219 protein-coding genes, 1 tRNA gene and 24 pseudogenes (2 of these 244 running past the window's edge) are annotated in these 224,340 nt (G+C 59.2%); 94 read left to right on the top strand and 150 right to left on the bottom strand.

Features of this window, described 5'->3' with window-relative positions:
• The 9 genes and pseudogenes from MUN84_RS04750 to MUN84_RS04710 all read right to left on the bottom strand — a co-directional run.
• Window positions 1–551: the 5' portion of a ribonuclease Z gene (locus MUN84_RS04750; protein ID WP_244696870.1), read on the bottom strand. It extends 367 nt beyond the left edge of the window; only the first 551 of its 918 coding nucleotides appear in the window; it begins with the start codon at window positions 549–551; the stop codon falls past the left edge of the window.
• Window positions 552–718: 167 nt separating this feature from the next.
• A complete protein-coding gene (locus MUN84_RS04745) occupies window positions 719–1,093 on the bottom strand; it encodes an STAS domain-containing protein (RefSeq protein WP_044002696.1) in 375 nt (124 codons plus the stop codon).
• Window positions 1,094–1,194: 101 nt separating this feature from the next.
• Window positions 1,195–1,761, bottom strand: coding sequence for a DUF4198 domain-containing protein (locus MUN84_RS04740; protein ID WP_262920646.1), 567 nt, complete (start codon window positions 1,759–1,761; stop codon window positions 1,195–1,197).
• Between the two features lie 35 nt (window positions 1,762–1,796).
• Window positions 1,797–2,000 carry a hypothetical protein gene (locus MUN84_RS04735; RefSeq protein WP_244696868.1) on the bottom strand — a complete coding sequence of 68 codons (204 nt, stop codon included), beginning with the start codon at window positions 1,998–2,000 and terminating at the stop codon, window positions 1,797–1,799.
• 193 nt (window positions 2,001–2,193) lie between these two features.
• A pseudogene (locus tag MUN84_RS23545) lies at window positions 2,194–4,030 on the bottom strand (glycosyltransferase).
• Window positions 4,031–4,182: 152 nt separating this feature from the next.
• The gene (locus MUN84_RS04725) at window positions 4,183–5,505 is read right to left on the bottom strand and encodes an alpha-amylase family glycosyl hydrolase (RefSeq protein WP_244698666.1); all 1,323 of its coding nucleotides are present in this window, start codon (window positions 5,503–5,505) and stop codon (window positions 4,183–4,185) included.
• A gap of 239 nt (window positions 5,506–5,744) precedes the next feature.
• A complete protein-coding gene (locus MUN84_RS04720; RefSeq protein ID WP_244698665.1) occupies window positions 5,745–5,954 on the bottom strand; it encodes a hypothetical protein in 210 nt (69 codons plus the stop codon).
• A 290-nt stretch (window positions 5,955–6,244) separates the two neighbouring features.
• On the bottom strand, window positions 6,245–6,943 hold the full coding sequence (locus MUN84_RS04715) for a DUF421 domain-containing protein (RefSeq protein ID WP_244696867.1): 699 nt from the start codon (window positions 6,941–6,943) through the stop codon (window positions 6,245–6,247).
• 93 nt (window positions 6,944–7,036) lie between these two features.
• Window positions 7,037–7,726, bottom strand: coding sequence for a DUF421 domain-containing protein (locus MUN84_RS04710; RefSeq protein ID WP_244696866.1), 690 nt, complete (start codon window positions 7,724–7,726; stop codon window positions 7,037–7,039).
• A gap of 278 nt (window positions 7,727–8,004) precedes the next feature.
• Between MUN84_RS04710 and MUN84_RS04705 the strand changes: the two genes are divergently transcribed.
• The gene (locus MUN84_RS04705) at window positions 8,005–8,406 is read left to right on the top strand and encodes a DUF6960 family protein (protein ID WP_244696865.1); all 402 of its coding nucleotides are present in this window, start codon (window positions 8,005–8,007) and stop codon (window positions 8,404–8,406) included.
• A 118-nt stretch (window positions 8,407–8,524) separates the two neighbouring features.
• Here MUN84_RS04705 and MUN84_RS22830 read toward each other — a convergent pair whose 3' ends face one another.
• Genes MUN84_RS22830 through MUN84_RS04695 form a run of 3 tightly spaced genes read right to left on the bottom strand, consistent with a single transcriptional unit; the run spans window position 8,525 to window position 9,869 of the window.
• Entirely contained in the window at window positions 8,525–9,100 is a 576-nt protein-coding gene (locus MUN84_RS22830; RefSeq protein WP_262920645.1) for a hypothetical protein, read from the bottom strand.
• A 44-nt stretch (window positions 9,101–9,144) separates the two neighbouring features.
• The gene (locus MUN84_RS22825) at window positions 9,145–9,678 is read right to left on the bottom strand and encodes a hypothetical protein (protein ID WP_262920644.1); all 534 of its coding nucleotides are present in this window, start codon (window positions 9,676–9,678) and stop codon (window positions 9,145–9,147) included.
• Complete coding sequence (locus MUN84_RS04695) at window positions 9,654–9,869, bottom strand: hypothetical protein (RefSeq protein WP_244696864.1); 216 nt, start codon at window positions 9,867–9,869, stop codon at window positions 9,654–9,656. Before MUN84_RS04695 ends, MUN84_RS22825 begins: the two co-directional genes overlap by 25 nt.
• Window positions 9,870–10,220: 351 nt before the next feature.
• Between MUN84_RS04695 and MUN84_RS04690 the strand changes: the two genes are divergently transcribed.
• From MUN84_RS04690 to MUN84_RS04685, 3 genes are all read left to right on the top strand, one after another.
• Entirely contained in the window at window positions 10,221–10,466 is a 246-nt protein-coding gene (locus tag MUN84_RS04690) for a hypothetical protein (RefSeq protein ID WP_244696863.1), read from the top strand.
• A gap of 75 nt (window positions 10,467–10,541) precedes the next feature.
• On the top strand, window positions 10,542–10,676 hold the full coding sequence (locus MUN84_RS22820; RefSeq protein ID WP_262920643.1) for a hypothetical protein: 135 nt from the start codon (window positions 10,542–10,544) through the stop codon (window positions 10,674–10,676).
• 50 nt (window positions 10,677–10,726) lie between these two features.
• Complete coding sequence (locus MUN84_RS04685; RefSeq protein ID WP_244696862.1) at window positions 10,727–12,094, top strand: glycosyltransferase family 39 protein; 1,368 nt, start codon at window positions 10,727–10,729, stop codon at window positions 12,092–12,094.
• 57 nt (window positions 12,095–12,151) lie between these two features.
• Here the strand turns inward: MUN84_RS04685 and MUN84_RS04680 are convergent, their stop codons facing one another.
• The 6 genes from MUN84_RS04680 to MUN84_RS04655 all read right to left on the bottom strand — a co-directional run bounded on the left by MUN84_RS04680 (window position 12,152) and on the right by MUN84_RS04655 (window position 17,092).
• Window positions 12,152–12,754 carry a hypothetical protein gene (locus MUN84_RS04680; RefSeq protein ID WP_244696861.1) on the bottom strand — a complete coding sequence of 201 codons (603 nt, stop codon included), beginning with the start codon at window positions 12,752–12,754 and terminating at the stop codon, window positions 12,152–12,154.
• A gap of 204 nt (window positions 12,755–12,958) precedes the next feature.
• Window positions 12,959–14,041, bottom strand: coding sequence for a M28 family peptidase (locus tag MUN84_RS04675; protein WP_244696860.1), 1,083 nt, complete (start codon window positions 14,039–14,041; stop codon window positions 12,959–12,961).
• Window positions 14,042–14,070: 29 nt separating this feature from the next.
• Window positions 14,071–14,613 (bottom strand): hypothetical protein, encoded by a 543-nt coding sequence (locus MUN84_RS04670; protein ID WP_244696859.1) that lies wholly within the window; start codon window positions 14,611–14,613, stop codon window positions 14,071–14,073.
• Window positions 14,614–14,701: 88 nt separating this feature from the next.
• Entirely contained in the window at window positions 14,702–15,052 is a 351-nt protein-coding gene (locus MUN84_RS04665) for a hypothetical protein (protein WP_244696858.1), read from the bottom strand.
• 30 nt (window positions 15,053–15,082) lie between these two features.
• On the bottom strand, window positions 15,083–16,387 hold the full coding sequence (locus MUN84_RS04660) for a PAS domain-containing protein (RefSeq protein ID WP_244696857.1): 1,305 nt from the start codon (window positions 16,385–16,387) through the stop codon (window positions 15,083–15,085).
• A 213-nt stretch (window positions 16,388–16,600) separates the two neighbouring features.
• Window positions 16,601–17,092 (bottom strand): GNAT family N-acetyltransferase, encoded by a 492-nt coding sequence (locus tag MUN84_RS04655; RefSeq protein ID WP_317239111.1) that lies wholly within the window; start codon window positions 17,090–17,092, stop codon window positions 16,601–16,603.
• A 203-nt stretch (window positions 17,093–17,295) separates the two neighbouring features.
• Between MUN84_RS04655 and MUN84_RS04650 the strand changes: the two genes are divergently transcribed.
• Together MUN84_RS04650 and MUN84_RS04645 are read left to right on the top strand one after the other, a co-directional pair.
• Window positions 17,296–17,841, top strand: a complete 546-nt coding sequence (locus MUN84_RS04650; protein WP_244696856.1) for a DUF4136 domain-containing protein — start codon at window positions 17,296–17,298, stop codon at window positions 17,839–17,841.
• 118 nt (window positions 17,842–17,959) lie between these two features.
• Complete coding sequence (locus MUN84_RS04645; RefSeq protein WP_244696855.1) at window positions 17,960–18,262, top strand: hypothetical protein; 303 nt, start codon at window positions 17,960–17,962, stop codon at window positions 18,260–18,262.
• 409 nt (window positions 18,263–18,671) lie between these two features.
• Here MUN84_RS04645 and MUN84_RS04640 read toward each other — a convergent pair whose 3' ends face one another.
• The 3 genes from MUN84_RS04640 to MUN84_RS04630 all read right to left on the bottom strand — a co-directional run bounded on the left by MUN84_RS04640 (window position 18,672) and on the right by MUN84_RS04630 (window position 21,730).
• Window positions 18,672–19,874, bottom strand: coding sequence for a Gfo/Idh/MocA family protein (locus MUN84_RS04640; protein WP_244696854.1), 1,203 nt, complete (start codon window positions 19,872–19,874; stop codon window positions 18,672–18,674).
• A 162-nt stretch (window positions 19,875–20,036) separates the two neighbouring features.
• Window positions 20,037–20,996: a PQQ-dependent sugar dehydrogenase gene (locus MUN84_RS04635; protein WP_244698662.1), complete on the bottom strand. Its 960-nt coding sequence runs from the start codon at window positions 20,994–20,996 to the stop codon at window positions 20,037–20,039.
• Complete coding sequence (locus MUN84_RS04630; protein WP_244696853.1) at window positions 20,891–21,730, bottom strand: PQQ-dependent sugar dehydrogenase; 840 nt, start codon at window positions 21,728–21,730, stop codon at window positions 20,891–20,893. Before MUN84_RS04630 ends, MUN84_RS04635 begins: the two co-directional genes overlap by 106 nt.
• 236 nt (window positions 21,731–21,966) lie before the next feature.
• Between MUN84_RS04630 and MUN84_RS24425 the strand changes: the two genes are divergently transcribed.
• A complete protein-coding gene (locus MUN84_RS24425; protein ID WP_410780072.1) occupies window positions 21,967–22,269 on the top strand; it encodes a DUF6794 domain-containing protein in 303 nt (100 codons plus the stop codon).
• Window positions 22,230–22,970 carry a DUF6794 domain-containing protein gene (locus MUN84_RS04625; RefSeq protein ID WP_244696852.1) on the top strand — a complete coding sequence of 247 codons (741 nt, stop codon included), beginning with the start codon at window positions 22,230–22,232 and terminating at the stop codon, window positions 22,968–22,970. Before MUN84_RS24425 ends, MUN84_RS04625 begins: the two co-directional genes overlap by 40 nt.
• A gap of 50 nt (window positions 22,971–23,020) precedes the next feature.
• Here MUN84_RS04625 and MUN84_RS04620 read toward each other — a convergent pair whose 3' ends face one another.
• Both MUN84_RS04620 and MUN84_RS04615 read right to left on the bottom strand, forming a co-directional pair.
• Window positions 23,021–23,902, bottom strand: coding sequence for a pirin family protein (locus MUN84_RS04620; protein ID WP_244696851.1), 882 nt, complete (start codon window positions 23,900–23,902; stop codon window positions 23,021–23,023).
• Window positions 23,903–24,277: 375 nt separating this feature from the next.
• A complete protein-coding gene (locus MUN84_RS04615) occupies window positions 24,278–24,949 on the bottom strand; it encodes an HAD family hydrolase (protein WP_244696850.1) in 672 nt (223 codons plus the stop codon).
• 225 nt (window positions 24,950–25,174) lie between these two features.
• Between MUN84_RS04615 and MUN84_RS04610 the strand changes: the two genes are divergently transcribed.
• The 5 genes from MUN84_RS04610 (at window position 25,175) to MUN84_RS04590 (ending at window position 30,470) form a co-directional block, all read left to right on the top strand.
• Window positions 25,175–26,317 carry a TonB-dependent receptor gene (locus tag MUN84_RS04610; RefSeq protein ID WP_244696849.1) on the top strand — a complete coding sequence of 381 codons (1,143 nt, stop codon included), beginning with the start codon at window positions 25,175–25,177 and terminating at the stop codon, window positions 26,315–26,317.
• Entirely contained in the window at window positions 26,284–27,372 is a 1,089-nt protein-coding gene (locus tag MUN84_RS04605; protein ID WP_244696848.1) for a TonB-dependent receptor plug domain-containing protein, read from the top strand. Before MUN84_RS04610 ends, MUN84_RS04605 begins: the two co-directional genes overlap by 34 nt.
• Before the next feature lie 167 nt (window positions 27,373–27,539).
• Entirely contained in the window at window positions 27,540–28,232 is a 693-nt protein-coding gene (locus MUN84_RS04600) for a hypothetical protein (RefSeq protein WP_244696847.1), read from the top strand.
• 171 nt (window positions 28,233–28,403) lie between these two features.
• Window positions 28,404–29,525, top strand: a complete 1,122-nt coding sequence (locus tag MUN84_RS04595) for a sensor histidine kinase (protein ID WP_244696846.1) — start codon at window positions 28,404–28,406, stop codon at window positions 29,523–29,525.
• Window positions 29,526–29,723: 198 nt separating this feature from the next.
• Window positions 29,724–30,470 carry a LytR/AlgR family response regulator transcription factor gene (locus MUN84_RS04590; protein ID WP_244696845.1) on the top strand — a complete coding sequence of 249 codons (747 nt, stop codon included), beginning with the start codon at window positions 29,724–29,726 and terminating at the stop codon, window positions 30,468–30,470.
• Between the two features lie 355 nt (window positions 30,471–30,825).
• Here the strand turns inward: MUN84_RS04590 and MUN84_RS04585 are convergent, their stop codons facing one another.
• The 9 genes and pseudogenes from MUN84_RS04585 to MUN84_RS04545 form a co-directional block, all read right to left on the bottom strand.
• Window positions 30,826–31,563 carry a LytR/AlgR family response regulator transcription factor gene (locus tag MUN84_RS04585; protein ID WP_244696844.1) on the bottom strand — a complete coding sequence of 246 codons (738 nt, stop codon included), beginning with the start codon at window positions 31,561–31,563 and terminating at the stop codon, window positions 30,826–30,828.
• A 131-nt stretch (window positions 31,564–31,694) separates the two neighbouring features.
• Window positions 31,695–32,108 carry a flavodoxin family protein gene (locus tag MUN84_RS04580; protein ID WP_244696843.1) on the bottom strand — a complete coding sequence of 138 codons (414 nt, stop codon included), beginning with the start codon at window positions 32,106–32,108 and terminating at the stop codon, window positions 31,695–31,697.
• An 85-nt stretch (window positions 32,109–32,193) separates the two neighbouring features.
• Window positions 32,194–32,664 carry a DoxX family protein gene (locus tag MUN84_RS04575; RefSeq protein ID WP_244696842.1) on the bottom strand — a complete coding sequence of 157 codons (471 nt, stop codon included), beginning with the start codon at window positions 32,662–32,664 and terminating at the stop codon, window positions 32,194–32,196.
• A gap of 23 nt (window positions 32,665–32,687) precedes the next feature.
• On the bottom strand, window positions 32,688–33,743 hold the full coding sequence (locus MUN84_RS04570) for a sensor histidine kinase (RefSeq protein WP_244696841.1): 1,056 nt from the start codon (window positions 33,741–33,743) through the stop codon (window positions 32,688–32,690).
• Window positions 33,744–33,749: 6 nt separating this feature from the next.
• Window positions 33,750–34,703: an alpha/beta fold hydrolase gene (locus tag MUN84_RS04565; protein WP_244696840.1), complete on the bottom strand. Its 954-nt coding sequence runs from the start codon at window positions 34,701–34,703 to the stop codon at window positions 33,750–33,752.
• A 233-nt stretch (window positions 34,704–34,936) separates the two neighbouring features.
• Window positions 34,937–36,060 (bottom strand): annotated as a pseudogene (gene leuB / locus MUN84_RS04560) (3-isopropylmalate dehydrogenase).
• Complete coding sequence (gene leuD, locus MUN84_RS04555; RefSeq protein WP_244696839.1) at window positions 36,048–36,647, bottom strand: 3-isopropylmalate dehydratase small subunit; 600 nt, start codon at window positions 36,645–36,647, stop codon at window positions 36,048–36,050. The pseudogene leuB and the gene leuD overlap by 13 nt, the downstream one beginning before the upstream one ends.
• 155 nt (window positions 36,648–36,802) lie before the next feature.
• Window positions 36,803–38,199, bottom strand: a pseudogene (gene leuC, locus MUN84_RS04550) (3-isopropylmalate dehydratase large subunit).
• 281 nt (window positions 38,200–38,480) lie between these two features.
• Complete coding sequence (locus MUN84_RS04545) at window positions 38,481–39,647, bottom strand: 2-isopropylmalate synthase (protein WP_244696838.1); 1,167 nt, start codon at window positions 39,645–39,647, stop codon at window positions 38,481–38,483.
• A gap of 590 nt (window positions 39,648–40,237) precedes the next feature.
• Between MUN84_RS04545 and MUN84_RS04540 the strand changes: the two genes are divergently transcribed.
• Together MUN84_RS04540 and MUN84_RS04535 are read left to right on the top strand one after the other, a co-directional pair.
• Window positions 40,238–41,782: a hypothetical protein gene (locus MUN84_RS04540; RefSeq protein WP_244696837.1), complete on the top strand. Its 1,545-nt coding sequence runs from the start codon at window positions 40,238–40,240 to the stop codon at window positions 41,780–41,782.
• Window positions 41,783–41,884: 102 nt separating this feature from the next.
• A pseudogene (locus MUN84_RS04535) lies at window positions 41,885–44,207 on the top strand (GH92 family glycosyl hydrolase).
• Window positions 44,208–44,500: 293 nt separating this feature from the next.
• Here MUN84_RS04535 and MUN84_RS04530 read toward each other — a convergent pair.
• Genes MUN84_RS04530 through MUN84_RS04520 form a run of 3 tightly spaced genes read right to left on the bottom strand, consistent with a single transcriptional unit; the run spans window position 44,501 to window position 45,845 of the window.
• On the bottom strand, window positions 44,501–45,028 hold the full coding sequence (locus tag MUN84_RS04530; RefSeq protein ID WP_244696836.1) for a hypothetical protein: 528 nt from the start codon (window positions 45,026–45,028) through the stop codon (window positions 44,501–44,503).
• Between the two features lie 8 nt (window positions 45,029–45,036).
• Complete coding sequence (locus tag MUN84_RS04525; RefSeq protein ID WP_244696835.1) at window positions 45,037–45,372, bottom strand: hypothetical protein; 336 nt, start codon at window positions 45,370–45,372, stop codon at window positions 45,037–45,039.
• Window positions 45,373–45,383: 11 nt separating this feature from the next.
• Window positions 45,384–45,845 (bottom strand): ABA4-like family protein, encoded by a 462-nt coding sequence (locus tag MUN84_RS04520; protein ID WP_244696834.1) that lies wholly within the window; start codon window positions 45,843–45,845, stop codon window positions 45,384–45,386.
• 206 nt (window positions 45,846–46,051) lie between these two features.
• Here MUN84_RS04520 and MUN84_RS04515 point away from each other — a divergent pair, with 206 nt between their 5' ends.
• Window positions 46,052–46,708 (top strand): hypothetical protein, encoded by a 657-nt coding sequence (locus MUN84_RS04515; RefSeq protein WP_244696833.1) that lies wholly within the window; start codon window positions 46,052–46,054, stop codon window positions 46,706–46,708.
• Between the two features lie 110 nt (window positions 46,709–46,818).
• Here the strand turns inward: MUN84_RS04515 and MUN84_RS04510 are convergent, their stop codons facing one another.
• From MUN84_RS04510 to MUN84_RS04495, 4 genes are all read right to left on the bottom strand, one after another.
• Window positions 46,819–47,250 carry a hypothetical protein gene (locus MUN84_RS04510; protein ID WP_244696832.1) on the bottom strand — a complete coding sequence of 144 codons (432 nt, stop codon included), beginning with the start codon at window positions 47,248–47,250 and terminating at the stop codon, window positions 46,819–46,821.
• Between the two features lie 212 nt (window positions 47,251–47,462).
• On the bottom strand, window positions 47,463–49,640 hold the full coding sequence (locus MUN84_RS04505; protein WP_244696831.1) for a dipeptidyl peptidase 3: 2,178 nt from the start codon (window positions 49,638–49,640) through the stop codon (window positions 47,463–47,465).
• A 312-nt stretch (window positions 49,641–49,952) separates the two neighbouring features.
• On the bottom strand, window positions 49,953–51,065 hold the full coding sequence (locus MUN84_RS04500; protein WP_244696830.1) for an AMP-binding protein: 1,113 nt from the start codon (window positions 51,063–51,065) through the stop codon (window positions 49,953–49,955).
• Complete coding sequence (locus tag MUN84_RS04495) at window positions 50,960–51,616, bottom strand: hypothetical protein (protein WP_244696829.1); 657 nt, start codon at window positions 51,614–51,616, stop codon at window positions 50,960–50,962. Before MUN84_RS04495 ends, MUN84_RS04500 begins: the two co-directional genes overlap by 106 nt.
• 123 nt (window positions 51,617–51,739) lie before the next feature.
• Here MUN84_RS04495 and MUN84_RS04490 point away from each other — a divergent pair, with 123 nt between their 5' ends.
• Window positions 51,740–51,961 carry a hypothetical protein gene (locus MUN84_RS04490; RefSeq protein WP_244696828.1) on the top strand — a complete coding sequence of 74 codons (222 nt, stop codon included), beginning with the start codon at window positions 51,740–51,742 and terminating at the stop codon, window positions 51,959–51,961.
• Window positions 51,962–52,151: 190 nt separating this feature from the next.
• Here MUN84_RS04490 and MUN84_RS04485 read toward each other — a convergent pair whose 3' ends face one another.
• The 9 genes and pseudogenes from MUN84_RS04485 to MUN84_RS04450 all read right to left on the bottom strand — a co-directional run bounded on the left by MUN84_RS04485 (window position 52,152) and on the right by MUN84_RS04450 (window position 58,188).
• A complete protein-coding gene (locus tag MUN84_RS04485) occupies window positions 52,152–52,673 on the bottom strand; it encodes a hypothetical protein (protein WP_244696827.1) in 522 nt (173 codons plus the stop codon).
• 254 nt (window positions 52,674–52,927) lie between these two features.
• Window positions 52,928–53,302 (bottom strand): DUF6370 family protein, encoded by a 375-nt coding sequence (locus MUN84_RS04480; RefSeq protein WP_244696826.1) that lies wholly within the window; start codon window positions 53,300–53,302, stop codon window positions 52,928–52,930.
• Between the two features lie 114 nt (window positions 53,303–53,416).
• A pseudogene (menB, locus tag MUN84_RS04475) lies at window positions 53,417–54,239 on the bottom strand (1,4-dihydroxy-2-naphthoyl-CoA synthase).
• A gap of 97 nt (window positions 54,240–54,336) precedes the next feature.
• Window positions 54,337–54,633: a hypothetical protein gene (locus MUN84_RS23540; protein ID WP_317239109.1), complete on the bottom strand. Its 297-nt coding sequence runs from the start codon at window positions 54,631–54,633 to the stop codon at window positions 54,337–54,339.
• Window positions 54,630–54,947: a hypothetical protein gene (locus tag MUN84_RS23535; protein ID WP_317239108.1), complete on the bottom strand. Its 318-nt coding sequence runs from the start codon at window positions 54,945–54,947 to the stop codon at window positions 54,630–54,632. The genes MUN84_RS23540 and MUN84_RS23535 overlap by 4 nt, the downstream gene beginning before the upstream one ends.
• 86 nt (window positions 54,948–55,033) lie before the next feature.
• Window positions 55,034–55,456, bottom strand: a complete 423-nt coding sequence (locus MUN84_RS04465) for a hypothetical protein (protein ID WP_244696825.1) — start codon at window positions 55,454–55,456, stop codon at window positions 55,034–55,036.
• Complete coding sequence (gene menD, locus MUN84_RS04460; RefSeq protein WP_244696824.1) at window positions 55,432–56,277, bottom strand: 2-succinyl-5-enolpyruvyl-6-hydroxy-3-cyclohexene-1-carboxylic-acid synthase; 846 nt, start codon at window positions 56,275–56,277, stop codon at window positions 55,432–55,434. The genes MUN84_RS04465 and menD overlap by 25 nt, the downstream gene beginning before the upstream one ends.
• Window positions 56,278–56,536: 259 nt before the next feature.
• Entirely contained in the window at window positions 56,537–57,760 is a 1,224-nt protein-coding gene (locus tag MUN84_RS04455; RefSeq protein WP_244696823.1) for a chorismate-binding protein, read from the bottom strand.
• Window positions 57,757–58,188 carry a hotdog fold thioesterase gene (locus tag MUN84_RS04450; protein WP_244696822.1) on the bottom strand — a complete coding sequence of 144 codons (432 nt, stop codon included), beginning with the start codon at window positions 58,186–58,188 and terminating at the stop codon, window positions 57,757–57,759. Before MUN84_RS04450 ends, MUN84_RS04455 begins: the two co-directional genes overlap by 4 nt.
• 225 nt (window positions 58,189–58,413) lie before the next feature.
• Between MUN84_RS04450 and MUN84_RS04445 the strand changes: the two genes are divergently transcribed.
• The 6 genes from MUN84_RS04445 to MUN84_RS04420 all read left to right on the top strand — a co-directional run bounded on the left by MUN84_RS04445 (window position 58,414) and on the right by MUN84_RS04420 (window position 67,240).
• Window positions 58,414–59,040 carry a histidine phosphatase family protein gene (locus tag MUN84_RS04445; RefSeq protein ID WP_244696821.1) on the top strand — a complete coding sequence of 209 codons (627 nt, stop codon included), beginning with the start codon at window positions 58,414–58,416 and terminating at the stop codon, window positions 59,038–59,040.
• A 634-nt stretch (window positions 59,041–59,674) separates the two neighbouring features.
• Window positions 59,675–61,423 (top strand): pyruvate dehydrogenase complex dihydrolipoamide acetyltransferase, encoded by a 1,749-nt coding sequence (locus MUN84_RS04440; protein ID WP_244696820.1) that lies wholly within the window; start codon window positions 59,675–59,677, stop codon window positions 61,421–61,423.
• Window positions 61,424–61,739: 316 nt separating this feature from the next.
• The gene (locus MUN84_RS04435) at window positions 61,740–62,603 is read left to right on the top strand and encodes a bifunctional transcriptional activator/DNA repair enzyme AdaA (protein ID WP_244696819.1); all 864 of its coding nucleotides are present in this window, start codon (window positions 61,740–61,742) and stop codon (window positions 62,601–62,603) included.
• A gap of 126 nt (window positions 62,604–62,729) precedes the next feature.
• Complete coding sequence (locus tag MUN84_RS04430) at window positions 62,730–65,285, top strand: TonB-dependent receptor (protein WP_244696818.1); 2,556 nt, start codon at window positions 62,730–62,732, stop codon at window positions 65,283–65,285.
• 166 nt (window positions 65,286–65,451) lie between these two features.
• Window positions 65,452–65,988 carry an ATP-dependent protease subunit HslV gene (gene hslV, locus MUN84_RS04425; RefSeq protein WP_244696817.1) on the top strand — a complete coding sequence of 179 codons (537 nt, stop codon included), beginning with the start codon at window positions 65,452–65,454 and terminating at the stop codon, window positions 65,986–65,988.
• 280 nt (window positions 65,989–66,268) lie between these two features.
• Window positions 66,269–67,240 (top strand): deoxyhypusine synthase family protein, encoded by a 972-nt coding sequence (locus MUN84_RS04420; RefSeq protein WP_244696816.1) that lies wholly within the window; start codon window positions 66,269–66,271, stop codon window positions 67,238–67,240.
• A gap of 144 nt (window positions 67,241–67,384) precedes the next feature.
• On the opposite strand, the gene MUN84_RS04415 is transcribed toward MUN84_RS04420, so the two are convergent.
• Complete coding sequence (locus MUN84_RS04415) at window positions 67,385–68,518, bottom strand: TlpA disulfide reductase family protein (protein WP_244696815.1); 1,134 nt, start codon at window positions 68,516–68,518, stop codon at window positions 67,385–67,387.
• A 74-nt stretch (window positions 68,519–68,592) separates the two neighbouring features.
• On the opposite strand from MUN84_RS04415, the pseudogene MUN84_RS04410 reads away from it, so the two are divergent.
• Window positions 68,593–68,723 (top strand): annotated as a pseudogene (locus MUN84_RS04410) (deoxyhypusine synthase); the annotation flags it as partial.
• A gap of 60 nt (window positions 68,724–68,783) precedes the next feature.
• Here the strand turns inward: MUN84_RS04410 and MUN84_RS04405 are convergent.
• Window positions 68,784–69,356: a hypothetical protein gene (locus tag MUN84_RS04405; RefSeq protein WP_244696814.1), complete on the bottom strand. Its 573-nt coding sequence runs from the start codon at window positions 69,354–69,356 to the stop codon at window positions 68,784–68,786.
• 168 nt (window positions 69,357–69,524) lie between these two features.
• On the opposite strand from MUN84_RS04405, the gene MUN84_RS04400 reads away from it, so the two are divergent.
• The gene (locus MUN84_RS04400) at window positions 69,525–69,854 is read left to right on the top strand and encodes a hypothetical protein (protein ID WP_244696813.1); all 330 of its coding nucleotides are present in this window, start codon (window positions 69,525–69,527) and stop codon (window positions 69,852–69,854) included.
• Between the two features lie 191 nt (window positions 69,855–70,045).
• Here MUN84_RS04400 and MUN84_RS04395 read toward each other — a convergent pair whose 3' ends face one another.
• Complete coding sequence (locus tag MUN84_RS04395) at window positions 70,046–70,708, bottom strand: N-acetylmuramoyl-L-alanine amidase (protein WP_244696812.1); 663 nt, start codon at window positions 70,706–70,708, stop codon at window positions 70,046–70,048.
• A 721-nt stretch (window positions 70,709–71,429) separates the two neighbouring features.
• Between MUN84_RS04395 and MUN84_RS04390 the strand changes: the two genes are divergently transcribed.
• From MUN84_RS04390 to MUN84_RS23525, 3 genes are all read left to right on the top strand, one after another.
• Window positions 71,430–71,852 (top strand): helix-turn-helix domain-containing protein, encoded by a 423-nt coding sequence (locus MUN84_RS04390; RefSeq protein ID WP_244696811.1) that lies wholly within the window; start codon window positions 71,430–71,432, stop codon window positions 71,850–71,852.
• A 73-nt stretch (window positions 71,853–71,925) separates the two neighbouring features.
• Window positions 71,926–72,408, top strand: coding sequence for an SDR family NAD(P)-dependent oxidoreductase (locus tag MUN84_RS23530; RefSeq protein ID WP_317239107.1), 483 nt, complete (start codon window positions 71,926–71,928; stop codon window positions 72,406–72,408).
• Window positions 72,405–72,686 carry an SDR family oxidoreductase gene (locus tag MUN84_RS23525; protein ID WP_317239106.1) on the top strand — a complete coding sequence of 94 codons (282 nt, stop codon included), beginning with the start codon at window positions 72,405–72,407 and terminating at the stop codon, window positions 72,684–72,686. The genes MUN84_RS23530 and MUN84_RS23525 overlap by 4 nt, the downstream gene beginning before the upstream one ends.
• A gap of 93 nt (window positions 72,687–72,779) precedes the next feature.
• Here MUN84_RS23525 and MUN84_RS04380 read toward each other — a convergent pair whose 3' ends face one another.
• A complete protein-coding gene (locus tag MUN84_RS04380; protein ID WP_244696810.1) occupies window positions 72,780–73,247 on the bottom strand; it encodes a hypothetical protein in 468 nt (155 codons plus the stop codon).
• A 122-nt stretch (window positions 73,248–73,369) separates the two neighbouring features.
• Window positions 73,370–73,948 carry a 2'-5' RNA ligase family protein gene (locus tag MUN84_RS04375; protein ID WP_244696809.1) on the bottom strand — a complete coding sequence of 193 codons (579 nt, stop codon included), beginning with the start codon at window positions 73,946–73,948 and terminating at the stop codon, window positions 73,370–73,372.
• Window positions 73,949–74,243: 295 nt separating this feature from the next.
• Here MUN84_RS04375 and MUN84_RS04370 point away from each other — a divergent pair, with 295 nt between their 5' ends.
• Window positions 74,244–75,863 (top strand): hypothetical protein, encoded by a 1,620-nt coding sequence (locus tag MUN84_RS04370; protein ID WP_244696808.1) that lies wholly within the window; start codon window positions 74,244–74,246, stop codon window positions 75,861–75,863.
• Between the two features lie 44 nt (window positions 75,864–75,907).
• Window positions 75,908–76,372 carry a hypothetical protein gene (locus MUN84_RS04365; protein WP_244696807.1) on the top strand — a complete coding sequence of 155 codons (465 nt, stop codon included), beginning with the start codon at window positions 75,908–75,910 and terminating at the stop codon, window positions 76,370–76,372.
• A 150-nt stretch (window positions 76,373–76,522) separates the two neighbouring features.
• On the opposite strand, the gene MUN84_RS04360 is transcribed toward MUN84_RS04365, so the two are convergent.
• On the bottom strand, window positions 76,523–76,915 hold the full coding sequence (locus MUN84_RS04360) for a hypothetical protein (protein WP_244696806.1): 393 nt from the start codon (window positions 76,913–76,915) through the stop codon (window positions 76,523–76,525).
• Between the two features lie 398 nt (window positions 76,916–77,313).
• On the opposite strand from MUN84_RS04360, the gene MUN84_RS04355 reads away from it, so the two are divergent.
• Window positions 77,314–78,879 carry an amidase gene (locus MUN84_RS04355; protein WP_244696805.1) on the top strand — a complete coding sequence of 522 codons (1,566 nt, stop codon included), beginning with the start codon at window positions 77,314–77,316 and terminating at the stop codon, window positions 78,877–78,879.
• 97 nt (window positions 78,880–78,976) lie between these two features.
• Here the strand turns inward: MUN84_RS04355 and MUN84_RS04350 are convergent, their stop codons facing one another.
• Together MUN84_RS04350 and MUN84_RS04345 are read right to left on the bottom strand one after the other, a co-directional pair.
• Window positions 78,977–79,216, bottom strand: coding sequence for a hypothetical protein (locus tag MUN84_RS04350; protein ID WP_244696804.1), 240 nt, complete (start codon window positions 79,214–79,216; stop codon window positions 78,977–78,979).
• Between the two features lie 193 nt (window positions 79,217–79,409).
• The gene (locus MUN84_RS04345; protein ID WP_244696803.1) at window positions 79,410–79,820 is read right to left on the bottom strand and encodes a hypothetical protein; all 411 of its coding nucleotides are present in this window, start codon (window positions 79,818–79,820) and stop codon (window positions 79,410–79,412) included.
• Window positions 79,821–80,057: 237 nt separating this feature from the next.
• Between MUN84_RS04345 and MUN84_RS04340 the strand changes: the two genes are divergently transcribed.
• Window positions 80,058–80,573, top strand: a complete 516-nt coding sequence (locus tag MUN84_RS04340) for a Uma2 family endonuclease (protein ID WP_244696802.1) — start codon at window positions 80,058–80,060, stop codon at window positions 80,571–80,573.
• Window positions 80,574–80,696: 123 nt separating this feature from the next.
• Here MUN84_RS04340 and MUN84_RS04335 read toward each other — a convergent pair whose 3' ends face one another.
• Window positions 80,697–80,909, bottom strand: a complete 213-nt coding sequence (locus MUN84_RS04335; protein ID WP_244696801.1) for a hypothetical protein — start codon at window positions 80,907–80,909, stop codon at window positions 80,697–80,699.
• A gap of 160 nt (window positions 80,910–81,069) precedes the next feature.
• On the opposite strand from MUN84_RS04335, the pseudogene abc-f reads away from it, so the two are divergent.
• Window positions 81,070–82,979 (top strand): annotated as a pseudogene (gene abc-f / locus MUN84_RS04330) (ribosomal protection-like ABC-F family protein).
• A 265-nt stretch (window positions 82,980–83,244) separates the two neighbouring features.
• On the opposite strand, the gene MUN84_RS04325 reads toward abc-f, so the two are convergent.
• The 6 genes from MUN84_RS04325 to MUN84_RS04300 are packed head-to-tail and all read right to left on the bottom strand — an operon-like array spanning window position 83,245 to window position 87,667.
• Window positions 83,245–85,065 (bottom strand): cytochrome-c peroxidase, encoded by a 1,821-nt coding sequence (locus MUN84_RS04325; RefSeq protein WP_244696800.1) that lies wholly within the window; start codon window positions 85,063–85,065, stop codon window positions 83,245–83,247.
• Window positions 85,065–85,961, bottom strand: coding sequence for a leucine-rich repeat domain-containing protein (locus MUN84_RS04320; protein WP_244696799.1), 897 nt, complete (start codon window positions 85,959–85,961; stop codon window positions 85,065–85,067). The genes MUN84_RS04325 and MUN84_RS04320 overlap by 1 nt, the downstream gene beginning before the upstream one ends.
• Before the next feature lie 17 nt (window positions 85,962–85,978).
• Window positions 85,979–86,128 (bottom strand): hypothetical protein, encoded by a 150-nt coding sequence (locus MUN84_RS04315; protein ID WP_244696798.1) that lies wholly within the window; start codon window positions 86,126–86,128, stop codon window positions 85,979–85,981.
• 56 nt (window positions 86,129–86,184) lie between these two features.
• Window positions 86,185–86,325 (bottom strand): hypothetical protein, encoded by a 141-nt coding sequence (locus MUN84_RS04310; RefSeq protein ID WP_244696797.1) that lies wholly within the window; start codon window positions 86,323–86,325, stop codon window positions 86,185–86,187.
• Complete coding sequence (locus MUN84_RS04305) at window positions 86,295–87,338, bottom strand: PhoX family protein (RefSeq protein ID WP_244698660.1); 1,044 nt, start codon at window positions 87,336–87,338, stop codon at window positions 86,295–86,297. Before MUN84_RS04305 ends, MUN84_RS04310 begins: the two co-directional genes overlap by 31 nt.
• Window positions 87,339–87,340: 2 nt before the next feature.
• Complete coding sequence (locus MUN84_RS04300) at window positions 87,341–87,667, bottom strand: hypothetical protein (protein ID WP_244696796.1); 327 nt, start codon at window positions 87,665–87,667, stop codon at window positions 87,341–87,343.
• A gap of 245 nt (window positions 87,668–87,912) precedes the next feature.
• Between MUN84_RS04300 and MUN84_RS04295 the strand changes: the two genes are divergently transcribed.
• Both MUN84_RS04295 and MUN84_RS04290 read left to right on the top strand, forming a co-directional pair.
• The gene (locus MUN84_RS04295; RefSeq protein ID WP_262920642.1) at window positions 87,913–88,770 is read left to right on the top strand and encodes a DUF5103 domain-containing protein; all 858 of its coding nucleotides are present in this window, start codon (window positions 87,913–87,915) and stop codon (window positions 88,768–88,770) included.
• 199 nt (window positions 88,771–88,969) lie between these two features.
• Window positions 88,970–89,257 (top strand): hypothetical protein, encoded by a 288-nt coding sequence (locus MUN84_RS04290; protein WP_244699119.1) that lies wholly within the window; start codon window positions 88,970–88,972, stop codon window positions 89,255–89,257.
• 89 nt (window positions 89,258–89,346) lie between these two features.
• Here MUN84_RS04290 and MUN84_RS04285 read toward each other — a convergent pair whose 3' ends face one another.
• Window positions 89,347–90,300 carry a hypothetical protein gene (locus MUN84_RS04285; protein WP_244696795.1) on the bottom strand — a complete coding sequence of 318 codons (954 nt, stop codon included), beginning with the start codon at window positions 90,298–90,300 and terminating at the stop codon, window positions 89,347–89,349.
• A 298-nt stretch (window positions 90,301–90,598) separates the two neighbouring features.
• On the opposite strand from MUN84_RS04285, the gene MUN84_RS04280 reads away from it, so the two are divergent.
• Window positions 90,599–92,059, top strand: coding sequence for a M48 family metalloprotease (locus tag MUN84_RS04280; protein ID WP_244696794.1), 1,461 nt, complete (start codon window positions 90,599–90,601; stop codon window positions 92,057–92,059).
• On the opposite strand, the gene MUN84_RS04275 is transcribed toward MUN84_RS04280, so the two are convergent.
• The 5 genes and pseudogenes from MUN84_RS04275 to MUN84_RS04255 all read right to left on the bottom strand — a co-directional run bounded on the left by MUN84_RS04275 (window position 92,060) and on the right by MUN84_RS04255 (window position 94,887).
• The gene (locus MUN84_RS04275) at window positions 92,060–92,620 is read right to left on the bottom strand and encodes a hypothetical protein (RefSeq protein WP_244696793.1); all 561 of its coding nucleotides are present in this window, start codon (window positions 92,618–92,620) and stop codon (window positions 92,060–92,062) included.
• A 20-nt stretch (window positions 92,621–92,640) separates the two neighbouring features.
• Window positions 92,641–92,796, bottom strand: coding sequence for a hypothetical protein (locus MUN84_RS04270; protein WP_244696792.1), 156 nt, complete (start codon window positions 92,794–92,796; stop codon window positions 92,641–92,643).
• A gap of 85 nt (window positions 92,797–92,881) precedes the next feature.
• Entirely contained in the window at window positions 92,882–93,091 is a 210-nt protein-coding gene (locus tag MUN84_RS04265) for an alkylphosphonate utilization protein (protein WP_244696791.1), read from the bottom strand.
• Between the two features lie 72 nt (window positions 93,092–93,163).
• A pseudogene (ychF, locus tag MUN84_RS04260) lies at window positions 93,164–94,259 on the bottom strand (redox-regulated ATPase YchF).
• Between the two features lie 275 nt (window positions 94,260–94,534).
• Window positions 94,535–94,887, bottom strand: a pseudogene (locus tag MUN84_RS04255) (DUF3276 family protein).
• Between the two features lie 456 nt (window positions 94,888–95,343).
• On the opposite strand from MUN84_RS04255, the gene MUN84_RS04250 reads away from it, so the two are divergent.
• Genes MUN84_RS04250 through MUN84_RS04240 form a run of 3 tightly spaced genes read left to right on the top strand, consistent with a single transcriptional unit; the run spans window position 95,344 to window position 96,768 of the window.
• Window positions 95,344–96,264, top strand: a complete 921-nt coding sequence (locus MUN84_RS04250; RefSeq protein ID WP_244696789.1) for a DUF58 domain-containing protein — start codon at window positions 95,344–95,346, stop codon at window positions 96,262–96,264.
• 15 nt (window positions 96,265–96,279) lie between these two features.
• The gene (locus MUN84_RS04245; RefSeq protein ID WP_244696788.1) at window positions 96,280–96,537 is read left to right on the top strand and encodes a hypothetical protein; all 258 of its coding nucleotides are present in this window, start codon (window positions 96,280–96,282) and stop codon (window positions 96,535–96,537) included.
• 21 nt (window positions 96,538–96,558) lie between these two features.
• A complete protein-coding gene (locus tag MUN84_RS04240; protein WP_244696787.1) occupies window positions 96,559–96,768 on the top strand; it encodes a hypothetical protein in 210 nt (69 codons plus the stop codon).
• A gap of 3 nt (window positions 96,769–96,771) precedes the next feature.
• Here the strand turns inward: MUN84_RS04240 and MUN84_RS04235 are convergent, their stop codons facing one another.
• The 3 genes and pseudogenes from MUN84_RS04235 to MUN84_RS04225 all read right to left on the bottom strand — a co-directional run bounded on the left by MUN84_RS04235 (window position 96,772) and on the right by MUN84_RS04225 (window position 99,295).
• Entirely contained in the window at window positions 96,772–97,410 is a 639-nt protein-coding gene (locus tag MUN84_RS04235; RefSeq protein ID WP_244696786.1) for a DNA-3-methyladenine glycosylase family protein, read from the bottom strand.
• Between the two features lie 24 nt (window positions 97,411–97,434).
• A complete protein-coding gene (locus MUN84_RS04230) occupies window positions 97,435–98,100 on the bottom strand; it encodes a metallophosphoesterase (protein ID WP_244696785.1) in 666 nt (221 codons plus the stop codon).
• A gap of 174 nt (window positions 98,101–98,274) precedes the next feature.
• Window positions 98,275–99,295 (bottom strand): annotated as a pseudogene (locus tag MUN84_RS04225) (threonine aldolase family protein).
• Between the two features lie 101 nt (window positions 99,296–99,396).
• Here MUN84_RS04225 and MUN84_RS04220 point away from each other — a divergent pair.
• Window positions 99,397–99,567 carry a hypothetical protein gene (locus MUN84_RS04220; protein ID WP_244696784.1) on the top strand — a complete coding sequence of 57 codons (171 nt, stop codon included), beginning with the start codon at window positions 99,397–99,399 and terminating at the stop codon, window positions 99,565–99,567.
• 169 nt (window positions 99,568–99,736) lie between these two features.
• On the opposite strand, the gene MUN84_RS24420 is transcribed toward MUN84_RS04220, so the two are convergent.
• Both MUN84_RS24420 and MUN84_RS24415 read right to left on the bottom strand, forming a co-directional pair.
• Window positions 99,737–100,030, bottom strand: a complete 294-nt coding sequence (locus MUN84_RS24420) for a metallophosphoesterase family protein (RefSeq protein ID WP_410780071.1) — start codon at window positions 100,028–100,030, stop codon at window positions 99,737–99,739.
• Window positions 99,991–100,230, bottom strand: coding sequence for a metallophosphoesterase family protein (locus MUN84_RS24415; RefSeq protein WP_410780070.1), 240 nt, complete (start codon window positions 100,228–100,230; stop codon window positions 99,991–99,993). The genes MUN84_RS24420 and MUN84_RS24415 overlap by 40 nt, the downstream gene beginning before the upstream one ends.
• Before the next feature lie 201 nt (window positions 100,231–100,431).
• On the opposite strand from MUN84_RS24415, the gene MUN84_RS04210 reads away from it, so the two are divergent.
• Window positions 100,432–101,133 carry an NUDIX hydrolase gene (locus MUN84_RS04210; RefSeq protein WP_244696783.1) on the top strand — a complete coding sequence of 234 codons (702 nt, stop codon included), beginning with the start codon at window positions 100,432–100,434 and terminating at the stop codon, window positions 101,131–101,133.
• Window positions 101,134–101,162: 29 nt separating this feature from the next.
• Window positions 101,163–101,642 (top strand): hypothetical protein, encoded by a 480-nt coding sequence (locus tag MUN84_RS04205; RefSeq protein WP_244696782.1) that lies wholly within the window; start codon window positions 101,163–101,165, stop codon window positions 101,640–101,642.
• A gap of 79 nt (window positions 101,643–101,721) precedes the next feature.
• Here MUN84_RS04205 and coaD read toward each other — a convergent pair.
• The 5 genes and pseudogenes from coaD to MUN84_RS22810 all read right to left on the bottom strand — a co-directional run bounded on the left by coaD (window position 101,722) and on the right by MUN84_RS22810 (window position 104,665).
• Window positions 101,722–102,185: pseudogene (gene coaD, locus MUN84_RS04200) on the bottom strand (pantetheine-phosphate adenylyltransferase).
• 219 nt (window positions 102,186–102,404) lie between these two features.
• Window positions 102,405–103,280, bottom strand: coding sequence for a DUF3822 family protein (locus MUN84_RS04195; protein WP_244696781.1), 876 nt, complete (start codon window positions 103,278–103,280; stop codon window positions 102,405–102,407).
• Window positions 103,281–103,428: 148 nt separating this feature from the next.
• A complete protein-coding gene (locus MUN84_RS04190) occupies window positions 103,429–103,944 on the bottom strand; it encodes an NUDIX domain-containing protein (RefSeq protein ID WP_244696780.1) in 516 nt (171 codons plus the stop codon).
• A 113-nt stretch (window positions 103,945–104,057) separates the two neighbouring features.
• Window positions 104,058–104,357 (bottom strand): DUF4126 family protein, encoded by a 300-nt coding sequence (locus MUN84_RS22815; protein ID WP_262920640.1) that lies wholly within the window; start codon window positions 104,355–104,357, stop codon window positions 104,058–104,060.
• Window positions 104,327–104,665 carry a DUF4126 domain-containing protein gene (locus MUN84_RS22810; RefSeq protein ID WP_262920639.1) on the bottom strand — a complete coding sequence of 113 codons (339 nt, stop codon included), beginning with the start codon at window positions 104,663–104,665 and terminating at the stop codon, window positions 104,327–104,329. Before MUN84_RS22810 ends, MUN84_RS22815 begins: the two co-directional genes overlap by 31 nt.
• Window positions 104,666–104,925: 260 nt before the next feature.
• On the opposite strand from MUN84_RS22810, the gene MUN84_RS04180 reads away from it, so the two are divergent.
• The 3 genes and pseudogenes from MUN84_RS04180 to MUN84_RS04170 all read left to right on the top strand — a co-directional run bounded on the left by MUN84_RS04180 (window position 104,926) and on the right by MUN84_RS04170 (window position 109,272).
• Window positions 104,926–107,142 (top strand): ATP-binding protein, encoded by a 2,217-nt coding sequence (locus tag MUN84_RS04180; RefSeq protein ID WP_244696779.1) that lies wholly within the window; start codon window positions 104,926–104,928, stop codon window positions 107,140–107,142.
• Window positions 107,143–107,175: 33 nt separating this feature from the next.
• Window positions 107,176–108,599 (top strand): annotated as a pseudogene (locus tag MUN84_RS04175) (ATP-dependent RecD-like DNA helicase).
• Between the two features lie 199 nt (window positions 108,600–108,798).
• Window positions 108,799–109,272, top strand: a complete 474-nt coding sequence (locus tag MUN84_RS04170; RefSeq protein WP_244696778.1) for a DUF1573 domain-containing protein — start codon at window positions 108,799–108,801, stop codon at window positions 109,270–109,272.
• A gap of 140 nt (window positions 109,273–109,412) precedes the next feature.
• Here the strand turns inward: MUN84_RS04170 and MUN84_RS04165 are convergent.
• The 6 genes and pseudogenes from MUN84_RS04165 to MUN84_RS04145 form a co-directional block, all read right to left on the bottom strand.
• Window positions 109,413–109,789, bottom strand: a pseudogene (locus MUN84_RS04165) (DUF423 domain-containing protein).
• 130 nt (window positions 109,790–109,919) lie between these two features.
• Window positions 109,920–110,582 (bottom strand): YggS family pyridoxal phosphate-dependent enzyme, encoded by a 663-nt coding sequence (locus MUN84_RS04160; RefSeq protein ID WP_244696777.1) that lies wholly within the window; start codon window positions 110,580–110,582, stop codon window positions 109,920–109,922.
• Window positions 110,583–110,804: 222 nt separating this feature from the next.
• The gene (locus MUN84_RS04155) at window positions 110,805–111,548 is read right to left on the bottom strand and encodes a VWA domain-containing protein (protein WP_317239105.1); all 744 of its coding nucleotides are present in this window, start codon (window positions 111,546–111,548) and stop codon (window positions 110,805–110,807) included.
• Window positions 111,548–111,853: a hypothetical protein gene (locus MUN84_RS23520; protein ID WP_317239104.1), complete on the bottom strand. Its 306-nt coding sequence runs from the start codon at window positions 111,851–111,853 to the stop codon at window positions 111,548–111,550. Before MUN84_RS23520 ends, MUN84_RS04155 begins: the two co-directional genes overlap by 1 nt.
• A gap of 33 nt (window positions 111,854–111,886) precedes the next feature.
• On the bottom strand, window positions 111,887–112,828 hold the full coding sequence (locus MUN84_RS04150) for a hypothetical protein (RefSeq protein ID WP_244696776.1): 942 nt from the start codon (window positions 112,826–112,828) through the stop codon (window positions 111,887–111,889).
• 64 nt (window positions 112,829–112,892) lie between these two features.
• Window positions 112,893–113,792, bottom strand: coding sequence for a DUF58 domain-containing protein (locus MUN84_RS04145; protein WP_244696775.1), 900 nt, complete (start codon window positions 113,790–113,792; stop codon window positions 112,893–112,895).
• A gap of 37 nt (window positions 113,793–113,829) precedes the next feature.
• Between MUN84_RS04145 and MUN84_RS04140 the strand changes: the two genes are divergently transcribed.
• A complete protein-coding gene (locus MUN84_RS04140) occupies window positions 113,830–114,228 on the top strand; it encodes a DUF4296 domain-containing protein (RefSeq protein ID WP_244696774.1) in 399 nt (132 codons plus the stop codon).
• Here MUN84_RS04140 and MUN84_RS04135 read toward each other — a convergent pair.
• The 5 genes and pseudogenes from MUN84_RS04135 to egtB form a co-directional block, all read right to left on the bottom strand.
• Window positions 114,225–114,557, bottom strand: coding sequence for a tRNA-binding protein (locus tag MUN84_RS04135; RefSeq protein ID WP_244696773.1), 333 nt, complete (start codon window positions 114,555–114,557; stop codon window positions 114,225–114,227). The two genes, MUN84_RS04140 and MUN84_RS04135, sit on opposite strands and share 4 nt — an antisense overlap.
• A 364-nt stretch (window positions 114,558–114,921) precedes the next feature.
• Window positions 114,922–115,491, bottom strand: coding sequence for a DUF922 domain-containing protein (locus tag MUN84_RS04130; RefSeq protein WP_244696772.1), 570 nt, complete (start codon window positions 115,489–115,491; stop codon window positions 114,922–114,924).
• Window positions 115,492–115,612: 121 nt separating this feature from the next.
• On the bottom strand, window positions 115,613–116,989 hold the full coding sequence (locus MUN84_RS04125) for an MATE family efflux transporter (RefSeq protein ID WP_244696771.1): 1,377 nt from the start codon (window positions 116,987–116,989) through the stop codon (window positions 115,613–115,615).
• Window positions 116,990–117,088: 99 nt separating this feature from the next.
• Window positions 117,089–119,297: pseudogene (gene egtD / locus MUN84_RS04120) on the bottom strand (L-histidine N(alpha)-methyltransferase).
• 115 nt (window positions 119,298–119,412) lie between these two features.
• Complete coding sequence (gene egtB / locus MUN84_RS04115; protein ID WP_244696770.1) at window positions 119,413–120,711, bottom strand: ergothioneine biosynthesis protein EgtB; 1,299 nt, start codon at window positions 120,709–120,711, stop codon at window positions 119,413–119,415.
• Between the two features lie 259 nt (window positions 120,712–120,970).
• Here egtB and MUN84_RS04110 point away from each other — a divergent pair, with 259 nt between their 5' ends.
• From MUN84_RS04110 to MUN84_RS04070, 8 genes and pseudogenes are all read left to right on the top strand, one after another.
• Entirely contained in the window at window positions 120,971–121,207 is a 237-nt protein-coding gene (locus tag MUN84_RS04110) for a KGG domain-containing protein (protein ID WP_244696769.1), read from the top strand.
• Between the two features lie 180 nt (window positions 121,208–121,387).
• Window positions 121,388–122,460 (top strand): annotated as a pseudogene (locus MUN84_RS04105) (o-succinylbenzoate synthase).
• A gap of 83 nt (window positions 122,461–122,543) precedes the next feature.
• Window positions 122,544–123,839, top strand: coding sequence for an aspartyl protease family protein (locus MUN84_RS04100; protein WP_244696768.1), 1,296 nt, complete (start codon window positions 122,544–122,546; stop codon window positions 123,837–123,839).
• Window positions 123,840–124,032: 193 nt separating this feature from the next.
• Window positions 124,033–124,824 (top strand): hypothetical protein, encoded by a 792-nt coding sequence (locus MUN84_RS04095; protein WP_244696767.1) that lies wholly within the window; start codon window positions 124,033–124,035, stop codon window positions 124,822–124,824.
• Window positions 124,728–125,201, top strand: a complete 474-nt coding sequence (locus MUN84_RS04090; RefSeq protein WP_244696766.1) for a hypothetical protein — start codon at window positions 124,728–124,730, stop codon at window positions 125,199–125,201. Before MUN84_RS04095 ends, MUN84_RS04090 begins: the two co-directional genes overlap by 97 nt.
• A gap of 116 nt (window positions 125,202–125,317) precedes the next feature.
• Window positions 125,318–126,243, top strand: a pseudogene (locus tag MUN84_RS24410) (alpha/beta hydrolase).
• Between the two features lie 160 nt (window positions 126,244–126,403).
• Window positions 126,404–126,952: a phasin family protein gene (locus MUN84_RS04075; RefSeq protein ID WP_244696764.1), complete on the top strand. Its 549-nt coding sequence runs from the start codon at window positions 126,404–126,406 to the stop codon at window positions 126,950–126,952.
• Window positions 126,953–127,116: 164 nt separating this feature from the next.
• A complete protein-coding gene (locus MUN84_RS04070; RefSeq protein ID WP_244696763.1) occupies window positions 127,117–128,805 on the top strand; it encodes an ABC1 kinase family protein in 1,689 nt (562 codons plus the stop codon).
• Between the two features lie 15 nt (window positions 128,806–128,820).
• Here the strand turns inward: MUN84_RS04070 and MUN84_RS04065 are convergent, their stop codons facing one another.
• The 3 genes from MUN84_RS04065 to hppD all read right to left on the bottom strand — a co-directional run bounded on the left by MUN84_RS04065 (window position 128,821) and on the right by hppD (window position 133,219).
• Complete coding sequence (locus MUN84_RS04065) at window positions 128,821–129,951, bottom strand: hypothetical protein (RefSeq protein ID WP_244696762.1); 1,131 nt, start codon at window positions 129,949–129,951, stop codon at window positions 128,821–128,823.
• Window positions 129,952–130,059: 108 nt separating this feature from the next.
• Window positions 130,060–131,796, bottom strand: coding sequence for a phospho-sugar mutase (locus tag MUN84_RS04060; protein ID WP_244696761.1), 1,737 nt, complete (start codon window positions 131,794–131,796; stop codon window positions 130,060–130,062).
• Between the two features lie 289 nt (window positions 131,797–132,085).
• A complete protein-coding gene (gene hppD, locus MUN84_RS04055; RefSeq protein WP_244696760.1) occupies window positions 132,086–133,219 on the bottom strand; it encodes a 4-hydroxyphenylpyruvate dioxygenase in 1,134 nt (377 codons plus the stop codon).
• Between the two features lie 263 nt (window positions 133,220–133,482).
• On the opposite strand from hppD, the gene MUN84_RS04050 reads away from it, so the two are divergent.
• The 4 genes from MUN84_RS04050 to MUN84_RS04035 all read left to right on the top strand — a co-directional run bounded on the left by MUN84_RS04050 (window position 133,483) and on the right by MUN84_RS04035 (window position 135,895).
• Window positions 133,483–133,869, top strand: a complete 387-nt coding sequence (locus MUN84_RS04050; protein ID WP_244696759.1) for a hypothetical protein — start codon at window positions 133,483–133,485, stop codon at window positions 133,867–133,869.
• A 108-nt stretch (window positions 133,870–133,977) separates the two neighbouring features.
• Entirely contained in the window at window positions 133,978–134,328 is a 351-nt protein-coding gene (locus MUN84_RS04045; protein WP_244696758.1) for a DUF952 domain-containing protein, read from the top strand.
• Between the two features lie 66 nt (window positions 134,329–134,394).
• Window positions 134,395–135,201, top strand: coding sequence for a hypothetical protein (locus MUN84_RS04040; RefSeq protein ID WP_244696757.1), 807 nt, complete (start codon window positions 134,395–134,397; stop codon window positions 135,199–135,201).
• A 337-nt stretch (window positions 135,202–135,538) separates the two neighbouring features.
• Entirely contained in the window at window positions 135,539–135,895 is a 357-nt protein-coding gene (locus MUN84_RS04035) for a DUF952 domain-containing protein (protein ID WP_244696756.1), read from the top strand.
• Between the two features lie 65 nt (window positions 135,896–135,960).
• On the opposite strand, the gene MUN84_RS04030 is transcribed toward MUN84_RS04035, so the two are convergent.
• The 6 genes and pseudogenes from MUN84_RS04030 to MUN84_RS04005 form a co-directional block, all read right to left on the bottom strand.
• Window positions 135,961–136,371 carry an ABC transporter C-terminal domain-containing protein gene (locus MUN84_RS04030; protein WP_244698658.1) on the bottom strand — a complete coding sequence of 137 codons (411 nt, stop codon included), beginning with the start codon at window positions 136,369–136,371 and terminating at the stop codon, window positions 135,961–135,963.
• Window positions 136,372–136,521: 150 nt separating this feature from the next.
• A pseudogene (locus MUN84_RS04025) lies at window positions 136,522–137,858 on the bottom strand (ABC-F family ATP-binding cassette domain-containing protein); the annotation flags it as partial.
• A gap of 268 nt (window positions 137,859–138,126) precedes the next feature.
• Window positions 138,127–138,378 (bottom strand): hypothetical protein, encoded by a 252-nt coding sequence (locus MUN84_RS04020; protein ID WP_244696755.1) that lies wholly within the window; start codon window positions 138,376–138,378, stop codon window positions 138,127–138,129.
• 8 nt (window positions 138,379–138,386) lie between these two features.
• Window positions 138,387–139,085 carry a hypothetical protein gene (locus MUN84_RS04015; protein ID WP_244696754.1) on the bottom strand — a complete coding sequence of 233 codons (699 nt, stop codon included), beginning with the start codon at window positions 139,083–139,085 and terminating at the stop codon, window positions 138,387–138,389.
• Complete coding sequence (locus MUN84_RS04010) at window positions 139,070–139,651, bottom strand: hypothetical protein (protein WP_244696753.1); 582 nt, start codon at window positions 139,649–139,651, stop codon at window positions 139,070–139,072. The genes MUN84_RS04015 and MUN84_RS04010 overlap by 16 nt, the downstream gene beginning before the upstream one ends.
• A 139-nt stretch (window positions 139,652–139,790) precedes the next feature.
• Window positions 139,791–140,024, bottom strand: coding sequence for a hypothetical protein (locus MUN84_RS04005; RefSeq protein WP_188558266.1), 234 nt, complete (start codon window positions 140,022–140,024; stop codon window positions 139,791–139,793).
• Window positions 140,025–140,188: 164 nt separating this feature from the next.
• Between MUN84_RS04005 and murI the strand changes: the two genes are divergently transcribed.
• From murI to MUN84_RS03935, 16 genes and pseudogenes are all read left to right on the top strand, one after another.
• The gene (gene murI / locus MUN84_RS04000) at window positions 140,189–141,019 is read left to right on the top strand and encodes a glutamate racemase (protein ID WP_244696752.1); all 831 of its coding nucleotides are present in this window, start codon (window positions 140,189–140,191) and stop codon (window positions 141,017–141,019) included.
• A 61-nt stretch (window positions 141,020–141,080) separates the two neighbouring features.
• Window positions 141,081–141,788, top strand: a complete 708-nt coding sequence (locus MUN84_RS03995) for a hypothetical protein (RefSeq protein ID WP_244696751.1) — start codon at window positions 141,081–141,083, stop codon at window positions 141,786–141,788.
• Between the two features lie 64 nt (window positions 141,789–141,852).
• Window positions 141,853–142,485 (top strand): annotated as a pseudogene (locus MUN84_RS22805) (glutathionylspermidine synthase family protein); the annotation flags it as partial.
• Between the two features lie 31 nt (window positions 142,486–142,516).
• Entirely contained in the window at window positions 142,517–142,822 is a 306-nt protein-coding gene (locus tag MUN84_RS22800) for a glutathionylspermidine synthase family protein (protein WP_317239192.1), read from the top strand.
• Window positions 142,714–143,034, top strand: a complete 321-nt coding sequence (locus tag MUN84_RS22795; protein WP_262920695.1) for a glutathionylspermidine synthase family protein — start codon at window positions 142,714–142,716, stop codon at window positions 143,032–143,034. The genes MUN84_RS22800 and MUN84_RS22795 overlap by 109 nt, the downstream gene beginning before the upstream one ends.
• Before the next feature lie 275 nt (window positions 143,035–143,309).
• Entirely contained in the window at window positions 143,310–143,918 is a 609-nt protein-coding gene (locus tag MUN84_RS03985) for a curli production assembly/transport protein CsgE (RefSeq protein WP_244696749.1), read from the top strand.
• A gap of 29 nt (window positions 143,919–143,947) precedes the next feature.
• Window positions 143,948–144,136, top strand: a complete 189-nt coding sequence (locus MUN84_RS03980) for a curli assembly protein CsgF (RefSeq protein ID WP_244696748.1) — start codon at window positions 143,948–143,950, stop codon at window positions 144,134–144,136.
• Window positions 144,082–144,387: a curli assembly protein CsgF gene (locus tag MUN84_RS03975; protein ID WP_317239191.1), complete on the top strand. Its 306-nt coding sequence runs from the start codon at window positions 144,082–144,084 to the stop codon at window positions 144,385–144,387. Before MUN84_RS03980 ends, MUN84_RS03975 begins: the two co-directional genes overlap by 55 nt.
• 21 nt (window positions 144,388–144,408) lie before the next feature.
• Complete coding sequence (locus tag MUN84_RS03970; RefSeq protein ID WP_244696747.1) at window positions 144,409–145,818, top strand: CsgG/HfaB family protein; 1,410 nt, start codon at window positions 144,409–144,411, stop codon at window positions 145,816–145,818.
• Between the two features lie 206 nt (window positions 145,819–146,024).
• Entirely contained in the window at window positions 146,025–146,978 is a 954-nt protein-coding gene (locus MUN84_RS03965; RefSeq protein WP_244696746.1) for a hypothetical protein, read from the top strand.
• Between the two features lie 352 nt (window positions 146,979–147,330).
• Complete coding sequence (locus tag MUN84_RS03960; protein WP_244696745.1) at window positions 147,331–147,927, top strand: hypothetical protein; 597 nt, start codon at window positions 147,331–147,333, stop codon at window positions 147,925–147,927.
• Window positions 147,928–148,073: 146 nt separating this feature from the next.
• Window positions 148,074–148,412, top strand: coding sequence for a curli-like amyloid fiber formation chaperone CsgH (gene csgH / locus MUN84_RS03955; protein WP_244696744.1), 339 nt, complete (start codon window positions 148,074–148,076; stop codon window positions 148,410–148,412).
• A gap of 80 nt (window positions 148,413–148,492) precedes the next feature.
• Entirely contained in the window at window positions 148,493–150,022 is a 1,530-nt protein-coding gene (locus MUN84_RS03950; protein ID WP_244696743.1) for a carboxypeptidase regulatory-like domain-containing protein, read from the top strand.
• Window positions 150,023–150,651: 629 nt separating this feature from the next.
• Window positions 150,652–151,323, top strand: a complete 672-nt coding sequence (locus MUN84_RS03945) for a hypothetical protein (RefSeq protein ID WP_244696742.1) — start codon at window positions 150,652–150,654, stop codon at window positions 151,321–151,323.
• Window positions 151,314–153,779 (top strand): T9SS type A sorting domain-containing protein, encoded by a 2,466-nt coding sequence (locus MUN84_RS03940; RefSeq protein WP_244696741.1) that lies wholly within the window; start codon window positions 151,314–151,316, stop codon window positions 153,777–153,779. The genes MUN84_RS03945 and MUN84_RS03940 overlap by 10 nt, the downstream gene beginning before the upstream one ends.
• A 162-nt stretch (window positions 153,780–153,941) precedes the next feature.
• Window positions 153,942–154,211, top strand: a complete 270-nt coding sequence (locus MUN84_RS03935) for a hypothetical protein (protein ID WP_244696740.1) — start codon at window positions 153,942–153,944, stop codon at window positions 154,209–154,211.
• Between the two features lie 114 nt (window positions 154,212–154,325).
• Here MUN84_RS03935 and MUN84_RS03930 read toward each other — a convergent pair whose 3' ends face one another.
• The 4 genes from MUN84_RS03930 to MUN84_RS03915 all read right to left on the bottom strand — a co-directional run bounded on the left by MUN84_RS03930 (window position 154,326) and on the right by MUN84_RS03915 (window position 156,958).
• Complete coding sequence (locus tag MUN84_RS03930; RefSeq protein WP_244696739.1) at window positions 154,326–154,652, bottom strand: HesB/IscA family protein; 327 nt, start codon at window positions 154,650–154,652, stop codon at window positions 154,326–154,328.
• Window positions 154,653–154,744: 92 nt separating this feature from the next.
• Window positions 154,745–155,155, bottom strand: a complete 411-nt coding sequence (locus MUN84_RS03925) for a hypothetical protein (protein WP_244696738.1) — start codon at window positions 155,153–155,155, stop codon at window positions 154,745–154,747.
• A 92-nt stretch (window positions 155,156–155,247) separates the two neighbouring features.
• Window positions 155,248–155,664, bottom strand: a complete 417-nt coding sequence (gene iscU, locus MUN84_RS03920; RefSeq protein WP_188558280.1) for a Fe-S cluster assembly scaffold IscU — start codon at window positions 155,662–155,664, stop codon at window positions 155,248–155,250.
• 79 nt (window positions 155,665–155,743) lie between these two features.
• Window positions 155,744–156,958, bottom strand: coding sequence for an IscS subfamily cysteine desulfurase (locus tag MUN84_RS03915; RefSeq protein WP_244696737.1), 1,215 nt, complete (start codon window positions 156,956–156,958; stop codon window positions 155,744–155,746).
• 153 nt (window positions 156,959–157,111) lie between these two features.
• Here MUN84_RS03915 and mce point away from each other — a divergent pair, with 153 nt between their 5' ends.
• The 3 genes and pseudogenes from mce (at window position 157,112) to MUN84_RS03900 (ending at window position 159,747) form a co-directional block, all read left to right on the top strand.
• Complete coding sequence (gene mce / locus MUN84_RS03910; protein WP_244698654.1) at window positions 157,112–157,516, top strand: methylmalonyl-CoA epimerase; 405 nt, start codon at window positions 157,112–157,114, stop codon at window positions 157,514–157,516.
• A gap of 171 nt (window positions 157,517–157,687) precedes the next feature.
• Window positions 157,688–158,269: an L-threonylcarbamoyladenylate synthase gene (locus MUN84_RS03905; RefSeq protein WP_244696736.1), complete on the top strand. Its 582-nt coding sequence runs from the start codon at window positions 157,688–157,690 to the stop codon at window positions 158,267–158,269.
• 63 nt (window positions 158,270–158,332) lie between these two features.
• Window positions 158,333–159,747 (top strand): annotated as a pseudogene (locus MUN84_RS03900) (CCA tRNA nucleotidyltransferase).
• Between the two features lie 495 nt (window positions 159,748–160,242).
• Here the strand turns inward: MUN84_RS03900 and MUN84_RS03895 are convergent.
• From MUN84_RS03895 to MUN84_RS03870, 6 genes are all read right to left on the bottom strand, one after another.
• Window positions 160,243–161,805, bottom strand: a complete 1,563-nt coding sequence (locus MUN84_RS03895) for a head GIN domain-containing protein (RefSeq protein WP_244696735.1) — start codon at window positions 161,803–161,805, stop codon at window positions 160,243–160,245.
• On the bottom strand, window positions 161,763–162,110 hold the full coding sequence (locus tag MUN84_RS03890; protein ID WP_244696734.1) for a PspC domain-containing protein: 348 nt from the start codon (window positions 162,108–162,110) through the stop codon (window positions 161,763–161,765). The genes MUN84_RS03895 and MUN84_RS03890 overlap by 43 nt, the downstream gene beginning before the upstream one ends.
• Window positions 162,111–162,130: 20 nt before the next feature.
• Window positions 162,131–162,331: a hypothetical protein gene (locus MUN84_RS03885; RefSeq protein WP_244696733.1), complete on the bottom strand. Its 201-nt coding sequence runs from the start codon at window positions 162,329–162,331 to the stop codon at window positions 162,131–162,133.
• A 71-nt stretch (window positions 162,332–162,402) separates the two neighbouring features.
• Window positions 162,403–162,672: a hypothetical protein gene (locus MUN84_RS03880; protein ID WP_244696732.1), complete on the bottom strand. Its 270-nt coding sequence runs from the start codon at window positions 162,670–162,672 to the stop codon at window positions 162,403–162,405.
• A complete protein-coding gene (locus MUN84_RS03875) occupies window positions 162,669–162,866 on the bottom strand; it encodes a hypothetical protein (RefSeq protein ID WP_244696731.1) in 198 nt (65 codons plus the stop codon). The genes MUN84_RS03880 and MUN84_RS03875 overlap by 4 nt, the downstream gene beginning before the upstream one ends.
• A gap of 51 nt (window positions 162,867–162,917) precedes the next feature.
• Complete coding sequence (locus tag MUN84_RS03870; protein ID WP_244696730.1) at window positions 162,918–163,286, bottom strand: PadR family transcriptional regulator; 369 nt, start codon at window positions 163,284–163,286, stop codon at window positions 162,918–162,920.
• 349 nt (window positions 163,287–163,635) lie between these two features.
• Here MUN84_RS03870 and MUN84_RS03865 point away from each other — a divergent pair, with 349 nt between their 5' ends.
• Complete coding sequence (locus MUN84_RS03865) at window positions 163,636–164,733, top strand: PorV/PorQ family protein (RefSeq protein ID WP_244696729.1); 1,098 nt, start codon at window positions 163,636–163,638, stop codon at window positions 164,731–164,733.
• A 78-nt stretch (window positions 164,734–164,811) separates the two neighbouring features.
• On the top strand, window positions 164,812–169,368 hold the full coding sequence (locus MUN84_RS03860; protein ID WP_244696728.1) for a C25 family cysteine peptidase: 4,557 nt from the start codon (window positions 164,812–164,814) through the stop codon (window positions 169,366–169,368).
• Between the two features lie 182 nt (window positions 169,369–169,550).
• Here MUN84_RS03860 and MUN84_RS03855 read toward each other — a convergent pair whose 3' ends face one another.
• The 3 genes from MUN84_RS03855 to MUN84_RS03845 form a co-directional block, all read right to left on the bottom strand.
• Window positions 169,551–170,036, bottom strand: coding sequence for a dihydrofolate reductase (locus tag MUN84_RS03855; protein ID WP_244696727.1), 486 nt, complete (start codon window positions 170,034–170,036; stop codon window positions 169,551–169,553).
• 217 nt (window positions 170,037–170,253) lie between these two features.
• On the bottom strand, window positions 170,254–171,225 hold the full coding sequence (gene fmt / locus MUN84_RS03850) for a methionyl-tRNA formyltransferase (protein WP_244696726.1): 972 nt from the start codon (window positions 171,223–171,225) through the stop codon (window positions 170,254–170,256).
• A 58-nt stretch (window positions 171,226–171,283) separates the two neighbouring features.
• Entirely contained in the window at window positions 171,284–172,549 is a 1,266-nt protein-coding gene (locus MUN84_RS03845) for an exo-beta-N-acetylmuramidase NamZ domain-containing protein (protein WP_244696725.1), read from the bottom strand.
• Between the two features lie 117 nt (window positions 172,550–172,666).
• Here MUN84_RS03845 and MUN84_RS03840 point away from each other — a divergent pair, with 117 nt between their 5' ends.
• Together MUN84_RS03840 and MUN84_RS03835 are read left to right on the top strand one after the other, a co-directional pair.
• Window positions 172,667–172,855 (top strand): hypothetical protein, encoded by a 189-nt coding sequence (locus MUN84_RS03840; RefSeq protein ID WP_244696724.1) that lies wholly within the window; start codon window positions 172,667–172,669, stop codon window positions 172,853–172,855.
• A 23-nt stretch (window positions 172,856–172,878) separates the two neighbouring features.
• Window positions 172,879–173,814 carry an ABC transporter permease gene (locus MUN84_RS03835; RefSeq protein WP_244696723.1) on the top strand — a complete coding sequence of 312 codons (936 nt, stop codon included), beginning with the start codon at window positions 172,879–172,881 and terminating at the stop codon, window positions 173,812–173,814.
• A 302-nt stretch (window positions 173,815–174,116) separates the two neighbouring features.
• On the opposite strand, the gene MUN84_RS03830 is transcribed toward MUN84_RS03835, so the two are convergent.
• Entirely contained in the window at window positions 174,117–174,725 is a 609-nt protein-coding gene (locus tag MUN84_RS03830; protein ID WP_317239100.1) for a peptidoglycan DD-metalloendopeptidase family protein, read from the bottom strand.
• 249 nt (window positions 174,726–174,974) lie between these two features.
• Between MUN84_RS03830 and MUN84_RS03825 the strand changes: the two genes are divergently transcribed.
• Window positions 174,975–176,081, top strand: coding sequence for a ferredoxin--NADP reductase (locus MUN84_RS03825; RefSeq protein ID WP_244696722.1), 1,107 nt, complete (start codon window positions 174,975–174,977; stop codon window positions 176,079–176,081).
• A 273-nt stretch (window positions 176,082–176,354) separates the two neighbouring features.
• Window positions 176,355–178,093, top strand: a pseudogene (locus MUN84_RS03820) (M3 family oligoendopeptidase).
• Between the two features lie 250 nt (window positions 178,094–178,343).
• Here MUN84_RS03820 and MUN84_RS03815 read toward each other — a convergent pair.
• Window positions 178,344–178,931, bottom strand: coding sequence for a hypothetical protein (locus MUN84_RS03815; RefSeq protein ID WP_244696721.1), 588 nt, complete (start codon window positions 178,929–178,931; stop codon window positions 178,344–178,346).
• A 292-nt stretch (window positions 178,932–179,223) separates the two neighbouring features.
• On the opposite strand from MUN84_RS03815, the gene thiL reads away from it, so the two are divergent.
• The gene (gene thiL, locus MUN84_RS03810; protein WP_244696720.1) at window positions 179,224–180,246 is read left to right on the top strand and encodes a thiamine-phosphate kinase; all 1,023 of its coding nucleotides are present in this window, start codon (window positions 179,224–179,226) and stop codon (window positions 180,244–180,246) included.
• 51 nt (window positions 180,247–180,297) lie between these two features.
• Here thiL and MUN84_RS03805 read toward each other — a convergent pair whose 3' ends face one another.
• Window positions 180,298–180,804, bottom strand: coding sequence for a hypothetical protein (locus MUN84_RS03805; protein WP_317239099.1), 507 nt, complete (start codon window positions 180,802–180,804; stop codon window positions 180,298–180,300).
• Between the two features lie 25 nt (window positions 180,805–180,829).
• On the opposite strand from MUN84_RS03805, the gene MUN84_RS03800 reads away from it, so the two are divergent.
• Window positions 180,830–181,141, top strand: coding sequence for a hypothetical protein (locus tag MUN84_RS03800; RefSeq protein WP_244696719.1), 312 nt, complete (start codon window positions 180,830–180,832; stop codon window positions 181,139–181,141).
• A gap of 29 nt (window positions 181,142–181,170) precedes the next feature.
• On the opposite strand, the pseudogene rlmD reads toward MUN84_RS03800, so the two are convergent.
• The 7 genes and pseudogenes from rlmD to MUN84_RS03770 all read right to left on the bottom strand — a co-directional run bounded on the left by rlmD (window position 181,171) and on the right by MUN84_RS03770 (window position 188,719).
• Window positions 181,171–182,578, bottom strand: a pseudogene (rlmD, locus tag MUN84_RS03795) (23S rRNA (uracil(1939)-C(5))-methyltransferase RlmD).
• A 14-nt stretch (window positions 182,579–182,592) separates the two neighbouring features.
• On the bottom strand, window positions 182,593–182,892 hold the full coding sequence (locus MUN84_RS03790) for a hypothetical protein (protein WP_244696718.1): 300 nt from the start codon (window positions 182,890–182,892) through the stop codon (window positions 182,593–182,595).
• 76 nt (window positions 182,893–182,968) lie between these two features.
• A complete protein-coding gene (locus MUN84_RS03785; protein WP_244696717.1) occupies window positions 182,969–185,644 on the bottom strand; it encodes a gliding motility-associated C-terminal domain-containing protein in 2,676 nt (891 codons plus the stop codon).
• Window positions 185,578–186,690: a PKD-like domain-containing protein gene (locus tag MUN84_RS03780; protein WP_244696716.1), complete on the bottom strand. Its 1,113-nt coding sequence runs from the start codon at window positions 186,688–186,690 to the stop codon at window positions 185,578–185,580. Before MUN84_RS03780 ends, MUN84_RS03785 begins: the two co-directional genes overlap by 67 nt.
• Entirely contained in the window at window positions 186,585–188,039 is a 1,455-nt protein-coding gene (locus MUN84_RS03775; protein WP_244696715.1) for a hypothetical protein, read from the bottom strand. Before MUN84_RS03775 ends, MUN84_RS03780 begins: the two co-directional genes overlap by 106 nt.
• Before the next feature lie 131 nt (window positions 188,040–188,170).
• On the bottom strand, window positions 188,171–188,293 hold the full coding sequence (locus MUN84_RS22790; protein ID WP_262920638.1) for a hypothetical protein: 123 nt from the start codon (window positions 188,291–188,293) through the stop codon (window positions 188,171–188,173).
• A gap of 261 nt (window positions 188,294–188,554) precedes the next feature.
• Complete coding sequence (locus MUN84_RS03770; RefSeq protein WP_244696714.1) at window positions 188,555–188,719, bottom strand: hypothetical protein; 165 nt, start codon at window positions 188,717–188,719, stop codon at window positions 188,555–188,557.
• A 120-nt stretch (window positions 188,720–188,839) separates the two neighbouring features.
• Here MUN84_RS03770 and MUN84_RS03765 point away from each other — a divergent pair, with 120 nt between their 5' ends.
• On the top strand, window positions 188,840–189,646 hold the full coding sequence (locus tag MUN84_RS03765; RefSeq protein WP_244696713.1) for an SDR family oxidoreductase: 807 nt from the start codon (window positions 188,840–188,842) through the stop codon (window positions 189,644–189,646).
• 80 nt (window positions 189,647–189,726) lie between these two features.
• Here the strand turns inward: MUN84_RS03765 and MUN84_RS03760 are convergent, their stop codons facing one another.
• Entirely contained in the window at window positions 189,727–190,443 is a 717-nt protein-coding gene (locus MUN84_RS03760) for a hypothetical protein (protein WP_244696712.1), read from the bottom strand.
• An 82-nt stretch (window positions 190,444–190,525) separates the two neighbouring features.
• On the opposite strand from MUN84_RS03760, the gene MUN84_RS03755 reads away from it, so the two are divergent.
• Window positions 190,526–190,601: transfer RNA gene (locus tag MUN84_RS03755), tRNA-Lys, on the top strand.
• Between the two features lie 347 nt (window positions 190,602–190,948).
• Here the strand turns inward: MUN84_RS03755 and MUN84_RS22785 are convergent.
• The 7 genes from MUN84_RS22785 to MUN84_RS03725 form a co-directional block, all read right to left on the bottom strand.
• On the bottom strand, window positions 190,949–191,119 hold the full coding sequence (locus MUN84_RS22785) for an FAD-dependent oxidoreductase (protein WP_262920637.1): 171 nt from the start codon (window positions 191,117–191,119) through the stop codon (window positions 190,949–190,951).
• The gene (locus MUN84_RS03750; protein ID WP_244696711.1) at window positions 191,062–192,351 is read right to left on the bottom strand and encodes a flavin monoamine oxidase family protein; all 1,290 of its coding nucleotides are present in this window, start codon (window positions 192,349–192,351) and stop codon (window positions 191,062–191,064) included. Before MUN84_RS03750 ends, MUN84_RS22785 begins: the two co-directional genes overlap by 58 nt.
• An 11-nt stretch (window positions 192,352–192,362) precedes the next feature.
• Window positions 192,363–192,650, bottom strand: a complete 288-nt coding sequence (locus tag MUN84_RS03745) for a hypothetical protein (protein WP_244696710.1) — start codon at window positions 192,648–192,650, stop codon at window positions 192,363–192,365.
• A 99-nt stretch (window positions 192,651–192,749) separates the two neighbouring features.
• A complete protein-coding gene (locus MUN84_RS03740) occupies window positions 192,750–193,304 on the bottom strand; it encodes a hypothetical protein (protein ID WP_244696709.1) in 555 nt (184 codons plus the stop codon).
• Window positions 193,304–193,702, bottom strand: a complete 399-nt coding sequence (locus MUN84_RS03735; RefSeq protein WP_244696708.1) for an alpha/beta hydrolase family protein — start codon at window positions 193,700–193,702, stop codon at window positions 193,304–193,306. Before MUN84_RS03735 ends, MUN84_RS03740 begins: the two co-directional genes overlap by 1 nt.
• Complete coding sequence (locus tag MUN84_RS03730; protein ID WP_244696707.1) at window positions 193,699–194,142, bottom strand: hypothetical protein; 444 nt, start codon at window positions 194,140–194,142, stop codon at window positions 193,699–193,701. The genes MUN84_RS03735 and MUN84_RS03730 overlap by 4 nt, the downstream gene beginning before the upstream one ends.
• Window positions 194,143–194,246: 104 nt before the next feature.
• Window positions 194,247–197,036 carry a TonB-dependent receptor gene (locus MUN84_RS03725; RefSeq protein WP_262920636.1) on the bottom strand — a complete coding sequence of 930 codons (2,790 nt, stop codon included), beginning with the start codon at window positions 197,034–197,036 and terminating at the stop codon, window positions 194,247–194,249.
• A gap of 553 nt (window positions 197,037–197,589) precedes the next feature.
• Between MUN84_RS03725 and MUN84_RS22780 the strand changes: the two genes are divergently transcribed.
• Window positions 197,590–198,141 (top strand): MarR family winged helix-turn-helix transcriptional regulator, encoded by a 552-nt coding sequence (locus tag MUN84_RS22780; RefSeq protein WP_317239190.1) that lies wholly within the window; start codon window positions 197,590–197,592, stop codon window positions 198,139–198,141.
• Between the two features lie 5 nt (window positions 198,142–198,146).
• On the opposite strand, the gene MUN84_RS03715 is transcribed toward MUN84_RS22780, so the two are convergent.
• The 3 genes from MUN84_RS03715 to MUN84_RS03705 form a co-directional block, all read right to left on the bottom strand.
• On the bottom strand, window positions 198,147–198,920 hold the full coding sequence (locus MUN84_RS03715) for a Brp/Blh family beta-carotene 15,15'-dioxygenase (RefSeq protein WP_244696704.1): 774 nt from the start codon (window positions 198,918–198,920) through the stop codon (window positions 198,147–198,149).
• Entirely contained in the window at window positions 198,893–199,237 is a 345-nt protein-coding gene (locus MUN84_RS03710; protein WP_244696703.1) for a hypothetical protein, read from the bottom strand. Before MUN84_RS03710 ends, MUN84_RS03715 begins: the two co-directional genes overlap by 28 nt.
• Window positions 199,238–199,339: 102 nt before the next feature.
• Complete coding sequence (locus MUN84_RS03705) at window positions 199,340–199,759, bottom strand: response regulator (protein WP_262920635.1); 420 nt, start codon at window positions 199,757–199,759, stop codon at window positions 199,340–199,342.
• A 386-nt stretch (window positions 199,760–200,145) separates the two neighbouring features.
• Here MUN84_RS03705 and MUN84_RS03700 point away from each other — a divergent pair, with 386 nt between their 5' ends.
• Together MUN84_RS03700 and MUN84_RS03695 are read left to right on the top strand one after the other, a co-directional pair.
• Window positions 200,146–201,651, top strand: coding sequence for a sensor histidine kinase (locus MUN84_RS03700; protein WP_244696701.1), 1,506 nt, complete (start codon window positions 200,146–200,148; stop codon window positions 201,649–201,651).
• The gene (locus tag MUN84_RS03695) at window positions 201,638–202,033 is read left to right on the top strand and encodes a response regulator (RefSeq protein ID WP_244696700.1); all 396 of its coding nucleotides are present in this window, start codon (window positions 201,638–201,640) and stop codon (window positions 202,031–202,033) included. Before MUN84_RS03700 ends, MUN84_RS03695 begins: the two co-directional genes overlap by 14 nt.
• 32 nt (window positions 202,034–202,065) lie before the next feature.
• Here MUN84_RS03695 and MUN84_RS03690 read toward each other — a convergent pair whose 3' ends face one another.
• From MUN84_RS03690 to MUN84_RS03675, 4 genes are all read right to left on the bottom strand, one after another.
• The gene (locus MUN84_RS03690) at window positions 202,066–202,302 is read right to left on the bottom strand and encodes a hypothetical protein (RefSeq protein WP_244696699.1); all 237 of its coding nucleotides are present in this window, start codon (window positions 202,300–202,302) and stop codon (window positions 202,066–202,068) included.
• Window positions 202,266–202,592 (bottom strand): CAP domain-containing protein, encoded by a 327-nt coding sequence (locus MUN84_RS03685; protein ID WP_244696698.1) that lies wholly within the window; start codon window positions 202,590–202,592, stop codon window positions 202,266–202,268. The genes MUN84_RS03690 and MUN84_RS03685 overlap by 37 nt, the downstream gene beginning before the upstream one ends.
• Before the next feature lie 216 nt (window positions 202,593–202,808).
• Window positions 202,809–203,789: a lipid A deacylase LpxR family protein gene (locus MUN84_RS03680; RefSeq protein ID WP_244696697.1), complete on the bottom strand. Its 981-nt coding sequence runs from the start codon at window positions 203,787–203,789 to the stop codon at window positions 202,809–202,811.
• Window positions 203,790–204,007: 218 nt separating this feature from the next.
• Window positions 204,008–204,784 carry a helix-turn-helix domain-containing protein gene (locus MUN84_RS03675; RefSeq protein WP_244696696.1) on the bottom strand — a complete coding sequence of 259 codons (777 nt, stop codon included), beginning with the start codon at window positions 204,782–204,784 and terminating at the stop codon, window positions 204,008–204,010.
• A gap of 263 nt (window positions 204,785–205,047) precedes the next feature.
• Here MUN84_RS03675 and MUN84_RS03670 point away from each other — a divergent pair, with 263 nt between their 5' ends.
• Together MUN84_RS03670 and MUN84_RS03665 are read left to right on the top strand one after the other, a co-directional pair.
• Window positions 205,048–205,983, top strand: coding sequence for an SDR family oxidoreductase (locus MUN84_RS03670; protein WP_244696695.1), 936 nt, complete (start codon window positions 205,048–205,050; stop codon window positions 205,981–205,983).
• 245 nt (window positions 205,984–206,228) lie between these two features.
• A complete protein-coding gene (locus tag MUN84_RS03665; protein ID WP_244696694.1) occupies window positions 206,229–207,305 on the top strand; it encodes a hypothetical protein in 1,077 nt (358 codons plus the stop codon).
• 143 nt (window positions 207,306–207,448) lie between these two features.
• On the opposite strand, the gene MUN84_RS03660 is transcribed toward MUN84_RS03665, so the two are convergent.
• On the bottom strand, window positions 207,449–208,567 hold the full coding sequence (locus MUN84_RS03660; protein WP_244696693.1) for a Gfo/Idh/MocA family protein: 1,119 nt from the start codon (window positions 208,565–208,567) through the stop codon (window positions 207,449–207,451).
• 308 nt (window positions 208,568–208,875) lie between these two features.
• On the opposite strand from MUN84_RS03660, the pseudogene MUN84_RS03655 reads away from it, so the two are divergent.
• A pseudogene (locus tag MUN84_RS03655) lies at window positions 208,876–209,868 on the top strand (aldo/keto reductase).
• 66 nt (window positions 209,869–209,934) lie between these two features.
• Complete coding sequence (locus tag MUN84_RS03650) at window positions 209,935–210,867, top strand: helix-turn-helix domain-containing protein (protein WP_244696692.1); 933 nt, start codon at window positions 209,935–209,937, stop codon at window positions 210,865–210,867.
• 127 nt (window positions 210,868–210,994) lie between these two features.
• On the opposite strand, the gene MUN84_RS03645 is transcribed toward MUN84_RS03650, so the two are convergent.
• The 12 genes and pseudogenes from MUN84_RS03645 to MUN84_RS03590 form a co-directional block, all read right to left on the bottom strand.
• On the bottom strand, window positions 210,995–212,449 hold the full coding sequence (locus MUN84_RS03645) for an amidohydrolase family protein (protein WP_244696691.1): 1,455 nt from the start codon (window positions 212,447–212,449) through the stop codon (window positions 210,995–210,997).
• A 71-nt stretch (window positions 212,450–212,520) separates the two neighbouring features.
• Complete coding sequence (locus MUN84_RS03640) at window positions 212,521–213,960, bottom strand: serine hydrolase domain-containing protein (protein WP_244696690.1); 1,440 nt, start codon at window positions 213,958–213,960, stop codon at window positions 212,521–212,523.
• Window positions 213,961–214,419: 459 nt separating this feature from the next.
• Entirely contained in the window at window positions 214,420–215,553 is a 1,134-nt protein-coding gene (locus MUN84_RS03635; protein ID WP_244696689.1) for a helix-turn-helix domain-containing protein, read from the bottom strand.
• Between the two features lie 139 nt (window positions 215,554–215,692).
• Window positions 215,693–216,741, bottom strand: a pseudogene (locus MUN84_RS03630) (Atu2307/SP_0267 family LLM class monooxygenase).
• Window positions 216,732–217,954: pseudogene (locus tag MUN84_RS03625) on the bottom strand (chloride channel protein). Before MUN84_RS03625 ends, MUN84_RS03630 begins: the two co-directional pseudogenes overlap by 10 nt.
• Before the next feature lie 427 nt (window positions 217,955–218,381).
• The gene (locus MUN84_RS03620; RefSeq protein WP_244696688.1) at window positions 218,382–218,885 is read right to left on the bottom strand and encodes a phosphoheptose isomerase; all 504 of its coding nucleotides are present in this window, start codon (window positions 218,883–218,885) and stop codon (window positions 218,382–218,384) included.
• Window positions 218,886–218,941: 56 nt separating this feature from the next.
• Window positions 218,942–219,997, bottom strand: coding sequence for a LacI family DNA-binding transcriptional regulator (locus MUN84_RS03615; protein ID WP_244696687.1), 1,056 nt, complete (start codon window positions 219,995–219,997; stop codon window positions 218,942–218,944).
• Between the two features lie 173 nt (window positions 219,998–220,170).
• Window positions 220,171–220,446: a circadian clock KaiB family protein gene (locus MUN84_RS03610; protein ID WP_244696686.1), complete on the bottom strand. Its 276-nt coding sequence runs from the start codon at window positions 220,444–220,446 to the stop codon at window positions 220,171–220,173.
• Between the two features lie 244 nt (window positions 220,447–220,690).
• Window positions 220,691–221,464, bottom strand: coding sequence for a DUF1080 domain-containing protein (locus tag MUN84_RS03605; RefSeq protein WP_244696685.1), 774 nt, complete (start codon window positions 221,462–221,464; stop codon window positions 220,691–220,693).
• A 123-nt stretch (window positions 221,465–221,587) separates the two neighbouring features.
• Window positions 221,588–222,475, bottom strand: a complete 888-nt coding sequence (locus MUN84_RS03600) for a hydroxypyruvate isomerase family protein (protein WP_244696684.1) — start codon at window positions 222,473–222,475, stop codon at window positions 221,588–221,590.
• 4 nt (window positions 222,476–222,479) lie between these two features.
• A complete protein-coding gene (locus tag MUN84_RS03595; RefSeq protein WP_244696683.1) occupies window positions 222,480–223,736 on the bottom strand; it encodes a nucleoside permease in 1,257 nt (418 codons plus the stop codon).
• Window positions 223,737–223,883: 147 nt separating this feature from the next.
• A protein-coding gene (locus MUN84_RS03590) for a c-type cytochrome (protein ID WP_244696682.1) crosses the window boundary here: on the bottom strand, window positions 223,884–224,340 show its 3' portion. Its footprint extends 17 nt past the window's final position; 457 of the gene's 474 nt are visible here — the last part of the coding sequence; the start codon falls outside the window, past its right edge; the stop codon is at window positions 223,884–223,886.

The following is a 224,340-nucleotide window of genomic DNA, read 5'->3' as shown; positions in this document are numbered from 1 at the left end:
TGCACGTCCTCGCCCAGGGTCAGGGCGTGGAGCTGAGCGTGGGTAAGACCGGGCGGCAGCAGTTCGGGCAGCAGTCGGCGGCGCTTGGGCTTTTCTCGGAACAAGTAGCCACAGCACGGAATGCGGTGGCGCATGGGTAACGTGTGTACCGTCACGTTCTTATCCTCGAAGATGAGTTGGTGCTGGGTGGTATCAACCGGAGTGAATTCCAGCTCGAAGCTCAGGTGGGTGTAGGAATGCCGAAACTGGCTGGTCAGCACCTCATCCAGGCCGGGCGGACCGAACAAGCGCAGCGGCTCTGTGCGCCCGTTCAGGTGCATGGTACCCAGCAGTCCGAAAAGCCCGAAGAAATGGTCGCCGTGGAGGTGGCTGATGAAGATGGTGTGGATGCGCTGGTGCCGGATTTTATGCTCCATCAGGCGACGCTGGGTACCTTCGCCGCAGTCAATGAGATACTGAGCATTTCCCACGGTCAGGACCTGCGCCGTGTGGTGGCGGTCCAGGAACGGCGTAGCCGAGGCACTACCCAGAATTTTCAGCTCGAACTCCAAAACTTAGCGATTAGCTACTAGCTGTTGGCCGCTAGCTATTGCAGTGAAAGAAACAACCGAGGGCCAGATTGCGCGGGGCAAAAGGCCGAAAAAGAAAAAGCTGTTGACCAGTAGCCGTCAGTGTAAAACTAACAGCCAACAGTCAACAGCTAACAGCCTTCAAAAAACTATTCTTTGCTAGTCAGATCCCGCTCAATAGCGTGCAGGAAAATCCGGTCGATACCTTCTTCCACCGTGGGCAAAATATGCAGCACCGACTCCAGCTTGGAAATGGTGATGAGCTTCATCACGTGGTCCTGCAGCCCCGTAAGCACCAGCAAACCACCGGTAGAGTTGCAGAGGCGGTTGGCAATCAGAATGGAGCTAAGCCCGGAAGAATCCGTGTATTTAACGTTGCTTAGGTCCAAAATCAGGTTGTTGATGCCCTCGGCATTCAGCTTCACGAATTCCGATTTCAGATCGGGCGCGACCGTCGTGTCGAGCTTCTTCTCGTCAATCGTGATAATCGTGTAGGTCTCTTTTTTATCTATTGAGTACTTCATACCGCAGGTAGTTCGGTGGTTATGGGAGTTGCGAAGGTAACAAAAAAACTATTCGGGCGTGAGCAGACGACAAAGGACTTAAAAAGTGCGGTAGAGCTGCACTACGGCCTCTTTTGTTTGCTCACGCCAAACGTCAGGGTACTCCAGGTACTCTGCCAGTCAGCGGATTGCGCGGCCGGGGCGGCCACCATGCGCACGGCGCCGGCAAGGTACTCACCCGGCCCGGATATACGAAACAGCACCCGGCCGTTTTGGTTACTGCGGAGCGTATGAAGTAGCACCGGCTGCGAGGTGGGGCTCCGGTACCACAGCCGCACCGGCTGGCCTGCTACCGGCCGGCCTTCCATCAGCACGCGCACAGTAAGTCCGGCGCCGCTGGCTAGGGTAGGCGGGTTTTGCTCGGGTATCAGCTCCAAGGGCTGGCCCACCACGCGCGCCCACGTGCGGGCCGTATCGGCGGCAGCGGCGGGCCCCACCTGAATCAGGGTTTTAGCGCACCGCCGGTAGGCCTCGCGGCCCGGCTGCCCGGTTTGGCCCCGCTGCTGGCGTTGGGCCAGCACGTAGTCAAGGCCCTCGGCTTGCAGGTACGCGGTGAACTGCTCGGCGGGTAGCGTAGTAAATGCATTGTTGGTAACCAAGGCCACCATATGCGTACCGGGCAGCCGCAAGGTAATGGTGGTTGCCAGCGTGTCAGTGGCCGTAGTCAGGGGAGCAAATTGGCCGGATCAGCGCCGGGCGCGTAGTGGAGCAGCTGAATTACCCGGTTGCGGCGGCCGGCCCAGGCTTTCCCGCGAAAATCAGGGCCGGTAAAGCGCCGCACGTGCACCGTGGCGCCGGGTAGCACAAAAAACTGCGCTGGCTCCAGCCAGAACTCGTTGGCCAGGGCCGTGGCGGCGAACAGCCCCATTGCTACCCCGGCCAGGCAACTCCTATATAAGGCAGAGGTAGGCGTTAGGTGGGGCGGAAGCAAAAACGCGCGTTTTATTCTGTAGTAAATAGTTAACGGCTGGCCCGCACTTGCAGCCAAGGTGAGTGAACAAGCCGCCAGCTAACGAGGGCAAGGTGAGCTGGCGGCCTGCAATGGGCGGAATGCGGAGCGGCTACTGCCGTTCCAGGGCCAGCTGGTAGGCCCGGTCATAGTGCACGCGCAGGTTTTTCCAGTCGTAGAGCTCGGCGGAGCTTTCCACGTTGTTGCGCTGCATGATTCGTTCCCGGCGGTTGAGCTGCACAAACTGCCAGAGCATTTCCGTCAGCTCCTCGGCCGATTCCTCGAAGCTCTTTTCCTGGCGCTTGACCACGTAAATACCCTTGGCCTCGTGCTCAGGCACGGTTTCCATCACGTAGTCGCCGAAGCCGGACAGGTCACTGGTAATGGCGGGTACGCCGCGGGCCACGCACTCCAGCGGGGTGTAGCCCCAGGGCTCGTAGTAGCTGGGGAAAATGCCCAGGTGGCAGCCCCGCACAAACTGCCCGTACTCCATGCCAAACAAAGGCGAAGTCGGCGACACAAAATCCGGGTGGTACACGATTTTTACCCGGTCGTGCTGGTTGTTGACCAGGTTAGCGCGCCGCACGAAATTGAGAATGTCATCGGTGGCATCATCGACCAGGTTGTGGGTGATGACGGGGGCAGGCTGGTGGTTTTCCAGCTTTGCAGGGTGCGCCGGTAGCGCAGCTTCCAGTAGTCGTCGACCAGGGCGTCGAGGTCGGGCAGGCGGTGGTCGGTGCCGGCCGCGGCGGCGTAAAACAGCCGCTCGCCCACCTGGCGCTCAATGGCCTCGCAGGTTTCCTGTACTTCATCCAGAATGGCCCGGCTCTGCAGCACCTGGGGTTGATGCTGTGGAAGGGGCGTTTGGTGATAAAAAACATAACTACCTGGCCTTCCAGCCCACTCTGCTGGAGGCGGTAGTTGAGGCGGGCCAGGGCCTCCAGGGTCAGGTCAAAGCCTTTGTTATGATACTCGTAGCGCCCACTCGTGAACAGGTACAGGGTCTTGTCCAGATCAAAGGAGTAGCTCTGGAAAAAGTGCGCCATCACGAACTCGTGAATCTTGGACTTGTACTGCTGGTGCAGGTTCTGGAACTCGTGCAGGGCTACAAACCGCTCAATGTTCAGCCCGTTGGGTAGCACCGCGTCCGGAATTCGGTCGAGCAGGTAGATGCACTCCCGCACCGTCAGCTCGCTTACCGTAGTAAACACGTGGGCGCCGTGGGCCGCGGCTCGCTCCATGGTTACGGCGGGCTCAATGTTGAAGTGGCGCGCCTCCGCCTGCCACTCCACCTGCATGAGGTGGTCGTAGAAGTTGGGGTCGTTCATGGCCAGGTAGCGGCCTAACAGGGTGGCGTGGGTAGTAAACACCAGGTGCAGGGGCACCTGGTCGCGGCGCAGGGCCGGAATGGCCACCCCCGTCATCCACTCGTGAAAGTGCGCCACCAGCCGTTGGGGTGGTACTACCTCGGCGGCCAGAATTTCCAGGAAGGTTTTCGCTAGGTCGCCGAAAGCTACTACTTGGTGCAGCAAATCGTCGGTATCGGGCGTTGGAATCGTGTGGTGGTGCCAGAGGTCCGATTTAATCTGACCCAGCCGGGGGTAGGCCTGGAAAGGATTGATCAGCACCACGCGGGGCCGGCCCGTAACCAGCCAAATGCCCAGGCAGATATCATAGCCACGCTTGCGCATTTCACGCACGGCCCCGGCAAACGGGTCGTTGAGGGCAGCCATCTGCTGGTCGTCATAGGGCTCAAACTCGCCTTGGGCCTGGTTGGCAAAGTAGGGCCCCAGCAGGCAGTACCGGTCGTCCCAGGCCTGCACCGTGGCGGGTACTTTGCTGCGGATAACGGTATAAATGCCCCCCACCTGGTTGCAAACCTCCCAGGCTACTTCCACGAGTAGGGCGTCCGGGGCAATAGGATCGGGGGCGGGAGCGGGGACTTGCATGGGAAAGAGGATTCGGTGGGAGTAGCGGCAAGATATGGTTCTGGCAGGGTTTCGCACGTAAAAAGAGCGGTGATTTACCGGCGCAGCCAGTTTTTTACTGTCGCCGCCGGCAAATCACCGCTCTTTCTACGCAAGAGTGCCGCCAGTAGGTCCTACTCCGGCTCCTGTGAAAGGATTAGCACTGAGTACGGCGCCAGCCCGAACGTACCGTGGAAGGGCTGGTCGTCATATACCCCGTATTCGGCCTCGGTATCCACACTCTCAAAGTTGCCGAACTCCTGGTCGTAGCCTTGCCAGTCGGAGTTGAAGCGCACGCGCCACCGGCCCGCGCGCGGTAAGCCAATGGTGTAAGCGGGGTGAGAACGGTCGGCGAAGTTGCAGAGCACCACGGTGGTGTCGCCGGGGCCGCCCTGGTCGCGGCGGATGTAAGCCAGAATCTTATCCTCATTATTGAGGTGAGATATATCCACGCGCTGGCCCAGCAGGCCCCGGGTGGTGCCAGTCAGGTTGCGCCGCAGCCGAATCAGGTCCTGGTAGAGGCGCACCAAGCCGGCGTGCGTTTCGGCCCGGCTCCAGTCCAGGGGCTGATCATCGGAGAAAGAGCCGTCGGCCAGCATGTTCTGGCCCTGAAAAATCATGGGAATTCCCGGAACCGTGAATACCAGCGCCGCGCCCAGGGTAGAGCGCTTCTTCGGAAACCAGGACGCGGCGTTGCCCGGCATGATTTCCTCCGTCACGCGCGCCTTGCCATTGGCTACCTCATCGTGCGACTCAGTATAAACGACCCGCTGGAAAGCGTCGCCATTATAGACGTTACTCACGGCTTCGGCCACGGCGTGCATGTTGCGGTCGGCATCGTGCGGAGTAGTTAGCGCGTCGCGAATGGGGTAGACGAAGCCCGCGTCCCACTGGGCCGAAAAGCCTTGCCCATCCTCCTCCGGCGCCCGGGTGATGTACTCGTTGCCCAGCAAGTCCTCGGCAATGGTAATCTTCCAGGGCATCACGGCCCGAATTTCCTCATTGATCCAACGCATCAAACTCCACCCTTCGGGCAAGTCGCGGGAGGCGTCGGTGGTGCCATCCACGTTGCGGATGTGGGCAATGGCGTCGCAGCGCAGCCCGTCCACGCGGTACTCTTCCAGCCACATCAGGGCGTTGTCGCGGATGTAGCGGCGCACGGCGTCGCGGCCGTAGTCGGGGCGGTTGTGGCCCCAGGGCGTTTCGGCGCGCCAGTCATTATAGAAGTAGATGCCGCCACCGTCGTTTTCGCTCCAGCCGTCAAACTGCCACAAGTCTAAGTCGCCGGGGCCAAAGTGATTGTACACCACGTCCAAAATAACGGCAATGCCGCGGCGGTGGGCCTGCTTGATAAACTCCTTGAAGGCCACGGCCCCGCCGTAGTCGGTTTCAATGGCGAAGGGGTGGGCCGGGTTGTAGCCCCAGGACAAGCTGCCCGGAAACTCGGTGGCCGGCATTACCTCCACGGCATTTATGCCCAGTTCCTGCAAGTGGTCCAGCTTGTCAATGGCGTCCAGGAAAGTGCCGGGCCGGGTGGGGTCAGGAGCGTGAAAGGTCCCGATGTGCAGCTCATAAACCACCAACTCATTCCAGGCGGGCATCTGAAACTGGTCGTTTTCCCAGTCGAAATCGGGGTCTGGCACCACGGAGTTACCGGCCGAATGGGTGACTTCGCGGGCGTAGGGGTCGTTGCGAACTAGCGCGCCGGTGGGCGTGGTAAGGTGAAATTTGTATTCGGTGCCCGGGGCAAGGTCCGCAAAGTCGGCGGCCCAGTAACCCTCGGCTTCGGGTTGAGCGGGTGGGTAGTGGCATCCCACTGATTGAAGGGGCCCACCAGGGCTACGGCCGTAGCCGCCGGGGCCCACACGCGGAAGGTGGTGCCGTGTTCGTGCGGAAGAGCGCCCATGCCGGCTGGCAGCACGGCGACGGGGAGAAGGTCAGTTTTAGGCATGGGTTGTCGATGGAAAGGAGCGAGGAAGCTCGACAACCGCTCATACTGCTTGCATACCTCTTAGGTTGTAGCACGGCAGCTAAGCCACTGAAACTGAAGGCAACGAAGCTGTTCTTAGCGAGAAATAGGCTCTGGGCCTACCCTACCGCGCACTACCACGCGGAACACGCGAAAACCCGAGCCGATGCAGGGTACCCGACCCGGTGTGCTGCGCTACCGCTCACTGCGGCTTAACTAAGGTAAGGTTAGGCTGAGGTGACGGCGGTAGTCCAGCGGTTTTGCTGGCAGCGCGGGCAGGCGTGGTTTGGCTCCGCGGACTGGTTGCGCTCCAGGTGGCCGCAACGCAGGCAGGCGAAGGTGCCGGGCGCTTTCTTTTGCTGCTGAATGTACTCCTCATCCCAATCCGGAATTAGGGTAAGACCGGGCTGGGGCGGTTCCTGGCGCAGCAAGGTGAAGTCGCCGTTGGCTTCCATGTAGAGCCGTTTCACCTCACCAAGCTGATCGATGCTGGAAGAGCGAAGCTGGGCAAATAGCCGCTCCTGGGGTAGTACTACCTCTCGCATCTTGTCCAGGTTCAGGCAGCCATCTTCCACCATAATGGCAATATCGTCCTGCGACACCTCCTCGAACTTTTTGCTGCGTAGCGTTTGGGCGGCAATGTAGCGCTGGCCCAGCACAATAAGCAGGGTGATGCACAGGGGTGGCACCAGCCCCCGGTCGGGGGCTTGAATGGGCACCCCAATGGCGGCGGCGAGGGAAACCAGGGCGGCCATTTCGTTGCGACTGAGCTGAGCGCCCATGCGCTTGCCCATGAGGCGCATAGCCAGCAGCAGCAAGCCGTAGAGAAAGGCCCCGCGCAAGAGGGTTTCCAGCAGAAAACTCCACGGCACATCGCCTAGAAAGAACCGTAGCGGGTCAAATAAATGAAAATCCTCGGGTTTCATAAGGCAACATAAAGGCGTGAACAGGAGGAGCTCACCGGCAGCTGGCCGGGGCCGGCAACTCGTGAGCGGGAGGGAGGCGGGCTAAGCCGGAGCTTACTGCACGGCCGCTACCCACTGCTGCTGTCCGCAGTTGGGGCAGCGGTTACCGGCGTGGTCGGTGGGGGTAGCCAAGTAGCCGCAGTAGTTGCAGGTTTTTTGGTCAGGCGCCGGGGGCTGGGTGCGGCGAAGCCGGTCGTCTTGCTCGGGTAGCACCGTAAGGCCGGGCACGGGCGGGGTGAGCTTAAAAACGCTGAAAGAGCCGTCGGCCTCCATATATACCCGCTTTACCTGCCCCAGATGGGTGACTTTTTCGGCCCGCAGCTGGGCAAAAAGCTGCTCGTGCGAAACCCGTTCCTGCTGGAGCTTATCAATTTGGAGCACCCCGTTTTTAGCCAGAATGGTTACGTCGCCCTGCAGTACTACCTCTACTTTTCGCCGTTTAACGGCCAACCAGTTGAGGCCGCGCTGCAGAAATAGTACCAGCAGCAGCAAGGCCACAGCCGGGAGCAGGCCCCGGTTCGGAATCTGCATGGGTACGGCCACAATGGCGCCGAGCGTAACCATTACGGCCAGCTCAGTTATGGTTAGTTGGGCATTCATGCGCTTGCCCATCAGGCGCATAATCAGCAGGAAAATGAAGTAGATGAGCACGGTGCGCACCACCACTTCCAGGGTAAAGGCCACGGGTGCATCGCCGAACAGAATGCGGTTCCAGTCGCTGAGGTGGATGTCTTCTTTCTTCATAAGGAGCCGAAACGTTTCGTCGTTGTTCGGGAGCCGAACGGCCAAGCCGCCCCAGCCGCTACCCCTTCTCCTCAGGGCTGAACGAAGAGGCCAGGCTGGTAGTTATACCGAAAAGCTGGAAATTGCCTCCGTATAAATGCGGCCTTCCGGATGGTGCTGGCCCTCCGGCATGTGGCCCAATACAGGTCTTTTGCCCAGCACTTGCCTGAGGGGTGGCAGCTGCTTTTTCGCAGCTGGCGCCTCCCGCTACCTTCATTCCGTACTCTGCTTTTTTATCCGTGCCTCGTCCTAAACCTGTTATTTACGGCCTGTACTCCTGGACTCCCGAGTTCGGCCTGAGCTACCTGCATCCGGCCAACCGCCGCTCGTTTGAGTGGCTGGAGCCCCTGGGCAAAGTCTTCGAAAAGATTGATGAAACCGAAGACTGGATTTTGCTGCGCTACGATGAGCAGCAGTTTAAAGTCAGCCGCGACCTATTCCGGGAACTGTACGGTAAGCCACCCTTCAGCTTCGGCGACGTGGTAGGCGAAGTGCAGCCCGAACCGGGCCGGCCGCCCCACCAGGGCCTTATTTCCGACGTGTTTTACAATGAAGCCACCGATACCTTCCGGTTTCAGCTAGTAGAAAAGAAGCGCAAACTCAAGCGCATCTTCGAAGCCGAAGAATTGCGCTTGGCCTGATGGTGAAATAGTGAGTTTTCTGCGCTGTCATCCTGAGCCATGTAGCTTGACGCGCCACATAGCTCAGGATGACGGACTTTTACTGTGTGACGGCGGCTTTTCTAGAGCCGAAGTGTTGTTACAGACCCACCACAATACCGGCGATAATGGCCACGGCGGCTAGCACTACCAGCGCCAGGTACAGTGGGAAGGCAAAGCGCCACCACTCGTCAAACCGCACGCCGCAGGCCGCCACAATGGCCATGAGGGCACCGTTGGTGGGCGTTATCAGCTCGCAGAGGCCGGCGCCGTACTGGTAGGCCAGCACCGTTACCTGGCGCGAGAGGCCGATGAGGTCGGAGAGGGGCACAAGCAGGGGCATGGTGAGCACGGCCTGGCCACTAACGCTGGGCACGGGCAGGTGCAGGGCCGTGTGCACGCCCATCATGCCCAGGGCCGCCGTCCAGGCCGGTAAGCCCGCTAGCGGCGCCGACAGGCCGTTGACAATGGTATCCACAATCTGGCCCTGCTCTAGCACCACAAAAATGGCCCGGGCAAACCCAATGAGCAGGGCAGAAAACGCAATGTCGCGGAAGCCGGCAATGAAGCCTTCGGCCGTGCCCGTTAGGCCCAGCCCGCCTACCAGGCCTGCCACTACCCCCAGCGTGAAGAACAAGGCGGCCATCTGCTCAAACTCCCAGCCCAGCTGCAGCACGCCGTAGGCAAAGAAGGCAAACCCGCTGAATAGCAGTAGTAATACTAAGCCATGGTTGCGCCCGGCGGCCAGCGTGCCGGGGTGGTGGCATCGGCAGTTTCCGGTTGCACGCGGTGGCGCAGGGCGTAGCGCACGGTGCCGGCTATCCAGATGGTGAGGGCCAGTAGCAGGAATGCCAGGCGGAAGCCGCCGCCGGAAAGCAGGGGCAGTTGGGCCAACTTCTGGGCAATGCCCACCTGAAATGGGTTCAAAGGGCTGAAGGCCGCGCCCACCGCCGCCGAACCTATACTTACGGCGGCGGCCGTAACGGTGGGGTAGCCAATGCGGCGCATCAAAATCAGCAGGACGGGCACTAGGGGCACAATTTCTTCCTGCATGTTTTCCAGGGCCCCCATGGTGGCAAACAGCACCGAAATAATGGGAATTACTACGGCCTCGCGCCCCTGAAACTTCAGCAGCAGCCAATCGACGCCCCGACGCAGGGCGCCCGTCAGGTCCACGACGGTGAAGGCTCCGCCGGCCAGAAACACCAGAAATATCACGGAAGCCGCATCTACCAGGCCCTTCGGAATATCCACCAGCGCCTGCAGGGGGCTGACGGGGTAGGGGCCACCCGGTGGTAGGAGCCGGCTACTACTACCTCCCGGCCCGTCACGGTATCAGTATGGCGCTCAAATACGCCCGCGGGCAACAGGTAGCTCAGCAGGCACGCCAGCAAAATAAACCCCACCAGCAAAACCAGCGGATGCGGAAAGCGAATCGTTTTCATGCCGCGAAGATGGGAAATGGTAAGATAGTGGAGGAGCGAGATGATGAAATGGTGAGCGAGCGAGGTAGGGAATGGTAGCATGGCGGGCATGTGGCACATCAAGCCCGCGCGGTGCTATCCGTCCTCACTCAGGGACGTGTCCTGGCGAGCGAAGCACAGTCATCCTTTCTCTCTTATGCCACACACCTGCTAACTGCCCTGACAAGCCCTTCCTCAATAGTCACACGTCAAGGGTTTGTTCTATTTAGGAGGGGTAGCACACTAGGCTAGACGGATAACCTTGAGCTACCTCACCCCACTACGTCGCCGCCCGGAACTGGCAGGTGGTATCTTTGGGTTCTGGAGCTGCTCATGAAATTTGCCGAGTTCAAACAACTACATATGTTCCGCCAGGCCGAGCACCTGCGCCGCCACGGTCAGCTGCTGGCCGAGCGGCGCCAGGACAGCTTCCGCCTGCGCCTGTTTGCCGCCGCCGACTTCTACGCCGAGGAGTGGTGTGAGTGGGACGAGGAGCGTATTCTCTTTATTCATTTGTTTCAGCACCCGGCCGGCCTGAACGAATATCTCCACGCCATCCGGCTCCCCAAGGAGTTGTAGAACAGGGGCAAAGGAGCGGTGGTGTTTATAGTAGGTTCTCTATATTGAGCCGTGAAATTCCTCCGGCTGCTTCCTGTGCTACTTGCGCTCCTGAAGGCCGCTACTGGCTACGGGCTAGCCAGCCGCGCCTACGAGCTGCACCGCGACGAGTACCTCTACCTCAACTACGGGCGGCACCTGGCCTGGGGCTACTTGGAGGTGCCCCGCTAACGGCCCTGCAAAGTTGGATTACGCTGGCTTTGGGCGGCAGTTGGTTTTGGGTGAAGTTCTGGCCCATTCTGTGGGGTAGCCTTACGGTGTACGTGGTAGCGCGGGCTACTCAGCGGCTCGGTGGCGGCGCGTGGGCTGTGGTGCTGGCGGGGCTGTGTTATATCGTCAGTGGGTTTGCCCGCCTCAACTTTCTGTTTCAGCCTAATTCCTTCGAGGTCTTTGCCTTCACCCTAGCTTGCTACCTGCTGATCTGCTACGTGCAGCGGCCCCGGCCGCAGTACCTCTACGGCATAGGGGTAGGGCTGGGATTGGCGTTGCTTAATAAGTATTCGGCCTTGTTCTTTATTACGGCCGTGCTGGGAGCCTTGTTAGCCACGCCCCTGCGGCGGGTGCTGGCTACCCGGGCGTTCTGGCTGAGCGCCGCCCTGGCCCTGGGGCTGTGGCTGCCAAACCTGCTGTGGCAGCTGCGGCATGGCATCCCCTTTCTGCAGCACATGCGGGAATTGCACGACACCCAACTGGTGTATGTTTCGGGAGCGGCGTTCTGGCTCGATCAGGCCGTGATGTGTCTGCCGGCTTTGTGGGTATGGGTGCCAGGCCTGCTGGGGCTGCTGCTGAGTCGGCCGCTGCAACCCTACCGGGTAGTGGGGCTGATCTACTGCGGGGGCCTGCTGCTGCTCACGTTGCTGCACGGCAAAAGCTACTACGCCCTGGGCTACTACCCCATTCTGTTTGCGGCCGGGGCCGTGTGGTGGCAGCAGCAGCTTAGCCGCTGGCCCCTCCGGGCAGCCAATGTGCTGCGCCCAGCCCTGCTGGTGTTGCCACTGCTGCTGAGCCTTCCCTTCCTACCCATCCTGTTCACGCTCAACTCGCCGGCCCGCATGGTGGCGGTGGGCCAGCATTACCGCCGCACGGGTGCCCTGCGCTGGGAAGACGGGCAAGACCACCCCTTGCCACAGGATTTTGCCGACATGCTTGGCTGGCAGGAACTGGCCGACAAAACCTGGCAGGCTTACCAGGCCTTGCCCGCCGCCACGCGGGCCCGCACGCTCATTCTCACGGCCAACTATGGGCAAGCCGGGGCCATCAATTACGTGAACCGCCACCGGCCGCTACCCGCGGCGCATAGTTTCAATGGCAGCTACCTGTTCTGGTTTCCTGGGCCGGCAGCCCGCCACTGGGAGCACATCTTGGTAATAGACGACGAGCCCGACCCTGCGCTCGGCACGCATTTTCGGCAACTCCGCCGGGCCGGGGCAGTGCGCAACCCCTACGCCCGGGAGCAAGGCACGGCCATCCTAGTCGGTTCCGGCCCTGATAGTGTTATTGTTCGGCAAATCAGCCGGGAGCATCAGCAGGCGCTGGCTACCTGGGGCGGTTCTAGGGCAAGGCTCCCGAAAAACCACGGGCTCCGGTGAGTGCCGGAGCCCGCCTAGGTAGGTAACGGGGCAAGCTAGCCGCGCCGGCCACGGATGTTAGTGGCGCTCAATTTCCACTATTTCGTCCTGGTTGAGCATAATGTTCAGGTCGTAGCGGGTAAGCTCCACGGGCTCCGGGGCGAAATTTTCCGGCTTGTTCAGCTCCTGAGCCCCGGTTTCGGTGTCAATTTCATAAGTGTTTGCCAGCAGCTTTACGCTGTTGCCGGCCACTTCCTGCACTTTCAGCAAAGAGTAGTGCCCGTTCTCAGTGCGGATGTAGTACAGGTCGCCTTTGTGGGGCGCGGTAATGAAGGTCTGGTTGGCTTCCTGGCTGAGGCTGTTGCTTATTACGCCCCACACTACCCCAACGGCAGCCAGCGCTACCCCCACAAAATGCCACAGCGGCACGCTGGCCCGTTGCTTCACTGCCTGAAACTCCTGCCGTAGCTCGGGCGTCATTTCCTTGGGGCGCAGCACCTGCCGGCAGTGCCCGCACTCGGAGCCTCCAGTTTTGCCCAGCGGAAACAGGGGCACCCAATATACGTGGGCATAGCGCCCCATAACGCTAACGCGCAGGCTATCTGGGGTAGCGCAGGTAGGGCAGGAGCCGGCCACGGGTTCGGTACGCAGGTGGGAAGTTCGGTAGCCGTAGATAATCATACGCAGTGGTGGGAGGTAGGCAGAGGGGCGGGGTAGGTCCTGTGAAAGTGCTAAAAGACCGGGCAAATCAGGCTTCGCCGGGCTTCAAACATTAATATTCGGAAATATATAGAATTTCAGCACTAAAAAAGGGTAAACCAGCAGAACCCGAGCTCCAGCTGATTTACCCTTTTTCAGTGCTGTTGCACTGTTTACTGGCGGTGCTTATCGTTGTTGTGCGAACCGTTGCCCGAAAAAGTCGCCGGGGTTCCAGGTGGGGCGCTGCGGATTCTGGGCCACGAGGTAGCCAATCAGGAAGTTCAGCTGCACGTACTTCTTGCCGGCCTCAAAATCAAAGGTACCGTTGATGTCGTCCTGGGGTTTGTGGTAGGTGAGGGCGCGCCACTTCTGCACCTGTTCGCTGAGGTTGTTCTTGCCGTCGGGGGTGCGGTTGCCGTACTTAATGTGCAGGGCCGGAATGCCCTGGGCCACGAAGCTGTACTGGTCGGAGCGGATAAACCGGTTCTGGTCGGGCTCGGGGTCTTCCTCCACCGTCAGGCCCAGGTAGCGAGCTGCTTCCTCTACTGGCTGGGCCAAGGACGAATGCCGGGCGCCCAGCGGCACCACCGACAGCAGCGGGGCAATGATGGTGGGCATGTCGGTATTCACATCGGCTACCAGCGCCGTTTTGGGTACGGTTGGGCGGGCGGCAAAGTAGGCCGAGCCAAGCAGGCCCAACTCCTCACCGGTTTGCAGCACCAGCAGGATGCTGCGCTTGGGCTTCTGCTTGAGGCGAGAATAGAGCCGGGCAATTTCTAGCACCGAGGCCACGCCCGAGGCGTTGTCGTGGGCGCCGTTATAAATGGAGTCGCCTTGCACGGGAGCCGCCACGCCTAGGTGGTCGAGGTGGGCGGAGTGTACTACGTATTCGTTGCGCAGGGTAGCATCGGAACCGGTAATTTTTCCGACCACGTTGTAGCTGTCGAAGTCCTGGTAAGTTGACTGCCAGTTGGCTTCCAGCGTGCCGCGCAGGGCCACCGGCGCCGGCTGGCCCTGGCGCAGGCTGCTCAGCACCCGGGCCGTATCGGTGGCCGCGTTCAGCAGCAACGCCTGCAAGCCCGCCGCCGACAGCGTACCGGTCATGTTTACGCCCGAGCCGCTGATAAAGCCCCTGGCCGCGGCCACTTTACCATCGGCTCCCAGCACGCTGGTGGTCGACAACGGCCGGCTAGCGGCCGCCGAGGCCGGGGCCGGGCGCGGGGAGGCAAACAATACCCCCACGGCGCCGTGCTGGGCCGCAGTTTGCACCAGCAGGGTTTGGTCCTGGCTGGCGGCGGCTACGGTGCTAGGGAAGCGGCGGGGGCTCCGCGCACAATCACGACTACCTTACCCTTTACATCCAGGCCCTGATAGTCATCGTAGCCTTGGTCGGGGGCCGAAATGCCGTAGCCGGCAAAGGCCAACCCGGTAGCGGCTAGCTGGGCGCTGGCCTGCTCCGGATGCGGGTACAGGTGAATTTCAGCGGCGGGCAGGGGCAGGCTGCCCGCTACGGGTTGGTAGCGGATGGTGGGGGTAGGCTGGGCGGTGGCCCGGCGCAGGCGCACGCGCTGCGTGAACCCGCCATCCTCGCCGGCTGGCTGCACTCCGAAGCTTTTCAGCTGGCTGGTCACGTAGTCGACGGCCATTTGGTAGCCGGGCGTGCCGGGCTTTCGGCCCCGGAGTTTGTCGTCGGCCAGGTACTGAATGTGGGCCTTTACGTCATCGGGCCGGACGCGGCTTAGGGCTTTGACTACGGGTTTCGGAACGGGCGGTGCTGGTGGCAAGGGCGCGGCGCTGGTCAGGAAGGCGCCCGCCGAGAAGAGGAGCAGGGAGAGTTTCATCGGGCCAACATACGCAATAGCCCCGCCAGTAGCTACCTGCCGAAGGGCCGGGCACTGGCGAGGCCACTCACGTAGCGCGCCGTTCGGGTTAGGCCAGTTGCTCTAACTCCTTGAGGTAGGCCTCAATACGGGCGGCGTGGGCATCTAGGCGCTCCAGGCCAGAGCGAGATTCTTCCAGCTGGCCGCCTTGGTACTGCTGCACTAGGCCGCGGCCCGTATCAATCATGCGCTGCAACTCCTGCTCCAGGCGCTGCACGGGTAGGGCGGCCCCGTAGCGGGGCTTCACCACCGAGTACAGCCACTCGCCCAGCGGATTCTGCCGCATAGAGAACAGGGTGGCGTCGGGCTCCCGCACTCCGTAGAGGATTGAGCGCAGCCGCGACTTAAACAGCACCTGCTTGATGCGGGCCTGTTGAAAATCGAGGTGGGTTAAATCCATGAGGAGGGGGATAAAAAAGTAACTACAGAATTAGCGAGCATCAGGTCCGCTGTTTTCAAGGGCCTGACGGGCCTCTACTAAATCCGTCACGTCGTAGGCAAATACCGTGATGCCCGCCTTCTGGCCCTGCTCTTCAAATAGCTGGTAAGTGAAGTTCAGGTAGCTGCGCTGCAGCTGGCCCGAGCCGTCCCGGTCGAGGGCAATCTGTACCTCGTTGCCGATGAAGGTCTTGCCCGTGGTGAACACCCCATCCAGCAGCCCGATAAAGCCCTGCTCAACCACCTCCGGCAGGGCCTCAGCCACGGTGCGGCCCACCAGCTCCCGGTGCGGGAATAGTCGCTGATAGGGCGGGTTTACAAACTCGAAGCGGTGCTCTGGCCCCCGCAAAATGCAGATGAGCGCCGGCGTTTGCATGAACAGGTTGTAGAACGTCTCGCGCTGCTGCTGCACCTGCTGAAACGCCTGGTACGACTGATCGGAGAGCAGGGCCTGCTGCTCGTTTTGCTCCAGCAGCTCCTGCACCATCAGCTTCTGGTCGTGAATATCGGTGCCGCAGCCTACCCACATGGTCACCTCGCCGGTAGCGTTGCGACGGGGTAAGGCCCGCACCAGCACCCAGCGGTAGTGCCCGTCGTGACGGCGCAGGCGGTACTCCATCTGCAGTTCGCTGTTGTTGTCGCGGGCTTGGTTCCAGAGCCGCTGCGTGGCCGCAACGTCGTCGGGGTGGATGTCTTCGAGCCAGCCCAAGCCCAGGCTTTCCTCCCGCGAGCGACCCGTAAACTCCAGCCAGCGCGGGTTGAAGTAGTCCGTTTCGCCGGTGGGCAGGTTGGTCCACACCATCACGGGCAACGATTCCAGAATAAACCGGGTGCGCTCCTGCTGCTCGGCCAGCTCGCGCTGTACCTGCTGGCTGCGCAGTTCGGCACGGTAGCGCTCAGTTACGTCTTGGGTGCGCTGCAAAATGAATTCCAGGGTGCCCTGCTCGGTTAAAATGGGGTAGTGGGTGGCCTCCCAGTAGCGTTCCTCCAGGCCCCCGCCTTGCTCCAAAGGCCGCTCCAGGTCGTAGCGAATTAGGGGCATGGTGTGGGGCTGGTGGGTGCGCCGCACCTGCTCGTGCGACTCCCGAATGGTAGCGGCCGAGGCCTCGTCGGAGGCGGGGTAGGCTTCGAAGAACGGTTTGCCCACGGCTTCTTCCCGGCTTTTCATGGACACGCCCACGTGGCTGTTGGTGTTATCAACAATGGTAGCCGCGGCATCCGGCGCAATCAGCAGGAAGTTATCGGGCAGGGCGTGAAACAGTTTTTGATAGTCGACGGGAAAAGAAGAGGTAGGCATGGCAGATAGAGCAGGGAAAGGGAAGCGCAAGCCAGCTAAGCAAACTGAGCCGTAGCAACGGGTCCAGCTGATAGCCGGGCAAAAAACACTGGTTTAGCAAACCCGATCAGTAGAGGAATGTTCTGGCTGGAAAACGTATTTCGCTACCTCCAGCCGTAACGGCTGGGGCCGACGAGGTGATGGGAACAAAGAAGAACGCCGGGAAAGTGCCGCCTAGCTTCGCACCATGTGAATATGCGGAATGCCATCTTCGAGGTAGCCCTCACCTACCTGCTGAAACCCAAAGCTTTCGTAGAAGTCCTTGAGGTAGAGCTGAGCACCGATTTGAATGGGCTGCTCGCCGAACAGCGCCGCTACCGCCGCAATGGACTCGCGCAGCAGCTCCCGGCCCAGGCCGTAGCGCCGAAACTGGGGGCTTACCACCACCCGCCCAATGCTGGCCTCGGGGTAGCTGATACCGGCCCCAAACAAGCGGGAATACGCAGCCAGCTCGCCCGTTTCCGTGTGGCCCAGCAAGTGGGTAGCGGCTTGGTCCTGGCCGTCGAGGTCCTGGAAGGCGCAGGTCTGCTCGACCACGAACACCTCGGAGCGCAGCTGCAGCAGGGCGTACAGCTCCGCGAGGGTCAGGTCAGGGAAGGGTTTGGTGGTCCAGGTCAGGGTCATGCGGCGCGGATGAAAAGATGAAGCTGCAAAGATGCGGGGCAAGCGGGGATAAACCGTTGCTGGCGGCCACCTACCTGCTTATTTCAGCGCTTGGGCGGCCTGGGCCGTATATCCTCGTAAAAGAAGTTGGCCACCCGGGCGGGGGTAGGGCCAGGCGACAGGTGCTGTCTGTTGCGTGTGGGCGCTTCTCCTGTAAGCCTGGGCCTGTGCTTACTTTTCTGTTCCGCACTACTCTCTGCTAGTCTATGAAAAACCTACTTGTGGCCGCGCTACTTCTGACCACGGCCGGGGCCTGCTCGCCCGTCCGGATTGAGTCCACGACCCAGACGCCGGGCGTCGATTTCTCAGCCTATAAAACCTACAACTTTCTCGACGTGACGGCCCGCAACGAAGCCGCCTTTGCCGGCGGGGGCGTCGGGATTGAGGAGTTGAAACAGGCGGTGGCGCGGGAGCTGGAAAGCCGCGGCTACCAGCGTGCCGACACCCCAGACCTGTGGGTAAACATTGGGATAGTGACCGAGGAGAAAGTCCAAACTCGGGAAACCAACATTCAGTTTGATGGTCCGCGCTACATTGGGCAGCGTCGCTACCGCTGGGAAAAGCAGCAAGTACCCGTCGGGACGTACCGGGAGGGCACGGCCACGGTTGATATCGTGGATGCGGCCCGTAACCTGCAGATCTGGCAGGGGGTAGCCGCCAGCACCCTCACCAAGGACCCCGCCCGGCTGGCCGCTCGCATCGACGAGGGCATTGCTACCATGTTCGAAAAATACCCCGTGCAGCCCCGCTAAACCAGCAGAAAACCCACGGCTGAGTCACTAAATGGCTAGGCCGCTCGTATGCCTATTCATCTAACCTGCCGCGGTAGTCGCCTGCAACCGACTGCGTGGCTTTCTTACTTTCCTACCTATGTCGAAAAAGTCCAACCTCACGGCCCTGATCGGGGCTTCGCTGGCCGCCCTGGCCGCCGGTGTTTACATTAGCTACACGCAGGGGAGCTGGCCGTTTGCTAGCCAGTCTACGGGCGAGTCGTCGGATGCCGATGCCTCGGCGGATTCCGCCTCCGCTGACGAGCAAGCCGCCCCAAAAGCAGCAGGTGCCGCCGCCGACGTTGATGTGGCCCTGACCAACGAGGTAGCTAGCTACACCGAGCATAACCCCAACAACGCCGGCGACTTCACCGACGACGGTGCCACTGGCAACGCCGACTAAAACCGCCCTGGCACCTACGCCAGCGTAGTGAATTCTATTGTGCCCTACCGAGCAAAGCGAGGAATCTGAGTTAGTCTCCTAGTGAGTAACCCAGATTCCTCGCTTTGCTCAGCAGGATACGTGTTGGCTTTGACGGATGTGTTATCGAGAACTGTTACCAGTGAAGTCGAAGGCTGTCATGCAGAGCGTAGCGTAGCATCTCGCATGGCGTCGTTGCAGTCGTCAGCACGCGAGATGCTTTGCTGCGCGCTGCATGACGAGCTAACACAATTCACAAAATCTGGCTGTTCACATGCACTAGGTGTACGAGTCTTACGCGAGCCGTAAACCGGACTTCATTCACCTCAGCTTATTAGGATATAACTCAGCCAGCCAGTTTGAGCCCTGTTCCCAGGAAGCGGCCGGCGGCTTACCGGCTGCCTACCTTGTCCAGCACGGCTACAACCTCCTTAGTTGATACTTTGCGGCCCGTTTCGGCGGCGCGGTAAATGGCCTCGAGTAGCTGCACGTCGCGCAGGCCCATTTCGCCGGGTACGCGGGTGGGTTTGTTCTGCAGAATACACGCGGCGAAATCGTCCATTTGGCGGGCCTGCTGGGGCACGTTGGACAGGTTCATGGCGCCTTTGCTGGTTCGGCCCTGAATGCCGCCGTAGCCAAAGGCTGGTTGCAGCTCCATGAAGCCCTGGGCCGTGTTGGCGCGCAGGCGGCTATTGAGGTTTTCGGCGTAGCTGGTGCGGCACTCGGCCACGGCTCCATCGGCAAATTGCATCTGCCAGTTTACGCCCGCTTCCACCTCCTTAAATAGCACGGGGTCGGTTTTTGGGGCAAACGAAGCCGTGACGGATACCGGCAGCTGGCCTTTGGTATATACCACGCCCTGCACGCAGTAAATGCCCATGTCCATGAGCGGCCCGCCGCCGGCCAGCTCCTTGTCCACGCGCCAGGGCGTGTCGTTGTTAAACCGGAAGCCATTGTCGGCTACCAGGCTCTTGATGGGGCCCAGCACCTGCTGCTGGCCCAGGCGCATCATTTCCTGGTGGTGGGGCTCAAAGTGCAGGCGATAACCGATGCTGAATTTCTTGCCTGCTTTCTGCATGGCAGCAATCATGCGCCGGCATTCCTCGGCGGTGGGGGCCATGGGCTTTTCGCAGATAACGTGCTTGCCCGCCCGGGCGGCCCGCTCTACGTACTCGGCGTGCAGGCCCACCGGCAACACGATGTACACGATGTCGATGTCGGGGTTGTCGACAATCCGGTCGAAGGTCTGGTAGGAATAAATGTTCTTTTCCGGCAACTGGTACTGTTGCCGCCATTGAGTTGCCTTGGCCGGCGTCCCCGTCACGATGCCGGCCAGCTTACACAGCTTGGTTTGCTGCAGAGCCGGGGCCAGCTGGCCGGTGCTGTACTTGCCCAAGCCCACCAGGGCCACGCCCAGCGGCTTGGCACTTTGCCCAAATAGGGTAGTCGGCTCAGCGCTAGCTTCTTCCAACCACGACAAAGGTCCTCCCATAGCCGAGGCACCCACCAAAGAAGCTCCCGCCCCCAAGGCAAGAGTGCGCATAAATTCCCGGCGAGAAGCCGCGGAGGAGTTAGCCGGATCAAAGCTGGACATAACGTGAGTAGTTAGTGTATATACAGGTACCGTATTCAGGATGTGCGGGTTACGAAAAGAGAGTGGTTCGTCGCTGGGGTATGGCTAAGCGGTTCGTGCCGCTACCCATGACGATGCGCCACTAGGTAGCCCTAACCCCAGCTACCAACCCTGGCCGGGGAGCTATAAGATGAAAGAGCCAGCCGCGCCTACTGCTGACGCAGGGCCGTGAGCAGGGCCGGGGCATTGCGCTCGGCCTCGGTTTTCTCCTGGGCGGTGAGGGTAGGTTTGAGCAGCAAGTCGAAGACAGGTTGCTGGGCGGCGGGTAGGCCCGCGCGCTTCACCCGCTGGTCTTTGGGTTTCAGCCGCTGCACCAGGGCGGTTACTTCCTGCAATGCCTTTTCCGGGCTGACTGTCCGCTTGCCGGCTAGCGGCGGGGTAGTGGCCAGCCCCCGCCCGCGTATCGCAGCTCAATGATGCAGCCCTGGCAAGCCGTGCCGTTGGGCGCTTCCTCGGAGGGGCCGGAAGTAACGGTTGCACTGTCGGTGGCGAGGTAGAGCGTGGTGCCATCGGGGAGAGGGCCAGGTCGCGGTAACGGACCGGGCCGCGGAAGTACATCAGCGTGTCGGACGCTACGCTCGTGCCCTGGTCGTGGAGCTGCAGCCGAATCAGCTTACCCTTTTTCAGGGCCGGAATCAGCAAGGAATTGTGCCAGCCAGGAATAGCCGTGCCAGTGTACACGGCCAGACTGCTGGGAGCCTCGGAGTTCCAGGTTGGCTCATCGGGCGAGTGGGCGCGGGTACGCTCCAGCACCGTGGTCAGGAACTGGTTGCTGAGCGGATAAAGCGAGGCAATAGGGTTGCGGTAAGAAGGCCCAATAAGAGCGGCATTGGCCTTTTCGCTGCTGATGGTGGGGTAGGTAGTGTGCCAGCGCCCGGGCAAACTGGCGTGGTGAGAGGCTGCGGCGGCCAGCCCGTTGTAGTTGCCATCGGCAAAGCCCAGCACCAGCGGATGCCCGTAATTCTTGCCCCGCTCAATTAGGTTGATTTCATCATCCGAAAATGCTCCGTGCTCCGAGGCGTACAGCCGCCCCGTGCCGCCCACCACGGCGTAGGCCAGCCCCTGGGCGTTGCGGTGGCCCAGGCTCCAGACGGCGCTTTGCTGGCTGGTATTGAAGGGGTTGTCATTCGGAATCCACTGGTCGGAGGGGGCGTGGTCGGCGTCGGGCTCAATGTGGAAGCGCAACACTTTGCCCTCGTAGGAAGCGGGCTCTGGGCATGGTTGGGCCGCCCACCGTTCTCAAACTGCCCTGCGCCCAAATCACCTACGGAATAGAACAGGTAGTCGCGGCCCGCTACGGGGGCTATAAGCAGGCGCCCGGCGTTGTGGTCGTTGCTGGCCGGAATGGTGTCGCAGAGGACGAGGGGCCGACTCAGGGTTTGCGCCCGAGCGTCGTACTCGTAGCGCACGAGCCGGGCCGTGAAGAAGTGGCCGCCGTAGTTGGGGGCGCTGCCGTTGCCCGGTTGGTCGGCCCCCGCATAGCGGTAAATGTAGCTCAGGTACACGTAGGGCTTGCCGGTGAGCAGCTGCGGGTGCAGGGCCAGGCCCATCAGGCCGCCCTGCGGCCAGGGCTTGCCCCCGTCCACGGAGTCCGGAATCTTGTCGTAGCGCGGAAATTCGCGGTTTTTGCTCAGGTCCAACACCACCTGGCGGGCACCCGTGGCGGGGTTGAGGCGGCTGACGCGGTAGCCGCGGGCTTCCGTAATCCACAGGAAGTTATCGGGGCCGTAGGTGACTTCCCACGGGTCGCTGAGCTTTTCCGCAAGCACGCGCCGGGTAAACTGCTCGCCCAGCGGGCCGGTAGTGGTTTGGGCCACTGCGGGGTAGAGCGTTGCTAGTGCTGCAAACCAGCTTAGAAGGTATCGGAACCGCATTCCCGGTAATATTTAAGTTGAAAAAACGCGCCTCGTGGCGGTTTATCCTTACTTACCGGCGCGGCGGCGGGTTATCGTTGACCTTGAAGGTTTGGTCTATATTTACCACCTTATTTAGAGCTTGATGTAGCCACTTGTCAAGCAAAGTTTATCACGAGTATTTCTCCTACTATAAAGCAATGATTTCGCACGACATACAACCAACTAAAGCAGTGAGAAGCATTATAATGGTGTGGCTACTGTTGTCTACTCTTTGGTGCTCTGGACAATCTATTTCCATCAACGAGCATGGATTTTATATACCTCGAAATCTAACGGAAGCAAATGAGCAGCTCGATAAAGTGCTCACAGACAAAGCCAAGGCAAAATTTAAACGGCTTACGCCCAGCGACTTCGAGAACATCTCCGGGTTGTTTATTCTGGGGAATGGGAATTGGGAGAGTTGGAAACGGATGCCAATAGCCGACTTGTGCAGTATTTGAATACCTATGTCAATACAAAGCAAGAAGCCTATGGCTACGAGGGCTGGCAGGTACGTCGGCATTTGGTGCTCTTGTCGTACCTGCGGCACCTGAAGCACAGCCCATTCGATCTGGCTGTTGAGGCTAAAAAACTTGCCGCCAAAGGTGACTCCGTCGCGCGGGTAATCGAGCAGCAAAACCAGCGTAACCTAGTGGCCGATTCCATACAAGGAATCTATATTCCTCGGAATCTAGCGGACAGCTTTGTACAGTTAGACAAAATGCTGTCGGAGCCTGTCAAAGAGCAGCTACGACACCCTGATCCGGAGTATGGGCTGGCCAAGTTTCACTTCGGGCTAGGGCTTTGGATGCGAAATAATTGGGGACTCTGGGGAGGCTCTCGCCTGCAGAAATATTTAGAAGAACTGAATATCACCCACCCCGATAATATGTCGGGAGTGCTACTAAAAAGTTACAGCGACTACCTGAATGGAAAGTCTCTGGATGAAAATGAGTACCGGCACGCCACTATTCCTCGGGTGGCTGACAACCCAGAACAGGATAGCGCGGCAGTAGTTTCTCAACCTCAGCCAAAACTAAAACGGTCGGATTATTCTAAGCCTTACAGACAGTTCCTCCGCAAGCGTCGTATCGATGACTTTCACGAATTACCTCCCGAGGCATATGGGCAGGAAGGCGAAATTGTGGAAGTACCAGAATGAAACTGGTGGTGGCACAACAGGTTTCGGGTTTGTACAGCGTATGCCGCTATCTACTCATCTTCCGGAAACTGGCCCATGCCGCCGCTTTCAAAATCGGCAATGGCTTGCACTAGCTCACGGTTGGTGTTCATCACGAAGGGGCCGTAGGTAGCCAGTGGCTCCTCGATAGGCTCGCCGGCCAGCACTACCAGCACGGTATCCCCGGTGGCGGTGAGGTGTACGTCCGTAGAGTCCCAGCCGAACACCACAAGCTGTTTCGTGACGGCCGGGCGGTTGCCGTGCATGGTAATGGCGCCCTGCACCACGTAGAGGCCTACGTTATAGTCAGCGGGCAAGCTGATAGTGGTGTTGGTGCCGGCGGGCAGGTGCACGTCGAGCAGGGTGATGGGGGAGAAGGTAGCGGCCGGTCCGGCTACCCCCTCGTATGTGCCCGATACCACCCGAATGCGGCCGCGCCCATCAGCGGTAGCCACTTCCGGAATGGCTTTGCCGCGGATGTTTTGGTAGCGGGGTGGGGCCATTTTGTCGCGGGCGGGCACGTTCACCCAGAGCTGGAGCAGCTCCAGGGTGCCGCCGCGGCGGGCAAACTCCGGCTCGTGGCGCTCCTCGTGCAGCAGGCCCGCGCCGGCCGTCATCCACTGCACGTCGCCGGGGCCGAGGGTGCCGCTGTGGCCGGCCGTGTCGCGGTGGGCCAGGTGGCCTTCGTACACCACCGTCACGGTTTCGAAGCCGCGGTGGGGGTGGGGCGGGGTACCCAAAGGCGACTCGGTGGGAGCTACCGGCATGGGCCCGGTGTGGTCGATGAGCAGGAAGGGGCTGAGTTGCCGGATGCGGGGCCCTGGCATGGGGCTGGTCACGTCGAAGCCGTCGCCGACGAATTTCTTGTTGCCATCAATTACCTGAAAAATACGGCGGCCGGTCGTCGGGGTCATAAGCAAGAGCTAGGCTACGGGTAAGCAAAAAATGGGAGTAGCTGTTGCAACCGCCCTACCAGCGCCAGGGTTTTGTCCGAGGTGCTGGCAACGCCCTTTCGGCTGAGCTAAAGTGGATGGTAAATCAGAAGACCGTCATGCAGAGCGCAGCGAAGCATCTCGCGTGCTGACGACTGCAACGATACCATGCGAGATGCTTCGCTGCGCGCTGCACGACGGTCTTTTTTGACTCAAAAATTTTCTGTTGTACACACAGCCTAGAGTGCGTAGAAGGTGCTGCAAACACCTGTCAAACAGATATTTATGCTCTGCCTCTGCTTGACGGTCTTTTCGCTATGCATCCGTTGCCAAACGGCTACTGCTTGCACCCTAATGCTACCTGCCAACCGGCCTGCAACTACAGCAGCTTCTGCATGAATGGGTCGTGGAAATCGGGGCGAAGTGGAGCACGTTGGGCAGGTGGGCAAACTCGGCGGGCTCGTGGGTGGTGGTGAGGATGACGGTTGGCATGCCGGCGTGTTGGGCCGCCTCGGCGCCTTTGGGCACATCCTCAAACACGAGGCAGTCGGTGGGAGCTACGCCGAGCAGCTGGGCGGCTTTGAGGAAGGTTTCGGGGTGGGGCTTGCTCAGTGTCACGTCGTCGGCACTGACGATGGCCGAGAAGTAGCGGCGAATGTCGAGGCCATCGAGCACGAAATCAATGTTGAAGGGAATAGCCGCCGAGCCGATGGCCAGCCGGATGCCGCGGGCGTGGGCCTGCTGCAGGAATTCCAGCAGACCCGGCAGCAGCGCCAGGTGGGGCCGAAACTCCTGCTGGTAGCGCTGCTCCTTGCGCACGGCCAGCTCGTCCATTTCCGCCACCGTAAACCGCTCGGGCCCGAACAAGCGCACCAGCACCTCCTGGTTTTTGCCGTACATCTGCGGCTTCACCTGCTCCCAACTGAAATTGCCGCCCAGCTCCGTGTTCAGGATGTGCTGCCAGGCGCTGGTGTGGTAGTCCATGTCGTGAATCATGGTGCCGTTGAGGTCGAAGAGAAAGGCTTTCATCAGAAGTAGATCAGGGGATAGAAGCTGTGGGGGCAGGGCCCGGAAGTTGCAAATTTGGGCTGTTTACGGCGGTTAGGCCGCGGAAGCCGCGGATGCAGCAGAAATAGTAGGTGTCAGCAGGCCCGGCAACAACACTTCATCCGGCTTATCCGACGCTTCGGTAACAGCGAGTTTCAGGCGCGGCGGCAGCGGGCCACTTTTGGCTTACTACCTCGCCGCTACCCCATGAAACGTCTGTTATTCCTGGCCTTCCTGCTGCTGACTCCGGCCCTGCTGCTACTGGCCCAAACCCCAACCACCCTCAGCGGCACCGTCCGCGACGCCAGTGGGCAGCCGTTGCCGGGCGCTAACGTGTTCCTGAAAACAACCTTCGACGGTGCCACTACTGACTCCGTGGGCCGCTTCCGGTTTGAAACTCCGGCCGCCGGCTCCTACATGCTGCAAACCAGTTTGCTCGGGTTCCTGACGACGGAAAAGCCAGTAGCGCTGAATGGCGCGCCGGTGCGGCTGGCGCTGACGCTTAAGAGCACGCCCCAGGCCCTGGGCTCGGTAATTATTACGGCCGGGGCGTTTGAGGCCAGCGACGAGCACCGCAGCGCCGCCCTCAACACCCGCGACATTCAAACCACGGCCGGGGCTTTGGCCGATGTGGCGGCCGCGTTCAATACCTTGCCCGGCACCACCCGGGTAGGCGAAGACGGCATGCTGTTCGTGCGGGGCGGGGCCGCTTCGGAAACTAAGGTGTATCTGGATGGGCTGCTGGTGCAAAACCCCTACAACGCCACGGTGGCCGCCGTGCCCGCGCGCGGCCGGTTTTCGCCCAGCTTGTTCAAAGGCACCGTGTTCAGCACCGGCGGCTACTCGGCTCAGTACGGGCAGGCCTTGTCCGGGGTGCTGCTGCTAAACTCCACCGACCTGGCCCCGGAAACGCAGACGGGCCTGTCGGTCAGCTCCCTATTCGTGGGTGCTTCGCAGGTGAAGCGCTGGGAGCGGACGTCGATGGACGCCTCCGTTGAGTACGCCAACCTGACGCCCTACCAGCGCCTGCTGCCCCAAAACGTGACGTGGTTTCAGTCGCCGCGGGGCCTGACTGCCGCGCTGGGGCTGCAGCACCGCACGGGGCAGGCGGGTATGCTGAAAGTGTACGGCCGCTGGAGCCAGCAGCAATTCCGCATCGGGCAGCCCAGCCCCGAGCCGGCCGGCCACCAAACGGTAGGACTGCGCAACGGCAACGGCTACCTCAACACCACCTTCCGCAGCCCTCTGCGCCGGGGCTGGAGCCTGCAAACCGGCCTGGGTTTCAGCCACGACAACCAGCACCTAGCCCCGATACCGTGCGCATTGCTACCCAAGAGCAGGCCGTGGTAGGCCGGCTAGTGCTCATTAACGACTCGGCCGCGACGCGCTGGAATGTGAAAGTGGGCGCTGAAGTGCTAGCCCAGAAATTCAGCCAGGTAGTGCAGCCCAACGCCGCCGTGGCAACTGTTTACACGCCTTCTTTCCTGGAGAAAAGAGCGGCGGGCTTCGTGGAATCCGACTTTCAGCTCTCAGACCGGCTGGCCGGTCGCCTGGGTGGGCGGGCGGAGTACTCGGTTCTACTGGGTCGTTGGAACGCCGCGCCGCGCCTGGCCCTGGCCTACCAAACCACCGAGAATAGCTCCCTGTCTGGGGCCTACGGGCGCTTTTACCAGAGCCCGGATAACGCCCTGCTGCTGGTGCAGCCTCGCCTGCGGTTCGAGCAGGCCACGCACTCGGTGCTCACCTACCAGTACACCCGCGACCGGCAGCTGCTGCAAGCCGAGGCCTACTACAAAACCTACCGGCACCTCACCCGCTACGATGGCCACAGCCCCCGCAACCCCCAGGCCTACCACAACGGCGGCTCCGGCTACGCCCGCGGCCTGGACGTACTGTGGCGCGACCGGAAAACCATCAAAAACCTGGAATACTACCTCAGCTACGGCTTCCTGGATACCAAGCGCCAGTACCGCCAAGACCCCGTGGCCGCGGTGCCCATGTTTGCGGCCCGCCACAGCGTATCAGTAGTTGGTAAGTACTGGGCTCAGCCCCTGCGCACCCTGCTGGGCGCTACCTACAGCTACGGCAGCCCCCGCCGCTACCACGACCTGAACGACCCCGAACACGGCTACAACCAGGGCCAGCTGCCCAGCTACCAGGACGTAAGCCTGAACGCCAGCTACATCACCCGCCTGTTCGGGCAATACACCATCCTGCACCTGGCCGCCACCAACGTGCTGGGTCGCCCTAACGTGTTTGGCTACCGCTACGCCACCCAGCCCGCCGCCGACGGCACATTCAACCGGGTGGCCCTTACGCCCACGGCCCCGCGCATGCTGTTCGTGGCCCTGTTCATTTCCATCAACAAGCACAACGCCTTGGATTTGAACGAGCGGCCGGAGTAGGGCCTCACCCCCGGCCCCCTCTCCGCGGAAGAGGGGGCCGGGGGTGAGGCCACCCATGCGAGCCTACACTTCATCCGGCTTATCCGACACTTCGGTAACGGCAAATTTCCTGGGGGCTACGGAGCGCGCACCTTTGAATCATCAACCACCACAAACCTTTCCTCCCCATGAAAAAGTCCTTGCTCACCCTCGCCCTGGTAGCCGCTTCTTTTGCCGCCGTAGCCCAGAAGCCCGCCCCTGCCACGCCCGCCGCTACCGCCGCCCCCGACTCCTACACCGCCCTGCTGGCTGCTACCATTCAGGAACTCATGAACACCGGCGACCCGGCCAAACTCAAGCAAGCCGATTCCAAGTTGGAGCGCGCCGCCACCGTGGCTCCCCAGGATTGGCTGCCCCGTTACTACCAGGCCTATGCCCGCACCATTACCGCCTTCGTCAGCAAGGAAGATGACGACCAGCGCGACCAATACCTAAATCAGGCAGAAGCGGCCTTGGGCCAGGCCCGCAAGCTGGGCGGCGAGGCCTCGGAGCTGCTGGTGCTGCAGGCCTACATCTACCAGGCCCGACTGAGCATTTCGCCCATGCTGCGCTCCATGCAGTACTCTAAGCTAGTGACGGAAACCCTGGCCGCGGCCAAAAAAACCAACCCCGCCAACCCGCGCGTGTACCTGGTACAGGCCAACAACGTGTACTACACGCCCTCCATGTTCGGGGGAGGAGCCGAGGTAGCCAAGCCCATCTTCCAAGAAGCCCAGGCCCGGTTCGCTACCTTCAAACCCAGCTCGGTGCTGGCTCCCAACTGGGGCGAGCGGCAGGTGAAAGGCCGGCTGAAAAGCTACGAAACGGCCTCCGCCAACTAAAGTGGCACTTCTCCGCTACACCGCAACAGCAACGCCATTGGGCCGGCGCAGTTGTGTCGGCCCATCGGTCAAGATGAATTTGGCTGCCAGCGTGGCCGCATGGGTAGGCTGCTGGTAGTGGGGGTGTGGTATCTTTTCGCTTGCTTTATTCGCTCATCAGGAGTTGCTGTTATGCTTGAATCCGCCTTTCCATCGAATCGCCCGGCCCTAGCTACTGAGGAGGCGCTGCAGGCGCGAAGAAACTCCCTGGTCGACCTGGGGCGGCACTACCCCCACCGCAAATGGGCGTTCATGCTGGGGCTGATGCTGACGTTATCGGTAGGGCTGAGCTTCGTTTTTTGCCGGGGCTGTGCCGTGTGGAGCGAGGACTTTCTGGTCACCTTCGGCTATAACTTTTGCTATACCACGGGCCTGTGGCTGGCCAATGGGTTTCCCAGCGAGTGGCTCAACCGTCGCGTCGACTGGACGATTCAGCCCATCAAGCGCTTCCTGATTACGCTGGCTATGTCGTTGGTTTTGTCCCTGATTGTGATTTTCATCGTCACCACGGGCTTCAACGTGCTTCATCACCACCAGTCCTGGCGCTCCATTACGTGGCGGCCCTTTGTGATGCCCTTGCTGATTACGGTGGTCGTGTCGTTGTTTATGCACAGCCGCTCGTTTTTGCTGAGCTGGCGCGATGCCACCACCCAGGCCGAGCGCCTGCAGAAGGAAAACGCCCAGGCCCAGGCCGACAGCCTGCGCCGCCAACTCGATCCGCACTTCCTGTTCAACTCCCTGAACGCGCTGACTTCCCTGGTCGAGGAAAACGACCCGGCCCGGGCCACGCGCTTCATCCGCCAGCTCAGCCAGGTGTACCGCTACGTGCTCGATAGCCAGGACCAGGAAGTGGTGCCGCTCGCCGACGAGATGCGCTTCGTGGAGGCCTACTTGTTTCTGCAGCGCACCCGCCTGGGCGAGGGCGTGCAGGTAGAAATGACCGTGCCCGCCGCGGCGCTGGAAACCCTGCTGGTGCCCCCGTTGGCCGTGCAGCTGCTGCTGGAAAACGCCCTCAAGCACAACGCCACCTCCCAGCGCGACCCGCTGCAGATTCGCATTGCCCTGGATGCGCAGGCCCGTACGCTCACCGTCAGCAATACCCGCCGCCCCCGCCGCCTCCCGGACGGCGAATCGACGGGGCTGGGCCTGAGAAACTTGCGCGCCCGCTACGCCTTTCTCACCAGCCAACCTGTGCAAGTGCAGGAGTCGGCCACGGAGTTTGGGGTAGTGCTGCCAGTGCTGGAGCTGCGGTAAGTTGATGGTCAAAACTAGCGCCAGAGCCTAGCTCTCCTCCTAAGTTGAGAAGGGGTTGGGAGTGGTTGACCAGCCGTTGAACCTTCCCTGTAAACTAGATTTAGGCCTGCCTATCGTTCTTCCCTCATCAACCACCCCAGTCCCTCCTTAGCTGAGGAGAGGAGCTAGGTTCTAGCGTTAATTGTAAAAGCTACCCCGATGCCCGCCACCACTACCCCGATTCGCGCCCTCATCATTGAAGACGAACCGCTAGCTGCCCGTCGCCTCACAGAGCTGCTGCGCAAGCAGCCGCGACCGGTGGAGGTAGTCGGTACGGCCGAATCGGTGGCGGAAGCGGAGGCCCTGCTGCACGCCGTGCGGCCCGCGCCCGATGTGCTCTTTCTGGATATTCACCTGGCCGATGGATTGAGTTTCGAGCTGTTTGAGCGGCTGGAAATCCAGAGCCCGGTCATCTTCACCACCGCCTACGACAAGTACGCCCTGCGCGCCTTTAAGGTGAACAGCGTTGACTACCTGCTCAAACCCATTGACCCCGAAGAACTTACGGCGGCTCTGCAGAAGCTGGAGCGCCAGCGCCAGGCCGCCACCCCCGCCTTCGACGCCAACCTGCTGGCCCAGGTACTACGCCAGGCCCAGCCGGCCCGGGAGTATAAGTCGAGGTTTGTAGTGCGGGTAGGGGAGCACCTCAAGGCCATTCCAGTGGAGCAGATTGCTTACTTCGCCAGTCTGGAAAAAGTAACCCTACTCCACACCCGTGAGGGCCGCAAGTTCGTGGTCGACTACACCCTGGAGCAACTCGAAGGCATGCTCGACCCCACCGAGTTCTTCCGCCTCAACCGCGCCTACCTAGCCCACGCCGAGGCCATCCACGACATCATCCACTACACCAACTCCCGCCTCCAAACCATCCTCAAGCCCACCGCCCCGACAATGACACCGTCCTAGTCAGCCGCGAAAAAGTAGCCGCCTTCAAGGCCTGGCTGGATCGGTGAGGTGGTGAAATGGTGATTCAGTGAGTTGGCCGTTCTGTCCTGGCGAGGACGCAGGACGACGCCATCCGTCCTCTCATTTGTGACAAGCTTAGAAACGTGACCAGCCCTTAACGTATGGTAGCGTCAAGGGCTTGGTCACGTTTCAGAGGGGTAGCACGTTGGTCAGGACGGATGGCGTCGTCCTGCGTCCTCGCCAGGACAACACTTCACTCAATCACTCAATCACTGACTCACCAAATCACCATTTCACTATCTCACCGCTTACCCTTCCAGCCAGCTTTTCACAGCGGCGGCCTTCTCGCGGCTGACTAGTACTTCCTCACTGGGGCGGGGTGCAGGTCTAGTAGCAGTTTGCCGTTGAAGTGCGGGTGTAGGCGCTGTACGGCGGGTAGCTGGGCAATGAACTGGCGGTTGAGGCGGAAAAACTGGCGCGGGTCGAGTAGACTTTCGAGCTGCTCCAGGGTGTAGTCGACCACGAAGCGGCGGTTGTCGGTGGTGGCGAGGGTAGTGGTTTCGTGGCGGCTCTGGAACCAGGCTACTTGCGCCACGGGCAGGGGCAGGAGCTGCTCGCCGCTGCGCACCAGGAAGCGGGTTTTGTACTGGCGGTCGGGGCGGGGTAGGGTGTCGAGCAGGCGCTCCAGGCGGTGAGCAGAATCAGTGGCCGCCCCAGACGCTGGGGCGGCCGGCGCGGCGCGCCACTCCCGCAACTTCGTGAAGGCCGCCTGCAACTCGGCCAGTTTCACGGGTTTCAGCAGGTAGTCCACACTGTTGGCCTTGAAGGCCCGGATGGCGTAGGCATCGTAGGCGGTGGTAAAAATAACCGGGCTACGTACCAGCAGCTGGTCGAAGATTTCCAGGCTCAGGCCGTCGGCCAGCTGGATATCGGAGAGGATAAGGTCCGGGGCCGGGTTGCTGCTGAGCCACTGCACGGCGTCAGTCACGCTGTCGAGCACGGCCGCTACCTGGGCATCAGGGGCGGCTTGCTGAAGCAGGCGTTGGAGCCGCTCGGCGGCAGGGTACTCATCTTCGAGCAGCAGAACAATCATACCAGCGAAATGGTGAGATGGTGAGTTCGTGGGTAATTACTGGCAGAGGCGGCTGATGCTCTGGGCAAACAGGCGGGCTGCTTCGGACGGGAACGGCTGCTTCAGCGACTGGTAAAGTGTCGCTTCAAACGTCATGTTGAAGTACTCGGCGGTGCGGCGAAATGGCACCTCGAACCCTTCGGGCAGCTCCTGGTCGGAGCCCACGGCGAGCAGGAATACGTGCTTGCCACGCAGCCCCGGCCCAGCTGCTTGTGCGGAGGCTCGGTCAGCTCAGTCAGGCGGTCAAAGAAGTCCTTCATGCTGCCGCTCATGCTGTACCAATACACCGGTGTGGCAAACACAACGACGGGATGGTGCAGCAGCAGGTCCGCCAGCGCAAGAAACGTGTCCTGGGCGGGGTACTCCTGCGGGTAGTTATACGGCGCCACCGGCCACTGCTGCAAATCAATTAGTTGGTGAGGAACATTAGTCAGCACCTGGGAAACCAGGCGGCGGGTGTCGCCATCGGAGCGGGCACTTCCCAGGATAACCAGGGGCTTGTTCATAGGCGTTATGATGCGTGAGCAAGCTCTCGGGAGGTGGTAATCCTCGCTCGGAGCTTGGTGATGAAAGCGGGGGTAGTACGTCTGGTTAGAAGGCCGTTTCAGCAGCCAGATGCAGGCCAAAGTACCACGTCCAGGCCATAAAGAACAGCTGCAGGGGCACCCGAAACCAGAGGTAGCGCGGGCCGGAGCCATCCAGGGTGCCCGTTTGGTAGTTGAGGTTTCGGCGGGCCGCCAGGATGTTCGCCGGCAAAATCAGCAGGAAAAAAATCAGTAGGCAACCAGCCGTTATACCTCGCAGCGAGGGAAAGAGCAGGCCCACGGCCGCCGCCAGCTCCAGTACACCGGTGGCGTACACCCACGCCTTTTTCGCGGGCAGAAAGGCCGGCAGCATCTGCATCATGCCCTGGGTGAAGGCAAAGTGAGCGGCCCCAGTGAAAAGGAGCATAGCCGCCATAGCCCCGTTGCCGGCCAGCCGATAATCAGCTTCGCCCCGGAAGAAATACGTGCCGGCTACGAGCAAGCCAAACACGATCAGTAAGACAAACAGTGGTTTCATGAAGAGGAGAAGGAAAGGATAATCTACGCTGCCGGCAGCAGCGGCAGCCGCACCCGAAACCAGCCCTCCGCGGCGCTGATTTCCACCGGCTGCGGGGCCCGCAGCAGCTCGTAGCGGTGGCGCACGTTGCGCAGGCCGGTGCCAGTACCCGCCGCTAGTCCGGCGGTGCGGGGGCGCAGAGTATTTTCGACCACGAAGTAACCGGTAGCCACCTCGGCCCTGAGGCGCAGCTCCAAGGGGTGCTCCCGCGAGGCCACGTTGTGCTTCAGGGCGTTTTCGACCAGCAACTGAATGCTGAGCGGGGCTACGTGCAGCGGCAAGGCAGCGGCCGGAATCTGCTGCACTACCCGCAGGTTGTCGCGGAAGCGGGCCTTGTGCAGGGCCAGGTAGGTTTCCACGAAGGCCAGCTCCTCGCTCAGGGGCACGGTAGTCCGCTCGCGGGCCAGCAGCACGTAGCGGTACACGTCGGAGAGCTGCTCCACGAACTGCTGAGCCGGCTCGTTGTCGGGCTCAATGAGAGCCGAGAGCGTGTTCAGGGAATTGAACAGAAAGTGCGGGTCGAGCTGACTTTGCAGGGCCTCGAGCTGACTTTGCACCCCGGCGCTCTGCAGTTGCTCGGCCCGGCGTACGTTCTCGGCCCACTGCCGAAAGAAATTCCAACTTTCGTAAATAAGCTGAATGACGATGGTGGGCACCATATTCAGCCCAAATTCAAACCAAAACGTGGACCAGGTAAGGTGCCCACCTTGCAGCAGGCCGGCAATACTGCCGAGGACCAGCGTTACGGCGGCCGTAATCAGGGTGTTGATGCTGGCCAGCAGCCACAGGCGCCGGGTCGTTTGCTCTACCTGCGGAAACCGGCGAAACAACCCGATCCAGAGGGCCCGCCCCGTCAGCCAAAACGAGCAAGTAAAGCCAATCGAAACAACCCAGTTGAGCAAGAATATGGGCCCCGAGCGGATGTGCAATACGCCGCGGGGCAGCAGGACCAGCAGCGCCAGCACCGGAATGCCGATCAGCAGAAACCATCGGTCGTTGATGCGGATGGGGTTGGGACGCTCGGCGGTAGGTAGGGGCATGAGGTATTACTTGCGGGGCAGCTGCTGCACGAAGCTAACCACCGCCTGCCGAAACCGCGCGGGCTGCTCCAGAAACGAATAGTGCTTGCCCGACAGCACCACTACTTGCTGCCGCGGAAACCGGAACGACTGAGGCGTGGCGCCGGTAGTTTGGTCATCTTGGCCCGCAATAACCAGCGTAGGCATGGTCAGTTGAGCGGTAGCAGGCACGTAGTCACGGCCGTAATCGGGTAGGCGGCCGCTGAACACCTGGGTAGCGAAGTCCTGGTTGGCGGGTACGGCCCGGCTCACGCGGCTGGCCCGGGCCGCCAAAGAATCGGCGGAGTACTGGAGTTGCCAGGCCAGTTTCTTCTGCTGTAAGGCGCCCATCACCATGCCAAAGCGCTGCATCAGGGGCAGGTTGGGGTTGGGCTGCTGAGCGGGAGGTAGCAAGGAGGTGCCGTACTGCAGCATGCTTTCCAAGGAGGCCGGCGGGTTTAGCACACTATTCACCAGCACCAGGGCCTGCACCCGCTTGGGGTATTGGGTGGCGTAGGCCGTGGCAATGGTGCCCCCGAACGAGTGCGCCATGACTACCCACTTCTCCAGGCCCAAGTGCTGGCGCAACTCTTCCAAGTCCTGCACCATGCGGGCCAGGGAGTAGTCCTGGCGCCGGGAGCTGGCCGAGCGTCCACTGCCGCGCTGGTCGAAGTAGATCATGCGCAGTGGGTCTTCGAGCCGGTTGCCGCCCAGCTTTTCAAACGAATAGCTGCCCGCCCCAGGGCCACCGTGCACAAACACGCACGGCGTGCCTCGCCCCGCCACCTGCACAGCCAGCCGCACCGAATCGGAGGTGAGCAGGGTAGTAGTGCCGGCGGTGAGGGAGGCTGATTTCGTTTGCGCCCACAACTGGCCTAAGCTAGTGAGCAGCAGCAAGCTGGCGAGTAACGCGGCAAAGGGACGGAAGCGGGGGCGGGTCATGGGGAATGGGAGAGGAGGCGTGGACAAGTAGTATAACCAGGTCAAACATCCGAAAAGCGCGTCTTTACTGCCAGCACAATCCGGGCGAAGCGCTGCCGCAACGGGGCGAAACGGAAGAAAAGGCCAGGTCAAAAGGAATGCTACTACACCTATGCCACTACCATAAGAAAGCCCAGGTGCCAAGCATTGCTGCCTGACCCCTGGGCTTCTTGCACCCCACCCCTGGGTTGCTCTTAAATAATAGTGCTCATGCCGAGCTTGATGTTGTTGCGGTGCACCTCGCAATCAGCAATGTCGAGCACGCTGTAGGCAATGAAATTGCCGACCTGCTCGGTGCTGTAGAGCGTGGTGGGGTTCAGTTCCGGCGTTACTACCCCTTGGTCGAGGGCGTGCTGCACGGCGTCGCGCACGCAGTCGGCTTCTTCTGGTAAGTCGAAGTGGTCGAGCAGCAGGGCGGCCGAGAGGATGGTGGCAATGGGGTTGGCAATGCCCTTGCCCTTGGCCTGGGGTAGGAGCCGTGGATGGGCTCGAACAGGGCCGCTCCATCTCCCACCGAAGCCGACGGCAGCAAACCCAGGGAGCCGGCAATCACCGAAGCCTCATCGGAAATGATGTCGCCGAACATGTTCTCGGTCAGGATGACGTCGAACTGCTTGGGGTTCAAGATGATTTGCATGGCGGCGTTGTCCACGAACAGATAGTCGAGGGCCACGCTGGGGTACTTGGGGGCAATGCTCTGCACGGTTTCGCGCCAGAGGCGGGAGGTTTCCAGCACGTTGGCCTTATCTACCAGCGTGAGCTGATGGCGGCGCGTTTCGGCGGCTTGGAAGGCCCGGTGCGCAATGCGCAGAATTTCCTCCCGGGAGTAGTTGCAGTGGTCGTAGGCGCTGGTGCGGTCCTCGGAGCGGCCTTTCTCCCCGAAGTAAATGCCGCCGGTCAGCTCCCGGAAAATCAGAATGTCGGTGCCCTGAATCCGCTCGGCTTTCAACGGGGAATGCTCCAGCAGCTGGTCGTAGGCCGTGATGGGGCGGATGTTGGCGTACAGCCCTAGCGACTTGCGCAACCTCAGTAGCCCTTGCTCGGGGCGCACCTTAGCCGTGGGGTCATTGTCGTACTTGGGGTCCCCGATGGCACCGAGCAGCACCGCATCGGCTTGGCGGCAGGCCTCCAGGGTAGCCTCGGGCAGGGGCGAGCCGGTGGCGTCAATGGCGCAGGCGCCCATCAGCTGGTAGTCGAAGGTAAACTCATGGCCAAAGCGGCTAGATACGGCGCGGAGCACCCGCACGGCCTCATTGCACACTTCCGGCCCAATCCCGTCGCCGGGCAACACTACAATTCGTTTGCTTAAACTACCCATGACCGTTGTTGCTCGTAGGCCGTAATGGCCGCCTCCTGGCTAATGAGAAAATCGATGTCGTCGTACCCGTTGAGCAGGCATTGCTTCTTGTAGGGGTCCAGCTCGAAGTGCACGGCCTCGGTCCAGCCCGGCACCGTGAGCGTCTGGGCCCGCAAATCCACTGTCAGCGTTGCCTGCGGATCCTGTGCTACTACCTCGAATAACTTCTGCAACACTTCATCGGAAACCTGCAGCGGCAACAGCCCCGTGTTCAAGGCATTGCCCCGGAAAATATCGGCGAAGTAGCTGCTAATCACCACCCGAAACCTCGCGTCAGCCAAGGCCCAGGCGGCGTGCTCCCGGCTGGAACCACACCCGAAGTTCTTACCGGCCAGCAGAATCTGGTGGCCCTGGTAGCGGGCATCGTTCAGCACAAAATCAGCCTTGGGCTGCCCGTCAGGAGTATAGCGCCAATCGGCAAACAGGTTCTGGCCAAATCCTTCCCGAGTCGTCGCCTTCAGAAAGCGCGCCGGAATAATCTGGTCGGTATCCACGTTCTCGATGGGCAGCGGCACCACGCCGGAGCGGAGCGTTTGGAATTTTTCCATGGGGTGAGTGGGGGTAGGAATTCGTGTTGTGGACCCCACCCCAACCCCTCCCCAGTGGGGAGGGGCTTAGATTACTGTGGCAACGTCCTGTATACAAGTCGTTGTAATGCTAACCTAAGTCCCTCCCCATCGGGGAGGGGTTGGGGTGGGGTTACCTAGTTCACATACTGCGTAATGTCCACCAAGCGGCCTTCTACGGCGGTAATGGCGGCTACCAGGGGCTGGCGAGTAGGGTGCGGGCGCCGGGTCCCTGGCGACCTTCGAAGTTGCGGTTGGAGGTGGACACGCAGTAGGCGCCGGCCGGAATCTTGTCGTCGTTCATGGCCAGGCAGGCGCTGCAGCCGGGCTCGCGCAGCTCGAAGCCGGCCTCGGCCAGGACCTTGTCGAGGCCTTCGGCAATGGCTTGCTGCTCCACTTGCTTGGAGCCGGGCACGATGATGGCCTCCACGTGGGCCGCCTTCTGCTTGCCCCGCACGTAGGCTGCTACCGTGCGCAAATCCTCAATGCGCGAGTTGGTGCAGCTGCCAATAAACACGTAGTTAATTTCTTTGCCCAGCAAGGATTCGCCCGGCTGAAAACCCATGTAGCGCAACGACTTATCGAAACTGGTGGCCTCGCTACCCCCATTGAGCACCGGAATGTTGGCCGAGAGTGGAATGCCCATGCCGGGGTTGGTGCCGTAGGTTATCATCGGCTGAATGGCTGCGGCGTCGAACTGCAACTCGGCGTCGAACACGGCATCTTCGTCGGAGTACAGGGTCTGCCAGTGAGCTACGGCCCGGTTCCAGTTCTCGCCCCGAGGCGCGAAACGGCGGCCTTGCAGGTAGCGGAATGTGGTAGCATCCGGGGCGATAAGGCCGCCGCGGGCGCCCATTTCAATGCTCATGTTGCAGACCGTCATGCGGCCTTCCATGCTCAGGCCCCGAATGGCGCTACCGGCGTACTCTACGAAGTAGCCGGTGGCGCCGCCCGTGCCTAGTTGGGAAATGACGTAGAGAATCAAATCCTTGGCCGTGACGCCCGGCCGTAACTCGCCATCCAAGGTAATGCGCATGCGCTTGGGCTTGTCGAGCAGCAGGCACTGCGAGGCCATGACCTGCGTCACCTGGCTGGTGCCAATGCCAAACGCAATAGTCCCGAACGCGCCGTGGGTAGAAGTATGACTGTCGCCGCACACCATGGTCAGGCCCGGTTGCGTGATGCCCAGCTCCGGCCCGATTACGTGCACAATGCCCTGGTACTGGTGGCCCAGACCGTACAGTTCTACCCCAAACTTGGCGCAGTTCTCGGTGAGTTTATCTACCTGGGAGCGGGACAGTGGGTCCTGAATCGGCTGGTTCTGGTGGCGGGTGGGTACGTTGTGGTCGGCGGTGGCCACAATCTGCTCGGGGCGGCGCAGGGTCAGGCCGCGGGTCGTCAGTTCCTCAAACGCCTGCGGGCTCGTGACTTCGTGAATCAGGTGGCGGTCGATGTAGAACACGGTGAGGCCACCGGCTACTTCGCGCACCACATGCGCATCCCAGATTTTATCGAATAAGGTTTTGGATGACATGGGAGAGGGGTGGGGCTTCTTAAAAGAACGATGTAGAGACGCGACACTTTGCGTCTCAATCATTGCTGATGTTGTTTAGGTTGTCCTTCCGACGCAGGAAGAATCTGGGTGAAATCGTTAGGAGTTTACCCCAGATTTCTCGCTCTGCTCGGAAGGACAGCTGAGGCTAGTCGTTCAACTACCACTCGTTCTGACGCCGAGACGCGAAGTGTCGCGTCTCTACAACCGTTTTGGCGTTAGCAAGCGAGGTCCTGCGCTCTGCTCTGTAGACGGGCTTGTGATTACCCAACGACAACCAGTTGCTCCTGCTCCACCATCACGTGCAAGTCCTCGTCTACCACTTCCTTTTGGCGGTCGGCGAGGACGAGGAAGGAGGCGTAGGCCTTGTTGAGGGCGGTGCGGTCGAAGTCGTAGCCGATTTTCTGGAGGCGGTAGGCCAGGGCGGCGCGGCCGGAGCGGGCCGTCAGCACAATGGCCGAGTCGGGCATACCTACTTCGCGCGGGTCAATGATTTCGTAGGTTTCGCGGTGCTTGATGACGCCGTCCTGATGGATGCCGCTGGAGTGCGAAAACGCGTTGGCGCCCACAATGGCCTTGTTCGGCTGCACCGGCATGGACATGAGGTGGGACACCATCGTCGAGGTTTCGGCGAGTAGCTTGGTGTTGATGCCCGTTTCGAAATTGAGGTAGGGATGCTGGCGCAGGACCATCACGGCTTCTTCCAGGGCCGTGTTGCCGGCCCGCTCGCCTACCCCGTTAATGGTGCACTCCACCTGCCGGGCGCCGCCCAGCACGCCCGCAATGGAGTTGGCCGTGGCCATGCCCAAATCGTTGTGGCAGTGGGTAGACAAGCGCACGTGCTCAATGCCGCGCACATTATCTGCCAGGTACTTAATCTTGGCGCCGTACTCGCTGGGTAGGCAGTAGCCGGTGGTATCGGGGATGTTGAGCACGGTAGCGCCTGCCCGGATGGCAGCCTCGCAGACGCGGGCTAGAAACTCGTTGTCGGTGCGGCCGGCGTCCTCGGCGTAAAACTCCACGTCCTCCACAAAGGACTTGGCCAGTTTCACGGCCGCTACGGCTCGTTCCAGCACTTTCTCGGGGGTAGTGCAGAGCTTAAACCGGATGTGCGACTCCGACGTACCGATGCCCGTGTGAATGCGCGGGTACTTGGCTGATTTCAAGGCCTCGGCAGCCGTGACGATGTCGTTTTCCACGGCCCGTGAGAGGCCACACACGGTAGCGTAGCGCGTTTGGGCCGCAATGGCCGCCACCGCTGCAAAGTCGCCGGGACTCGACACCGGAAAACCGGCCTCAATCACATCCACGCCGAGTAGCTCGAGCTGGCGGGCAATCAGCAGTTTCTCGTCCCGGTTCAGCTTGCAGCCCGGCACCTGTTCCCCGTCGCGCAGGGTCGTGTCGAAGATGTGGATTTTTTGCGTGGCCATGTCGTGCGGGTTCAGTCAGCGAAAAATGCTGCCTGCAAGTACATGGCCTCGGCGTGTCAGGAAAAACGAATTGCCGGTAGGCTTACTATTTCTAACGGATATATTTGGAAGTTTAACTAATTGATAATCATAATGAAATGTCTTATTGAAATACGATGACCAAATGCCTGAAAGCACATTCGCTTAGCCGTAAAGGGAACTTGCTTGGCTAACGACTGACGTAAAATCTCTTATCTACTCTGCTTCAGTCTGTCGTTTGGAGGCGGCAAAGAATTGCAGCAGGTCTGCGGGTTAGAAGGTGGAAAAGTGCTGGAGCCTCTCATCTTTACGACCTCATGCTAAGCACTACCTCGCGTAGGCAGTCAGGGCTTTCACATCATATAACGGCTTCATTCAGAGCGTAGCAGCTCGTTCGCACGGTCTGGTTAGTAGCACAACGTCAGCTGCCGAGCTGCTGCGTTGCGCTCGGCATGGCAGTCTTTGTACTAACTACTTACAACTTCCAGTAACCGAACCTTCTTACCTCTACCAGTTGCTATTTGTGTAATTAAGTAAGTTACAATCAAGAATTTGACTGTAGAACAACCACAATGCCTAACGAAAGTACCGACCCGGTTTTTCAGCTTATCAAAACCCTGACCCGCACCGAAAAGCGGCACTTCCGCCTGTTTGCCAACCGCCAGGGCTCCACTGATGGGCTAAAGTTTCTGCAGCTTTTCGACGCCCTGGACGGGCAGCTGCGCTACGATGAGGAGCGGATATTGACCCAGGTGCCGGCCATCAAAAAAGTACAAATAGCCAACCTCAAAGCCAACCTGTACCGGCAGTTGTTGGCCAGTTTGCGCATGTACCACGCCGGCCACCACCTCGATATTCAGCTCCACGAGCAGCTTGATTATGCCCGCGTGCTCTACAACCGCGGCTTGTACCAACAGAGCCTGCGCATGCTGGAAAAGGTGAAGGCCACCGCCCAGCAGGCCGAAATGAAGCACATAGTGCTGCTGGCGCTAGATTTTGAGAAGCTGATTGAAGGCCAGTACATTACCCGCAGTCTGCGCGGCCGGGCCCGGGAGCTGTCGGATGAGGCCACGGACACGGTGCGGCACGTGGCGCGCGAGCATGAACTGTCGAACCTGGCTTTGCGCATGTACGGCCGCTACCTGAAAATCGGGCACACCCGCAACCAACAGGACCACGACAATATCACGGCTTATTTCCGGGCGGGGCTACCCGTGCTGGACCCCCGGCAGGCCGGTTTCTTTGAGCAGCTGTACTACTATCAGGCCCACGTCTGGTACTACACCATCACCCAGAATTTCCGCCTGTGTTTTCGCTACGCCCAGAAATGGGTAGACCTGTTCGAAGAGAACCCACTGATGCGCGAACAGCAGGCCATGCTCTACATCAAAGGCCTACACAATCTGCTGATTACGGCGCACAACCTGCTGTACTACAGTAAGTTCGAGCAGGTGCTGGCTCAGTTGGAAGCCTACGCCGCCGACCCCGACCGGCGCACCAGCCCCAACATTGACATGCTGCTGTTTCTGTACATCTACACCAACCGGCTCAATGGGTATTTCATGCGCGGGCAGTTCACGGAAGGCCTTACCATCATTCCGGAGCTGCTGGAAAAGCTGGATTATTTCCGCCTGCAGCTCGACTCGCACCGGCGGCTGGTGTTTTACTACAAAATTGCCAGCCTCTACTTCGGCAGCGGGCAGTCCGACAAAGCCATTGAGTACCTTAACAAGGTCATTTATTTCAAGGAAGCCAGCCTGCGCGAAGACATTCAGTGCTTTGCCCGCATCCTCAACCTGATTGCCCACTACGAGGCTGGCCGCGACGAGGCCTTGGACTACCAGATTCGCTCGGTGTACCGCTTCTTGGGTAAAATGAACGACCAGCAGCAGATGCAGGAGGCCATTTTCCAGTTCCTGCGTACCCTCGGCGACGTAGCGCCTTTCCAGCTGAAAGACGCTTTTGTGAAGCTCAAAAACCACCTCATCCGCATTGCCGAAAACCCCTACGAGCGCCGGCCCTTTCTCTACCTCGACATCATTTCTTGGCTGGAAAGCAAGATTGAAAACGTACCCGTGCAGGAAGTTATCCGGCGCAAATTCAAACAGCTGAAATAGAACAATATCAGGGGAGAAGGCTACCTGCTTTCCTGCTACCAAAGTTGCCGGAGTTGGCGTAGATTGGCCGCGAGCTACCTCTACTCTTGCGCCTTGCCTTCTATGGTTAACTTCTCCGCTGCCCGCCTGGCTTATCGTTGGATAGTATTCGCTGCTGGGCTGCTGGCCCCCGGCGCGGTACGGGCACAGGAGCCCGCGGGACCTGCCGATGTGGTGCAGTGGGTGAATCCGCTGATGGGTACTGACTCCAAGCCCGAGCTTTCTAACGGCAACACCTACCCGGCCATTGCCCTGCCCTGGGGCATGAACTTCTGGATGCCGCAAACCGGCAAAATGGGCAGCGGCTGGGCTTACCAGTACAGCGCCGACAAAATCAGGGGGTTCAAGCAGACCCACCAGCCCTCACCCTGGATGAACGACTACGGGCAGTTTGCCCTCATGCCCATCACCGGGAAGCGGCGTTTCGAGGAGGATGCCCGGGCCAGCTGGTTTACCCACAAGGCCGAAACCGCCACGCCCTACTACTACCGCGTGTACCTGGCCGACCACGACGTAACCACGGAAATTGCCCCCACGGAACGCGCGGCCCGCTTCCGCTTCACCTTCCCACGCACCGACAGCGCCTACGTGGTGCTGGACGCCCTGGACAAAGGCTCGTACGTGAAGCTGCTACCCCAGCAAAACAAGATCATTGGGTACACTACCCGCAACAGCAAGGGCGTCCCGGCGAACTTCAAGAATTACTTTGTGCTGGAGTTCGACCATCCTTTCACCAGCACAGCCATCTATCAGGATAAGCAGTTGAATGTGAGCAGCCTGGAAGCGCAGGCCAACCACACGGGCGCCGTAGTAGGCTTCCGGACGCGCAAGGGTGAGCAGGTGAACGTGCGCGTGGCCTCGTCCTTTATCAGCCCCGAGCAGGCGGAAATCAACCTGCGCGAAATTGGGGCCGATGATTTCGAGGCCGTGAAGCAAAAAGCCCGGCAGGCCTGGAATCAGCAGCTCGGCCGCATACAGGTGGAGGGCGGCACCGATGACCAGTTGCGTACGTTTTACTCGTGCCTGTACCGCTCCCTGCTGTTCCCGCGCAAGTTTTACGAGCTGGATGCCGCCGGTAAGCCCGTGCATTACAGCCCCTACAACGGGCAGGTGCTGCCGGGCTACCTCTACACCGATACGGGCTTCTGGGACACGTTCCGGGCCCTGTTTCCCTTCCTGAACCTGATGTACCCGAGCGTGAATGCCCAGGTGCAGGAAGGGCTGGTGAATGCCTACCTAGAAGGTGGCTGGCTGCCAGAGTGGGGCAGCCCCGGCTACCGCAACGTAATGATTGGCAATAACTCAGCCTCGGTGGTAGCGGATGCCTACCTGAAAGGCGGGCGCGGCTACGACATCAACAAGCTGTATGAGGCCCTGGTGCACGGGGCCAACAACGCCGGCCCGCTGACGGCCGTGGGCCGGGCCGGTGTAAACTATTACAACAAGCTGGGCTACGTGCCCTACGATGTGAAAATCAACGAAAACGCGGCCCGCACCCTGGAGTACGCCTACGACGACTTTACGATATACCAGCTGGCCAAAGCCCTGGGCCGCCCCCAAAAGGAAGTCAACCTCTACGCCCGGCGCAGCCAGAACTACCGCAATTTATTCGATAAAGAAACCGGCTTAATGCGGGGCAAAAACCAAAACGGCAAGTTTCAGACGCCCTTCAACCCCTTTAAATGGGGCGATGCTTTCACGGAGGGCAACAGCTGGCACTACACCTGGTCGGTGTTTCATGACGTGCAAGGCCTGATGGATCTGATGGGCGGCCGCAAGCCCTTCGTGGCAACCCTAGACACGGTGTTTACTTTGGCGCCGGTGTTTGATGAGTCATACTATGGGAGGTGATTCACGAGATTCGGGAAATGCAGATTGCCAACATGGGCAACTACGCCCACGGCAACCAGCCCATTCAGCACATGGTTTACCTCTACAACTACGCCGGACAGCCCTGGAAAGCGCAGTACTGGGCGCGCGAGGTGCTCAACCGCCTTTACCAGCCCACCCCCGACGGCTACTGCGGCGACGAGGACAACGGCCAGACCTCCGCCTGGTACGTGTTTTCGGCCCTGGGTTTCTACCCCGTCTGCCCCGGCACCGACCAATACGTGCTGGGCGCGCCGCTCTTTAAAAAGGTAACGCTGCAGCTGGAAAACGGTAAGCAGGTAGTGCTCAGCGCGCCCAACAACAGCGCCGATAACCGCTACATCCGCGGCCTGCAGGTTAATGGCCAGGACCATAATTACAACTGGCTCAGCCACCAGACCCTGATGCAAGGCGCTACCCTTAATTTCGACATGGCCCCCACGCCCGCCACCACCCGGGGCACTACCCGGAAGCCGCGCCGTATTCCTTTAGCAAGCCTCTAAAGGGGCGAAAGTAGGAAGTGAGGCAAGTGTAGCTCAGGCCCCATTAGGTAGGCCAGCCGGACTTAGGTTCCGTAGGCAGTGACCAAAAAGCACGTCATGCTGAGCCCTGCGAAGCATCTCCACTGCTTTACTAGAACGTCGTGTCGAGCTTGTCGAGACATCTCGCGTGCTGACGTTGCCAAACTTGCGTCACACTTCGACAAGCGGACGCTAGATCAGGCATGACGTTCATTTATTGTACTCCCAGCGCCTACAAGCGAGCATTTAGCTACCGTTGAGAAGAGTGTCGCCGTTACGTAGGGGCACTTTAGGAATGCATTTTAAGCAGCGGAGTGCCGTGCAGCGCCTGCACGAACAGCCAGCCCACGGCCCCGGCGTACAGCGCGGCACCCAGCCAGGTTAGGGCTACGGCCTGCCGGGGGCGCCACTTGCTGCTAGCCCAGCCCAGCAGCGGCACCACTTGCAGGGAGTGCAGGCCCAGGAAGTGAGCAATGCGCAGGTCGCCGGCGCGGGTGCTCCAGCCCAGGCCAGGCAGGCCGGGGCCACCATCGGGGGCGCCTACCGTGTGCTGGTTTAAGTGAATCATCATGCCGCCTAGCAGGCTCCCGAGCAGGAACAGCAGCAACCCCAGCCGCACGCCCCACACGTAGCCCGCCGGACCATGCGGGCGGTGCCGCCACACCAAGTACACGGCCCACATAGTGAGGATGGTGTTCAGCATGATGAAGACCCCCATCAGGTTAAAAACCAGCATATCGAAGCCACTATCAATGTTGTAGTGGGAGGTAGTGCCGCGGGCCGCCTGCGTTACAATGCATACCATTTCGACCACCATGCTCAGGCCTACCCCCAGCTAATGCGCCGCACTGACTTTTGCGCCGCGGCCGGCAAATCGGCCAGCAGCCAAGCCAGAGTCCAGAGGTAGAGCAGCCCCGATAGGGCAAATTTGGCCGGCTTTATCCACACCAGGTGGCCAGTAACCACGCGCTGGTCGAGGGGAAGCAGTGCCAGTGCTAGCACCAACAGAGCCACGTGCCCCCAGCCCGCCCAGGACAGCACCGGATTAACGCGGTGCAATACGCGCAGCCAATCGGCCACGAAGGCCACCGGTGAGGAGAAGCCGTTGGCGGGCTGGGAAGTAGAGGTTGAAGCTGTTTTCAGAGGTAGGGTGGCAGACATAGGTACAGGAGTTAGCGGGTAGCACCAGAAACCGAATCCGAAACGTGGCGGCCGTAGAAGCGCCGCACCAAGGAGTAAAGCAGCAGCCCCACCGGGCCAAACAGGAAAGTAAGGAGCAGGCACGGCACCAGCAGCCAGTGTGGCACGCCGCGCCGCCGGGCATCCAGGCTTTCCCAGATGCCCAGGCTCAAATCGAAGCAGAGGTAGTGAAGCCAGCCGGCCAGCAGTGCCCACGGGTCTTGGAACAAAGCTGCTACCTCGGTTAGAGAGCTGAAGCCGCCCTGGCCCGCCTGCGGACTCAGGTAGTGACTACCAATCAGCAGAGCATAGGCGCCGGCCAGCAGTAGGGGTAGGGCGCCGCTCAGCACAACGGCTTGCGTGAGGCGCCAGCGTGGGGCCAGCACCAGCAGGGCCCAGCCCAGCAGGGCAAGTGGGTTGGCCACGGAAAACAGGAAAGCGGGCGTAAGATGCATGGCAAGAATGAGCTGATGACGCCGTAAACTTGCACGAAAAGCGTGGCCCCACCGCCGCTAAACCGGTCGAAGCAGCTGCCACGGCGGGTGAACCGTAGGCGGTAGCCGGGTGAGCTGAAGCACCGGCATACAACTAAGCCTACCAGAAGGCGTATTTTTGCGTTGTGGAAGCTGTTTGTTTATCCCGTTTACTACCTCTGGCTGGTGTGCTGCTAACGGCCGCGCCGGCCGCTGCGGTTGCCAGTGCGCCCCCCGCCGACGATAGTTCTTTTGTGCGCCAGGCCCACCGCCGCATCGTTTTTCAGTTAGATCAGCGCTTCTCCATCCTGAATGGGAAGATAGTGGGTATCAATGGCGTAAAAGGCGGCGTTGAGTGGCGCGGCCGCTGGCGAGCGGGCGTGGGTGTGTACCGCCTCTCGGGTGGGGTACCTACCCGCATTGCCCAACCGGAAGGCACCCCGCCCGGCACCCGCGACGAGGTCCGGTTTCGCTACCTGGCCGGCTACGGCGAATATGTGTTTATCGGCAACCCCCGCTGGGAACTGAGCACGCCGTTGCAGCTCGGGGCCGGCAGCTACTATACCAAATACTACTTCCCCGACGGCGGTGTACGCCGCACCAAGAGCCAGGTGCTGTTCCTGCTAGAACCGTCCGTGGGGGCCCACTACCGCATATTCCGCTGGATTGGCGTGGGTGCCGGTGTGGGCTACCGCCAGGTGTGGGCGGCCGGCAAACAACCCGAGGATGAGATGAGCGGCATCATTTTCTTCGGGCGCGTCAAGCTGTTTCTCGGCGACTTAATTAAGGTAGCGCGGGGCCATGAGCGGCTGTTCTCCCAGCACGGGCTAAAGCCTGAAGAATAAGGGCAGTAAACAGAAGTACGGAGTAAAAAGAGGATAGCAAAAGCAGCCCGTCATCCGGAGGCGAAAACCTCTGAGTGACGGGCTGCTTTTGCTGCGTGCTGTTTATGGTTTTACCGTGCGCCGGCTACGCCTTTGGCCGATAAGGGCCGGCGCAGCACGTAGCGGCGCACGTATTCGCTGGGCTCCCCTTTGGTGTAGTTGATGGGCTGCTCCAGAATCTGCACAATTTCCCAGCCCCGGCTACCCATGTAATTGAGGGCGCTGATGGTGGTAGCAAATACCTGAATCTTGCCGGCCTCACGCACTACCTGCTCCGAGCCGCCCAGCTTTTCGTAGCCGTAGCCGAAATCCACGTAAATGTCGCCGCTCTTTTCCTTTTCAGGTTTACCAATGTTGACAAAGCCCGTGCGCATCAGCTCACAGAACTCGTAGCGCTCGGCCTCGGCCTGCACCGCTCGGGCGGGTTGCGCCGACTGGGCCTGCACTTGCCCGGCAGTAGCCAGCAGCGCGGCTGCCACCAGGGTAGGGAAGAAATTTTTCATGGGGTGATTGGTTGGTAGAGAGGGTTCAGAGTATGTCTTTCGGTTATAAAGCTGACGAAGGAAAGGCGAAGTAGTAGCGCGGCGATTGTTTGCAAAGTACTACCGTGAATGTCCTGCCGACGCAGGAGGAATTGGAGTTAATCATCAAAGGCTAAATTCAGATTCCTCCTGCGTCGGCAGGACAGTTTTGGTTGATTATCAGCTTAGAGAAGCTAGTTGTAATTAGGCAGCAGGCGGTACTGGCGGCCGTATTCTAGCATCTGTTCGGCGAAGTTGGTTGGGTACTCCAACTTCACGTCCACGATTTTGTCGCCTTGCTTGATGGGCACCAGCCGGGGCTGAATAAACCCGACGTAGGGCGCAATATGCAGCTTTTGGTAACGGGCCAATACTTCCTTGTGCAGGACCGGATCAACCTTTACCCCGTAGGTTTCAATCAGGGCCTTGCCGGCGGCGTAGTCGCCCTCGCTGGTGATGCGCTGCAGCTCCCGCAGCAGCTGCCCGAACAGGCCACGCAGCTTCTCGTAGTCATTGATGCGGAAGTAGGTGTTGCCCTCGCGGGTCACTTTCTCAATGACGTTTTCCTTGCGGCCTTTCTCGAAAACCCACCGAGCGACCATCTGGCGGTTGCGCATGTGGGCTTCTTCCACCGTCTCGCCGAGTTGCAGGCGCACTAGCTGGGTCAGCAGGCCGTTGCGAATGTAGCTGTCGTACTCCGCCTTGGCTACGTCGGGGGAGGGCACCACGCCCAGCTGCATCAGCTTGGGGTCGGGCAGGTAATAGAGAGCTACCAGGTCGGCGCGGGCTTCTTCCAGGGCCGAGGCGTAGCTTTTCAGGGTTTCTTTGGGCGTGCCCACGCCCTTATTGATCTGCCCCGAGGCGTGCCCGATTACCTCGTGCATGTCGGTGTGCAGCTTGGCGGCCAGCTCCGCGTAGGTGCGGGCCCGCTGCTTTTCGGCTTCGTCCAAGGCAAACTCATCTAGCATGCCGCCTGCTTCGGCCGCGTTGCTGGCCTCCACAATGTTGCCCAGCTGCACCGATTTTGAGCCGTGCTCCTTCCGAATCCAGGTGGCGTTGGGCAGGTTAATCCCGATGGGCGTTTTGGGGGCCGTGGCGCCGGCTTCCACCACCACCGTAATCACCTTGGCCGTGATGCCTACCACGTTTTGCTTGCGGTGCTGGGCCAGAATAGGTGAATGATCCTCGAACCACTGGGCCTCGTTGCCAATGGCCTGAATGCGCTTGGTGGCCTCCAAATCCTTGAACGATACCACCGACTCGTAGGCGGCGCGGTAGCCCAGCGGGTCGCCGTACACCTCAATAAAGCCGTTCACGACGTCCGTCCTCGACTTGGTGTCGTGCACCCAGGCCACGTTGTACTCGTCCCACTTCTTTAGGTCGCCGGTTTGGTAGAACTCCACCAGCTTGCGCAGGGCCAGCTCCTGCTCGGGCGTATCGGCCACGGCGGCGGCCTTGTTGAGCCAGTATACCACCTTGGTCAGGGCCGCGCCGTACATGCCCTCCGTAAACCAGACTCGCTCCACAATGCGGCTCTGCTTGTCCTTCACCAGCTTGGAGTTGAGGCCGTAGGATATGGGCTGCGGGTCTTTCTTGTTGATTTTCTTGCGGTAAAAAGCCTCTACTTCCGTCTGGGTCATGCCCTCGTAGTAGTTGGTAGCGGAGGTTTTCACCAGGTCTTTGCCCGCCTCCTGGTTTACCCGCTTAGGGGCCAGGTTGGGGTCGAAGAGGATGGGTTTCAAGGTAGCCAGGAACTTGGTCACCGACTCGCCCGGCTCCAGGGGCAGCTTTTTGGCATCGGTAGCAAATATCAGCTCTCGGAAATACTCGGGCGTGCACTCCGGCACAAACTTGCGCGTGCTGTAGTGGTGATGAATGCCATTGCTAAACCACACGCGCTTGGCGTAGGTAGCAAACTTTTCAGCCTGGGCTATTTGCTGCTGGTTGGTGCTGGCGGTACGGCGCTCCTCATTGGCGGGCCACAAGGCCTCCATGGTGCGGCGCACCCGCAGGTTATGCCGGTAGTTCTGGTCGTAGGTAATGTCGCGCCCACTCAGGGCCGCCTCATAGAGGTAGTAGAGCAGCTCTTTCTGGCGGGGCTCCAACTCCTCAAAACCGGGTACCTGGTAGCGCAGAATCCGCAGGTCGGCAAACTGCTCCATCACAAGCTGGAAGGCAGGGGTAGCCGGAACTGGCGGGGCCACCGGAGCGGATTCTTCCTGCGCAGCCGCTGCGGCCAGTTGCCCTACGGCTTCCGCGGTAGCGCCCGTTACGGCCGTGGTAGGAGTAGTGGTGCGGGAGGTGCTGGCGCAGCTGCTACCTAGCTGAGTCAGGAGCAGAAAAGTAGCCGCCGAAAAACGCGTATGATTCATTGAGTATGTGCAGGGTAGGAATTTGTACAAATCAACGGATAATTTCACATATCGAAGGTGAAATAGTGAGATGGTGAAATGGTGAGTGAGCGAATAAGTGAGTTTTCCGTGCTGTCATGGTGAGGGCACCAAAGCCATCCGTTCTCTCTTCGTGACCGGCCTAGTAAACAGACAAGCCCTTACTTCCAGCACGGAGGTAAGGGCTTGTCACGTTTGGAAGGGTAGCACGTTGGTCAGGACGGATGGTGTCGCTTCGCTCACCATGACATTTCACTCACTTACCAACTTACCACTCACTATTTCACCATCTCACTATTTCACCATTTGCAAAGTGTTGCGACGGTCTAGTTTGCCGGAGGGCGTGGCTTGGAACTGGGGCACGAAGACGAATTCCCGGGGCTGCTCGTATTTGTCGAGGCGCTGAGAGAGCAAGGCATGTAGCTGCTGCTGCTGGGCCGGGGCTAACGGCTCGCCCTCCAGAAACGCCGTTACCTGCTCGCCCAGGCGCTCATCGGGGCGGCCCGCTATAAAGGCGCGGCACCGCAGGCCCAGCTCCATAAGGGCTACCTCCAGCACCTGTTCCACCTTTTCGGCCTGCACTTTCACGCCGCCGCTGTTAATCACGAAATCAGCCCGGCCCAGCCACTCGAAGGTGCGCGCGTCCAGCAGGTTTACCCGGTCGTTGGTGGTGATGAGCTGGTCCTGGGTTACATCGGCCCGGATGGTGAGGCAGCCGCGCTCATCCTGGCCCACGTGTATGCCGGAAAGTACGTGGTAGTAAGGCGTTGCATCGGGGCCATTGAGGCGGCGCAGGGCAATGTGGGAGGCCGTTTCCGTCATACCGTACGTGAGGTACACGGGCACCTGTACCTGCTGAATTTCCTGTTCCAGGCTTTTCTCCACGGCCGCGCCACCTACCAAAATGCCCTTCAGGCGGTTAAGGCGCGGGGCGTGACCGGCGGCCAGCACCGCCCGCAGCTGCAGGGGCACGAAGGAAGTAAAGTCGAATTCGGCGCCGGCTGGCACCAGGGCCAGCGGGTCGGCTTGAGGCTCCACAATAGTCAAGTGCATGCGTCGCTCGAAGCCCCGCACCAGCATCATCAGCCCGCCCACAAATTCGCAATTCAGGCACACCAGCATCCGGTCGCCGGGGCCCAGGTCGAAGTAGTCGCCGGTGCGGCGGGCAGAGGCTGCCAGCTGCTGGCGGGTCATGGTCACGCGCTGGGGTAGGCCCGTGGAGCCCGAGGTTTGCAGCCCAAACTCCTGGGCCCCATTCAGCCACTGCCGGCAGAAATCCAGCACGCGGGCTTCATAGCCGTTCAGATCGGTAGGGGAGTTGGCGGGATATTGCTGAATGTCGGCGTAGTGAAATTCGCGCCCATTGAGCAGCAGGGAATCGGGAAGGAGGGCAGAATCAGGGGCCATGCACGAGAAAGTAGGAGAACCAGAAAGAGCCGTATACGCATCTGCTTAGCTAAGCAGCCAGCGTTGGTAGGCTGGGGCGGAGGGGCGGTAAGAAAGGCCAACACTAGCAGCAGAAACCCATAGGCCGGCAGTTCCAGGGCCCCGCGGCTCAGTGCGTAGGCAAGCAAGAAGGGCAACCCCAGCAAGCCCAGCAAGCTGTTGCGCAGAAAAATCCGGGCCTGGTAGATTCGCATGTTTTCCTCGGCCCGTCGGCGCAGGTTGGGGCGTAGCCGCCGGGCCAGCAGGTACAGCAGCAGCCCAACCACCGGCACCAGAGCCCCTAGCAGCAGCAAGGCCGGCCCGGAAGCTGAGGGTGGTGCCTGCCGAGTGCTCAGCCCTACCTGCTTGCCCATGGCTAGCACCACGCCCACCATTAGCAGGGCTTGCCCGCCGTAGTGCAGCCAGTGCAGGCGCCAGATGCGCCGGATAGCGTGGTGAAATTCCACATCGGTCATGGGGCGTAACAAGCAAGTAAGACGGATGGCGGGAAAGAAGGCAGGAAGCAATGCCAAAGCTCAGGCACTACCACTTCGGCATACGGAACTACCGCGCACAGGGTAAGAAACCCACGGTGGAGCTTGACTTCTAGCACGTTAACCCTGTATCTTAAACAACGTCACTACCCGCTACCCGCCATGCTACTTGTCGCCCCTGGTCCCTTTGCCCTGGCCCGAACCTTTGTGTTCCGGCGCTACCTCACGTTGCGTAGCCACGTAGTTCGCCCCGTTGCCGCCCCGCCGGTTGTAGATGCGGCTCGCAAGGCCCGTAAGCTGCTGAAGAAGCGCGCAAAGGAGGAACGCCTGCGCAACTTCTTCGGCTGGTGCGAGGGCTGCGGCGCTTACGGCTCGATATTTTAGCGGCTGCCTAGCTGCTCCGCAAGTACTTAGGCAACTGGAATAGTTCGGTTGAGCAAGGTAGCCTGAATCAGGTAGCGTGTTTCTGGCTTCCGTCAACCAGCCTGCCGGGTGGCGCCGCCGACTGTGCGTGACGTTTTTCTTCGGCTATGCGAACAGCTTGAGGAGTGGAGTTTTGTGAGGCTGTGAGGCCTTATGTTGCGGCAATCATGGTGGTTACGGCCGACGACATCATGGTCATGTAGTAGTTGGCGCAGTGCAGGACGGTAAGCAACAGCAGGGCTTTGGAGTCGGAAGCCTCAAACTCCTCCGTGGTGGTAAACGTGTAGTTGTAGTTGAACTTGCTCCACTCAAAATCGGGCTTTACTACCAGTAGCTCCTGCTCGTTGCGGCCGCGTAGCACGTACTCGCTTTTGAGCATGCTCTTGGTTTTGAAGACGAAGGCGTGGCTGCTGTCGTTGAGCTTGGACTTGAGGATGATGTTGCCGTCCCAATTCATTTTAAAATTCAGCAGCACCTTGTCCTGGTCTTTCAACTCAATGGTAGTACCCCAAAATCCTTTGGGCTCTAGCTGAAACGCGGAGCCATCGGCCAGGGTAGCAACAGCCTTAAAGGAAAACCATTCGCTGTAGTGCAGGGCTCCTAAAGCGGTGCCATCAGCAGCCAGTAACTCAAAATCTCTCGTGCCGTTGGCTAGTATCCGGTACGCTGCCATAGTTCTTGGAAATACCTGTTAATAGACCGCTCGCAGCATTTGCGGAGGTGAAAATGATGGCGCAATTGCGCCTCGCCAATATAGTGGGTAGCACGTAACGGAAACCTGCTTCAACGAAGATTCTCACGCGGAGCCCGCACAAAAAAGCCCACCCGAAAAATCGGGCGGGCACTGCGTTAAATGCTGAGTAGTGTAGGAAGCTGGGACCACCCGGCTTGTTGCCGGAGTGTGGTTTTACGTGCTCTGAAGGCCTGCTACTTGCCTTGGGCTGGCTGGTCTGGCAGCAGCTTGAAGTAGGTGGCTTTAAAGCGGTTGTCTACTACCTCGCCCTGCACCTCCGCCTTCCGGATGGCCTGACAGAAACCGTCCTTGGCGTGGGCGTCCCCGTGCGAGTCGATGGTGGTGCCGTCCACGAAATAGGCTTTGCCATCTAGGCGCACGGCCAAATCACAGCTTTTGCCCGGCAGGCCCAGTCGGCACTGCCCGCAGGAGGCCTCCACCACCCGCACTTCCTTGGCCTTATCGGGGTAGCAACACTCGTAGCCGGCGGGGCCGACTGGGCCTGCGCGGTGCAGATGGCAGTAAAGCTCAGTAACAGCAGAAGCAGGGCAGATTTCATACGGCTTCAAGTAAGACAGGAGAGATACGGCAATATAGCCAGCCGAGGGCAAAAGCAAGTAAAGCAACACGGCCCGCATCCGCCGAGGATGCAGGCCGCAATAGAACCATTCAGAAAGGAAAGGTTACGGGAACTTGGGATACTTCGAGAAGTCGGGCTTGCGCTTTTCCAGGAAGGCGTTTTTGCCTTCTTTGGCTTCCTCGGAGAGGTAGTACAGCAGCGTGGCGTTGCCGGCCAGCTCCTGAATTCCGGCCTGCCCGTCGAGCTCGGCGTTGAAGCTGGATTTGAGCATACGCAGGGCCAAGGGGCTCTTTTCCAGGATTTTATTGCACCAAGCCACCGTTGTTTCTTCCAGCTGCTCCAAGGGTACTACCTTGTTCACTAGGCCCATGTCGAGGGCTTCCTGGGCATTGTACTGGTCGCAGAGAAACCAGATTTCGCGGGCCTTCTTCTGGCCTACCACGCGGGCGAGGTAGGAGGCCCGAAGCCGCCATCAAACGACCCTACGTTGGGGCCGGTTTGACCAAAACGGGCGTTTTCGGCGGCAATGCTCAGGTCGCACACCACGTGCAGGACGTGGCCGCCCCAATGGCCCAGCCCGCCACCATGGCTACCACGGGCTTCGGGATAGAGCGAATCTGCTTCTGCAAATCCAGCACGTTCAGGCGCGGCACGGTATCCTCGCCAACGTAGCCGCCTTCGCCCCGCACGCTCTGGTCGCCGCCCGAGCAGAACGCTTTGCCGCCTTCACCGGTGAGGATGATGACCCCGATGTCGGTGCGGTTGCGGCAGATGTCCATGGCCTCAATCATTTCCTGCACCGTGAGGGGCGTGAAGGCGTTGTGGACCTGGGGGCGGTTGATGCTAATCTTGGCAATGCCGCCAGACTGCGTGAAGAGGATTTCGCGGAACTCCTTAATCGGAGTCCAGGTAAGTTGTTCGGCCATAGAAAGTGGAATAGAAAAAGCGTCAAACATTCCTGCCATTCCTTGAGCTTCACCCGGTGGAGGCAACATGCTTAGGATGACAAGTAGTGGGAAAGCATTACGTAAACGAAGATTTCACCGCCGCGCGGTACTGTTCGAAGAACTCGGCGTTGGTAGGGCTGTCAGTGGTGATTTCAAGCAGACTTGCGCCGGATTCGGGTGCAAAGAAAACCGGTAAAGCCGATTCTAGTTCAGCGAAGGTGCGGGCCGTGTGGTAGCGCAGGTGGAAATCACGCGCCGTATTCTCGGCCGTGAGCGGCTGGCGCGTCTCGAAAAACTCCTCCAGCTCCGGCTGCTGACGAGGCCCGTCAATCAGCCGGAAAATGCCGCCGGCGTGGTTATTCAGCAGTATCACGCGCAGATTGGGGTAGGGTAGTTGTGCCAGAAAGCGTTGCGGTCGTAGAAGAACGCTACGTCGCCGGTGAGCAGCACCACCGGCCGGCTGGGTTGGGCCAGAGCGGCTCCAATGGCCGTGCTGGTGCAGCCGTCAATGCCGCTGGTGCCCCGGTTAGCGAAGACCTCGACGGTGCGGCCGGCCGGTACCCCCAAGATGTTGGCGTAGCGCACAGCCATGCTGTTGGCCAGGTGCAGGGCCGTGCGGTCGGGTAGCAACTGCAGGGCTCGGTGGATGGCCGTAAACTCATTGAACGGCTGATGAGGCTGCTGCATAAACTCCCGCAGAAACCCCTCGGCCCAATTTTCAGCTGCCAGCCACGGCTTGAGGTAGGCCGCCTTGGCCGACGCTACCGCCTCGCTCAGGTGCGCGCCGCTGCCCGGCCATGTAAGGCGGAAAGAGCCAGCCGAGGCCGGGGCACCGCCACGCGCGTAGCGTCTGGAACGGCGGTATGGGTGGGTGTGGCCCCGTAAGGAGTCGGAGTGGTGGTCGCGCTAGGAATCGAGCCTAGATCAGAAGCTTCTGAGACTCCTATACTGTCTGTTGTACTATGCGGTGCTTCGGCCAGTAGCGTGACAAAAAAGTCGGCCGGCTCCATGCGCACTACCTTGGTTAGCGACTGGAACGTGTCGGCCACCGCGCCGGCCGGCTGGATGTGCCAGTGCTGGGCCGGCTTGGCGGTACGCAGGTAGAGCTTGAGGGCCTTGGAAATCAACGACTGGCCGAAAGTAAGCAGCAGTTCCGGTTTCAGGGCTTGCTTCAGGCCTGGCTCCGGAACGGCCATAAATATATCCTGCCGGCCGAGGGGCGCAGGCGCTGGTCGAAGTCGGGAGCGGCGGGCAGGTGCAGGTTGGCAATCAAATCACCGACAACTGGCACCTGGTAGGCGGCCGCAAACTGGCGCACTGCTAACAACAACTCGGCGTCGGCGGGGTGCTGTCCGGCTACCACCAGCACGCGGCTGGTCGTTTGAATGGCTTCGCGCAACTCGTGCAGCAAGGCCGCGGGCAGCAACGAGCGGCCGGGCAGCTCCCGGGTCACCTTCACCGGCTCAAATTGAAGTTCTTCGCCCGCTTTAGGGTAGAAGGGCTCCCGCAGCGGTACGTTGACCTGCACCGGCCCAGCCGGAAACTGCTCGGCCAGTCCAATGGCCTCCGACACCAAGCGCCCGGCGTGCCAGTGCGCATCGGCGTGACTGGTATCGGCGGGGAAAGTAAACGTGCCTTTGGCGTGAGCCCCGTACAGGTCGGCCTGCCGAATGGTCTGCCCGTCGAGCTGGTCTATCCACTCCGGCGGCCGGTCGGCGGTGAAGACTACCAGCGGAATCTGCTGAAAATAGGCTTCGGCTACGGCCGGCGCGTAGTTCAGGCCCGCCGTGCCGGAGGTGCACACCAGCGCCACCGCCCGCCGTTGGGCCTGGGCCAGCCCCAGCCCGATAAAGGCCGCGGCCCGCTCGTCGGGCACCGTGCGCACCGTAATGGCTGGGTGGCGGGCAAAGGCAATGGTTAATGGAGCGCACCGGGACCCAGGCGAGAGCACCACGTCCGTAATACCGAGCTGGGCGCAGATTTCGGGAATATTATGAACGGCTTGCAGGGAAGACATAGGGTAGGGATAGAGGCAGAAGGAAGCAACAAAGAATGCTTCAACAAGCGAAAACCAACTCAGGCAAAATGAGCTGCTAACGGAAGTGGGTGAAACGCATCGGCTTCTGGTGCGCTCGTGAAGCCGTTACGCAAAATATCACGAGGCATCTCACGTGCTAACAGCTGCAATGACAGCCCACTGCGTGCCTTGCTTTGCTCTGCAAGATGGCGTCGTAATGTACTGTCCGCACAACTTTGCATAGCACCAATAGTTCAGCTCACTCATGCAGAATAGCGCCAATGGTGCGCAGCTTCAGCTCGGTTTCCTGCCACTCGCGCGCGGGGTCAGAGTCAATGGTCAGACCGGTACCGGCGTAGAGAATGGCTTCCTGGGGCCGCAACTGCAGGCAGCGCAGATTCACGTAGAGACGGGCTACGCCGGCCTCGGGTAGGTTCACAGGACCCAGGAAACCAGCGTAATAAGCCCGGTCGTAGCCTTCCTGGCGGCGCAGAAATTCCAGGGCCGGCTGCTTAGGAACCCCACCCACGGCCGGGGTAGGGTGCAGGAGGCGGAGCATATCGGTGCCCAGGGTTGGGAAAGGAACCTGGGTGAGGTGCACGGCAAAATCGGTGCGCAGGTGCAAGAGCTGGCCGGCAGCCACGGTGCGCGGACCCCGCTCGTCGTACTCGCGCAGGCGTAACTGCTTGAAGCAATTCACAATGTAGCGCGCCACCATGGCGTGCTCCTCCAAATCTTTGTGGGCCCACTTGGCGGTGGCCGGTATCATGCCCGGCAGCAGCGGTTGGGTGCCAGCCAGGGCCATAGTCCGGAAAACCTGGTCCTCGGTAATTTCAGCCAGCACCTCGGGGGTAGCGCCCAGCCAGGTACCCACTCCCGGCGCACTCACCAATGACACGAACGCATTGGGGTAACGCTCCTGCAGCTCGTCGAACGCCGCCAGGGCATCAAAGCCGGCCGGCAACAGCCTGCGCACGGCCCGGCTTGATACCACCTTGTGCACGGTGCCGGCCTCAATGGCCGCTACCCCGGCCGCTACCAGCGCCTCATAGTCGGGTTGGGAGGCGGTAGCTGGTACTGGTTGGCGGCTCAGGTGCCAGGGAAGGTCGGCCGTGGGTGGGAGGGTAGCAAAGCGCTGTCGTAGCTCTGGCAACCGGGCCGCCGCCGCCGAACTCACCTGAATTTCCTCTGGATGGGCCAGATCAAAGTACAGGTCGGCGGGCAGGAAAAGCGGCGGGTTGTGGTCGGAATCCCGGAAGGGAAAAAAGGCGAATCCCGCCGGGGCTGTGGGCTCCAGAGCGGGCGGCAACCCTACGTAGGCGGAATCAACTTTTAAGCTCAGGCACAACCGAGCGTGCTGGGCGCCGGGTAGGCGCCAGAGCGCTACCGGCCGGCCGCTACTCAAGGCCAGCGCTACTAGTCGCCGCCGCCGATCCGCCACGGGCAGGTTGGGCTGCCAGGAAATGCGCTGCAGGCTGCTCATGCCTGGGGTTTGGCGGCGGGTAAGTCAATCACGGCCATAGTAATGCGGCTGATGCACACCAGGGCCCCGGTTTCCTCGTGGGTAATCCGGATTTCCCAGACCTGGGTACTGCGGCCCACGTGCAGGGCCGTGGCCCGGCCTACCACGTAGCCGTCGCGCACTCCTTTGATATGGTTAGCGTTGATTTCCAGCCCCACGCAGGCTTGCTTGGTTGGGTCGAGCCGGGTGGCGGCGGCCACGCTACCCAGGGTTTCGGCCAGGGCCACGGAGGCCCCGCCGTGCAGCAACCCCATGGGCTGATGGGTGCGGCCGTCCACGGGCATGCGGCCTTCTAGGTAGTCGTCGGTGAGGGCGGTCAGCTCAATGCCGAGGGCGTCGGCCAGGGTGGGGCGAGTGTTTACCCAGTGCTTTATTTGCTCCAGCGTCATGCGTAAGGAGTGAGGGTCGAAAGTAGATGGCCACTGCAGCGGCTGGCAGTAGTAAAACGAGGCTACCCCCGTGGTAGAATAACCGCTTCTAGGCGAAAAAGTAGGTGGAAAGGCTGGCTGAGCGGCCCGATGGTGGCAAAACCAGCGAAACAAGCCAGCTTAAACATATCTGTGCAAGCGAAAAGCCCGTACTTTAACGGCAGACACAGCAAAACTAGGGGGAAAGTGAGCGTCAAAAAAATATACCTCATCCGCCACGGCCAGACCGATTTCAACGTGCGCGGCATCGTGCAAGGCAGCGGCGTCGACTCCTCCCTGAACGAGGCGGGGCACCGCCAAGCCGCGCGTTTTTTCGCGGCCTACCGCCACGTGCCCTTCAATAAAGTGTATACCTCCCTGCTGCAGCGCACCCAGCAGTCGGTGCGCGGCTTCCTGGAGCTAGGGCTACCCCACGAGCAGCACGCCGGCCTAAACGAAATTAGCTGGGGCGTCCGCGAGGGTACCCGCATCACACCTGAGGAAGACGAAGAGTATCACCAAGTGCTGCAGGACTGGCGAGCCGGCCGCACTACCTCCCGCCTATTGGGCGGGGAAAGCCCCGAGGAGGTAGCGGCCCGGCAGCGCCCGGTTATTGAACTGCTGACCTCCCGGCCCGAGGAGGAAAACGTGCTAGTGTGCATGCACGGCCGCGCCATGCGCGTGCTGCTCTGCCAGCTGCTGGGCTACCCCTTACGTCTGATGGACTCATTCGAGCACCACAACCTCTGCCTTTACCAACTCGATTACACCGGCTCCATGTTCACCGTGCGCAACTTCCTAGACGTGCGCCACCTGCAAGAAAATCATGCCTAGTCCAGGGCTGAGGGTAGCCGGGCTGGTTGGGTTGCTTTGCGGGTGCACTGCGGAATGTGAAGAACAACGAATGGCGGGCGCCCCGTCGAACGCTGTAACACTTGCTGTAACGGAGGCGGATACTAACAAGGAGAGCTTTAGCTGCTATTTTCCGGAGTATTGCTATCAGCTGCTAGCGGCTCAGCCTACTGCATCTGTCAGGCATCAAACCTTGCGTGGAAAGGCATTTGTACGCTTTACCGTTGATTCTACCCTACGGATCAGCTCAACTCGCATCATGGGTGTACGTCTGATCTGGAAGAAATCGGGCAAGCCCTACATGAGTATAGGAATGAAACCAGACTCAGCGAAACTGCAACAGTTTTTGCCGCTGGTTGGGCCTGCAGTGCAGCAACTAAAAATGGTGCCTACCGCGCGTACTGATCGGAAGGGGTGTGGGGTAGAGCAATGGGTGGTGCCGGTAACTTTCAGGTGAATGATGGTCTGAGGGTCCGACGCTTTTCTGCTGCAATGCTAAGAGTGCTTGCCCAGGCGAAAATTCGCTGTTTTGAGCCCAATCGTAGAAGAGGGGCTTTAGTTTGCACCCCCAGAAATTCGGGCTAATTTTGGCCCACTCAACCCAACGAAGACGCAGATGGCCGAACTCATAAAAATGCCCAAAATGAGCGACACGATGACCGAAGGGGTCATTGCTTCGTGGCTCAAAAAAGTAGGCGACAAAGTAAAATCCGGGGATATCCTGGCCGAAGTTGAAACCGACAAGGCCACGATGGAGCTGGAAAATTACGAAGACGGCACCCTCCTGCACATCGGCCCGAAGGAAGGCGAATCCGTGCCCGTTGATGGCCTGCTGGCTATTGTTGGTAAGGAAGGCGAAGATATTTCTAGCCTGCTAAGCGGCGGCACCGCGCCGGCTCCCGCAGCGGAAGCTCCTAAGGCAGAGGCCGCTCCGGCTCCCACGCCGGCCCCTAGCCCAACTCCAGCTGCCACACCTGCTCCGGCGGCTCCGGTTGCTGCGGCTCCCGCGGGCAACGGCAAGAAGGCAACCGTTATCCGGATGCCGAAAATGAGCGACACCATGACGGAAGGCACCATTGCCTCCTGGCTTAAAAAGGTAGGCGACAAAGTGAAGTCTGGCGACGTGCTAGCCGAAGTGGAAACCGATAAGGCCACCATGGAGCTGGATAACTACGAGGACGGCACCCTGCTCTATATCGGCCCGAAAGAAGGCGAGGCCATTCCCGTGGATGGCATTCTGGCTATCATTGGGGAAGAAGGCGCCGACGTGCAGGCCCTGCTCGGTGGTCAGTCGGGCGGTAGTGCCCCGGCCCCGGCTGCGGCCGCTGACACAGCAACTGCTCCCGCAACCAGCTCGGCCCCAGCTCCGGCCACAGAGGCTGCTCCTGCTCAAAACGGTGGCCGCATCTTCGCCTCGCCCTTGGCCAAAAGCATTGCCAAAGACAAAGGCATTGACTTGAGCACCATCAAAGGCTCGGGCGAAAATGGCCGCATCGTTTCCCGCGACCTGGAAAGCGCCCAGCCATCAGCGGCCGCAGCGCCGGCGGCACCTGCCCCAGCTGCTGCTCCTTCGCAGCCAGCCCAGGCCGCCAACACCCAGTCGGAATACATTCAGGCCGCCTTGCCCGAGCAGCCGAAAGCCGCTCCGGCCCCAGTGGCTACCCCCGCGCCAACCGCCGCCGAAGGCACCTACACCGATACGCCAGTATCGCAGATGCGCAAGGTGATTGCCCGCCGTCTGTCGGAAAGCCTGTTCACGGCCCCGCATTTCTATCTGACGATGGAAATCCTAATGGACCGCGCCATGGAGGTTCGCACTCAGCTCAATGCCCTGTCGCCGGTGAAGCTGTCGTTCAATGACTTGGTTATCAAGGCTGCCGCTGTGGCCCTGAAGCAGCACCCCGCCGTAAACTCTTCTTGGCTCGGCGACAAAATCCGCCAGAACAAGGTGGTAAACATTGGGGTAGCCGTGGCCGTGGATGAAGGCCTGCTGGTGCCCGTAGTGCGCAACGCCGATGGCAAAGGTCTGTCGACTATTGCTACTGAGGTGAAAGAGCTGGCCGGCAAAGCCAAGAGCAAAAAGCTGCAGCCGAGCGAGTGGGAAGGTAGCACCTTCACTATTTCCAACCTGGGCATGTTCGGCATCGATGAATTCACGGCCATCATCAACCCCCCGGATGCCTGCATTCTGGCCGTGGGTGGCATCAAGCAAACAGCCGTAGTAAAAGACGGCCAGCTGGCCATCGGCAACGTGATGAAGGTAACCTTGAGCTGCGACCATCGGGTAGTAGACGGGGCCACCGGCGCCGCTTTCCTCCAGACGCTTAAGAGCCTGCTGGAAGACCCCATGCGCATGCTTATCTGATAACTCCAGCTAGAAGTAGAATAGAGAAGCCGGCCCATTAAGGCCGGCTTTTTTTGTTGCAGAGGTGGGAAATGGTTTGCCAAACGGCCGTAGAGACGCGACACTTCGCGTCTCCTTATTGAACGGTCGGGGCTGCACCGTTAGGATAAGTAACCTTAGCAACGAATGAGACACGAAGTGTCGCGTCTCTACAGCCGTGCTAGTGCGGCACAGTACCTAGGCCTAACCCATCCGTTCCGTGCAACTGCGCAAGATTCGGATTGAGGCCGACTACGACTGGCGGTACTTTTGAGGAGATTTCACTTCCTTCCTTCTTATGCAACCTACGCAAGCTGAGCTGGATTACGCCCGCGTGGAGCAGGCCATTGGCTACATTGCCGCCCACTTCACCGCGCAGCCTTCCCTGCACGACATTGCCGCGCACGTACACCTGAGCCCGTTCCACTTCAACCGGCTGTTTACGCGCTGGGCGGGCACGAGTCCGCAGCGGTTTTTGCGGTTTCTAACCAAGGAATACGCCCGGCAGGTACTCTTGGAGTCGGGAGACGTGCTGGCCGCTACCTACCAGGCGGGCCTGTCGGGCTCCAGCCGCCTGCACGATTTGTTTGTGACCTATGAGGCCATGACGCCGGCCGAGTACCGCGCCCAGGCCGCCGGGCTGGTCATTCGCTACGGCTTTCACCCCACGCCCTTCGGCGAGTGTCTGCTCAGCCTCACGGAGCGGGGCATCTGCGGTCTAACGTTTCAATCGGCAACTGAGCGAGAAACGGCCCTTACGCAGTTGCGGACTACCTGGCCCGGCGCCACTCTACTGGCCGACGAACCCGAAACGGCGGCCGTGGCGGCCTCGCTTTTCCAGGTGCCCGGCCCCACGGCTGCCCGGCCGCTGCCCCTGCTGCTGAAAGGCACCAACTTCCAGATAAAGGTGTGGGAGGCGCTGCTGCGCATTCCGGCCGGTGCCATGGTATCGTACCGGCACATTGCGGCGGCCCTGGGGCAGCCGGGCGCCAGCCAAGCGGTGGGCGGGGCAGTAGGCGCAAACCTAATTGGCTACCTAATTCCCTGCCACCGCGTTATTCAGCAGCACGGCGGACCGGGCGGTTACCGCTGGGGCAGCGCCCACAAACAAGCGTTGCTGGCCTGGGAAGCGGCGCGCTCGGAGCCGGTTTCCCTTGGCTGAGCGGAGCGGGGGAGGTAGAAGGCCACGCCGTTATAGGCAAATATTTATTGCAAAAAACCTATACTTACCGGCGGTGGGAGCTACGCCGGCGGCACCCGATTGTGAATCGTTCAATTGAGCAAGGGTATGAAGCAGACTATACTGGCAGTAACGCTGTGTTTGGCCAGCGTTGGCGCTTTCGCGCAAGGGCAGACCATTTCAGGGCAAATAACAGACAGCGCGGGCAAGCCCGTGATTGGTGCCACCGTAGTAGAAAAAGGCACCAACAACGGTACGGCTACCGGCAACGACGGCCGCTTTACGCTGAAGGCCCGCACGGCCAGCCCCCGCCTGCAGGTAAGCTCCATTGGGTACGCCACGCAGGAAGTAGATGCCGCCGGCGGCCAGGTAAGCATCCGGCTGACCGACGCTACTACGGGCCTCAGCGAAGTGCAGGTAGTGGGCTCCCGCAGCCAAAACCGCTCCGTCACTGATTCGCCCTCGCCGGTGGACATCATCGACTTGCGGGAGGTAACCACCAAAACCGGTCAGCTCGACGTAAACCAGCTGCTGCAGTTTGTGGCGCCCTCCTTCAACTCGAACCGCCAAACCGGCTCCGATGGTGCCGACCACGTGGACCCCGCCACCCTGCGCGGCCTGGGGCCCGACCAAACCCTGGTACTAGTAAACGGCAAGCGTCAGCACCAATCGGCGCTGGTGAACCTGTTTGGCACCCGCGGCCGCGGCAACACCGGCACCGACCTGAACGTGATACCGGCCGCCAGCATCGAGCGGATTGAGATTTTGCGCGACGGGGCCTCGGCCCAGTACGGCTCCGATGCCATTGCCGGCGTCATCAACATCGTGCTGAAAAGCTCGGTGAAGGAGCTGACCGCCAACGTGAACTACGGGGCCTACGACGCCAAATACCGCTTCGACGACGAGAACTTCGACGGCGGCAACTTCAACGCCAACCTCAACTACGGGGTTGGGCTGGGGCAGAAGGGTAGCTTCGTGAATGCCACCGTCGACTACAACCTGCGTGAGCACACCCAACGGGCCAACGTGCCCAACGCCGACGGCCTGGCCCGCCGCGAGTACGGCGACCCGGAAATTCGTAACCTCTCGGCCTACCTCAACTCCCGGTTTGCCCTCAATGACCGGTCGTACTTCTACGTGTTCGGGGGCGGCAACAAGCGCCGAGGCGACGCCTACGCTTGGACTCGCTTTGCCGACGACGACCGAAACGTGCCCGCCATCTACCCCAACGGCTTCGACCCCATCATCAGCAGTGACATTTGGGATGCCTCGGCGGTGGCAGGGCTGCGCACGGCCCTGGGCGAGTGGGAGCTGGATGTGAGCAACAACTTCGGCTCCAACCGCTTCGAGTACGGGGTCAAGAACACGCTCAATTCCTCGTTGGGTGCCAGCTCGCCTACCTCCTTTGATGCCGGTGGGTTTCAGCTCCAGCAGAACGTGGTAAACCTGGGTCTGACGCGCAACTACAAAACCGTGCTGCAGGGCCTGAACGTGGCCGCCGGGGCCGAGTGGCGCCGCGAGTGGTACTCGCTGTTTGCGGGCGAGGAAGCTTCTTACGCCAACTACGACCCCCAATCCGGGGCGGCCAGCGGCTCTCAGGGCTTCCCCGGCTACCAGCCCACCGATGCCATTAAGGCCCAGCGCGACAACGTAGCGGCCTACGCCGATGCCGAGCTGAGCGTGACCCAGCGCTGGCTGCTGGCCGGAGCCCTACGCTACGAGCACTACTCCGACTTTGGCAGCACGCTCAACTACAAGCTGGCTACCCGCTTCAACCTCACGGAGTTCCTGACCCTGCGCGGCACGTACAGCACCGGCTTCCGGGCGCCCTCCCTGGCCCAAGTAAACTTCAACTCTACCTTCACCAACTTCATCAATGGCGAGCCGGTGGAGGTGCTACTGGCCCGCAACAGCAGCGCCGTGACGCAGAAGCTGGGCGTACCCAGCCTCCAGCAGGAAACCTCCAACAACGCCAATATCGGCCTCACCAGCCGCATCGGTTCCTCCCTGAGCTTGACCCTGGACGGCTACTACATCAAGGTGAAAGACCGGGTAGTGCTCACCAGCCAGTTCTCCGCCGACGACCCCGTTATCGGCCCCGATTTGCAGGCCCTGAACGTGGACCAGGCCCAGTTCTTCGCCAACGCCGCCGACACCCGCTCCCTAGGCCTCGACGTGGTGCTGAGCCACACGCTACCCCTGGGCACCGGCCGGCTGAATTCCACGCTGGCGGCCAACGTCAACGACCTGAAAATTGACCGGGTGCGTACCTCAGGCCGGCTGACGGGGAGGGAAGAAGAGTTTTTCGGGGCTCGGGAGCAGGCCTTCGTGAAAGCTTCAGCGCCGCCTTCCAAAATCAACCTCACCTTTGACTACCAACTAGGCCGCTTTGGGGCGCTGGTGCGCTTCGTGCGGTTTGATAAAATTACGCTCATCGACTGGGACGGCGCCTCGATGGAGTATGACTCGCGCATCACCACCGACCTAACCCTGAACTACGCGCTAACCAACCACTTGCAGTTCATTGTGGGTAGTGCCAACCTGCTGAACCGCTACCCCACCTTGTTCGATCCGCAGCGCACGGAAACCGGCGGGGCCTGGGACCCTGTGCAGATGGGCTCGAACGGCCGGTTTTACTTTGCTAAATTGCAGGCCCGTTTCTGAGTTGGTGCCAGCCCTATCATCGTCTGTCATCCTGACGAAAGAAGGACCTTATCACGCCAGTGCGGGTGCCGTTGCCACGGTCCGGGCCAGCAGGGTAAGGTCCTTGCTTCGTCAGGATGACAGATGTTTTCAGCCGGCACTGCCCACTAAAAACTGCTTATTTGATATGAGAATCCGCTCCACTACCGTCCTGGGTGTGCGCCACAACGGCGAAATTGCCCTCGGCGCCGACGGCCAGGCCACCATGGACAAGCACGTGGCCAAGAGCAACGTGCGCAAGGTGCGCAAGCTCCACGACGGCAAAGTGGTAACCGGCTTTGCCGGCTCCACCGCCGATGCCTTCATGCTGCTCGATAAGTTTGAGGAGAAGCTGGGTAGCTACAACGGCCAGCTGCGCCGCGCCGCCATTGAGCTGGCCAAAGAGTGGCGCAAAGACCAGTACCTACGCAAGCTGGAAGCCATGATGGTAGTAGCCGACAAGGATGAGCTGCTCATCATTGCTGGCACCGGCGACGTGCTGGAGCCCGACTCTGATGTGGCTGCTATCGGCTCGGGCGCCATGTACGCCCAGGCCGCCGCCCTGGCCCTTAAAAAGCACGCCCCCCACCTCACGGCCCGTCAGATGGTAGAAGATGCCCTGCACATAGCCGCCGACATCTGCATCTACACCAACCACAACCTCATGATTGAGCAGCCCAGCTAGAATTACTTTTTTCTAGTTCCCCTCCTCAGATGAGGAGGGTTAGGGGTGGTTGAAAACGTAGAACGATAACTAGAGCTAGTTCTAAAGGTCGTTTCAGCAGTTCAGCCACCCTAACCCCTCCTCATCTGAGGAGGGGAACTAGCTTTCTAGCTTTACATTTGTGAGCAACCCAGCCCGATAGTACCCTATTCAGAATCTTTAATATAGGGCCTCACTATTGAACGATTCCGGGCTGCACTTTGATTGTAAACCGCATACCACCTACAGAACCTTCGATTCGATGAACGTAACGAACTTCCTCAAGCACCACTACCGCCACTTCAACGCCGCTGCGCTGATTGACGCCGCCGAAGGCTACAACAAGCACCTCGCGGAAGGGGGCAAGATGATGATTACCCTGGCTGGCGCCATGAGCACCGCCGAAATGGGCATCCAACTGGCCGAGCTCATTCGCCAGGACAAGGTGCAAATCATCAGCTGCACCGGTGCCAACCTGGAAGAGGATATCTTCAACCTGGTAGCCCACGACTTTTACGAGCGGGTACCCAACTACCGCGACCTGACGGCCGCCGATGAGCAGGCCCTGCTGGAGCGCCACATGAACCGCGTAACCGATACCTGCATTCCGGAAGAGGAAGCCATGCGCCGCCTGGAGCACTCGGTGCTCAAGTTCTGGGAGCAGGCTGATAAGGCCGGCGAGCGGTACTTCCCCCACGAGTTCTTCTACCAGATCCTGAAGTCGGGCGAGCTGGAGCAGTACTACCAGATTGACCCCAAGGACTCCTGGATGCTGGCTGCTGCCGAGAAAAACCTGCCCATCATCTGCCCCGGTTGGGAAGACTCCACGCTGGGCAACATCTTCGCCGGCCACGTTATTTCCGGCGACATCAAGAACGTGCACACTGTGCGCACCGGCATTGAGTACATGATTTACCTGGCCGAGTGGTACACCAACCAAGCTACTGAGGAAAGCAAAGTAGGCTTCTTCCAGATTGGCGGCGGCATTGCCGGCGACTTCCCGATCTGCGTAGTGCCCATGCTGCACCAGGATCTGCAGCGCACCTCGGTGCCGCTGTGGGGCTACTTCTGCCAGATTTCGGACTCGACGACTTCCTACGGTTCCTACTCCGGCGCCGTACCCAACGAGAAAATCACCTGGGGTAAGCTGGGCCAGGACACGCCCAAGTTCATCATCGAGTCGGATGCTACCATCGTGGCCCCATTGGTGTTTGCCATGGTGCTAGGCCAGTAATTGGCTGCCTAGATAGCCTATAAGAAAAAGCCTGCCGCTGAAGCTTCAGCGGCAGGCTTTTGGGTTTTATTATCCAGCACTAATAAGAAATACTTTCTGCTTCTCAAGGACTAACTTCCGGCGTTGGCTGTTTTAGCTGACTTCCTATTTCACTAGCCGCGTCAGTGCCTTGGACAGCGCGTCGCCTCGTAGGTTCATGGCTATGATTCTACCAGTTGGGTCTACTAAGAAATTCTGCGGAATAGCTTGGATGAAATAGGCGCGGGCAGTCTGGCCCTCCCAGCCCTTCAGATCGGCTACTTGTGTCCAGGGTAGCTGATCATCCTGAATAGCTTTCACCCATTTTGCCCGGTCCCTGGCCTCATCGAGTGACACGCCGAGCACGTCGAAGTTCTTGTCTTTAAACGTGTGGTAGGCTTTCGCCAGGTTTGGGTTTTCCGCGCGGCACGGGCCGCACCAACTGGCCCAAAAGTCGACCAACACGTATTTGCCGCGGTAGTTCGTGAGCGAAACTTGACGACCATCGGGCGTAGCTTGGGTGAAATTTGGGGCCATTTGTCCCACCTGCAACTCTGTCTCAGGCTTAATGCCCAGCGTGTTTTGCTGAATTGTCGTCCGGATTTCCTCGGCTCGCGGGCTATTGAACGCAGCGGGTGACAGGGTAGGAAGCAAAGCCATCACCAGCGCGGTGTGTGTGGGGTCCTTGCTGATACTGTTCAATACATACAGACTGATGGGCGACGTGGGGTGGGCGCGGACGAAAATAGAATCCAGACGGGTGCGTTCCCGCAGTAAAGCCGTGCGCTGTGCCTGCAGGTCCTGCCGGAACGCCGGCAACTGCTGCTCTGGCGTTCCGGCCCGCAGCGCTTTTTCCAGCACATTCAGTTGCCGAACAATCGGTTCTGCTGCAAACCATATCTCCCGCCAGGCATCTGTGAGCGGTGTGCCGCCCACTTGCGCGTTCTTGAGCGAATCGGGGCTAGTGAAGATGAGCGTACCTAGTTCAAGGTAAAAAACTGCCTTATGATCCGACATATCGTCCATATTCCGCCGCATGGAGAGCAATCCTTTAGTGGGTTCGTCCACGGTGCCCTTCAGTTCGAAGCGCCCTCCCTTTACCACCGCAGAATCTAACATCCTCCCGCTGCGCAAATAAACGTAGGTAGGCTTGCCGCTGTACGTAGTTGGACCCAGGCGGCCCTTCAGCATGAAGGGGACAGACGGTTGCGCAGCGGCCAAGCCCGGCACCAGCAGCAGAAGAAGCAGGTAGTTCTTCATGGGTAGTGGGTATTGAAATTGATTTTTAATTATAATACTCAAATAAAAATTTGGCGCTAGTAACATAACAGGTCTCGTACGGCTTCTGCTCCGGTGCTGTGCCCAACGGGAAAATCACCAGGGCTAGGACACGCCCAAGTTCATCATCGAGTCAGATGCTACCATTGTGGCCCCGTTGGTGTTTGCCATGGTGTTGGGCCAGTAATTGGCTGCATAGCTCTTAGTAAAAAGCCCGCCGCTGGATTCAGCGGCGGGCTTTTTCATTTCAGTGAGTCAGATGCTCATCAATGAAAGATTGAATGAGTGTGTCGTCCAGGTCGTAACGGGCGGGGGCACCTGCTGTAATATTATTAATACGATTCCAACTGGGCCGGAGGTCCTCCCACCGCTGCTTAATATGGCGTAACTCTGCCGGAGTAGTCACGAAAGACTGCTCATCGAGCACTGTTAGAACGTGCTGTTGCACTTCCCAGTTATTTCCTGCTGCCTCAAATACTATTTCAAATAGCTCAACCAGTTTTTTGCGGCAGTTTAATGCCTGCAGGGCATAGACTAATGTACCTCGATTTTGAAGGTTAGCCGGGTTTTTTATTGCTTTTAATAAAGGTATTACGGCATGATTAAACCGATTTTCACGGAATACAATAGCCACCGCATTTCGGACCTGAGCATTTTCATGCACCAATAAATCGAGCAAGAATCGACGGTTTCGGCGCTGCGTGGTTTTGTGAAATCTGCCCCCAAAATGGAATAGACGATAACAGGCGTTTCGTGCTTCATTCCGATCCGCAGAGAAAACCGCAGATTTTAAGTAAGTAAGCCGGTCTTTCTTCGACATGTAGGAAAATACCTGGATTGGGAAGTCTGACAAGATAACAGACTCACCGCTGGTCGTAAATATGAAGCTGCCTTATCCTCAATACCTAGCCCTGCCGTACTACCTCTTAGTATCGGCAAAGGCACTATTTCTACCTTGCCGACATCATCCCAGCTCTATGCTTCCGCTATGCCTCTTGACCCCGCCAGCTTCCTGCAACACGCCGCCCCCGACGAAAAAACGACCGTCTATACCAAGGCTACGGACGGTAGTATGCAGGAGCATCCGGCCCTGCTCATTGCCCAAACGAAAACGCAGAAGCTATTTATTACCCTAGAAAAGCGGCGACGCTACGTGACGCACACGCAGGTACCGGGCTCCAACGATGTAGAAATCGACTTTCTGCAGGACTACGAAGAAGTAGAGGCCCTGATGGAAGATGCTGGCCTAGATGGTATTCACGACGGGGAACAGGGTATCGTGTACCACAACCTGCTATTTCTGTTAATGAACCCGTGAGCGAGGGAATAAGGCAACCGGGTAGTGTCATGGCTAGGGGCACGAAGTCGTCCTTCCTCTCCATGCCAAACACCCGATAATGTAACAAGCCCTTGACGCTACCATACGTCAAGGGCTTGTTACATTTCAGAGGGGTAGCACAGTGGGCAGGATGGATGACCTCGGTGCCTTCGCCATGAGCCAACTTTCGCTTATCGCCCCGTATAATCAGCTAGCAGGCCCTCGTAAATCCAGTTGGCTAGGGCCTGGCGATTGTCGGCTACCACGAAGCGACGCTGGTCTTTGCTGTTGCGGATGTTGCCCAGCTCCATGAACACGGCCGGGGCATGGCTGGTGCGTACTTCGTAGAGGCTGCTCCGAATGGAAACGTTGCCGGAGTAGGGGCGGGTAGGCTGGGCGCGTTTGTAGCGGGCCGTGAACACCTTGTGAATGTTCTTGGCCAGGCGCAGGCCGGCCTGGCTGTTCTGGTGGTGGTAAAAGAATACGTCGATGTTCTGGCCGGCGCTGCGGCTGTCGACGTGCAAGCTCAGCAGGCGCTGGTAGGCACCTTTGTGGCGAGCGTAGAGCTTGTTGACCTGGGTCATGCGCTGGCGCAAGCGGCCAAGCTGGCTGAGCGGAATGCGCTGCTGGGGGTAGGTCAGCTCGTCGTAGTCCATTTTCAGTACGCTCTCGTCCCGGATGCCGTCGTTGGGGTCTTGTACCATCATGTACACCGTAGCGCCGTGCTCCATCAGCACCCGGGCCAGCCGGATGGTTACGTCGTAGGCGTACTCATCCTCGGCCAGCTTGTAGGTGCCGTACTGGCCGATGGCACCAGGGTCGGGGCCGGCGTGGCCCGGCGAGAGGTAGTACACTGCCCCCGTAGGGCTCGGTCGCGGACGGGCACCGGGCCGTAGGTGGGCCCGAAAAGCTTGGCCGGAAGCATGGGGGTAGTGCTGATGCCATGCGAAGTGGCAGCGCGGGTAGCTGGCGCGGTTCTGGCGCTGCTAGTGGCGCGGGGGTAGGGCGGGGCAGCAGGTAGGTACGCCCAATAATGAGGCCGTTGCGCTTGGTTAGGTTGGCGCGGTTCAGTTGCTGAAACTGGCGTAGGTGCCGGCTCGGAGTCAGCCCGTTGCGGTAGAGGAGCGTGTTCACCCCGTCACCCCGTTTGGCTACCACCCGCCGGTACTTGCTCTGGCTGAAGGCAAGCGTGGAAATCAGAAAGAGCAGGACGAAAAGAGTAACTGAGCGCAAAAGCAGAGGAGGTGTGATGAGAAAAGAAAAGTGGCCAGCTGGCAAAAAAGCGGTGCCAAAGCCCGTCGGCCGGCGCTGATAGCTGCCGCAACGCTCCCGGCACCGGGCCGCGGGCGTTACTACACTACAAAAAAGGCGTTAAATCCTTAGAGTACGAATAAAAAAGCCTGGCAGCTACCTTAATCCACTAGGCCAAACCTCTGGCAAGGGGCCACATTCGAGTGAAGCGGTTGCCGCGGGAACCTCTCGTGGCGCTACTTTCCGGGGCAGAAGCCGGGTGGCCGGCGGCCTGCCGGAGCAAGCGCGGTAAAACTAGTTGCAGTTTTTTTGCTTCTTCAACGCATGGCAACTACACCAATTCCGAAAAAGCTGCTGGCTCGTCAGCACGAAATAACGGCCGATTTTCTGCGGGCCATAGACCAGCACCTGGAGGATGTGGTGACGGGCCGCGTCACGGAAATGCTTGAAATTCGTGACCTGGCTGATCAGCTGCACATTCATCCTACCCATCTGAGCAATACCATCAAGCTGACCACCGGCCACCCGCCCTGCTACTATTTTGAGACGCGCATACTGGATATTGCCCGGGAGCAGTTGCGCGACCCTAGCCGCTCAGTGGCCACCATTGCGGCCGGGCTTACCTATGACCCCTCCAACTTCACGAAATTCTTTAAACGCTTTGCCGGGTGCACGCCCAAACAGTACCGGGAGCAGGTGTGGGCTGCGGAACGAACTGCCTCAGAATCGGAAACTCTCACCATTTAAACGGAACTACTCACCATACTTTCCGGCGGGAGGCGCAGCACCTTTGCACTGTTCACTTCAACCCCCGAAAGCAATGAGTAACACGAAAATAGCCCTTGTTACCGGCGGCAGCCGTGGCCTGGGCAAAGACATGGCCCTGAGCCTAGCCCGCAAAGGCACCGACGTACTGATTACCTACCACAGCAAAAAGGACGAAGCCGAAGCCGTGGTAGCTGAAATTCAGGGCTTGGGCCAGCAGGCGGCGGCATTGCAACTGAATGTGGCCGACAGCAAGAGCTTCGACGCCTTTTTTGCGCAGGTGCGCACTACCCTGCAGAGCGCTTTCCAGGCCGAACAGTTCCACTTTCTCGTGAACAACGCCGGGGTAGCCCTGTATTCGGCCTTCGCCGATACCACCGAAGAGCAGTTCGACGAGATGGTAGCGGTTCACTTGAAAGGTCCCTTCTTTCTAACTCAAAAAGCGTTGCCCCTGCTGGCTGATGGCGGACGTATTATCAATATCTCCTCGGGCTGGCGCGTTTTTCCCTACCGGGGTCCTCGGCCTACGCCAGCATGAAAGGCGCCATTGAAGTGCTGACTCGCTACCAGGCCAAGGAGTTGGGGGCCCGCGGCATTGCGGCCAACGTAGTAGCCCCCGGGGCCATTGCCACCGATTTTGGTGGCGGGCGGGTGCGCGACGATGAGCACCTGAACCAGTTCGTAGCGTCGCAAACGGCCCTGGGCCGGGTGGGCCAGCCCGAGGACATTGGCGGGGTAGTCGCCTTCCTGTGCTCCGAGGAAGGCCGCTGGGTGAACGCGCAGCGTTTGGAAGCCTCGGGCGGAATGCTTTTCTAGGCGGTCCTGCCTAACCTTCACTTCAGCCCCTAAGCAAACAGCCTCCCGAACGTGGTTCGGGAGGCTGTTTGCTTGGGCGAGGGTAGCACTAGTTCAGACGCGGAAGGCCGGACGCTCCGGGTTCCAGATGCCCCAAGGAATCATTACCAGCACAATCAGCAGGGCAATAAGAAACCAGGTGAAGGCTTTCTTGTGCTTCACAAGAGGGTCAATGGCTTTCTTGGACAGGGTGCGGCCGATTTGGGCGGCTACCACGGCCAGGATCATGCCCACCAGATGCTCCACGGCGAAAAAGCGGCTGCCGGCGTCTTTCATCACGGCGCTACCCGCTGTTTCGAAAGCCTTGAGGCCATAGGGGCTCAGGCTGAAATACAGAATTAGGCCTAGTAGCAACTGCAGGTGCATAGAGCCCACAAAGGCGGCGCCCATACCATTATCGGCCCCCGTCCAAGGGCGACCCTGCCGGCCCGTAAAGGCCCGAAACACAGCAATCAGCCCGAAAATAACAACCAGCCAGCGGGTCCAGGAGTGTAAAGCGAGGACGATGGTATACGTATTCATAAAAGAAAAAAAGGTGAGTTGGAAGCAGTAAAGGTCGCAGCCCGGCCGGAAAATGCAAGCCCGCGCCCGCTCACCTCTCTTAACGAGCAGCGGGTAAACGCACTGTGGCGCCGCTCCCGCGCCTAAGCCTGCGACTCGAACAGGGTTGGTATGGGCTCATGCTTGTGCCCTTCAAAGGTGAAAATCTTCTCCGGCACGAAACTCTCTCCCTCCTGGCGCAGAATAGCTAGGTTGTTGATGCTGATTTTCAGGTTGAACGTGTGCTGGTTCAGGTACTGCATAACGGGGCCTAGCAACTCCGGGGTGGTGTCGTGGAGGGCCAGGGAAATGTGGGGCAGCCAGCAGTCGGGCCCGCTAAACTTATCGGTGCGCAAGCAGAGCGGCGCGGTAGCCCGCAGAATGCGCTGGTGCAGGTTGTTCAGCGCATCGGAGCGCAGCACGGGAATGTAAATGACCGGGTTTGGGCCCGGAAAAACGCCCAGGCCGGTGGTAAATGCGGCAAAGGGCTGGGTGTGGCGCGCTACCTCGCGGAGCGCCTGCTTCAGCGCCGACAGCTTCCGCACCCCAGCCAGCTGGTAGGTAATATGCGGATCGGGCGTAGCCTGCACATCATCGAGGCCGAATTCGGCTTCCAGGCTCTTAATCAAACGGTTAATCCGTTCCGCGCTCTGCGGATTCAGAAGAGAAGTTATGGCCAGCATCGGTTCTTTAACTGAAAGCACTACGGATTGGTTGGGCCGCGCCGGCACGCGGCCATGAATACGATACTGCCACCCAAAGTGGGCGGCGGCCTGAAAAGCAGCCGGCAGTAGTAGCCGGGCCCGTTAGGGGCACAAAATACATGCCCCGGCAGACATGGCAAGCCGTCAGGAACAGAAATACCGAGGCTCAACAGCACCAGATCCGGCCCCGCCGCACCCACAACGCCGGGTTTCGAACCTTGGTTGGGGCTTCCCCGTAAGCCAAGCCGTGCTACTCTCCCGCAAACCAGCTCCTATGCTTGCTCCCGCACCGCCCCGGCGCCACTGGGGGCGCTGGCTGCTGCTGGGGGTAGGACTGCTTGTGCTACTCGCGGGCCTGGGAGTAACCTTTTTTCTGGACCCCTGGCTGCGTCGTACGCTGGAAGAGCAGGTGGCTCAAAGCACCAAAGGCCGCTACCAACTGCGCGTTACGGAGCTCCGAACCAGCCTCTGGCAACGCAGGGCTACCCTCCGCGGCCTGCACCTGCGCACAACCGCTGCCACTTCTCCCGATTCAGCGCGCCTGCCCCGGCTACAGCTGGCATTGGGGCGGCTGAACATCAGTGGGGTGGGCCTGCTGGCTCTGCTGCGGCGACAGGAAGTGCCAGTTGACAGCATCACGCTGGATTCTCTGACTTTGCATCTGGCCTCCCTACCCCAGGGCGGGAGCCAGCAGCCTTTGCATCAACGGCTTCCCTTCAAAGCAGTACGCCTTGGTCAGCTGGCCCTGCGCCACGTGCGCGCTACCTATGGCGCGGGCAACCAGGCTCAGGTACGGCTGGGAGAAAGCGCGGTAGTGCTGCAGGACGTATGGTTAAGTGCCGCCGGGGCAGCTGACTCCGGTCGGGTAGGCTACGCGGCGGCGGTAGCTGCGCAGGTGGCCGGAGCTACCGCGCAAGTGCCGGGCCACGAGGTGAAGTTGGTGCGGGCCACATTTTCGACTGGGAGCCGGCAACTGCGGCTTGATTCGGTGCTGGTGCATCCGCGGAAGCCCATCAGCAGCGTCCGCAGCTCGGCCATGCGCGTGAGTTTAGCCCTGCCCCAACTGGTACTAAGCGGACTGGATGCTGCCCAACTGAGCCGGCGCCGGTTCCGGGCTGATACGCTGCGCGCTACCCGTCCGCGCCTGGCCCTCACTTTGCCCACCCAAAAGCCACCAGCCCTGCACGAACTCCTACAACCCTACCTGGCGGAGTGCCGGCTAGGCAGTATGCAAGTAACCGGCGGCCAGCTGCGCGTGGCCGGACTGGCCCTGGCCCCAGCCCTGGCTGATATGACGGTAGCAGCTAGCGGCATTCAGGTGCTGCCGCGCCAAGGAACTCCTACCGACATTCACTACGCCCGCGCCTGGCAGGTACGCACCGGCGCCGCCACTGCTACCCTGGATGCGCCCTACTACCACCTTTCCTGGCAGAGCCTGCGGGCAGACAGCCGGACGGGCCAAGTGCAAATTCGGCAGGTGCTGGCCTTGCCCACCATGAGCGTGGTGGAGTTGGCCCGGAGCAAAAAGCACCAGTCGGCCCACGTTTCCGTGCGCTTGCCGGAGGTAGTGCTAACCGGCCTCGATTTTCCGGCGGCCGCCAACCAGCAGCAACTGCGCGCCACAGCCCTGCTGGTCCGGCACCCCCAAATCAGCACCCGCAGCGACGGGCGTTTTGCCACCAACCCGAACATTTCCGTGGTGACGCCCGAAATGCTGGGCCGCCTACCGTTTCAGTTTGCCCTTAACCGCTTTGGCATTCAGGACGCCACCCTGGCCCTGACCTTCCGCTCCCCCCGCGACCCGCAGCCCGGCGTCATGAGTATCAACCGCCTCAACGTCAGGCTGCGCAACCTCACCAACGACCCGCGCCGCATGAGTGCCGCTACCCCCTGACGGGCGAGGCTACTGGCTGGCTTCAAAACCAGTGCGCCGCCCGCATGAGCCTGCGAGCTAACTTGCTAGATGCCAGTGGGCGGCATACGTTACAAGGGGAGTTTGGGGCTGCGTCGCTTTCCATGCTGAACTCCATGATTGTGCCCACCCGCGGCATTGCCATCCGTAGGGGCACGGTGCGCCGCATCCGGTTTCAGATGCAGCTGGACCGCACGGCTGCCCGGGGCACCATGTGGGGCGAGTACGCCGACCTGAAGCTGCAGCTGCTTAACCAGCAGGAGCGGCCTGGTGTGCTGCACCGGGTAGGTACTTCACTAGTCAACGGTATCTTCATCCGCGACAATAACCCGCGCAAGCCCGGTCAGCCCCTACAAACCGGCATCATTGCCTCGAGCCGGGAACGGCGCTACTCCGTTTTTTCCCTCTGGCGCCAAGGCATGGTGAGTGGCCTGCTCCATAGCGCCGGTGTACCAGCCGGCATGGCCAAAAAGCTTAGTGAGGCGGAGTAACGCTCAGCGAATGAGGTATTTATTGCCAGCAGCTTAGTTACGGTTACTCACCTCTGTACTCAATAGGTTTAGCGTGCTGGCGTTGGCGGAGCGAGTTAGTTCACGCTGCTTGCGTGAGTTGCTCGGCACTGTTTCCTGCCTAACGCGAACTTATTTCTGCTGCCGGAGCCATGTGTAGGCCGAGGCCACGTCGTCGAAGGTAGCTACCAGGGGTTTCTCCAGGTAGCGCATCATTTTGTCGGCGGCTGCGCGGCCCTGGAAATCGGGGGCGTACACCCAGGCCAGGTAGCGCAAACCCGCCGCGTACATATCGCGCAGCCAGGAAATGCCCCAGGTAGTAAGCTGAAGAGCGGCTCGCGTGACGTTGGAGTTATCGTTCAAAATTTTTGCGGCAGGCCATTCACTTAAAACCGTCAGAATCAGGTCGCAACCCGCCCGGCCCGACTCCTGGTTATGCTCGCCCCACCAGTTCACGTAAAGCCATTTATTATGGTAGTCGTAGCTAATGGTAATGCCCGGCGAGTCAATAATAATATGCTGCATACATAAGAAAAAAGTAGACGACAGCTGCCTGTCAACGGGTCAGGAAACAGCCAAAAACCGGAATACTGGATTCATCAGGTCTAGCTTGAAAAACGAGGACCGGATGAAGGACGGAATCAAGAGCCCGAAGCTACGGAGGAATCGAGCCTGCTGGTTCATGTACCGACATAAATTGTTGCCCGCGCCTGATAACGTGCTTTCTGGCTTTTGCATATGCAGTTAGTGCCTCCTTTGCTGGCAGCGGAAGGAATTTTCGGTCGGCCCTGGCCTAGCGCGTGCGCCGCATCGGATTCCCCTCTATCTTGACAGGCGAAACCCCACTTCTCTATGAACCGCCGACTATTTCTGCGCAACGGCTCCCTGGCCGGACTGGCGCTGTCCTCGTTTTCCCTCGCGGCTTGCTCCACGGGGGCGAAAAAAACACTACCCCGGAAGGCGCCGCCACTGCCGGAGATGCCGCCGCTACCGATTTTGAACTGCACGAAGCCACGGTAACGGCGCTGCAGGAAAAAATGAAGAGCGGGCAGCTAACCGCCCGCCGCATTACGGAGCTGTACCTGGAGCGGATTGAGGCCATTGATAAGGCTGGGCCCAAGCTCCGGTCGGTTATTGAGGTAAACCCCGATGCGCTCAGCATTGCCGATACCCTGGACCAGGAGCGCAAAAACGGCAAGCTGCGCGGCCCCTTGCACGGTATTCCGGTGCTGATCAAGGATAATATTGATACCGCCGACAAGCAGCAGACCACGGCCGGCTCCTTGGCCCTAGCCGGCCACAAGGCAACCCAGGACGCCTTCATTGTGAAGAAGTTGCGCGAAGCTGGCGCCGTGGTGCTGGGCAAAACCAACCTGAGCGAGTGGGCCAACTTCCGCTCCACGCGCTCCACCAGCGGCTGGAGCAGCCGGGGCGGCCAAACCAAGAATCCCTACATTCTGGACCGCACGCCCAGCGGCTCGAGCGCCGGTTCGGGGGCCGCGGCCGCGGCCAACCTTTGCGCCTTGGCCATTGGCACCGAAACGGATGGCTCCATCGTGTCACCTTCGTCGTGCAGCGGGCTGGTAGGATTCAAGCCTACGGTGGGCCTATGGAGCCGCTCCGGCATCATTCCTATTTCGGCCACCCAGGATACAGCCGGCCCCATGACCCGCACCGTGCAGGACGCCGCCATTTTGCTGGGTGCCCTGGCTGGGGAGGATGCTACCGATGCTGTAACCAAAGAAAGCGCGGGCAAAACCCAGCCCGACTACACCACATTTCTGAACCCGAACGGGTTGAAAGGCAAACGCCTAGGCGTGGAAAAAGGCCATCTGACCGGTGCTTCCGACGCCATTCCGCTACTCAAGCAGGCCGTAGAGCTGCTGAAAGCCCAGGGCGCCACGGTGGTAGAAGTAGAGGTAGAAAAGCTTACCGACCCCCTGGGCCAAGCCGAGTACGACGTGCTGCTCTACGAGTTCAAAGACGGCGTGAACAAGTACCTGGCTACGGCCGGTGCGGGCGTGAAAACCCTCACGGATGTCATTCGCTTCAACACGGAAAACAAGGCCAAGGCCATGCCTTTCTTCCAGCAGGAAATCCTGGAAGCTTCTGACAAGCTGGAAGGCCTGGCAAGCCCCAAGTACCAGGCCGCGCTGCGCAAGTCGCACCAGGGTGCCCGCGCCGCTATCGACAACGTACTGCGCGAAAACAAGCTCGATGGTCTCGTTGCCATTACCAACGCCCCGGCCCGCTGCATCGACCTGATTAACGGCGACTCAGGCGGCGGCCCCGGCTTTTCTTCGCCAGCCGCCATGGCCGGCTACCCCCACATTACGGTGCCCATGGGCCAGGTACACGGCCTGCCCGTCGGCCTTTCGTTTGTGGGTGGGGCCTACCAAGAAGGGCCGTTGCTGACCTTGGCCTACGCCTATGAGCAGGCCTCTAAAAAGCGGGTAGCCCCGGAGTTCAAGGCGCCATTTGTAGGGTAGTCCCGCCTTAGTGCTCACACGCAAAAACCGCCCGGCCCTAGTCTGCTTCGACTAGGGCCGGGCGGTTTTTGGGGTTAACTAGAATCAGTGGAGTAGTCTAGCGCTGCTCCTCTTCCGTGTGCTCCCCGCGGCTGGTGCGGGTGTTGGAGGAGGTAGCGCTGCCCGAGCCACCCTCTTCGCCGGCTTCCGCGTCAAGGTGCAGCTCGTAGCCGCCTACCCCGTACGTGGGGCGGCCCGAAGATTGGCCAACCGGGCTGCCATCCTGCCGGCCTTGGGCGGCGCGTTCAGCGAGGTCGTCGTTTTCGGTCACGTTATTGGTGGGGTCGTTGGTTGCCATAGCAGTAGTGAGTCGTTACATGAACAGATACGGCCTTATACGGCCCTAGCGCTATTCGTAGCCGATTTTCCGTCAAAAACCAGCTAACCGCCTGGCTGCGGTTAGGGTACGTACTGCTCCGTTACGCTGGTTACCACGTTCTGCCGGGTCTCAACGATAAAGGGAGCATAGCGAAATACATCCGTGCCTTGAGCTACCACTTCGGCGGGGTAGCGTTGTACTGGCGCAGTTCACCGGTTTTGTTCCAGAGCGTTAGCACGGCCTGGTCAGCGAGGCGAAAGGTGCGCTGGCGCGGGCTGTCATTTACGATGTAGTAATCGTTGAAGACCGAGTAAATCGTGTCGCCGTTTTGCACGTCCACTTGAGCGTCGCCTTTACGCTGGGCTGCGGCCACGGCATCGGCCCCGTTCAGAAACTGGATGTAGTCGACGGTGACGTAGTACTGGCCTTTCTGCTGATAGAAGCGCCGGATGTAGCCGTGGTTGCGGCCGGTAGCACCCACCGTTTCCGTCGTCGACATCTCACCTTTTACGGCGGCCGGTACGTTGTCGCGGGCCTCGGCTACGGAGGTTTCCTGCTCCGAGCGGCAGGCGGCAACGACCAAAAGTAGGACAAGGGGTAGAGGAGAGAAAGGACGGTTCATGCGCAGGTGTACGGGGTAGGGAAGAGGCAGTTTGGGCGGTTTACTACAAAAGCGGCGGCGAAATATCCCGTAATTGTAAATATTATCTTTGTTTAAGACTCACCACGGCTTTCCCATGGCTCCCATCACGCAGCTTTCCCAACTCGACTTCACGAAGACGTACACTTACGCCGACTATTTGACTTGGCAGCTCTCGGAGTGGGTAGAACTAATTCGGGGCCGGGTGCGCCTGATGAGCCCCGCCCAAAGCGGCAGCACCAGGATATTACTCGCAACATCGAGTTTTCTATTATGCAGTTCCTGCGGGGCAAGCACTACAAGATGTATCATGCTCCGTTTGATGTGCGTTTGACCCGCGCTACCCCCAACGGCGACGCCAGCATTGAAACCGTGGTGCAGCCCGATATCTGTGTCATCTGCGACCTGCAGAAGCTCGACGACCGCGGCTGCCTCGGTGCCCCCGACTGGATCATCGAAATCCTCTCGCCCGGCAACGTTTCCCGCGACACGAAGGAGAAGTTCGACCTCTACGAGGAGGTAGGCGTGCGCGAATACTGGATGGTAACGCCCGAGCAGAAAAACGTAGTAGTATGTCTGCTAGGCGAAGATGGCCGCTACGAGCTACGCGGCGAGTTTTACGCGCCCGGCCTGATTCCAGTGGCTACCCTGCCGGAACTGCAGATGGAGTGGGCGGAGGTGTTTGAGGGCGTGTAGTAAATCGGCTTTCGGTGAGCAAGTTGAAATTTCAACGGGTGTTGAATATTTACGCAACCTTCCCATCTTTGCATCAGTTAAAAGCAAAATGGCAGGCAGCCAAACGGGCTACCTGCCACCACTTTACCGGTGTTCGAGCCAGTAGCTGACTACGGCTCTAATTACCGCTCCCAAAGCTGTTTTGCTCAGCTCTAAAAGAACGGGAAACCAACCAGCCTTGCTGACTTGTTTCCCTTCCGTACGCACCTTCTTCATTTCCGAGTAGAAGTTAGGGTGTACTAGCACCCACTTCTTGAAACCCCGGTCTGCTCCAACAGCCGGGGTTTCGCCGTTCATAGGCAACCGTGTTGGAGGGGTGTTTACCGTACGTTGCTGGCAAGATACAAGCTGTTGGTGGGCCTGGCAAAGTGCGGCAAACTTTATAGAGACTAGGTCATAAGTATAGAAATACCCTCCGTCCAAAACCCGTACCTTTGCAGCTTCATAGCAAAGTAGGATGATTTCCATTACCGACCTCGACTTTCATTTCGGCTCGCGTACCCTCTACGACAAGGCCAACCTGCATATCAAGCCTAAGGATAAGATTGGCCTCATTGGGCTCAACGGCCGGGGCAAATCGACGCTGCTGCGTATTCTGGTGGGTGAGTACAAGCCCGACGGTGGTAGCATCTCCATGAGCAAGGATGTGAGCCTGGGCTTCCTAAACCAGGATTTGCTTAGCTACGACTCCCACGAATCCATTCTGGTGGTGGCCATGCAGGCTTTTGCCGAGGCTCTGGAGATTCAGAAGAAGATTGACGAGGTACTGCTGGAGTTTGAAACCAACTACACCGACGACCTGGTAGAAAAGCTGGCGACCCTGCAGGAGCGTTTCGAGGCCCTGGGCGGCTACACCATGCAGGCCCGCGCCGAGGAAATCCTGGAAGGCTTGGGCTTTACCACGGAGGAGCTGCAGCGCCCCCTGAAGCTGTTCTCGGGGGCTGGCGCATGCGCGTGATGCTGGCCAAAATCCTGCTGCAGCAACCCTCGCTACTCCTGCTCGACGAACCAACCAACCACTTAGACTTGCCCTCCATTAAGTGGATTGAAAACTACCTGGCTGGCTACGAGGGTGCCGTTATCATCGTGAGCCACGACCGGGAATTCCTGGACCGCACCACCAACACCACGGTGGAGGTAACGGGCGGCAAGCTGGTGCCCTACGCCGGCAATTATAGCTTCTACCTCGAAGAAAAGGAAGAGCGCAACGCCATTCAAAAGGGTGCCTTCGAAAACCAGCAGGCCCAGATTCGGCAGGCGGAGCGCTTTATTGAGCGGTTCAAGGCCAAGGCCAGCAAAGCCAAGCAGGCCCAAAGCCGCGTGAAGATGCTGGATAAGCTGGAGCGCATCGACGACGTAGCCCAGGACGACGCCCGCGTGAACATCAAGTTCAACTTCACCGTCACGCCCGGCCGCCACATCCTACGCATGGAGCACGTGGGCAAGAAGTACGGGGAGAAAACCATCTTCCGCGATACCCACGTGCACATTGAGCGCGGCGACAAAATTGCCCTTATTGGGGCCAACGGCAAGGGCAAGTCCACGCTGATGCGCCTGGTAGCGGGCTCTGAGGTGCCATCTGCCGGCAACCACCAGTTGGGCCATAACGTCATCATGTCGTTCTACGCCCAGCACCAGCTGGAAAGCCTGCGCATTGAGAATGAGATTCTGCAGGAAATGGTAGAGGCCGGCTCGAAGCGCTCGGAAATGGAGCTGCGCTCGGTGCTGGGCTCCTTCCTGTTCACCGGCGACGACGTGTACAAGAAAATCAAGGTGCTGAGCGGGGGCGAGAAAAGCCGCGTGGCGCTGGCTAAAACCCTGATTTCGGAGGCCAACTTCCTACTCCTCGACGAACCGACCAACCACCTGGACATGCAGTCGGTGAACATCCTGATTCAGGCCCTGGATCAGTATCAGGGTACCTACATCGTGATTAGCCACGACCGTTTCTTTGTGGAAAATGTGGCCAACAAAATCTGGTACATCGAAGATTACCAGCTGAAGGAGTACCCCGGCACCTACAACGAGTACGAGCAGTGGCAGGAAGACCGCGAAAAGGCGGCTAAAAAAGCCGGCCTACCCTCGCCATCGGCTCCGAAACCTCTGCCCAAGGAGGAAAAGAAAGTAGAAGCCGCACCCGCCAAAACGCCTTCGCCCGACCAGAAGAAAGCCTTAAAGGAGCTGGCCGAGGTAGAAAAGAAGATTGACGAGCGGGAAAAGGAGCTGGCCCAGTACGAAGCTCAACTCGCCGACCCCCAGATCTATCAGAACGCCGCCCAACTCAAGGACGCTACCCTCAAATTCGAACAGGTAAAAAAAGAGCTGGCTCAACTGAACGACCGTTGGGAAATGCTGGCGGAAATGTAACGGTGAGCCATTGAGCATTGAAAAAGCCTGGCCGGAAGCATGTAGCTTCTGGCCAGGCTTTTTTATTGAACAAGTGTAGCAGCTAGTAAACTCGTTAAACCATCCTGTGGAGGCGCAGTTGAAGCATCTCGCGTGCTGAAGACTGCAGTGCTACCCAATGCAATGGGTTGAGCCGTTTCAGCGGCGCCTCTGCATAGCGGTATATATTGCGCTGAGTAGGATTAGCGAGGCGCTGTGTGCAGTGGCTTCCCGAGTGGAACGGTCCTCAATAAACGGCCGTGGGGCTGTCGGTCAGAGACTTAAGGAAGTCAATGATGGCCTGCTGCTCGGCTTGGCTTAGCTTAAGCTTGTCCTCGGCTAGGGTTTGGGTAGGTACGGAGAGGCCCAGACCGGTGCCGCCGCCTCGGTTGTAGAAGTCCAGAACTTGCTCCAGGGTTTGGTACGCGCCGTTGTGCATGTAGGGAGCGGTAAGGGCAGCATTACGGACGGTAGGAGTTTTGAAAGCGTGCCGCTGGTGGGCAATGCCGTAAAGCAGAAACTTGCCTTGGTCGGTGTCCAGGGTTGGGTGCAGGGTATCGGCCGAGGTAGGCACGCCTAGCACTTCGCTTTCGGTTTTGTCGTAGAGGGGCGGCACGGTGCCGTTGAACAGGGGCAGGTAGTGGCAGGTGCCGCATTGGGCCTTGCCCATGAACAGGTTGAACCCCAGGATTTCCCGGCTGCTCAGCACGGCCGTGTCGCCGCGCAGAAACTGGTCGAAGCGGCTGTTGAGGCGCACCAGGGAGCGGACGTAAGCCGCCACCGCACGCCGGATGTTGCGCTCGGTAACAGGCTCACGCTCCGTAGTAAAGGCCTGGGCAAATAGCTTGGGGTAGGCACCTTTGCGCCGCAGCAGGGCCGGTGCCTCACTGAGCTGGCCGCCCATTTCGGCTTTGCTGGACACGACTGCGTGCACCTGATCTTCTAGGAAATGCACCCGGCTGTCGTAGAACTGGTCGGGCTGCAGGGCGGCGTTAAGCAGGGTAGGGGTGTTGCGCTCTAACTCCGCCTCGGCCAGCAGGGAACGGTTCACGCGCAACCCATCCGCGTAAGCCTGGGTGGGCACGTGGCAGCTGGCGCAGGAGCGCCCGCCGCGCCCCGATAAAATAGGCTCCTGAAACAAGGCTTCGCCGAGGGCCAGCACCGCCGGAGTGGGCGCGGCCGCATCGGCGGGGGCAAAAAATCCGGGGTCAAATGCATCGGCCACGAAAAAGCTAGCCGCATCAGCCCGCACCGCCCGGCGGGTAGCTAGGAAGGGAATCTGCCGTTGCTGCTGGGCCTCGCGCAGGGCCGCCAGGGCCGGGTTGAAATAGCGCACGAAGAAACGGGCGCGGTCAAAGGAGTTGAAGTCTTGCCCGGAGGTGGCTACGGCCGCTTCGCAGCGGCGCAAATGGGTAGTGAGGGCTGCTGGCGCGTCAAACAGGCCTACTACCTCTCGGGTAGCCTGTAGGGTAACAGCCGCTTCGGGCAGGGAGGCGTGCGCCGCCGGGGAGTCGAAACCGGAGACTCCCTTGGCGGCCAGCCGGTACAGGTTCAGGCGCAGGGCGTCAAACACTTCGGCGTCGGAAAAAGCCAGGTGGGGAGCCTGGCGCTCCAATTGCTGCACCTGAAACAGCAGGTTGTCGATTTCCTGATGAATCAGGTCCCGGTTGGCGCGGGTATCGGGAGCCGCAAACACGATTTCTTCCAGCACCTGAAACCCGCTGGGCTGAATAACCTCGCCTGGCTCGCCCGGCTCCGTTTCGGGTAGGGCCGCCCCGTTGATGCGGCCCGCCGCGTGCGGGTAGTAATATTCCACGGCAAACTCCAGGTGCTTGTACTCCCGCCGGCAAGCGGCAAACTCAACTCGTAGGGCGGTGGTATCGGCCTGGTAGGTGCGCTGCTGAAAGTGGGTTAGGGCCGCGTGTAGGCGCTTCAAATGGTCATCGTAGTAGCTTTTTACCTGCTCGGCAGGCGTGCGGTGTAGCACCGCAAACGAAAACAGCAACCCCGACAAGCCCAGCAACAAAGAGCGGAGCGCGGCGGGGTAGCAGGTCAGATTGGAAGACATTAGAAGTAGAGTTTAACCCCTGGCAGGGCCGTCTCGGCTTGGCGTTGGGCCGTCGGGGTAAAGGCGTTTTGCTTGACGATGACAGTCTTCAGCTTCTTCAGCTTGCGCAGGGAGCGGGGCAGGGCCGTAAGCTGGTTGTCGTTGACAATCAGCATTTCCAGGGCTTGCAGCTGGCCCAGGCTGTTGGGCAGGGCCTTGAGCTGGTTGCCGGACAGGATAAGCACTTTCAGATTTCGGCAGCGGCCCAGGCTGGCCGGCAACTCCTCCAGCTGGTTGTTGGACAGGTTTAGCTCCTCTAGCTGGGTGAGGCCCTCCAGGCGGGCCGGCAGATGCTGCAGCTTATTGTCGTTCAGGTACACGTAGCGCAGGCTCTGCAGGCGGCCCAGCGAAGCAGGCAGGAACAAGAGCTGATTGTGCGAAACGTCGCAGTACTCAAGCTGGGTCAGCTGCCCTACCTGCTCCGGCAGGGAGGTAAAGTTGTTGTGGGCGCTCATGAGGTAGCGCAAGCTGTCGAGGCTGCCAATGCTGGGCGGGAGCTCCGTGAGCATGTTCTGCTCAATCTGCAGCTGCCGCAGCCGGCGGAGGTTGCCAATGGTCGGCGGCAAATCCAGCAAACTGTTCTTATTGACGAATAACACCCGCAGGCTATCCAACTGCACCAGGTTGTCGGGGAGGTGGCGCAGGTGGTTTTCGTGGGCAAACAACAGCCGCAGCCGCCGCAGCTGCTCCACGTTGCCGGGCAGCAGTTCCAGATTTTGCCCCCGCAGGTTCAGCTCCGTCACGCAGGCCGGCTGGCGCAGGGCACCCGGCAGGGAAAAAGAAACTTTCGTGGGGCACTGGCCCAAGCACGTGTTGCCCTGCAGAAACTGCAGGGCAACAACTAGGATGGTTAGCAAGGAGACGACAGGCTGCTTCACTGCTTGCTGAACGGACGCGTGGTGGTGGTAGTAGCCGTTTTAATAACCAGGTAGTAATACCCGCTGCGCAGCTTGCCCACGGGCACCCGCAGGGTGTTGGCCCCGGCCGTAAGGGTAGCCGGCTGTTCCAATACGCGGGCTCCCACACTGGTCAGTACTTGCAGGGTAGCGGCTTCGCGCTGGGTGTGGGTTAGGTGCAGCGTTAGCTCGCCGTCCTCAATGGGTTGGGGTAGAGCTCCACCTTCGCCAGCTCCGGCTTGCCTTTGGTTGATGACAACGGGGTAGCCGTGCCCAGCGTGCCCTTGCGGCCAATTACCAAGGCCGTCGACTTGTTGAAGACCACCGACTGGCCCGCCGCATCCGTGGTAGCCAGCGAATTGGTTTCTTCGGGCTTTGCATGGAAATAAAGATGAACCGCTCGTCGGGCGAGAAGGTCATGCCGGTTGGCTCGCAGCCGGCGGGCGTCACGGCAAACAGCTCCACGGCCGGCGCGGCCTGGGTGTGACAGGGCTTAATCAGCCAGATGTGGTTCAGGCCCCCGTCCTGCAGCACGTACAGGTTGCCCTGGGAATCGAAGGTAAGGTTATCGTTGCCGGTGCGCCAGGGCTCGGAAATGGAGCCCGAGCCGTAGTTGATAGGATAGGCTTGGTTGGTTACCGTGGGCGAGTTGCCGGCGAAGATTTCAAAGTTGCTGACGGTGGTGCCGCTAGCGCCCGAGTCGGTGAAGCGGTAGATGGTGCCGGGGCCTTTGGCCGTGAAGTAGATCTGGCCGGTAAGCGGGCTGATTTCCACGTCTTCTACGCCATTGAAGCTGGTTGCGCCCAGGGCCCGGGCCGCTACCGTGGTGTTGTTGCACTCGGCGGGCGTGGAGTTGGGTACCTGAATCCAGGTGCCGGAAGTAGCCGTGCCAATGGCTCCGTTCAGCTTCAGCGCGTACAGGGTGCCCGCTCCCAGCTGCCCGGCGGTAGTGGCCACAAACTTGTACACAAAGCTGTTGGACGAGCCATCATCTGCCCCTTCGTAGGCGGTGCGCAGGTCGGCGGCTACCACAATGTTCTCGTGCTTCAGGCGGCCCATCTGCCACAGCTTGTCGGGCTGACCGTCGCCGTTCTGGTCCTTCACGGTGTGCGTAGCCGGGTCGATTTCCACGTTCCAGCCCGAGTCCAGGTACCCATCGTTGTTGGTATCGACGGGGTTGGTAGGGCCCAGGTTTTCCTCGCAGGTCACAATGCTGCTCCAGGGCGTTACCGTACCCGAGCAGTTGTTGATAGTACCGATAACCGGCGCAAAATTCACGGGGTGCTTGGCCGTCACGTTCCAGAGCTTGGAGGTGGCGTTGAAGTTCAGGCTCAGCATGCTCACGCCCGAGGTAGTGCCAGAACCCTCGTGGTTGATGGAGAGGTAGCCGTTGGTGCTGCTGCCGTTGATGGGGCGTAGCCCGTGAAGTCGAAAGCTTCTAGCATGTTCCCATCGGCGGCGTTGGTGTAAGCGTTGCCGCCCTGGGCTAGCAGCTGGAAGGTGTGGGTAGCCGGCAGCCGCAGGTCTTGCGGCTGAGTGGAAGGCTGCACCGAGGTAAATCGGCTGATGTGGTCCGCGGGCAGGGTCGGGCAGGCCACTTGGGCCAGCGCAGAGGAAGTGCCGCCGCCCAGCAGGGCCAAGGCTAGAAGAGTAGGAGTAGGCTTCATAGGAGGGGGTTGAGATGCGCCGCAAGTACGAAAGCCACTATTTCCTCTGATTTACGTCCAAATTAACGCTGTGTCAAGTTAGCGTGACGCCAATGTTACGGACCGGTTCAACCGGGTGCGTGTCGGCTCCGGCCGCCGGGTTGCTGCCTGTTCCAGAGCTTTCGGGGCAGCTACCTTGGGGGGCATGCGTACTCCTACCGCCTACCCTGCCCCAGATGTTCGGGCTAACGCCTACATTCGTCTTTATGCGCTACCGTTTCCTTCCCGCCTTTCTGCTGCTTGCCGCCCCCGCCTGCGTGCCACTAGGTACGCCCATCACGGACCCCAACGCCGCCCGCCGGCCTGCCACGCCCGGGCAGCGCGGCCCCGAGTACTACGCCGACAAAACCCTGCGTTACGAGGATGCCATTTACAACCCCAACGTGCGCACGGTGCAGTGCTACGTGCCCACCGGACAGGCCAATGAGGTGTTCAATCCGCCCATTATTTCCCTGGGCCAGGGCCAGCCGGTGGCGCTGGAGTTCGACGTGCTGGGCGGGCAGGGCGAGCGGCTCACGGCCAAGCTCATTCACTGCGACCTGAACTGGCAACCCTCCGTGCTCACCGACATGCAGTTTCTGTCGGAAATCAATGAGCAGACCATTACCGATTACCGCGCCTCCATTAGCACCAAAGTGCCCTACTACCACTACCGCCTCCAGATGCCGCGGGTGAAGCTCTCGGGCAACTACCTCTGGGTCGTGCAGGGCGCGGGCGGCACGCCGTTGCTTTCCCGGCGGGTGCTGGTGTATGAGGAAGGCGGGGTGCAGGTGTTTCTGAAGCAGGGTATTCCGGTGGCGGGGCAGGAGCGCTACACCCTGCAGCAGCTCGATTTCGGTATCCGCTACACCATGCAGCTGGTAAATCCGGTGCAGGAAGTGAAGGTAGTGCTGCGCCAGAACTACCGCTGGGACAACGCACACTATAACCTGCGGCCTACCTTCGTGCGCGACGCTGAGCGCCAACTCGACTACCAGTATTTCAACTTCGAAAATGCCTTTCCGGCCCTGAGCGAGTTCCGGTTTTTTGACCTGCGTACCTTCCGCTCCTTGGGCATTGGGTAGCCCGTCTTGATGCCGAGGCCGCCCCCGCACCGCCCTGCTTCAACCCGAAGCAAGCCGCAACGGCCAGGCATACTCCCAGTACGACGACATTAACGGGCAGCGCGTCATTGAGAGCCGGGAGTACGGCAACGGCGCCACCAACGCCGACTACCTCGATGTAACCTTTCAGCTGCGTGCCGCCCAGCCCGCGCCCGGCCCGGTGTACGTCATCGGGGCCCTATCCGACTGGCAATTTCGCGACGAGTTCAGGCTCACGTATGATGCCGCGGCCCAGCAGTACACCGGTCACGCCCTGCTCAAGCAAGGCTACTACAATTACCTCTACGCCGTGCAAACGCCCCAGGGCCCGAACAGCGTGTATTGGGAGGGTAGCCACCAGGAAACCGAAAACCGCTACGACCTGCTGGTGTATTACCGCCCGCCCGGTACCCGCACCGACCTACTCATCGGCTATCAGACCATTGGCGTGAACAGCCGCCAGCCGTAGCGCGGTTGTAAGCCGTTGGGTATATAAGCCGAAGCGCGGCGCAACCAGGAGTTGCGCCGCGCTTTTCGTAAGAGGCGTAGGTCTGAGGGTTAAGGATGGTTTTGGCGTACTACCGTCACATTCGCGCGGCCGTCTTGCACTACCGTGCTGCTTTGCCCGGAAAGGCCTTGGTACGTGCGGGCATCGTTCAGGAAGCCGCTCTGGCTCTGGCTGGTGAAGCTGTTTCTGCTGTCCTGGTCAATATATGCCTGGTTGCCGCCACTAAAAGTACCGAGGCCCTGCGCTTGGTAGGCGCGGTTATCGTTGCCGGTTTGTTCGATAGTGGCTACGTTGGCAGTACCTTGCTGTGCTTGCTCTGCCTCATTGCGGTTGCCTAGTTGCGTACTGGTAGCCACCTGGTTAGAGCCAGCCTGCGTCTGTGACAAGGTATTGTTGTTACCAACTTGAGTACCCCTAGCAGTCTGGCTAATATCACTTTGCTGCTGATAGGAAGTATTGCGGTTGCCAACGGAGAGCAACGTAGCCGTACTGCCCGGCCCACTCTGGATTTGCTCCGCATTATTGCTGTTGCCCACTTGGGTAATGGTAGCCTGCAGTCCCCGGCCTAGTTGGTCTTGCACCGCCGTATTGCTATTGCCCGTTTGGGTAGCTGTGGCTTCTGCTTGCCCTACCTGGGTTTGCGTAATCAGGTTAGTGTTACCTGATTGAGTAGCTGTAGCTTGACTCCCAAAGAAGTTGCCGGAACCTCGTTGAGACTGCGCAATAGCGTTTCGATTTCCGAGCTGGGTAGCCGTGGCTATGGCACCGCCCATATCATCCTGCGTCTGGCTGATGTCGTTTCGGTTCCCGGTCTGCGTGGCGGTGGCATCGTTTGAGTAGCCTACTTGACTGACCGTAATTGCGTTTTGGCTACCATTCTGCGTGTCGGTGGCGGTGTTCTCGTCGCCGATTTGTTGCACGGTAGTGCGGTTGTTTTGAGCGTACGCAGTGCCGCTTAGCAAAAGTCCTAGCGCCCACGCCGATGCTTGTACGGTCTTCTTCATAAGGAAAGGATATGAGAGATGAGGAATGTATGATGTAAGTAGTAAAATAATATTAAATATTGAAATAGTTTAATAAATATTTATTTCTAGGGCCCAATACTCATCGCACAGCTAAAGGAGCCGCAAACGGTAGTCCGAAGCAGTGGCAGATTGATGTTGATTGGGGGTAGATATACTGGGTAGTCAAAACCGGCACAGAATTAGCCTCGTGGGTAGGAGCACCGTAACCTTCGGGCCCTTGAGCCTCGTTGCAGGCCTATTCCGCCCTTCGGTACCATCACTTAGCTCTCTTCCTCCCATGCAACCCACTCTCACCTCTGTTCTGCACGCCAGTGCCACGCTGGCTTTGTTACTGCCGCTGAGCGGCTCACAGCCCGCTCCGGTTGCTGCAGTTGTTCCAGCCGCTCGTCCGGTACTGCCCGTGCAAGGTGCCCAACCCGACCCCTCCGTGGTGGCTCAATTTGGTCTGCTCAACGACTCCAAGCTCCAGAGCTACATCGATAGCAAAGGCATGCAGATGGGCAAGATTTCCGACCGCCCCGCCGATGTAAAAGGCTTTACCATCGTCGATTCGCCTATTATCAACGCCTTTGCTACCCCCGATGGCCACGTGTACTTTACGCGTGGCATTATGGCGCACTTCAACAACGAGGCTCAATTCAGCGGGGTGCTCGGCCACGAAATCGGGCACATCACGGCCCGCCACGGCCAGAAGCAGCAAACCCGCTCTACCATTGCCAACGGAGCGCTTATTCTGGGTTCCATCCTTTCCAAGCGGGTAGCTTCCATTGCTCAGCCCGCCTCGCAGGTAGTGGGCCTGGGCCTATTGAAGTACGGCCGCGACGATGAAAACGAGTCGGATAAGCTGGGTGTGAAGTACTCCAGCAAAATTGGCTACGACCCAGCTTCCATGGCCGATTTCTTCCTGACTCTGCAGCGTACCGAGCAAAGCAGCGGCGCCGCTACCATTCCCACCTTCCTGTCGTCGCACCCCAACTCTGCTGACCGCTACACGAACGTGAAAAAGCTAGCCCAACAGGCTGAGCAGCAGGCCGGTCGCCAACTAGCCGTGAACCGCGACCAGTACCTGCGCATGATTGAGGGCCTGCCCTACGGCGACAATCCGCGCGAAGGCTACGTGGAAAACAGCGTGTTCTACCATCCCGATCTGAAATTTCAGTTTCCGGTGCCCCAGGGCTGGAAGTCGCAGAACTCGCCCAGCCAGTTTCAGATGGCTGAGCCCAGCGGCAAGGCCGTTATTGTGCTGTTGCCCGCTGGCACTGGTACCCTTGATGCCGCCGCGCAAAGCCTTGCCCAGCAACTAAAGCTGCAGAACGCCCAAGCGAGCCGCACCACCATCAACGGCTTCCCGGCCGCTGTTATCCAGGGCGACCAGGTAGGGCAGGACCAGCAAACTGGCCAGCAGGGCATCACGGCCCGCACCCTGACTTTCATCATCCAGGACGGCCAGAACCTGTATGCTTTCGTGGGCCTAACTTCGCCTGCTGCCTTCGAAACCTACGCTCCGCAGTTCCAGCGCACGGCCCAGGGCTACCGCCGCCTTACCGATGCCGCCAAGCTCAACCGCCAGCCCGAGCGAGTACGCATCAAAACCGCAAAAGCCGGTCAAACGTTGGCTTCTGCTCTAGCCGCCAACGGAATTCCCTCCAAACGCTATGAGGAACTGGCCATCCTCAACGGCATGAAAACCACTGATAAAATGACATCTGGAATGTTGTTCAAGGTGGTGGGGAGGTAGTTAGTCTATATTGGAATTTATATTTGTTATGATACTAAATAGTCTGTCAGTGAAAACTGACTCTGATGTTTCATTAGTGAAATTGAATACGAAATCATTGACTCTATACTTTTCTATCTTCGATTCAAAAGCTATTCTTATTTTGGAAGAATATTGATATGATAATATTGATAATAAATAATCTCTGTCATCGATATCTATTTCACTACTTTTTATCACAGTCTGTAAATTGAGTATTGACTCTAATAGTATTTTGATATTGTTCAACAATGGAATGTATTTGAATGGATCTGCTCCTTGCCCTTGAGCATGACTTATCATATTAGGTAGGGAATTTGCTAACCTTTCAATTGCGCTAGCACCTTTATATGAAACGGGAACGGATGATTGAGATTCTTGGAGAACGAAACCAAATTCGTTGATCTCATTTCTAATAATATTTACTTGCTCAAGTAAGTGTGCAAGATTCTTTCGCTTTCTTTCATCGTTCTCTTGCTTTTGAAATTGTATTCTTGTTAATTCATTAGCTTCTATTTGTGCTTTAAGTGCATAGAAAACCAAAAACGATCCAAGTAAGTTAGTTATTGGAGAGGTAATTCCCCAATAGTATCGCCTATAGGTCCTGTTTGGCTGAAATCAACTGTGCCAAATCTTGTTAACATATATGGAGCAAATACTGTAAGCAAAATTCCTGCTCCAAGAGCAAGCATAGAGAATAGAAGATCTTTGTTTTTCATTTTAATTTTTATTGAGTAAATAAAAACGCCCCGGCCGAACCATTCGACCGGGCGCTTAAGTTACAACGTGGCTGCAGATGCGGGGCTAGGCTCTCTTTACGAACTCCGTTTTGATAACCAACATACTGCCCCCGGCTTTGCCTTCAACCTCGCTGGGGCTGTTGGTGAGGCGAATGTTCTTGACCACAGTGCCGCGCTTCAGCGCCTGCGCCATACCTTTCACCTTTAGGTCCTTGGTAATGGTAACGGAGTCGCCCTCGATGAGCAAGTTGCCGTTGCTGTCTTTTACTTCCATCGGAGGGGTAGGCTTATCACCTAAGAGTCGAACAGAATCCGTGTAATTCGGAAAATCCGTCTAAATCCGTGATTAAACGTTGAAGCGGAAGTGCATAATGTCGCCGTCCTGCACCACGTAGTCCTTGCCTTCCACGGCCATTTTACCGGCTTCCTTAATTTTTACCTCGGTCTTGTACTCCTGGTAGTCAGCCAGCTTAATCACCTCGGCCCGGATGAAACCCTTCTCGAAGTCGGAGTGGATGACGCCGGCGGCCTGGGGCGCTTTATCACCGCGGTGGATGGTCCAGGCGCGTACTTCCTGCACACCCGCCGTGAAGTAGGTAATCAGGTTGAGCAAGGAGTAGGAGGCGCGAATCAGGCGGTTTAGGCCCGACTCGGTGAGGCCATACTCGGCCAAAAACATTTCCTTTTCCTCGGGTCTTCCATTTCCGCAATCTGCGACTCAATAGCGGCCGATACCAGCACCACTTCGGCGCCTTCCTGGGCTACGTGGGCCTGCAAAGCGGCCGTGTGGGCGTTGCCGCCCTGAATGCTACCTTCGTCCACGTTGGCCACGTAAATCACCGGCTTGATGGTGAGCAGCTGCAGGTCGGCTACTGCTTCCAGCTCCTCGGGGGTAGCCTGCAGGGCGCGGGCGTTCTGGCCGGCTTCCAGGGCATCTTTGAAGCGCTGCAGGGCCACTACCTCTTTCTTGGCTAGGGCGTCGCCGCTTTTGGCCGAGCGCTCTGCTTTTGCCAGCTTCTTGTCTACGCTCTCCAGGTCCTTGATCTGCAATTCGGTGTCAATGACATCCTTGTCGAAGACGGGGTCCACGCCGCCAGCTACGTGCACAATGTTGGGGTCGTCGAAGCAGCGTACCACGTGAATGATGGCGTCTACCTCCCGAATGTTAGCCAGGAACTTGTTGCCCAGGCCTTCCCCTTGGAGGCACCCTTCACCAGGCCCGCAATGTCCACGAACTCAATGATGGTAGGCAGCACGCGCTTGGGGTTTACCAGCTGCTCCAGAATTTGGAGGCGCTCATCGGGCACGGTAATGACGCCCACGTTCGGCTCAATGGTGCAGAAAGGGTAGTTGGCCGACTCGGCCTTGGCGTTAGAAAGAGCGTTGAACAGCGTGGATTTGCCCACGTTCGGCAGGCCGACGATACCGCAGCGGAGACCCATATGACGGTGAAATAGTGAGTTAGTGAGATGGTGAGTTGGGCCCAGGGCGCAATTCGTGGCGCAAAGGTACGGGGCTTTTTCCAAGGAAAGCACGGCCGGTTAAGCTAGCCGGCCCGGAACCTAGTGCCAGCCCCGTAAAGCCGACTGGATACTTGCCGTTCAGCTGGCCCTGAAGCCAAAACGGCGCGCCCAGGCTGAAGCCGGACGCGCCGTGTGGTAGGAAGCAGAAAAAAATCAGGTAGTAATGCGTGTTTCGCTAGGCTTCCGGATAAGGGTTAGTACGTCTCGTCGGTGGCGCGGGCCGTGTAGCCACCATCGCGGCCTTCGTTGTCGTAAGCGGGGCGGGGGCGGTCCAGTTCGGCTACTTCTTCGGGGTCAGCAACTCCTCGCGCACGTAGTCCACGGCGTCCTGCAGGGCATCCACGAACTTGAGGAAGTCTTCCTTGTAGAGGAAAATCTTGTGCTTTTCGTAAGAGAACGTATCGTCGTCGCGCAGGCGACGCTTGCTCTCCGTAATGGTCAGATAGTAGTCCTGGCCGCGGGTGGCTTTCACGTCGAAAAAGTACGTGCGCTTACCTGCTTTAATGCGTTGGGAGTAAATTTCTTCCTGGTCGTGACGGTCTTCCACAGTTCCTTCCGGTAAAGTTTTGTTATTCCAAGATTATTGAAGTTCAGCGCAAAATACGTGCTTTCAGCTAGATATAAAAATTTGAAGTCCGGCTTTTTCATTTTCCCAGGCATTCATCTCAAAAATGCGGCTTTAAGCAAAATACAGGGGTTATAAGGCCTGTTAGCCCTGGTTGCAGATGGCTGGTATAAAAGCAAGATAAATATCTGCGCATCACTATATAAAAAATGATCCTGCTGCTTCCTGTTTGATCAGCCTGTTATGCAGGAAAGCGTCCCTAGTTCTGGGTTTTTAGGTGGTTTCTTGCCCTGGCAAAGGCCATTATGGGAGCGGCCCCACCGAACCGGTGGGAGCTAGCGGCTGTTGCGACTGCAGGGGTCCGTATCAGCGGGTTTCCTTTGGTTTCCTTGTACCTTGGTGCGGGCCTCCGTCCCAAGAAAACCACCTCTGCCCGTTATGCCCCAAGCTCTCGACTTAGCCGCTGTCCGCTCGTTTGAAAATCTGGAGTTTCTGGCTCGCCAGCTGGTGGAGGGCTTTATCACGGGCCTGCACCAGTCGCCCTACCACGGGTTTTCGGTAGAGTTTTCGGAGCACCGCCTCTACAACCCCGGGGAAAGCACCCGCCACCTCGACTGGAAAGTGTTTGCCCGCACCGATAAGCTGTTTGTGAAGCGCTACGAGGAGGAAACCAACCTGCGCTGCCACCTGCTGCTCGATGTAAGCCCGAGCATGTACTACCCGGCTCCCACCCACGATAAGCTGCGGTTTTCGGTGCTTTGCGCGGCGGCCATCACTACGCTGCTGCAAAAGCAGCGCGACGCTGTGGGCCTCGTCACCTTCGCCGACCAGGTAGAGCTGCAAACCCCCGTGCGCTCTACCAGCACGCACCGTCACACCCTGCTCCTGACCCTGCAGCAGCTGCTGGAGCGCCCCGCTACCCCCGGCCGCGCCCGCACCGATGTGTCGGGTGTGATTCATACTATTGCCCAGCAAATCCCGAAACGCTCCCTAGTCGTGCTGTTTTCGGATATGCTGGGCCGGGCCCCGGAGGAGCAAACCGAGACGCTGGCCGCCCTGCAGCACCTGCGCCACCAGCACCATGAGGTGCTCCTGTTCCACGTCATGGACCGCGCCACCGAGGCTGATTTCAATTTCCAGGACCGGCCCTACCTTTTCGAGGACCTGGAAACCGGGCAAACCGTGAAACTGCAGCCCAGCCAGATTCGGGAACAGTACCAGACCACCATGCGCCAGTACGAGCACGAGCTAGCCCTGCGCTGTGGGCAGTACAAGATTGATTTCGTGCCGGTTAATATCCGCGAGCCGTTTGATAAGGTGCTGTACGCCTACCTGGTGAAGCGCGGCAAGGTGCGGTAAATAGCTGCTAAGCTCATGGAACTGTGGTATTGCCGGGTATGCGGCCTTGATTACGACGAGTCGCCGTGGGGGCCCGATGAGCACTCACCGGATTACAGCACCTGCGCGTGTTGCGGGGTAGTGTTTGGCTACGATGATTACACCCCCAATTCGGCCCGGGGGTACCGCGCCCAGTGGCTGGCGGCCGGCGCGGCGTGGTTTTACCCGAACATGAAGCCGCAAAACTGGCAGCTAAACACGCAACTGCAGCAGGTGCCCGCCCGCTACCACTAGGCTTCTGCGTACTTTTGCCCCATGGAATTGCTTAACCTGCTGTTTTTTGCCCTGCCTGTCTGCCTGCTGTCGGCGGTAATGACCGTTTACATTGCGCACATGTATGGCCGGCGGTTTTGGCCGTGGCTGCTGTTTGGGTTCTTTGTGCCCTTCATTTCCACCTTTATAGCTATTGGGCTGGGCATTTGGGATGCCCGCCGCAACGAGCGGAACGGCAACACCGGGGAGTAGCGCCTACCCCGGCTGGTTATCCAAGGATTGCCAGAGGTATTTGCTGGCCAGCGTGCGGTAGGGGCGCCAGGGCTCGGCTACTTCCAGCATCCGTTTGAGCAGGGCCCGGCCGGTTTCCGGCAGGCCGTAGTGCCGGCGCATGGCGTTCTGAATGCCCAAATCACCCTCCGGAAATACGTCGGGCTGATCCAGGGCAAACATCTGCAGCATTTGGGCGGTCCAGCGGCCTACCCCTTTAATCTGGGTGAGGTGGCGCGTAAACTCTTCCTCCGACAGCTGGCTGAGGTGGGCGTGGTCGAGCTGGTCCTGCTGGGCGAAATCGGCAATAGCCCGCAGGTAGCCCGCTTTCTGACGCGAGATGCCCGCCGCCCGCAAGTCTTCATCGGTGAGCAGAAGCAGAGCGGCCGGCTCCGGGTAGCCATCGGGCGGAAACAAAGCCTGTACTTTGCGCCAGATGGCAGCGGCCGCTTTCGTGGAAATCTGCTGGCTGACAATGGCTCGTAGCAACGCTAGGTACAAATCCTCGTGGGCGGAAGCCGCAATGGGGCGACCCTGCCGGATAAGCGCGGCCAGCACCGGGTCGGCCTGGGTTAGGTGAAACAGGGCAGGGTCAGCAGGAAGGGGCAAGGCGCTGGCAGACATGGGCAAGGAACAGCAGGGGAGGGGTTAGGCCAAAACAATATCCAGCAGCGAAGTCGGAATCAATACTTCCCCCAGTACTTCGCCGCTGAAGGACACGCGCAGGCCGCTGAGGTTATGGCCGAAGCAAGCTCCCGTATCGATGTTAAACACGTTGGCCGCCGCATCAAACGTCGGGACGCCCGCCGGGGTAGGCGTGTGCCCTACCACCTGGCGCCGGCCCATGTTGCGCAGGGGCCCGCGCCGCCAGAGTACCCCATCCATATCTTCTGGGTCCAGGGGAGTTGGCGTATCGGCAAAACCGGCGTGGCTGATGAGCAGGTGGTCATTTTCCCAGGTGAAGGGCCGCTGCTGAAGCCAGGCTAGATGCTGGTGCAGCAGCTCGCGCCGGCCCTGGTACTGCTGCACGGTGGCCCGTCCGCCCCAGCCCAACCAGGGCGGGTTGGGGCCGTCGGGCCCGAAGTGCTTCAGCATTTCGTACTCGTGGTTGCCCAGCAGAAACACCGTGCGGCCCGGGTGCCGGGCCTCCAGCTCAATGGCCAGCTGCACGCATTCGGGTGCAAATCGGCCCCGATCCACTAGGTCGCCGGTTTGCACCAGCAGCTCCTGCGCCGGCCGCCAGTGCCCTAGCAATTCCCGAAACGTATGGTAGCAGCCGTGCACGTCGCCAATAACGAAAAGGGAAGGATTCATGGGAAAGAGGTAGGTCGAGAGCAGGGCAGGAGCCGAAAGATACGCGGCGGCCCCCTGAAGCGCCAGCTTATGCCGGCTGCGGGGTAGGAAGTCCGCCCGGGTAGGGCCTGAGGCCTGACGCCTCCGGGCCAACCCGGGCGGATTTATTTCTTACGGGTACGAAGCAACGCGGGGCTACATAGCCGCCAGCACCGCTTCTACGCGGCTGATCATAGCGTCGTCAATATCCAGGTGGGTTACAAACCGAATCATTTGGGGGCCAAAGGAGGTAGCCCGGATGCCCTGCTGCTCTAGCCGGGCCAGGAACTGCTCGGCGGGGTAGCTTCCTGGAGGCGGAAGATGACCAAGTTGGTTTCCACGGGCAGCACTTCCGCCACGTAGCTTTGGGCCGCTAGGGTAGCACCCAGCTGCCGGGCGCGGCGGTGGTCGTCGGTGAGGCGCTCCACGTTGTGTTCTAGGGCGTACAGGCCCGCGGCGGCAATGTAGCCAGCTTGGCGCATGCCTCCGCCCATCACCTTGCGAATGCGCTTGGTTTTCTGGATAAACGCCTGGCTGCCCAAAAGCACGGAGCCCACCGGCGCCCCAGGCCCTTGCTTAAGCACACCGAAATGGTATCGAAAATGCGGCCATATTCCTGGCTGGCTGGCCGGTGGCTACCAGGGCGTTGAAGATGCGCGCTCCGTCGAGGTGAAGCGAAATCTGGTGGCGGCGGGCTACTTCGGCAATGCTTTCCAGTTCTCCCAACCCGTAGCAGCTACCCCGCCGCGGTTGTGGGTGTTTTCCAGCGAAATGAGGCTAGTAGTGGGGTAATGCACATTCACGGGCGGATGGCGGCCTCTACCTGGGCGGCAGTCAGGCGGCCGCGGTTGCCCGGCAGCAGAGCCACCGAAGCGCCCGAATGGAAAGCAATGCCGCCTACTTCCCACAGATAAATGTGCGAGTTCTGCTCGCAGATTACCTCCGATAGGGGCTCGGTGTGGGCCTTAATAGCAATTTGGTTGGTCATAGTGCCGGAGGGGCAGAACAAGCCAGCTTCCAGCCCGAAATGGGCGGCGGCCTCCTGCTCGAGGGCCCGCACAGTGGGGTCCTCCTCGTACACATCGTCGCCCACGCGGGCCCGGAACATGGCCTCCAGCATAGCCGGAGTGGGGCGCGTCACGGTATCGGAGCGCAGGTCAATCACAGAATCAGTCATGGGTTAGGATAGGAAGGAAAAGCGGGAAAGGTTTCCCGGTTTCAAATTTAGTCGTTACTTTTGCCCCTCATTTAGTAGAAGACCTAAACCGACCCGGAAAAATGACCGTTACCCGTCTGAAGCGGAAGCACCGCAAGAACATTGCCCGCGCCAACAACAAGCAGCGCATCATTAAGCAACTGCTCCTCACGCCCGTTCTGAAGAACGTGGACCTCGACGAGCTGAAGGCCCGCTTCACCAAGAGCGACGCAACGACCGAAGCCGCCGCTTAGTCCGGACTTTGCGTCTGGTGCACCTACCCCGGTGTCGGTGGGTATCAAACCAGAATTCTCAAAAGCGCCTTTTCCTGCGGGAAAAGGCGCTTTTTTAGTTGGCGGAAAGTGCATAGGTAGTCGTACGAGAGCTGCGCAAGGGAAAGGCCGGAGTCAAGTTAGCAGGGCGTTATTTAGGTCCCAGCTCAACTACCTGCAGTTGCTGCACCCGGCCCTCGGCTACGGCAAAGCGTAGCAGCGTGCGTACCTTGTGGAAGCCGTGGCGACCGGCTGCGCCCGGGTTAAGGTGCAGCAAACCCAGCTTCGGGTCGGGCATTACTTTAAGAATGTGGGAGTGGCCGCTAATAAAGAGGCCGGGGCGCTCCTGCTGCACCAGGGGCCGGGCAGCGGGGCTGTAGTGGCCGGGGTAACCGCCAATGTGGGTCATGAGCACCCGCAGGCCTTCCAGCTCGAAATTCTGCACCAGGGCTGAGTGTGGCGCACGTCGGAACCATCGATGTTGCCGTACACGCCGCGCAGGGGCGCTACCGCCGCCAGAGCTTCGGCTACTTCTGCCGTACCAAAATCACCGGCGTGCCAGATTTCGTCGCACTCCTGCAAGTGGTGCAGAATCCGCTCGTCCAGGTAGCTGTGCGTGTCAGAAAGCAGACCAATTTTCTTCATACCGACGAAGGTAGTAGGCGCGGGCAGGTTTCCTGCCGGCTGGTGCAGCTGCTTTATTTCGTAGCGGCGCAGCTTTATACAACACAACCGCGGACATCCCGTATCTTGCCCGACCCCGGAGGCTTTCGTTTCCGGGGAAATATGCTGTGTTTTGCAGCAACCCGCCTGAGTCCCCTTTTCGCCCCTCCAGATTACCCCGCGATGAACGTTTTCATCAACGATATTCCGCTGATTATCAAGAAGAACAGCGAGAAGATATACAAGCACAAGTACGACCTGATTTTAAATCCGGAAGATGAGTTCATCTCCAAGGATCTGATTGGGGATGTGCTCGTGCGCGACGTAACGGACGTGTTCGTGGACCGGTTGCTACGTCTGATGGAAGTAAAAAAGCTGAAAAAGCTAACTTCTCTTACCCTGCTGGCGCGCAAGAAAAAGCGTCTTATTCTGCATCTGAAAGATCAGTTTAAGATTGTGAAGGCGGCCGGTGGCCTGGTGGTAAAGGATGGTCAGATTCTGATGATCTACCGGCTAGGTAAGTGGGATTTGCCCAAGGGCAAGCTTAAAAAGGAGGAAGACCCCGCCCTGGGCGCCTTGCGCGAGGTGGAAGAGGAGTGCAACATCAAGGTGGAAATTGGGGAAGACCTACCCAGCACCTGGCACTCCTACGCTTACAATGGCAACAAAATCCTGAAGAAAACAAACTGGTACATCATGCGCTGCCTGGATGACTCCTTCATGAAGCCCCAGGCCGAGGAGTACATTGAGGAGGTGCGCTGGATGACTCCGCAGGACGCGCTGAACGTACTCGATGAATCTTATGCCAGCATTGCGCTGGTAGTGCGTCATTACCTGAGTGAAACCGCGGGCCAGGCACCCGCCGACCACGAGTCCACTAAGTAGTATTTATTCGTTTAACGATATTTGTGCCAATGCGCCCATTTCGTTACCTGCCGTTTGCGGTGCTGCTGGGAATGGCGGCCTGCACCGGCTCCCAAACCGTTTCAGAACCCAATGACCCGAGCACGGGCAGCGTAGAGGCCGGCCGAAAGGCTGCCGTAGATGTACCGGCGCTGGTAGGCCGCAACATCGACCAGGTGCGCCGGGCGCTAGGTACTCCGCAAGAAGCTCGCGACCAAAAAGTAGGCGCCGAGCCCACGGCCGAACAAATGAAGTCGACGAAGGGCGAGGACTGGATCAATACGTTTGAGCGGAACGGTACGACCATCGTGGCCACGTTCCACGCCCGCACCCGTAAAGTGCGCGACCTAGTGCTGGTGGGCACGGATGAAGACGAAATTCTGCGTAACGGTAACCTCAGCCTAACGGCCACGGACTACATTGTGCTACCCGTTGTGAATCCCCAGAACAACCGCGCAATTGTGGGTATGCGCGTTGTAGCCCGGAAATAGCCCCGGACCGGTTACAGTTCACGAAAAAGGCCGCCTCAACATTGTTGGGGCGGCCTTTCTCATGGGCTCTTGTGGCGTATTAGCCAGCCGCTGGCGGTAGCGGGAAGGGTACGAAATCATTGACGTTGCCGCCGAAGCGGTGAATTTCGCGGATGATGGTACTGCTGATGGCCGCCAAGGGGGAGAGGTAATCAGGAATACGGTTTCCAGGGCTGGGTTAACGTGGCGGTTGGCCTGGGCAATGGTGTTTTCGTACTCGAAGTCAGTGGTGTTGCGCAGGCCCCGGAGCAGGAACCGGGCACCTACCTCGCGGGCAAAATCGGCCGTTAGCCCCTTGTAGGCTTGCACCGACACCCGCGGCTCCTCCCGAAAAATCTCCTCAATCAGGCTAATCATTTGCTCTACGGGCAGGTAGCGCTGCTTGCTACTGTTGTTGCCGATGGCAATAATCACCTCATCAAACAAAGCCGTACCGCGCCGTACTACATCCAAATGGCCGTTGGTGAAAGGGTCAAAGGAGCCAGGAAACAAGGCAATTCGCATGAAGCAGTGGTGAGATGGTGAACCTGTGAAATGATGGGTGAGTGACTCAGCGAGTTTGCAAAAGGCCTATCATCCGGGGCGGAGTGAGGAAACTTTTCGCGAAAGCACAACGGGCGTAACAATGGCATGTACTGACGAGAGAAGGCCCTTCGCGCAAGCGCCAGATGAGGGATTTCTTACGGAACAAACTCGCCGTTTTACCAATTCGACATCTCGCCCTTAGCATAAGTGCAGGGCGTAGAGCTCGAAGTAGCGGTACTCAAAAACGTCGTTGAGGCGGTAGCTATAGCTCAGGTCGTAGGGGCGGTTGCCGAACCGGATGTTGCGAATGTACTTGCGTAGGATGGTAAAAAGCTCGGAATCGTGCATCAGGTCGCCCCACACCGTCACCAAGTCCTGGTCGGGGTTGAGCTGCAGCTCCTGCATTACCAGAATGGTGTAGTAAATAAGGTCCTCGGGGGTGCTAAAGGGAAAGACGTTGCAGAATTCCGGCTGCTTGTCGCGCATGGCTACCAGCGTAACTTCCTGGTGGCCAATGCTCAGGTAGATGCGCCGGGCGCTACCCTGCTCGTTCTGGTGGGCTATGCCTTCCAGCAGCGTGCTGGTGTGGTGCACCAACCGGCCCTCGGGGTAGGTAGCCCGAAACCATTCGGCCAGGCCCCGCTCCGCCGCAAACACGCTGCTGATTTCCAGGCCCGTGTGGGTGTAGCAATGAACGGACTCCCGCTGTGGGTCTGTGGCGTGGTGCAGGCGCAGATAAGCGGCCTCGTCGCCGGGGCGGAAAAGGGAAGCCGGCAGCAACGTAAAATGCCGGTTCTGAACGGCTAGCAGCACCCGGTTCCAGCCGGTGCGGCCTACCAACTCGTGCTCGGCGGCCAGGGCTTGCGCCTGCGTGGCTAGGGAGCTAGCACTGTCCGGAGCCGCATAATCTTCCAGGGCCACGAACTTATTGCGGCGCACATCGGCCACGCCCACGCGCAGGCCCGCCGCACCAGCAGTTAAGTAGAGGTTATAGGCCGATAGGTTATCCAGGTCCAGCGTTTCGTCGTGCAAGCGGTGCAGGGCAACCGGGGGCATAAAGACGGTAGTGGACATAGGGGTAGGGCAAGAAGTGGGCACGAACAGAAACAATTGTCCGCTAAAGGTACGTAGGAGCCAGCCGACTCAAAAACCGGGTTGCAAACCGGCCCTACACAGCTAACAGGCCAGCAAATAGGCCAAAGGGCTGAATCCCACTAGGAACCTACCCTTGTTGAAACCGAATCTGAGGAATAAACACGTCATCGGGGCTGATGATGTCGCGGAGTACGGGGTGGACCTGCGAGGGTAGCAGCTGGCCCAGCTGGCGCGGCGTGACAAACTCTAGGTGAGTGAGTAGTTGGGCTTCGGCGGCGTGTTCGGGGTCGCGGCCAAGGGTAGGCGTGGCAGTTGCGTCGAGGGGGCGCACTTCAAAGAAGAGCTCCAGGGCCTGCAGCGTCGGACTCCGGAATTCGTGCAGGTGTAAAAATCGACCTACACTAACGGCCAGGCCCGTTTCCTCTTGGAATTCCCGAGCCAAGCACTGCTGCAGGGTTTCTCCAAATTGCCAGCCCCCGCCCGGCGGCGACCAAAACGGCAACTGGTTGGGTAGCAGCCCGCGGTGGGCCGTAAGCAGCAGGGCATCTTCCCGAACCAGCAGGCCGCACACCCGAACCCGGGCAACGCCGGCGTAGGCTTCCAGCAGGGAGGCGGAAGGAGCCGCCGAAGAAAAGTCAGTCATAAAAAAAGCACAGCACCCGGGCGGGCTAACGCGAAGACGCAAGCTTACGAAGAAAGCAGGCAAGCGGGTTCATTAACTGCCGCCCCCAGGGTTTTAGTGTGCTCAACAGCGGCTTATTCCAGCCCACCAGCGGCTGGCAGCCCACCCCGGCGCACTGCCCGGCGTTGCCGCCAGCGCCGCAACCGAACCAGCACCCACACCACGGTGCCTACCGCCAGCGCGGCTACCAGCAACGGCAGCAGCAGCCCCAGGGCCGCGCCGACAATGGCCAGCAAGTTTTCAACCGTAGCCAGCACCGGGTTGCCCAGCCCAGCCGTGGTAACGGTAGAGCCCGCCCGCAGCAGGGAGGTGCCCGTTTGAATAATGCCCGCCGTGCCGCCTCCTACCAGTACGCCCAGCCCCCAGCGCAGCACCGGGGCATGTCTGGCAGCGCCGAGGTCATCAGGATGGTGCCGGCCAGAAAGGCCGCTGGACCGGTAATGGTATCCAGCACATTATCAACCACGGGCAGGTAGTAACCCAGAATTTCGGCCACCGTGGCCGTGCCCAGCACCGCTACGGCCGGCCAGGTACCCAGCCACGCAAAGCCCACGGATGGGGTCAGGTACCCGGTACGGTAGGCTAGGGAAGCTGCTAGCAGCGGCACGAATACGCGGAAGCCGCTGCAGGCCGCCAGCGCCAGACCCAAAGCACCCGCCAGAAGATAATCTAGATGTTCCATTGCCAACAGGCTGAGTACGAAGGAAAACCACGGGCACCGCGCGGGCCCTGCAACCTGCAAAATATACGGAACCTTGCGGGCATCACGGCAATTGCTTCGTCTGGCCTTGGTAGGAAGCTACTCCGCAGTCGGCTACGGGAGCAGCGAAGAGCGGGCCTGGAAAGCCTGAGCTTCGGGGCCCAGGTCAGGCCGGAGTCTGCTGTTTTCTTCCCAACTTGGCGGGCCGGCCAGCACCTCCAGTGGTGCCGCGCTCAATTGATATGAAGTGGATTATTACGGTGCTACTGCTGCTGGTAGGCCGGCCTATGGTAGCACAACACGGGTACTGGGCCGCCGACTTTGATTCGCTTAACCACGTGTTGCGGCGCCAGCAAGCGGATACCGCTCGGGTGCGGACGCTTACCCACATGCTGGATGTAGTGGAGCTGACCGAAGTGCGGCGGCGCGTGCAAGTACTTCCCCTCCTGGATGAACTGTTCCGGTTGAACGCCCGCACGCAGCAGTTGGATGAAGCTCCGTACCGAGAGCTGCGGGCCGGCGTGAATTTCTGGGTGAAAACCCGCCAGCCCCGCCAGGCTTTGGATGCTCTGCACCAAGCCATTGAGCTGTTTGACGAGGCCCGGCACCCCATTCCTTTGCTTTTGATTGACCTCGGTCCGCTCTACAATGAGCTGCGGGAATCCGACGCCCGCTTTGCCTATCTTAGCCGCAAGCTCACGCAGTACCGGGTGCAGGGAGCCATTGAAAATCAGGCGGCTTGCTACCTGGTGCTGGGCGGCACCTTTCGCCACCGCGGCGACTATAACCAGGCCATTAGCTACTACCTGCACGCGGCGGACCTGTTTCAAGGGTTTCACCGCCGCTTATATACCAACGAGCTGATGGTGGCGGGCACAACCTACGCGGAGTGGGGCAACGCCCAGAAAGCACTGCAGTACCTAAAGCAAGCGTCAGAACTGAACCGGAAATACCGCATCAAGGGGCTACAGCGCCTGTTTGGGCTGCAGGCCGTAACCAAGCTCTACCTGCAGCAGGGCAACCTTGCAGCAGCCCTGCGCTACGCCAATCAAACCCTGGAAACGGCCCGCCTCGATTCAGTCGATAAGCTGCCATTTACGGCGTACGGCCTCGTGCTGAAAAGCCAGGTATTGCTGGCCCAGCACCAACCCCAGCAGGTAGGACCCTTGCTCGCCCGGGCTCAGCAAATTGCTGATTCCCTGCGCATGCCTATCACGGGCCGCCCCGGTGAGTTTGCCCTCGATGCCACCTGGGCCCAGTATTACACTGCCCGGCAGGACTACCCCCGGGCCGATGCGGCCTGGCAGCGGGCCTACGAAAAAGCCACGGCTGCTAATTTTCAGATGCTGCGTCCCAAGTACTTAAAACAGATTATTCGCTTCCAGGATGCCCGGGGCGCGGCCGAGCCCCTGCGCAGGTACACCCGAATCTACCTCGACCTGATGGATACCCTGAATGCGGCCCAGGGCAACAACCTGCTGGCTCAGTACGAAGGGGAACGAATAGAACAGGCTCAAAACAACCAGATTATACGCCTGCGTCACGAAAAGAGCCTGCAGGGCCTACGCCTCCGGCAGCGGAATCAGTTGCTAGGGGTAGCGGCCGTGGCTATTCTATTGATTTCGGGGCTGGGCTTGGCCGTGTACCGGCAGCTGTACTTGAACAAGCAGACGTTGGTCCAGCTGCGCGCTACCCAACACCAGCTGGTACAGTCCGAGAAGTGGGCCTTCGTGGGCGAGGTATCGGCGGGCATCGCCCACGAGTTGCAGAACCCGCTTAACTTCATGAAGCGGTTTGCCGAGGTCAGTACCACCATGGTCGATACCATGCATGAAGTGGGTAGCAAGCCCGGTTTGGAGCAGAAGATTCTGCTGGGGCTGCGGCAGAATCTGCAGGAAATTAGCCAACACGGCATTCGGGCCTCCGCCATTATCAAAGACATGCTGGAGCACTCCCGCGCCGGTACCGGGCAGCGCGAGCCCACCGACCTGAACGCCCTGCTGCTGGAATACCTGCAACTGGCCCGGCAAAGCCCCGAGCTGCGCGACCAAGCCCTGACCGTTGGGGTTGAAACGGACCTGGCCCCCAATCTACCCTCACTAGCCATGGTGCCCTCTGATATGGGGCGCGTGCTGCTGAATCTATTCACGAACGCCTTATATGCTGTGGCCCAGCGTCAGCAAACCGGCGAGACAAACTACCAGCCGCTGGTAAAGATAGGCACCCAGGCCGGGCCGAATGGGGTGGAAATTTGGGTGCAGGATAACGGTGCCGGCATGTCGCCTGAGGTTTTAGCCAACATCTTTCAGCCCTTCTTCACTACCAAGCCCGCTGGCGAGGGCACGGGCCTGGGTCTTTCCTTAAGCTATGACATCGTGAAAAGCCACGGGGGCACCATCCGGGCCGAGTCGGAGGAGGGTAGGGGCTCGAGGTTTGTTGTAACCCTGCCGGGAGCTTAAAGCGGCGTAGCTTTGTTACCCGAATACACCCCTATGCTCTCCGTTAGAACTCCCTCCGTCCGCGATTATTTCCCCTACGAACCTACCCAGGACCAGGCTACGCTGTTTCGGCAGATGGATGGCTTTCTGGGCGACGCCCTGCCGGGGCGCAAGGCCTTTATTCTGCGCGGGTACGCCGGTACGGGCAAAACCACCGTGGTTAGCGCCCTGGTGCAGTGGCTGCACCGCATGGGCCGCAAGTACGTGCTGATGGCTCCTACCGGCCGCGCGGCCAAGGTAATGAGCACTTACTCGGGGTAGCGGCCAGCACCATTCACAAGAAGATTTACCGCCAAACCAGCGGTTCGCCCAGCCAAGGCCTCTCGTTTCAGCGCCAGCCCAACCGCGCCCAGGATACCCTCTTCATCGTGGACGAAGCCTCGATGATTTCCGACGAAAAGGCTTTTGGCGAAAACGGCCTGCTCGACGATTTGATGAACTACGTGTTCGAGAAAACCTCGAACCGCCTGCTGCTCATCGGTGACACGGCCCAGCTGCCGCCGGTGGGCCAGCTGCTCAGCCCCGCCCTCGACGCCGAGCTGCTGCGCCACCGCTTCCGCGCCCAGGTCGACTCGGTGGAATTGCGCCAGGTGATGCGCCAGGCCGAGCAGTCGGGTATTCTGATGAACGCCACGGTGCTGCGGGAGGAGTTGCGCGAGGAACACCCGCAAATCACCTTCTTCACCAAAGGCTACCCCGACATCTTTGCCATGGGCGGCGACAAGCTCGAGGACGGTCTGCGCTGGGCGTACAAGAACTTCGGCCACGAGAACAGCACCATCATTTGCCGCTCCAACAAAAACGCCAATCAGTACAACCAGTACATCCGGCGCATCCTGTTTGAGGCCGAGGATGAAATTGAGTCGGGCGACTACCTAATGGTGGTGCGCAACAATTACTACTGGCTGCCCAAGGATTCAGAAATTGGGTTTTTGGCCAACGGCGACTTTGTGCAGGTAGTGAAAATTGTGCGGCTTACCGAGGAGTTCGGCTTCCGCTTCGCCGATGCCCGGGTGCGCCTCGTGGACTACCCCGATGAGCCCGACATGGAAATCAAGCTCCTGCTCGACACCCTGCACACCGAAAGCCCGGCCCTGCCCGCCGACCGAAACAAGGCCCTTTACGACGCCGTGAGTGCCGACTATGCCCACCTCGAAACCAAAAAGGAGCGGACCGCGGCTATGCGTAAGGACCCCTTTTTGAACGCTCTGCAAGTAAAATTCGCCTACGCCCTTACCTGCCATAAAGCACAAGGCGGACAGTGGCAGGCCGTTTTCGTAGACCACGGTTTCCTGAAGGAGGACATGGTAAACAGCGAATTTGCCCGGTGGCTGTACACGGCCGTTACCCGTTCTTCGGAAAAGCTGTTCCTGTTGAACTTCAACAAGAAACTGCTCGCCGACGAAACCCAGGACTGAAGTGTCCTTCTGAGCGTTTTACTTGATGCGCAGAATGCTCGGAAGGACAGAAGTAGGCTGAAAAAGAACGGAACCTTGTTGGGTTGCTGTTGTTCTTCACGTCAGCTTCAGGGGCGCAGGTGAAAACTGGCACGTAACTTGGCTCGGGCCCCGAAACTCGTATTTTTGTTTACCTCCAACGCATTCAAGCTTTCATTCCATGAAAAAAGCACTTTTCCTTGCTCTTTCGCTGTCCGTAATGGGCTTGGCGGCCCAGGCACAGACGGCAGCCGTGAAGCCGGCCAATGCCCAAACCAAGGTGGCCGGTCCGCAAATCCAGTTTGAGGAAATGAAGTACGACTTCGGCTCCATCAAAACCGGCGACGTGGTAGAGCACACCTTCAAGTTCAAGAACGTAGGCACTCAACCCCTGGTGATTTCCAACATCGGCGTGAGCTGCGGTTGCACTACCCCCGATTGGACCAAGGAACCCGTAATGCCTGGCAAATCGGGCACGGTTACGGCCAAGTTCAATTCGGCCGGCAAAATGGGCATTCAAAATAAAGTGCTGACCATTGAGTCTAACTCGGCCGGTGGTAACGCCATGGTGTCGCTGGTGGGCGACGTGAAAGATGCCGCCGCGGCCATGAACGTAGCCCCGCTTCCTCCGACGTATCGGCCCCCGCTGACGTGAAAGAAGCCAAGCAGAAAACCAAAATCAGCGACAATAAAATCAAAGCCAAGCGAAAGGCTTCCTAAGCAGTGCGCTTCGGTACAGAAAGCAAAAAGGCTTGCCATTCGGCAAGCCTTTTTTGTTTGGGGCAGCATCTTGCGCTATACGTGGCGGGCGGCCAGCAGCAGCACAATCCAGCCGGCAATAAGCAGTACGCCCCCGATGGGCGTAACGGCCCCAGCTTGGTAATGCCCGTCAGGCACAGCACGTAAAGCGAGCCGCTGAACACGAGCACGCCACCCAGCCACAGCCAGGCTACCGTGCCCAGACTGCGCAATTCCGGCTTTACGTGCAGCAGAATGCCTACCGCCAGCAAAGCCAAGGCGTGGTAAAACTGGTAGCGCACGGCGGTTTCAAACGTTTCGAAGCGGCCGGATGCTTCCAGCATTTTGCGCAAGCCATGCGCCCCGAATGCCCCGATGCCCACGCCCAAAGCCCCGAGCAGGGCTGCCAATTGAAGAATAAGACGAGCCGTCATAGGAGTCTGTTGGAGGTGTTAAGTGGTAGTGAACCGGTGGTTATTGTTGTCAGTTACTGGTTGTTGGTTGTCAGACTAGTACTCCTGTCGGCTACGCAACCACTACTCCCTGACAACGGTAAGCTACTCGTTAGCGGGAGCCAAAAATAGCGCTGCCCACCCGAATAAGCGTGCTGCCTTCCCGCAGGGCTAGGGGGTAGTCGGAGCTCATGCCCATGGAAATTTCCCGGAACGCCTCATTATCAGCAAAGTACAGCGCTTTCAGCTTGTCGAAGTAGCCGCGAAGCTGCCGGAACTCCCGGCGCAACTGGTCCTCATCCGGGGTGTTGGTGGCAATGCCCATCACGCCGGTCAGGCGCACGTGCTGCAACCCCCGAAACTCCGCCGACTGCAACATCTGCTCGGCTTCCGGCAGGCTCAAACCTGTTTTGGTTTCTTCGGCGGCAATATGAAACTGCAGCAGCCCCTCAATCACGCGGTTGTGCCGGGCCGCTTGCCGCTCAATTTCCAGCAGCAACTTTAGGCTGTCGATGCTCTGAATGGTGTGCACAAAAGGGGCAATGTACTTGACCTTGTTGGTTTGCAAATGCCCAATCAGGTGCCACTGCACATCGGCAGGTAACTCCGGCTGCTTGGCCGCCATTTCCTGCACCCGGTTTTCGCCGAAGATGCGGGCTCCGGCCTCATAAGCTTCGCGCAGGCGCTCTACCGGATGCGTTTTCGTGACGGACACTAGTCGGGCGGCCGTGCCGGCAAGGTCTTGCTGAATGCGGTGTAGGTTGTCGCGAATCACGGATTGAAGCGGATTAAATACAGAGGTACACGGATTTTGTGGACGACAAAGCTACATGCCTGCGCCGACAATGGCTTTTGACTAGCAAAACAGCATCAGGGCTGGACAGTTCTTATAAAACTTGGTAAAGAGAAAGCCACGCAAGCAGCCTACGGTTTAGCTCTCAACTGCGCCCCTCATGAAATCCGAGTACCTCCGTTTTAAGCTGCTTCAATCCGTGATTTAGTCTTCCAGCGCATTGGTAAGGAAGGTGTTTTTCAAACCTAGCCACACTAGCCACAGCCCTAGGCACCAGAACAGGTAGATGCGGTAGTAGTCGCGGGTGTTGCGGTAGCGGGTTTGCTTGATTTCGGACTTCTCGTAGCGGTTAATCTGGGTGAAAACCTCGCGCAGGCCGGCGTTGTCAGTAGCGCGGAAAAAGCGGCCTTCGCCGGCCTGGGCTATTTGCCGCATGGTAGTTTCATCCAGGCGCGTTGTAACGTAGGTGGTGCGGCCCGTCTCGTCGGTGCCGTAGGGCACCACGCCGTCCTGCCCCAGCCCAATAGTGTAGAGCTTCAGGCCGTAGGCGTGGGCTAGCTGGGCCGCCGTGAGCGGGTCGAGGGAGCCGGCCGTGTTTTCGCCATCGGAAATCAGGATGCATACTTTGCTGCGGGAGCGGGAGTCGCGCAGGCGGTTGGTGGCCACACCCAGCGCCGTGCCAATGGCCGTGCCATCGTTGGCAATCATGCCCAGGCGCAAGCTTTGGAGGTTGTCACGCAGCAGGTCGTAGTCGGTGGTGAGCGGGGCCAGGGAGTAGGCGTCGCCGGCAAACACCACCAGCCCGATCCGGTCGCCCTGGCGCCCGTCGATAAATCCGCGGGCTACACGCTTAGCGGCTTCCAAGCGGTTGGGGCGCAAATCCTGCAACTCCATGGAACCCGACACGTCCAGCACCAGCAGAATATCAATGCCTTCGCCGCTTTGCACTACCCGCTCATCGGTGCGCTGGGGCGGGCTAGGGCCAGAATGGCAAAGCCCATGCTCAGGGCCAGCACCACGTCGGGCAGAAAGCGGAGCACCGTACTCCAGTCGCGCGGGAGCTGGCCGGCCACGAAGGCTACCCCCAACTTGGCTCGGTGCCGGCGAGCTAGAGCCCAGCGTAGCACAAACAGCAGGGGCACCAGCGGCAGCAGCAGCAGCAGGCGGGGCTGCTCCCAGGTATAGCTGGCCAGGGTAGCGTAGCGCACGCTATCCAGCACGGGAGCCAATACATCGGGCCAGAGCTGCGGCATGAGGCAAAAGTAGTGATTCGGCCGGTCTGGCGGCTAAGCCGCCGGAGCCTGGGGCCGCCGCGCCGTGCCTGCAGCCACGGGCTCACCTAGCTGACGCAATACGTGGGTGTACTGCCGCTCGGCAAAGCTGCGCAGCAACTCAAAAGCCAGGTCGGTTTCCGTATCGTCCTCGGAAAACTGGTTGCCATAAATAACCCGGTCGGCCAGGCGCAGGGCCAAGCTTACGTCGGCGTCGTTCTGGTAGTGGGCCACAATTTCGCGGGTGGTCAGGCTGGTGATGTTGTAGTCTTCGAGCGTGGAGAGGTAGTTTTTCCAGAGCGTAATGGCGCGCTCCATGTTGGTCAGGGACCGGGACAAGGTGAAGCGCTCCACGTGGCGGGCGTACTGGGCCAGAAAGTAGGCGTGATTTTTCCGGAGCCGGTAGCGCCGGTAGCGTTGGCGCAGCCCGCGCCGGAAGCCCAGCACCACCGCGCCCACCAGCAGCAACAGCAGCGCGGTTCCCGCCAGCCAATACGGGTAGTTGAACTGGGTTTCCACGGGCATCAGCTGCAAGTTCTGGCGCAGCACGGGCGCTTCGCCGGCGCCGGTGGGGGTAGAAGCGGTGCGCACCAGCCGGAGTTGGGCCGGGGCGGTGGGCAGCAGCAGCGTGTCGCGGCCGCTGAGCACGGTTACGGGCAGTACCAGCGTCTGCACGGAGTCCAGAGCGAAGGTGCGCAAGCGGTACACGGCCCGGTCGAGGCTGCGGCCCTTGCGGGTGCGGGTGGGGTAGTAGCGCCGCCCCACGTATTCGAAGGGGCTGAAATCGGCGGCGGAATCGGGGAAGATGACCTCCAGGGTGGCTCCGTGCTGGTAAGAAAGCTCGTAGTCAATTACCTCGCCCACGCGCACGGTAGGCCGCTGAAACCGGCCAGTGGGGGCTTCGGAAGCCGCTGGGGCAGCTTGGGCCGCAGTTAGTTGTGGTAGTAACCCCAGCACGAGGCCCAGTAGTACGGCTCGGGCAGCAGTGCCACTTGGTTGCTCAGAAAGCAAGCGGAGCACCTTACCCACGACCCCCACGCTGGTTGCGCCGCCGGAACAGATGCACCAGCTGCGGTACAAAATCCGTGTCGGTGGCAATGGACAGATATTCGGTGCGGTGGCGGCGGCAGATCTGGCCGATTTGCTCCCGGTTCTGCTCGTAGGTAGCGCGGTAGCGGGCCCGGAAGGCGGCCGAAGATGTATTCACCCACACCGTGCGCCCCGATTCCTGGTCGTGGAGCGGAATGATGCCCAAGGGCGGGAACTCCCGCTCCCGCTGATCCAGCAGTTGCAGCACAATCAGGTCGTGCTTGCGGGCCAGCATGGTCAGCTCCCGCTCGTATTCGGCATCAATAAAGTCAGAAATCAAGAGCACAATGGTGCGGCGCTTGAGCAGTCCCAGGGCCTGCTTAATGCCGCCCGCCACGGCCGTGTGGCGGCTGCGTGGGGTTAGCTCAAACAGGCGTTTAATTAGCGAATAGGCGTGCCGAATGCCCTTGCCGGGAGCCAGGTACAGCTCCTTCTGGTCGGAAAAAGCCAGAATGCCGAGCTGGGCATCTTGCCGGGCCGCGGCCAAGGCCAGCACCCCACAAATTTCCCGGCCCACGTCAATCTTACGCCGGGCCGCAGCTCCTACCTGCTGGGAGGCGCTGACATCGAGCAATAAAAGCACCTGTTGCTCCCGTTCTTCCTTGTAGGTTTTTACGAAGGTGCCGTGCCCTTTGCTGGAAACGGCCCAGTCAATGGCGCGCACCTCGTCGCCGTACTGATACAGCCGTACATCATCAAACTCCAGGCCTGTACCTTTAAAAACGGAATGAAAATCGCCCTGTAGCTGGGCATCTACCGCCTTCAGAATGCGGATTTCCATTTGCCGAAGCTTGCGGACGAGGTGCTGGAAAGGCGAATCGGCGGGTTTCATTTAGACTAAACTACGGGTTCCTCCTAACTTTGCCGCTGTGAAAAAATATTCGTTTCGTGTGATGACGTGGCTGGGCGCTTTAACCCTGCTGGTAACGGCCTGCCAGAAGCCGGATGAGGTAGCGCCCCCGCGCCAGCTGATTCCGCGCGAAAAGATGGTGCGCCTGCTCATTGAGCTCCACACGCTGGAAGCCCGTACCGACGCCGCCGGCCTGCCCACCGACTCAGCGCGGGCCTTGTTTCACGTAGCCCAAAAAAATCTGTACTGGCGCTACGAGGTCAACGATTCCTCGTTCACGCAGAGCTACCGCTACTACGCCATCCACGATAAGGACCTGGATGAAATTTACGCCGCGGTGGTCGATAGCCTGGCCCTGCGCGAAGCCAAGCTGCAGCCCGCTGGCACGCCCCAAGGACCCGTAATCAACCGCAACTAAATTAGGCGGCTGCCATTGGGCACAGGCCCGGCCACGGTGGCCAGCACAATGTGGCCCTCCGCATCAGCGGCTCCGGTAACGAGCACCTCGGAAAGGAACTTGCCAATTTGCTTGGGCGGAAAGTTCACGACGCACAGCACCTGCCGCCCTAGTAGTTCGGCCGGCTGGTAATGATGCGTTATTTGGGCGCTGGACTTCTTCTGGCCGATTTCGGGGCCCAAGTCAATGAGCAGCTGGTAGGCCGGCCGCCGGGCCGTCGGAAATTCCCGCGCCTCTACAATCGTCCCGACCCGCACATCAACGCGTTCAAATTCAGCCCAGGTTAGCATATGGTGAAGTTGTGAAATTATGGAGTGGTGATTGAGTGAGGTAGCAGCGTAAAGCAACTACGCTATGGGCAGCGAAAACCCAAGCGGCAAAGTGCAACTACTCACGTAACAAAGAAATTAACGCCGCTACGCTATCCTGACGCGGAGGCACGACGGAGCCACCCAACTTGGCCAACGTGCTACCCCTCTGACATGTGACAAGCCCTTACCTCCAGCACAGAAGTAAGGGCTTGTCAGGCTAGAAAGCTTGTCATAGGGAGGGGAGGAATGGCTTCGGCGCCCTCGCCATGACATATCTGAATGCGAGGATGGGTAGCGTCGCTCTGCTCGCCTTGACAACTCACTCATTCACTTATTTACTATTTTACTGCTTCACCAGGGCAAAGGCCTGTAGCTGCTGGAGTTTTTGCTGCACTTGCTGCTCCCAGGCTTGCTGGCGAGGGAGGTTCAGGCCGTGATTGGTTTCCTGGTCGTAGCGGGCTTCTTCGCGCTGCCAGGTCAGGAAGGCCATTTTGGTGATGTTGCTGAAGGCCGGCTGCAGCTTTTCACAGTCGAACTTGACTAAGCTCAGCTTCTGGCGTAGCAGCCGGGCGTGCACCTCCGTCAGATCAAAATGCACCTGCTCGTGGCGCAACAGGGCCGGGGTGGCCCGTTTGGGGTCGCGCACCCACGACTCGGTGGGCACGAACACCGCCTGTACCTGAGCCGAGAAAACGTAATCGACGCAGCCTACCTTGGCGTCAATGGTGGAAGAAGTAAGCGCCGCCAGCCGGTCGGAGGTTGGGCGGCTCTTGAAGTCTTCCCAGGTAAGCTGCCGGTCGGCCCGCCACTCAAGCCTGGCCGGAGCCGGCTTTGCGGCCGGGGCCGCCGCGGCCGGACCTTGCCCGGCGGTAAAAAAACTCAGTAACAAGGGCAGCGACAGAGGAAACAGCATGTAGCGCTAAAGAAGCTAACGAGAAAAGATAATCAGCTGGCAGAAACCTACGCCCGGCACCCGCACCTTGTACACCTTGGTGAGTTGTTTCTGGTCGGGCAGCAGCTTCTGGCTGTGCTGCTTAACGCGCGGCGAGGGCCGCTTCGTTCACGGGGGCAGCGGTTAGTACCGGTCGGCGTCGGAAACGCAGCAGCAGCACGCTAGCCACCAGGCTCAGGCCCGTAAGCAGGCCCACCCACACGCCCGTAGCGCCCCAGCCCAGCCGGAAGCCCAGCACGTAGCCTAGGGGGAGGGCGGCGGCCCAGTAAGCCAGCAGCGCCACCACGGAGGGCACCTTCACATCCTCCAGCCCCCGCAACGCCCCCAGCCCTACCACCTGCAGGCCATCGGAAACCTGAAACGCGGCGGCAATGAGCAGCAAAGAAGCCGCCTGGGCCACTACGGCGGGGTCGTGGTTGTAGTACGGCGGGATGGAGTGGCGGCCCACTACCAGCAGCACGCCCATCAGGCTCATGAAGATGAAGGTGAGCAGGTAGGCCGCCAGCCCAGCCTGCCGGGCCCCGTGGGCATCCTGGCTACCCAGGTGCTTGCCCACCCGAATGGTAGCCGCCGCCGCAATGCCGCTGGCCGCCATGTAGGTAACGGATGCCACGTTGATGGCAATATAATGTGCGGCTAAGTCGGTGGCGCCCAGCCAGCCAATCATAATACCTGAAAAGCTAAAGGCTCCCATTTCAAACATCATCTGCACGCCAATGGGTGAGCCCAGCCCCAGGAGGCGGCGCAGGACGGTGGCATCGGGCCGCAGGTTGCGGGCTGCAGCCTCGCGGTAGGGGCGCAGGCGCACGGCGCGCAGCACATAGGCGGCCATGAGTACGGCCATGAGCACGCGGGCCAGCAGGGTAGCCCAGGCCGCGCCCATCATGCCCAGCTCCGGCAGGCCCAGCTTGCCAAACACCAGCCCGTAGCAGAGCACCGCGTTCAGCACGTTGGCCTGAATGGAAAGCAGCATGGCCTGGCGGGTAAGCCCAAGGCCTTCGGCAAACTGCTTGAAGCCTTGAAACACCATCAGGGGTAGGAGTGAGAGAAACAGGACGCGCACCCAAGGCGTGGCTAGCGCTACTACCTCAGCGGGCTGGTTGAGGTAGGGCAGCACCGTGGGCACTAGCAGGCCGCACAAAGCCAGCACTACGCCGGCCGCCAGACTTAGCCACACCCCGTTCACCAGCAGCCGGCCCAGGCCGGCCACGTCGCGGCGCCCATCGGCGGCGGCTACCAGCGGCGTGATGCCCATGGTCAGGCCCAGGCCGAGGACCATGATTACAGTGTTCACGTTGACGCTGAGCGAAACAGCGGCTAGCGGAACCTTGCCCGTCTGGCCAACCACCATCCCGTCGCAGACGTTTACCAGCACATGACCCAGCTGGCTGAGCATCACGGGATAGGCTAAGTCGAGGGTGGGCAGCAGGTGGGAGCGAAGCGAGGAGCGGGAAGACATACGGCAGCAACAAGAAGCAGCAAAGGTACAACCTCCCGTTCCCGAACCTTTCATACCTCCTCCAGATAGTGGGGCCGGTCGGCCGACTGCGTCGGCCGCTTACCTGGCAGCAAACGGAGCGCCCAGCCCGGCGCGCAGCCGCTCCAGCGCCTGCTCTAGCTGGGCTATGGGCACCGCATAGGATAGCCGCCCGAAGCCCGGCGCGCCGCAAGTTGCGCCATCCACCACTGCTATGCCAGCTGCCTGCAGGCGAGCTACCAGCTCGGCGGAGGCGGCAGCGGGTTCCAGCTCAGGGCGCAGGTAGGCGCGCAAATCCGGGAAAAAGTAGTAGGTCGCCTCGGCTTGCGGCGGGGGCACCTGGGGCAGCAGGCCTAGCTCCGTTTGCATTAGGTGGCGAGCAGGCTGTAGGTTCTCAACCAAGCCCCCAGCAATAGCAGAGGCGTTATGTGTGGCGGCCAAGGCAGCGTGCTGCTGCAGCACTGGCACGGCGCTACCTGTAGCATGCAGCTTAGCCACGCAGGCCTGGGCTATGGCCTGGGGAGCCACCAAGTAGCCAATGCCCAGCCAATCAGGGCCAGAGACTTGCTGTACCCATTTACCACCAGGTGTCGCTGGTGCGGGTCGGGGAAGCTGAGCAGGGTAGGCACTGGCTCGGGGCCGAACGTAATGCCGTTATAGATTTCGTCGCTGAGCACGAACAGGTCGGGGAAGTCCTGCGTCACACGCAGCCAGCCCGCTATTTCCGCCCGCGAGTACACCCGGCCCGTGGGGTTGTTCGGGTTGGAAAGAAGCACCAAGCGGGTTCGGGGCGTGAGGGCCGCCCGCAAGGTTTCGGGCGAAAGGGTATAGTTATCGGCTGAATTGAGAGGTAGGACCCGCACGGTGCCCCCGCCCGCGCAACTAGTTCCCAGAAGCCAAACCAATTGGGAGTGGGCAGCAGCACCTCGTCGCCGGGCCGAAGAACGGCTTGCAGCAGGGCAAATAGCGCCGCTTTGGTGCCGCCCGTCACGACTACCTGCTCGGGCTGAACCCGATCCGCCCCGGCCTGCTGGTAAAACTCGGCTAGCGCTGCCCGCAACTCGGGTAAACCAGCCACCTCAGCCACGGGCAGCGGCCCAGTTGCCTGCAGCAGGTGCAGGGCGGCTGCCGTAGCCACAGCTGGGGGCGAAAACGAGCCATAACCGGAGGCTAGGCTAATTACATCAGGGGCAGAAGTGGCGGACATAGCGAAATTAAACGACCCCTCTGCCGTTCTGGCAAGGACGGAGTCAGGGGTAGGTTGCAGAATTACATCCGCAAAATAGTCCTGGGCATCGGTAAAAAACTCCTGCACCGTAAAGCCCGCCGCCTCCGCGGTAGCCGCAATGCCGGAGCGGGTGAATTTGTAGGAATTTTCGGTGTGAATCATTTCCCAAGCGGCAAAGTCCACGGCCCAATTCAGGGTAGCGAACCGGACCGTTTGGGCCCGGGAACTCACCAGAAAGGACCGCACGGCTCCGCTCAGCGGGTCATAATCCGTGTAGTGCTGCCACTGGGCTAAGTCGAAATCAGCGCCTAGCTCCCGGTTTAGGCGGCGCAGCAGGTTCAGGTTGAAACGGGCCGTTACGCCCTGGCTGTCGTCGTAGGCCGCCCGAATAAGCCGCGGGTCCTTTTGCAGGTCGAAGCCTACCAGCAGCCGGTCGTCGGGGGTGAGAGGTAGGGCCAAATTCTGCAGAAAGCGGTGCCGGTCCTCGGGGAGAAAATTGCCGATGTTCGAACCCAGGAACAGCACCGCTTTGCGGCCCGGCCGGCTGGCCATGAGCCGTAACGCATCGGCGTAATCGGCCACTACGGGCTCTACGTGCAGGGTAGGCAGCTCAGCGCGCAAGCTGGCAGCCAGTCCCGCCAAAGCAGCCTCCGAAATATCCACCGGCACGTAGGTAAACTGAGCTCCGGTTTCCAGCAGATGGCGCAGCAGAATCTTGGTTTTTAGTCCGTCGCCGGCCCCCAGCTCCAGCAGGAAAAACGGCTCCGTGGGCTCCTGCGGGCGCAGGGCGGCTCCAATGGCGGCTTGGTGCTGGGTTAGCAGGGTAAACTCCGTGCGGGTGGGGTAGTACTCCGGCAGGGCCATAATCTGCTGAAACAGCCGGCTACCCTCGTCATCATAGAAATACATGGACGATAACGCCTTGAACGGCCGGCTCAGCCCCGCTCGCACGTGCTGCTGCAAGGCACTGGCCGGGGTGGGCGCGCTACTGTCTTGTGCGGCGGTAGAGGTGTCGGTTGGGGGTAGGGCAGGGGCAGGGGCGGAAGCAGGAGCAGAACGCATAGCAGAGACGAGGGAAAGGAGACGCCGGGTGCCGGCCGCCGGGCGCAAAGTAGAACAATGCGTGTGAGCAGTAGCCAAGCAGTGCCGGGAAAGGTGCGGTGGCAGGCGGCCGGAATTAGCGGGCCAGCCGGATGCCTGTAAATTGCCAGCGCTTGTCGGCGTGAAAGAAGTTGCGGTACGTGAGGCGGATGTGGCTTTGGGGGGTAGCGCAGGAGCCGCCCCGCAGTACCAGCTGGTTAAGCATGAATTTGCCGTTGTATTCGCCCAGGGCGCCGGCCGCGCGCTGGTAGCCGGGGTAGGGGTGGTAGGCCGAATAAGTCCACTCCCAGGCGTCGCCGAGGAGCTGGTGGCACTGGTCGGCAGGGGCATCTGGGGCCAGAGGTTGCGGGTCGTAGAGGCCACTTTCAAGGAAAGTGCCCGTGGGCGTGGCCCCGAACTGGCGGGCAGCAATTTCCCATTCCTGCTCCGTGGGCAGGCGGCAGCCCCGCCAGTGTGCGTAGGCATCTGCCTCGTAAAAGCTAATATGCGTCACGGGGGCGGCTAGGTTCACGGGTACCAGGCCGTGGTGGGTGAAGCGGTGCCACTGCCCGTCGCGCAGTACCCAGTACAGAGGAGCTTCCCAACCCTGCTGCTGCACCAGCTCCCAGCCCTCCCCCAGCCAGTAGCGAAAGTCGCGGTAGCCGCCGGCCTTCACGAACTCTAGGTATTCAGCGTTGGTAACCAGGCGGTTTTGCAGCTCGAAATCAGCCACGTAAGTATCGTGCGGGGCCTGCTCGTTGTCAAAGCAGAACCCTTCTCCAGCAAACCCAATGCGGTGAATCCCGCCCGCCACCGGCAGCCAGCTAACAGGCGGCGCCGGTGGGGTAGCCGTTGGCAAGGATGGCGCCGGTTGGTAGGCCGGAGCCAACGGACTAGTGCTGAGAATGTACTTGATATCGGTGGCTAGCAGTTCCTGGTGCTGCTGCTCGTGCTGCAGGCCCAACTCAAAGAGTTCCTGAAACGCGGCCGGTAGCGTGTCTTGCAGGGCCAGCAGCTCGTCCATTTTCCCATCTACAAAAGCTCGGTACGCATACACCTCCTGCAAAGGCGGGCGCGACAACGTGCCGCGGTCGGCGCGGTTAATGCGGGAGCCCAGGGAGTTATAGTAGGAGTTGAACAGGAAAGCGTAGTCGGGGTGGTAAACTGAGTAGCCCGGCAGGTATTCCCGCAGCAGAAACGTTTCGAAAAACCAGGTAGTGTGGGCCAAATGCCACTTTGGAGGGCTCACATCAATGACAGGCTGCACCACGGTATCCTCGGGCAGCAAGGGGCGGCACAGGGCCTCGGTTTGTTGCCGCACGGCGCGAAACCGGCTGAGCAGAGCCGGGGCAGGGGGTGCCGCGGCGGCATGTATGGGAGCAGAAGTCAGGTTCATGAGGCGAAAAGTGAGAGGCTAGCACTCCTGCTAAACGGCAAACGGGGCGGGTAGTTTTGCGGCCAGATGGTGCGTAAGCTCGGCGGTACGTGTTTGACGTAAGGGCCGCGTATAATTACGGGCAGCTCCTCAGTACAAAGCGGTATTTTACAATTACAAATTGGTTTTTGGCCATTTCTCCGGCATCTTGAGTTACCTCAGGCCGTAAAAAGAACACTTTTCGACCTGAGTATTCCTTTCCACACTTACCCCACGAGCTATGAACACCAAATCTGCCAATCGCACAAACTCCACTGAAACGCCCGTTTTAAAGCGTCCGCGGGGCTTTGCCGCCATGGACCCCGCCACCCAGCGCCGCATTGCCAGCGAGGGCGGCCGCGCCTCGCACCAGAGCGGTCGGGGTCATCGTTTTACCTCAGAAGAAGCCCGGGCTGCTGGCCGTAAGGGGGGCCAAGCAAGCCGCGGCCGCGGCACGCAGGGCACTGCCGCTGAATAAGCTTACCACTGAGGACAACGACGGAGCTGGTTTTACCAGCTCCGTCGCTTTTATAGCGCCGCTCCGGCATCGGGCTTCCGATGCCGGAGCGGCGTTTGCCGTGGGGGCTACCCCGCCGCGGGGTGGGCCGTATATTGCCGCTCCTAGCCGTTCTGTACCTGCCACCCTGTTTGCCTTGCCATGCTCCAGCTCCGCCTTTCCCGCCGCGTGTTGCACTTTAATTTTCCGGCCCGGACTTCCCGCGGAGCCCTTACCGAGCATGTAGCGCACTACCTGCACCTGCACGACTCGGCCGAGCCTCAGGTGGAAGGCCTGGGCGAAGCAGCCCCGTTGGCTGGCCTCAGCCCCGACTACCGCCCCGATTTTGAAGCTACTCTGGAAGGATTCGTGCGGGAGTTCAACCGCCGCCAACTCCGGGAGCTGTTACCCGAGGAAGCCGCCGAACTGGTAGGCCCCGAGTGGCCCGCGCTACGCTTCGCCCTGGAAACGGCTGTCCTCGACCTGCAGCACGGCGGCCGCCACTTGCTCTACAACACGGCCTTTAGCCGGGGCGAGGCTGGCATACCCATCAACGGCCTGATTTGGATGGGTGAGGCGGCTTTTATGCGCGAGCAGATCGAAAAAAAGCTGACCGAAGGCTACACCTGCCTGAAGCTTAAAATTGGCAGCCTCGACTTCGCCACGGAGCTAGACTTGCTGCGGGAAATACGGATGGTAGCGGGGCCCGAGCGCCTGACCCTGCGTGTGGACGCCAACGGCGCATTTGCCCCACCGAAGCCCTGCACAAGCTGGAACAGTTGGCCCGCTTCGAGCTGCACTCCATTGAGCAGCCCATCCGGGCCGGGCAGTGGGCCGCCATGCGCGAGGTGTGCCGCCACTCGCCGGTGCCCGTAGCCCTGGACGAGGAGCTGATTGGCCTGACGGAAGCCGACCAGCAGGAAGCCTTGCTAGAACAAACCCGCCCCGCCTACCTGATTCTGAAGCCTACCCTGGTTGGTGGCCTCCAAGCCAGCCAAACTTGGGCCGCCCGGGCCCAGGCTCAGGGCATTGGGTGGTGGCTTACCTCGGCCCTGGAGTCGAACGTGGGGCTGAACGCCGTGAGCCAGCTGGCTAGCAGCTGCGCCCAGCCCGGTTTTCCGCAGGGATTGGGCACCGGCCAGTTGTATCATAACAATGTGGCCGCGCCCCTGCGCATTCAGGAGGGCCAGCTCTATTACAATCCGCGGGGCGTGTGGGAGAGGCCAGAAGGCTGAGTTTTTGTTGACAACAAAGCCTAGGTAGCGGGTGCACGGAATAGGATTTTTGGTTAACTTACCAGGCCCACCTTCCCACCCCTATGTTCGTGTTAGTCTGCGCTTTTCTGCTGTTTTCGGGCCGCGCTCGGGCGGTAGGAATCCGTATGCTGCTGGCCCTGGTACTGGGGTGCTGCTTGAGCGCCGAACCGGTGCGGGCCCAGTCTGCCTCGTTTCACTTGGCGGGCAAGCAGAAGCACCGGGTTCATGTACCCTTCCTGTTGCAACGCAACCTGATGGTGCTACAAATCTGGCTGAACAACAAAGGGCCCTTCAACTTTGTGCTGGACACGGGCATCAACACCTCCCTGATAACCGATCCGCGTTTGGGCCAGGAGTTGAACCTATCGGTGGGCCGGCGCTTCCTGGTTGCCGGGGCCGGGGAGGAAAATCCGCTGGAGGCGTTTCACATACCGGCCGTGGCTGTGCGCCTGCCGGGCAAGGCAGAAGCGCCGGCCCTGCCCTTTCTGATGCTCTCCGATGATGTGCTGAACCTGTCCGGCTACGTGGGCATCCCCATTCACGGCCTGTTGGGCTCCGACGTTTTTCAGAGCTTTGTGGTGGAGGTAAACCCCGCCGAAGAACTAATTACCCTGCACAACCCAGCCTCCTTTCGCGCCCCGCGCGGCCGGCGCTGGGCCCGCATCCCCCTGGACATGGAGGGGCGCAAACCCTACGTTACGCTGCCCGTCCAGTTGAATGATTCCCTGAGTCTACCCCTAAAGCTGGTACTCGACACCGGCGCCGGCCACGCCCTGTCGGTTGAAACCACCTCCGACGCGCGCCTGGCCGTGCCGCCTACCCGGTTGCGCACCCAACTCGGGCGCGGGCTCAACGGCAATATCAACGGGTATTTGGGGCGCGTACCGGCCCTGCAACTGGGGCGCTACCGGGTGCCGGCCCTGTTAACTTCCTTTCCTGACGCGGCTGATGTAGCCATGCGGGCCGATGTACCCCGCAATGGCAACCTGGGGTTTGAACTGCTTAAGCGCTTTACCGTCATCATTGATTACGCCCACAACCAGCTGCTGCTCCGCCCCAACCTCACCTTCCGCGACCCGTTTGAGCACGACATGTGCGGGTTTGAGGTGCTAGCGACGGGCCCAAATTACCGGCAATACCGCGTGCTGCGCGTAGATGCGAGCGGCCCGGCGGCTGAGGCCGGCATTCGGCCCGGCGACGAAATTTTGTCCATTAATCTGCTGCCCAGTGATGCCATCAGCTTAACCCAGCTGAGCCGGCTCCTGCATTCAGCCGACGGCCGCACCCTCTTATTTGTGGTGCGTCGCTCCACCGGCGACCTGTTCACGACGGCCGTACGCCTGAAACGGCAGATCTAGCGCGGCCCAGCCCAGCAACTCCCGGCGCAGAACCAAAACCCAGCTATTTGGGCTGGAGCGCAGCCATCTGCCCCGGCGGGGCGTAAACGCTCCGGAGCCAGCCCGCTGCACGCGTCGGCTTCGCTCGTCAAAATCCGTACATTAGAAGCTGCCCCATTCCGGTTGCTTTCCCACGCCCGCCCATTTCTTCCGCATGGCTTACCCCTTGTCTGCCGCGCAGCTTCAGGTGCCACCCGCCATCCAGGCGAATCAGCATATCTACTCTGATTATTTCGACGAAAATTTCGTGGAAACCCTGGACCGCAACATTCTTCAGCTGCTCGACCGGGTCTGGTTTCGCTCGAAACTGGTGGGGTTCGAGAATTTCCCGCAGCGCAACCGGCCCGACCGGCCCCTGATTTTTGCCTCCAACCACTCCGGTATGGCTTTCCCCTGGGATGCCATGGTAGCCTTGTCGCACCTGTGGCGCCGCCTACCCAACCTCTCCGATTTACCCCGGCCCCTGTCGGCGCCCATGCTCTCCCAATCGGTACTGATGAATCCGTTTCTGGTGAAAAACTTCTGGAAGAAGTGCGGCTGTGTGGATGCTACTACGCTCAACTTCGAGACGATGATGTACTACCAGAAGCATAACCTGATGCTCTATCCCGAGGGAGTGGCGGGCATCGGCAAGGGCTTCAACCGCAAGTATCAGCTGCAGCGCCTAGCTACCAGCATCGTGCGCCTGGGCATTGAGCACCGCACCGATATTGTGCCCTTTTACACCATCAATGGCGAGTACCTGAATCCTCACGCCTACAGCTGGGATTGGGTGAACCGGCTAAGCAAGAAAATTGGTATTCCCTTTATCCCGATGGGACCAATTCTGCTACTGGTGCTGCTGCAGCCGTGGTTTTTTTACATGGCGTTTCCCGCCAAACTCACCTTTGTGCTGGGGCAGCGCATCCGGCCCTACGAGCTGACGAACAAGGCTACCCCGAGCTAACCCGCCCCGAATACGAAGAGCTGTCGGGCCAGATTCGGGACCGGATGCAGACGGAGCTGGACGCCGCCGTGCAGCAATACGGGCAGCAGCCCTACCGCTGGGCCGAGCTGTGGCAGCGCATCAAGGAGAACTGGCGCTACTTCCCGTTTTTCCTGCCCTGGGCCTGGCCGGCGCTGTTTCGGGAGTTTGAGCGCCAGTACGTGCACAACGGCCGCCGCGACTTCACCCTGGATTTGCGCAGGCCCGGTGCCTACTGGCGCATGCTGTGGCGCAATCCGTTCACCCTCACCTTCTTTATTCCCGTATTAGGGTGGATTCCCATTGCCATTCGCGGCTACAAAGGCCACCGAATCGGGAAAAGCCAACCTGCCAAGTGAATGGGCACCTGCTCCCACGTCTGGGCCACCCTTGTAATGAGCACAAGTTGGTTCTGCGTCGGGCGGGCCACGTAATCTGACGGGGGCTACCTCACTACCTAATCGTTCGTTATTCAATGCCCTCCACGCAGCATGTACTTTTAAAGCAACTTCTTACCGCCGCCACGGGGCCACTAGCCCGGCGCCGGCCGGGACTGGCAGCTATGCGTCTGGCCCTGGAAGTTGCCTCCTTGGGTCAGCTCATGCCCTGGAACGTGTTTCTTAAAGATGCAGACGTGGACGGCATGGCCGCCGAATGGATACAGCCGGCCGAAGCTACGCCGGGGCGGGTACTGCTGTACCTGCACGGCGGCGGCTACGTGCTGGGTTCCCTGAACACGCACCGGGCCCTAATCGGGGCTTTGGCCCAGCAGTGCGGGGTTAACGCCTTGGCCATCAACTACCGCAAGGCCCCTGAATACCCTTTTCCAGCGGCCCTCGACGACGCCCAGCTAGCTTACCGCTGGCTGCTGAATCAAGGCTACGCCGCCACTGACATTATTGTGGCCGGCGACTCGGCCGGGGGCGGCTTGGCGCTGGCCCTGCTATTGGCCTTGCGAGCCAACCAGGAACCCCTGCCTGCCGCCGCCGTTGGCCTTTCCCCTGGACCGATTTGGTGCTGCCAACTAGTGTGCTTCGGCGCGTGTGTCAGGAGGAAAGCCAGGTGCTGGAAGCCTTGGAAATCAGGGGATGGGGTCCGCTTTATGCGGCAGCCGCGTCTCTTGCGCATCCGTTGGTGTCGCCGGTGCGGGCTGAACTGCACGGCCTACCCCCGTTGCTCATCCAGATTTCCGACGCTGAGGTGCTGGGCGACGACGTACTCCGGTTTGTGCAAAAGGCGCGTGCGGCCGGCTCGCCCGTAACCCTGCAGGTGTTCGAGGGACTGGTGCACTGGTGGCATTTGTTCTGGCGCTTTCTGCCCGAGGCCCGCGTCGCCCTGCGCCGGGTAGCCGATTTCACCCATCAGGTGTGGGCGGCACCCGAAGTGGCCAAGGCGGCGTAAATGCTACCTCTGGCCCGGCACTACAACTGCCCGCTACCTTGCTGCCAGTCCAGCATTGCCAGGGGAGGAGTGGTAAAAGATGGCCCCGGCCACGATGTTGTACCTCCGGTTTTTGCGTATTCTCTTCATTCTCACCCTCATTTTCTAACTCCTTAGTTCTATGGAAGATCTGTTTAAGAAGTTCATCAATGCTGGCGTGGGCCTCGTTTCGCTCACCAACGACCGGGTGCAGAGCACCATCGACAAGCTGGTGCAGGATAGCAAACTCTCGGAGCAGGAGGGCGCCAAAATCATGGACGAGCTGAAGAAAAATACCGATACCAAGCGGCAGGAGCTGGAAAAGCAGTTTCAAGGCCTGGCTTCCCGCCTGATGAAAACCGCCGGCGTTGCGACCAATGCCGACGTGGAAGAATTGAAGCGCACGGTGAAAGGCGGCTCGAAGTCGAAGGCCGCGGGTGCTTCTGACGACGCGGCCGCTACCTCACCCGCGGCCGGTAAGGTTAGCTCCACTTCCGTGAAGGCTACCACCACGGCCGCAAAAACCGCAGCGGCCGTGAAAGCCACCAGCGCCAAAAGCGGTAACACCACCAGCAAGCCCAAGAAAGCAAGCACCCCGGAAAGCAAGGAAGAAAAGGCCAACAAAACGGCCGCCAAGAAAGCCATTTCGCCCAACGACAACACCTCAAGCAGCGGCAGCCAGCTCTCGTAGCTGATCGGCCAAACGCTCATCTGAAAACCCCGGTCATGCAGCATGGCTGGGGTTTTTATCTTTCTTCGTCGGAGGCTGGGTGTATCAACTCTCCGCCGCTAACCTAGTACTTTGGCGGTGGCAGCGGGTTGTAGTAGCTGCCAGGCTTGCTCATTTTGCGCTTCATGTTCAAAAACACCATTTCCAACCTCACGCGCATCCGGCAGGTGGCCGAAGTGCTCATTCGCTACGGTTTTGAGGATGTGGTAACCAGCACGGCCCTCCGGCGACTGGTGCCGCCGGGCCGGCGCCGCTCGTGGCAGGAAGGAGAGCAGGCCGTGTTTGAAACCACACGCTGGCAGCGCATTCGCATGATTATCGAGGAGCTGGGGCCTACCTTTATCAAGCTGGCCCAGGCCCTGAGCAACCGCGCCGACCTGCTACCCCAGCCCCTCATCGACGAGTTTGAGAAGCTGCAAAGCAACGTGCCGCCGTTTCCGGTAGCTCAGGCCCGCCAGATTATTGAGCAGGAGCTAGGTTGCCCGCTGGAAGAGGTGTTTACGGAGTTTGATGAGGTGCCCTTGGGCTCGGCCAGCATTGGGCAGGTGCACGGAGCCCGCCTGCTGTCCGGCGAGCGGGTAGTGGTGAAAGTGCAGCGCCCCGACGTACAGGAAAAAGTGCGCACCGACCTAAGTTTGCTGCACGAGCTGGTGCGCCTGACGGCCCCATTTCTGCGCCGCCAGGGCCTGAACAATCCCCAGGACATTGTAGATGCCTTCGAGCGGAGCATGACCAAGGAGCTGGACTACACCTCCGAGGCGCGCAGCATGGAGCAGTTCCGCAAGCTCTACGAGGACTATGACACGTTCTACATCCCGCGGCCCTACCGGGAGCTAAGCACTAACCGCATCCTGGTAATTGAGTTCGTGAGCGGCTGCAAGATTACCGACAAACCGCAGCTGCTGGAGTGGGGCCTGAGTCCGGAGAAAGTGGCCGAAACCGGCATGGACATCTACCTGACCCAGATTTTCGAATTTGGTGCCTTTCACGCCGATCCGCACCCCGGCAACGTGCTGGTGCGCCCTGATGGTACCCTGGTACTCATCGACTTCGGCATGGTTGGGCGCCTGACCAAGCAGCAGAAGTATGCCTTTGCCGGCGTATTCATCGGCATGGCCCGCCAGGATGCGCGCGGCATGGCCCTGAACTTCCGCCGCCTGGCCCTAACCTCGGAAATCCCCGATATGCGCGCCTTCGAGGCTGATTTGGCCCAACTAATCGAGGATTTTGCGACCCTCGATGTCAAGGAAATGAGCATGTCGGACCTGGCCGACTCCCTGCAAGGCGTCATTTACCGCTACAAGCTGCAGGTGCCCGGCGCCGTGTTTTTAATTCTGCGGGCCCTCGTGATTCTGGAAGGCATTGGCAAGGTGCTGCACCCGCGCTTCAATACCTTCGAGTTCGTGCGGCCTTATGGCACGCGCATCATTGCCGAGCAGTATTCGGCCGAAAACATCCAGAACGAGGCCCTGTACACCGGTACCCAACTGCTGGCCCTACTGCAAACCCTACCCACCGACGTCCGGCAAATCATGCGCAAAATCTCCCGCGGCGACCTGCGGGTGCGCGTGGAGCTGAGCGGCTACCAACTGCTCCTGCGCAAAGCTGACCAGCTAGTCAGCCGGGGAATTTTGGCGGCCGTAGCCGTAGCCATGATTGTGTTTGCCGGCCTGAGCTTGCTGGGCCGCTACCCCGCCTCCATGCCCTACCACCGCGGCCTACCGGTAGTTACGTGGTACAGCCTGGGAGTAGCCGCTTTCCTGCTCCTCATTCTGTTTATTCTGGGTACCAAGAACGAGCGGCGTGGAGAGTAGAAGTGTCTACATAGGCTACTTCCGGAACCAAGTATAGCCCAGCTGCAGGCCAATTATGTGCAGACCGGATAATATATAGTGCTGGTAAGTAGCGGCCATCCGCATTTCATGATGTGTGCCTATCGGAACAATAGTACCAGTAGTGAAACCGACGTGTATTTTAGCACCACCGGATTCTTGGTGTACATCACTGGTTTGCAAGGAAGCCGGATTAGTAAGATGCTGCTTTACTTCTGTTTCTGAGTTGAGATTGTAGGTTCCACCTGTTCCTATCCCCAGAAGTAAGGCTGGGCGGGAAGGCCGGCCAAAGCGTTTTCCTGCCGTAACATTTATATCCAGCAGCTTATACCGATTAATATCTTGTCTATAAGCTGCTTCTGGAAAGGCATAACGGTAAACAGAAGTTTTGTCCGATAAGTAAAAATAACTTCCGCTCAGCGTGGTCTGCAGTCCATTGGCCCGCACGTTCACCCACTCCAGTCCAAGCTGGTAGCCCTGACCGTTGGCCGATTGCCCATCTCCTTTTCCTCTGTAGCGGCTATATAGAGGCATCATCCGCAGCCCCAGGCCACTGCGCCACACGGAAGACCTAGGGTTTGTGCTGGTACCCGGCCTCCACTGAGGATTCATGCACTGATTAAACTCCATCAGCACCTGGCGTACATTGCGCTCCGTAAAGCTTAGCTGCAGTATACGATTACTAGAAGGATCGAAAGTAGCGCAACCACGTAGGTAGCGGTTCACTAGAACGTGCCAGTTTGTAGCGGTGAGTTCTTGAAGTGTATCGGCACCGGGGGACAGGAGCAGCAAGCCTGTTTCATCAGAGTAGGAGTAAACGCTGGCTGATCCTACTTGCAGTGGCAGCACGAAATACACTGAATCGACCCCGGAGGCCAGATGCACTACCCGCGGCAGAATAGCGGGTTGATTACGCAGCCCGTAGCCGCGCACCTGCCTGGCCTGGAACAGTTGCGGCACCCGGCTCCTGGAAGTATACAGGGCAATCTGCTGCTCATTCTGCTGCTCTACTACCGTGCCCAATAAAGTATCGCCAGTGAGTGTGAGCACGTAACCGGGTAGCCCCTGACCGTGGGCGGATGCTGTGACAAAGAATAGGGAAAATAGGAAAGCGTAGATTAGACGCATCGGGTAGGAAAACAGGGAAAAGAATAGTCTGCTAAGACAAAACACTATAGAAAAAGCCTGAGCTACATAGCTCAGGCTTTCCGGGTACAATACTAGTTGAAGACGAGCCTACTTTAGCTGCATGTCATCAATAATGGACTGAATTTTTTCGCCGGCGAGGCGGTCGGCCAGGTCATAGTCCACGGCGGAGGCCAGGGGCTGGCGCACGCTGAAGTAGAACTTGATTTTGGGCTCGGTGCCGCTGGGGCGGGCCGATATTTTGCTGCCGTCTTCCAAGATGAACTGGAGCACGTTGGAGCTTTCCAGGCCGGTTTCAGTTTCCAGGTTGGTGCGCAGGTCGCGGATGCGGCCGGTTTTGTAGTCGCGCAGCTCTACCACGGGTTGGCCGGCAATGGTGCGGGGCGGGTTAGCGCGCAACTCGCGCATCATTTCCTGAATTTCCTCGGCTCCACGCTGGCCCTTTTTGGTTAAGGAAATCAGGTGCTCCTTATAGAAGCCATAGGTGGCGTACATGTGCACCATCTCCTCGTATAAGGTGTGGCCGTGGTCCTTGGCAACGGCAGCCATTTCGGCTAGTAGGGCGCAAGCAGAAATAGCGTCTTTGTCGCGCACGAAGGAGCCAATCATGTAGCCGTAGCTTTCCTCGCCGCCCCCAATGTAGTTCTGCTGACCTTCTAGGTCGCGGATGATGCCGGCAATGTACTTGAAGCCCGTCAGGGTCTGGTAGGCCTGCACGCCGTGGGCACGGGCAATGTCGCCGAGCACGTCGCTGGTTACAATGGTATAGACGATGAAGTCCTGCTCAGTCATTTTGCCGGCCTGTTTGCGGGCCGAAAGCAGGTAGTGCGTCAGCAGAGCAGCGGTTTGGTTACCGTTCACTAGCACCCACTCGCCCTTGTTGTCTTTCACGGCAATACCCACGCGGTCCGAGTCGGGGTCAGTAGCCAATACTAGGTCCGCATCGAGGGCTTTGGCCTGGTCCAGGGCCATTTGCATAGCCACTTTTTCCTCTGGGTTCGGTGACTGTACTGTGGGGAAGTTACCATCGGGCGTGGCCTGGGCTTCTACTACGTGCACGTTGGTGAAGCCAAGCTGGGCCAGGGCCTTGGGTACCAGCGTGATACCCGTGCCATGCAAGGGCGTGTACACAATCTTCAGGTCGTGCTGACGCTGGATGGCGGTTGGGTTGATGCTCAACTCTTTCACCTTGGCCAAGTAAGCAGCATCCAGTTCGGCTCCAATCAGGTGAATCCGGGAAGAGTCAGCCTGAAAGCGCACTTCACTAACTGACTGGATAGCTTCTACTTCCCGGATGATGTTCTTGTCGTGCGGAGCCACTACCTGGGCGCCGTCGTTCCAGTACACCTTGAAGCCATTGTACTCCTTGGGGTTGTGCGAGGCCGTGACCACGCAGCCGCTCTGGCAACCTAGCTGGCGAATAGCAAACGACAACTCGGGGGTAGGGCGGAGGGCCTCAAACAGATACACCGTAATGCCGTTGGCCGAGAAAATGTCGGCGGCAATGCGGGCAAACTCCGGGCTGTTGTTGCGCGAGTCGTGGGCTATAGCCACCTTTATTTCCTGGCCAGGGAAGCTCTGAAGCAGGTAGTTGCTCAGGCCCTGGGTAGCCATGCCCAGGGTGTAGCGGTTCATGCGGTTGGAGCCGGGGCCCATGATGCCGCGCAAACCGCCGGTACCAAATTCGAGGTTGCGGTAGAAGGCGTCGGAAAGGAAATCCTCCTGATTTTCTGCCAGCATTTGGCGAATGGCCGACTGGGTTTCGGCGTCGTAGCTACCCGTAAGCCAGGTATTGATTTTCTCGTGAATGTCAGGCGTTAGGGCCATACGCGGGAAGGGTTGAACGGTAGGATTCGAATAACGGGAGTAAAGAAAACAGGTTTCCCGTGGTGTTGGGCATAGGTAATCAAACTTCCCGCATAAAGCACCCAAGAGCTAGCAGTTGATCCTTGGCTAGAAATAGTTGAACCTGAGCAAGGTTAAGTTCGGCGTTAGACTCAGTTTTCCGCGCGCAGATATAACCTTTGCGTCATCGGGCTCCAAAGCCGTTCAAGTAAAAGCAGAAAGCCCCGGCGCTACCAGTACCGGGCTTTCTGCTTTACTTTGACAATATATTTTACAGGTTACCGCGCAGGGCTTGCTCCCGCTCAATGGCTTCGAACAGGGCCTTGAAGTTGCCTTTGCCGAAGCTTTTGGCGCCTTTGCGCTGAATGATTTCGTAGAACACCGTCGGGCGGTCTTCCACGGGCTTCGTGAAGATTTGCAGCAGGTAACCTTCCTCGTCGCGGTCCACGAGCAGGTTAAGGGCTTTGATGCTTTCCAAATCTTCGTCGATGGCTCCAATGCGGTCCAGCAGGTCCTCGTAGTAGGCGCCCGGCACGGTCAGGAACTCCACGCCGCGGCGGCGCAGCTCGGTTACCGTGGCCCGAATGTCGTTGGTGGCAATAGCAATATGCTGCACCCCGGGCGAGTGGTAGTAGTCGAGGTACTCCTCAATCTGCGACTTTTTCTTGCCCTCGGCGGGCTCATTGATAGGGAATTTCACGTAGCCGTTGCCGTTGCTGACTACCTTCGACATCAGGGCCGAGTACTCCGTGCTAATGTCGTCGTCGTCGAAGGTTAGCAGCAACTTAAAGCCCATAACGTCTTCGTAGAACTTCACCCACTGGTTCATTTCGCCCCAGCCTACGTTGCCTACGCAATGGTCCACGTGCAGCAAACCCACTGCGGCACCCTGGGGCACAGTGCTGGTTCTGGCCACGAAACCGGGCATAAACGCGCCGCGGTAGTTGCTACGCTCCACAAAGGTGTGAATGGTTTCGCCGTAGGTATAAATGCCCGACAGCGTCACGGAGCCGTTTTCGTCCTCAATGGTGTAGGGCTCGAAGGCGGGCTTGGCTCCGCGCTTCGTGGTTTCCTCGAAGGATTTACGGGCATCGTCTACCCACAGGGCCATTACCTTTACCCCGTCGCCGTGCTGGGCTACGTGGCGCGTGATGTCGGAGTCGGGCAGCAGGGAGGTGGTAAGTACGAAGCGGATTTTGTTTTGCTGGAGCACGTAGCTGGCCCGGTCGCGCGCCCCAGTTTCGGGACCGGCGTAGGCCACCAACTCAAAGCCAAACGCGGCCTGGTAGTAATAAGCCGACTGCTTGGCATTACCGACGTAAAACTCGACGTAATCGGTGCCATTGAGGGGCAAAAAGTCCTGGGCGGGATGGGCCTGAACGGCCGGGGAGGTCATAGTTTCCATGGGCGGAACGGATTGAGTAGCGGGTGGATGGGGTTACCTGGGTAAAAATACTGGTTTAGGTTAAATCATTCCCTTTCGGCTGAATAGAGCGGGTAGCGGTGGTAACAGATGGCGTACCGGCGTCCTTAAATACGCAGGTTTAAAGATGAGCAGCTGCACCCGGTTAGGACATTCTTCGTAGAATTGGGACGAAAGCCGGATTCCCTATACGAAACTGCCGAATCCTCTTCACCTTTGTAGCCTTAACCCCTTGCTTTACCCTTATGAATCCGGAAGAGCTGAACCGCGCCCTCGTGGCCCTCATCGAGAAGAAAGCCGAGCTGCACAAGCTCACGTATGATGATGCCCGCTACGATGACGTAGAAGAAGAGCTGCACGACCTGGAAGACGACTTCAACGACGAATACGGCGCTTTCCTGGAAGCAGCCCTGGAAAAAGTCCACACCGACTTGGGTTCCGACACCGATGTGCTGCTGCCAACCGCCTACCTGCCCGCCAACACCAGCGGTACGCCCTCGCCCAAGGAAGGCGTCTGGATTGACTCCGAGAAATACTCCGGCAAAGAGGCCCGCCTAACCCTGGTGCCCAACCCCACGCGCCTCGTAATAACGGTTGGTAAAGCCGTGCAGCAGGAAGTCTGGAAAGCCTAAGGCTCAATAGAAAATAAAGAATGAGGAATGAAGAGTGAGAAAGTGGCTACCCCGCCGCACCTCACTTCTTGTTCCTCATTTTTCATTCCTGAGTATTCATCAAACAACGTGTTATACCGCATTGCCGAACCCGCCGACTGGCAGCAGGCTCAGCAAACAGGCTTGTTTGTTAGCCCTGATTTAGCGGCCGAAGGATTTATTCATAGCTCGGAGCGCCATCAGATTCTAGCCACGGCCCGCCGCTACTACCCCGGCCGCACTGATTTATGGTTGTTAGAGTGGGACGAGGTGGCCTTGCGTAGTGCCGGTGTGCGCGTAGAACGGGAGTGGGTCAAAAGCCGGCAACAGCACTTTGCGCACGTATTCGAGCCTGTGCCCCTGGCCGCCGTACGGCGGGTGTGGGCGCTACGACCCGATACGGCCGGCGAATTTCAGCTACCCCCGGAGCTGGCGCAGTGAGAGTTGGAATTATTGTTGCTATTAGAAAATGCTATATAGGACGGAAGTGATTCTTTCTTTTGGCTCTTGTTCATTCGATTTCATGATTTCTTTTTTACCTCGATGCGTGTCTCGATGCTACTTATCGGTCGTGGGCTACCTGTGCTGCTGGGCCTGCTACTCTCGGCCTGCGGCGCCACTTCGTTTCTGAGCGTAACGCCCCGGCAAGCGAACGGCCCCTGGGTTAATGGGCACCCCACCAGCCTTATTCGCCACCCCGACAGCGTGCAGGTGCGCGCCGGGTTTATTCGCTCTGAGCCCGCGGAGCTAGTATTCGAAACGGAAATTACCAATACCTCCGACCGGCCTGTGCTAGTGGCTCCCGAAACCTTTTACCTGCTGCTACTGCCGCCCGACTCAGCGGCCGAAGCCACCATGACCAAAGGCATCTTTGACAGCCGGGTACCCGCCCTCAACCCCGAAGTGCAGCTGCAGCAGCTCCGCGCCAAGCTCGACAAGGAAGCCGACAAGGCTACTGGTGTTAGTTGGTTTGAAATTCTGACTAGCGCTACCCACATTGCCGAGGACGTAGCCAGCATCAGCAAAAAGGAAACCGCCGAGCAGGTTGCGGAGCGCGACTACCGCCACCAAAGCGACGAAGCGTACTTTGATGAGCAGCGCGAAAACCACGCCCAGAAAGCCGACCACCTGTATATTCAGCACGAAACCCTAGCCGCCGTGGTTCTGCGCAAAACCACCCTGGAGCCCGGGCAGCGCGTGCGCGGCCACGTATATTTTCCGCGCAAAGATTACGCGAAGCGGCTACGGCTGGTGGTGTTCTTCGATGAACGGCCCGTGCAGTTCGAGTACACCCAAACCATGCAGCGGCACTAGGTTGGGTAAACAGTCGGAACTGTTGCTTTGCCTAAGTAGCCCTGCAGAGGCGTCCTATCCCTTGTGCTTACATGCAGAATGGCAGAATCAGCACGCGAGATGCTTCGCTATGCCCGGCGTGACAGTTATTAACCTACCCGGTAATACCTTCTCTAGAACCTACCGAAGTGTAACTACAGGCACGGCAACTGCTACTCTGTAGAAGCAGGCTTCCGAAAGGGCTAGCCGAAAACGTCTGGTATGCCCGATGAAACTCTGAAAATAAACAGGACAGCAATTCGTTGAGTTATACTTTCCTGGAGCCTCTATTGCCAGACCTTATTGCTGTTGTATTAACGTGCATTTCTTCTACCGCGTCACGGAAGCAAAACACTGGATTGCCGCTCAGAAAACAGGTTTTTTTGCCAGCCCCGACCTGTTAATTACCGGATTTATTCACGCCTCACCCCCGCAACAGGTGCTGGTTACGGCTGGCTTGTATTTTGCCACCGAGCCGGAGGTTCTAGCCCTGGAAATTGATATGGACCTGCTTCGCGCCCTTGGTATTGAGGTGGAACTACAGTGGCGGGAAGAGCGAGAAGCGACGTTTGCTCACATTTTCGGTCCTATTCCACTTAGCGCCGTACGGCGTGTGCTCACCCTGCGTAGCAACGCAACCGGTCAGTTCCATTTTAATCAGCAGCCCGCGTCGTAAGCATTTCCGGCTGGCTGTTAGGTACAAAACAAAGCCCCGCTCCTAGCTGAAGCGGGGCTTGCTGTTTACACGAACTCGGCTAGTTCTAGCCACCGCTCGCCTTTGCTGTCCAGGTCGGCATCGGTGCGCTTGAGCTGGGCGGCCCAGTCGGCTAGCTCCTGGTGAGAACCGGTGCCGGAGTTGAGCTTTTCAATGAGTTGCTGCTTAACGACTTCCAGTTGTTCCAGCTCCTTCTCCAGGGTTTCGTATTCCTTTTTCTCGGCGAAGGTAGCCTTGCGCTTAGCCGCGGCTGGGGCTGCCACCGGTGCGGGCGGCGCGGCCACCGGCGCCGCCGATACCGTGCCTTTGGGTGGTCGGGCGGCTGTTTCGGCGTCCTGCTCCTTTTGCCACTCGCGGTAGTCGGTGTAGTTGCCGGGGAACTGCCGGATGTTGCCGCCGGGCTCCAGGGCAAACACCTGCTCCACCAGCGCGTCCATAAAGTACCGGTCGTGCGACACGATAATCAAACAGCCCTGGAAGTTGAGCAGGAAATCTTCCAGAATGTTCAGGGTGATGATGTCCAGGTCGTTGGTTGGTTCGTCGAGAATCAGGAAGTTCGGATTCTTGATGAGCACGCGCAACAGCTGCAACCGGCGCTTTTCGCCCCCGCTGAGCTTGCTAACCAAGGTGTACTGCTGGGCTGGCGGAAACTGGAAGTGCTGCAGAAACTGCGAGGCCGTAACGCTGCTGCCATCGGCCATTTCCACCACTTCCGCTACCTCCTTCACAATGTCAATTACGCGCTGCGAGGGGTCGAAATCCAGCTCCGTCTGGGTGTAGTAGCCGAACACGGTGGTCTGGCCGGCATCTACTACCCCGAGTCGGGCGCGAGCTTGCCGGTGAGCATGTTCAGCAGCGTCGACTTGCCGGCGCCGTTCGGTCCTACCAGACCAATCCGGTCCTTTTTCTTGAACACGTAGCTGAAGTCCTTCAGCACCACCTTGCCGCCGAACTGCTTGTGCAAGTGCTCTACCTCGATGATTTTGCCGCCCTGGCGGGTGGTTTTCACCGATAGCTCCATTTCCGGGCCTTTCACGCGGCCCTTGGCTTTTTCCTGGGTGTCGTAGAAAGCGTCGATGCGAGCTTTTTGCTTGGTGCCGCGGGCCTGGGGCTGGCGGCGCATCCACTCCAGCTCCTTGCGCAGCAGGTTGCGGGCCTTTTCCACTTCGGCCGTTTCCATCTGCTCCCGGTCGGCTTTCTTCTCCACGAAGTAGGAGTAGTTGCCCTGGTAGCGGTGCACGCGACCCTGGTCCAGCTCCACAATTTCGTTGGCCACTTTATCCAGGAAATACCGGTCGTGGGTAACCATGAGCAAGGTGAGGGTAGGGGAGGCCAGCCGGTTTTCCAGCCACTCAATGGTAGCTAGGTCCAAGTGGTTGGTAGGCTCGTCGAGGATGAGCACGTCGGGCTCCTCAATAAGCACCCGGGCCAGGGCCACGCGCTTGCGCTGCCCCCCGGAGAGCTTGCTCACGGGCCGCTCCAGCAAATCACCGAGGATGCCCAGGCGCCCCAGGATTTGCTTTACCTGGGCGTCATAATCCCAGGCATTATAGGTGTCCATTAGCTCCATAACCCGTTGCAGGTCGTTGGCAGAATGGTTCGGGTCGTTGACGACATGCTCGTAGTCGCGGATGGCAGCCAAGGTATCGTTCTGGCTGGCAAAGATGGTTTGCTCTACATTTAGCGACTCATCGAACACCGGCTGCTGCCCCAGAAAGGACACCCGGATGTCTTTGCGCACGCTCACCTCGCCGGTGTCCGGCGGCTCTAGGCCGGCCAGAATGCGCAGCAAAGTGGTTTTACCCGAGCCGTTGATGCCTACCAGGGCCACACGCTGCCCCTGTTGCAGCCCGAAGTTCAGTTCCCGGAACAGCCACCGGTCGGCGTAATTTTTCGAAAGATTCTCAGCAGAAAGCAGATTCATAGCCGCAAAGGTACGACCGGTCGGGTGGTGAAACAGGGAAATGGTGAAATAGTGAGGTGGTGCATGACGCGTCGTGGCGAGCGGGGCGCGGCCATTCCTCCTGACCAGCCTGCTACCCCTGGAATTGGGACAAGCGTTTGACGACTGTGCTAGCGTCGAGGGCTTGTCACGCTATTAGGTGTCTGGTCGTAAGAGAGGAAAGATGGCTTCGATGCGCTTGCTATGACAGCACTTCACGTATTCGCTCATTCGCCACCTCACCATTGCACTATCTCACCTTATATATCCGGCAGCGGAAGTTACACGCCTGTAGTTGCGTGCGCATGGCCGGGGTAAACCCTTCGAACCCGTAGGCCGGTAGGGTGAGAAAGTGGGGCGCATCGAGGAGGCGGTGGTAGCTAGCCGGCGCGGCAACTGGCTGGCAGTTTGAGCTGAGCAGAGGATACAGGAAAGTGAAGTTGACAAGTAGCAGGGAGTCGGGTGGGGTAGCGGGCGGGGCGAAACGGCGCGCAGGGGGCACCGGGTAGTTTAGCAAGGGCCAACGCCGCCTTCATTCAGGTAGCGCAGGGGAGCAGTGGGCGGCAGGTGGTAGGCGGCCAGCACATCGCGCGGATAGGCCAGGGCCAGATACGCCCGCCCGAAGCGCCCCAAGTGTACCAGTGCGGCTCCCACCAGCAGAATAGTGGCCGCCCGGCGCAGCAGGCCAGGGCGTAGCAAGTGCAGGGCGGTACCGGCATACAGCACCAGAAATGGCAGGAAAAAATGAACAAGTCGGCCGTAGAACACCAGCTGATGGGCAAAAAACACGAGGCTGGCGTGGCCCAGCCAGGCGACTAGCGGCGCCAGGGCTACCACCCGGGTAAGCGGCGCAGGGTGCTTCGTGAGCAAAGCCCACAGACCAGGTAGCGCGAGCAGCAGCAACAGGCCACCCGTCGGTCCCTCCACCTGCCAGAGGTAGCGCGGTAGAAAAGAAAACCCTTCTCCGAAGTCGCCCTGATTTACCGTGGCCGGCAGATGCTGCAGGGTGCGTAGGTAGGAAATATGCCCCACCCGCGTCAGGATTTCCAGCGGAGCCACTACCAGCCCCGCGCCGGCCAGAAAGCCCAGCGCTGCCCGCTTCCACTGCGTCCGTCTGGTGGAGGCCAGCGCCATGGCCCCTGGCAGCAGAGGAGCAAAGTAGTAGCCCGGATACACCGCAAACGCCAACACGCCTAATGTGCCCGCCAACAGGCCCCGGCGCCACGGGCTGCGTAGCGCCGCCGTGGGGCAGAGAGGAGCACCAACGCTAGTAACACCAAGCCCAGGGCCGTATCATAAGGAAACAAGTGCCGGACGTAGAGCTGGCTACTAGCCAAAGCCGAATAGACGATCAGAACTGTATTCGCGGCGGAAACGGGCAGCCAGCGCCGGGCCAGCCGCCACAACAGCGCCATGTTCAGCGCCAACACCAGCCAGCCAAAAAGTTGGGGCAGTAACAAGGAGGCCGGGGAGGTAGGCGGTAGGTGCCAGAAATACTCAAGTGCAACCTGCCCGGCCGCCACAGGCAGGCGGAGCAGGGCATCGGCGGGACGGCCCTGGGTGTTGGCCAGGTGCAGACAGGCCAGCTCGAAGTGGCCCTCCAGCATGGCTGCTACCGCCTCCACCGATTTTAAATGCCGCTCTTCATCCGGAAATGCCAGCGCCCCTCCGGTCGTCAGGGCCCAGAGGCGACCCGCTAAAATCAGCAGCAGAGGTAGCCCCGGCCAGAGCCACCGGCCTCCGGCCGCCCGCGCCAGGGCAAATACGTTGGGCATAAAAACAGCGTAGCGGTTGCCCGGCAATAAGCAGCCGCACCAAAAGGAATAAGCCGAAGCTACAAGAGGATATGCGACAAAGGCACGCGTTATGAGCCAGTACAGGCCAAAAGAACCGCCTCCGATAAGGCCCGCAAAGTTAAATCACCCGCACTCGGTCGCGGTTGGTGTCGTCGCGCAGGATTTCCAGGCCCCGGTACGCCAGCGGGCGGCCGGTGTTGTGGGTCAGGGGGCCGCCATCGGCGTGCAAATGCGCCACATCGAGCACCAGCTGGGTGTATTTTCGCTCCCCTAACTCAATGGCGACGGGGCGGCCTTGGCCAGAATCGAAGCCAGCCAGGGCTTGGTCAATTTCTTCCAGAACTTTACTCATAACTCAGGACGGCACGCGTGAAGGCAGGAAATATAGGAACTTGTCGGGATTGTGTGCTAGCGGCTGCGCATTATCCTACGTAAACCGGCTGGCCTGACCTGTCTTGCTGGCGCTGCGCCGCCGCTTGGCACGGACCTCAGAACACCTCGTACCTTCGCCCGGCTATGGCATCAACTTCCCCTGACTTAACTACGCGGCCCATCGGCGTTTTCGATAGCGGCATTGGCGGCCTTACGGTGGCGCGGGCCGTTAACCGCGTACTACCCCACGAGCGACTCGTGTACTTCGGCGACACGGCCCACCTGCCCTACGGCGACAAAAGCACGGCGGCTATTCAGGCTTACTCAGTCAAAATCTGCGACTTACTGCTCAAGCAGCAGTGCAAAGTGATTCTGATTGCTTGCAACTCGGCCTCGGCCGCCGCCTACGAGCTAGTACGCGAGTACGTGGGCTCCAAGGCGCGGGTGCTGAACGTAATCGACCCCATTGTGGCCCACGTAGGTCAGCAGTACGCGGGCCGAACGGTGGGCCTCATTGGCACCAAGCAAACCGTGAACAGCAACGTGTACCGCAAAAAAATAGATGACTTAGATGCCGGCGTGCAGCTGCAGAGTTTGGCTACCCCGCTGCTGGCCCCCATGATTGAGGAAGGTTTTTTTGACAACACCATTGCCGGCAACATCATTGAAAGCTACCTCTCCAACCCCAGCCTGGAGGGCATTGAGGCCTTGGTGCTGGCCTGCACGCACTACCCGCTCATCAAGCAGCAGATTGCCGCGTTTTACCAGGGCCGGACGGAAGTGCTGGACGCCTCCGACGTGGTAGCAGCCCACGTACAGCGCTACCTCACCGAAAACCACTTGGCTGCCCGCCCCGGCCCGGCGGCCCCCGCGCACCATTTCTACGTATCAGATTTTACCCGATCTTTCGAGGAAAGCACCCGCATCTTTTTCGGGCAGGAAGTACACCTGGAGCACTACCCGTTGTGGGAGTAACGTGCCGGTTGCCCCACTCGCCCGCTTTCTATTATCCTTCGTCCTACTTACCTGACTTCCTATGAACAAGCCGTATTACCAACTCGGAGACTGGCGGCGCAACGTATTGCTGGTGGCAGCCGCCACGAGCCTGGGCCTGCTGCTACCCGCCTGTTCCGGCAACTCGTCTGACACGGAGCAGACCGCCCAGGGTAGCTGGGGCAGTGAAAGCAACGGTAACGCCGACTCCTACTCCGAAGGCGTTATCACGGAGATGACGGAGGTGAAGCCCGGCGAGTGGAAAATTACCGCCGAGCGGCCCGCTGGTAAGGAAGAGGTAGCCGCCGTGCTTCATCATTTCGATGGCAAGGTAGATACGCTGCAGGGCCAGGCGTTGCAGCGGCAAATGCAGGAGTACACCCGCGTAAACCCCGAAAACCGCGTGGGCGGCACCAGCATGATGGACATTCTCATGTGGGGCGGCATTGGTTACATGGCTGGCCGCTTCTTGACGCCCAACGTAGGTGCCTACGCCAACCCGGGCCTGGTGCAGCAGAACAACGGCTGGCGCGCCCGAGTAGCCAATGAACGGGACCAAGGCCGGGGCTTCTTTGGCCGGGGCTTCGCTGGAAACCGAACGGCTGCTTCTTCCGGCATCCGGCCCAGCTCTAGTGTCACGCGGAGCACGGGCTACGGTCGGGGCAGTATCCGCAGCAGCGCCCCTAGCTCCAGCCGCAGCTCGGGTTCGGTAGTCGGGGTGGCAGCCGCGGGTTTGGCGGCTAGAATCTAAGGTGCCAGCGCCCCAGCCGCGCCAGATACGCCTTGCTCTTTTACTCCGTTAGTTTGCCTTCCTTATGCCGAATACAATTCACTTATTGCCTTTATCGGGCGACGTAGCGCCTTCTGTGCGGGCCTTGGGCTGGGAGTGGGCGGTGGAAGATGCCTGCCAGAATTACGTGGCCCGCGAGGCCGTGCAGCTGTCCGAAGCCGAAGCCGACGCCTTACTGCAGGCCACGGATACGCTCTACGACCTGTTTGTGCAAAGCATTCCGGATGAGCTGCCCGACACGTTTCTGCGGGAGCTGGCCATTCCCGAGAACCTCTGGCAGGCCGTGCGCCACTCCTGGCACGATGAGCGACACTGGCACGTGTACGGCCGCTTTGATCTGGCCCAAACCCCCGATGGCCCCAAGCTGCTGGAGTTCAACGCCGATACGGCCACTGGCTTGCCCGAAACTGCCGTAGTGCAATGGGCTAGCCTTATGGCGGCTAATCTGGCTGACGATGACCGCCAAGCCAACGGCCTCTTTGAAGGACTGCAGGCCCAACTGGCCCACTGGCAGGGACTGAACGCCGATCTGGAGCCTACCTTGTTATTGCTGCACCTACCTGATAGCGCCGAGGATGCTACCAACTGCACCCTTGTAGCGGAAGCCGCCGCCGAAGCGGGCTTTACTCAGGTGCACATCTGTTCCGTGGATGAAATGCAGGTAGCCGTGCAGGGGAGGAGCGGGGCGTGTGGGCCCAAACCGCCCCGAGCAGTGGCAACGCTTCAGCTTTGTATTCAAGCTGGTGCCCTGGGAGCTGCTGGCCGAGGAGGAACCCGACCTCACCCGCGACCTGACGGAGCTACTGCGCAGCCGCGACGTGGTCATTGCCAACCCGGCTTACTCCCTGCTGTTTCAAAGCAAGGGCATTTTGGCGTGGCTCTGGCAGTGCTTTCCCCATCATCCGCTTCTGCTGGAGGCGTCTCGCTCGGCTCTGACCGGGCATCAGGTAAGCAAACCCGTGTTGGGCCGAGAGGGCAAGACATTGCCGAGCTAGGAGGCGCGGCGGACGCGGCCAGCTCCGTAGCTGGCGACTACGCTGATCAACCGATTATCTACCAGCGCTTTGCCGAGCTGCCCACCGATGCCAGTGGTCGTTTGTACCAAGCTGGGGTCTTCTGGGCGGGGGGCGCCTGCGCCATTGGCTACCGCCGCGAGGTCGGCATTATTACAAACCTGTCGGAGTTCGTGCCGCACGTGCTGACGTAGGGCCGTCGCCACAGCTTAGGTAGTGTGCCGCGCTCTTCACCCCAAATGGTGAGGGGCGTGGCACACTTGTTTTTACGCTATGTGATATTATGGCAAGAATATATTTCAATAAATATAGTTTCAATGACTTGCATTATTTTGCTAAATAATTACATTTATACCGTCGTGTTGGCTACTACTTCACCACCGGCTTCTTTCTCTTCTTTCCAGCTTCTTGTCCTGAGTCAGCTTTGCCGTCTGAAGCTTCCTTGGTCGCATTTTACGCTCTTGTGGCAATGGCCTCTGCATCCAAACCAAAGTCATCCAGTGCTGCCCCTACCCCCATATTCTGGTGGCGACCTTGGGTGATGGGGCTCAGTTGTTGGCTTCTGCTCTGCCTGCTAGCTACCCGGGCACAAGCCCAAACTCCGGCTAAGCCTGGGTCCAAGCCCAAAGTTCAGAAAGAATCGGAGGCGGCTCCGCTGTCGGCTAAAAAGCTGGAGGAAGCCCTGCAGCTACTGCTTAAAGCCACCTCTGACTCGGCCCAAAACCGGCAGCGCCGGCAGTTCCGCCCCACGGAAATTGAAGGGCTGGTGATGGACCAGACCATTACCAAAGTAGGTCACGACTTCTACGATGAGTTCTTTACCAAGTGGGAGGCTCCCGCAGAACTCGGCGACTACACCATCGTGATTCGGGAAAAGCCCGCCCGAGGCACCAGCACGCTGATATCAGTTGAGGTGAACGACAACGAATTGGTGGAGCTGCCCCTGCAGCCTAAAGCCGAGGCTATTGAAGAAATGGCCGCCTACGCCCTGGAGGTTGCCACCAGCTTTTTACAACAAACCCGCAACGAAAGCCGGCAGCTAGAGCGCGGCGGCCGCGCGCCGGTTGAAGTTTTTTAATCTGCTACCTCACCCACATTCCTTTCTATATGACTCAGTATCTACTACGAGTAGCCTTGGTAGTAACGCTGGCCTTAGGCGCCCACTGCGCCACGGGTCAAGACCTGGTATATGAACCCAAGAACCCTTCCTTCGGGGTGGCAACACGTTTAACTACGCCTGGCTGCTCAGCTCGGCGCAAGCCCAGAATACCATTGATGACCCGGCGGCTACCGTGAACAACCCTTTCCAGCAGGATCCGCTAAAGCAGTTTGAGCAAAACCTGAACCAGCAGATATTAGGTCAGCTAGCCCAGCGCCTAATTGGCAACCAGTTTGGGAGCGGCGGCAATGGGCAGGGCTTGCAGGCCGGCAACTATACGGTTGGTTCCTACCAGATTAACGTGGTGCCTTCCAACGGAGGATTCTCCATCCAGATTACCGATACCAGCACGGGTAATCAGACCACGGTAACCGTTCCCTACTTCTAAGCGCCGCTTCCCGGTAGCCCTATGTTGCTCGTTGTGTATCGTCGGTTGTTGGTTGTGGTGTTGCTATCCGGAGCCGTTACGGCTTGTGCTCCGTACTTTCATCAGCCCTTTAAAGTAGAGCAGGCCCGGCTGGGGGCCGAGGTGCAGGGCAACCAGCTGCTGCGGCAGCTGCCCGAGCCGCGGGAGCGAATTGTAGCCGCTGTGTACAAATTTCGCGACCAAACCGGGCAGTATAAGCCCAGCCAAAATGGCTCGAGCTTTTCCACGGCCATTACCCAGGGCGGCACGAGCATTCTGCTGCGGGCCTTAGAAGAGTCGCGGTGGTTTAACCCTATTGAGCGCGAAAACCTGGGAAATCTGCTGAATGAGCGGAAAATTATTCGCTCTAGCCGGGCTGAGTACCAGGAAATGACGGGCCAGCGCCAGCCAGCTCTGCCTTCCCTGCTGTTTGCCGGTATCATCCTCGAAGGCGGCATCATCTCCTACGATGCTAATCTGATTACCGGGGGCGCGGGTCTGCGCTACTTTGGGGCCGGCGCCTCGGGCCAGTACCGGCAAGACCGGGTGACGGTGTATCTGCGGGCCATCAGCACCAGCACGGGCGAGATTCTCAAGACGGTGTACACTTCCAAAACCATCTTGTCCCAGCAGGTTGACGCCAGCTTGTTTCGCTTTGTGAACTTCAAGCGCCTGCTGGAAACCGAAACCGGCTTCACGTACAATGAGCCCACGGAAATGGCTGTCAAGGAAGCCATTGAAAAATCGGTGGAGGCACTGGTGTACGAGGGGATTCAGGAGCAGCTGTGGGCCCCGCGCAATGAGGCCGACCGGAAAGGCCCCGCCCTGGCCGAATACCTACAAGAAAAGCGGGAAAATGCCGACATAGATGTGCTGGGTCGGGTGCAGCGCGACCGGCGCGGCCGGATTGGCCTGGGCCTGAGCGGGGCTACCATCCGCTACAATGGCGACTTTAGCCGACCCCAGGTGCGGGGCGGTGGCGAGCTGAACCTGCGCTACCAGGCGGCCAACCCGAAGTTCTCAGGAGGCATCAACATCGGCCGCTTCGAGTTAGGCGCCGGCGACTTCTACCGGGAAACCTTTAACTACCTTGAATTGAGCGGGCAGTACCGCCTATTCCCGCGCGACCGGTTCACTCCTTATGTAACCGTGGGAGGAGGGGTGACTACCCGCGCGGCTGGCGCTACTACCCAAACGGCGCTAGGGCATGTGCTAGGCGGAATAGGCATGGAGGTGTTGCCCACTGACCGGGTAGGCATAAGCCTAAGCGTTGATAACCACTATTACCTGACCGATCAGCTGGACCAATTATCCCTTGGCAAGTACAACGATTCTTACTGGGCTCTTCGTGCTGGCTTTACTTTCTACCTGGGCCGAAACAAAGGAAAAGTAACACCAGCGCCTGTCCGTTAAGCTCCTCTGTCGTTCTCTTATAAGGGATTTAATATATTCATAAAGTTATTATATAATTATGTTGGTAAAAATTATAACAATATTTATTGATGACATCTTGACTTTTAACTTTTATAATATATGTTTGTATCATTCCTCCGGAGGGAATAATAAATAGTGATTTAGTTCAATAAAAGTTGCCTCCCATTCCCCAAATCTTCCCCACCATGAAAAAAATCTCGTTCCTCGCTGCATCCCTTCTAGTAGCCGGAGGTGCTTTCGCCCAGGGCAATACTCAGTCATCCACATCTACAGGTAATGCAAACAGTGTTACAGTAACGCAGAGCGGTAGCTCCAGCTCGGCCGTTGGCACGCAGTTGGGCAATAGCAACGCTCTCACCCAGTCACAGTCCGGGGGCTCCAGCAACTCCGCAACTTCCAATCAGCGCGGTGATTCCCAGCGTGCCTTCCAGACCCAGGTAGGTTCCTCGAACACGGCCAGCGTTCGGCAAGGTGACGGCATGCCGCTAGACAATGGCAACCTCTCTACGCAAACCCAGACCGGTAACAGCAACAGAGCTTCCGCTCAGCAGCTCAGCGGTGCCAACATCTCTACTCAGGAGCAGACGGGTACTACGAACGAAGCCACTGTATTCCAGAGCGGCAGCGAAGGTAACGTAGCCCGTCAGCGTCAGCGCGCTTCTATTGATTATAGCGCCCAGAACAACAAGGCTAGCATCTCGCAATTGGGTAGCGGCAACAACGCCGACCAGGACCAGCGTGGTTTGTTCAACGAAGCTACTGCCATCCAGGACGGGGTTGGTAACCGCTCTGCCCAAACCCAGGGCGTAATTGTACACAGCTTCAATGGCCGCGCTTTCGTGGAGCAGATTGGTAACGGCAACTCGGCCTCGCAAACCCAGGTGTACGACAACCAGAATGCCCGGATTGAGCAGACTGGCAACAACAGTGTTGCTGTGCAAGAGCAGGCGTCACTGGTTGACTTCCAGGCTGGCAACAGCGCTTACATTGACCAGGATGGTGACAGCCACTTCGCTCGTCAGCGTCAACTGGGTGCCGCCAACCAGGCCAGCACCTACCAGGGCTCGAATGGTAACAGCAGCGACGTACTGCAAGTGGGCAACAACAACGTGAGCGTTGTAAAGCAGAACCACCCGTAGTTTCTGCGCTTAAACGTCCTGCCTAACCGGTAGAAGTCAGGTAGCACCTCTTGGAACCACCGGTTGGTCTGGGGGTGCTACCTACACGTTTAAGCCTACCCCTTGTAGCGGTTGAGTTGGCTTCTCTTGCTTCGTGCTTTGCCGGCTCCGTGTTCCAGTTTTCTTCCTACCGAAAGCACCATGCCTACCCTCCAGTGGCAGGGTGCTTTTGGTCGTTAAAAAGAATTTTACCATTTGTATTTTTTTATTAAAAAATAAACCTATTTTTATAACGCCTCACCGTGGCTTTTGCCTCTATATTTCTATAAATCAGAGTAGTTACTTTCCTCTCATTGGTTTTTCCTTTTTGCATATGAAACCTACTACTGTGAAGTATGTACCGCTGGCCCTGCTGCTAAGTATTGGGGCCGCGCGGGCTCAGGGCAACCGTGACCCGGACGGCGTAAGCACTGGGCAGCAACTCATTCAGGCCTTTGGTACTAGCCAGCTGACCCCCAGCGAAGTGGCCGCCAGTGCAGCTGGTGTCAACCAGGCTACCCTGGTTCAGCAGGGCAATGCCAACATGAGCACCATCAGCCAGACGCTGCTTAGCGCGGGGCAGGGCAACATGGCGGCCGTGCTGCAGAACGGCAACAACAATGCCGCCGCCGCGCTACAAAACGGAGTGAATAACCGAACTACCATCACCCAGATCGGCAACAGCAACGTGGCCGTCAGTGATATTACTGGTTACAACACCGAGTCCACTATTCTGCAGAACGGGAACCGCAACCAAGTGGAACAGCAGCTTATCCGGGACAGCCAGCGCTACACCGTGGAACAGCTAGGCAATAACAACAACTTGGTGCAGCGCGAAACCAGCGGTACTACCCCTGGCTACAACGTGACCATGAAGGGGAACGGAATCCAGATTATGATTGAACAGGGCCGGGTTTCCCGTCTGCCCTAGCTCTAAGCACCACCAGGCCGGAATGGCTGGTATAAATCCGGCCTGGTGCTGCCGAGTGGTAGTAGCTTTTTCCAACGTGTACCCTCACCGCTAGCGTTGCTAATGCCATGAAGAGATACCTGCTTATTGCCGCTTTACCCTTACCCATGTCTATGCAACAAACGCTACCTGCTCAACCGGAACCTGCGCCCTGTCAGGCCCGCCTAGCCACCCACCAGGAAGGCAACATGCTGACCCTGATAGGGGAGGGGCAGAACAACACGGCTCACCCCATGCGCCTGCGCTATGAGCTCCTGACCAGCCGCCAGGGCAAAGCCGGTACCTCGCGCAATGCGCAATCTGGTAACGTAACGCTGGCCCCCAACCAAAAAGCTGCTCTATCCCAGACTTCCATCAACATCGCCCCGTCTGATCATTACCAGATTCATCTGCGCCTCTTTGATAGCCAGAACCATGTAGTAGCCCACGACTCGCTGCTACAATAACACTATATCTGTTCCTGCTAACTCTGGTACCCTCTCCGCTAGCGTTGCGCCCTGTTCCGCCTTCCACCCATAGCCACTCTATGTTTTCGTTTTTACGCCTAGCAACCCGGCTGCTGCTGGTTCTGTTGCTTAGCCAAGGTTTGTTTGCTTGTGAAGATACTACCGTTGAGCCTGGGCAAAATGGTACGTTAGAAGGAGTGGTGCTGGATGCTGTAAACAATCAACCCGTTGCTAACGCCGCTATTACCACCAACCCCGCTACCTCTTCCTACACCACTGATGCTCAGGGAAAATTCGCCATAGCAGGCGTGCCCTTGGGTAAATACGCCCTAAGTATCCGCAAAACGGACTACAAGCAGGAAACGGTAAATGTGCAGGTAAACCAGAATACTCCAACCGAGGTAAAGGTTATCCTGGAGCGGGCGGCCGGGGCGAACAAGCGCCCCAACGTTCCCACTACCCCAACGCCCACCGACCGGGCCACCAACCAGCCCACGTCGGTAACGCTCCGCTGGCGCTCTACTGACCCCGATGGGAAAACAGATACTCTTCGCAACGACGTTATCCTTTACGAAAGCGGCTCCACGGACCGTCGGCAACTGCTGAGTAACTCCCGCGACACGACCGTAGTGGCCAGCAACCTGAAGTACAATACTACCTACTTCTGGCAGGTAACCGTGCGCGACAAAGCCGGCGAAACGGTAAAGGGCGACATCTGGAGCTTCCAAACTAGGGCCCAGCCAGACAACCGCTTTTTGTTTGCCCGGGAGGAAAATGGAAATACCGATGTGTATTCCTCCGATGAAACCGGCGCCAATTTACTTCGCCTCACCAACTCGCCCTTCGTTGAAACCGCCCCGCAGCTAAGCCCTAACCGCGACCGGGTAGCCTACACCTCCAACGCAACCGGGCAATTTCAGATTTACACAATGAACCGGGACGGCTCCGATGCGCGCCAGGTAACCCTGATACCCGTGGACGGCTACTTTAACCAAGGAATCGGGTACCGCTGGTCGCCGGACGGGGCGCAGCTATTATATAGTAGTTACAACAAGCTCTACCGCATCAACCGCGACGGTACCGGTCTGACGCTGCTGGCCACGGCGCCCCAAGACCGCCATTTCCGCGAATGTGACTGGACGGCCCAGGGAAACCGTATCGTCGTGCAAACGGTAGGCGTTAGTGTATACGATGCGGAACTCTACCTGTTCAATGCCGATGGCTCGAACCGTACGCTACTCGTCAGCAACCTGCCGGGCCGCCTCGACTCGCCTTCATTCAGCGTAGATGGGCGGCGGGTGCTCTATACCCGGGACTTGGATGGCTACGAAGATGCGACGGGCCGGCAGCTAAACGCGCACATCTTCACGCAAAATCTTGATGGCACCGGAGTAGTGGACGTGTCAGCAGGCCCCGGCGGAACGTCTTCCACGAGCAAGGCGAACGGCTTCAACGACATAGTGCCCCGCTACGCTCCAGATGGCTCAAAGATCATCTTCGCGCAGGTTAACAATGTAAACCGCTCTACGCCCGATGTTTACAACGTAGACCTGGACGGCCGCAACCGCACCCGGTTATTCCAAAATGCCACCCTGCCTGATTGGAAATAGAAGACAGTAAGTTAAGATGAGGACGCAACGAAGCAAAGCACACAGCTTTGCTCCGTTTTTTTATGCCCTAACAGTTGATGAGCGTTTGTTCCGCGGCATTTGCTCAATGGTAGTAGCAATAACTCGTGGGCTGTGTAGGAAGTGTTTCACTTGGGTATTAGTGGTGAAGCCCGGTGCTACGATAATATACTAGTATGCAATTATCTATATAATAGATATTTAGCTAGCGTATTTTATTAGCCGCCTATCGTTTACCTTTGCGCGAAGGTCATAAATAGTATGCAGGATTACGCACAGAAACATGCATCTTTGCATTTAGCACAGAATAGAAACAAAGCTGGAGTGTAATTCTGCTTTCCTCTCTAAATGAAAAATCATATTCTATACTTAATAATATAAAGTAGGACTTCGTTGAGAGTTGATTGGCATGAATTGTGATACTCAGCCGCCTAAAGCAGTATATGAGAAAATGTAAAATGTATTATATAACCATTGAAAAGTACTAGTCTTTGGTATAATATCCCCGTATGTGTGCGTGGATCGACAGCCGGGTAGCAAGTCAGCTGTCAGACACCGTATCTATTTCTTACTCCTAGTTTTCTTTTGCAAACCTTCCCTTTCTATAACTCATGAAAAACAAGTACTTGAGTAACCACAAGCGAGGCCATTTGAGCCGCTTATGGGTCCTTCTGGTAATGCTGCTGGCCCTGCCGTTTATGGCGCAAGCGCAGTCGCTTACAGTTAGCCCCGCTACAACTGAAACTAATCCAGATGATTACGGCTCAGTTGCAATTGGGGCAGTTTCAACCCCTGCAAAACAGTATACCTTCACTGGCACCGGTTTATCGGGCAACATAACAGTGAGCTTTGCTAATGCAACCTCCTTCGAGGGTAGTGTTGACAACGTCAACTTCACAAGTTCATTAGTTCTACCATCTAGTGGTGGTACTATCTTTGTTCGTTTCAGACCCCAAAGGTTGGGAACTACTACTGATGAGTTTATTCAAGCTACTGGCCCTGCCAATCGTAGCACAATTTCTGCCTTTATAGATGTTCGTGGTACAGGTACGCCTGGTGCACCTACTATTTCGGTCGATCCTACTGCCCTTGGCTTTGGTAACCAAGTAACCAACACTACCTCGTCGCCGATGAGCGTAAATGTTACGGCTACTTCACTAACGGATGGTATCACAGTTACTGCTCCTGCTGGTTTCCAAGTGAGCACTACTGCCAATGGTACTTATTCGCAAACGTTGACCTTGCCCAAACTGGTGGTGCTGTTAATACAACGGTGTTTGTAGTTTTCACCCCAACCGCTGCTCAGAACTACGTTGATGTAGTAACCTTTGCCAGTGCTGGTGCTACTACTCGTAATGTAAGTGTATCGGGTGTGGGTGTATTGCCTCCCGCTACCTTGGCGGTAAATCCTACCCAGCTTTCTTTCCCCAGCACTCAAGCCGGACAAGTTTCTGCTTCACAAAACTTCACTGTTACGGGTTCTAACCTGACGGACGTTGTTACGGTGACTGCTCCCAGCGGCTTCTTGATTCGTCAAGGAACTTCGGGTAGCTTCGCCCAAACCGTTACACTGACTCCTGTTAACAACTCGGTCAACACTACTCTGCAGGCCCAGTTCGCTCCTACCGCAGCTGGCACTTACAATGCTGCCATCACAGTAGCTACCACGGGTAATGGTGGTGCTAGCGCATCTGTGGCAGTAACAGGAACCGCCACGGCTGCTCCTACTGGTCCGTTTATCGTAGTGAATCCTTCCTCACTGGACTTTGGTACCGTTACTAGCAGTGGATCAGCCCAGACGCTTTCATTCACTGTCAATGCTGGTAACCTGACGGCTCCTTTGGTGCTCACGGCTTCTAACCCTAACATCGAATTCCGTGATGCCACCTCTGGCGGCGACTTCGCCAAGGGCAGCCTTAGCATTGCTCCGAGCAACAACACCGTTTCACCCCGTACTATTGAAGTGAGATTGGTGCAGACTATTGCTACTGGTCCGTTCACTGGTAACATCACTGCCTCTAGCACTGGAGCTACCTCGCAGGTTGTGTCTATCACGGCAAACAACGCAACAGGTAACAACTCCTCCATTAACACTTCCGGCACTCTCCAGCAGTTCTCAACGGTGCCAGGTGTTGCTTCTGCTGTGCAATCCTACCGCGTGTCGGGTACCAACTTGTTGCAAGACATACGTGTAGCTGCGCCAACTTACTTCCAAGTATCCTTGGATCCTGCGTTTGCTGGTATTACTACTACGGGTAACTCTATTACGGTTGCCCGGGTTGGTAACGACGTTCCTGAAACTACAGTTTACGTTCGTTTCCTGCCCCCAGGCGCCTTGGCTACTACCTCGGTTATTCTGAATTCCAGTGAGCCAGCCATTACCCAGGGTGTTTCGGTAGAAGGCACCAGCCGCCCTTCAGTGGCATTGAACAATGCGTTCCAGGAAGTACGGAACATTGTAATTAACACTACTTCGCCTTCTCAGGCACTGGTTATCAATGCCCAGCGTGTACTGCAGCCAGTAATTATTAGCAAGGCGCTAAGTAGCAACCCGTTGAATCCAAACAACGTCGAGCAGTTCGAGCTTTCGCTGGACAACGTAACCTTTACGAACTCCTTGACGCTGACTCCTAACTCGTCGACGTACAGCATTAACCAGCCCATCTACGTGCGGTACAAGCCAACGTACTTAGGCAGTGGCCAGTCAACGCTCCAATTCCAGAGCAATGACTTTGAGAATAAGGCAACTCAGTCTTTCGACCGTAACGCACTGCTCTCGGGTCGCTCGATTGACGTTGAGCCCACTATGCGTAATGTCCCTTCAGTGGTACGTGGCAACACTACGGCGACTGTAACCTTCAACTTGCCCGCTGACTATATTGCTCAAGGTTATGGAGAAGGCCGTTTGATTGTAGCAAGCACTCAGTCGCAATTCCCGGCAGATACGCGGCCAGCTGACGGTACTGGCTACCAGACTGGTAACCAGATTTACGGTGCTGGTGACCAAGTTGCTCCTGGCTTCTATGTAGTGTATGCTGGTGCTAACCAATCAGTAGTAGTAGAAGGGCTGGATGTAGGTACTACCTATTACTTCTACACGTTCGAGTTCAACAATATCAACCCGAACCCAGCTGTACAGATTCAGGGCGCTGAAAACTACCTGTCGCCGCCGGTGCCGAATACCATTCCTGGTATCATTGCTCCTTCGCCGCTGCCCGTTACGCTGGTGTCGTTTGACGCCAAGGTTCGAGGTAGCAAAGTAGCTCTGACTTGGGTTACGGCTTCGGAACTGAACAACAAAGGATTTGAAGTAGAGCGTAGCCGTGATGGTAAGACGTTTGAGTCTATCCTGTCGCGGGAGGGTAAGGGTACTACAACCGCCCGTACTACCTATACTGCCGCTGATGAGCAGCCCCTGAGTGGTACTTCGTACTACCGCCTCAAGCAGACGGATTTTAACGGTACTACCAGCTTCAGCTCACCAGTAGTAATCAACTTCCTCCGTTCCGGCGACGTCACGATGTATCCGAACCCAGTGGAAGATCAGTTGACCATCGAATTGGGTGGCGCTACGGAAGGTGTAATGGTAAGCATCACTGATGCCAGCGGCCGCACGATTCGGAGCCAGAAGCTAGATGCTACCGGCAAGCTGAATATGGGTGACTTGAAAACCGGTACCTACTTGGTAACGGTAGGCGAAGGCGACGCAAAAGTGACGCGTCGTATCGTGAAAAAGTAAAGTCAGCTTACAGCATAATAGAAAAGCGTCATCCTCAAAAAGGGTGGCGCTTTTTTATGTTGGTATGCTACTGGCTTAAATTATATCATACTGATTCCAATCGTTTTTCTTTAGAACCAGTATAAATCCGAATAATCTCCCATTACCAAAACTCCACCTCCCATGAAAACTTCCCTGAAATCATTTCTAGCCGTAGCAGCCTTCCTCACCTTCGCTGCATCTTCTTGCTCCGAACAGACCCAGAAAAACGCGGAAGCTACCGCTGATAGCGCCGCTTCTGATGTTAGCAATGCTACCGATCAGGCCGCCGATGCTACTAGCAATGCTGCCGATAATGTGCAAGCTGACATGGCACCCGAAGCCGGTGACACGGCCGTAGTTCAGAACAAGGAGGCCGATAAGCTAGTAGAAGAAGTGCCTGAAAAGCAATAGTTTCTTCGTTGCTGAATACGTGTGAATAAATAACTCTTACCATATAGGGTAGGAGTACAATAAAAAAGCCCAGGTTTTTAACCTGGGCTTTTTTATTGTACTCAACTAGTATCGTTACACCGAAAAACTCTCCCCACAACCACAGGTGCGGGAAGCGTTAGGGTTATCGAAAAAGAAGCCTTTGCCGTTGAGCCCATCCGAGAAATCGAGCTGGGTACCGGCTAGGTACAGGAAGCTCTTCATGTCAACCACTACCCGTACGCCTTTGTCCTCAAACTCCTGGTCCATGGGCTTGACTTCATTGTCGAAATCAAGCTTGTAGCTTAGGCCGGAACAGCCGCCGCCAGCCACGGAAGCCCGCAGACGATAGGTAGTATCCAGTTCAGCATCTTGCATGAGCTTCTCAACTTTCTCCTTGGCTTTGTCAGAAACGGTAATCATGGGTAAAAAAGCTAATCCGGTCCGCAGGCAATGGCGTCCAGGTGAATGTCAGATAGAGAACACCAAAGATACGGCGCTTGTTCAGAAACATTCTAAGAACTAGGATTCAGGACTACGCTGAATACAGTAATTGTGGTTAGGTCGCGGCCATAATAGAGCTTATCTAACGCTTCGTACACGTTGTGAGCCCGGAAATAAGAGGTTTGCAGCTCTTTGTCGCCACGTGTGCGCCACTGGATGGTGTAGGAGCTTTCTTCGTCCCGATAGCGCTGCACGTACGTCAGCATCTTGCGCAAGGCTTCCAACTTATCGGAACCCACCTCATACCGGAATAGGAAGCTTTGGTGGTGGCGCGGATTAACGGTAATCAAATCCAGGCGAGTTTGCCCATCTAATTGCCGAAATTCAAACAACAAGTTTCCTGCTCCCAAACCCAGATAGTCTTCTATCTGACGTTGTATCCGGGCGCTCTCAACGTGCACGTTGGTAGGAGAAAAGTCCATGGCGTAAAGGTGAGATACGAAAAAGGAGAGGTGAGAAGCAGACTATTTGCAAGTCTTGCTTCTCACCTCTCACTTCTGGTCCTAGTGAGGACTTAGTGGTGCGACTTCGGCATCTCCAGCTCCGGCAAACCGTTCTTTACGCGGTAGTCGTTGATAGCTGATTTGATGGCGTCTTCGGCCAGCACGGAGCAGTGAATTTTTACGGGCGGCAACGCCAGCTCTTCCACAATCTCCATGTTGTCAATGGCTAAGGCCTCATCTACCGTTTTGCCCTTGAGCCACTCGGTAGCCAATGATGACGACGCAATGGCTGAACCGCAGCCGAAAGTCTTAAACTTAGCGTCGGTGATGGTATTGGTAGTTTCGTCTACCTCGATTTGCAGACGCATTACGTCGCCGCACTCGGGAGCACCAACCAACCCAGTACCTACGTTCTTTTTGCTCTTATCCAGCGTGCCTACGTTGCGCGGGTTGCTGTAATGGTCGATTACCTTATCGGAGTAAGCCATGGCTTTATTTTCTTCAATTAAGAGTTATTAGAGTAAGTTGCCTGTTAGCAGCACCTGCTGCTAACAGGCAACTAAAGTTCTAGTGTTCAGCCCACTCAATGGAGTTGAGGTCAATGCCTTCCTTGAACATCTCCCACAGGGGCGACATTTCGCGGAGTTTGGTAACGGCTTCTTTTACGTGGTTGATGGCGTAATCGATTTGCTCGTCGGTGGTGAAGCGGCTCAGGCCAAAGCGCAGGGAGCTATGGGCCAGGTCGTCGCTCAGGCCCAGGGCCTTCAGTACATAGGAAGGCTCCAACGAAGCTGAAGTGCAGGCAGAGCCCGAAGACACAGCCAAGTCTTTCACGCCCATCATCAGGCCTTCGCCTTCTACATATTTAAAGGAGATGTTGGCTACGTGGGGTAGGCGGTGCTCACGCGAACCGTTCACGTAGCTTTCCTCTAGAGTCAGCAGCTCCTGCTCCAGCCGGTCGCGCATGGCGCTCAAACGAGCGGTATCAGCGGCCATATCCTGCTTGCACAGCTCGCAGGCTTTGCCTAGGCCCACAATACCGGGTACGTTCAGGGTGCCCGAACGCATGCCGCGCTCGTGGCCGCCACCGTCCATCTGGGCCGTTACCTTCACGCGCGGGTTTTTGCGGCGTACGTACAACGCACCCACTCCTTTGGGGCCGTACATCTTGTGGGCCGAGAAAGCCATCAGGTCGATGCCGTCAGCAAGTACATCCACCGGAACTTTGCCAACTGCCTGGGTGCCGTCGGTCATGAACAGAGCGCCGTGCTTATGGGCAATCTGGGCAATTTCGCGGATGGGCTGAATGGTGCCGGTTTCGTTGTTGCCGTACATGATGGTCACCAGAATGGTTTCTGGCGTCATGGCTGCTTCCAACTCTTCCAGGCTGATCAGGCCTTCAGCGTTAACGGGCAGGTAGGTTACGCGGCCGCCTAGCTTTTCAATATGCTTGCAGGTATCGAGGACGGCTTTGTGTTCCGTGGTGGCGGTGATGATGTGGTTGCCCTTCTGCGAGTACATTTCGAAAACGCCCTTAATACCAAGGTTGTCGGATTCAGTAGCGCCCGAAGTGAAGATAATTTCTTTGGGGTCACAGTTAATCAGGCTGGCAATTTGCTCGCGGGCGTAATCCACAGCCTCCTCGGCAGCCCAGCCGAAGGGGTGGTTGCGCGAAGCGGCGTTGCCGAATACCTCGGTCAGGTACGGCATCATGGCCTCCAAGACGCGCGGGTCGAGGGGCGTAGTAGCGTTGTTGTCGAGGTAAATAGGTAGCTTGAGCATGGCTCGGGGGTCTGGTTTCAGCGGAGAATCATTCGCAGGTAGAACACAAAAACCACAGAACAGGTTTTACTTTCTTCCCACATTTGCAGTGCAAAAGTAGAACAAATCCAAAGAAGCCGCGCTATGCGGCTACCCCGCATTTTCGACCAACCCATGCTCACCAACCTCGAACATCTCGGCCTTGCCGTCAAAGACCTAGAAGCGGCCACGGCCCTGTACACTACCCTGCTGGGGCAGGCGCCCTACAAGCGAGAACATGTAGCCTCTGAGGCCGTGGATACCGTGTTTTTTCAAGTTGGCGGCTCGAAAATAGAGCTGCTAGCCGGCACCTCGCCCGAGAGTGCCATTACGCGCTACCTGGACAAAAAGCCGGAGGGAATTCACCACGTAGCTTTCGAGGTAGACGATATCCGGGCTGAAATGGCGCGGCTGCGGGCCGAAGGGTTTGTGTTGCTGAACGAGGAGCCCAAGCCCGGTGCCGATAATAAGCTGGTGTGTTTCGTGCATCCTAAGTCAGCGGGTGGCGTGCTCGTGGAGCTGTGCCAGAGTATACAATAGAGTGTTGAGGCCTTGGGAGCTTGGGGTCTTGGATGATATTCCGGCGGTGCTGAAACGCCTTCTGCATTCCATGCCCGAAACTCCAAGGTCCTAACATCTTAAATCACCAAAAAGCCAAACCATCAAACTCCCAAGACCTTAGGCCCCAAAGGTCCTAAGACCCCAAATCATATGAATACTAAATTTTTTCGTGAGGAGGTAGACGCCGCCGTGGATGCGCTGCTGATGCAACAGGTGATTCTCTACCCCACGGATACTGTGTGGGGCCTGGGCTGCGACGCCGAACTGCCCCGCGCGGTGGAGCAGATCTATAAGCTGAAAAACCGCCCGCCCGAAAAGGCCTGCATTGTACTGGTGGCCGACGCGGAAATGTTTGCCCGGTACGCCGCCGTAGTGCCCCCAAACCTGCCCGAACTGCTGGCCACCCAGCAGCGGCCTACTACGTACGTGGTGCCCGGCAGCCGCCACTTAGCCCCGAACCTACTGGCTCCCGATGGCACCATTGGGCTCCGGGTGGTGCAAGCGGACGAATTTTGCCAGAAGATAGTGCGGCGCCTGGGACACGGGGTTGTTTCTACCTCGGCTAACCGGAGTGGCGAAGCCACGCCTGCCGTGTTTGCCGAAATTGACCCGGCCCTGGTGCGCAAGGTGGACTACGTGGCGCACTGGCGCCAAGACGACCAGAACCGCGCCGCGCCCTCGCGGGTAGTGCGGGTAGGGCCCGCCGGCGAGTTAGAGGTGTTGCGTGATTAGGTTGCTCTGGAATGAGCCTTGCAAAAGCCGAGGCCGTACCTTTGCCGCTCAACGTACTTTCGCATGAACCAGCCGCACTTACCCGCTCTTCCGTTGTTTCAAACCATTGCCGATGCCGCCGGCGAACTAGGCTACCCCGCCTACGTGATTGGGGCTACGTTCGGGATTTGGCCCTGGGCCGGGAAAGTAAAGACGTAGATGTGGTGTGCGTGGGCGACGGCATTGAACTGGCCCAGACCGTAGGACGCAAGCTGCCGGGCCGCCCGCGCGTAACAGTGTTCAAGAACTTTGGGACGGCCATGTTGCCTACCCCCGAAATTGAGGTGGAATTCGTCGGAGCCCGCAAGGAGAGCTACCGGGCCGACAGCCGGAAACCGGAAGTAGAAGCTGGCACGTTGGAGGAAGACCTAGCCCGCCGCGACTTCACTATCAACGCCCTCGGACTCAGCCTAAACCCAGCGGACTTCGGGGCTTTGGTGGACCGCTACGATGGCATGGGCGACTTGCAGCGCAAGCTTATCCGCACGCCCCTGGACCCCGACGTAACGTTTTCCGACGATCCGTTGCGCATGCTGCGAGCCATTCGGTTTGCTACCCAGTTGAACTTCGATATTGAGCCTGACACGTTCGACGCCTTGGCTCGTAACAAGGAGCGCATCAAGATCATTTCGCAGGAGCGCATCACCACGGAGCTCAACAAAATCATCATGGCTCCGAAGCCAAGCTATGGCTTTAAGCTGCTGTTCCAGTGTGGCCTCTTGCACCTAATCTTTCCGAAAATGGCCCAGCTCTACGGGGTTGAGAAAGTGGGGCAGCACGCGCATAAAGACAATTTTTACCATACCCTGCAGGTGCTGGATAATGTAGTGGCGGCCGGCGGCGACCTATGGCTGCGCTGGGCGGCCATCCTGCACGACATTGCCAAGCCGGCCACCAAACGCTACGACAAGCGCGTGGGCTGGACCTTCCACGGGCACGAAGACAAGGGCGCGCGCTGGGTGCCTGGCATCTTCACCGACTTGAAACTGCCCCTGGGCGAAGAAATGCGCCAGGTGCAGAAGCTCGTGCGCCTGCACCTGCGGCCCATTGCTTTAGTTAAAGAAATCGTGACGGACTCGGCGGTGCGCCGGTTGCTGTTTGAAGCCGGCGACGACATTGACCGGCTGATGCTGCTCTGCCGGGCCGATATTACCAGCAAGGACCACCAGCGCGTGGCGCGCTACCTGCGCAACTTTGATGTGGTAGAGCAGAAGCTCAAAGAGGTAGAAGAGAAGGACCACCTGCGCAACTTCAAACCCGTCATCACTGGCGAAATCATTATGGAAACCTTCCGCCTGCGGCCTTCCCGGGAGGTAGGCGAGCTGAAGGAAGCCGTGCTGGAAGCCATTCTCGACGGCAAAGTCCGCAATGAGTACGAAGAGGCTTTCCCCTTCCTCTTAGCACTAGGCCAACAAAAAGGTCTCGAAGCAGTGAAGTAGCGAGGTGGTAAACAGGTGAGCCTGCTGTACTGGCATGGCAAGCAGCGCGACATCATCTGTCCTGCCCAACGTGCTACCCCTCAGAACATGACAAATCCTTGCCGTTCGCATTAACGGCAAGGGTTTGTCATGTTCTAGGCTTGTCACAAGAGAGCGGAGAACGGCGGCGTGCCCCTCGCTAGGACAACTCACACTTTCACCACTACCCAAGAAATAAGTGAAGGAAGCCGGACCTTCCTGTTGCAGCAGGGGGTAGGTCACGGCTTCCTTCGGGTCTCACCTTTTCACTCACTCAAGATAGACCCTTGTATGCGTTGCGCAGGGCGGTAGATGTAAGGAGTGGGCACCTAGTTGCCTGAAAAGTATCGGGGCAACGCTGATTATGTGCATTTTCGAGGTATAGAACGGAGTAAGTTAAGGAGGGTTACAGCTGGTCAGGAAAACGCTGGCGGGGGCTTAACCACGTAGTATTTACGGCCTTGGGGAACAGATAAGTTAGTCAACGGCCCGGATGGTGGCGGCTCCAATGGCCTCGCGGCGCACAGTGCCGGGCTTGCCGCTATACTCAATCAGGCTCGCGCCGACGGCATTTGCTTCGAGTTCTTGGGTGACCTGTACGCGCACCTTGCTGGCTCCAATGGCATCAATATCGGCGCGTTGAGCCGTGAACTCGGCGGCGGCTACTTCGCAGGCGCCGGTGCCTTCTACCTCTAGGTTGTTGGCGCTGCCCTGCAGAGCGGCCTGGCAACCGCCGGCTAGTTCCATGCGCAGTTCCTGCAAATCTCCCTGCAGGCGGAGCTGGCTGCCGCCGGCCTGTTGCACGCGCAAGTTGCCGGAATTGAAGCCGTTTACCTGGGCCCGGGTACCACCTACCAAGCTTAGCTCATTGAGTTCTGGTAGTTCAATGGTCAGCAATACTTCCTCCGTGGAGCCGCGGCGAGAGTCGAACAAGTCGCGGTTGCGGGGGCTAATGGTCAGCTCCTGACCGTCGCGCTCAATCTTGATGTCGCGCAGGGCACGGCCGCTGCCAGCCGCCCGTACACTGTAGCCGCTGCCCTGGCGTACTACAACCCGGTAAGGACCTACAACGCTCAGGTGGTCAAAATCTGTTTCGTCGAAGCGCTGCCGCTCTGAGCCGTAGGAGTTTTCATCGGTGCTGAAGGATTCCACGCCGCCGAAGTTCAGGCTGATGTCGGCGTCTTCACGGCCCTCGTTGTAGTCGTCATTGTCCTCGCCTTCCTCCCGCTCACTGTTAGGGCCGCCGCGCAGGTCGGCTTCCGTGCAGTTCACGCACGCTACCTTGTTGCCCTGCATCCGGAACAAGAACTTCTCGGGGTGGTAGGGCTCTTGCTCATTCACGAAATCCTCGGCGTTCAACCAGTCGGCAAACTGCTCCGTCATGCGGAACGTACGGCCCTGGGGCACCAGCAGGCGCAGGCGCATTTCCTGGTCGCGGTAGCGGGCGTTGGGCTGGTACGTGAAGTGGTCATCTACGCTCAAGGTCGAGTCGTTGAGTACCCGCAGCGTGTGCAGGGTAGAGGTGGCGGCCGTACGGCGGGCCAGCGAATCGGTAGCGCCCTTGGCCGAGATGATGCGCTCCAGGCGGAGCACCTGGCCGCTGTCGATGCCCACGATGTCCAGGTCTACCCATTCGTCATTCTCGAGCTGGCGGCGTTCCAGCACCAGCGACGAACGAGTCAGGCCATTGAGCGGTACGGTTTGGGTGATTTCTTCCTGCCGCTGAAACTCACGAGCCAAGCGGGTACCCGCCACCGAGCTGCCTACCACGCCTAGCAACCACAAGCCCAGTAAGCTCAACGACGCGGTACGGTTCAGGATGGTGCGCCGCAGCAGCAGCCCCAGGCCCGAAAGCAGCAGGGCCAGGGCCGGAATGGCCGTGAGCAGGTAGAAGCTCAGGACGGCCAGCGGCGAAATATCATTGAAGAGAACAAAGGGCTGGAACGGACCGAAGTCAAGGTTGTCAGAGGCCGAAATCACGCCCAGACCCACACCCATCATGATGGTGCTGGCCAGCAGCCACCCAAAGCCCGTGAGCACCAGAATACCCCGGCTACTACCCGGATGATGGAGCCCAAAGAGTTAATCAGCGGACTGATATTGGTGAAAAAGTTCTCCAGAAAGGTACCGACGGGCCGGTTGTTCACGGGCGCGCCACCTTCTTCAAAAGGGCTGTTTCGCAGGTTGTTGTCCAGGGCCGACAGGGTTACCGCGTCGCCGCGCATGCGGAGCTTGTCGGAGGCGGTTTTCGCCTCCGGCAAGAGAATCCACAGGATGATGTAGAGCGGCAAGGCGAAGCCGCCGGCAAACAACCCTACAATGAACAGAATCCGAATCAGGACCACATCTACCCGGAAGTACGCCGCTAGCCCTGAGGAAACGCCCCGACTTTGCCCGTATCCGTGTCGCGGTAGAGTTTTTTGAACACGGGGTCCTCGTTAGTAGGCGTGCCGTCGAAGCGGGTAGGCAGCACCACCCAGAGGATGATGTAGGTCAGGACGGATACTACCGGCAGCTTCTCGCCAAACTCTTCCATCAGCGTGTCATCAAACAGAATTGGAAGCACGATGAGCAGAAGCAGGAAGCCCAGCCGAATCCAGAGCGGATTGATGACGAAGTACCGGGCTAAGCCGGCCGCTACCCCGCCACCTTGCGGTTGGCCATGTCGCGGTAGAGGCGTTTGGTGCCCTCTGCCTCTTCCGCGGGGGCGGTGGCAGACGAGCCCGTGTTACTACCGGCCGAGTAACCGGCGGAAGTACGGGGGCCGGTGTAGGTGCCCTGGGCCGAGCCCGTAGCCACGGCTTCGGCCAGGATTTCCTCGTCGTCCTCGGCCTCGTCGGCAGTCTGGAAGTCGCTCACGCGACCCATTTTGGCGGTCATGGCCTCCACGTCTTCCAGCGTAATCACCTGCTTAAGCCCGAGAGGCGGGCGGCGAACAGCTCGGCGATGCGGCTTTCGATATCGGCCACGATTTCCTCGTGACCCCGGTAGCCGCTGAAGTGGGCTTTCACTTCCGCCAGGTAGCGGCTGAGCACGTCGTAGCCATCTTCCTCAATGTGGAAGATCATGCCCTGAAGGTTGATGCTGATATTCTTTTTCATCTCAGTGCTGCAACAATTCAAGAATAACTGGAAGGTGAGCGGGCAGGCTGGTTAAAGCAACGGCTCCGCGGGGAGGGCGCTGCCGTTGGCGTGGGGCTTCTGGCGAATGATGCGGATGGAGTCCTGGACTTCTTCCCAGGTCAGGCGCAGCTGGTGCAGAAACTCCTGGCCGGCTTCGGTGAGGGTGTAATACTTGCGGGGAGGGCCACTGGTAGATTCTTTCCAGGTGTAGTCCAGCAGGCCCGCGTTTTTGAGGCGCGTCAGCAGCGGGTAGAGCGTGCCTTCCACCACAATCATGCGGGCGGAGGTAAGCTCTTCGAGCATGTCAGACGCATAAACCTCCCCGCGGGCAATGATTTCCAGGATGCAGAACTCCAGGATGCCCTTCCGCATCTGCACTTGGGTGTTCTCGACTTTCATGGGCTGAGGCAGATATCGGTGAAGAATGAGTCAAAGATATGTAAAGGTACTATGTAACACAAGGTACTGGGTAAAAATATTTTTAGTTGCACTTCAAACCGAAAATTTGGCTGGAAGGGAAGAGAGAAACGGTTACCAGCAAGTGACTGACCGAAGTTAGCTTGCCCCGGCAACGGGTAGGGGAGGCGCCAAACCAGGCTCAGGTGAGGGTGCTGAGGTTTTCGGGCGGCATGTTTACCCGCTGGAAACCAGCGTTAACCGAGAAGTACAATCCAGCTCGCACTATTAATGAGTATCTTGCGTTGCTGCCGCGTTACCTTTCCCTAGTTGTTATCTGGTTTACTTCTCTATGCCGCACTTTTTCCGTTGTACTTCGCTGGTGCTGGGCCTGGGGCTGAGCGTGGGGGCCCTGGCCCCGGCTTTCGCCCAAACCAAAACGCCCAAATACAGCAATGAATTTTTGAACATTGGGGTTGGGGGCCGGGCCCTGGGTATGGGTAAAGTGCAGGTCAGTCTGGCCGATGACGCCACGGCCGGCTACTGGAACCCCGCCGGACTGGCCAGCCAGAAAACCAAGTACGATGCCGTGCTCATGCACTCCGAGTTGTTCTCGGGCATCGTGAAAAACGACTACGCGGCCTTTTCCATGGCCCTCGACGATAAAAGCGCCATCGGGGCCAGCTTTATCCGGTTGGGCGTAGATGACATTGCCGACACCCGGGCCCTGGTCAATGAGTACGGCTACATCAACTACGACAACATCCGCTACTTCTCCGTCGCCGATTACGCCCTGCTGCTCACGTACGCCCGCAAGATTGGGAATATAGAAGGCCTGCAGGTGGGAGCCAATGCCAAGGTGGTGTATCGCAACATCGGCAGCTTCGCCAATGCCATTGGGTTTGGCCTGGATGCCGGCGCTCAGTACCAGCGCAACAACTGGCGCCTGGCCCTCATGGCCCGCGATATCACTACTACCTACAATGCGTGGTCAATCAATTCGGAGGAGTACGAAGGCTACGCCGTTGAGACGGACGCCATTCCGAAAAACAGCACCGAAATCACCCTGCCCACGTTTGTGCTGGGGGTAGGGCGCACGGTAAAGCTCCCGAACGAATTTACCGCCACGGCCGCCGTGGACTTGGAGCTGACCACCGATGGGCAGCGCAATACGCTCGTTTCATCGAAAGTCGTGAGCCTGGACCCGCGGGCCGGCCTGGAGCTGGGCTACAAGCAGTTGGTGTATCTGCGCGGTGGCGTGGGTAACATCCAGCAGGTCCAATCCTTCACTGGTAAAGAAGAATGGAAGATGCAGCCGAGCTTAGGCGTCGGACTGGCCCTGAGCGGCCTGCGCCTGGACATGGCCCTCTCGCGCCTGGCCGTGGAAAAGCTGGGGCGACAGTCGCAGCCTACTTCCATTATCGTTTCGCTGGGTTACGGCATTAAATAAAGCAGTTCCCGGTAGTAGCCTGCCAGGTAGCCTCCTGGAAACCTATCCAATTACAGAGAAATACTAATTGTCTTTCCTATGAAGCAAGCTTACCAGCAACAATGGTGGCTCTTGTTCCTGCTCCTGGTGCTTAGCGCGGCGGGAGCCCGCGCCCAATCCGGGCCTTATGGCAACGAGTGGATTGTACCGGGCCAGCAATACTACAAAGTGAAAGTAGCCCGCGACGGGCTCTACCGCCTCGATTACCAATATTTGCAGCAGGCGGGCATTACGGGTGTGAGTCCGCAGCGCCTGCAAGTATGGCGGCGGGGTAGGGAGGTAGCGGTGCACGTAGGTGGCAATCAGACTACCCTAGACCAGAGCACGTTCATCGAGTTCTTCGGCCAGAAAAATGACGGCACCCTCGACCGAGGCATGTTCAAGAACGCCGACGACAACCCTCAGCCGTACTATAGCCTGTTCACGGACACGGCCGCCTACTTTATTACCTGGTCGAGCACGGCCCAGGGCCGGCGCATGGCCCAAACCAACCCAACTGCTACGGCCACGCCGCACGCCCGCCGGATCCGGCAACCCCTGCGCGTATTCTCGAACTCCTACAATACCATCAACGACGAGACTAATGTGTACAACTCTTGGTCGGAGCGGGGGGAAAACTTCCTGAGCGACGAGTTTGCCACTCAGCCTTTCGTTGTGGCCTTTGACTCCGTGTGGGCCGTGGCCAGCGGCGGGCCCGTGCCGCGGGTAACGCTGCAGGTGGTGGGCAAAACCATGGGCCAGCACCGCACCCAGGTTAGCGTGGTGGAAGCCAACGGCACTACCCGCGTGCTGGGCACGCTTAATTACGCCAACTTCGACTACGCCCGCGGCTCGTACGAGCTACGGGCCTCGGATCGCAACGCCAACGGGCGGGTGCAGCTGCAGCTAACCCAGCTTCTGGGCAACACCTCCAACAGTGTGCGCGGTGACCGAGCCCGGGTGGCTTACGCCCGCCTGACCTATGCACAGAACAGCCGCTGGCCCCAGCGCCAGACCCAGCTGTTTTTTGCCAATGACTCCACTCTCACCGGCGGGCCGGCGTACTACCTGCTCGACTCCATTCCGGCCACGGTGCGCGGCTACGACGTCACCGACCCTTACTCCGTGCAGCGCGTGGAAGGCCAGGCGGGCACTGCTGCCACCCAGCGGGGCTTCGTATTCGCGGATGCTACCACGGCCCGGACCCGGCAACTGCTGCTGGCCGACGCCAGCCGCGCCCTGGTGCCCCGGCCAGCTCAGCGCGTGTACTTCCGTACAATTTCGCCGGCCGCGCACAACTTCCTGATTGTAACCAGCCGGGTGCTCATGCACCAGGCCGGCACCACGGCCAACCCCGTGCGAGCCTATGCCAACTACCGGGCTAGCACTGGCTGGGATACGCTGGTCGTGACATCGGAATTACTTTACGACCAGTTTCACTACGGGGAGCGGTCCTCGCTGGCGGTGCGGCAGTTTGCCCAGTGGATGCTGGCTGGTAGCTCCCGTGCTAAATCGTTGCTGCTGCTGGGCAAAGGCATTGGGGTAAGCGAGTTCTGTGGCGTTTCCTTCCGCCGAGACCCCGAAAACTACCGCGACTGTCTGGGCTTTACCGGCAGCTCCGCTGTGGTGCGCAACCTAGTGCCGGCCAGTACCCGCGGTATTTCGGATATCTTTTTCACGGCCGACTGGCAGAATGGCGACTACCGGCCGCGCATGAGCACCGGGCGCATTGCCGCCCAGACGCCCCAGCACGTACTCAACTACCTCAACAAGCTCAAGGAGCACGAGGCCCTGGGCTACGCCCCCTGGCGGCGCAACGTGCTGCACATGGTTGGCAGCATCAATGCTACTGAGGCGGTGGTCTTTGAAAACTACCTCAACAAGTATGGCACCTACGTGCGGCGCCCGCCGTTTGCCGGTAACGTGGTCAAAACCTACCGCCGCGCCGATTACCCGGGCACGATTCCCGGCGCTACCCCGCCTTTGAACCTGGCCGCTGATTTCAACGCGGGTCTGTCGTTTATTTCTTACTTCGGGCACGGTGGCCCCCAGACCTTGGCCTGGCAGATTGCCCGAATTAATGATGCCGCTAATGGCTTCGCCAACCAGGGCAAGTACCCGGTGTGGTACATCAGCGGCTGCTCGGCCGGCAACGCGTTTACTTCCTACGGCTCCTTCGGTGAGGACTACATGCTGGCCGAGAACAAAGGGGTAGTTGGCTTTCTAAGTGAGTCGGACCTGGGCTTTGACCCGGACCTGGACGCCCTGCACACCGAAATTGTGAAGCTGCTGTTCTCGGACCCCACCTGGTACGGCAAGCCCGTGGCGGAGGTGCAGCAGGAAGCCGTGCGGCGCCTGCAAACCAATGGTAGCGCCTCCAGCATCGCCGGCCTGATGAATACCGTCTGGCAAGGCGACCCGGCCCTCAAGCTGTTTTCTCCCCTGAAGCCCGACTTCCAGACCGCTAATAGCCAGTTACAGGTTTCGCCGAGCATCATCCCGATTACGGCTGCCCGCTTTGACTTGAAAGTGACGGTCAGCAACCCCGGCCGCAGTGCCACCGGCACGCTCGATATTCGGGTAACCCGGAGCTACGGCAACGGTCGGGCCAACGAGGTGTTGCTGTTCGAGAACCTGCGCCAAGCCCGCCGCGACACCACCTACACGCTCAGCATCACCAACCCCAGCACGGGTAGTATTGCTGGCCTCAATACATTCTTGGTAGAAGTTGACCCCGCCAATAAAATTGACGAATCGGACGAGACCAACAACCAAGGCACACTTACCTATACCTTCCTGACGGGCGGCGTAACGGCGCTGAGCCCGCCCGAATTCGGGATTGTGGGTAGCCGGTCGGTGCGGCTAGTAGGCCAAAGCAGCGTACTTACCGTGACCAGCCGCGAGTACGACATGGAACTGGACACGGTCCAGACCTTCAACAGCGCTCAGTTGAAAACCAAGCGTGTGGCCGCCGTGATGGTACCGGAGTGGAGCGAAACCCTCCCTAGCTTCGCCGGCCGCGACAGTGTGGTGTGGTACTGGCGCCTGCGCCTGCACGCTCCGCAGGGCGACGAAAGCCCGGATTGGGTAGTAAGCTCCTTCCGCGTAATAAACGGCCGCAACGGCGGCTGGTCGCAGAGTCACCCGGGCCAGTTCCGCCGCGACGAGCGCAGTGGCATTGAGGTAGCCGTGCCCGGTGGGCAGTGGAGCTTCAACGCTGGCACGCAGGAAGCTACCGTAACCTCTACCCGCATCGGCCCGGCCCGGGAGTGGCAATCAGTCTTCCACACCATCCGAACCAGCACTAACAGCAACTACACGCTTCGGCTGCTGGGCGTTGACTCGCTGGGAGTAGTAACGGTACTCAACCCCAACATTACCAGCCGCACACTGGCCTTAACCGGCATTTCGGCCCAGAAGTACCCTTACCTGCAGCTGCAAGCGGTGTTGCGCCAAACCGGTAGCGGTCCGGCTCCGCAGCTAGAGCAGTGGCTGGTAACGTACCAGGGCATTCCTGAGGGCGTGGTTCGGCGGGATGTGGTGCTGGCCTCTACGCCAGCGGCCTATGATGCTGCCACGCTGGCTCAGCAGGCCCGCACGGGCACGCTGACCATTCCGGTAAGCTTCCAGAATGTGGCTGACTTCGACTTCACCGACCCTCTGGTAGCCTACATTCTGGTGCGCGACAACGCCAACCACATTGTGCAGAAAAACGTGGTGTTCCGGGGTAACCCACTGTTGGCGCACTCCCAGCGCACCTACGAGGTAAAGTTGAACATTGTAGGTCTGACGGGCACGCTCAGCGGACAGGTGGTCCTGAATCCCCGCCGCCAACCCGAGCAGTATTACTTTAATAACGAGTTGCCGCTGCCGAGCTTCGAGGTGGAAAACCGGGACACGCCGCCGGTGCTGGACGTAGCCTTCGATGGCCGCCACCTGCTTAACGGTGACATCGTTTCGACTCAACCCATCATCAGCATTCAGCTGCGCGACGCGGACCGGCTGCGCCCTATGAAGGACCGTTCGGCCTTTATCGTGACGCTGACCCGCCCTAACGCTACGGCCTCCGTGCCGGTTGATCTGAATGCGGCGGGCATCACCTTCGTGGCCGACTCGGCCCAGGGTACGGCTCGGCTGGAGTATCAGCCCGGCAAGGCTACCCCTCTGCCTGATGGGGTATACACGCTAGAAGTACAAGGCCGCGACGGCTCGGGTAACTTAGCTGCCTCGGAGCCCTACCGCATTACGTTCGAGGTAATCAGCAACACGAGCATCACTAACGTTTTCCCGTACCCGAACCCCGTAATCAGCAAAACGAAGTTTGTGTTCACGCTCACGGGTAGCACCGTGCCGCGCAATATGAAAATTCAGATTGTGAGCCTGACGGGCCGGGTAGTTAAGGAAATCATGATGGCCGACCTGGGACCCTTACGCATCGGTAACAACGTATCGGAGTATGCCTGGGACGGCACCGACGACTACGGTGACCGGTTGGCCAATGGCACCTACCTCTACCGGGTGGTCCTGGACGACCCCGAAGGCCAGTTCAAGCAGCGGCAAACCAGCGCCGATAAGGCCTTCAAGAAAGGTTGGGGCAAGCTGGTACTGCTCCGCTAGCGGTGATGTAGCGAGTTACTAATTCGGTGAGTTGTTGTTCTTTCAAAGGCCTCAACTCACCACGTAAAAAGCCCCGGCAGAAATACTGTCGGGGCTTTTTGTTGTACTTGAACCAAGGAAATATTTAAGCTTAGGCTGCCAAGCTGTCAAACTTACTAAAGCACTGAATTATTACCTTGCCGCTACCGGCGCCGCAGGGTCACGAAGCTGAAGGCGTAGGCGTGCTTCTCGTCAGGTTCGTGCCGCTCCCGGGATTCTTCGCGCCATTCTGCTGGGTTCAGCGGCGGAAAGGTCACGTCGCCCTCAAATGAATGGTGTACTTCAGTCAGGTACACCACGTCGGCGGCGGGTAGGGCTTGGCGGTATATTTCTCCGCCCCCGATAATGAATACTTCCTCATCCAGGGCACGAGCTGCTTCCAGGGCTTGTAGCACACCAAAGGCCGTCTGACAGCCTTCTGCCTGCCAGTCGGTCTGGCGGGTTACCACTAGGTTGATCCGATTAGGGAGAGGGCGGCCGATGCTCTCGAAGGTGCGCCGACCCATGACGATGGGATGGCCCTGGGTGAGCTGCTTGAAGTGTTTTAAATCCAGGGGCAAGTGCCAGAGCAGCCGGTTTTCTCCCCCAATAACGCCGTTTTCAGCTACAGCTACTACGAGTGCAGTCATATGTGATAGTAGGTAGGTACAGAGTGAAAATAGGTTAGGTGCATGAGGCCGGAGACAAGCGTCCCGTCGTACTGCTCCGGACTATCAGAACAGTGTCATTCCGAGCAAAGCGAGGAATCTGGGTTACCTTTTTTTGCTGGAAGCCAGATTCCTCGCTTTGCTCGGAATGACAAAAATACGTGCTGGAGCCCCGCTGCTGGGGTGCTTCGTTATACGGTTAGCCGGCCAGCGAGGCGACATTGAAGCCCCGCAGAAACTCAACCACGGGCATCCGCTTTTTGCCTTCCAATTGCACGTCCAGCAAATCCAGCAGGCCGTTGGCGGTTTGTACGCGCAGGTAGTGGCGGCCGTCGGTGAACCAGCGGCCGGGGGCGGAAACGTCGGGTCCACTGGCTTCCTCATCGTCGAGGGGCTGAGCCTTGAACACCTTGAGCGTGCGGCCATCGGGTAGCTGGGTAAAGGCCGTGGGAAGGGGGGAGAGGCCGCGGACCAGGTTGGCCAAGGCCGGCGCCGATTGGTGAAAAGCTAGGCGGCCGGTTTCCTTTTGCAGCTTGGGCGCCGGTCGCAACTCAGGCAGCTCGGGCTGCGGGATGCTAGGCGCCGTGCCCGCCGCAATGGCCTGCACGGAGCGCAAGGCTAGCTGGGCACCGGCTGTTTTCAGCTTTTCATATAAGGTGCCGAAGTCATCTTCGGGGTCAATATCCACGGCATCCTGGTAAATCAGGTTACCAGTGTCGATTTCGTGACGCAGGAAAAAGCTGGTGACACCCGTGCGCGTATCGCCGTGAATGAGGGCCCAGTTGATGGGTGCAGCCCCGCGGTACTGGGGCAGCAAGGAAGCGTGAATGTTAATGGAGCCCAGCCGCGGCATGTTCCAAACGGCTTCGGGCAGCATGCGGAAGGCCACAACTACCTGCAAATCGGCGGCGTAGCTTTGCAGCTCCTGCTGAAACTCGGGAGCCTTCAGGTTGGTCGGCTGCAGCACCGGTACACCGTGGCGCCCGGCGGCCTGCTTCACCGCTGACTCCTGGAGCTGCCGCCCCCGGCCGGCGGGTTTGTCGGGAGCCGTTACCACGGCTACTACCTGGCCGCCGGCCCAGGCTAGTAAAGCTTCGAGGGTAGGCACCGCGAATTCGGGCGTGCCCATAAAAATGAGACGGAGGGGAGTTAATGCGGCCAGTGAAGTCATAAGGGCAAAGGTAGAAATCCTGGCCTCCTGAGCCGCGTAGGTTAGGAGGCCAGGATTTCTACTTGAAATCAGGGTAGAGCAGATACTTCTGGCGGAGCGCCTTGTACTGGCCCAGCTTCGGCTCCCAGGACTGGCGGATTTCCTGCTCAGTTTTGCCGGCTATGATTTGCTGGCGCAGGGCGGCGGTGCCCGCCAACCGCTCAAAGCCTTTGTTAAAGAAATTGGCTTTGTCGGTGCTCTGCTGGTAGAAATCGAGCAGGTATTTCAGCGTAAAACCCACCTCGTTACCAGTTTGGCGCAAATCTAGGCCGTAGCAAAGCTTGCCGTTTTGGGGTGGGGAGGTGGAGGCGGTGTTGGGGGTCGGGGTAAAGCTGAACGGGCGGGTTTTGGGCTGGGTGGGCGCGCCAATCACCTCAAAAGGTGTAGCCGTGCCCCGACCCACGCTCACGTCGGTGCCTTCAAACAGGCATAGGCTGGCGTAAAGCGCCACGGAGTGGGCCGTGGGCAGGTTGGGGGAGGGGCGCACCGGCAGTTCGTAGCGCGTCTCGTGGGTGTAGCCCTGCATGGGAATGACGGTTAGGCGGCACTGGCGTTTGCCCTCCAGCCACTTTTCCCCGTTAATCATCTGGGCCAGCTCGCCTACCGTCAGGCCGTGCACAATGGGAATGGGGTGCATGCCCACGAAGGTTTTAAACTCGGGCTCTAGCACGGGCCCATCCACGTACCAGCCGTTAGGATTGGGGCGGTCCAGCACCAGTATCTCCTTGTTTTGCTCCGCCGCCGCTTCCATCACGTAGTGCATAGTGCTAATGAACGTGTAGAAGCGCGTGCCCACATCCTGAATGTCGAAAATCAGCACATCCACGTCGCGCAGCATTTCCGTGGTAGGCTTTTTAGTGGCCCCGTACAAGCTGAGAGCGGGCAAACCACTACGGGCATCCTTGCCGTCCTTGATGGTGGCGCCATCGGCAGCTTCGCCCCGGAAGCCGTGCTCCGGCCCGAAAATCACTCGCACATTCGCGCCTTGGGCCAGCAGCGTATCAACCAAAAAGGCCCTTCCTACCTTGGCCGACTGGTTAACCACCACGCCTACCCGCTTGCCTTTCAGAAGCGGCAGGTACCGGCTGAACTGCTCGGCTCCCACGCGCAAAGGCTCGGCGGCCGGCAGTAGCACTTGGGGCGGAGAGGCCAGCGTTTGCCGCAGGGGAGCATTACTGGTATCCGGTGCAGGCTGCTTGGCGGCTGAGGCTGCTTGGGGCGCGCGGGCGCAGTCAGAAAGGAAAAGAGAAAGGCCTAGTAGGCTCGCAGACAGGATGGAAGGCATAGGCGGGGCGGGAAAGTGGAAAACTGCCGGGATTCGTCTAGCTTTACGCCGGTGAACGTCTCGCAGTACATATCTAATAAGATCGATGGGGCCGATGCAGGTTCATTTACCTCGTCGGTGACAAAGATAGCCATCATCAGCATTGCCATGGGATTGGCCGTGATGGTGGTGTCGTTTGCTATTCTGGAGGGCTTCCGCAACGAAATCCAGAACAAGATCTTCTCCTTCGGCTCCCACTTGCAAATCAGCAAGTACGATACCAACAACTCCCTGGAGGTAGAGCCCATTGGGGGCCACGACTGGTAAAGCAGTTGCAACACAACCCGCAGGTGTCTTCCATCCAGCCGTTTGCCCGCAAAACGGCCATCATTAAAACCAAGGAGGAAGTGCTAGGGGTAGTGCTGAAAGGCATTGACGAGAAAAGCGGCCGCTCGCCCATGCGCCAGAATCTGGTCAGCGGCAAGTTCCTGACGTTCTCGGACACGGCCGCCAGCAACGACGTGCTGCTCTCGCGCAAGGTGGCCGATAAGCTCCGCCTCAAGCCCGGCGACAAGGCCCTGTTCTACTTCATCCAGAACCCGCCCCGGGTGCGCCAGTTCACGGTGCGCGGCATCTACCAAACCGGCCTCGACGAGTTCGACGAAGCCTACGTCATCGGGGATATTCAGCAGGTGCGCGACCTAACCAGCTGGCCCGACTCGCTGGTGGGTGGGCTGGAAATCACGCTCAAGGACTTCAACCGCCTGGACCCCGTAGCCGACAACCTTTACGAGAACCTGCGCTACGACTTAAAACTGGACAAAATCACGGACCAGTACGCCCAGCTCTTCGACTGGCTGAAGCTGCTGAACCGCAACGTGGTTATCTTCCTGGTGCTGATCATCTTCGTGGCCACGTTTAACATGGTAGCCACCATCTTCATCATGATTCTGGAGCGCACCAACATGATTGGGGTGCTCAAGGCCATCGGAGCTACGGATAACCAAATTCGGAGCATGTTCTTTTTCCGGGGCCTGAGCCTGACGGTGCGGGGCATGTTCTACGGCAACCTGATTGGGCTGGGCTTCTGCGCCGTTCAGTACTTTTTCCACCCCATCCCGCTGGACCCCGAAAACTACTACATGGATCGGGTGCCGATTCACTGGGACCCGCTGATGATAGTGGTGCTCAACGCCGCTACCTTCCTCACCTCCCTGCTGGCCGTCCTAATTCCGACCTACCTGATTTCGCGCATTAAGCCCGTAGTAGCCATCAAATTCGACTAAGGCTTAGCCTGGTTTTTTGCGGCGACCCACAAAAGCATGCGGAGAGTAGTCGAGACAGAAGCTTATAACTTCAGATAGTATAAAGCCTGTCATTCAGAGCAGAGCGAAGGACCTTCTCACGTCAGAACGCTTGTCGTTTCAACGTGAGAAGGTCCTTCGCTCTGCTCAGGATGACAGGCTTTTACAGAACTTGAGCTTAATGTACTCCCCAGGCCGGACTACTGGTTACAGCCACTGGCTCTGCAAAATCAGGTTAGGATCGGGGCAGAGGGCAGCCCACTTCTCGCGCTCCTCCACCAGTCCTACCCCCGGAAAGTCGCCGGAGCGGCCCTCCAGGTCGGCAATGATTTGGAAGTGCAGGTGGGGCGGCCAGTCGCCGTTTTCGGGGCGGGGCCTACCTCCGTGAAGGTGTCGCCTTTTTCGATGCGCATGCCGGGGCGGAGCAGCAGGGTTTCGCGGCGGGTGAGGTGGCCGTAGAGGGTGTAGAAAATGGTGTCTTCGAGTTGGTGCTGCAAAATGACGGTAGGGCCATAGTCGCCGAAGTTGTCGTTGTCCTGCACGCTGTGCACTACCGCGTCGAGGGGGGCCAGCACGGGCGTACCGGCCCGCAGCCACACATCCACGCCTAGGTGCAGGGAGCGGGCGGGCACGGCCGGGTCGCCGAACAGGCCGGGGCTGCGGCGGTAAATCACCCGGTTTTCCAGGTAGCCGCCTACCCCAATATGCGCATCCTGAGCCGCCAGGAGCCGAGCCACCAACTCCTCAAAAGCCGGAGTGTCGCGCAGATCGGCGTTCTGAAGCAGCGGATTGGCGGCCGTAAAATCGAGGCGGGCTACATCGGGGGCGCTGAGGTCTACGGGCAGAACCGGGCCGAATTCGTGCTGATGGCGTTCGAGTAGGGAAGCGAGCATGGAAAAAAAGTCAGGAGTGGCAGCACGCGAAGCGAGGTACCTAGAGGGAAGTCAGGAGGAAACCGTTGCGCGACTACGCAATAAACCTTTGGCTGCCCAGGCGAGTAGGTGGCGGTACGAAGCCGCCGCCCCAAGTAGCCGCAAGATTTTGTACGTAGCATCAACGCGGCGCAAGCTACAGCGTACGCCACATTATCCCGTATTTTCGCCCTTTATTCAGCCCAGACTCTCAGTCCCAAGTCCTCTTCCATGAGCAGTGCCTACCTAACGCTTACTGTCGTTGAGCTAACCCAGGAAACGCCCGATGCAGTTACCATTCACTTCGAACGTCCCGACCGTCAGGCAATTGCCTGCCAGCCCGGCCAGTTTCTGACGTTGATTTTACCTTGTGGCCCCGGCGGAAAAAAGGAGCGCCGGGCCTACTCCCTGAGCAGCACCCCCAATGAAGCGCCGCGCCTGGCCGTGACAGTGAAGCGGGTAGCGGGCGGTCTGGTCAGCAACTATCTGCTCGATACGGTGCGAGTAGGGCAGCAGCTGGAGGTGATGGCCCCACTGGGCAACTTCACGCTGGTGCCCCAGCCCAAGTCGGCCCGCTCCATTGTGCTAATAGGGGCCGGCTCGGGCATTACGCCCCTGATGAGCATGCTCAAGGCGGTGCTGCGCGAGGAGCCCCAAAGCCATGTGCTGCTCGTGTACGGCAACCGCAACGAGGAAGCGGTAATTTTTGCTACCCAGCTCCGCCAGCTGGAGCAGCAGTACGCCGGCCGTTTTCAGGTGGAGCACGTGTATAGCCAGCCCAAGAATCCTACTGGTGGGCACCTGCACACCGGCCGCCTCAACCGCACCATGCTCCTGCGCATTCTGGAGCAGCGCCACCAGTTTCCGGCTGCTCAGGCCGAGTACTTCCTCTGCGGGCCCGATGGCCTGATGGTAGAAGCGCAGGCGGCCCTGGAGCTGCTTGGAGTGCCCGCCAGCCGCGTCCGCCGCGAGAGTTTCGTAGCCGCCGCCGACGCTTCCGAAACGGCGGCTGCCCAGCCCAGCGGCCACGGCGACGTATCGACGGCACCCGACGATACGCCCGGGGCCTATACTGTCACCATCAACTATGAGGGGTCAGAATACCAATTCCCCGTGGCGCCCAACCAAACGATTCTGGAGGCCGCCCTCGATCAGGACATCGATTTGCCCTACTCCTGCCAGGCGGGGCTGTGCACGGCCTGCCGCGGCAAGTGCCTTTCGGGCAAGGTGCATCTTGATGAGCGGGAAGGCTTATCGGATGCGGAAATAAAACAGGGCTACGTGCTGACTTGCGTTGGTCACCCGCTGACCAGCGACGTAGTAATTGAAATCGACTAGCCAGCTGCCGCCGGTTGTGAGCCCGAGAAAAATAATTCGGTATTCTTGAGCTTCCTTCAGCGGCGGCGCGTACGTGGATAGGGCCCTTCCAGTCTGGTGCGGGCGGTACTGCTGGCTCGGGATTAAATACATATCCCAGTAAACCCAAGGCGGCAAAACTGATCTATGAACAAGCAACATTATGTTGCTACATTGTTCAAACTTACGAAGCCCGTTTCTGGTAGTACCTTCTCCGGCAACCAGTGCGGTCTGCTTCTACTTTCTGATTCGATTATGACATACTCCGCTCCCGCGGCCGAGCTGGCAACTGAAACCCAGCGGCCGCCCCGGCACTACCTTCCTGAGTCGTTTACTGTTACGGATTGGGAGGCCATTGAACCCTTCTTTATTGAACTGCGCGACCGGGCCATTCACTCGGCTCAGGAACTGGAGCAGTGGCTCTTAAACCGCTCAGAGCTGGAAGCGGTACTGAGCGAGGATTTGGCTTGGCGCTACATCCGCATGACCTGCGACACCCAAGACCAGGCCCAGGCGGAGGCGTTCCAGTACTTCGTGAGCGAAATTGAGCCCAACGTGGCGCCCTACGACCACGCCCTGAACGAGAAGATGATGGCTTCTCCGTTCCTGGACGAGCTAGACCCGGCCCGCTACCGGGTGTTCGTGCGCTCAGTGCGCCAGGCCCTGGAAATCTACCGGGCCGAAAACATTCCGCTCAAAACTGAAATCAGCACCAAGCAGCAGCAGTACGCCGCCATTGCCGGTGCCATGACGGTAACGCTGGATGGGGAAGAGCTAACCCTACCCCGGGCCGCCGACCGCCTCAAAAGCCCCGACCGTACCGTGCGGGAGCAGGCTTGGCGGGCCATTCAGGAGCGCCGCCTGCGGGATGCTCAGCCCCTGGACGTGCTCTATACCGAACTCATTCAGCTACGCCATCAGGTAGCGCGCAACGCGGGTTTTCCTAACTTCCGCGACTACATGTTTGCGGCCCTGGGCCGCTTCGATTATACCCCGCAGGACACCTTTAATTTCCACCAGGCCATCCGCGAAACCGTGGTGCCCCTGATTGACGACCTGGACCTGGAACGCCGCCAAGACTTGGCCCTGCCCGAGCTGCGCCCCTGGGACCTAGACGTGGACGTATCGGGCAAGGCGCCGCTACGGCCGTTTGAAACGGGCGAGGAGTTGCTGGAGAAAACCGTCACGGTGTTCGACCGCCTCGACCCCTTCCTGGGCCAGTGCCTGCGCACCATGCGCGACATGGGCAACCTCGACCTGGAATCGCGCAAGGGCAAGGCGCCCGGCGGCTACAACTACCCCCTGGATGAAACCGGCGTGCCGTTCATTTTCATGAATGCCACCAGTTCCCTGCGCGACGTGGTGACCATGCTGCACGAGGGCGGCCATGCCGTGCACTCCTTCCTGACCCGCCGCCTACCCCTCGGGGCCGACAAGCACCCCCATCTGAGGTAGCGGAGTTGGCATCCATGAGCATGGAGCTGATCAGCATGGACCACTGGAACGTGTTCTTCACGGATGAGGATGAGCTGCGCCGGGCCAAGAAAACCCACCTCGAAAGCGTGCTCGAAACCTTTCCCTGGGTAGCTACCATCGACAAATTTCAGCACTGGGTGTACGAAAACCCGAACCACACGCTGGCCGAGCGCCACCAGCACTGGACGCGCATTTTCGACGAGTTCAACCAGCGCACCGTGAGCTGGCAAGGGCTGGAGCACGCCAAGCCCTACCTCTGGCAGAAGCAGCTTCACCTGTACGAGGTTCCGTTCTACTACATCGAGTACGCTATGGCCCAGCTCGGGGCCATTGCCGTGTGGCGCAACTTCCGCCAGAATCCGCAGGCGGCTCTGCAGGGCTATCAGCGCGCTTTGGCCCTGGGCTACACCGCCCCCATTGGCGAAATCTACGCCGCCGCCGGTATTCGTTTCGACTTCAGCACGGAGTACCTGCGTACCCTCGCCGACTTCGTCCGCGACGAAATGGCCAAGTTGTAAGCAAGAATTTGCTTTAACCAAACAGGGGCAGCCGATCACTTCGGCGGCCCCTGTTTGGTTATATACTGTATGTCACGCAAGGCAGATGCTTCGCCACCCCATAAAGTACACCTGAAACGCTCAGGGGTAAGAAGTCTAAGCTGCCGTTTGTCCATCCGACGCAGGAGGAATCTAGGTCAAGCCCTTGGAGTCTAACCCAGATTCCTCCTGCGTCGGAAGGACAAAACGGCGTGAGGTTCGCTGCTACCAACTAGTTCTGCAGCGTGAACAGGGGTAGGGGCTTGAGCTTGATGTACTTGCCACCTAGCTGCTCTAGCTCAGCAGTATGCACTTGCAGGTAGTTGTTGAAGCGACTCGCGGCCTGGTCATAACGGACGCGGAAGCTAACTAACTCCGCATCGGCGGACTGAATCTGGTCGGTGAGGGTTTTGACGGGTGCCGACGGCTCCCGGTCAGCGGGCAGGGCCACGGCGTACACTACGCGTAGTAAGGAATCCTGGGCCGCGTCGTAGGCATCAATCCGCGCCGATTCGGCCATGGTTTGCTGGTCGTAGCGGCGGCGCACCAGCCGGTCGTTGGCGTACTGCAACTGAGCCAGCTGCGTGCGGTCGATGCCGGGTTGGGCGCTTAGTTCCCGCAGCAGCTGGCGGGTGTCGCGCAGCTTGCCATCGTCGGAGGCCACCATTTCGCTCCAACGCGAGTCCACTGAATCCTGTAAAATATCGAGCTGTACTTTGACGGCCTGGGCCGAGGCCGGATCAATGCTCTTGGGGGTGCGGTTGCAGCTAATCGTAGTAAGGGTGGCCAGGGCCAGAAACAGGGAAGTAAGACGCTTCATAGAAGGACAAAAGAGAGTAGCAGTAGGCCAACGAATATTCCCCAAAAAACGCTCATTAAACAAGCGCAACTACTTGAAATTATACTACTGTATTAGCTGCTAGCCGCGCGAAAAAGCAGGGCCAGAATGCCCGGCCGCGGGACCCGGAGGTAGCGCCAAGCTAAGCCGCTGGCCTTAACGCCGCGTAGCCCGTGTTCGTACTAGTCGTCCGGCAGCGTACCTTTGCGCCCACTTCCTGTTGCCCCGCCGGGGTAGCAGCACCAGGCTTCTCCTTCGTATCCTTATTGCCTCTATGACGCCCCTCGATAAAGTCGGCGAGTTCGGTCTGATCCGCCGAATTCAGGAAAACATTCAGCTTACCCAGCCTAGCACCATTCTGGGCATCGGCGACGACGCCGCTATTCTGGCCCCGCCTGCCGGGCAGGAGGTCGTTATCAGCACGGACCTGTTGGTGGAAGGCGTCCACTTCGACCTCACGTTCTGCCCGCTCAAGCACCTAGGGTACAAAGCCGTGGCCGTGAACGTCTCGGATATTGCCGCCATGAATGCCCTGCCCACCCAGCTGGTAGTAGCCCTGAGCGTGCCTTCGCGCTTTTCCGTAGAAGCCATCGACGAGCTGTACCAAGGCATGCGCCTGGCCTGCGAGGCCTACAACGTGGATTTGGTGGGTGGCGACACTACCGCCAGCCGCTCGGGCCTGACCATTGGTATTACGGCCCTGGGGCAGGTAGTGGCCGGCGAGGCCGTGCGCCGCAGCGGAGCCGGTCCTAACGACCTGATTTGCGTAACCGGCGACCTAGGCGGCGCTTTCCTGGGCCTGCAAGTGCTGGAACGCGAAAAGCAAGCCTGGCAAGCCGACCCCGAGACCCAGCCTGAGCTAGAGAAGTACCCCTACGTGCTCCAGCGCCAGCTGCGCCCCGAGGCCCGCATGGACGTAGTGCACGAACTGCGCGATTTGGGCGTGGCGCCCACCAGCATGATTGACGTGTCGGACGGGCTGGCTTCCGAGGTGCTGCACCTGTGCCAGGCCAGCGGCACCGGAGCCCGCATCTTCACTGAAAACCTGCCCATTGCTAACCCTACCCTGGAGGTAGCCGAGGAGTTCAACCTCGACCCCATCATGTGCATGCTCAACGGCGGCGAGGACTACGAACTCCTGTTTACCGTGCCCCTCTCAGCCCACGATAAACTCAAAAACCACCCCGATATCACCATCATCGGCCACATGGTCGACAAGAGTGAGGGCGCCAACCTCATTACCAAAGCCGGTCAGCCCGTGCCGCTCCGCGCCCAAGGCTTCCAGCATTTCGAGTAACACACCCGTCATTGCGAGCCGGAGGCGAAGCAATCCGTCCTGTACAAAGTGCTACCCTTGAAAACGCGACAAGCCCTTACCTCCACCACGGAAGTAAGGGCTTGTCAACTTATTAGGTGTGTGGCTAAAGACAGGAAGGATGGCTTCGGTGCCCTCGCCATGACCAACGTTTTGGCTAATCCTCGGGTAAGGGATGTACACAAAGTTGGTAAACTCCTCGTCCAGCACGAACAGGCAGCAATACTCGTCGGCGTCGCGGTAGGTACTCTGGAAGGCTTCGATGCCCTCCTGGCCCACAATGCCCTGCTGCACAAACAGCTCTAGGTAGCTAGCGAAAACATGCCACTCCAGGTTGGCTTCGTCGGCGTTGATCAGCAGGCCACCCAGCGGCACCTCCTGGCGGGCAAATACGAAGATGGGATACTTCGAAATATCCCGCTTGCGGATCTGGGAGGAAGCCTCGCTGAGCGTATCAGAAACGGCAGCAAAATCCTTGGTGATGGTGCCGAGGTATTTGCCGTTCAGTTCGGGGTCGTTGGTGTAATCCATGAGTTTCACTGTTTATAATCAATATTGCATCCCTATGTATGCAACCCTGCTGCTATCCGAAGATTATTTCTCGTGGATCATTAGCCTATTTAAAGCGCTGGTAATAGCCACTCTTTATGGACTTGCTCTATTTTTTCTTTTCTATAAGGCTCGCACATCTGAACTGAAACCGATAGGAGTTGGCCTCGGTTTCCTGCTGGCTTTTATTGGCATACGCTCATTGTCAAAAGAATATTCTTGGGAGCAATACACCTTCGGAGACTATTTCTTACTATTATTTTTGTGTTTGCCCTTGCTGGCCGCAGGAGCCGTTTACTTTTCCTTACGCAATTCATCCAAGGAATAAAAGGCACCTATCAGCCGCCCAAGGCCTTATCACCGCAACTCCAGCAGCACCACATTTTCTACGTGGTGGGTGTGCGGGAACATATCTACGGGCTGCACTTTCACCACTTTATAAGCCTCGTCCAGTAGCTCTAGGTCGCGGGCCTGGGTACCGGGGTTGCAGCTGACGTACACGATGCGGGGGCGCGCATTTCCAGTAGGCGAGCTACTACATCGGGGTGCATGCCGGCGCGGGGCGGGTCGGTGATGACCACGTCGGGGCGGCCGTGCCGGGCGATGAATTCGGCGTTGAGCACGTCCTTCATATCGCCGGCGTAGAACTCCGTGTTGGTGGTGCTGTTAATCTCGGAGTTAATGTAGGCGTCTTTCACCGCCGACTCCACGTACTCCACACCCACTACGTGTTTGGCCTGCCGGGCCACAAAGTTGGCAATGGTACCAGCGCCCGTGTAAAGGTCATACACCAGCTCCGAGCCGGTGAGCTGGGCAAACTCGCGGGTGATTTTGTAAAGGTTGTAGGCGCCTTCCGAGTTGGTTTGGTAGAACGATTTTGGCCCCACGCGGAAGCGCAACCCTTCCATTTCTTCGTGAATAAACGGCTCGCCCTTATAGCACACCACCTCCAGGTCGTGGAAGGTTTCGTTGCCCTTGTCGTTGAGCACGTAGTTCAGGGAGGTTATCTGCGGGAACCGCTCATAGATGAAATCCAGCAAAGGCAGCAGGGCATCGTGGGCGTAGTAGCACTGCAGAATCACCATCAGGTCGCCGCTGTTGGCCGTCCGGATGATGAGGTTGCGCAAAAAGCCCTGCTGAGTTACCAGGTTATTAAAGGGGAGGTCGTGCTCCAGGGCATAGTCGCGGATGGCCAGCCGAATCTGGTTGCTGGGTCGGGTTGCAGCCAGCAGTGGTTCACGTCCAGGATCTTATCGAAGCGGGCCGGCGTGTGAAAGCCCAGCACGCGCCGCTCGTAATCGTGGCCGCTGTTGATTTGCTCGTTGGTTAGCCAGCCGTTGTGGCTGAAGGTGTATTCGAGCTTGTTGCGGTAGTACGTCTGGTCGGGGGAGGGTTGGATGGGTAGGATTTCTGGCAGGGCTACTTTGCCGATGCGCTGCAAGGTGTCGGCCACCTGCTGCTGCTTGAACTTGAGCTGAGTTTCGTAGGCCAAGTGCTGCCACTTGCAGCCCCCACAGGTGCCAAAATGCTCACAGAACGGCGTTACGCGCAGGTCGGAGTACTTGTGGAAGTGCGTGGGCACGGCTTCCAAAAAGTTCTTTTTAGCCTTGGTTACGCGCAGGTCCACCACGTCGCCGGGTGCCACTTGCGTTACAAAAATGACCAGGTTCTCGCGGCGCACCAGGCATTTGCCCTCCGCTACCATGTCGGTAATTTCGACCTCGCGGAGCAGTTCCGCCGGAATGTTTTTTACTGATTTCCTCACAAGGGCAAAGGTAATCACGGATTCAGACGGATGTTGAGGATGACGCGGATTTCGTAGGGTAGCGGGGCCACTGGAACGCCAGGTGGCGGACATGGAAGGGCGCGGGCATACTCTCCTAGCTGCCACCTCCGGCGGCTGTGGTAAGTCAGAGAGGTTGAGTTGGGGCGGGTGAGGTAGTGCGGCTGCGTGCCGGGTAGCAACGGGTAGGTCAGAGCCAGCCAGGGCCGCCGGTTACCTTTCAGTAAAGCCAAGGTTGCGGTGGGCCTGGGCGTAGGCAACGTCCGGGCCAGCAGCCCCACCAGTTGCAGCAACAACGCCAGCCAGTAGCAGGCAGGGCCGAAAAAAAGCGCCGCCCGGATTTTCCGAACGGCGCTTTTCAGTGGAGTATTGCTAGTTAGCGGGCAATTTCAAACCAGCCCTTGTAACTGGTGCCGTTGTCGAGCTTGAACAGGTAGTAGTACACTCCGTTGCCGCAGCCCTCGCCCCGAAGTTGTTGCGGTAGTTGCGGGTTTCGTACACCTGCTTGCCGTAGCGGTTATACACCGAGAGCGTGTTGCTGGGGTAGAGCTGCACGTTGTCAATTACCAGCACGTCATTTTTACCGTCGGCGTTGGGCGTGATGATGTTGTAGAAGCCCAGCTTATTTTCGAACGTCACGCAGGCATCGTTGGAGCTGGCCGTGCGCGCCACGGCATCGGTGCTGATGGCCTGCACCCGGAAGCACTGGCTAAAGCCCGACCGGCTAGAGGGCAGTGCGTACGTAAGGGTAGCACCGTTGACCACGGCTATCTGCTCGGCCGTGCCGTTGTCAGCCACGCGGCTTACCCGGTACTCCTGCACCGTAAAGCCCTGGTAGGCCGTCCAGGTAACCTGCACCGTGCCCTGCTGGCGGGTATCAGTGGCCTCAGCGGCGGTGGCTTTGGTCAGGATGGTGGTGTGCTGGGTGCTGCTCAGCAGCGTACCACAGGCATTGGTTAAATCCACCCGGTACTCGTAGGCCTTGGCGTCGGCGTCGGCGGTTTTATCCGTGAAGCTGGTAGCGGTGCCTACCGCCGTGCCTACCGCCGTGAAGGTGGCCGTGCTGCCGGCGTCGCGGCGCATGATGCGCACCTGGTTGGTGTTGCCAGCATTATTGGGTACGGCCAGGGCCAGGGTTACGCTTCGGTCGTTGGCTGCGGCGTCTACGGAAGCCGCCGTCAGGCTTACCGTGGCGTTATCGGGCCGGATAGTGAAGGTAGCCGCGCAACTCTGGCTGGTCGTTTCCGTCACGCTCAGCGTCACGTTGCCGCTGCCCGCGGGCACGTCAAGCCGCACCGCGTTGGTGCCCTGCCCACTTACGAGGGTAGCCCCGGTAACCGTCCACTGGTATTGGCCGCCCGGGAAGTTAGCCACGGAATAGGTTAGACCCGTGCGGGCCTCGGGGCAGTAACTCGGCGGGCCGGCAATGGTTAGCGGCGCCACTACCTCGAAGGCTTTGGTGTATACCTGCCCCACGCAGCCGTTGGCGTTGGTTTCCCGAATGGTGAGGGTGTACGGCGTAGCACTAGCAGCCGGCGTAGGCAGCGAAACCGTGTTGCCGGTGCCCGTCAGGGTAGTGCCGTTCAGCGTAAAGGCGTAGGTAGAAGTGGCCGCGCCCGGCAGCGCGAAGCTCAGGGAAGTGGTACCAGCGCACACCCGGCTCGGGCCGGTAATGGCTAGGTTGGTAGCCGGACCAGGCAGCACGTTCACGTACAGCGTGTCGCTCACGCCCCGGCAAATGCCGCCGGCTGGGTTGCTGGATTCCGTCACGACCAGCTTGGCCAGGCCGGGCTGGGTGAAGTTGACCTGAATGCTGGCCTGCGAGGTCGATACCTGGGTACCGCCTACTACCTGCCAGGCGTACACCGAGCCGTTGGTATACTGGGTTTGGTAGGTGAAGGGCCCGCCCGTCTGGCAGACTTGCACTGGGCCCGTGGGCCGGGCCGTAGCCAGTTGCTGATTAACGCGCACGGGCAGCACCACCGTATCGGAGGAGCACCCGAAGGCGTTGAGCTGGAAGACTTGCACGCTGGCCGTGGTGGAGGCCGTGCCCCAGTTTACGGTAATGGCGCTGGTGCCTTGGCCGCTGGCTACGGTGCCGCCCTGCACCCGCCACTGGTAAGCCGTGCCGCGCGGATTCCGAATGCTATAAGCCACGCCCTGCACCGTGGGACACACCGAAACGCTGCCCTGAATGCTGTCAGCCGCCGGCCGCGGGTTGATGGTCACGCGCACGGTGGAGGTAGCAGTACAGTTCTGCGCCGTGGTGGCGGTGAGAGTGTAGTTCAGGGTCAGGGGCGCGCCGGTGCGGTTCACCGCCATCAGCACAGGCCGGGCCGTGGTGGCATTGCTCAGGCCGGTGGCCGGGCTCCACTGGTAGGAGTAGCCCGGCAGGGCCGTCGTGCCCAGCGTCACTTGCTGGCCGTCGCAGAGAGTTGCATTGGGGCCCGCGTTAGCCACGGCGGCGGGGTTCACCGTTACCCGTACGGTGCTGGTGGCTACGCAACCGTTGGCCGTAGTAGCCGTGAGGGTAAACGTGTAGAGCTGCGGGGTAGTAGTGGTGTTCGTCAGGCTGAAGACAGGCTGGGCGGCGGTGGCGCTGCTTAAGCCCGTAGCAGGACTCCACTGATACGTAGTGCCCGTTACGGCCGCGGCGCCCAGGGTCGTACTTTCCCCGGAGCACAAGGCGCGGTCGGAGCCAGCCGCAGCCACGGCGGCCGGGTTTACCGTCACCCGCACGGTGCTAGTAGCCGTGCAGCCATTGGCCGTGGTAGCAGTAAGTGTGAAGGTGTACTCTTGCGGGGCAGTGCCGGTATTTGCTAGGCTAAACACGGGTTGGGCGGCCGTGCTGCTGCTGAGGCCAGCCGCTGGGCTCCACTGGTAGGTAGTACCAGCAACAGGCGTACTGCCCAGAGTCGTTGGCTCACTTGAGCACACGGCCCGGTCGGGGCCGGCATTGGCTACGGCCGCCGGATTCACCGTTACCCGCACGGTGCTAGTAGCCGTGCAGCCCTGAGCGGTGGTGGCCGTGAGGGTATAGGTGTACACCTGGGGGCGGAGCCAGTATTCGGTAGGTTGAAGGTAGGCTGAGCGGCCGTCGTGCTACTCAGGCCCGCGGCCGGGCTCCAGGCGTAGGTGGTGCCGGCTACTGGTGCAGTTCCAAGGGTAGTGGTTTCCGCGGAGCATACGGCCCGGTCGGAACCGGCATCCGCTACGGCGGCCGGGTTTACCGTTACTTGCACAGTGCTGGTGGCCGTGCAGCCGTTGGCCGTCGTTACCGTAACCAAGTAAGAAAGCGTCTGGGGTGCGCCGGTGGTATTGGTGGGCGTCAGCACTGGTTGAGCGACAGTTGCACTGCTTAGGCCCGTGGCGGGGCTCCACTGGTAGCTAGAGCTGGCCAGCGCCGCCGTGCCGAGCGTAACTGGCACCCCCGAGCAGGTGGTGCGGCTGGGGCCGGCATCCGCTACCGCCACCGGATTCACCACTACTTGCACGGTGCTGGTAGCAAAGCAGCCGTTGGCGGTAGTAGCCCGCAGCGTGTAGGTAAAGGTTTGTGCGGCCCCCGTTGTGTTCGATAAGGTGAGGGTAGGTTGGGCCGCCGTAGCGCTGCTCAGCCCGGTGGCGGGGCTCCACTGGTAGGTGTAACCCGTCAGCGCCGCCGTGCCGAGCGTGACTGGCGCGCCGGAGCAGGTCGCCAAATCGGAACCGGCATTAGCCACGGCCGTGGCCGTAACCGTTACCGTCACTTGCCGCGAGTACGTGCAGGTGCCGTCGGTGCTTTGCACGGTGTAGGTAGTCGTTTGGGTAGGAGTAACCGTAATGCTGGCCCCGGTGAAGGTCTGCCCACCCCCGGTCCAGGTGTAAGTCTGGCCACCGCTGGCCGTTAGGGTAGTGGAGCCGCCCAGGCAGATGCTCACGTTGGGGCTGGCCGTCAGGGTGCCCGCGGCGCGCAGATTCACCGCCTTAAACGCCGAATCAGTAGGGCAGCTTAGCACCGACAGGCCCTGCACCCGCAGGGAGCCCGCTGAGGCCGCGCCCCACAGCACCTGAATGGTGCGGCCCGTTGCGGAGCCCTGAATCGTGCCGCCGCGCACCGCCCAACGGTAGGCCCCGGTAACGGGCCCTGCGCGGTGTACGTGCGGGCCTGGCCCCGGTCGCACACCACGGAGTCGCCGGAAATGCGGTTGGGGCCGCTGGCGCGCGTCACGGTAATGCGAAAAATCTCGGCAATGCTCTTGCTGCTACACGTGTTGTCCGACACAGTCACGACCACGTCGTAAGGGGTAGCGCGGGCATCGCCGCAGCGCGAAGCAAATCGAAACGCGCCCGTTACCGGGCTGGTGCCGCTTACCGAGGCACCCCCAATGGGGGTGCCGCTGGGGAGCGTGCCCTGGTTGTTGTTGAGGCTGGCGTTGAAGGGCCCGTTGCCATCGAGCAGCACGCTGTTCACCCGCATCACCAACGACTGGTTTTCCGGGTCTGAGGCTACAATGTTGAAGTTTACAGTCTGGCCCTCTTCAATGGTGTAGTCGCGAATTGACACGGAGGGCGGACTAAACACCGGGGCCTGGTTGGGTTGGCACACCCTGGAAACCAGCTGAATATCGCGCCGAGTAGTGCCCACTAGCACCTCTCGGCCATTCACGGTGCGGTACTCTTTCACGTCCACAGCCACAACAAACTTGCCCTGAATGCGGGTTGCGTACCGGCTCAGGCCGGTGCTGGCATTTAGAGAGGCGAAGCTGCCGGTACCCGGCCCGAACGGCTGGGTTTGGCTATAACCCGTGGCGTAATCTACGGGTAGGGGCGGCGGGGTGAAGTTGCCGAAGGGCGGGCTGCCCTGGTAGGGCGTGCCAAACGTGTAGGTCAGCCGGTCGCCATCGGCGTCGTAGGCGTTGTTGAGAATGAGGCTGGTGTCGCCCTGGCAAATAACAGCCACGGCCGTATCCGAAAAGACCGGGGAGGTGTTGGGCAGTAGGGGCGGGGCAATGTCGGCGTAAAGCGTCATGTTGGTACCCCCTGGGTTCAGCAGGTTGGTCACGTCCACGTTGCGCGCGGCATCGGTGTACACGGCGTAGTAGCCCTCAAACGAGTTCGGCAGGTTCACTACCGTCACGTACTTGGCCAGCGTAACGCGGGGCGGCCGGCTATTAGGCAGGGTGCAAGTACCCGGCGAGGGCGGGGTAATTTCCACAAAGCTGGTGCGCGGCACAGTAACCGACATAATTCGCGCCCCATTCTGCGACTTGTTATAAAAGCTGATATCTACACTCAGGCGGCCATCGGGCGCCACTGAGCCCGACTCCTTGTTCAGGTATACCAGCACCGTAACCTGGTAGCGGAAGGGAGCCGTAGTTGGTCCGTTGGCATCCAGGTATTTATAATTCATTTCACCACCCAGCAAGTGGGTAGCCGCGGCGGGCAGTGCCCCACCGTAAGCCAAATCAACAGCAGGAAACAGGTGCGTAGTAAACGTGTTGGCATAGAATAAAAAAGAAGATGCAAGGAAAGAAGCCCGGCCGGTGCCGTATGGCTAAAAAGTCAAATTCAGGCAAGGCTGTCGGCTAACCGATGCTAGGCCTCAGCATGGCCGGCCCAGCGCGCCGCGGCCGTCAGCGCAGGTAGTAGCGGGTGCTTTAGCACCTCAGCACGGGTAGTAATAGTAAGAGCGTCGCTACCGGCGGAAGCAAGTCGCACAAACAGGCGCGTTTACTTAAGGCTATGGACACATGAACGGATAATAATCAGGATGTTAACGGCTATTGCTTGTCCACTCACGATAGTACATTGTAGCGTGTTGATAGCAAAAGTACCTTCTGCGTTCCAATCCTCCCAATGGTAAATTTCCGGTCTGCATCCCCCGTTTTCAGAAGGCCTCCGCGGGTTAGTAGCACTGTACGGTAAGCCCAGTTACCTTTCTGCAGGGTAAGGCGGTTTGGACAGCAGAAAGAAACGGGTTCAGCTAGCTGCGCCAAACGCCCATTTATACAGCGTATTTTTTTGCTCTAAATCACACGAAAAGGCTGGGGCATACAAAGCAAAGGAAACACCGGCACGGCGTAGCTCGAAGATAGTGACAATAGCGTGATAAAATACAATTTGTGCTTCGGCCACGCGCTCCATGCCCTGTCAGCGGCGTAGTGCTATAAGGCTAGTTGAGGCTCGTTAGTGGCATTATGCTGGCAGAATTACCCGTAGTTTTGCGCGCTTTCCAGCCGGAGGGCATCTGGTTATTTCCTTTTCATGAAAGACAACGTAGTGCTCATTACGGGCGGTACCTCCGGCATTGGCCGGGCTACTGCTCTGGCATTTGGGCGGGCCGGGGCCCGCGTAGCCATTACCGGCCGCGACGAAGCCCGTTTGCAGGATACGGCCCGGGAGCTGGCCAGCCTCGGAATCAGTCACCTAGCCATCCGTGCCGATGTGGGGGTAGAGGCTGATTCGGAGCGGGCCGTACAAGAAACCGTGGCCGCTTTTGGTCGCCTAGACGTGCTCATCAACAATGCGGGCATCAGCATGCGGGCCCTGTTCCGCGACGCCGACTTGGACGTTATCCGGCGCCTGATGCAAACCAATTTCTTTGGGACGGTGTACACCACCAAGTTTGCTCTACCCCATATTACCCAGGCCAAAGGCTCCATCGTGGGCATCAGCAGCATTGCCGGCTACCGCGGCCTGCCGGGCCGAACGGGTTATTCGGCTTCGAAATTCGCCATGCACGGCTTTCTAGAGGCCCTTCGCACCGAGTTACTGCCCCAGGGCGTGCACGTGCTGCTGGCTTGCCCCGGTTTTACGGCCTCCAACATCCGCAATGTGGCCCTGGCCGCCGACGGTTCGGCCCAGGGTGAGTCGCCGCGGAATGAGCAGCAGATGATGAGCAGCGGAGAAGTGGCCCAGCACCTGCTCCGCGCCGTGCAGCAGCGCCGCCGCGACTTGGTGCTGACCGGTCAGGGCAAGCTCACGGTGTTCCTGAACAAATGGCTGCCGGGCCTAGCCGATAAGCTGGTGTTAAACCATTTTCGGAAGGAAGAGCCCGACTTTACCCTCTAAGCATCTTGCCCCAACCGCACCGAAGCCGGCCGTTTTTCCTAGAACGGCCGGCTTCGGCGTTACTGCCTGATAATTCTACCTTATTCAACCAGCAGTAAATCGGGGCGGCGGATGTAGGCGTCGCGGCCCTGCCACTGCACGCGGTACCAAATGTCGTGCTGGCCTTGCACCTCGAAACGGTCGCCGGCGGCGGCTGTTGTAAGCCAAGCTGAACCCGCGCTAGGGCCAGCCATGAGCGGTGCCCGCGGCCGCGACACCAGCCCTACCCGGCCCGGCCCCAGCAGGTTCAGGAACAAGCCCAGCACGAGCAGGTAGGTAGCGTACATGACCCACCAGGCGCGGTCGGCGGTGCGGCGGCGCACCAGCAGCAGCGTACCGCCAGCCACGGCTAATGCTAGCAGTACCTGCAGCAGGCGGTAGTAGTAGCGCTGGACGGTAATGGCCAGGTTTTGCCGCCAGGTATTGGGGTAGCCCGTTAGGCGGTGCTGCTGGGCGATGTCCACCATTTTTTCCCAGGTAGTATGCCGGGGCTGCCAGGCCTGGGCCAGGCTCAAGTAATAAAGCGCTGCCGGATAATGCCCGAGGCCCTCCTGAGTATAGGCCATGCGCAACAGCTGCTGCGCCGACTGTATCCCGTCCTGCTCCCGTACGCGGCGGTAGAGCGGGTAGGCCTGCTCTGGACGACCCGTTTCAAACAGGGAATCAGCATGCAGAAGGCGTGGAGTAACTTTTTGGGCCTGAGCCGCTTGAAAAAGCAGGGCTCCAAAAAGGAAAAAAAGGAGGACTTTTTTTAGCAAAACAGTTGCACGGTTAAACTTGGGCCTCTACTTTTGTGCCACAATCAGCGAAAAACATTCGCCGTTTGCAAAGAAAACAAATGATTCTGTAGCTCAGCTGGTAGAGCAATACACTTTTAATGTATGGGTCCTGGGTTCGAATCCCAGCGGGATCACCACCGCCCTGGTTGCCACTGGCAGCCAGGGCGTTTGCTTTACTAGAGATTAGGGCCGCAGCCTGCTTCGGTTACCGATGAGGTGATAGGTCACGCCGTTATTGCCTGGGCCGTTAGTCGTCAACACGAGCGAATCCTCTACATACTTCTGGGCTGGTCGGCGGCTTATAGTTGCGCCACGCAGAGTTCTAAAAACAAACAGCTCCGGCCAACTGGCCGGAGCTGTTTGTTTAGTAACACTAATAGTGCGGTAGCCAATGCTTGGCTGTGCGCAGCATAAGCGCCGGAAGGCGGTTAAGATTATGGCCGCAAGGCGGCATAATAGCCTTTATGCTATCAGCCTCGTTGCACTAAGCCAGGCTTTTTTCCCGCTGTCGCATCCGCTGGTGAAGGGCCGTGTTTTTGGTGCGCAGGGCCGCTTGCACGTCCGAGGCCGCCATGCGGCCGGTTTCGGCGGCGCCATTCATGAAGCCCTGGTACCAGGCGCTGCAATGCTCACCGGCGAAAAATAAGTTGCCCACAGGTTTGCCTTCGGCCCGGCAATAGTGCTGAACTGTCCTACCCGGTAGCAGGCGTAGCTAGCCAGCGTGTGCGGGTGCGTGGGCCAGTGGAAGCGCTCAACCTGGCCGTTGAAGGCGGCCTGCGTGCCCGGCCAGGCCTTTTCCAGTACGGGCAGAAACTTGCCGGCCTGCGACTGGGCCGAACCGGAGCCCACAGCTACGCCCGCTTGTCCGCCCAGATAGACGGTAAACGCCGTCTGGGTGGTGGGCTGCAATTGGCCGCTGTCCCAACCGCTCTGAGCCGTCTGGTCAGAGAACAGGTAACCAGTGTAGCCATTGTTGCGCCAGGGCCGGCCGTTAAAGCCCAAAAATAGCTTGGCATTGGTACCATAGCCCAGGTTCTGGATGGCATTCAGCTTCCAAGCGGGCAAGGCTACCTGCAAATCTACAGTCCGCAGAATGGTAAAAGGAATGGTCAGTACCACGTAATCGGCTACCACGGTGAGGCGAGTGCCGCTGGCTTGCTCGAACGTCAGGTGGTATTCGCTACCCTGCTGGCTCAGGGCCACGAGCTTGTGCTGCAGCGTTACCTGACCGGCTAACTGCTCGTGCAGGGCATCGGTGAGCTGCTGGTTGCCACCCTTAATTTTGTAGCGTTCATCGCTAACACCAAAAATGTCAAAAGTGCCCTTGCTGGTGTCGGCCGAGAACAGCCACAGGAAGTTAATCGAGGTCTGGTCATTTACTTCCCGTCCGTACTCGGTCAGGTAGGCCACTTCCAGCAACGTCCGGATCCAGCCCGTCATGTGAATCGAGTCGAAGTAGGCGGCAATCGACATCTGATCAAAGCGGGCTGCGGCCGCGTTCATCTTCTCGAAGGTGATAGTGCCCGGCAGCGAGCGAATATCAGCCTGCATTTGCCGCGCGTACGGCTGGAAAGCGGCAATTACCTGCGCTACGGTGTACTGCTTGCCCCCGAAGAAATAAGCGTCCTTTTGCAGCACGGTTTCGCTGGGCGACTCTACATCGTAGAGAGGCAAGCCAAACTCCTGGGCTAGCTGCAGCATGTCGGCGTGGCCGCTGTCAATAAACTCGCCTCCCAGCTCCGTGGTGAGCCCAGGACCCATTAGGCCGTGGGCAGTGAAAATGCGACCCCCAGCCCGGTTGCTGGCTTCGTACACGCGGGCCGGCACGCCAGCTTTCTTGAGCTGATAGGCGCAGTTCAAACCGGCCATGCCTGCCCCCACTACCACTACCCGCGGGGCTACCCCGTGAGCGAGCCCAGGCTTTGCTGCCTTTGCGGCTCCAACGCAGGCTCCACTACCTCCGTGTCGCAGGCAGATAGCAGCCCGCCGGCGCTAACCAACAGGCCCATTTTGGCTGTGTTAGTGAGAAAGTCGCGTCGCGTCTGGCTGGTAGCCATTTCGGCTAGCTCATCGGCCGAGGGAGCCCCCGGCTCGTTAGCGACTACGGCCAGTCGGAAAGCTTGCTGTAAGGAGCGCAGCAACTGCGTGCGGGCCTGGGGAATAGAAGAAGTAAACGGTAGCTTCATGTGGGTAGGCGTATGAGTGGAAAGTATGAAGGATACTAATGATGGAGCGCGGCCTGGGCAGTGGTAGCAACATCCGCTGCTACCACTGCCCGAGTCGACTTACTTTTTAACCGGCTCAACAATCCACTCCCGGATTGCTTCCTGGGCCTGGGGTGAGAATATTTCCTTGGCTTGCCCGTTCACCAGGGGCCACTCCTTGGGGTCAGGCTGAAACAAATGGTTGACGCCGGGTAGCTTGCGGCTGACCACGCTTTTGTTATTTTTCAGGCCTTTCGCCAGGGGAGCCATGTTAGCGTCGGCGGCCACGTACAGGTCGGCCGTTCCGTTGAGCAGCAGCACGGGGCACTTCACGTCGGGAAGCTTAGCAATGGGGTTAAACGACAGGAATTGCCGGTAGCGGGCCGAGGTAAGCTCGGCGGCGCTGGCTTTAGCTGCCGCCGGATCCATGGAGGAATTGTTTTGGCGCAGCATGTTGGCCACAATGGCTTGCGCTTGGGCGTCATCGGGAGTTTGCCGAATGATTTCGAGCATGGCCTGCTGGCGCTTCACAGCTTGTTCAACCTGTGCTTGATCCGTACCCAAGGAGCGCAGCACATTGGTTTGCTGCTGAATAACAATGTCGCTGCCGGGCAGCCCGTGCGCGGCCAGGGCCACTACAAAGGCGGGGGGAGGGGTTGAGCCGCCGCCAGCAGGGCCACGTTGCCACCTTCACCGTGCCCAATAATACCCAGGCGGGTTAAATCTACCTCGGGGCGAGTACGCAGGAAGTTTAGCGCCGCCTGCACGTCCGTTACCACGTCGGAAATGGTAGCTGGGGCCGCCGAGCCGCTGGAGCCGCCCACGCCCCGGTCATCAAAGCGCAGAACGGCAATGCCACGGCGGGTCAGGTAGTCGGCCAGCGCGCCCATAGGGCGGTAGTCGCCTACGGTGCCGTCCCGGTCCTGGGCCCCGGCGTCGGAAACCAACACGGCGGTTGGGAATGGCCCTGTGCCCGGGGGCAAGGACAACAGGCCGGCCAGGCGGAGTGCCTCCTGGCTGCTGGTAAACGTCACTTCTTCTTCCTGATAAGGGGCGTCAGTCGGGTTTTGGCGCCCGCCACGGCCGAGGCTGGCACCAGCTGCAGGGTCAGGGGCGTTTTGAAGCCATTTTGGCGCCAAGTGCCCTGTACCTGTTGCCCGCTGGCGGAAAGCTGCCCGGTAAAGCGGCTACCTACCTGCTCAGCCACGAAGCTTACCGAATCGCCCTGCACTTCCACGGCCACTGAAATACCGCTCACCCGTTGAATGGGCACATCCAAGGTAGCAAAGTAGCTACCACCGGTCAGCGGCACTACCCGGAAAACCACTTCCCACTGACCACCAGGTACTTTCAACGGGCCTTTCCAGAGCCCATCGAGGGGAGAAGCAGGAGCCCGCAGAGGGGCAGCGGCCGCTAGCACGCTGTGCAGCAGCAACAGGATAATAACATACGAAATAGCGTAGTGCTTCTTCATACAGGAGGTAGTAGAGCTAAGCAAAAGAAAACGGCTCCCGGACCGGCCGCTTCTCCCCGGCAGGGAAGCTAGGCAGCCGGCCCGGGAAACTGGTGGCCCGCAGCTTACAGGCCGAAGTTATACACTGCCTTCAGGTAGAAGAACGTCCCGTTGAAGTTCATCTGGTGGGAGTGGTAAGGCAGAATGTCGAAGTCGTAGGGCAGGTAGGAAGGCTGGCCGTACTTGTTTTGGAAGTAGGCATCGAACTCAGCCTGGGTTTTGAAGCCAATTGGAGGATTACCGTTGCGGGCAGCTTCGGCAATGGTGTTAGGCTGCACATTAAACAAGTTGTTCACGCCGGCCGTGAGCTGCAGGGCCTGCTTGGGCTTGTAGCTCAGCTGCAGATCCGTGGTCAGCCGGGGCTTAAATACCAAGTAGTAGCTGCCTTCAGCCAAGGGGTCGAAGTTGAAATCGTAGCTGCTAACCTGCCCGTAGCGGACGTTGCGCACCAGTAGGTTAAACTTGCCTACCTCGTAGCTCGTGTTCAGAATGAGCTTGCTCTTGGGGTTACCCGTCTCAATCAGCGAAAGCTGGCGCTGATCCACGTAGTTATTACCCAGGTCGTCGTCGCTCTGCAGCTTGGCAAAAGCCGTTGGCACGTCAATGCTACGGATGGTGTTGCGGTTGAAGTTAGCTGCCAGGCTGGCCAGGAAGTTGCCGCGACCCACGGGGCGGCGGTAGCTGGCTACCAGGTCCAGGCCCTGGGTGCGTGTGTTTACCGCGTTAGTAAAGAACTGGGCGTTGGTGGCGTTGGCTTGGGTGAGGGCCGCATCCAGGGCCGGCGTGATGCCCTGGCCCAGCAAACCCGACAGGATAATCCGGTCATCAATGGCAATCTGATAGGCGTCCACCGTGAAGGTCAGGGCGGGCGAAGGCGTCAGAATCAGGCCGGCGCTAAAGTTGCGCGACTTTTCGGGCTGCAGGGCCGGGATACCGGCTGCGCGGGTTACCTCGCTCTGGTTGTTGAAGATACCCGTGTACACTACCCCGTTATTGACGGGTAGTAGCGTGAGCTGGCGGTACAGCGCCTGCTGCAAGGAAGGAGCCCGGAAGCCCGTGTTGTAGCCGGCCCGCACCGAAAGAAACTTGGCCAGCTGCAGGCGGGTGTTCAGCTTGTAAATGAAGGCCGAGCCAAAGTCTGAGTAATTCTCAAAGCGTACGGCCGTGCCAATCGTCCACTTCTTGGTGATGTCAGCTTCCACGTCCACGAAGCCCCCGATGTTGTTGCGGTTGCCCTCGATGGCTGCCGCGGGGTCAAAGCCGATAAAGCCCTGAGCACCACCTGAGGCCCCGGTGGCACCCCGCCCGTAATCCTTCCAGGAAGCCTCTTCACCAGCAAAAATTAGGTAGTTCTCGGTGCGGTACTCCGTGCCGAAGGCCACGTTGGTGCCGGCCAGTACCTGCGGAAACAGCCGGCTCAGGGTGGCGTTGGTTACGTTCTGGCGGAACTGCAGGCCGCCAGCATCAAACTGGGTAGGCGAGGCCGTACCCAGGGTGCTGTTAAGCGTGTTGCTGACATCGTAGTGCATGCGGTTGAGGCCCACTACGTGGCTGACATCCAGCTTCCACTGACCTAGGCTAGCTGTAATGCCGGCCGCCCCGGACGCATCGTGAATGCGCGTGTTGATGTTGGGCTGGTAGCCCAGGGGGAAGATGCTGTCCACAATGTCGGCGGGTTGGGCCGAGGGTAGCACCCAAGGCGCAACGGCTCGGCCGCGGCGGTAGTTAAAGCCCCCAAAGGAGTAGAATGATACCTTGTTGCTGAGCGGAGCGCCCAGGTTATAGAGCAGCCGGTAATTGCGGATTTTGGCGTCGCCGTTTACCTGCTCGAAGTCCCGGTAAGTTTTGCCGTTCGCGGCCAGCGCGGAATCTTCGGAGGCGCGATTGCTGGAAAATACTGGCCAGGAGTTGAGGCTGCGCGAGTACTGGCGGGTAGTGGCGCCGCGATAGTCCACGTCGCCGGTCAGGTTCAGGAAGCCTTTCTGGCCCAGTTTAAAGCCTTTGTTTAGGCTAAGCAGGGTGCTCAGACCGTCGCCGGCGCTGGTAATGCCCGTGCTCAGCAGCACGTTGCCGCCTTTGTTGTCGGCGCGCAGGTTGATGTTCATAACCCCGGCAATGGCATCGGAGCCGTACTGGGCCGCGGCGCCGTCGCGCAGCACCTCAATCCGGTCAATGGCATTGGAGGAAACCGTGTTCAGGTCATAGCCTACGTTACCCACGCCACGGCTACCGAGTAGGTTAATCAGGGCCGTGGTGTGGCGGCGCTTGCCGTTCACTAGCACCAGCATCTGGTCCGGGCTCAGGCCCCGTAGCGACGACGGATCGACGTGGTCGGCCCCGTCGGCGGAGGTTTGGCGGGTCGAGTTAAAGGAAGGCACCGAGTAGTTCAGAATCTGGGTCAGATCAGTCTGGGGCCCGGTGGCCAGCAGCTCACGCATGTCAATTACGTCTACCGGTACCGCGGACTCCAGCACTGTGCGGTCAATCCGGCGCGTACCCACTTGCACCACGTCGGGGGCTAGCGCAATGCTGAGCTGCACCGCTTTATCAGCAGACAGGAACACGTTGGTAATCACCTGAGTACGGAAGCTAGGCTGCGTTACCTGGACGGCAAAGGGCCCGCCAACAAGTGCATCCGGAATGCTAAAGATGCCCGCCGAATCGGTGGCCGCGGCGCGGCGCAGTCCCGTGGGCAAGTGAATGGCCGTAACGGCCGCTCCGGCAACAGGGCTACCCGTTACGGACACTACAGTGCCACCCAGGGCTGCCGTAGCTGTTTGCCCCCAGGTTGTATGAATAGTACAAAAAACAAGGCAGGTTAACACCAGCCACACGCGGGTAAAAGTTGGGTTCATTCAAATTCTAATTTTAGGAATAATAGTGTAAGATCGTATCAATTTGACTCGATTCGCAAGACGCCTTTCACTATTTCCATAGCATGTAGTTATTTTGATGTAATAATTATATTATATCTTACTTTAATCAAGAAAACATAGAAGAAACTGGATATTCATGCTCTTGTTCTATCGTTTGGTCTCTCCCAATTCAAGTCCAATGGAGCGTTTGTTGCTTTGCATTTCTCGGTGAAAGCCGTAAAAGTCTACCTGATTTTTAGGGCAAAGGCTCTACCCTTTCCTTTTCGCCTGGACTACTGTTGTGTGAACCGAACCTGGCGGTGGCCGGTGAAGTGCAAACCATAGCCGCTCCTTTTGGGGTAGAAGAAGCCCGTTGTCGGGCCGTATCAGCGGGTTAGGACGCAGTTTGAGGTAACCTCAACAGTAGTAGAAGACTAGAGTGCTACCTTTGCCCGATGAACTACGCCTTCTTGCAGCAGTTGCTGGCCGCCGTTGAAAAATATGAGGCGCAGTCTTTACCCGATCAGCCCAACCAACTGGCAGACTTTTCTCACTGGCTGCAAGCCCATACCAGCGCCCCCCAGACACGACTACCGTTAGTCGGGAGCAAGTACACGTCCGGGAGTTTGATGAGTCACGCATCAGCAAGCTCATCACCTTTTTATCCCGCTACGCCCGCTCGTATTCGCGCCTGGCCCTGCGCGATTCTCCCCTGACTACCCTGGAGGACTTCACTTACCTGGCTACCCTGAACGCCTACCAGCCCCTGAGCAAGACGGATTTGATAGGACGGAACATCCACGAAAAATCAGGGGGCATGGAGGTTATCCGGCGCTTACACAAGCAAGGACTGGTTACGGAGCAAATGCACTCGCATGATCGGCGCAGCCGTGTACTTATGCTTTCAGATAGTGGTCGGGAGGTATTGTTCCAGCTTTTTGAGCGCATGGAGCAGGTAGCGCGTGTGCTGGCCGGCAACCTGAACGCGCCTGAGCGCCAGCAGCTTTTGTATCTGCTGCTGAAACTGGACGCATATCATTACCCGCGCTTTCATCAGCAGCGGGCTAAAACCCTGGACGAACTGCTGGACGCCTATGAGCAATAGCCGGCCTACCTGCCGCCGTACGTTCGCAACACTGGTGTATCGCTTTCCGGCGGCTGCCCTGCTGGCAAGACCAAGGAATTGCCAGCGGCCAAATGTGGGCGCGCCCGCCACTTGGGGGCATCCATCACCAGGGTAACCAGCAAGGCGTGGGGTACAGTCACGACGGAAGCCGCTAGCACTACCAGTCCTAGCCAAGCATTCTGGGCCGGAAGCCAAGTGCCACCTAGGGCATGCGCGCCGGCTAGCAGCACCAAACTCGCGGCCAGCATGGGCCAGGCGCGACGGGCGAAAAACAGCATCTTCCGCCGCCCCCGTGCGCCCAACCGGCTCGGCCCCGCCGCGTAGCCAAGCAGGGGCGCAAGCCGCAAAATGTGCTGTAAGCTGTGCCAAAACACGAAATACACGCCCAGGGCCAGCAGGGGCGGCCAACTGCTGAACAAGCACGCTAGCAAGCACACTTCCCCCACATCGCGCAGCCAGCGGCCAGGTAGGCGCTGCCAGCCCAAGTACGCCCACAACCCCAGGTGCCCGGCCAGTACCAGCCCTAGCAGCCCTCCGGGTGCGTAGGAGTCAAGCTGAGCGGGCGGGGCGCCGGTCAGCAGCAACAGCCCATTAACGTGCCCTACCGTTTCAGCGGGCCAGAAGTAGGCCGGCAGCGCCAATAGCAAGACCCCACGAAGCAGGCTGTGCACCAACCAAATGCCACGCTGCGGGTAGGCCGGGGCATCAGCCGAACCCCAGTGCCAGGCAGTCAGGCCAAAAAAGAAAACCGCCGCCACGCCTGGCCACTGCCACCACACCAACCCAACACCCCGGCCAGGCCGAGGTAGCCGAGCCCAAACCGCACCTGGTACACCCACCGGGAACCCCGGACCGGACGATACACGGGCCACACCAGCTGGTCGCAGGCGCCGTGGGCAACGCCCAAGCCCAGCAGGCCCACGAGCAGCACCGGCCCCAACACGGCGGTGGCATAGGCCGGAAACCGGACGAGCAGGCAGCAAGCGGCCACCAGCGCATACGAACAAGCCTGCCCCCAGCTTAGGCAAGTAAATAGGCTGCCGCCGGGTAGGGGAGGTAGTGATAGAAAACGCATACTATAAAAGAGCCGCTAACTAGACTTCTTAGCCCGAAGCGCAACCGAACCGCGCGTAACCCGGCCAGCTATGGGTAGAAAGCAGTACATGGGCCGCTGCCGCTACACTTCCTGCAACAGCAGCTGCATGCGGCGGATGCCTTCCTCGTTCAGGGGCTTGGTGAAAAATCCTTTTACCTCACGGTGAGCCAGCAGCTTGCTGGAGTCCTCGGGGTTGATGGAGGAAGTAAGAATAAAAATGTTCACGGGGTGAGGGAGGGGTAGTGTAGCGCAGGCATCCAGAAATTCCCAGCCATCCATCAGGGGCATGTCCAAATCTAGCAGGATAAGGTCTGGGAGGGGTGCTTGTTGCTGCAGGCACCCTTGCAGTTGGTCAAAGGCCTGCTGCCCGTTGGTGTAGGTTTGCACCTCACTGCTGAGCAAGTTCTTTTTCACAATTAACTCTGAAATAACGGAGCTAATTCGGTCATTTTCAATGACGTATACTAATTTTGGCGCTTTTGCCACGGGCGGGTGAGACATAATAAGGACGGCAACAAATTCCGAGCCTAAGACGGACGTAGGGTTTCTACCGCCAATAAGATAGTGACCCGCTTATGCAGACCAAGTGCCTATTGGAAAAAGATAACTGCGTAACCCAAGCTGGGAAAAATTCTCGATTCAGGATTAAAAATTTGATAGTTCGTTATTTGTTTGAAACAATGAGGTTATTTTGAGTTTACTACACAATACAAAGAACCACACGGCTCTGTTTAACGCCAAGTAGAAGTATTCTTTTCACAAGAAAAGCTACTGGCGTACCGAACTACGTAGCTGCTTCCGCCTATTTGTTACCCTTTCACCACTAGCTCCTACCCCCATGCCCCTGCAACCATTCTTTGTTCAGCTTTACAAGCAGTTGTAATACAATGAGTTATTTAGAGCAAGAGCTGCGCGCATTACAAGCCTCAGACGAAACCGTTTTTGATTTTATCCAGGAATCAACGCTGGCTGGGCTGTGGTACTGGAACCTGACGGGGGACCAGGAGAAGTGGGCCACTGCCAAATTCTGGCGTAGTCTGGATTATGAGCCCGATGCTCAGTTCAACCAGGCGGCGGCTTGGAAGGCAGCCATTAGCCCCGAGGAGGAAACCGCTACGGCTGAGTACATAGCCACCAGTATTGCCGATAATACCTACTCCTTCGACCAGGTGGTGCAGGCTACCTGCCACGACGGCTCGACGATGTGGCTGCACTGCTGGGGGCTGGTGCTGCGCAACAACCTGGGGCAGCCCCACCGCCTGCTCGGGGTGCTGGTAGACATTACCCGGCAGCGCAACGAGGAAATCAGCGCCCAGGAAGTAGCCGGCCACTACGGGGCAATTCTGGGCAACCAGTCGGTGTACATTATCCGGACCGACGCGCGGGGTAACTACACCTACGTGAACGATTTCTTCTACGAGCGTTTCGGGCTGGACAGCAAAATCATCGGCACCTCATCCCTGATGAGCATTATTGAGGAGGACCGCGCCAAGTGCCTGGTTACGGTGGGCCTGTGCTTTGAAGAGCCCAACGTGCCCCACCAGGTAATTTTGCGCAAGCCCTACCACGACAATGCAGTGAAGTCCAACCACTGGGAGTTCAAGGGGATTGTGGGCAGCAACGGGGAGGTAGTGGAAATTCAGTGCGTGGGCTACGACGTGACGCTGCTGGTAGACAATTTGGAGCGGTCCAAGCAGCTGCTGGCCCTTACCAACCAGCAAAACGCCCGGCTTCAAAACTTCGCCTACATCATTTCCCACAACATCCGCTCGCACTCCGCCAACCTGACGGCCCTGGTAAAATTCCTGCAGAACGCCACGGATGAAGCCCAGGCCACCATGTTTCTGGAGATGCTCAAAACCAGCACCGACAAGCTGGCCGAGACCATCATCAACCTGAATGAGATTGTCACGGTTAATAACATGGGTTTGCAGCCCAAGGAGATGCGCGGCTTGCGCCAGGAAGTAAGCCGCACTCTGGAGGCCATGAATGTTCTGATTCACGAAAGCCAATTAACTGTTACCCTGAACATTCCGGAGGAAGTAACAGTACAGGTAGTACCCGCCTACCTAGACAGCATTCTGCTTAACCTGCTCAGTAACGCCATCAAGTACCGCTCGGCAAGTGCTTCGCCGCAACTAACCCTGGATAGCTACCGCGAGGGCGACTACACCGTACTAAGTGTGGCCGATAACGGGCGAGGCATTGACATGGCCCGCAACCACAACAAGATTTTTGGGATGTACAAAACCTTCCATGACAATGAAGACGCGCGCGGGCTGGGCCTTTTTATTGTGAAGAACCAGATTGAAGCCATGAACGGCAAAATTGAAGTCGCCAGCGAAGTTGGCGTGGGTACTACCTTCAAAGTGTACTTTAGTGAAATTGTTTGAGTTAGTATATGTCATTGAGGACGATTTCATTACGTCCAAAATCACGGAGTTGTATCTGCAGCAGCATGGGGCGTTCAAGCGCGTGCAAAAGTACAAGAACGGGCAGCCCGCCCTGGACGCGCTTCACCGCGCCTCCGACCAGCCCGCCAAACTCCCAGATTTGATTTTGCTAGACCTGAACATGCCCGTCATGGATGGCTGGGAGTTTCTGGATGCTCTTTCGGCCGAGCACTGGCCCAAGCCCGTGCCCGTGTGCGTGCTCACCTCCTCCATTAACCCCGACGACATCAAAAGGGCCACCTCCTACACCGCCGTGCAGGGCTACTTTATCAAGCCCATGGATGCCCACTTGGTTGATGAAATGGTGCAATTGCTGGAGTAGAGAGCCGCGCCACTACCCCAAGCGGCGGAAAGCTAAATGCAGAAAACCATGGAGTTCTGCAGCTCGTCGCCGTCGTAGATGGTAGCAATGCCCACTTTGGTGGGGTGGGGGTCGAGTAGGGTTGCGTTGTGCTTGGGCGAGTTCTGATAGGCGCGCAAAATCTGGCCCTCAATGCTGCGAAGGTTACCGGGCCGCATGCCCCGAAACCGCACGCAGTTCTCGTAGCCGTAGCTTATAAAGCCGCTGGCTTTCTCAAATCGGTGCCCCACAGCCGCCAGTCGCTCCCGCGGCGTGGGTAGAGGGGGTGGTAATGGCCGTGGGTGCGGTGGGTAAGGTTATAGATGGCTTGCAGGCGGGCCGCCCGGCAGGCCGTTTCACTGAGTACCAGGGGTGGCAAGCCGGCCCGCTGACGGTAGGCATTGCACTGCCGGAGCAACTCCCGGGCGGTGTCCACATCGGCCCACTGCTGAACGGGAGCAGCAGTTTCCCGATGCCCGGACCCGACAACGTTACTGAGCGACGTGAAACACGTCAGCAGCAGCACATAAACGTAATTCATGAGGTATTAAAGAAAGAAGATAAGGGGGGCCAGAAGGACTGGAGCCAGCAGCTGAGCAGCCCGCTGACAGCCAGTCATTTGTCCGCCGTTCTGTTAGCAAAAAAGCCCAATCCAGAACCTGAACGGTTATCAGGTTGCAAGTAGTATGCCAGGCCCCAGCTAGGTAGCTAGGCGACGGGCAAGAGCGCCCAAGAATACGCAGCAAGAGCCACCGTATCAGAAGGCAAACTGCACGCCAAGGGTGGTCCAGCGGTGGGCGCGGCCACCCTGAAACTCGGGCGAAATCCACGTTAGCGCACCTTCCAGCCGCACGCCCGAATAGCCTACCCCTACCGTGCCCGTGCCGCGCGCCACGGCCCGGCTAACGGCGGATGTGGGCAGCACGTACGGTGAGCGGCGGTTCAGTAGCCCCCCTTGCAAGGTGGCATTGTATCCCACCAGCCGACCTTCTAGCTGCGCCTGGGCGTAGGCTTGCACCAGTGGCTGCCCCGCGCGATTACCCCGCGAGGCAACACCCAACGACTCAAAAGCCGAGGGCCGCTGCCCTAACCGCACAGTGGCACCCGTTCCGGCGTAGGTGTGCAGCGTGCCTACCGATGCGCTAGCCTGCCCGGTTAGCTCCAAGAAGTGCCCCAGGGCCAGCAGTTGCTTTTCTAGCCGGCCTTCATAGCCCAGCACCAGGTCGGTTTGCACTTGGTAGTCCCAGCCGCGCGGGGTGGGGGCCCCCAGCCATTCGTGCAGTTTGGTTTGAAAGCCTTTGGCTCCCGCGGCCGGCCCTATAAAGCCCACATTCAGGGCGGTAGTTATGAGCAAGCGGCGGGCCGGGTGCCGGGCCACACGCAGCAAATCAGCGTAGATGTAGGAGGCGTAGGGCCGGTCGCCTACCCGAATAAAAGGGTCCTGAATTCGCAGGGGCGTAAACCCGTCGTAGTGCAGCCGGATGCCGTGGTACAAGATACTGCCGCGCGGAACGGGCCCCAGGATTCGGTTTACCGGTGAGTGCTGTAGCGCCGGGCTTACCAGCAGCAAGGTCATGCCCTGGGTGAAGTAGTAGTCCGTACGCAGGAAGGCGTCGTTGGCAAAGGAGTAGGCCAGCAGTCGGTCGGGGCTGGTGCGCGTGCTGTCCGCGCGGTCCTGGGCATAGCCCGCGGCAGGAACTACCAGCAGCACGAGTACACCCAGCAACCAACGCGGCATAACAGGAAAAGGAGAGGATCAGCAAACCTACGTAGCTGCCACTACAAGCGGGTTGGTTGCTGTGGGTGATTACCGCGCAGGTGAAAGTATAATCAGACCTACGTAGTAAAATGGCAGAAGTAACCACTTGGTAATCTGGGTTTTTTACGGGTGCAACCAGGGCAGCCTATTCCTTCCTTCAGCGCTTGCCCTGCTTGGCAACTCTGCCAGTGGGAATACTAGCTGTGGGGTCCGAGCAATTCTGGTTGGGTTACGCAGATGGCCCCGCCAAGCCGCAACTGCCCCGCTACTTTGGAAGGGGGCTGTTGCAGAAAGTGGCGAAAGTCATGTACCAAGTGGCTTTGGTCGTAGTAGCCGTAGTGTTCCAGCAGGGCGCCCCAGTCTGGGGTGGCACCGTGGCGGCCCGGATGCGGCAAGTCGGCCAACACCAATCGGAAACGCAGAAAACGAGCTGCTTCCTTGGCTGAAAAGCCCAAGTATTTCTGGAAGCGCAACTGCACGGCGCGCTCCGAGCGGTGGCTAGCCGCGGCCAGCACTTTGAGCGGATTTAGGTGGGAGCCCGGCGCCAGCAGAGGCAGGTGCGCCAGTAGCTCAGCCTGGGAGGCGTCGGCCGCTCGCAGGTAGGGTAGGCAAAAAGCAGTGAGCATCGACCCAAGCTGAGCCGGGCCGGAGCAAAACCGCAGTTGCTCCCAAAGCTCGGTAAAGCACCGGTGGCCAACCAAGGCATCCGGGTCAGTCAGGCCAGGGCCCAGAGCAACGACGGGAATCTGAAACAAACGGTAGAAGCCTGCCAGGGTGAAGGTAACGGCTAGCACCCGCGCGCCGCCCGCTAGCCGGTACTGCCAAGCCGTTTTCACTGGCCCAAGTAGACCGCTGCCTACCAGCGGATACACCGGGGCCAGGGCCGCACTGGTGATGGGCCACACTTCGGCGCGGCCCGGCCCGAGGTCAAAGAGCAGCACCACCTGAAAAGCGGGTAGCAACGTGCGCACCACGGGCGCCGCCCCGGCTCAGTGGTGAAGAGTACTAGGTGCTGAATAACCTCCCGCAGAGCAGGCGGCGGTAGCATGAAGTGCTCTTGCAGGGAAGAGGAAAGGGCAGACACGGGCGGCTTCGTTTTCTTACAAGTTTACGCGGCAAGGGCCAGAGAGCTTTGTCACAGCTTCTTCCCCTAAGGTAGTACTCGCTTTACTCTCACGAGCGAAACCCTCACGAGCAGACGCTACCCCACTGTTCACTTTTCTACATTCTTACGCTCATGAAGCATTCTTCTGTCTCCGCCCTGTCGGCTGCTGGTGTTGCCCCAACTCTGCTTATTTCCGGTGCTACTGGCACGGTTGGCATCCAACTTGCCCGGCGGTTGGTGGCCCAGGGCGTACCATTCCGGGCCCTGGTCCGCGACGTAAATAGCGCGCCGGCAAAGGCCTTGCAGCAGCTGCCGGGAGCCGAACTGGTGACCGGCGACCTGAACGACCCCGCTAGCGTGGGACGGGCGTTGGTGGGCATGAAGCGGGCCTTCCTACTCACGCCCTCCTCGGCCCAGGCCGAAGCCCAGCAGGTGGCTTTCGTAGAGCAGGCCCGGCTAGCAGGGGTGCAGCACGTGGTCAAGCTTTCTCAGTGGGCGGCCGAGGCGGAGTCGCCGGTGCGGTTTCTGCGCTACCACGCCGTGGTGGAGGCCGCCATCCGGGCCAGCGGCCTCGCGTACACGTTCTTACGCCCCAACCTGTTTATGCAAGGCTTGCTGGCATTTCAGGGTACCATTGCGGCGCAAGGCCAGTTTTTTGCCCCCATTGGGGAGGCGCGGATCAGCGTGGTAGACGTGCGCGACATTGCCGCTGCCGCCGCGGCTGCCCTCACCGAAACCGGCCACGAAAACCGCACCTACGACCTGACCGGTCCCCAGGCCCTCACCCACGCCGACATGGCGTGTGCACTGGCCCTGGCCACCGACCGCCCCGTAACTTTCCTTGATGTGCCCCCGGCGGCCATGCGCGGGGCGCTGCGGGGCCTGGGCATGGATCCCTGGATGGCGGAGGGGTTGGTGGAAGATTACGCCCACTACCACCGCGGAGAAGCGGCCACCGTGGCGCCGGGCGTGCAACAGGCCACCGGCCGCGCCCCGCGTTCCTTTGCCAGCTTCGCCCGCGACTATGCCCCCGCTTTTGGCGCTCCAGCTCCGGTAGTAGCTCCCTAGTAGCGCCTACTCCCGCAGGAATCGGCCGGTCTACCATGCTACCCGCGCCACGGGGTAGGAGGCTGCCGTGCCGGAAGCATGCCGCGAGTTTGCTAGGTGAGTGCTAGGTAGCTGAGGCGGAGCAAGGATGCCGGCAGAAGTGGTAGCTGGTGGTGTGGTGGCATCCTGGGGTGGAAGCAATCTAACCGGGGAAACATCGTTGTATCTTGCGTAACGTCCACGTTCTTCTCGCTTTCCACGTCCTTATGGCTGCTTCAGAACCCTCCGTGTCACCTGTTCGTCCTTCCGCTGCCCGCCTGGAAAAAGCGCGCAAGCGTGACCGGGTGAAGGAAGCGTTTTTCCTGACTCAGAATGTCGTGCGCGGCAACGTACTGCATAACACGGGAGGGGCCTTTCACGTCATGCGGCTGCTGTCCATTCACAAGATGCCCGCCGGCCTGTTGGCTCCTGAGCATCCTTGGGTAACGGGGCTGCTGCCTAACTCGGAAGAACCTATCTGGCCGCGCAACCTCGTGTTTCGTACCCCAGTAGGCACGCAGTGGGCCAAAGCCGACTACGTACCGGAGCCGGATGAAGCCATCGTCGGGAAGGTGGGGCGTTTCTTGGCAGCCATGGTGCGCAAGTCGGTGGCTACGCCGGAAATCCCGCACGGCCCGCAGCGGCGCATGCCCCACGCCATCAACTACCTGCACGGCGCAGTGCACTACAACGGCCTGTCCTTGCTTTTCAACACCTTCGCCGAGGCCATGCAGTACCTAGCCGATACGCGTTTCCGTCAGGAGCTGCGCCGGCTGATTCGTCAGGAAGGGCGCGAAGTCACGCTGGTGTTTCGTGAGCGAAACTACGACCCGCAGGAGTTTGCCTACTTCTCGGCCTTCGTTATGTCGCACTTGCCCTGGTTTGCCAACGTCAACGGGGCGGGGCGCAAGGTCATGTGGGGCAATCCTTCCCCGTACCCGGCCGTGAACATCATCAATGGGGCCTGGGTAGCCGACATTAGCCGCTTGCGTCACGGAGACGCGCTGGGCATCGTGCGCCCGCCCGTGGAGGCAGGCTGCTACTTTCAGGGCGACTACGGCGTGCCCACCCGCGACTTCCATTCCCTGGAGCGCCTGCACGCCTACCTGATCAACCAGTGGGTACGACGCCGGGGCTTTCGCGGCGGACTTTACTTTGTGGACCGGCGGCGCATTGAGCCCGAGCGCTACCAACAGTACCTGGCATCAGATGGGCAGCAGTGGACCGGCAATCAGCCCCTGCCAAACCCTCTGCGTCAGCGCTGGTTGCGCTGGCGAGCTAAGCGCAAGCCGGGCCAGCCCTGAGCTACCCCAGCTTGGCCCCGAAAACCTGCCAGTTGCCTGCGGCTCGGCCTTGGCAGGTGGCTGCGCTGGTAGTTAGTGTTAATTTGTTTTATTTAACTGCTTGTAAGATAATAGCTTGCCAACTGTAGCGGCTGGCGGAAGTATTACCGTAGCGTGACTTTTTCTCCGCTTCTGGCGGCTTTGTAAATGGCGTCCAGCACGCGCAGGTCTTTTCGTCCTTCTTCCCCAGAAATGTGAGCCGGCAAGGGCTTGTCTTCCAGTAAGTAAGGAGCAATTCCATCGAGCTGGGCAGCTTGTTGATTAAGCACGGGAAAGTTGAATGCGCCCTGGCTGCTCTTGCCCTGGAATGGGCCGTAGCTCAGGCCCGGGCTCAACTCAAAGGAGCCGTTATCGGCCGAGGCAAAAAACCGGTCAATGTTGCACGTAGAGGTGGTAGTAGAAGTACACACGGCCCCGCTGGGGAACGTTAGCTGCCAGCTGATGGACTCCTCTACCTCCTTGAATAGCTCCGGCATGGTAACGGGCCCGAATTGCGCCGTAACGGCCACCGGCTCCTCCCCAAGCACGTAGCGGCTGCTTTGCACGCAGTACACTCCCAGGTTCATGAGTGGGCCGCCGCCGGCCAAGGCTTTCTTCAGGTGCCAGTCGTCGGGGCTGATACCGGCCAGCCGGTACCCCAGGGAGGACTCAATCAGGCGGACTTGCCCAAACACCTTTTCCTGGCCCAGCCGTTTGATTTCCTGGTGGTGGGGCTCGTAGTGCAGGCGGTAGCCCACTGCTAGTTGCACTCCGGCCTTCTTGCAGGCCGCTATCATTTCCTGACAATCCTGTTCGGTCAGGGCCATGGGCTTCTCGACAATCACGTGCTTACCGGCCCGGGCCGCCCGCAACGTAAACTCCTTGTGCAGGGCGTTGGGTAGAGTAATGTACACGGCGTCAATAGCTTTGTTGGTCAGAATCTTATCAAAGTTCTGGTAGGAGTATACATTCTTCTCGGGGATGCGGTGGTCGGTGCGCCACGCGGCGGCCTTGGCCGGGGTACCCGTAACGATTCCGGCCAGCTGGCAATACTGCGACGCCGCCAAGCCCTCCCGCACCAGGTTTGCGTACCGACCCAGCCCGCAGAGGGCCACTTGGAGCTTTTTGCCGGCATACAGCGGAGCCTGCTTCTCCGCAGAAAACGCAACAGAAGGCAAGAACGCCGCGGCGCTTACCCCTACACCAAGCTGCTCAACAAACCTGCGCCGGGATACTTTTTTCATGGGACTGGGGAGGGAATAGGGGAACGACCAACGAGTGAAATGGGCCAACGTCACCTTCGCTTGGGCATGGTAGCGAAGTGAATAGCGGGCGAGTAACGCACTACCGCCGGGTTAAGGTATGGAAGGTGAGGTGAACTACGCAGCAATGTGCCCCGCCCAATTATTCCACCCTCTGATTTCTGCCGGTGCGCTTAGGTGTGGCGGCAGTTTGTGTGCTAGAAGCAGCGGTTTGTGTAGGCCGCCCGGCAGTAGCCCGCCCGACCTTTGCCAGGCAAACAAACCACATACTCCTACTAATCTTCTTACTAATGAACAGCGTTGCACAAGTTGCCCTGGGCCGTCAAGGCCTGCACGTGTCAGTCCAGGGGCTGGGCTGCATGGGCATGTCGAACTTTGCGGGCGGCACTATCTACGGCACCCCCAACGATGCGGAAAGCATTGCTACTATTCACCGCGCCCAGGAATTGGGCGTCACCATGCTCGACACGGCCGATGTGTACGGCCCGTTCGCCAACGAGCGGCTGGTGGGCCAGGCCATTGCCGGCCGCCGGGCGCAGTACACAGTGGCCACCAAGTTTGGGTTTGCCATGGGCGCCGATGGAAACTGGAACGGGCGCTACAATGGCCGGCCTGAGTACGTGCGCACCTCCATTGAGCGCTCCTAGCGCAACCTGGGCACCGAGTACGTGGACCTCTACTACCTGCACCGCCTCGACCCAGAAACGCCCATTGAAGAAACCGTAGGCGCCATGAGCCGCCTCGTGGAGGAAGGCAAAGTCCGCTACCTGGGCCTCTCCGAAGTATCCGCAGACATCCTGCGGCGGGCACACGCCGTGCACCCCATCACAGCCCTGGAAACCGAATACTCCCTCTTCGATAGGGGCGTGGAAGAAAACGGGGTGCTACGCGCTACCCAGGAAATGGGCATTGGCTTCGTAGGCTATTCGCCGCTGGGCCGGGGTTTTCTGTCGGGTACCATCAAGACTCCGGACGACTTCGAACCCACCGACTCGCGCCGGTTTTTTCCGCGCTACCAGGGCGAGAATTTCCACAAAAACCTGGAGCTGGTAAACACCCTCCACACCCTGGCGGCGGCCAAGGGCGTGAGTGCGGCGCAGCTGGCCCTGGCGTGGGTGCTGGCCCAAGGGGTAGTGGCTATTCCTGGTACCAAGCGCCGCCCGTATCTGGAAGCGAATGTAGCCGCCACCAGCATCCAACTCAGCCCCGCCGAGCTGGCCGAGCTGGATGCGGTGCTACCCGTGGGTAGCGTCGTTGGCGGAGCTTACCCCGAAGGCATGTAAATTGGGGCAGCGGGCCGGCCGTGTCCTTGTGCGACTTTTGTATTATTCGTTTCTGTGTACTTCCGCATGAAGCCATCCTCCCAAGCGTTTCAGGTGCTAGCCACGGTTACGGACTACACCCGGTTGTACGGTTTGCCGGCACCGGCGCATCCGCTGCTCACGCTCATTGACTTGCGGCGGAGTCGGGAGCTGGGGCAAGCGGCTGGCGCGCCGCCCGTAACGGCACCCGTTATTCTGCAGTTCTACTCCGTTTTCCTGAAACGGGGCCTGAACGGGCCGCTGTACTACGGGCACCAGCCCTACGATTTCAGCGAAGGTGTGCTGGGCTTTTCGGCTCCCGGCCAAGTGTTTCGCGTAGATGAGAGCCTGGATATTTCGGGGGTTAGCGGGTGGATGCTGCTGTTTCACCCGGACCTGCTGGCCCGCTACCCCCTGGGCCAGCGCATAGCCGACTATACTTTCTTTTCCTACGATGTACACGAGGCCCTGCACCTGTCAGCTCAGGAAGAACAAAGCCTCGACAGCCTGCTGCACAGCCTCAAGCTAGAGCACGAGCGGCCCATTGACGCCTTCAGTCAAGATGTGCTGGTTTCGCAGCTGGAAGTGCTGCTCAACTATGCCAACCGCTACTACCACCGCCAGTTCCTGACCCGGCGCACCCCGGCGCACGATTTGCTAACCCGTTTCGAAGCCCTGCTAGGGGCCTACTTTGCGCCCGGCAACCAACTACCCTTGCCTACGGTGCACTACTTCGCCGAGGCCCTGCACGTGTCGCCCGCTTACCTGGGCGACATGCTGCGGACCCTAACCGGGCAGACTACCCAGCAGCACATCCATCACCGCCTGATTGAGAAAGCCAAACAACTGCTGCTCACCACCTCCCTGACCGTGAACGAAACTGCCTTTCAGCTGGGCTTCGAGTATCCGCACTATTTCAGTCGGCTGTTCAAAAGCAAAACCGGCCTGAGCCCGGCCGCCTTCCGCTTCTCGGCCCAGTAAGCTGTGTGGGTACCGCAGCTTGGGTATATTGTGTTGATATAAACTGAGTTGCGGGCTAATAATTATGCGTGCCGCTTTGACTAAGTAGCTTGCAACGTGGTGCACTGCTCCCCACCGGCACGCTGGTCTAGTTTAATCCAACCTTGCCTTTCATAGACTCAAGTAGTTTGCCCGAGTCAAAGCCGACGCCTTCTTTGAACACGATTTCCATGCGCCGAACCTGCTGAATGTCCTGCTCCGGGTCGCCACTGAGCAGCACCAGATCCGCCTGCTTACCCGTCTCAATCGTGCCTATTTCCTTGTCCCGGTTTAGGTAGCGGGCTCCGTTCAGGGTACTGATTTTAATGGCTTCAACCGCCGTGAAACCAGCTTCTACCAGTAGCTCCAGCTGCCGCCGGTTGGCGTACCCGGCAATGGTACGTCCGGCCCCGGTAGGGTCGGTGCCCGCCACCAGCAAACCGCCGGCATCATAGAACTGCTTTTCCCAGGCCATTTCCTTTTTAAACAGGCGTACGCTGGCCGTATCGCGCCGCTGGTTCTGCTGCCAGGTAGCCGTTTCGCGCTCCTGCAGCTGCGGAATCAGTGCCTCCAAACCACCGCCCAGCACTACCTCGCGGTTGGTGTAGGGCTCGAAAACGGGCAGGGTGGAGGTAAGCGCGACTTTTTTGCTGACCAGCAGCCGGATCAGGTCCTGCATGGCCGGGCTGTTCACCGGTAGCTGCAGCAACGACTGACGCCCGGCGGGATAATCTGCCACATCAACTGCCTTGTTGGGTACAAAATCCGTGCTGGCCATAAACCCGTGCTCCAGGTTATCAATGCCAAGCTCCGCGGCCTCCCGATACGTAATGGAGCACAGGTGCCCGGTTACCTTGAGGTGGCGGGCATGGGCCTCGCGCACCACGGCGGCCAGGTCGGCGCGCGTGGCGTGCATGTACATCTTAAAGGAGGTACAGCCTTTATTGGCCCAGAAAACCGTGGACGCGGCCGCATCGTCGGGGCCGTTGATGGTGTTCAGGGCCGGAATATCCAAGCCCGGCTCTTCCATGTAAGGAGCCGTTACGTCCATTTCGGGACCAATGAGCTTGCCCTCCCGAATCATGCGCTGAATGGCCAGGTCGGTTTGCGGCTCAATGCTGCCCGCCGTGCGAATGGTAGTAGCCCCGCCAGCTAAATACAGCCGAGGAAAGGAGTAGGGCATCTGGGCAATGTTGAAGTAGCCGCCCGCCGGCATGGTGTAATACAGGTGCTCATGCAGCATTACCAGGCCCGGAATCAGGGTTTTGCCCGCGCAATTGATTACCTGAGCATCAACGGGAACCTTCACCTTCTTCACCGGACCTACCTGCACAATGCGCCCGCCTTGCACTAGCACGGTTTGGTGCAGCCGCGCCGGGCTACCGGTACCATCAATCACCTTGGCATCAACCAAGGCAATGGAAGGGCTACTTACCTTGATAAACTCCCGGACCTGCGGGGTAAACTGCTGGGCCCGGCCGGGCATAGTGGCCGCAAGAAGCAGCCACGCGCCTAGCAAACAGCGCAAACGGATAGAGAAAGGCAGCATCAGGTTGGTAGACAAGGGTAGTAGGTAGGCTGCAAGATAAGAGAACGGCTGGCCGCTGCCCTCACCTCCAACACCGACTAAGCTTACTACCTGCCTAAGGGCTTCCGAGCTTTGGGTAACGCCTTGTTTGCGGGTACTTTTTCGAAGCGCAAGGGTTTGGTAAATGGAAGTACAACCTCCAAGCCGGTTACCCGGTGCTGGGCATCTTGCAGCACTGTGAAGTCGAATTTGTCGCGGCCGGTATCGTGGGTAGTTAGCGCCGTGAAGTGGTGGTTGTGGTGGTGCTGGGCAAATCCTTGAAAGCCGTAATACTGAAAATGCAGCTGATTAGCAGCGGGTTGGGTAAGCGTGATAGTGCCATAAGCCGGATGTACATATTCACCAGTGCAGGCCGGGAGCAGGGCCAAAGCCGTTTTGTCCTGGATGGGTAAAGGAGTGAGCAGTTCTTTGACATTGGCCTTGTTAGCCTTGGCAATAACAAACTGCTCGAAATCAGTCATTCTTGCATAGTTGTCATCCACGAAAATATTTGTGGCATAACGGATTAGCAGGTTTTGTAGCTCCGTCTGTTGGTTGCACATGATGACGATGCCGAACCCGTTTTGTGGCATCAATAAAATGCGGCTGCTTTGGCCGGCCGTTCGGCCATCGTGGTAAATGATGTTTCGCTTGGTGTCAACATCCCAGCCAATGCCGTAGAATATTTCCTCGGCGGCATTGCGCACGGTTAGGGGGCTGGTCAGGTAGGCAAACTGCTGGGGCGAGAGGAAGGGCTGGGAGCCGAGCGCGCCCTTGTTCACCAACATACTTAGCCAAGTGGCCATGTCGGTAATGGTGGAGCTGATGCTGCCGGCCGCGCCGCTGGCATCTAGGTTGGTGTGGGGCACTATAGTTTTGCCGTCGTTGCGGTAGCTGAGGGTATGCTCCGCATACTGCAGGAACTCCTGGGAGGTAGCAAACGACGCGTGCATGCCCAGGGGCTGAAAGATTCGGCGCCGGACTAGCTCTTCCCAGGGGGTAGCGGTGGCTCGCTCTGCCAGAATGCCGGCCACCATATACAGCAGATTATTGTAAAGAAACTTCTCCCGGAAAGTGCCATTAAAGCTCAGAAAGGGAAGTTTCGTTAGTACTTCCTTTCCGGTAAATGCCGGCCCGTAGAGCAGGTAGTAGTGTTGGTCGAGCCCGACTCGGTGGGTGAAGATATCTTGGAGGGTAGCGTTTTGGGTGGCGTAGGCATCTGCCAGCGTGAATTCGGGCAAGTGCCGGCGGACTTTATCATCCCAACTCAATACGCCTTCCTGCACCAGCTGAGCGGCAATCACCCCGGCAAAGGCCTTGGTACAGGAGCCGATTTCAAATAGCGTGTTGTCGGTGACCGGCAACTGTTTGGCTACGTCGCGGTAGCCCAGGCCGCCCTTGTACACCAGTTTTTTGTCGTGCAGAATGGCAATGGCCATGCCGGGGTTGTGCGCCTGCTGCCGAAGCGAATCAGTTAGCTTCAGGAAGTAAGCTAGCTTTTGCTCCACAGTTTTGCCAGCCGGCAACCGAGCCCCCGCCCGGCCTGGGCTCGGTTCAGGCCATCCTATTTCCGCCGCTTGGGTTGGAGAGGCGAACAGGGCCAGCGTGCAGAGCAGCCCAAGTAGTACTGCTAGGTACCGGGGCTGCCAGCTGCGGCAGGCAACGGTTTGGTTTGCGCGGGCGGGCAGGGGTAGTAAAAAAAACGGGGTCGTTAGTTGGCTCAGTGGGGAATAGCACATGGCTCCTTACGTTTACATGACCTGGTAGTGGCGCCAGGCCCAGCAAAAGTGAGAAGCCACATCCGCCGCCGCGACGGACTAAAAAAGTCGAACCATTTATTTTCCTACCTACACCGTTCGACTTTGGCGAAGAGGCGTTCGACTTTTTGCAACTGATTTTTAATCAGATATTTAAAATCGAGCGCGGCGCTGAGCCAGCCTCGGTTACGTGGCCTGCGGAGGCTGCACCTAGGCCGTGCGGTACTGGGTTGGAGTTAGGCCAGTGTGCTTTTTGAAGGAGGTGTTAAAGGAGGATTTCGAGTTGAAGCCAACCGCGTAGAGCACCTCCAGGACTGTCACTTTGCCCTGGGCCGGGTCTTTCAGCAGGTGCCGGGCCTTGGTGATGCGGTACTTATTCACGAAGTCGAAGAAGTGCTGATTTAGATGGTGATTAATTAACCAGGACAGTTCGCGCACGGGCATGTTGACCTGCCGGGCCAACTCTTGCACGGTTAGCTCCGCATTGAGGTAGGGCTCTGCCTGCTCCATGTAAGCCCGGAGTCGGGTAATCTGGGCCTCGATTTCTGGGCTCTGAGCGGCTGGCCCAGTAGCTGGGGTTGGGCACGGGGCCTCTGCCAAGGGCTTGATGGTTGAATCGATGCTGCGAAAAAGCTCGGGGTGGTGCAGGGCCTTGAGTACGCACCAGCACATCATGGCTGTGGCATTGAGCCCCACCCACACTTCCATGCCGGTGAACAGCTCCTGGTAGGCGGTAAAGCGCAAAGCTTGTTTTACCAGTACCAGAACGTGCAAAAACGTCAGGATCAGGGTTAAACGAAACAACCAGCGGTAGGTGATGCTGGAGGGGTTAGCGTAATTCTCCGCGTAGGTACGCCGGTAGCGCCGCAGGGTGCGAAAGGCGGCAACGGTATAGAACCCGAATTGCAAATGCCCTAGTACCCGGCTAAAGATAATTTCGGGCATTGCCTCGAACTGGTGCAGAAACGCTGTTTGAGTCTCGAAATCGGCTAGATAAAACCGCGGCAGCAGTACAAGGGTAAGGAGGCCGAAGGGTAGCAGGTGCCACCAGTGCTTGGCCCGGAACCGGAAATCAGCGTAACAAACTGCCAACACATACAGGTAGTAGGCGGGGTTGATTAGCGTGTTCAGGGTGATTTTAAACAGGAGCACTGCCGGGTAGCGCTGCAAAAAATCGTTCAGAAACCAGGAGCTGATATCGGCTGCATTCAGCAGGATAAACGCACTGAACAGCACATTGCTCAGGCGGTTTTTCGTGCTGACAGTCAGTAGAAACACGGCCAGTAAACACGAAATAAAGACAGCCAGTAAACTGATAAGCTGGATCAGACTTGTATCGTGCATAAGTGAGGGGTAGGGAGGCAAGCTACCAAGATATTCAAATCAGCGACTGTTACGATCTTTTTCACGCCCCTCTCATAGCGGCTACCGGGCCTGTGGCGGCAGCAACCGTTACCTAGCTCTTCGCTTGATTTGCCTAGTTCTAGCTTTGCGGCCCGGCCGGAGCAGCAGCCCGCAACAGGGGGGCCACGCGCGTACCAAGCAACTCAATGGCGCGCAGCAGGCTGTCGTGGGGCAAGGTAGCCACGTCCATCTGGAAGGTGACCCGCGAAATGCCGCCCAGCGCTTCACTGTGGCGCAGAATCTTGGCCGCTACTTCCTCGGGGCTACCAACCAGCAAGGCTCCCAGCGGGCCCGCCTGGGCCATAAACTGCGCCTGCGTTACGGGGGAGCCGCCCCGCTCCCGGGCCCGACTGGTAAACGTGCGGGCATAGCCCGGATAAAACTCTTGCTGAGCTTGTTCGGTTGTGAGGGCCACGTAGCCTAAGGAGTGCAGGCCCACCTGCAACTGCTCGGCCGAGTGGCCGGCCCGCCTTCCTGCTTCCCGGTACAAATCAACCAGGGGGCGGAAGCAGTGCGTTTCACCCCCAATAACCGCCACCATCAGGGGCAGGCCCAGCGTACCGGCGCGCGCAAAGGATTGGGGCGTACCTCCCACGCCCACCCACACGGGCAGCGGCTGTTGCAGGGGCGCGGATAGATGCCCTGCCCCGTCAGGGCGGGCCGAAACCGGCCAGACCAGTGCACGCGCTCCTGGGCCCGGATGGCGAGCAACAGATCAAGCTTTTCGGTAAATAAGGCGTCGTAGTCGTCGAGGTCGAAGCCAAAGAGCGGGAAGGCTTCAATGGAAGAGCCCCGGCCCACCACCAGCTCGGCCCGTCCCTGGGAAAGAAGGTCGAGGGTAGCAAACTGTTGGAACACCCGCACCGGGTCTGCCGCGCTGAGCACCGTAACGGCGCTGGTCAGGCGAATGCGCCGGGTGCGGGCGGCGGCCGCGGCCAGAATAACCGCCGTTGCCGAGTCAAGGTACTCCGGCCGGTGATGCTCCCCAATACCAAATACGTCCAGACCCACCTGATCGGCCCGCTCAATCCGGTCGAGCAGCTGCCCCATTGCTTCGGAGCGAGTAAGGGTAGTGCCGGTCCCGTTGTCTAGAAGGGCGGCCGCGAAACTGTCGATTCCTACTTGCATAAAGCTGTTGTTGAGGTTACTAAGTGCGCTACACCGCAACTAGCAGCGGGAGCAGTAGAGGGGTAGGGCCGCGCACAAACTACGCCCGCCCTACGGAGGCAAGTATTACCCAGGAGGCTTGGGTAGGCCCCGTTGGCGTGCGGAGGCAAGGTCACGTAGCCGCTGATTTTGCTCCCGGACCAAGCGTCGGTGCTTGGCTTGCCCCACCACCTGCGCCCGTAGATGCCGGTGTGCCCCGAGAATAAATACGCTACCACGCAGGTCAGGCCCAGGTACACCCCGGCCTGGGCGCCAAACAGCTCCAGCCCCATGAAGGTACAGGCCAGCGGCGTGTTAGCTGCTCCCGCAAACACGGCCACAAAACCCATGGCGGCCAGCAGGGCCACGGGCAGCGGCAACACCACCGCCAGGGCTGAGCCCAGGGTCGCTCCAATAAAAAACAACGGCGTAACCTCTCCGCCCTTGAAGCCGCACCCCAAAGTGAGGGCCGTCAGCGCCAGTTTGAGCAGGAAGTCTTGGGGTGGAAGCGGGGTCCGGAAAGCAGCCACAAGGGTAGGAATGCCCAGGCCGATATACTTGGTTGTACCAAGCGCAGCCACGGCCAGCGCCACCAGCAAGCCGCCCAGAGCGGGCCGCAGCGGAGGGTAGGAAATCTGGGCAAACCAGCGGCTAACCAGATGCGTGAGGGCGGCGAAGCTGCGGGCCACAAGGCCAAACAGTAGCCCGCAGCCGGCAGTCAGCAAGAGATTTAGGGCGGTGACCCCCCGGTTTCCAACTGCGGGTACGGGGTGTGACCCACGCCCCAAGCGCGCGTAACCAGGTCGGCAAGGATGGCGGCCAGAAAGCTCGGCCCAATGGCCTCATACCGGATGGCGCCAATCAGAAAAACCTCCAGCCCGAACAAGGCCCCCGCCAGGGGCGTGCCGAACACCGAGGCAAACCCGGCACTGATACCCGCAATCAGCAGAATTTTACGGTCGCGGGGGCGCAAGCCGAGCAGGCGCGTGAGTTGGTCGGCCAGGGTACCGCCTAGCTGAACCGCGGTGCCTTCGCGCCCGGCCGAGCCGCCGAACAAGTGCGTGGCCAGCGTCCCGAATAGCACGAGCGGCGCCATGCGCAGCGGTATCACCCGCCGTGGGTTATGAATTTCCTCCAGAAGCAGGTTGTTGCCGCTACCTACCTGCTGCCCCCAGTAGTGGTAGGTAGCCCCCACCAGGAAGCCCCCGGCGGGAAGCAGCCAGATAACAGCGGGGTGCGCCTCTCGCCATGCCGTAACGTAATCAAGGGCCAGCAGAAAGAAGGCCGAAGCCGAACCCACCAACAGGCCCACGACAGCGCAGATCAGCCCCCACCGGCCCAGAAACAGCAGTTGCTGCAGCGGCTCCTGGGGTAGGGCAGCCCTCACAAACGAGAAGCGGGATTGAAAAGGAGCCACAAACAGGTGAAAAATGCTGCCAACGCCCCAGTTCAGAAGCGGTCCGCCTGGAAGTTGGGCCTGCAGCTGGCGTTTCGTCGAAAGCGCGAGCCGCAGGCCCAACGCTAACAAGGAAGGCAATGCGTGCGAAACGAAAACCGAAAGAGCCTAACCTGCCTACCCGGCCGTGGGGTAGGCGGCCCTGAGCACAAAGGCGTTGAACAGCTTAGCGGCCGAAATCGTCCTGAACGCGCACAATATCGTTTTCGTCGGAAGGCTGGCTGGCATCGGTGTGCTGCCATATCTCGGCAATGGTGCCCCAGCCATCGAGGCCAATGAGGCGGTGCCGCTCGCCTTGCTGCAGGGTAATTTGCTCGCCCGGGCCGTAGGTTTTCAACTCGCCTTCCTCATCAGTCGGGCTGGTGATGATGCCCACCGTGCCTTCTACTACCCGCCAGATTTCGGCGCGGCGGTAATGATACTGCCACGAGAGGCGCTGATGCGGAGCTACCAACAGCACTTTCGGACTTAGCTTGCCCGAAATGCGTAAGTCATCCACCGACAGGCCGTCGAAATACGTGTCGGCGAATTGCTGGGCCTGGTTTTCATCGATAACGAAGAAGCCACCCCAGGGGCGCGTCTGGTCTCGTTGGGTAATGCCAAAGCCCTGCTGCTGGAGCTGCGCTTCAATCTGCTCAAATACCTGTGGTTTGGACAGTTCAGAGCTCATACGCGGAGTAAAAGAAATAAGAAAGTAAAAGCAAAAACAAGCTCGGCAGCAGCGGCTTAGCGTGCCGGCTGCGGCTCCTGCGAACGGTGCAGGGAGGAAGTGCGGATAATAAGCTCGGGCTTTAGAATGAGGTGGGGCGGTTCGTAGGCCGGGCCGCGCTTGAGCAGCTGCAGAAACAGGCGCACGGCCGTTTCGCCCATTTGCTCCGCCCGCTGGTCTACTACCGTCAGGTGGGGCTCCGTCATGGTAGTGAAGGGCTCGTTGCTGAAGCAGGCCAAGGCAATGTCCTGGGGTACGCGCACGGGTTTCTCCCGCAACACTTCCAGGGCCCCAACGGAGGGAATGGCGTAGGCGGCAAACACCCCGTCTAGGTCCGGCACTAGGGCCAGCAGGTGTTGCATGGCCAGGCGGCCGGCGTCGTGGGTTAAGGCCGGCAGGGAATACACGTGCTGCTCATCGAAGGGTAGGCCGTGAGCCTCCAGGGCAGCTTTATAGCCTAAAAAACGGTTGCGGCTGGTGTTCAGGTGCTGCGGACCGGCCAGATGGGCAATGCGGGTGCAGCCCTGCTCAATTAGGTGGCGTACGGCCTGGTAGGCCCCCTGAAAGTCATCGAGCACCACGGCCATGCTGCGAGGCAAATCCGGGGCCCGGTCAAAGAATACCAGCGGCGTGCCTTGCCGCCGGACCTGCTCAAAGTGCTGCACCTGGTCGAGGGTAGTAGCCGACACCGACATCAGAATGCCTTCTACCTGGGCCGCCAGCAGGGTTTCAATATTACGCTGCTCGCGCCGGACGTCTTCGTTGGACTGGCACAGCAGCACGTTGAAGCCTTCGCGGGTGGCTACCTTCTCAATGCCATTCATAACGGCCGGAAAAAAGTAGCCCTTGATGTGGGGCACAATGACGCCGAGAGTTTTGCTGTGGCCCTTGCGCAGGGCCGCGGCCAGTTGGTTGGGGCGGTAGTTCAGCTCCTGGGCCAGGCGCCGCACCCGCTCTTTGGTGGCTTCCCCAATATCCCGGTGGTCGGCCAGGGCCCTTGAGACGGTGGATGTGGACAGGTTCAGCTGCTGGGCTAAGTCTCGAAGGGAAGTTTGCTGCTTTTTAACGGCCATAAAGTGGTGCCTTCACAGAGAACAGGCGGTGCTCCCGTGGCAAGTAACAACCCAGACGGCAAGTGAGCCACAAAAAACTTGTAAACCCGCAAAAAGCTCCAGCCGGGCCCGCCCCTCGTTGCTCCGTAGCCTGGGTAGCGCAGCAGCACGCACACCCCAGGTAATTGCGCGCGTTACTCTAAACTTAAGGCCTTCAGCACCCGCTCCTGATCCGATAAATCACCCACCAGCTGACGAACCAAGCCCGGCCGTTTTTTCACTAGGCAGGGAATACCAAGCAGGCCTTCCTGGCCGGCACGCTCGGGATGTTCATTCAGGTCAACCACATCCAGGGTATGCCGGCCCGAGAGATAATGCGCGCATATGCGCTGAATATTGGCTAGGGCGCGCAAGGACTTGGCGGTGCTACCCACCACAAATAGGTGCAACTCGTATTCCAATTCAACCAAGGGAAGGTCTTGTCCGGCAGAAACAGGGAAAGGTACCATATACAAGACGCACGCTAACAAATACAGCCAAAGAGAGTACGGCTCAGGAAGCCAGCCCCGAAAACCTGCAAAAGGTGGCTTATCCCTTTGGCGCTCCGCAACGAAACTACCCGGGCTTTTACGCGTCTGCCCGCCATAAGGATAACCTTACGGCGGGCAGCGCTTACATATAGCCAGTAATGGGAGGCTACCTAACCGGGTACTATTACAGTTTTCGCACCCAAATGTTGCGGTAGCTGATGGGCTCACTTTTGTCGCCGTGCGCCTGGAGCTTGATGGGAGTGGGACCGTGGGCTTGTTGGTAGCTGGGCTGCCCGATGTAAAGCGTTGGCCCCGAAAGCGCCACGTTATGCTGCACCACTACCCCGTTGAAGAGCACCGTCACGCGGGCTGGCGCCTGCACCGAGCCATCGGCCTTAAAAACGGGAGCTGTCCAAAGTACATCGTAGCTCTGCCACTCGCCGGGCTTGCGGGCGGGGTTGGCCAGGGGCACGTGCTGCTTGTAGATGCTACCGGCCATGCCGTTCACGTAGGTTTTGTTCTGGTAGGAGTCCAGAATCTGTAGCTCGTAGCCTAGGTCGCCCTTGCCTAGGGAAGCCAGAAACACGCCGCTGTTGCCGCGCACTTGGCCGGTGCCTTCAATGGTAGCCGGAATGCGCCATTCCAGGTGCAGCTGGTAATTAGTGAAAGTCTGTTTGGTTTCGATGTTGCCGTTGGCCTTGTCCACCGTCAGCAACCCGCCCGCTACCTTCCATTTGGCCGGCGCAGCGCGGTTTTCCGTTGACACCCACTGGCTTAGGTCTTTGCCATTAAATAGCACCAGGGCGTCAGCGGGTGGCGGCGGGAAACTGGGAGTAGCCGCTACGCTCTTTGGCACGGGCTCCCACACTTCGGTGGCTTCGGGTTTGCCGGTTTGTTGGGCCTGAGTCATGAGGGGAGTGCTAAGCAGAAACGCAGAAACGAGGACAGCAGGCTTCATAGAAAGCAGGGCAGGTAGGAAATCGATGGAAGTCAGTTGAACGGGTCATTCCGAGCGTAGCGAGGAATCTGGATTTATCTCCTGAAATATGAACCCAGATTCCTCGCTACGCTCGGAATGACATTATACATCACACAGCTGAATGGCTTGGCGCAGGGAGGCCAGCTTATCGGCTTGCTGGGGCATGAACTCCTGGGCGACGTACCCTTGGAAGCCGGTGGCTTTGATGGCGCGCATAATGGCCGGGTAATTTAGCTCCTGGCTGTCCCCGATTTCGTGGCGGCCCGGCACGCCGGCCGTGTGGTAGTGGGCAATGTAGGGGTGGTACTCCGTGAGGGTGCGAATCACGTCGCCCTCATTGATTTGCATGTGGTAGATGTCGTAGAGCAGCTTAAAGTTTTCGGAGCCCAGGCGCTTGGCCAGCTCCACGCCCCAAGCGGTTCGGTCGCACTGGTAGTCTTTGTGGTCGATTTTGCTGTTGAGCAGCTCCATGACCAGCACTACCTTGTGCTGGGCGGCCAGCTTCACTAGGGGCTGCAGGCCCCGCACGCAGTTCGTCCAACCGGCTTCATCCGAAAGGCCCCGGCGGCTGCCGCTAAAGCAAATCAAGTTAGTGTAGCCGGCCTGGGCTACCCGCGGAATCATCTCGGCGTACTGCTTCTGTAGCTGGGCGTGAAACCGTGGGTCGTTGAAGCCGTCGGTAAGGTTGATTTCGGCCCCGTTGCACATGGGCGAGTCGAGGCCGTATTTCTTCAGCGTCGGCCACTCCTTCGGCCCCACCAGGTCAATCCCCTGGATGCCCATTTCCTTGGCGGCTGCGCAAAGCTGCTCCAGGGGCAGGTCCTGGAAGCACCAGCGGCACACGGAGTGCTTGAAGCTGTTTTTCAAGGTAGTAGGCGGTTGGGCTCGTCGGTCATCGGGGGCGCAGGCACTGGCAATACCCAGGGTTCCGACGGCGGCCGTGGTAGTGAGCAGACCTTTAAGTGCAGAGCGGCGGTTCCAGGTGCTCATGGGGCTAGGTAGCTTGGGTTGCCAAGGTGGGAGCCGCATCAACGGAGGCCTGTTCAGTGGCCTGGGGCTGGGCGCGGTCCTTGAACATGAGCAGGAACAGCAGCACTACACCTCCCGCAATGGCGGCCGGAATCAGCCAGATCATGCGCCAGTCGTGGGTGCCGCCGGGGGTCTGGTAGCTGTCGAAGATGCGGCCCGAAAGCAGGGTGCCGATGAGCATGCCTACCCCGTAGGTAGCCAGGGTGATAAAACCCTGGGCCGAGCTTTTAAACCGTTCCCCGGCCAGGTTATCGGTGTAAATCTGGCCCGTTACGAAGAAAAAGTCGTAGCAGATACCGTGCAGCACAATGCCTATAATCAGCATCCAGTAGTTGCTTTCGGCGTTGCCGTAGGCAAAGAATACGTAGCGCAACACCCAGGCCAGCATGCCAATGGCCAGCATTTTCTTCACGCCCAGGCGGCTGAAAAACACCGGAATCAAGAGCATAAACAGCAGTTCCGATACTTGCCCCAAGCTCTGCACGCCGGCGGCGGCTTTCATGCCTACTTCGTTCAGGAAGGGGTTGGTGAAGCCGTAGTAAAAGGCCAGCGGAATGCAGATGGCAATGGAGGCCAGAAAGAAGATAAGGTAGGAGCGGTTCTTCAGCAAGCCGATGGCATCTAGGCCCAGCATATCGCCCAGGGAGCTGGCTTGACCGCGCTTTACGGGCGGGGTAGCGGGCAGCGTAAAGCTGAACACCCCCAGCAGGGCCGAAGCGCCGGCCGCCATCAGGAAGGTAGCCTGCAGGCTACCGCTCTGCTCCCAATTCAGCCACCCAATAGTTAGGCCGGCTACAATCCAGCCCAATGTACCCAGCACCCGGATGGTGGCAAACTCCTTCTGCGGATTCTGCATCTGCCGAAACGCAATGGAGTTGACCAGGGCCAGCGTGGGCATATACAGAATCATGTAGGTCAGGATGCTCGGGTAGAAAGAGCTGAAGTCGGGGGCCGTGGAGGCGCGCCAGAGCAGCAGGGCGCCGGCCAGGTGCAGCACCCCGAGAATCTTCTGGGCCGAGAAAAACCGGTCGGCAATCAGCCCGATGATAAACGGCGCCACAATGGCCCCAATGGACTGGGTCAGAAACGCAACCCCTACTTGCGTGCCGGAGGCACTTAGGTTGCGCAGCAAATAGGTCCCCAGCGTCACGAACCACGCGCCCCAGATGAAAAACTCCAGGAACATCATGATGGACAGCTTAATCCGGGTAGTGGTATTCATAAGCGGTGGGAATAGGGGAAGGTGGGCTTGAATGGGGCGACAAACCGCTTTGTAAGTGGACCAAAGGATTTGTCCTGCTTACAGCATCACGGTAGTTGTCCTGCTTGATCTGGGTAAGCGTAGCAAATCGTTGCTTGCTCCTATAGACTACTTCAGACTCAGGATATAACGCACCATTTCCTCGGCGTCGGCTTTGGACAGGCCGGGGTGCGGGGTCATGGCGATGTCGCCCCAGTTGCCTTTGCCGCCGGTTATGACCTTGCCGGCCAGCATGCTGACGTTGGCGGCCGTGGCGGGGTATTTTTCGGCTACGGCCTTGTAGGCGGGCCCGAGCAGCTTCTCGTTTTCGCGGTGGCAACCCGTGCAGTCGGCGCCCTCAATCAGCTTGGCTCCTTTGGCTACCGCGCCCCCGGTTGGGGCCGTGCCGATTTTGGTGGAGTTGGTATCTATCTGGGGCTGATGGGCCACGGCCGTTACGTTGGAGCCGGTGGTGCTGTCGGTGTCCAGCGTTTCTTCGGTATCGGCCAGGGTATAGTCTTCCTTGGCAGCAGGCTTTTCGGAACCAGAGCCGCAGGCGGCCAGGCTAGCGCAGAAGCTGAGGAGT

Source organism: Hymenobacter sp. 5516J-16 (genome assembly GCF_022919335.1).
In the GTDB taxonomy this organism is placed as follows: domain Bacteria; phylum Bacteroidota; class Bacteroidia; order Cytophagales; family Hymenobacteraceae; genus Hymenobacter; species Hymenobacter sublimis.
The sequence above is the reverse complement of the archived record's forward strand: the minus strand, read 5'-3'. Positions and strand labels throughout refer to the sequence as shown.

What these genes read in the sequence shown, in the direction of transcription:
- MUN84_RS04530 (WP_244696836.1), bottom strand. Translation starts at nt 45,028, where the DNA reads ATGGTGGTCGAAATGGTATGCATTGTAACGCAGGCGGCCCGCGGCACT.
- MUN84_RS03995 (WP_244696751.1), top strand. Translation starts at nt 141,081, where the DNA reads ATGAACAAGCCGTATTACCAACTCGGAGACTGGCGGCGCAACGTATTG.
- MUN84_RS04135 (WP_244696773.1), bottom strand. Translation starts at nt 114,557, where the DNA reads ATGCTAACCTGGGCTGAATTTGAACGCGTTGATGTGCGGGTCGGGACG.
- MUN84_RS03730 (WP_244696707.1), bottom strand. Translation starts at nt 194,142, where the DNA reads ATGAAGAAGCACTACGCTATTTCGTATGTTATTATCCTGTTGCTGCTG.
- MUN84_RS03815 (WP_244696721.1), bottom strand. Translation starts at nt 178,931, where the DNA reads ATGAAGCGTCTTACTTCCCTGTTTCTGGCCCTGGCCACCCTTACTACG.
- MUN84_RS03800 (WP_244696719.1), top strand. Translation starts at nt 180,830, where the DNA reads ATGTATGCAACCCTGCTGCTATCCGAAGATTATTTCTCGTGGATCATT.
- MUN84_RS03710 (WP_244696703.1), bottom strand. Translation starts at nt 199,237, where the DNA reads ATGCGTTTTCTATCACTACCTCCCCTACCCGGCGGCAGCCTATTTACT.
- MUN84_RS04060 (WP_244696761.1), bottom strand. Translation starts at nt 131,796, where the DNA reads ATGGCCCTAACGCCTGACATTCACGAGAAAATCAATACCTGGCTTACG.
- mce (WP_244698654.1), top strand. Translation starts at nt 157,112, where the DNA reads ATGCTCACCAACCTCGAACATCTCGGCCTTGCCGTCAAAGACCTAGAA.
- MUN84_RS04205 (WP_244696782.1), top strand. Translation starts at nt 101,163, where the DNA reads ATGCGCCCATTTCGTTACCTGCCGTTTGCGGTGCTGCTGGGAATGGCG.
- MUN84_RS03770 (WP_244696714.1), bottom strand. Translation starts at nt 188,719, where the DNA reads ATGGAGCGCGTGGCCGAAGCACAAATTGTATTTTATCACGCTATTGTC.
- MUN84_RS04095 (WP_244696767.1), top strand. Translation starts at nt 124,033, where the DNA reads ATGGCTTACCCCTTGTCTGCCGCGCAGCTTCAGGTGCCACCCGCCATC.
- MUN84_RS03970 (WP_244696747.1), top strand. Translation starts at nt 144,409, where the DNA reads ATGTTGCTCGTTGTGTATCGTCGGTTGTTGGTTGTGGTGTTGCTATCC.
- MUN84_RS04485 (WP_244696827.1), bottom strand. Translation starts at nt 52,673, where the DNA reads ATGGCAGCGTACCGGATACTAGCCAACGGCACGAGAGATTTTGAGTTA.
- MUN84_RS04465 (WP_244696825.1), bottom strand. Translation starts at nt 55,456, where the DNA reads ATGGCCGTTCCGGAGCCAGGCCTGAAGCAAGCCCTGAAACCGGAACTG.
- MUN84_RS04420 (WP_244696816.1), top strand. Translation starts at nt 66,269, where the DNA reads ATGAACGTAACGAACTTCCTCAAGCACCACTACCGCCACTTCAACGCC.
- MUN84_RS04695 (WP_244696864.1), bottom strand. Translation starts at nt 9,869, where the DNA reads ATGAAAACGATTCGCTTTCCGCATCCGCTGGTTTTGCTGGTGGGGTTT.
- MUN84_RS04295 (WP_262920642.1), top strand. Translation starts at nt 87,913, where the DNA reads ATGCGCTACCGTTTCCTTCCCGCCTTTCTGCTGCTTGCCGCCCCCGCC.
- MUN84_RS03875 (WP_244696731.1), bottom strand. Translation starts at nt 162,866, where the DNA reads ATGAAAAAGAATATCAGCATCAACCTTCAGGGCATGATCTTCCACATT.
- MUN84_RS03935 (WP_244696740.1), top strand. Translation starts at nt 153,942, where the DNA reads ATGAAAACTTCCCTGAAATCATTTCTAGCCGTAGCAGCCTTCCTCACC.
- MUN84_RS03680 (WP_244696697.1), bottom strand. Translation starts at nt 203,789, where the DNA reads ATGCCGCGTTGGTTGCTGGGTGTACTCGTGCTGCTGGTAGTTCCTGCC.
- MUN84_RS04390 (WP_244696811.1), top strand. Translation starts at nt 71,430, where the DNA reads ATGGCAACTACACCAATTCCGAAAAAGCTGCTGGCTCGTCAGCACGAA.
- MUN84_RS03605 (WP_244696685.1), bottom strand. Translation starts at nt 221,464, where the DNA reads ATGAAGCCTGCTGTCCTCGTTTCTGCGTTTCTGCTTAGCACTCCCCTC.
- MUN84_RS04565 (WP_244696840.1), bottom strand. Translation starts at nt 34,703, where the DNA reads ATGACCCGCCCCCGCTTCCGTCCCTTTGCCGCGTTACTCGCCAGCTTG.
- MUN84_RS04245 (WP_244696788.1), top strand. Translation starts at nt 96,280, where the DNA reads ATGGAACTGTGGTATTGCCGGGTATGCGGCCTTGATTACGACGAGTCG.
- MUN84_RS03930 (WP_244696739.1), bottom strand. Translation starts at nt 154,652, where the DNA reads ATGATTACCGTTTCTGACAAAGCCAAGGAGAAAGTTGAGAAGCTCATG.
- thiL (WP_244696720.1), top strand. Translation starts at nt 179,224, where the DNA reads ATGACGCCCCTCGATAAAGTCGGCGAGTTCGGTCTGATCCGCCGAATT.
- MUN84_RS23520 (WP_317239104.1), bottom strand. Translation starts at nt 111,853, where the DNA reads ATGCCGCAGCTCTGGCCCGATGTATTGGCTCCCGTGCTGGATAGCGTG.
- MUN84_RS04690 (WP_244696863.1), top strand. Translation starts at nt 10,221, where the DNA reads ATGAAATTTGCCGAGTTCAAACAACTACATATGTTCCGCCAGGCCGAG.
- MUN84_RS03830 (WP_317239100.1), bottom strand. Translation starts at nt 174,725, where the DNA reads ATGCTCGCTTCCCTACTCGAACGCCATCAGCACGAATTCGGCCCGGTT.
- egtB (WP_244696770.1), bottom strand. Translation starts at nt 120,711, where the DNA reads ATGAACCTGACTTCTGCTCCCATACATGCCGCCGCGGCACCCCCTGCC.
- MUN84_RS04220 (WP_244696784.1), top strand. Translation starts at nt 99,397, where the DNA reads ATGACCGTTACCCGTCTGAAGCGGAAGCACCGCAAGAACATTGCCCGC.
- hslV (WP_244696817.1), top strand. Translation starts at nt 65,452, where the DNA reads ATGAGAATCCGCTCCACTACCGTCCTGGGTGTGCGCCACAACGGCGAA.
- MUN84_RS04540 (WP_244696837.1), top strand. Translation starts at nt 40,238, where the DNA reads ATGCCTAACGAAAGTACCGACCCGGTTTTTCAGCTTATCAAAACCCTG.
- MUN84_RS03700 (WP_244696701.1), top strand. Translation starts at nt 200,146, where the DNA reads ATGAGTTATTTAGAGCAAGAGCTGCGCGCATTACAAGCCTCAGACGAA.
- MUN84_RS04545 (WP_244696838.1), bottom strand. Translation starts at nt 39,647, where the DNA reads ATGGCCACGCAAAAAATCCACATCTTCGACACGACCCTGCGCGACGGG.
- MUN84_RS03670 (WP_244696695.1), top strand. Translation starts at nt 205,048, where the DNA reads ATGAAGCATTCTTCTGTCTCCGCCCTGTCGGCTGCTGGTGTTGCCCCA.
- MUN84_RS04455 (WP_244696823.1), bottom strand. Translation starts at nt 57,760, where the DNA reads ATGAGCAGCCTGCAGCGCATTTCCTGGCAGCCCAACCTGCCCGTGGCG.
- MUN84_RS04435 (WP_244696819.1), top strand. Translation starts at nt 61,740, where the DNA reads ATGCAACCTACGCAAGCTGAGCTGGATTACGCCCGCGTGGAGCAGGCC.
- MUN84_RS03635 (WP_244696689.1), bottom strand. Translation starts at nt 215,553, where the DNA reads ATGCACGATACAAGTCTGATCCAGCTTATCAGTTTACTGGCTGTCTTT.
- MUN84_RS04350 (WP_244696804.1), bottom strand. Translation starts at nt 79,216, where the DNA reads ATGGCAACCAACGACCCCACCAATAACGTGACCGAAAACGACGACCTC.
- MUN84_RS03860 (WP_244696728.1), top strand. Translation starts at nt 164,812, where the DNA reads ATGAAGCAAGCTTACCAGCAACAATGGTGGCTCTTGTTCCTGCTCCTG.
- MUN84_RS04585 (WP_244696844.1), bottom strand. Translation starts at nt 31,563, where the DNA reads ATGATTGTTCTGCTGCTCGAAGATGAGTACCCTGCCGCCGAGCGGCTC.
- MUN84_RS04450 (WP_244696822.1), bottom strand. Translation starts at nt 58,188, where the DNA reads ATGACGCTGGAGCAAATAAAGCACTGGGTAAACACTCGCCCCACCCTG.
- MUN84_RS04285 (WP_244696795.1), bottom strand. Translation starts at nt 90,300, where the DNA reads ATGAAGAAGACCGTACAAGCATCGGCGTGGGCGCTAGGACTTTTGCTA.
- MUN84_RS04265 (WP_244696791.1), bottom strand. Translation starts at nt 93,091, where the DNA reads ATGGAAGTAAAAGACAGCAACGGCAACTTGCTCATCGAGGGCGACTCC.
- MUN84_RS03905 (WP_244696736.1), top strand. Translation starts at nt 157,688, where the DNA reads ATGAATACTAAATTTTTTCGTGAGGAGGTAGACGCCGCCGTGGATGCG.
- MUN84_RS04735 (WP_244696868.1), bottom strand. Translation starts at nt 2,000, where the DNA reads ATGGGGCTGTTCGCCGCCACGGCCCTGGCCAACGAGTTCTGGCTGGAG.
- MUN84_RS04600 (WP_244696847.1), top strand. Translation starts at nt 27,540, where the DNA reads ATGAAAAAGTCCTTGCTCACCCTCGCCCTGGTAGCCGCTTCTTTTGCC.
- MUN84_RS04110 (WP_244696769.1), top strand. Translation starts at nt 120,971, where the DNA reads ATGAACACCAAATCTGCCAATCGCACAAACTCCACTGAAACGCCCGTT.
- MUN84_RS03660 (WP_244696693.1), bottom strand. Translation starts at nt 208,567, where the DNA reads ATGAAAAAAGTATCCCGGCGCAGGTTTGTTGAGCAGCTTGGTGTAGGG.
- MUN84_RS03925 (WP_244696738.1), bottom strand. Translation starts at nt 155,155, where the DNA reads ATGGACTTTTCTCCTACCAACGTGCACGTTGAGAGCGCCCGGATACAA.
- MUN84_RS23530 (WP_317239107.1), top strand. Translation starts at nt 71,926, where the DNA reads ATGAGTAACACGAAAATAGCCCTTGTTACCGGCGGCAGCCGTGGCCTG.
- MUN84_RS04180 (WP_244696779.1), top strand. Translation starts at nt 104,926, where the DNA reads ATGAAGTGGATTATTACGGTGCTACTGCTGCTGGTAGGCCGGCCTATG.
- MUN84_RS03915 (WP_244696737.1), bottom strand. Translation starts at nt 156,958, where the DNA reads ATGCTCAAGCTACCTATTTACCTCGACAACAACGCTACTACGCCCCTC.
- MUN84_RS04050 (WP_244696759.1), top strand. Translation starts at nt 133,483, where the DNA reads ATGAATCCGGAAGAGCTGAACCGCGCCCTCGTGGCCCTCATCGAGAAG.
- MUN84_RS04640 (WP_244696854.1), bottom strand. Translation starts at nt 19,874, where the DNA reads ATGTCCAGCTTTGATCCGGCTAACTCCTCCGCGGCTTCTCGCCGGGAA.
- MUN84_RS03870 (WP_244696730.1), bottom strand. Translation starts at nt 163,286, where the DNA reads ATGAAAGTCGAGAACACCCAAGTGCAGATGCGGAAGGGCATCCTGGAG.
- iscU (WP_188558280.1), bottom strand. Translation starts at nt 155,664, where the DNA reads ATGGCTTACTCCGATAAGGTAATCGACCATTACAGCAACCCGCGCAAC.
- MUN84_RS04300 (WP_244696796.1), bottom strand. Translation starts at nt 87,667, where the DNA reads ATGAAGCCTACTCCTACTCTTCTAGCCTTGGCCCTGCTGGGCGGCGGC.
- MUN84_RS04505 (WP_244696831.1), bottom strand. Translation starts at nt 49,640, where the DNA reads ATGAATCATACGCGTTTTTCGGCGGCTACTTTTCTGCTCCTGACTCAG.
- MUN84_RS22810 (WP_262920639.1), bottom strand. Translation starts at nt 104,665, where the DNA reads ATGGAACATCTAGATTATCTTCTGGCGGGTGCTTTGGGTCTGGCGCTG.
- MUN84_RS04405 (WP_244696814.1), bottom strand. Translation starts at nt 69,356, where the DNA reads ATGTCGAAGAAAGACCGGCTTACTTACTTAAAATCTGCGGTTTTCTCT.
- MUN84_RS03595 (WP_244696683.1), bottom strand. Translation starts at nt 223,736, where the DNA reads ATGAATACCACTACCCGGATTAAGCTGTCCATCATGATGTTCCTGGAG.
- MUN84_RS04595 (WP_244696846.1), top strand. Translation starts at nt 28,404, where the DNA reads ATGCTTGAATCCGCCTTTCCATCGAATCGCCCGGCCCTAGCTACTGAG.
- menD (WP_244696824.1), bottom strand. Translation starts at nt 56,277, where the DNA reads ATGTCTTCCCTGCAAGCCGTTCATAATATTCCCGAAATCTGCGCCCAG.
- MUN84_RS04130 (WP_244696772.1), bottom strand. Translation starts at nt 115,491, where the DNA reads ATGCTGTTTCCTCTGTCGCTGCCCTTGTTACTGAGTTTTTTTACCGCC.
- MUN84_RS04190 (WP_244696780.1), bottom strand. Translation starts at nt 103,944, where the DNA reads ATGACTGACTTTTCTTCGGCGGCTCCTTCCGCCTCCCTGCTGGAAGCC.
- MUN84_RS03945 (WP_244696742.1), top strand. Translation starts at nt 150,652, where the DNA reads ATGAAAAACAAGTACTTGAGTAACCACAAGCGAGGCCATTTGAGCCGC.
- MUN84_RS04070 (WP_244696763.1), top strand. Translation starts at nt 127,117, where the DNA reads ATGTTCAAAAACACCATTTCCAACCTCACGCGCATCCGGCAGGTGGCC.
- MUN84_RS03965 (WP_244696746.1), top strand. Translation starts at nt 146,025, where the DNA reads ATGAAAAAAATCTCGTTCCTCGCTGCATCCCTTCTAGTAGCCGGAGGT.
- MUN84_RS04575 (WP_244696842.1), bottom strand. Translation starts at nt 32,664, where the DNA reads ATGAAACCACTGTTTGTCTTACTGATCGTGTTTGGCTTGCTCGTAGCC.
- MUN84_RS23525 (WP_317239106.1), top strand. Translation starts at nt 72,405, where the DNA reads ATGAAAGGCGCCATTGAAGTGCTGACTCGCTACCAGGCCAAGGAGTTG.
- MUN84_RS04370 (WP_244696808.1), top strand. Translation starts at nt 74,244, where the DNA reads ATGCTTGCTCCCGCACCGCCCCGGCGCCACTGGGGGCGCTGGCTGCTG.
- hppD (WP_244696760.1), bottom strand. Translation starts at nt 133,219, where the DNA reads ATGGAAACTATGACCTCCCCGGCCGTTCAGGCCCATCCCGCCCAGGAC.
- MUN84_RS04360 (WP_244696806.1), bottom strand. Translation starts at nt 76,915, where the DNA reads ATGCAGCATATTATTATTGACTCGCCGGGCATTACCATTAGCTACGAC.
- MUN84_RS04725 (WP_244698666.1), bottom strand. Translation starts at nt 5,505, where the DNA reads ATGCCGGCCACCGAGTTTCCGGGCAGCTTGTCCTGGGGCTACAACCCG.
- MUN84_RS23535 (WP_317239108.1), bottom strand. Translation starts at nt 54,947, where the DNA reads ATGCAGCAGCCTCATCAGCCGTTCAATGAGTTTACGGCCATCCACCGA.
- MUN84_RS04365 (WP_244696807.1), top strand. Translation starts at nt 75,908, where the DNA reads ATGAGCCTGCGAGCTAACTTGCTAGATGCCAGTGGGCGGCATACGTTA.
- MUN84_RS04670 (WP_244696859.1), bottom strand. Translation starts at nt 14,613, where the DNA reads ATGAAACTCTCCCTGCTCCTCTTCTCGGCGGGCGCCTTCCTGACCAGC.
- MUN84_RS04650 (WP_244696856.1), top strand. Translation starts at nt 17,296, where the DNA reads ATGAAAAACCTACTTGTGGCCGCGCTACTTCTGACCACGGCCGGGGCC.
- MUN84_RS04010 (WP_244696753.1), bottom strand. Translation starts at nt 139,651, where the DNA reads ATGCCCAACGTATTTGCCCTGGCGCGGGCGGCCGGAGGCCGGTGGCTC.
- fmt (WP_244696726.1), bottom strand. Translation starts at nt 171,225, where the DNA reads ATGACTTCACTGGCCGCATTAACTCCCCTCCGTCTCATTTTTATGGGC.
- MUN84_RS04490 (WP_244696828.1), top strand. Translation starts at nt 51,740, where the DNA reads ATGCTACTTGTCGCCCCTGGTCCCTTTGCCCTGGCCCGAACCTTTGTG.
- MUN84_RS04075 (WP_244696764.1), top strand. Translation starts at nt 126,404, where the DNA reads ATGGAAGATCTGTTTAAGAAGTTCATCAATGCTGGCGTGGGCCTCGTT.
- MUN84_RS04525 (WP_244696835.1), bottom strand. Translation starts at nt 45,372, where the DNA reads ATGTCTGCCACCCTACCTCTGAAAACAGCTTCAACCTCTACTTCCCAG.
- MUN84_RS04620 (WP_244696851.1), bottom strand. Translation starts at nt 23,902, where the DNA reads ATGACCCCGACGACCGGCCGCCGTATTTTTCAGGTAATTGATGGCAAC.
- MUN84_RS04500 (WP_244696830.1), bottom strand. Translation starts at nt 51,065, where the DNA reads ATGGCCCCTGATTCTGCCCTCCTTCCCGATTCCCTGCTGCTCAATGGG.
- MUN84_RS03950 (WP_244696743.1), top strand. Translation starts at nt 148,493, where the DNA reads ATGTTTTCGTTTTTACGCCTAGCAACCCGGCTGCTGCTGGTTCTGTTG.
- MUN84_RS04125 (WP_244696771.1), bottom strand. Translation starts at nt 116,989, where the DNA reads ATGTCTTCCCGCTCCTCGCTTCGCTCCCACCTGCTGCCCACCCTCGAC.
- MUN84_RS04645 (WP_244696855.1), top strand. Translation starts at nt 17,960, where the DNA reads ATGTCGAAAAAGTCCAACCTCACGGCCCTGATCGGGGCTTCGCTGGCC.
- MUN84_RS03765 (WP_244696713.1), top strand. Translation starts at nt 188,840, where the DNA reads ATGAAAGACAACGTAGTGCTCATTACGGGCGGTACCTCCGGCATTGGC.
- MUN84_RS04745 (WP_044002696.1), bottom strand. Translation starts at nt 1,093, where the DNA reads ATGAAGTACTCAATAGATAAAAAAGAGACCTACACGATTATCACGATT.
- MUN84_RS04065 (WP_244696762.1), bottom strand. Translation starts at nt 129,951, where the DNA reads ATGCGTCTAATCTACGCTTTCCTATTTTCCCTATTCTTTGTCACAGCA.
- MUN84_RS04240 (WP_244696787.1), top strand. Translation starts at nt 96,559, where the DNA reads ATGGAATTGCTTAACCTGCTGTTTTTTGCCCTGCCTGTCTGCCTGCTG.
- MUN84_RS24425 (WP_410780072.1), top strand. Translation starts at nt 21,967, where the DNA reads ATGATTTCGCACGACATACAACCAACTAAAGCAGTGAGAAGCATTATA.
- MUN84_RS04325 (WP_244696800.1), bottom strand. Translation starts at nt 85,065, where the DNA reads ATGTCTTCCAATCTGACCTGCTACCCCGCCGCGCTCCGCTCTTTGTTG.
- MUN84_RS04720 (WP_244698665.1), bottom strand. Translation starts at nt 5,954, where the DNA reads ATGGGCGCTCTTCCGCACGAACACGGCACCACCTTCCGCGTGTGGGCC.
- MUN84_RS04235 (WP_244696786.1), bottom strand. Translation starts at nt 97,410, where the DNA reads ATGTCTGCCAGCGCCTTGCCCCTTCCTGCTGACCCTGCCCTGTTTCAC.
- MUN84_RS04270 (WP_244696792.1), bottom strand. Translation starts at nt 92,796, where the DNA reads ATGAAAAACAAAGATCTTCTATTCTCTATGCTTGCTCTTGGAGCAGGA.
- MUN84_RS04380 (WP_244696810.1), bottom strand. Translation starts at nt 73,247, where the DNA reads ATGAATACGTATACCATCGTCCTCGCTTTACACTCCTGGACCCGCTGG.
- MUN84_RS04520 (WP_244696834.1), bottom strand. Translation starts at nt 45,845, where the DNA reads ATGCATCTTACGCCCGCTTTCCTGTTTTCCGTGGCCAACCCACTTGCC.
- MUN84_RS03615 (WP_244696687.1), bottom strand. Translation starts at nt 219,997, where the DNA reads ATGGCCGTTAAAAAGCAGCAAACTTCCCTTCGAGACTTAGCCCAGCAG.
- MUN84_RS03685 (WP_244696698.1), bottom strand. Translation starts at nt 202,592, where the DNA reads ATGAATTACGTTTATGTGCTGCTGCTGACGTGTTTCACGTCGCTCAGT.
- MUN84_RS03705 (WP_262920635.1), bottom strand. Translation starts at nt 199,759, where the DNA reads ATGTCTCACCCGCCCGTGGCAAAAGCGCCAAAATTAGTATACGTCATT.
- MUN84_RS03725 (WP_262920636.1), bottom strand. Translation starts at nt 197,036, where the DNA reads ATGAACCCAACTTTTACCCGCGTGTGGCTGGTGTTAACCTGCCTTGTT.
- MUN84_RS03980 (WP_244696748.1), top strand. Translation starts at nt 143,948, where the DNA reads ATGACTCAGTATCTACTACGAGTAGCCTTGGTAGTAACGCTGGCCTTA.
- MUN84_RS03855 (WP_244696727.1), bottom strand. Translation starts at nt 170,036, where the DNA reads ATGACTGCACTCGTAGTAGCTGTAGCTGAAAACGGCGTTATTGGGGGA.
- MUN84_RS03845 (WP_244696725.1), bottom strand. Translation starts at nt 172,549, where the DNA reads ATGCCTTCCATCCTGTCTGCGAGCCTACTAGGCCTTTCTCTTTTCCTT.
- MUN84_RS04660 (WP_244696857.1), bottom strand. Translation starts at nt 16,387, where the DNA reads ATGCCTACCTCTTCTTTTCCCGTCGACTATCAAAAACTGTTTCACGCC.
- murI (WP_244696752.1), top strand. Translation starts at nt 140,189, where the DNA reads ATGGCATCAACTTCCCCTGACTTAACTACGCGGCCCATCGGCGTTTTC.
- MUN84_RS04210 (WP_244696783.1), top strand. Translation starts at nt 100,432, where the DNA reads ATGAACGTTTTCATCAACGATATTCCGCTGATTATCAAGAAGAACAGC.
- MUN84_RS04665 (WP_244696858.1), bottom strand. Translation starts at nt 15,052, where the DNA reads ATGGATTTAACCCACCTCGATTTTCAACAGGCCCGCATCAAGCAGGTG.
- MUN84_RS04610 (WP_244696849.1), top strand. Translation starts at nt 25,175, where the DNA reads ATGAAACGTCTGTTATTCCTGGCCTTCCTGCTGCTGACTCCGGCCCTG.
- MUN84_RS04230 (WP_244696785.1), bottom strand. Translation starts at nt 98,100, where the DNA reads ATGAATCCTTCCCTTTTCGTTATTGGCGACGTGCACGGCTGCTACCAT.
- leuD (WP_244696839.1), bottom strand. Translation starts at nt 36,647, where the DNA reads ATGGAAAAATTCCAAACGCTCCGCTCCGGCGTGGTGCCGCTGCCCATC.
- MUN84_RS03600 (WP_244696684.1), bottom strand. Translation starts at nt 222,475, where the DNA reads ATGAGCACCTGGAACCGCCGCTCTGCACTTAAAGGTCTGCTCACTACC.
- MUN84_RS04615 (WP_244696850.1), bottom strand. Translation starts at nt 24,949, where the DNA reads ATGAAAGCCTTTCTCTTCGACCTCAACGGCACCATGATTCACGACATG.
- MUN84_RS03960 (WP_244696745.1), top strand. Translation starts at nt 147,331, where the DNA reads ATGAAACCTACTACTGTGAAGTATGTACCGCTGGCCCTGCTGCTAAGT.
- MUN84_RS04400 (WP_244696813.1), top strand. Translation starts at nt 69,525, where the DNA reads ATGCCTCTTGACCCCGCCAGCTTCCTGCAACACGCCGCCCCCGACGAA.
- MUN84_RS04510 (WP_244696832.1), bottom strand. Translation starts at nt 47,250, where the DNA reads ATGAAAAATTTCTTCCCTACCCTGGTGGCAGCCGCGCTGCTGGCTACT.
- MUN84_RS04280 (WP_244696794.1), top strand. Translation starts at nt 90,599, where the DNA reads ATGCAACCCACTCTCACCTCTGTTCTGCACGCCAGTGCCACGCTGGCT.
- MUN84_RS03665 (WP_244696694.1), top strand. Translation starts at nt 206,229, where the DNA reads ATGGCTGCTTCAGAACCCTCCGTGTCACCTGTTCGTCCTTCCGCTGCC.
- MUN84_RS04195 (WP_244696781.1), bottom strand. Translation starts at nt 103,280, where the DNA reads ATGTCCACTACCGTCTTTATGCCCCCGGTTGCCCTGCACCGCTTGCAC.
- MUN84_RS04375 (WP_244696809.1), bottom strand. Translation starts at nt 73,948, where the DNA reads ATGCTGGCCATAACTTCTCTTCTGAATCCGCAGAGCGCGGAACGGATT.
- MUN84_RS04570 (WP_244696841.1), bottom strand. Translation starts at nt 33,743, where the DNA reads ATGCCCCTACCTACCGCCGAGCGTCCCAACCCCATCCGCATCAACGAC.
- MUN84_RS03650 (WP_244696692.1), top strand. Translation starts at nt 209,935, where the DNA reads ATGAAGCCATCCTCCCAAGCGTTTCAGGTGCTAGCCACGGTTACGGAC.
- MUN84_RS03825 (WP_244696722.1), top strand. Translation starts at nt 174,975, where the DNA reads ATGAGCAGTGCCTACCTAACGCTTACTGTCGTTGAGCTAACCCAGGAA.
- MUN84_RS04430 (WP_244696818.1), top strand. Translation starts at nt 62,730, where the DNA reads ATGAAGCAGACTATACTGGCAGTAACGCTGTGTTTGGCCAGCGTTGGC.
- MUN84_RS04305 (WP_244698660.1), bottom strand. Translation starts at nt 87,338, where the DNA reads ATGCTGAGCCTGAACTTCAACGCCACCTCCAAGCTCTGGAACGTGACG.
- csgH (WP_244696744.1), top strand. Translation starts at nt 148,074, where the DNA reads ATGTCTATGCAACAAACGCTACCTGCTCAACCGGAACCTGCGCCCTGT.
- MUN84_RS03865 (WP_244696729.1), top strand. Translation starts at nt 163,636, where the DNA reads ATGCCGCACTTTTTCCGTTGTACTTCGCTGGTGCTGGGCCTGGGGCTG.
- MUN84_RS24415 (WP_410780070.1), bottom strand. Translation starts at nt 100,230, where the DNA reads ATGAAGAAAATTGGTCTGCTTTCTGACACGCACAGCTACCTGGACGAG.
- MUN84_RS04680 (WP_244696861.1), bottom strand. Translation starts at nt 12,754, where the DNA reads ATGATTATCTACGGCTACCGAACTTCCCACCTGCGTACCGAACCCGTG.
- MUN84_RS03620 (WP_244696688.1), bottom strand. Translation starts at nt 218,885, where the DNA reads ATGAGCTCTGAACTGTCCAAACCACAGGTATTTGAGCAGATTGAAGCG.
- MUN84_RS04100 (WP_244696768.1), top strand. Translation starts at nt 122,544, where the DNA reads ATGTTCGTGTTAGTCTGCGCTTTTCTGCTGTTTTCGGGCCGCGCTCGG.
- MUN84_RS04440 (WP_244696820.1), top strand. Translation starts at nt 59,675, where the DNA reads ATGGCCGAACTCATAAAAATGCCCAAAATGAGCGACACGATGACCGAA.
- MUN84_RS04145 (WP_244696775.1), bottom strand. Translation starts at nt 113,792, where the DNA reads ATGAAACCCGCCGATTCGCCTTTCCAGCACCTCGTCCGCAAGCTTCGG.
- MUN84_RS04590 (WP_244696845.1), top strand. Translation starts at nt 29,724, where the DNA reads ATGCCCGCCACCACTACCCCGATTCGCGCCCTCATCATTGAAGACGAA.
- MUN84_RS04335 (WP_244696801.1), bottom strand. Translation starts at nt 80,909, where the DNA reads ATGAACGGCGAAACCCCGGCTGTTGGAGCAGACCGGGGTTTCAAGAAG.
- MUN84_RS04710 (WP_244696866.1), bottom strand. Translation starts at nt 7,726, where the DNA reads ATGAAGAAAGAAGACATCCACCTCAGCGACTGGAACCGCATTCTGTTC.
- MUN84_RS04715 (WP_244696867.1), bottom strand. Translation starts at nt 6,943, where the DNA reads ATGAAACCCGAGGATTTTCATTTATTTGACCCGCTACGGTTCTTTCTA.
- MUN84_RS04415 (WP_244696815.1), bottom strand. Translation starts at nt 68,518, where the DNA reads ATGAAGAACTACCTGCTTCTTCTGCTGCTGGTGCCGGGCTTGGCCGCT.
- MUN84_RS04005 (WP_188558266.1), bottom strand. Translation starts at nt 140,024, where the DNA reads ATGAGTAAAGTTCTGGAAGAAATTGACCAAGCCCTGGCTGGCTTCGAT.
- MUN84_RS04580 (WP_244696843.1), bottom strand. Translation starts at nt 32,108, where the DNA reads ATGAACAAGCCCCTGGTTATCCTGGGAAGTGCCCGCTCCGATGGCGAC.
- MUN84_RS04250 (WP_244696789.1), top strand. Translation starts at nt 95,344, where the DNA reads ATGCCCCAAGCTCTCGACTTAGCCGCTGTCCGCTCGTTTGAAAATCTG.
- MUN84_RS04030 (WP_244698658.1), bottom strand. Translation starts at nt 136,371, where the DNA reads ATGGACGCGCTGGTGGAGCAGGTGTTTGCCCTGGAGCCCGGCGGCAAC.
- MUN84_RS04170 (WP_244696778.1), top strand. Translation starts at nt 108,799, where the DNA reads ATGAAAAAAGCACTTTTCCTTGCTCTTTCGCTGTCCGTAATGGGCTTG.
- MUN84_RS03745 (WP_244696710.1), bottom strand. Translation starts at nt 192,650, where the DNA reads ATGAAGCTACCGTTTACTTCTTCTATTCCCCAGGCCCGCACGCAGTTG.
- MUN84_RS03985 (WP_244696749.1), top strand. Translation starts at nt 143,310, where the DNA reads ATGGCCTCTGCATCCAAACCAAAGTCATCCAGTGCTGCCCCTACCCCC.